Raw genomic sequence first — 171,061 nt, forward strand, 5'->3', positions numbered from 1 at the left:
TATTTAACTTAATTGGCTCCCCTGTATCCGTCTCCAAACCTATCGCAATCCCACTCGCTTGACTTCCAGCACTGAGTGCCAATAAACCCGGTAACGCTATACTTTCGGTACCCGTAAATGTCACTTGGACTTCTCGCCCTAACACCAAATCACAGTTAATTAACCGAATAGTAAACGATTGACTATGCGTACGAGTGTTGAGGTAGAGATATTTATCAATCACAGTCCCAAAATCCAACTCAATATTTTCATCCCCAGGGTACACTTCACATGCATCCTCAACCAATGTGCCATCAAATTGCACCGTTTCCGATTGCGATAATAATGGCAAAGTCAAGGTACAACTCAACAGAACTCGTCTTCCCCAACGACATAATGGTCTCGTCATTTTGTTGTCCTTTTTATCATTCACATCATGTTATTGAAAATCGATGGTTAGTGTCCCTGTCGCCGTAAAATCCGCCCCCACCAAGTCTGTACCCGCTCGTTTAACTGGGACAGCCTCAAGCCGAGGCAGATTTGAAGCGTTTACCGCAAAAGCCTTATTCAGCTCTAATGGCGTTCCATCTTTTTGTATTTGTATCCCCAGTTTTCCCGTATTAAGAGGGCTACTAGTACGTAATGTCGCGTTATCAAAGCCACTTCCTGCCAATGTTCCAGTAAATGTCAGCGTGATATTCCACGGTTGATTCAAATCACCCTGACAATCCAATTGATATGGAATATCTTGTTTAAATAAATTCCCATCTACTTTACGTACACCAACTTTTCCAAACGAAACTGGTATTGGATCACTATGCCCAAGCTGGCAGATCGGCGGCAGGATTAAGGTACCATCAAAAGCCCAGTTAGCTTGCGTCATCGGAGCTACTGTCATCATCATTACTACAATGCTACCGAGGTAACATAAGCGCGTTGTTATAAATAGTCGCTTCATTGATAATCCACCTTCAATGTGGCTAAGGCTGTAAAATATCCGCCATCTGTATCCACAAAACTGGCTGTACTGTTTTTTACTGGTGCTACGTCAATTGTCGGTAATGTCGCATAATTAAAATTTATGGGTTGGTTTATCGCTTGGCGTATATTATTGACATAAAAGGCAATCCCTAGTTTGGGGTTCTCATTGGTTTTGAGAGCCCCATTACTATTAAAAGACGTCGTATCCCCTTGCAATGTCAGCTTGAGCGTATTTTTTGCCAAATTCGTGCACGTTAAGTTAAAAGGAACCGAGCGTTTATAGTTATTCCCATCTATGCGTGTTAGCAAAATATCCCCAAAATGGACTGTTTCTTGGCTATTGTTATTTAAGAGGCACTCCGGTGGGGTTACCACCAAATTACCATATAAATTAGCGCCTAATCCCAAAGCAACCTGGCTTCCCATCAATCCGAATGTAGCAAACACCCACGCCGTCCACTGATACCATTTCATCGTATTACCTCCTACCGATAATCCACCACAAGAGTGAGCGTGCCATTAAATGCCCCTCCGTCCGTTAATACCATCCCCATAGGCTTAACTGGAATCGCATATAATGCCGGTTGACCACTGCCATACGTGAAGTTAACAACAGAGCCGTTACTTAATCGAGTTGTATCTTGATAAATGGCGATCCCAAAATTCGGACGGTTAGTCTGGATGACATTTTGACCATTTATCGTGATAGCGCTCCAGCCCACCGTCATCTTCAACGCATTGCTGTAAACATTGGTGCAATTGAGCGTATAATCGATGGGCAATCGTTTATAACTGCTGCCATCAATCAACGTTTCATGTACATCACCAAAATTCACATCCGCAGTCGTCCCACCATTAATTGTACATTCAGGAGGAGTTACGACTAATGTGCCATCAAAATTGACAGTTAATGCCGGTAAAGCAACAGGGAATAACAAGCTTAAAATACTCAGCATTCGCCAATAGATGATTGATTTTTTCATTCTCACTCCTAGCCTATTGGTAATTTAGCGTTACGTTCATCACACCCGTGAACGGCCCCGCATCTGTTAACATACCTCCTATTGGTTTATCCGGAACGGCGAATAAACTCGGTGAGGCACCATAGGTAAAATTAATGGAGCTATTATTTCCCTGCCGACTGGCCCCGTTATAAATGGCAATCCCCAGATTCGTACGGTTTGTACGTATATCCGATTGCCCATTTAATGTTATGCCTGTCCATGATAACGTCATACGTAAGGCGTTTTTTTCCAAATTGGTACAAATTAACCCTGTATCAATCGGCATTCGTTTATAACTCACCCCATCAATCAAGCCTTGTTGGACTTCACCAAAACTCACAGAAGTTGAATTATTATTCCCACTAAACGAACACTGCGGGGGCATTGTAATGGTTAATTTCAAATTCAAATTCGCCGTATCCGCTTGTGCAGCGTAAAATACACTCCCCAGAAGTAACGTACTAAAAAAGACAAAACTAACTAGCACGAGGATTTTTGCCCCCAAGGCGATATATTGCATTAATGGCATAATTCGCTCCTAGTCATAGCTCACTTGAAACCGAATGAGAGCATGATATGCGCCCGCATTTAATCCCGCAGTGGTACGAACCGGGGTTACATAATAGGTCAGTTGGTTTTGACCCGGTGACACCAATTGGGGTGCACTGTATTGCCCCAGCAATATCGGATGACGTGAAGCATCACTCAATTGCAACCCAATCCCTTTTGCACCAGTGACCGCCGCGAGTCCTGGGTCTTGACTATCACCTCGGGCCAGAAACCGAATTTTCATGGCGGGCATGTCTGGACTCCACAGCAAATCGCCCAACTGATTACGTGCACGACTTTCGCTACTTAAACAATCCTCCAGGCGCAGTTGCACTGCAACTGGTGTGCCCGCTTGGCCTTCATACAGCAGTTGTCCCGTTCCCACAGTACCGAGATTGACCGTTTGATATGCAGATGACATGGCTAAACGACAAGCACTCTCCGTTAACGCCCCTGTGACATATAATGTTCCATGCGCCCCATCCACATCCCAATTATCGACTTTATCCAGCTCACTACCTATTGCTGAGGTACTGAGCAGACTGAATGCTATCCCGGTTCCAACCACCGCTTGGCTCAATGACCGATGCTTTACGCTCATGTTTTACTCCTTTTCCGGTATGCCCAAAGAGTTATTTCTTTTCCGGCACCACATGACATTGGTTACCTTGGCAGCTAAACGTCAGAGTTGGGCGCCCGCCATAATCATTAATGTAAGTGAGCACTGGGCTATTGCCCAACGCGTTCGCACTGACCTGCATCACTTGACTCCCTTTGGGTGCAATCATCACGGGCTCAAATCCCGTCACCGTTTTGCCGTCTTTACGTGGCACCGCATCCACAATCGTCACGTAGTAGGGGGTTGGGTTCACCAACGTGTATTGGTCACCTTGACGCGTCAACGTCACTTTTTCTTGCCACGGGTTATCCATTTGCTCACGTGTTGGAATAATCGCTTTCGGGCGATAGAACAATTTAATACGGGTTTGCAACGCTAATTGCAGCGTATTGGGCTTATCACTTTTAGGCGGAATTTCCCGTAAATTAAAGTAATGCACTGACTCTCGGTCTTGCGGGAGTGACGCAACACTTGGGAGCGCTTGAATTTTAACCTGACTTTTAGCACCCGGTTCAATACGCTGCACTGGCGGTAATACCGTAAAAGGATCTGTGATTTTTTCCCCTTGCGCATTTTCAATCCAGCCTTGTGCTAAATAGGGGAGTTGCTTATTTTCATTGCTAATATTTAAGCTAATCGATTTATCATCTCCCGTCATAATGGCGCGTGTACGGTCTAAGGCTACTGCAGCTTGGGCCGATGACATCACCAGAGTACTCAGTATTACTCCCCCAAATACCACCGCGAGGGAGGATTTAGCCGCGAGAGTATGTATCTCTACATTGTTCATGTTTATTGCCTTCTTGGTGTTATTCTTCGATGCTCAGGTGGCCCCGCCACGTTCAACGCAGTGAAATAGCATCACCCAATCAATATTTTTAGTTTATTTGAGTAACCACCGCCCACCCTGAGCACTTGCAGGCTCAAGCGTTAGTTTCTCATCTGCCTCACACGAGGTTGTACAAGACAGGGTATCACGCGCAACGGGCCTTCCCGACGGCAATGGGGTACTCACAGCGGCCGACTTCACCACTGGGGAGGACTGACGCCCTGGAGAGTGGCACGGCAATAACCAATTCGACAATAACGTGTCATTATCCGGTAATGCACTCGGCAACGTTATTTCACACTGCACGTTGTCATCCCAACGTACCTGTAAAATATCGTTCGTATTGAGTCCCGTTAAATACGTACTGCCATCATCCCCGACCATACCGACTTGCTGACCACGAGCATTAAACACCTGAGCTCCAAACGGCGGAGTACTGTTATTCGCCAAACTCAGAAGTGCCATCGCACTGTGCCCCGCTACCACTTCAAATTGGCGGTAGCCAATAGCCCCTTCAGTTAACGTGCCTTGCTTAACCGATTGGGCAACCTGCGCCTCCTCCGGTAACGTATTCAAATCCACACTAACTTGGTTACGGTAATAACTATTCACATCAGTCAAAACGGCCTGGCCAAATCGGTTCGTTCGAACGGTCGAGCCATACCCTCGTAGAGGAATATCAGGTACACCGTCGGTCTCCACAAAAATTCGCGTTCCACCCAGTTGATTATTACGGTGCATCACCACGCCTTTCTCGATGGCAGTGAAACCGCCTTGGAATGACAACCCAGCCGACCGATAACGGTCTTGCTGATACGTCGCATTGGCATTGACTTGTGCCAAATCCCCTTGATGGGTGTAATAGCCACTCATCAAAGCGCCAGAACGCGCCCACCCCGTACTCAACTGATAGTTGCTTCGTTCATCCAGTCGGTCGTAGTAACTAGCTCGTTGTGTGTTATCATTTTTGTCCCAATTACTGTTTAAACTCAGCGTGCCTTTTTCACCCCAAGGCACCGACAGTGAGGCATACACTCCATCATCTTTCGCCTCTCGATACTGATTTCGATATGCGGTTAAATTCACGCTGATATTTTTCCATTTACCCACATCAAAATAGCGAGCCAGCGAAAGGCTGTAGCGATCGTTATCCGGCTGATCCCAATAGGTTTGGTGGTAGTAATTGATATACGCACTTAAACCGATTTCGGGAAATTGCTGGTTATAGGAGACGGTATACATCTCTTTACTGTTGTATTGCCTCCCCCCCGTCGACTGTGCATCCAAGTACTCCGACATACTCATAAAGCCCTGCTCAGAAAAACGATATCCCGCAAACGTCACTTGACTGTTATACGAATCAAAGCGTTTAGAATAACTGAGACGGTATGAACTACCCTGATAGGTTTTATCCCCTATATCAGTCAATTCTTTCAAACGTGAACGCGCATGGGTAATATCAAAAGACAATGCCCCAAACATCAACAAGTCTCGCCCAATACCAACAGCAGCAGAGGCGTAATTTTCAGCTGCAATCCCACCACCGTACAGCGACCATCCGTTATTCACCCCCCACGAAAATTCCCCACTCGCAAAGGTTTCGCCACTCACATGGTGACGCCAATCCGTCGGACGCCCTGCTGCAAGCTTATAGCGCAACTGACCGGGTCGTGTCAGATATGGCACACTCGCCGTATTCACCGTGAACGTTTGACTTGAACCGTCTTGTTCTTTGACTTCGACATTGAGCTCCCCCGCTAAAGCATCATTCAAATCTTGAATGCGAAACGGTCCTGCCGCGACTTGTGTTTGATAAATAATCCGTCCTTGTTGACTCACAATCACCGTGGCATTACTTTTAGCCACGCCCGTAATTTCAGGAGCATAACCACGTAAATTAGGCGGCAACATATTGGTGTCGGTAATGAGACTCAACCCCGTAAATCGAAAGCTGTCAAAAATATCAGAGGCTAAATAATCTTCCCCAAAGGTTAATTTCGCACCCAACGATTTAATTGCGCGATACACATAATAACGCGTCCAATCGAGAGAACTTATCGTGCCTTGCCCTTGCTGCTTATCTAAGCGCAATTGCCAATCAGCACGCGCACGCCAAACCCCCAGATTCACACCAGCAACGCCGTTACCGCTGGTGCTCATATTGGTCCGCTGCCCCCCACGGGTTTGCTGGCCCACTTGCGCATTGACGTTATAATCAAATAATGCGCCAGGCATCCCTTCTTCCCATCGAACCGGTGGATCCCAATTCTCTGCGGTATATTCCAAATAGGCTTGCGGTAAGCTGATGTACAACGCCGAGGCAGCCAAATCCGCTTTCACTTCTGTTCCCTGTAAACTGGCCAACGACAAACACTGCCCTTGATGCCACCACTGCAGCGTGGGTAATAAATCGGGTTTAAGTCCTAACTGCTCCACCACGGCCTGGCTCAAACAGGCTAAACTCTCATCCGGTTGATCATCGGGTGCATAATAAAACACGGTCTGCTCGGGCAAGCTATTCTTGTTCAAAAACACGGTAAAACGATATTCACCAGGCATTAAATACCCCAGACGTGAAAACTGACTCAAATCAATATTGGCTCGGTCATTCACATCTAAAATATCGGTATTGAATTCAATATCAGCCGCATAACTTTGACTGCCGAGCGCGATGGCCACAAGCAATCCCAACCAACGAGGCCGGCTTATCCCTAGCATTGGCGCAGAAATACAATTCAGGGTCATCATCTCGACCTTCTTATTCGTTCTTTATTCATCACGTCATTTCACTCGTCATGTTGACGGCGTAACGACAAAAAGAGGTTCAACGAAAAAACGATTATTCGTAATCCAATTTAAACCGTAATAAGCTGGTATATTGCCCAGAAGCGAGTGGGTCGTGGTTAGCCACGAGCCGTAATTGATATACTAAATCCCGTGTACCCGGCATTAATGACTGCGTTGACATTCCCTCCCCTGGCACCGCAATCTCACCGTCATCATCACGCTGAATTTGCAACCCAACTCCCTTGGCTTGTCCCTGAACATGAAATAACCCCCGTAATTGTGGTCCATCAAATGTCACACGAAAGTACTGCCAGTTCGCTTGATTCGGGTTAGGGTGTTCAAGTACGCAATTCACCAGCCGAATAACAAAAGGGCGTGCAGGTCCTTGTCCATCACGACGAATTTGTATTAAGGATAAACTGCCCATATCAATCGTTTGGTCACGACTACCGACGTCAATGGCACAGGCTGTTTCGATGATACTACCCCGCAACTTCACTTCGCCTTGTGCATTGGCAGAGGAAATTACTGTGATAGCCCACACACTAAGGCTCAATGAAAATAGCCGCCAGGCTATCAAATGCTTCATTGCTACTCCTCCTACGCTCAATTCCGCCTAAAATAAACCAGCAAAACGTCCATTTTTTGCTGGTTAAATGTGAATTACTCGTAAGACAGGGTGAAATCTGCCACAGAACTAAAGTCACCCGGAGTGATAGTCGAGATAGCTCCACCGTTACCGATTAAATAAGCCGAAAATAGTAAGGTATTGTTACCATTCTGAATTGACTGTACTGGCGTTGCTGTACCTAACTTGATGACATTACCGCCACCGTTAGTAATTTGAACACCAGCACCAGCACCTGTTCCGACGATACCGAGCGTTTTATTATCTGCATCAAAGGATGCCGCTGCACCGGTAAAGGTTAATTGAACACCTTTAGTCACATTGGTCACATCACAATTTTCCAATTTAACTTCAAAGTTACGCGGAGTTGATTTTTTCCCCCCAACGAGTGCAATGTTGGAGATTTGTCCCAGCTCAACAGTTTGGTCAATAGAATCCGGTGAAATCGAACACGGTGCATCAATAATTGCGCCTTTAAACGTCACTTTACCGTGGCCTTGATCTGCGGCCTGAACCATTGACGCAGTACCTAGTGCTAAAAAAACTCCCATAGCGAGAAATTTAATTTTCATAAACAATTTCCTTAATTCATATTTAATTTAACAAATGATTAATAATTATTAGGTGTACTTTTTTTCTAGCCATTAATGACACCCGCATTAATGTTAATTCCCCATTCAAATAACATTACTCAATTAAATAATATTATTTAAACTATAAGGTATAAGGTATAAAAAAACTTAATAGACAATACTAAACATCAACACTGAATACCCATATAGCTACCTAAAATACAGTTAATGTTAAAAAAACATCTATTAACTAATCTCTCCACTACATTTTTAAGAAATAAATAACGTAATTTAAAAACTAATAATTTAATACAAATACAACTGTTCTAGTTCATAACTAGAGATTTAAATTTTACTCACGGATAAATACACGGATAATTCACTCGCTGACACCCATGATATTTTCTCAAGCATTTAACTCGCTATCTAATTTAAAACAATAACTAATATAATTTTGATATATCATAATAGCCTTTTTACATATTAAATTATTTACATCTAAAATATTAGTTTTCCGCATCCGATTGATGTGATTCTATTAAACACAAAATATGATAATAAAAATGATGTCTTTTATTAGTTCATACTTATTACGGTAATATAACAATACTATTCGCCTGATGGTAAACACTGCAGCTAAATGCGGTGTTTACACTCTTTGGTTGATAACCAATACCAGCGAGTAATTCCTCTAATGTAATGAGCAAAACTTCTGAAATGTGCAATAATTGTTCTACATTTAAGCGAACATTCCCCTTTTCAATTCGAGAAACATGTTGTTGTGATATTGACAATAACACACCAAGATCTTTTCCTGTCATTCCTTGTTGTCGGCGTATGTCTCTTATTTTTTGCCCAACCAACTTCAATGGGGCTAAGTCAATTAAGGTTCTGTTATTTTGCATAGCTCTTTCTCATATTTATGTGATTCAGTTAATCAGCCTGATGTTGGTATTAATACTCTAACAATATAGGTGGCTAAATTATCAGCCACCTATAAATTCACATGAGATAACTATAGTCAATTTAACCCCATTTGACTACAGTGTAGCTTGCCAACATTAAAAAAGGTTATTTATAAATAAATGGTATTTTTATCTTTATTAAAAAAATAATCGACATTATAGACCAATAAAAGAAAAAAAAAGTGAAAGATACAATGAGGTGGAAAGTAATGATTTTATAAAAGAAGATAGTAATTCCATAATAATTCAAGGGGATTATACTTTTAAATAACTAAAGTACGTGTGGAAATACAAGAGGTTGATTTACTCATTTACCAGTTTGACGAGTGACATATCTCTGGGTAAGATGCGCTCATTCCAATAGAGGTAACAAATGGGGTTATTTTGTTCACACACTTCGTCGATGTTCTGCTCCCCAAACTCCTCGAAACCGTGCTGGATTACTGGCTGTGTATCTAACAGTATGCCGGATATTTGTATGGCCTAAATAGTCTTGAATAAGACGTGTATCTGCACCTAGGTCTGCTAATGCATATCCGCATGCGTGCCGTAACATATGAGGGTGGGTCGCCAAGGGCAAGCGAGCCAGTTGCCCTAACCGAACAAACAATTGATAAAACCGCTGTCGACTTAACGCTGTCCCACGCTCTGAAAGAAATAACCAATCTAACGTATGGCTAGCCCATGTTTCACGGACGGCAAGCCAAGATTGGATCAACGGTATTTCTTCCACAAGTAGGGGGTGACTAACTGAAAAACCATTTTTGAGTCGGTGGACATACAATTCTCCCCCACACAAATCAAGGTCAGACAGTCGTAAAGATAGCGCTTCACTGGCACGAAGACCATGAATATAGCTCATATACACTAAGCATGCATCGCGTTCAGGATATCGCGTATATTGGCAAGCCGCTACAAGGCGAGTAATTTCATGGGTCGTTAGGTATTTTCGTGTTGACATTTTTCATCCGATTTTTCAGTAAAACCGCAGAGCATAACGAAAAATCACGTGAAAACCCATGTATTGAAACAAAATTATCCTAACAAATTATTATTTCCCCATAATGGGCCAATAAATAGTCAACCCTATTTTTCTTACATTATACCATTTCTTACTAATCCCTTTTTAAATAGCACTTTACTCATTAAAGACTCAAAACATACTAATACGCCAAAAAATTATTTAGCACTTTTAGATGAAAGCGTAAGTGTTCTTGATTTGGATAAGAATATCTATTTCTCGTTGAGGGTGTAACCAATTTCGGTGAATCGTTCACTTCCCATTCTGGCGACAGATATCTTCCACTTGAATACCTGAATCAACAAGTTTTAAGATATTAACGATCGGAGTTTCAGTAAAACGAACTTTTTTCATTATAACTGTTTCATTTTAGATGAATGAAAACTATACTAGGCTTGCATAGTAAACTCTCCTAGCAAATCAAAAGACTTCTAATTTATAGAAGAACAAAAAGTTGCCATTACACTTTCTATATTCATACTGTTCACGCCAATCATGTAATACAGTAAATCGCCCACCCTACATTTTCAATTAATATTCTTTTTTCGCAGCGTATCCGCTTTATTATGTTTTAGCCTTTATCAACCCATAATAATCAATGCTATCTAAAATAAATCAGATTCATTCACCAAATCCTAGCAGCGCAGATAACAAAAATTTAAAGCAGAAGATAATTTCAAAGATCATTATTCTAATGAAATTAAAAATTAAATTAATTGCCTTGCCGAGATAAAATAATACATCTCTCACATCAATTCTATCAGCCTAAGCTTTAATAAAATAACTCATTGTTTTTATTTGAATTTAACCCTCATTAATTTGTTACTAATTGTTTCGTAATTTCTTTTTACTCTCTTTGTTATTTGACATTATCATAATAAAATCATCATAATATCTCTCACTCTATTTTTGGATAAAACTTCGGGCTAATAATTTAAGAAATCCCTTAACATATTATCATCTACCTTAAGTAACAATATGCATGTGAAATAATTATTTGTTCTATTTTTATTAAAAATAAAATTTAAAAATTAACTAAAGGAGCCGTAATCATGTTAAAAACAACCATTAAGCCTATATTCGCTCGTTATATTTTCTTGCAGTGTACCACCCTACCAACAGCTAAGTCGAAACATTCAGCCTCCAACATGCTCAGCTAACGGCATAAGGTATCCTAATATTAGAAAAATAAAAAACAATCAAATAATTCATAATTAAAATATCCATTTAGATATTAAAACCACCATATAATTAAGTAAAGGAACGTAATTAATCACCAATGATTTTAGATTAAGCTTACCTGATAAAAATATAGAAACTGGCGACTATGATAATATTTTTCCAGCATTGGGTACTAAAGTAATAACACTGACAGTATAATCACTGCATTATACAAGGCTAATATAGATAATTATGCATAAACTAGATATGGTCTAACTTGATAATTATACCTCATTAATATTTTCCTTTATTTTGTAGCGTACCCTTGCAACTTAAACCGTATAAAAACATTCACTAACATGGTTTAGATAAAATAATTAATTTTACAATAAACGATTTCATTATAAATATAGATATTTTCATAGCGTAGAGGTAATAATGAAAACATACAACCCATTAATTCTCATAAAAAAAGTATAAACAGAATAAGAGGTAGCCTATCGTTCGATAAATACCAATAATGATAGTTACTCTTTGTTAACACAATGAATATTGCTAAGCATATTTAGCTGTTACATTACTCAGCACACAAAATAAAAATTAACAAAGTCCATACGCTTGATAGAATTACTCTCTGTCTCATAAAAAATTTATCATTATTCTTACTGAGTAAAGATAAAGTAAGCAATTATCTTATAAAGGTTAATCATGTTACAAGACTCATCAATCAAAAAACGTCGTTACCTTTCATTCAATGAAGTCCAAAGTTTATTAAATGAAACATTTTATACAAATCACCCTGAACGTGACCGATGTTTAATTTATTTATTATTCTCCCATGGATTAAGAGCGAGTGAGGCGTTATCATTGCCTTGGTCTGCTTTTGACTTCCAGCAAAACACATTGTACGTACGTCGCAGTAAATCAGGTTTCTCCACTATTCATCCATTAACACCTAATGGCGCCATCTGGATGAAGCAATGGCAAGAAATAACAAACCATCACCAATGGGTTTTTCCCGGTAAAAATAACAATCAACCACTCAGTCGCCAACGCCTGTACCAATTACTTAAAACATTAGGTAAAAAAGCAGGGCTCCCCCTTTTAATTCACCCCCACATGTTAAGGCATGCATGTGGTTATGAACTTGCCAATCAAAGTTGTGATACTCGCCTGATACAGGATTATTTGGGACATCGTAATATCCGACATACGGTTCGTTATACCGCTAGTAATTCTGAGAGGTTTAAACATGTTTGGAGAAACCTTCAATTAAAATAATTTTTATAATCAAAAATAAGGGTTGCCTTATAGTTCGATTCTAATCATTAATTTAATCTATTAGCTAATCTTAAAGCCTTTAACTGATTATTTAACTGAGAAATGATGAATATCATAGAACAAAAAAATAAAGAGCCATATTATATTAGCCAGCTAATTGGAATTTGCTTAAAACATTATCGAAAAGAAAAAAACTTGAGTGGACATGCTCTCGCCCAAAAACTCAACATAAGTCAACAGCAACTTTCGCGTTACGAGCGAGGAGTCAACGCGATTACAGTAGGCACATTATTTAAAATACTCGTTACATTAAATATTAGATTTGATGTATTTTACATAAAATTAATCAATATGTTATTTAAACACTCTGAGTTTTCTTTATATTTTTCTTATTTAGAAGCAACTGGATGGCAACTAGATAATATTAAAAACGTATATTTTGCATCCACAATAAGTTAATTTTCAACAATCCCATAAGAATAGCCTTTGAGAATATCGGCTATTTTATTTATCATAATATATAAACGAAATTGATAAAAGGCTAATCATGATGAGTCTCTCGCCCTCTACATTTCCCCAAGTGACAAAAACATCCAACCGAGTGAGCAGACTACTATTTATTGCCTTTCTCTTACTATTGATTTTACTCATAACACTTATTTAGAGTGCTGAACGTATTATCGAATAATAAAAATGCCGCCACTAAATGGATTGTTCTTCCTTTATTAGTTATTTCTGTGAGCAAGAAATTTTTTTACGTTCGCTCAAGCGGCTAAAACAAAACCTATCACAACCTAATAAAAAGCTGTTCTTATGTTCTCACATACCAAAATACACCGGCAACGTGGCCATTACACTTAAATTCGCTTTACTTAGCAATCTAAAAAATGCTTTAAAGCTATCAAAATACGATTTTACATAGTAGCTTTCATCGTTTATATCTAATCAAATTCAAGGAATGTTTATTGAATAAAAAGAAAAAAATTTAGTCGCAAAAAAGTAACGAATAAACAGGGTTCAGATAGAGATACTCCTTTGTTTAAATACTATAATGTCACAATAATTGAAACATAGCGGTATCTAATTTTTATATTTTTATCTAGAATAACACTGTGTAACTAATAATAACGGGGTAGCCTATGAGCCTATTACCCTCTGCATTTTCTCGAGTGACCAAAACATCTAATCGCATCAGTAGCCTATTATTTGTTGCGCTTCCGCTTTTATTGGTCTTACTAGCGACATTACTTTGGAGTGCAGAGCGAATAATTGATCAAGAAAAACGTCGACTACAAGTCGATTTTTCCTCTTTTATTGGCTACCTCCGCGAGCAAGAAACTTTTTTGGCTGCCTTAAAAAAACAAAACCAAAATCTTTCTCAATTAATTGAAAGCCGAAATTATTCTCTCGAATATCAAAAATTACCATCCAAATGGCCATTACGGTTGCTAGAAGGAAAAGAATCCGTAGTCGCAATGCCATTTACCTTAGCCTGTGGCACTCATTTAGAGTGCAATAAAGTACCCAGCATCCTATTTTCACTAGGTGCCTATTTGGCCGATTATTATTCTACATTTTGGGGAAGTTCATATTTCCCCGCGGCCGCAGTCTTTTTTGTGAATCCACATGACCACATTAGCATTAGTGTTCCCTCAGTTGGCACTATAACAGGGAATGAATCTATTACTCCCACGCTCTATCGAACCGTGACGGAAACAGTACGAAATGCATTACCACAATTAGCATTGCAATTTGAACAAGACCAAAACCAAGGATTGGACAAAGTTATTTGGCTGCATAACGAACAACTAGGTAACAACTTACTCGGTATTTTACCTGGGGGGTTTGATCATAATTTATGGCGAGGAGAGCAGCTATCGCCTAAAGATATTTATGCCGTCACCTTATTCAATCGCGAACGTATTAGTGTACTTGAACGAATTCTTAATCCAACATTGCCACATCAATTTTGGTTAGTTCATAAGGAATATGGTCAATTATTAGGACAATCCCCTGTCCCTAATATTGAAGAAGAAGGCCTACATTATACAAAAGAAGGGTTATTGCTTAAGCAGAATAATAAAACAGGCCAATGGATTGGCTATTACCTTATTCCTTACTCTGCTTTTTTTGACGATAATCTCTGGTTACCCTCGAGTTTACTTTTCGCACTCATATTTAGCTTACTATGTGGTTGGGGGTATCATTACTGGTACCAGAGATATGTTTTAAATCCTGCGGTTAAAGCACAAAATACATTACTCGACAGTGAAGCATTTAATCGAGTATTAATGGATACCACACCGATAGGGCTTTGTGTTATAGAGAAACAAAGCCAACATATTTTATATATCAATACATTAGCTCAACGATGGTTAAATGTTCCTATACTTTCAGAAGCTCATCTTTCTCCTATCTACCAACAGCTTCTCACTATCGTTACTCCATTTGCCCACCAAGAAACATTCTCACCCTTTATTTCCGGTGAAAATACGTTATATATTGCTTATGCGCATACCCATTACCAACAAAGTGAAGTTGTCTTATGTGCATTCACCGATATCAGTGCTCAAGCCGAAATTGAGCGCCAATTAACGCTAGCAAAACTAACGGCAGAAGAAGCTAATCAGGTAAAATCAAATTTCTTAGCGACCATGAGTCATGAAATTCGTACCCCACTCTACGGTTTAATCGGAACCCTTGAACTCTTATCATCGACAACTTTAACTGAAAAACAAACTCAATATTTACTGCAAATGGACTCTGTATCACGACTATTAATGCATATCATTGGTGATATTCTTGATATCAGTAAAATTGACGCAGAACAACTACGTCTACAGCAGCAGCCTCTTAACCTGCTTGATGTTATATATAACACTCTTCAAACCTATATGGAGTTAGCAAACCAAAAAGGATTGTTACTTTTTTCTTGTATCGATTCACAATTAAACCCTGAACGCATTGGCGACCCATTACGAATGCAACAAATTTTAGGTAACTTAATTAGCAATGCCATCAAATTTACTCAGAAAGGTTCCATTATTGTTCAAGTCCGGTCAACTCAAAATAATAGCGTCACTATTTCAGTTAATGATACTGGAATTGGCTTGACCGCTGTTCAAAAAGAACGTCTTTTTGAACCCTTTTATCAAGCACATACAGCCTCACACACATACGGAGGAACAGGACTAGGCTTAGTCATTAGCCAACGTTTAGTCACCTTAATGAACGGAGATATTCATGTTAATAGCCAATTAGGACAAGGAAGCCAATTTACGATAAGTATTCCACTTCCATTGGCGATGAGTGCAGTCATAAAACCTGATTTAACAGGAATTAATATTTGGTTAGAGACTCCGCATAAAAAGCTAACACATCATCTTCAACAATGGTTAACACTTTATGGAGCCCATGTTTGGTTAACCCAAAAGGAAATGATTGAAAATAAAACCTATCCTGTATATTTAACCTTTGCGCCATTAACACCTCCCTCGCATTGGAAAGGGGAACAAATCATACTTCCTTCCTTAAATGTCAATTTACCTTCACTTATTAGCCAATTGGTTACATTGAAGAAACCTGCTCCAAATACTCAAATTCTCTCCACCATACCCGTAAATGCCCTGCAATATGCTATTCGTATCTTAGTTGCTGAAGATAATCCAATTAACCAATTGGTTTTACAAGAACAATTAGAGCAGTTAGGGTGTGAAGTAACGTTAGCTGATGATGGAGAAGAAGCTTTAGCTTTATGGGATAGCAGTCTCGTAAATTTTGATATGGTACTTACGGATGTTAACATGCCATACCTTAATGGCTACGAACTAGCACAGCAACTACGTAAAGAAGGTGCTGTTTGCCCAATTATAGGCGTGACTGCAAATGGCCTAAAAGAAGAAGAAGAATATTGCTTAGCTGCGGGAATGAACGCCTGGTTAGTCAAACCATTAGACCGTATTACATTGATCCAATTATTAGAACACTATTTTCCCATAAACCAACAGGAAAACATTAAATTAATCCCCCAACAAATAACTAATCCTTTACACGGGCCTGAACGCGAAAAAATCATTCAATACTTACAAAATGATATTGCTCAATTATCTCTTGCCATAAAACAACAAGAGAAAACTAGCATTAACCAAATATCACACCGTTTAAGAGGAGCATTAGTCATCGTTCAACAAACGGAAGTAGCCACACAGCTGCGAATTTTAGAAGAACAAATAATAGTAAGTAAAAATTTAAATCAAATATTTGATGAATATAGGAAAATAGCAGATGAACTACATGCTTGGGTTTTAACACTAAATGTTACTTATTGAATTTAAAGGGTAAAAAGTACGATTTTTATATTCAAAATGCACCGCAAATATAAGCTACTGTGAAAAACTTGAAAATTTCTAGCTCATTGCGCAAGATCAACTATTACATTTACACTGGGTAATAAGTAATGATTAACCTAAAATTACTTATTATCTTTTGCTACTTTACAAAAGTTACTTTAAGAGCCGCTATTAATATATAAACCTATATGTACTTGTAACGACTTACCTTTACCACCAAAAAATTTAGCATACTACCCTACTCCCAAAATAAATCTTCCGATATTCAGTATATTAAAATTAATTTCTCACACCAAAAAAAAGCATGATAAAAAACAACAATTATTATAGATAGTATCTGCCAGTAAAAATATTAAAAATTAAACAACTAAACTTAATAAGCCGAGTCCCTTTAAGGATATATTTACTTCAAGAAATTTATTAGTAATTAATGCAAAGCATAAAATAATGTATTTTCAAGTTAATCATCACAATTAACTATATTCACTCAAGGTACCCATCCGGAAAACGATGCTTTTTTTAATGAATGTTTTATAAAATTGCAGATAAGAACTAAAAAATAAATAATTATGACTGAAAAAATCAATTATTGTTAAGCTAAATTAATAATTAAGCTTCATCTTTTACTCGGATGGGTGTTTGTTATTTTTGCCTAATTTAATTAGTATTTATTGGCTCCAATTATCCATATAAGACCAAGATTTATTTTTAAGATATGCACTTAATAAAGGAAATAAAATGACGCTTAGATATCCTGTTACCAAAATAGTTGGGAGTAGAATAAGAAAAATAAGAAAATCATACGGTCTGACAGGAACAGATTTAGCTAGGCATTTAAATATTAGCCAGCAACAGTTTTCTCGCTATGAAAGAGGAACAAACCGAATAGACATAGATTCCTTAGTTGCTATCGCTAATTTTTTGAAAACAAGTATCCATTATTTTTTTGAAGATATATCCGTTGCTGAATCAACTGTTCACAAAACGCACAATATGAGTGCATTTAATAGTAACTTATGCCCATTAACTAAAGTTATGACTAGTAATATTATTTTTAAACGATAAGTTTTAAGGATCCCCTTATATTTATAATTAAAATAATAGAATAATATATTGTACATGTTGTCCAGTAACTACAGTTATAACTGATAATATTATTTTTAAGTGATAAGCTTTTTAAGGTTCTCCTTATATTTATCATTAAAATAATAGATTAATATATTAGCCAGTAACTAACGTTATACTAGTAACATTATTTTTAAACGATACGCTTTTTAAGGTTCCCCTTATATTTATCGTTAAAATAATAGAATAATATATTGTACATGTTATCCAGTAACTTCAATTAATAAAGTGAAAAACACATAAAGTAAAATAAATCCTAGCTATATCAATAATGTGAATTTCGATTTAGCTATTCTAACTAACTAAGAAACTTTCTTAGTTTATATAAACTATATTATTAATAAGGTTTTCAATATGAAAAAGACGCTATTAGCATCTTCAATTATCGCATTAACATTCACTGCTGCTTCAACTTCATTTGCTGCTGATTTGGGTAGTGGCACCATTGAGTTTAAAGGCACAGTTAATACCGGAGCTTGTACTATTGCGCCTACATCCGTTAATAAAGAAGTACAGTTAGGTTCTGTTCCTGTAGCATCACTTCAGTCAGCCGGAGCTCAAGGGCCAACTGCTGATTTTACCCTAGAACTTAAAGACTGTATTTTAGACCCAGAAGCAAGTGGAACTGATTTCTCTAAAGTTAAGGTAACATTTACAGGTCAAATGGAACCAGCTGGCAATTTATGGGCAAATAGTGGTACAGCTGAAAATATCGGAGTTCTTTTCCAAAATGGACAAGGTAATAATTTAGTTTCAGGTGATAATGTAGAACAAACTTTATTTGCAGGCTCGAATACCATCAACTTATCAGCTCGTATGCAAGCACTAGGTGCAGCAAAAGCAGGTACAGTTAAGTCAACAGTCGCTTATGTTTTAGATTATCAATAAACTAAAAATATAAATCATTTAAATCCCATTATTATTAATGCCTAATTAATCCAAAGGTCTCGGACTATGCTGCGTATTTATATATGCATTGCATTTTAAGTGTTCCTTTGGATTTTTTAAATTTAACTTATCGAGTACGCAACTAATAAAATGAACAATATAAAAAAAAGCATAGCGACTAGTTTAATTTCTAGTATATTATTTTATTCATACTATGTTAATGCTGAGTCTGTTCAATTTAATGAGGATGCGTTATCTATTTTAGGAAATACAGATATCGACTTAACTCCTTTTGAAGAAAACACACGATCTGAAGGAGTTTATTTCTCTAATGTACTAATTAATGGTAAGAGAATTAATTTTCTCAATCAAATAAAATTTTTAAAGAAAGATGAAAAAATAGAGCCCTGCATCCCTCAAGAATTAATTGAGGTCATTGGATTAAAAGAAAAATTCACTAAAAGCATTCCATTTTGGAGTGAGGGGCAATGCTATGACTTATCAGCTAAAGATGAAAATATTAAAGTACAATTTGATGATGAAAGACAAGAACTACTAATATCCATACCTCAAGCCTATTTTATCTACGAAGATAGTAATTGGGTGCCTCCTATGCTTAGGGAAACAGGAGTTAATGCCTTAGTTCTTGACTATAATATTATTGATAATTATATTAAATATAAAAACACAGAAAGTAGACATAATATAAGCTCATTTGGTTCCGTCGGAGCAAATATTGGGCGCTGGCGACTACGAAATAATTACCAATATCAAAAAGATTTTAATAACACACGACAAAATAATTTTAAATGGATTCAATCATATTTATTTACAGACTTACCAACTCTTTCAGCAAAAATTTTCATGGGTAAACATTATACTTCAAGTCAAATTTTTGATTCAGTACGTTTTAATGGAATAAGTATATTTACAGATGAAAAAATGTTACCTTCATCTTTAAGAGGTTATGCACCAAGCATCACAGGAACAGCAACAAGTAATGCGACTGTGACTATATCCCAAAATGGCCGTATATTAGATCAAGTTAAAGTGGCACCAGGGCCTTTTTCTATAGATAACTTAAGCTCTGCTTTATCAGGTACTATTGATGTTAAAATAACAGAAGAAAATGGTTCAGTTCGTGAATACCAAATATCATCAACGAACATCCCATTTTTGACCCGCCCTGGAATGTTGCAATATAAGCTAAATGCTGGGCAGTTAAATCCAATGGGGTATAAAAATAGTAATAATGATTTTATCTCAACAGAAATCTCATGGGGATTACTAAATAATTTATCGATGTATGGCGGAGCATTCATAACTGCGAACAATGAATATCATGCTTATAACCTAGGCACTGGTATTAACATGGAAAATTTTGGTGCATTATCATTTGATATAACACAATCTCAAAATAAATTAGAAGAAGCCAAATTAGATAATGGAAAAAGTTATCGTATTAATTATGCAAAACGTTTTTCAAATTCGAGTCGATTAAACTTAACAGGATATCAGTTTTCTAATGAGGGTTTTATGTCTGTTAATGATTTCATTGATTTCAAAGATAATTCTGAAAACTCGCATTACCGACAAAAAAATGTCTTTACAACATCATTTACTCAACAAATTATTGATTTAAATTCAGATATAAGTTTCAGTTATTCAAGAGAAAGTTATTGGAATGAGAAAGAAAAAAACAATGCATTTAATATATCTTTTAATAAAACCATCAAAAATAGTTATATGAATAATGCATTATTATCTTTTTCAATTGGTGAGAATCGCTATGCAAAAGGTAATCGTTCTAAGCAAGCATTTCTTTCATTAAGCATTCCATTTGGTGAGGGTAATGATTCACGAATTCAATATTATGGTTCATATAACGATATAGATAAAAAATATAGCAATAATGTTAATTATCACACGAAATATGATGGTAACAATATTGACCTAGGATTATCTACTAGGGATTTTTATAAAAATATAGCAATGAATGCTTCATTATATCGTGATACACCTTATGGCACGTTACAAACAAATGGTTCATATAGTGAAGACTATCATTCACTAAGTGGAACATTAGATGGATCATTGACAATTACTAGCCAAGGCCCTGTTATACATAAAAGAGTATACCAGAATCAAGCCAGAATGATTATTGATACAAATAAAGCAAAAGATATTTCTATTAACTCGAACGAATCGATTACAAATAATTTTGGTTTAGCAGGAATAAGTAATGTTCCAACCTATTATAGAGCTATTCAGTATGTGGATTTAAATAATATTCCATCTAATGTCAGCATTGATGATAACGTTGTTGAGTCTGCTTTAACTGATGGTGCTGTAGGTTATTCAAAATTAAAAACAATTATGGGTGAAAAAGCGTTATTAACAATTAGCTTTCCGGATGGTAAGACACCACCGTTTGGAGCCCTAGTATATGGTGAGAATGAAGATGATTTATTAGGAATGATTGCAGAACAAGGCCAAGTTTATTTATCTGGCATTCAACTAAACCAACACTTAAATGTTAAATGGAATAAAAACCAATCTTGTCAATTAATAACAAATAATATTGACATTAAAAACATAAAAAACTTAACCTGTTATAAAGAATAAATTATGATGAAAAAACTTAAATTAATAGTTAGTACTCTTATACTAATAAGTACATATACACAAGCTTCCTTATCGGTTGACCGTACTCGGATTATATATGATGAAGCTAATAAAGGAGTTAGTGTTGTTGTCGAAAATATCGATAAAAATGCACCATATTTGCTGCAATCATGGATAGAAAATTCACAAGGACAGAAAATTTCAGAGCCTTTAATTGCACTTCCGCTACTACAACGGATTGAGCCTGCACAAAAGAAGCAAGTTAGAATTAGCATATCTAAAAATGATCTTGCTCTGCCTAAAAATCAGGAATCATTATTCTATTTCAATGTGCTCGGCATTCCGCCAAAAACACAATTAGAAAATGCGGTTGAAATTGTTATTCAATCACGTTTTAAGCTATTTTATCGCCCTAGTGGACTAACTAAATATCCTAATGGGGATTGGCAAAAAGAATTAAAATTAGAAAAAGTAGGTAAATCATTAAAATTGACTAATCCAACACCTTATCATGTTGTCATCATTAATATAAATGATAGCCTAAAAAAGGTACCAAACTTTCAAGAAATTGTAGTTAAACCTAATGATAAAGTGACATATTCACTATCTGAAAAACAACAAGGATTATCATCAATAGCTATTACCTATATTGATGATTATGGTACGCCAAAATCATTGACCTATAATTGCCATAGCATGTCCTGTAACCTAATAGATGAAAATAATAAGAGGTAATGATGTCTTTTTATAAAAAAATAATATCAATTAACTCAATTACTATGTTCATATTAGTGATGTTGAGTTTTCAAACATTTTCAGCTGTTAACGATTGCCGTTCTTCATCTGGTGCTGATTCCATTAATCTATCTGTTAGTTTTGATATAACAAATAGTTCAAGTGCAATAGCACAAGGTGCAACACTAGCTACAACAAATAGCTCAATTTTTGGATTAACTTGTGAGTTTACTGGGCAATCAGAAACTCAAAACGCAGTATATTTCAAAAATACAACTTCATCCGCAATCAAAGAAACTTTACTTAACAGCGGGGTTGAAGTTATTCAGCGATATACATTAGGTGGATCATCAGAAGCTACCATAACAAACGCTACAATCCCTAATATGTATGTCGGCACATGGACAGAAGACCCGAATAATGTAACAACAAAAACTATTGGTCTCAGGTATACCTTCACGGTTAAAAAAGGTGAAAATAAATTAAAACCATTTGATACCGGTGTGTTTTTATTAGGATCACATGTCGATTATCAAGGAAGAAATATTGGCGCACCTATTTATATTCGAATTGTGGGCAATCTAACAATGCTTTGTCCTAGCCCTACGGTTAATGTAACAGCTTCAAACGGTGGAAGTGTTAACTTTGGCGCCATATCACCCAAGCAAATGAACGATGGAGATGCCATTAGCCGTTCTTTTAATTTGAATATGGGAGTTTCACAAGATTGTGAGACAGGTTTGAACATCTCTGTTCGTTTTGAGCCAAATAACAATACAGTTATAAATGGCACTCATTTAGACATGGGAAATGGTTTACAAACGGTATTAAATGACAATAACGGAGAAATAATTTATGATGAAAATTATTATATTGGTGAAATATTACCTTCTGCTACTGTTAATTTACCCTATACTGCAACTCTCACAAAAATTCCCGGAAGTGCAATTAGTTCGGGACCTTTTTCTAAAACAATACGGGCCGTGGTTTCTTATTAACAACTATAGCTCAAGATCTATAATGGCTGGGTTTCCTAGCCTAATATTTTTTAATTATGTAGAAGTAACACCACGAGTTGACATTTTTTTCGTAGTGTTATATTGAATACTGAACTTCTGATAACGAGTAATGATAATGAAAAAACTCAGATTAGTATTAGTTGATGACCACCCCATTGTTTTATCTGGATTAAAAGAAACACTATCTCAATTAACAAGTTTAGAGATTTTAGGCGGCTTTACTCACGACTCTGAATTACTCACTTTTTTGAAAAAAAATGAAGTCGATGTTATCGTTACCGACTATATGATGCCAAATAACACCCATTCAAGTGATGGCCAGAATTATATACGTTTCTTACGTCGCCAATATCCGCAAATCGCATTGGTTGTTTTGACTATGGTGTCTAATCCTATGATTATTCAATCTCTCTATGATGCTGAAGTTTCTGCTGTTGTATCAAAAGAGGCACCATTAGCTGATCTTATCAAAGCAATTACATTAGCGGGTCAAGGCCGTCAATATCGACTACCTGTAACTGATATGGTAATGACAGTAAAAAGCCGTAATGCAGTAACACTCCCTGAAAAAGTAAAAACATTATCACCCCGCGAATTAGAGGTCTTAAGGTTATTTATCCAAGGAAAATCTATTGTTGATATTGCTAAACTACTAAATAGAAGTGATAAAACGATTAGTTTACAAAAAAATGCAGCTATGCGAAAACTTGGTGTTGATAACAACCAAGCATTAGTCAGTTACTGTGTGACTAATCGCTTATTTGATTAAAGCCTATCCCATACATTATACCATTACAAATATCCCGCCTGATTTCTATCATATCTATATTTTTATTCTCTGAATTTATAGATAACTAGGCGTTGTTTGATACTAAGCAACGCCTAGATAGCAATGAAAAACTATATTTTCACTATCTACCTAAAATTTAATTTTGTATAAAATATAGCTTAGTTGACGAGTCTTGATAATTAATAGCTAATGAATATCTTATTCTATCAACTAAGATAAATAAGATATCCTGAATAAACATCTAGCCATTAGTTTATTATCATTAAAATAATCAGCGAATAGAATACAACGATAAATATGCTCTAGCCTATGTGTACCACATAGATGAAGAAGGGATAAATAAAATGCTAATCTCGCTATTTATAGAAAAATATCAAAAACATCATAATAGTATAAAAATAATCCCTTATACTATAGCAGATGTATAATAATACTTTAAATCATCTAACTCCCAACCAAAACCATTTAAATCAGATATATAGCGAGAAAGCTTAGGATGCTGTCCAATTATATAAAATAGTCTTTGATAAAACTCTGGAAAATTAATACCTAATATTAAAATGAATTTAAATAAAACATCAACAGTTAATGCATTCTCACCCCTTTCATAGCGAGATAATTGTTGCTGACTGACACCCAATTTTTTGGCGATTTCCTCACCACTCATTCCTGTCTCTAGCCGGTACTCTTGTAGACATTTACCAACTAATTGACTGATATAATACACTGTATCCTTTCTTTTTTTCATGTAAGAATTTAACCTTTATGTTATTAATTAATAAAAACTTCATTATATTTCAGATTAAATTATGACAAAGATAAAATTAGAAAAATATAAGGAATACCTTAATTAATTAAAGTACAACGGTCACCTTTTATAATTTTAAAAAACCTCATCTCCCTTCATATTCTTACAAAGAATATGATTTACAAATAATTTTAAAGCGATAATTTAAACTAATATTATATTAATCAAAACATACAATATTTACTCATTTCACATTAGTTATTATTGTATTTGAATATTTAACGATCACAATAGATATAAATAAAAAATGATATTATAGTTTTCAAATGAAGCTACACTATCACAGTTAACATAAACAATTATTTACAAACTAAAATTAAAAACAATAAACTACCCGCCACCCTTAATTAGAGTAAAAAAATAGTATCCTATCATTTAAAACAAGGTTAATAACATTTCAACTCAAGGAATCTAATGAAAATAAATATAATTCCCATCTAGTTATGAACTAAATCTATTAATACTCAAAAATTATATAGCTAATATCAACAATGAAGATAGCAGAATAATAACCCATAAATAAGTTAAAATACCAATACATAGTAGCGCAAAACCCTTAAAATCATTGATTTTTCATAATTAATTTGCAGTAATAAGAGATTAAAAAACCTAAAATCAATTACTATATGAACTGATTTAGTAATGTTAAATTAATTCTCTTATACTCTATATAATAATATGATCATTTGACAAAATTCTGTTAAATCACACCACTGTAGACTCATGCATATTGAGATCTCGCTGCCAGCTTATCAAGCTATGATTAGCTAATCTTGCGAGCCCAGTATAGAAAGGAAAATCGGCATTTTGTTGCAATTTATCCAAATACAGGGAACTCCAAGGTAAAATGTGGTCAGTCAGTAATTCTGGTAACTTTGACGAACAATTTTCAGCAACCCAAGCCACCATCATAAAAAGTAATCCAATATGATCTTCCGGTTCATTTTGCGCTAAATGAATATCAATTTTATTTTTCTGCATCCACTCTCGAAGCTGTAATGTCGAATCACCAAATAATACCTTTTCGTTATCTAACCACACTGAGCCCCAAGGTGGTGAAGGTAATGCATAAGGACCAATAAATAATCGCTGATAAGCTTCATCCAGAGTCTCATTCGCTGTTTTCGTAACAGCAAGCTGCTGTGCAATAGATTGCTTTAACTCGGTTGATTCATAGGGCCAGCTTTCAGTCCACGCCTTTGACGATAATAAAGTTGTAATATCTTGGATTGCAGATGGAGAATAATAAAATGCAGCGCCGAGAACTCTAGCGGTCAAGGAAATGTTATTTAATGATTGTTCACTCATAATGATGTAATTTCGCTTATTGTGATGTATCTAATATAAAAGGCTTAGCAACAAACTGAGCATTCATTACTAAACCTAAAATATCACGCTTTAGTCAATAACATAGTTAACTGTCTAGTTAACTGCCATGCCTACAGTCATATGCAAGCCATAGAAAACGCCTCGACCGACGAATTCACCGACAGAGACGAATAAGAAGCCAATCGCCATAATAGCAACGGATGGATTACGTTTCGCCACTAATGGCATAATCCAACAACCTAGCCCCAATGCAACAGCAATCACTTTAATACCCATCAACATCCCATAATCAGGCACTAAATCTACCGCTTTTTGTACTGAGGTTTGGATACTTCCCAACTCAAAGCCTTGTGAAATAGCGGCATAGATACCGACTAACAGAGCAATAATACTCACCGCAGGAACTCGGCGTATACACTGTAAATCAAATCCCGCAATACGCAGCAATAATGCTGCTAATATCGGACCACCAAGGAATGCGGTCAGGATAAAATTCACTATCGTATAGCCATTATCCCACGTTGCTACCGTCTCGATTAAATAAACACGTGAAATTGAGATGATAAACACGGCAGCCAAAACCATCACGACAATCAACCACAGCTTACCGAGTGCCGCAGGCATTTTATTCAGTACCGCCAACAGCCAATACAAACCACCAAAGGCAAAGAATAAAGCACCACTAGCAATTTCATTACTTAATGAAGAACTACCTAAGCGATTGAAAGCATTGAAGGCACGCATTGGGGTTCCCATATGCATACTTGATAAGAGAAAACCAATACCCATCAACAACCATAGCCCAAACATGCTGAGTTTTATTTGACGTGCCAAATCAGTAGAGAGCTTTCCACTTAGCAGCACCGCTGCCATCATGATAAAAGCCCCTGCAACACTTTGGCCAATCACCGTAAAAAACATTAGTGGCCATTCATGAATTCCCGATCCCATATTATACCTCCTCCGGGTTAGCCAGATGCCCGGTGGTATCACCGACAGGGCGACTATTGGCATTCAATTTTAGAACAATGTTTGGATGCGTATATTCAGCAGATGGCAATGGTGCAATTTCCGCCAAGGTACCGTATTTTTCACGCAATTCTTCTATTGGAGCCATATCCAAAGCACGCAATGGGCAAGAATCCACACAAATCGGTTTTTTACCTTCTGCGACACGTTCATAGCAACCATCACATTTGGTCATATGACCTTTTTCTTCATCAAACTGCGGTGCACCGTAAGGACAAGCCATGCTGCAATAACGACAGCCGATGCACACTTCTTCATTCACCACCACAAAACCATCTTCGCGTTTATGCATTGCACCACTCGGACAAACCTTGGCACAAGCAGGATCATCACAGTGGTTGCAGGATATTGAGAGATAATAGGCAAAAATATTTTGTGAATAGACACCGTCTTGTTCGGTCCAATCGCCTCCCGCATACTCATAAATTCGACGAAAATTCACTTGTGGTGATAGATTTTTAAAGTCTTTGCACGCTAGCTCACAGGTTTTGCAGCCAGTGCAACGACTTGAATCGATATAAAAACCATATTGCGTTGACATAACTGACACCCTTAAGCCTTAACAACTTCAACAAGATTAGAATGCGATGGATTCCCTTTCGCCAGTGGCGATGGACGCTGCGTGGTTAACACATTAATACTCCCCGCATGATCAACTCGGTTACCATCTGGGTCATACCAAGCCCCTTCACTCAAACCTACGACACCCGGTAAAATACGCGGTGTCACCTTCACCTTCACGCGTACTTCTCCACGATCATTAAACACACGAACAAGATCGCCATGTTTAAGATCTCGTTTGCCCGCATCTTGTGGATTGACCCACAGCTCTTGAGGACAGGCCGCTTTTAATACATCAACATTGCCATAAGTGGAGTGAGTACGTGACTTATAGTGGAATCCTGTCAGTTGCAGTGGAAATTTTTCCATTAATGGATCGCCAAATTGCTCAAAACCCGCAGAGTAAATTGGCAGTGGATGAATCACATCTCCAGCATCCAATTCCCAAGAATTTTGCAATTCGGCTAGTTGAGAAGAATAAATTTCTATTTTGCCCGAAGGTGTCGTGAGAGGATTAGCAACGGGATCTTCTCGGAAGCTCTGATAAGCCACATGATGGCCTTTTGGATCACGTTTTTTGAAAATACCTTGCTCGCGAAAAGCTTCAAAAGTTGGGAGCTCAGGCAACGCTTCACGTGACTGCTCATATAAATGACGTAACCACTCTTCTTGAGTACGGTTTTCGGTGAATTTTTCACCAACTCCCATGCGCTTGGCAAGTTCGCTCATCATTTCATAGATATTACGACTTTCGAAACGTGGTTTAATCGCCTGATCGGCAAAAATAACGTAAGACATATTACCGGCAGAGGCATCCATACAAAAATCCATCTGCTCTGATGCAGTACAATCAGGTAGCAAAATATCCGCATACTTAGCTGATGAAGTCATGTGATTATCAATCACCACAATCATTTCGCATTTAGATTCATCTTGCAAAATATCGTGGGTTCGATTGATTTCAGAATGTTGATTCACTAAACAGTTACCGGCGTAGTTCCACACCATTTTGATAGGTACATCAAGTTTGTCTTTACCGCGTACACCATCACGAGTTGCTGTCATTTCAGGACCACGTAAAATTGCATCGGTCCACATAAACATTGAAATGCTAGTTTCAACTGGGTTAGTGAAAGTTGGCATACGAACAAATGGGATACTGTAGGACCCTTCGCGGGCACCCGTATTTCCACCATTAATACCAATATTTCCGGTCAAGATGGCCAACATAGAAATTGCGCGCGAGGCTAATTCACCATTAGAACGACGTTGTGGCCCTCAACCTTGCACAATATAAGCAGGTTTAGCGCTGCCAATTTCACGCGCTAATTTCACAATACGCGAAGCAGGAATACCGGTAATTTTTGCTGCCCATTCAGGGGTTTTAGCTTGCCCATCTGGGCCTTCCCCTAAAATATAGGCTTTATAATGTGCATTTTTAGGTGTGCCAGCAGGCATGGTGACTTCATCATAGCCCACGCAATATTTATCAAGGAAAGGTTTATCGACCATATCCTCTTTGATCATCACATAGGCCAATGCATTAACTAATGCAGCATCCGTACCTGGACGAATTGGAATCCATTCATCTTCACGACCCGCGCCAGTATCAGTATAGCGTGGGTCAATAATAATCATTTTAGCGTTTGATTTTTCACGCGCTTGCTCAACAAAATAAGTCACCCCGCCGCCACTCATACGTGTTTCACCAGGGTTATTGCCAAACATCACCACTAATTTTGTATTTTCGATATCAGAAGGACTATTACCATCAGCCCAACCACCATAAGTATAATTGAGTCCGGCAGCAATTTGCGCAGTACTATAATCACCGTAATGATTTAAATAACCACCGCAACAGTTCATTAGACGTGCAATCAATGTTGCACCCGGCGGCCATGATTTTGTCATAGTGCCGCCCAAAGTTCCGGTGCCGTAATTCAGATAGATAGATTCATTGCCATAATCGCTAATTAAGCGCTTCATATTATCGGCAATAGCATCAAATGCTTCGTCCCAACTAATTCGTTTAAATTTACCTTCACCACGTTTACCCACTCGCATCATGGGGTAACGCAGGCGGTCAGGGTTATACACTCGGCGGCGCATAGAGCGTCCACGCAAACAAGCGCGAACTTGATGAAATTCTTCGTAAACGTCATCACCAGTGTTATCAGTTTCAACGTATTTAATTTCACCATCAACAACATGCATCCGTAATGGGCAACGGCTTCCGCAGTTAACGGTACATGCACTCCAAACAACTTTTTCATCCCCAGTAGGGCTGGCTATTTTTTGCTCTTCAACTGCTGAGGCACTGAATGGGAGAGAAAACCCACCAGCCGCCGCAGCCAAACCCGTGATAGTTCCTGCTTTAACAAATCCACGACGGGTAAGAGGAGCAAAATCTAATGCTTTCTCTTTCATATTTGCCATACATTGCTCACTTGATTAAATTTACTTAAATGGTAGAAATGACTTTTTTATCAAAATTGTATAAAACACATTTCAGCTATCAGTCATCAGGTCATGAAATTTGTTAAAAACAAAATTGGATATTATTGGATTTTTGATTTAGCTAATCTTATCAAGCTATGAAATTGAGAGATTGTTTTACATCAATAAAGTCTAAAAACTATTGTATTTATATGAACATACTCACATTATTTGTTTCCTAATTTATAATATTAAAACAATACCCTAACGTAAATTTTATATTTGATTGATATATACCTTAGGACAAAAAAAGAAATGCAACATCGCAATACTTGGCTGTTACACACTGAATTAAGTTAAAGTAATTAGTAATTAATTTAATATTTCCATCCATACTTAGTTATTTTAACACCCATGTGTTATTTAATTAAACAATACACTCAAAACACAAAAAACATTATTTTTCAATTACTTATAACGCAACCAAAATAAGTAAATCGTTATTAAATTTATTTCCTCAAATTTATAATGATAAAACAAACTATGTACTACATAAAATAACGACTAACCTATATAATTAAAAATTAAGAATAATTAATCTTACACAGCAAGATTTAACTAATTATATAAAACCAAAAATAAAATTTACGACAAACTAAATCATGCTAAATTTACGTATGAAAGCATCAAATTAACTTACACTAATAAATAATAATTCTCATTATCAAAAAATCACGAGATCGTCATCACTTAACCCAATAAAAATTTCATTCAATTACAATTAAAAAATTGAGCTGAAATGTTTCTGCATAAATTATCTCCTTTTGAAAAAAAACAAAATAACTATACTTCTAGCTTAAATAGGCAATCTATTTATTTAACAAAACTAATCATTTTTCAAAATAATTTAGATCCTTCGATTACCTAAAATACTTTGCATTTATTCTCACTTTTTAGTGAAAAGTAGAAAATTAAAACACATAAATTAAGATATAAGTCACATTTATTACTTTTTTATCACTTCAATATCAAAAATGACGACGTCGTCATATTAAAAATAAATTATTTTATTTATAACATTAGAGATTCATTTTTATTACATAAGTATCGTTATTGATGATTAAGCGTTAAAAACAGAATGTTTTTCATACTAAATAAACGCTTAATGTTGACGTCAACATTAGGGTTAAAATCAAGAGTGAGGTTTAAGAACATGAGTAACCTACCTGAAAAAATGAAAGCAGTTGTCTGTCATGGCCCCCATGATTACCGCTTTGAAACAATCAAAAAACCAACACCAGGGTTTAGAGAAGTTGTCATCAAAGTCGATGGATGTGGGATCTGTGCAGGAGACTGTAAGGCCAATGATGGTGCACAAATGTTCTGGGGAGATAACCCATGGATAAAAGCGCCTGTTGTACCGGGACATGAATTTTATGGTCGAGTTGCAGAATTAGGTGATGGATCAGCAGAAAAATACAAATTGAAGGTAGGTGACCGTATTTTGGCTGAACAAATTGTCCCATGTTGGGAATGCCGCTTCTGTAAATCAGGTAAATACTGGATGTGTGAAGTCCATGATATTTACGGTTTCCAAAAGGAAGTCGCTGATGGCGGTATGGCTGAATACATGCGTTTTTCAGAACGCGCGATTATCCACAAAATTCCCGATGAGCTTTCAGAAAAAGATGCAGCATTAATTGAGCCGATGGCATGTGCTATTCATACCGTTCGCCGAGGAGACATTGACTTAAATGACGTCGTCGTCATTGCTGGCGCAGGTCCATTAGGGCTGTGTATGATCCAAGTGGCAAAACTCAAAACACCTAAAAAATTGGTTGTCATTGATGCGATTGATGAACGCCTTGAATTAGCTAAAAAATTCGGTGCCGATGTGGTTATCAATCCACTAAAAGAAGATGCGATTAAATTAGTCAAAGACATGACAGAAGGATACGGTTGCGATGTTTATATTGAAGCAACTGGCGCACCAATTGGTGTAACCCAAGGGTTAGAAATGATCCGAAAATTGGGTCGTTTTGTTGAATTCAGTGTCTTTGGTAAAGAAACAACCGTTGACTGGTCAATTATTGGAGACCGTAAAGAGTTAGATATCCGTGGCGCGCACCTAGGTCCATACAGCTATGAGGTTGCCATTGACCTATTTAGCCGTGGTTTAGTCAGTGCTGATGATATCGTTACCCACTTCTACTCAATTGATGATTGGGAAGAGGCGTTTGTTATGGCGAAATCAGCAGACTCAATAAAAGTCATCATTAAGCCATAAATTCATTAACTGATTGTATTAATAATAAATAAACACTAAATAAGTAATACCCTACATATTACTAAACGCTCTTTTAGGAGAACATCTTATGTTGAGTAAATTCAAAACATTAGCTGTAGCTGCAAGTGTAATAACTTTAGGTATGGCATTTAATGCAACGGCAAAGCCTGTTTCAGTTGGTATGTCATTTCAAGAACTTAATAATGAATATTTCGTTACCATGAAAGAAGCGTTAGAAAGTGCAACCGGTGATATTGGCGCACAATTATATATTTCTGACGCAGCCCATGATGTCTCAAAACAAACCAGCGATATCGAAGATATGTTACAGAAAAAAATCGATATTCTGTTAATTAACCCAGCCGATAGCGTCGGTGCTGAAACTGCCGTACTTGCAGCGAAAAAAGCCGGCGTTGTCGTTATCGCCATCGATGCCCAAGCTAATGGCCCTATTGATTCCTTCGTTGGTTCTAAAAACTATGATGCAGGTTTAATGGCAGGAAAACACCTAGGGGAAGCTTTAGGCGGTAAAGGAAATGTTGCGATACTTGATGGCATCCCTGTTGTTCCTATCCTTGAGCGTGTCCGCGGATTTGAAGCCGCTATGAAAGAATATCCAAACATTAAAATTGTGACCAAACTTAATGGTAAGCAAGAACGTGATACAGCCATGAACGTAACCGAAAATATGTTACAGGCGAATCCAACACTAAATGGTATTTTCAGTGTCAATGATGTGGGTTCTTTAGGTGCGTTAGCGGCAATTGAATCCTCAGGCCGAGATGTAAAACTAGTCAGCGTTGATGGTTCCCCTGAAGCGGTTGCTGAAATTGCCAAAGGTAATTCACCTTTTATTGCTACTTCAGCACAATTCCCACGTGACCAAGTACGTATTGGTTTAGCAATGGGTCTAGCAAAATATTGGGGTGCAAATGTCCCTAAAGAAGTCCCTATTGATGTTAAATTAATTGATAAAACAAATGCTAAAGATTTCCGTTGGTAATGTTTAGTTAGCCATAATAAATGTATTGCACTCGTTATTTAACTATTTCGATGCAATACATTTTCATAATAATTAATACATATGGAATATCACTATTTCAAATGATTTTGTTACCCAATTTTAGGCAATTTAAAAACATAGGGAAGCAATATGATGCAATTATTAGCATTGAAAGATGTCAGTAAAACTTTCCCTGGGGTTAAGGCACTCGACAACATTAATCTATCCCTAGAAAAGGGAGAAGTTCATGCACTACTAGGTGAAAATGGTGCCGGCAAATCAACATTAATGAAAGTGCTATGTGGAATTCATAAACCAGATAGTGGGAAGATTTTTATCGAAGGCCAAGAATATGTATTTCATAATTATCGAGATGCAATCAAAGCCGGTATCGGTATTATTTTTCAGGAATTTTCGCTTATTCCTTATTTAAATGCATTTGAAAATATTTTTTTAAATCGAGAGCTAAAAAACAAATTGGGATTATTAGATAGAAAATTAATGCGTGAAAAATCTCAATCTATCCTAGCTGATTTAGGCGTTAATATTAATATCGATGAACCTATCAGCCATTTGAGTATTGCTGAACAACAATTTGTTGAAATAGCAAAAGCATTATCATTAGACGCTAAAATTCTCGTTTTAGATGAGCCAACCGCTACGTTAACCCCAAATGAAGCCAATCACCTTTTTGATGTCATGCGCGATTTAAAATCAAAAGGGGTTGGTATGTTTTTTATTTCCCATCACTTAGAAGAAATTTATGAAATTTGTGACACTATCAGTGTGTTACGTGATGGGCAATATATTGGGTCGCGTAAAGTAGATGATACAGATTTAGACGTTATTATCGAAATGATGGTAGGTAGAGAAGTTGAAAATATCTATCCACATAAACGCCATTTTAATGAACAAGAAATCATTCTAGATGCGCAAATTCAACGTTTCTCGACAAGCCCAATCAATACAATCCAAGTTAAAAAAGGTGAAATATTAGGACTTGCAGGTTTAGTGGGTTCTGGTCGAACTGAAACAATTTTAGCGATGATTGGTGCGGATAAATGTTATCAGAAAAAAGTATTATTAGAAGGTAAAGAAGTCAAAATAAAATCAGCGGCAGCTGCCTTACAATTGGGTATTGGTTTATTACCCGAAAGCCGCAAAACCCAAGGTCTCGTACTCCCCTTTTCTGTTAAAGAAAATATTTGGCTAAATAACCACGTCCAAAAATTATTTTTAATTCAAAATAAAAAAGAACTCGCCTTATCCATTGATTTAATTTCTCAAGTAAAAGTAAAAACACCAGAGCCTCATACTCCGGTTTCTACATTAAGCGGTGGAAATCAACAAAAAGTTGTTATTGCTCGCTGGCTAAATAAACAAGCTAAAATTCTTATTTTTGATGAACCCACAAGAGGAATAGATGTAGGTGCAAAATCAGAGATATATCAGCTGATGCGCTCATTAACCGAAAAAGGTATTTCCATTATTATGATTTCATCCGAATTACCTGAAGTCATTGGTGTGAGTGATCGCATTTTAGTTTTTCGAGATGGTGAAATTGCCGCTGAGTTAAGTGGAGATGATATTAACTCAACTCAGATAATGGTGCATGCGGCTGGCAATATTATATAGGATAACGACTATGTCTAATGAAAATACGCTTCCTCTAACAAAAAATAAGTTAAACTTTAGCAAGTTAACAAAGATACCTGCCTTTTTACCTCTTGTGGGCTTAGTGCTGCTATTCACTTGTATGTCCATTTTCAATGAACACTTTCTAACCGTAAGTAACTTATCAACCATTGCGCGTCAAGTCTCCATTAACGCCATTATCGCCATCGGTATGACGTTTGCCATATTGACAGGAGGTATCGACTTATCTGTTGGTGCAGTAATGGCATTATCCGGAACCTTAATGGCCGGTTTAATGAAATATTACGGCATGGACCCCTCTGTTGCGATTGCATTAGGGTTACTTTCGGGTATTGCATTTGGTTTTATTAATGGCATTTTAGCTGCCTATGGAAAAATGCCACCTATTATTGTAACCCTCGGTGCAATGATTATTGCCAAAGGTTTAGCCTTAATTTATACCGGAGGTTATCCAATTTCAGGTTTACCCAAAGAGTTTGCATTTTGGGGGCGTGAAGAGTTATTAGGTATTCAAGTACCAATTTTATTAATGCTTGGCCTTTATCTTATTTTCTATGTCGTCTTAAATCACATTCCATTTGGTCGCTATATTTATGCGATTGGTGGAAATGAAGAAGCGGCTCGCTTAAGTGGTATCCGCGTTGAACGCTATAAAATGCTAGTCTATGTGATTAGTGGTTTTACCGCCGCTTTTGCTGGATTAATTTTCACATCCCGAGTGATGAGTGGTCAACCAAACGCAGGGGTCGGCTTTGAATTAGATGCGATTGCTGCGGTTGTTTTGGGTGGCGCTTCTATCGCAGGTGGCCGAGGTATGATTATTGGTACGTTGATTGGGGCGATGATTTTAGGTGTATTAAATAATGGCTTGAACTTATTAGGTATTTCTCCATATGTTCAATATATTGTGAAAGGACTTATTATTTGGGGAGCAACTTTAATTAGCTCAATGAAACGTTAACTTCATACTCATTATTATAAAAAGGCTCACTCTTATTGTCTTATTTTATAAGAGTGAACCTTTTTATTTAGTACTATCATTTTTTAATATACAACAAGCTTCCCATCGACAAATATTTGTTTAGATTCACTATTATCATTTGAGTTTTTTTCTATCTCTGAAAATAGAAGATCAGCTGTTAATTTCCCTAAATAAACCGAATCATGATGTACACCAGAAATCGATAAGTGATAAGTATCTGCATAAGGCGGTAAATCAACAGAAAAATAACGGCAAGATAATCCGAGCTCTGAAATTATTTTATACATACCTGCTGTGATAATACCGTTTAACCCGACAATATACATATTAGGTGTATAAAACGCCTGAATTTTCTCTCTAAGATAGGCTTCATCTTTTTTATTAAACACATAGCTACTATAAAGCACATTGAAATTTTTTCGATTAGAAAAACTTTCATATATTCCAGAAAGACGTGAAATACTAATTTCAGAACTTTTAGGGCCAGAAACAACTAAAATATTATCACAATGTTGCTTACTCAAAAACTCACCCGTTAATGCACCAATTTCAAAATTTTTCAAAAATAATCCTGAATATTTCTCACCATAGCCATAAATAGAACGGTCGACAAAAACTAATGGAACTCTGTGCTGGTCAATTAATGAAAGATAACTTGGTTGATAATTTTTATCATCACGAACAGGGGATAATAAAATGCCACTAGCTTTATAACTCACTAAAGTTTCAATAGCGGTTTGCTCGGCTTTTTCGTCACTATCCGAATCAAAGATCATGACCTGATAGCCCTTTTCTTTGGCTAATCGAGAAACTGTTTGGATTAATACAACATAGAATGGATTAAACGTACTATCAGTAACTACGCCTATAATACGGCTGTTATTATTTTTTAGATTACGAGCAAAAAAATTAGGTACATAGTTTAATTCTTGAGCAATCGCTAATATTTTATCTCTGGTCTCTTTTTTTACCATTTCAGGATGATTAAATGCCCTAGAGACCGTGATATCGGTCACATTAGCCCGCTTAGCTATATCAATTATCGTTGTTGAGCTATCTTGTTTAGACATAATTATATTAGTCAACCTTCAATGACCACTCTGATTAATATGATATAAATTTTTTTAGCTATTATCAGTCGTGATGAGTATGCGATTTCTCATTATACCAATTTATCAATGAAGATAAATCTATTTCCTTTCAAACAAATAAAATAAGTAGCATTTCAAAGAAGCTTATTATCAAAATCAAATTGACGAGTTAGAATATGAAATTAATTTTCATTATAAAAATCTCATTAATTAAAACAAAGACAAATAAAACATATAACAAGCAACTATAATAATAGTATAAGCAAATATTACTTGCACTGTTTTAGCTGAAATATATGTTATTATTTTTCGCCCAATTAATAGCCCTGAGATACAAGATAAAACGAAGGTGACACTAATATTAATAGGATATTGAAAGCCATTTAATAAATTAACTGAAATACTAATACTACCAATTAAAAAAATTACCATTAACGAGGTAGCAACAATACTTTTTATTTTTAAGTTAGTGGCTTTACACAATGCAGGAACAATCACAAAACCACCGCCAACACCAAGAGCCCCAGTTAATAGTCCCGCAATAATACCGATCCCCCCTAAAATAAGCGCTGTTTTAAAATTCCAGATAAACCGCCCTGTTTGTTGATTAATGCGACAAGGAGCATCATCTAACTCATTTAGTTTATTATAAAAAATACGATAAGCGATAAAAAACATGACCAGACTAAATACAAAAGTTAGCCATACTGATGGAATAATATTGGCTAAGTACACGCCATATTTTGCAAAAGGAATACTAATTAAAGCCATCCACAGAGCTGCTTTATAACGAATATTTTTGTTAATTAGCCCTTCGATCACCCCCACAAAGGCAGCGAGTGTTACTGCTAATAGCCCAACAGGCGCAGCCTGAGCCACACTCCAACCTTGGCTTGCAATTAGCGCAGGAACCGCCAAAATACCACCACCAGCACCAGTTAAACCAAGCAAACAACCTATCAATAAACCTTCAAATATCAGTATTAGCATGGCAGAATTTTACTTATAAAATCGCAATATTTACGCTAAGTTCATTAAAGCATAAGCCAGAGATATATTCAGTGCAATAATATTAATCAACGACAACTATGTAAACATAGCTGCGAATAATACTATTTTACCCACTATCAACCAGCGTGGAATAAATAGTGTTACTGCTGCTAACTTTATTATTCACATTCGTCAGTAGCGAACCTGCCGCATTACCCGCCAGTTGGTCGGCAAACGGTGAGCCGCCCGTACTAAAACCGGCACTGTGACTTTCGACTTGGTACTCCGCTTTATTTTTAATATCACCAAAGCCCAATGTGCCCGTATCCAGTTTATTTTTGCCCGACTCTGCCGTGCTGCCAATCACCGCACCGTCAAGCTGGGTATGATTGCCAACCGTGATATCAAAACCACCCTTACCAGCGTTGAGACCCGTTTGCTGGTCAACGGATTGATAATCACTGTGCATTTTGGTTTTGCTGGCGTTTATGGAGGCGGTTGTGTTCATTCCTGAACCAATACTGCCTGAAAGACTGCCACTTGTTTGCTTAGAGTCGTATTTATCCGTGGTTTGTTGGCTCGATAACGTTAAATCACCGCCCACATTGGCTTTCACTGTTTCACCGCTAACTTGCGCTCCCGTTAACGTAGTATCTTTGCCACTATTAAGGGTTAATTGTTTGCCTGCATCCACCTGCGTATCGGTATAAAACTCACTGTTGCCTTTTTCAAAACCACTGCCTTTATTAACACTGGCATTAACGTTCCAACCGCCGGTACTGATACCCGCCCCAATGGAGCTACCTGAACTCGAATTTTTGCCATCCACTTTTTGCGTATTACTAGCACTGGTCAAATCGATATCATTTTTCGCAGTCAGCGTGATATCTTTATCCGCGGTCAACTGACTGCCTTGCACGGCTATATTGCCTTGGCTTCCCTCTTTTTTACCCGTCGCAGTGAGATTAATATTATCCCCCGCACTGAGACTGCTACCGGATGCCGTGTTTTGTTCGGTTTTAGTGGTCGATTTTGAAAAGCTGCTACCATAAGACACATTCACACCGAAAGCATCTTTGACGCTAGCGCCTTTTTTAAGTCCGGCTAATTCTCCGGCTTGTTCGGCTTGAACACCTTGCAACCCTGCTTTTATCCCTTTAAGTGCCGCTAGCTGACCGTCATCTTCTTCTTTCGCTGACTTGGCCGTTTGCGCCATGCCATCTAACAGGCTGCCTGCCGCACCGCCTAGCGAGACCGTCAAACCGCTGGATTTACTTTCCACTGTGGTAATATCAGTACGGCTATTTTCAGCGGCAGTGATGGACACATCACTTCCCGTGATATTAATATCTTTCGCGGCAATCACATCACTGCCATGAATCGATGCGGTATCACTAGCATTCAATGTTACGCTACCTGCGCTACTCCCAATGACACTACCTTTTTTCTGATTACTGTCAGTTTCGGTGGTGACTTTTTGTGAGTTTGAACCCACTGTAAAGCCTAACCCACCCGTGCTCATCAGTCCCGATTTGGTCGTTTTCGACATGTGCGTTTCATACAACGCCTCGTCAGATGTAGTGACATTCAGTTGGTTGCCTGCATTGACGGTAACATCGTTTGTGCCCAGAACATTGCTGCCCTGAATATTCACGTTATTCCCTGCCGTCACTTTCACGCTATCGCCACTCAGCGTGCTGCTGATTGCCGTGCGCTCGTTGACTTCATCATGATTTTCTTTCGTCGTACTAGATAAAAAGCCTTTATCTGTACTTTTTGTATGCTTCGCATAATCTCGAGTTTCAACACCGGAGGTCAGGTTAATATCTCGCCCAACATTGACTGCCAGTTCGCCGCCACTAGACACATTCGCTGCGCGAGCGGAAAGGTCTTGTCCTGCGGATAACGTTAAATCCCCTTGAGTTTGGATCTGCGTACCGATTTCCGTGCTGTTTGAACCACGATAATAATTATTTGAATTACGAGTGTAATCAAATGCAGAACTGACATCGCGAGTTTCTAAACTAATATCACGTCCGGCAATAATTGCGGTTTTACCATCGACACCTAAATTGCCAATATCTGTCGCGATCAAGTTGATATCTTGCACGGCTTTTAAGGTCAATTGTCCATTACCACCAGTGACATAAATACTAGCAGGGCGATCGAGCCATTGGGCGTTGCCCTCGCTACGTTGTGTGGTTTCACTAAAAATATCGCGTCCTGCAGAAAGTGATACGCTGTCTAACCCACGAATTTCACCACCAACATTTTTAATATCTTTCAATGCATTGAGCTGAACATCTTTTCCTTGGAGTCGACCACTATTTTCAATGTTTTCTGCACGTAAATCGGTCAGTTCACGGCTACTGATTTCGCCACTATTGAGAAGATTACCCACCATATCAGCAGACACATTACGACCCGCCAGCAATGCGCCATTACCATTTAAATCTCCTTGGCGCGCACGGACGTACACTTGAGGCACACTGACTAACTCAACGCGACCATCGGGCAGAGTGACTTCTTTGTTGACCATCCACACAATATCGGTGGTCAAGTTCGCCATTTGCGTGGGTGATAATGCAATGCCCGGTGTCAGATTAAATTGATGACCGAATGCGACGCCATTAGTCAACAACGCCCGATACTGCTCTTCATCACTATGATAATTGCCTAGCAAGCGTTGACCGGTAGTTTCAATCAGTTGGTCTCGCACTAAGCGCTGCTCATAATAGCCATCGCCTAAACGCTTATGCAGTTGCTCGTTGGTGACAATATCGATACTCGATAACCATTTTTTGTAATTGGTAAAGCGGGGGTCTGTTTCAATCAAAAATTGACTGTCGCTGCCCGGCGTTAGGTTAAATAGGCTGTTATCAGGCAGTTTTGTATTGGGTCCAACCGTTCTAATCACCGTATCAAGGTTGTCTTTACCTTCAGGCGCAGTTTCCGTGGTGACATTTTCCCCTTTTCCGGCATCTGTTTTGCCTTGGATCTCAACCTGTTGACCTACATTGGCATCATCTGCCTGAGTCGTTGCTCCTACGGTTTTATTATCCGTCACATCAACTTTAGCCGAAACAGAGGGCAACTGAGTGACTTCAACTTGTTGACCCGCAGAAAGTTCGAGAGGCGTATTTTTACTGTCTTTTAATGTTTGCTCAGTAACCGTTGTCCCTTGGTTTTCTTTTAGGATTGATTCAGAAACCGTCTCTGCTGCGCCATCAAGTTTGTTAACTTTCGCTGAATCAAGTTGGGTTTTATCAATACCACCCGCATTATCTGTGACTTCCAATAAATGCAACGACAAGTCGTCTTCACGATTAACCCCTTGATATGCATAAACCGACTCACGTGTTTTCCATTTTTTACCGCCTTTATAACGATAAATCGTCTTACCATCCTCAACAATACGGCGAATACCTTGCGCTTCTTCGTTATTCAGGTCATTGCCTGTTAGGATCAAGTTTTGTCCTGCGACGACTCGTGAGTTTTCATTATTAAGCTGTTGCCCATCAAGGGTTAAATGTTTCCCACTCGTAATCAGTGCAGCATCACGATTGATAACCTGTGTTTCATAAACAACACGGTCGTAATCATATTCATAGAAATCTTTCGTCCAATTTCCATTTTCAAACATCCGCCAGCGATTGGATTTTTCGTAGTGAATACCCACTTCCTTGTTAAGTGTGCCATCTTCATTGATGGCATAGCGGGTTTGGTTGCCATTACGTGACTGAATTTTGTAACGTTTACCATTACCATAATCAAACCAATCAAAATGCTCACGGCTCGTTTCGATTGGTTTATCCGTCAGTTCTAAATGAATATCTTTGTTTTCAAGCAGATCGGTTTTTAACGTCAAATTGCCCGCCGCTTCAATATTCGCACTGTGGTTTTTCACTCGGGTTGCATGACCTGTGGCTTGCAATTGGTCATTTAATGCATTGCCAATACGTAAATCACCATCACTGTAAATCAAAGCATGGTCGCGATTTAACAGCTCAGAAACCGCAATATTAACTTCTTTACGCCCTGCAATAACTGCTGCTTTGTCCTGTTGCTTATCATTAACCAACGTTTTGACCGCAATGGATAAAAAGTCACCATAAATGCGGCCCGTGCCTAAATTATCCAATGAATTAGCCGTGATATGCGTTAACACACCGTCAATTAAGCCGGTATTGAGTACTTGACCGCTCGCTTTAATACGGGTGCTTTGTCCACTGATTTCACCGGAAAGTTGGTTGATGACCGTCGTGGTGGCGAGTACAAGTTCGCCAAGGCTGGAAATTAGCCCACTGTTCGTAAACCCTTGCGCAAAGTTAGCGGTTAAATGTTCACCAGCCTGAATACGACCTTGGTTTTTAAAAACTTGTGATAGGCTCAACGTCAACGCTTTTTGAACAATAAGCTTGCCTTCGCCCGTTAATTGGTTCGCCGATACACTCGCAGAGCCATTGCTGACCATCACCCCTTGTTCGTTCGATATCGCTAAGGCTTTTCCTTTCGCATTATCCGTAACGGTAAGCATCGAACCTGCGGAGATCATGCCTTGATCATTGTTTAAATGTTGATCAACTATGGCCTCGATGGCTTGTCCTGAACGGACAGTACCACTTTGGTTATTTAATTCTGTTGTTTTAAAAGTAACATTTTGTCCTTCAATACCCAGACTGGCTTTAGCCGTATTTTGGTTATCAATCTTTTGCGCTGTGATATTGAGGCTTTCATTGGCTTTGATCCAACCTTGTTGATTATCAAGCTGTTGTGCGACAGTCAATTCAACATTGTTTAGCCCTTGAAGGAGCCCTTTAGTATTATTCAGGCTTTGGCTGTCAATATGCAGATCTGCGCCGGACAATACCTGTCCTTGTTGATTATCGATATCTTGCGCGATCGTTAAGTCAGTATTTCCCTGTGATTGCAGGGTGCCCTCGCGGTTATTAAGAGAAGCGCCTGTTACTTGTGCTGAGGATTGGCTTAGCAGAGTGCCTTTTTGGTTATCAATCTGATTAGCATCGATATTTAAGCCTTTTTTGCCTTGTACGAACCCTTGCTGGTTATTCAGATCATTAGCTTTTAGCGTGAATTGCCCCTCACTCGCCAGTACACCATTTTGATTCAATACCTTGTTTTTCTGAGTATTGATATCTAATAAACCGCCTGAATAAATTTGCCCTTGCTGATTATTCAAGACTTGAGTGGTTAATTCACTTGCCGCTGCGCTTTGGATTTGTCCTTGCTGGTTCGTTAATTTACCGCTATTGAGGGTTAGACGGCCACCGCTTAACAACCCACCACTTTTTTGTGTGTCGTTATTGTTGAGAAGTTGCCCATAAGTGTTGAACGATAGCTGTTGGCCTGCCTGCACACGCCCTTGTTGGTTATCAAATTCACCACTCTTTAGGCTCAAAGTTTGACTGGCTAAAATCTCACCTTGGTTATTATCAACACGGTTTTTCTGCGTTGTTAACGTGATATTATTTGCTTGGATACCTTGTGTGTTATCCACACCGCCTTTAGCATTTAAAATTAATGCACCCGCTTTTGCGGCAACCACAACGCCTTGTTGGTTAGCCAGTTTATTAACATCCAAATTTAACGTGCCTTGGCTGCTGATGTTACCCGATTGGTTATCAAGGGTTTGAGTCAGCTTAATTTCACCGTTTTCGCTGCCAGTTTGCAGCATTTTTCCACGTTGATGGGAGAGATTTTGTCCTTGAATTTGGAGTTTATCGGCTTGTGTAATGGCATCATTGAGATTGAGATTATCTCCGGTCAAGGCCAACTTACCTTTCGAGAGGATTTCGCCTTTCTCGCCATCTAACTGTTTGAGCGTTAATTGGTTATCACCAAAACTCGCAATGAGTTTACCCGATTGGTTAATTAAGCGATTCGCCGCTAATTGAATACCTTGATTACCTAAGATTACCTAATAATATCCCTTGAGTATTATTCAGCGTCTGTTGAATGCTGAGCGTCAGCTTACCCAATTTTGCGGCAATGATTTTACCATCTTGGTTATTCAAACCATTGGCTGAAATCTCAATTTGACCATTACTGGAGATTTCCCCTCGCTGATTATCAAATTGATTTTGAATGTGTAGCTCAGTTTTCCCTTCACCTGTTTGCAGTAACGTTGCATTCTGATGTGTGAAGTTGTTGGCTAAAATGGAAATCTGGTTTGCTTGAGTAAAACCTTGGCTTAGATTGATATTGGCACTTTCAATCCGTAAGATATCTTGCGCAAAAATCGTCCCTTTATTACCATCCAACTGATTTGCACTGAGCAATGCTGCCCCTGATAAGCTACTGATTTTCCCTTGAGAATTAACCAGTTTATTGGCTTTAATGGCTAAATACTTATCTGTTTGAATCACGCCTCGCGTGTTATTCAACTCAGTAGTTACAGTAAGTGCTAACTGTTTATTAGTACTCGTGAATAATTTACCATCGCTGTTATCAAGGTTATCTGCAAGTATACGCAAGTCACCTTTGGATGACACACTTCCCCCACGGTTATCCAACGTCGTGGCGATTTCCACGGTCATGGCTTTATCGCCCATCTGTAGTAGATTTCCTTGGCGGTGAGAGAGCTCATTGGCTTTCAAGGTGATTTGCTCAGCTTGGGTGGCTCCATTATCCAAATTAATGGATTGCCCTGCTAAGTTTAATACGCCACGGGTCAGGATTTCCCCTTTTTGTCCATCCAGCTTATCCGCCTTGATGGTAAGCCCTTGTTTGCCCGAGGCTAAGATTGTCCCTTGTTGGTTGTCTAGATTTTTAGTTTGAATATCGACTTTACCATCACGACTTAATATCTTTCCGGACTGGTTATTCAGTTGTTGTGTTGATACAACGGTGTCACCCGCAAAGTTAATTTCCCCCTGCTGGTTTTCGAATGCCTTAGTATTTAAGATATTTTTTGAATTGCCTTTTTGAACTAATTTACCTTGCTGGTTTTTAAGAAATTCAGGAGCTATTAAGGTGAGTTCGTTGGCAACAATTTCACCGTTTTGATTATCAATACCCGTTTTAGCCGTCAGTGTGGCTCTATCGTTGGCTTGTAGGTGCGCATCTTTCGTGCGGATATCGGTTACTGTTGACGTCAGTGAAATATTTTTGGCTTGAGTATTGGAATCAGACAAGTCGAGTGAACCGCCTGTGGCGATTAAGCTGTCTTTGGCAACAATATCCCCCTGCAATGCAACGTCTTTTTGGCCTTTAACCGTTAATGAACCTGCTGAAGTTAATTTCCCTTTACTGTCTACGCCCGCAGCTAATAATGCCGTTGTATCGCTATTAATTTGATCAGCATTCAACGTCGCATCATGCTCTGCGACAATTTGGCCTTTATTTGTGTTCGTTATTGCTTGTTTTGCATTGAGCTGAATATCGTTTTGTGCCAATACGGTGCCGCTATTATTAATCGTTTGTTGGCTGTCTATCGCGATATTTTGGTTGGTTGTTATTACCCCAGCATTACCAATTTTACCGTCAACGGATAACGTAATATCGCCTGCCTCTGCGCCAATATGCCCTGCATTACGCACTCCCACGCCGTGTTCAGTACCACGCATTTTGATGGTATTCGCGTACATACCACCAAGAGCAGCAACATCGAGCGCAAATTCTGGTTGATCATCGGTGGATGAATTATCCGTTTTAAGGATCGTTTGACCATCTGCGGCAACGGTATTTTTACCGGTGATAATCACTAAATCTTTGGCGTGCAGTTTGGCATTGATATTTACCGAACGAGCAATTAACGCTGTATAGTTGATTCCATTGCCGTTATAGCCTTGACCAATAACATTGATACTCCCTTTATCAACCTCAAAACCTTTAATTTTACCATTTTCGATCAGTGTCTTACCGGCTGAAAGTAAGGCTTTATCGACATTGATAAAGCCACAACCGTTACAAGTGATCCCCGCTGGATTAGCAATGATCACATCAGCTTTTTTACCAGCAACCTCAATAAAGCCATTTAGCTGGCTTGGGTCACGGCTGTTGACCTCATTTAAAATAATCCTAGCTTCACCTTTGGCTAACCAGTCATTGCCTTGGATCATCCCTCCAAGTTGTGTGTTGACGTTAGTGCTACTGTTATTAAGAATAGCCCCTTTATGGTCGACATCGAATTGGCTATATTGGTTACGCGAAACCCCGTCACGGTTAGGTGCTTGAATATTGACTTGAGGTAAACCATTTTGGGTATTCACAATGGTAGGCTGCTGATTTCCCGGCGCATTACCATCCGCTACGATGGTAGATGACGACGCGCTAAAACTCACCATGCCCAGCGTCAACCAAAGGGAAGTGACGAGTGGCTTGATTGACCAACGAATGCGACTGCTGGCTGTTTTCTCGACTCGATTTTCACTCGAACCCGCAGGACCCGCACGATGACTGCGCGTAATGTCTGCCACCACCATCACCATTTGGCGAGCGACATTAAATATTAAGCGGTAAAGTAACTTGTTCATCCTGAGAGTCCTTAGTAATTCCAGTTAACCGAAAACGAAAATGTAGCTGGGTCGGTTCTAAAACCTTCTGGTTTAGAGAACGGGGTGCCAATAGAGAAGTCATAACTTAAGTTGGCGGGGTTAATCGCACCACACAAACCAATCGCACCACCCGCAAGGTGTGAGCCTAAGTTAATGTCAGTCCCACGTCCGCTAATTTTGCCGTAATCGACGCCCACATACAGTTCTTGAGCAGGAACAGGTAATGTCCATGATAGGGTGTTGCGCAGCGTCCAGCCTTCATCCGCACTTAAGGTGCGTTCGCCATCAAAACCTCGTACCGACCAGCGGTTACCGATACTGAATTGATCCTGAGGCGTTAGAGGCCTGTCACTGATTTGACGTAAGTATTGTGGCTCAAACCGAAGTGGCTGCTCCGCAAGTGTAAACGGGATACTCGCAGACGCGGAAAATTGCATAATTATCGCCAGTGCGGTCGCATAATCTTGGGAGCCTTTACTGCTAAACTCTTCAAAAGCGGGCATTGCGCCAAACCAGCGCGTCCCATGCTGGTAACTCGCCCCCACATTGAGTGTGGATTGCCCCACGTATTGACGGTGATTAAGGCCGAGCTTCCAAGCGGTAGTGCGCCGTTTTTGGTTTTCAATTTCAGTTTCACCCACAAAGTTGCGCGTCTCACGTAAATTGACATCATAGGTCGCTGTGGTTTTCGCTGTGGCATCACGGTACAGCACATTGCTCAGTTGTAGGTTCAAACTTTTGCTTTTACCGCGATAACGAATGTCGCTATTTGTGCCAGCAATAGTTTGTGTGTACTCATAATCACTCGCTGTGGTGGCAAACTGCCAATAACCAAACGGCACCGAATAGTGCGCACTGTAGTTAGTGGTGTCTTTATCGCTAGAAAAGCTTAAATCGCGCGTTGCCGTAATATAGAAAAGATCGCTGAGGGAAGCCGGGTTATCCAGTGCCAACATCACACCCACTTGGTTTTTACCGGTGCTTTTTGAGCCAGTATTGTCCACCCATGCGCCAGCGTGCCAATAACGCGACTGCTGGCGATTGATCACAATTTGAGTTTCACCCGGACCATCACCGGGTACCATTTCCATCGAAGCTTGTACGGTCGGTAAGCGTTGCAGGTTTTCGAGGCCTTGCTCAATATCCCTAAGATCCAATAAATTACCTGAATGGGCTGGCATTGCGGTATACAGCGTACTGTATTGTGATGAATCATCGGTAAAAACCACTTTTTGAACTTTGCCCGGTAATACAACTAAATTAAGCTGACCCGTGGATAAATCTTGTTCAGGAACTAAAACACGGCTTGTAATCCACCCATGACTTATTAATCGGTTTTGCACATCCGTAACCAATAAATTAATCCCTTCAACACCAATACAATGACCAACGGCCTGATTAGCCAGTCTCTGAACCGGAACCCAATGAGGCAAGGCCTCTTGGCCTGTAATAGATACTTGCTCAATTTTAAAGCACGGATTTTCATCTGGAAATTGTAATTGCGCCTTGGCGATAGGCGTAGATAAGCTCACATCTGGGGCTTTTGCCTCAAATTGCTGCTGCTGAGCTTGCTGCTGCTGAGTTTGTCGATTAAATAGATCGTCTGTGTTATCCGGTTTCAATAATGAAGCTTTTGCTAGCGTAGGGAAACAAAAGGTAAAAAAAATCGATCCGAAAATGAGTGTCCGTACAAAAATCATTAGTTTTTTTAATATCCCAAAGTGTAAGTTAATTATCTGCGCATAACTTTACATACCTTAACCTAAATCACAATCAGCTATTATCGCATTTTTAGTTAAATAGTGACTTAGCCCTCACTCTCGCCCCCCAAAAGATAAAAGTAAATTTAAATAATTAAATCAATTATATAATTAAATTTCTTATGTTAAATAGCTAAGATATTATAAAACAAATTAACTTTATCGGCTTAAATTATCGCATCATCTCAACCTAAGTTAAATTCACTGATTGACATTAATCACTCACAAAATAAGTAATAAAATTTAACATACATATATTAATCCACAGCACTACCATTTAATGAAAGAAAACAAAAAACAAAAAATATAGATGTAAAAATGCATAAATGCGTGATGACGCCTTTTAGAAATTAGCTATGTAACTAATGAGTAGGCAGCAATTGACTAGGTCACAATCAACTGTGACTAATATTGATTTTCAATGCAGCAGCAATGGCTAAGGGGGAAAATGTTAGGCTTGCAGCAAATAACGCCGCTAAGATAGCGAAATAACCATTTAATGGCATATTAAAACTATGCGCTTCCATGGTACCTGTAGCATAAATCAAGACAGGGATATAGAGCGGTAACACCAGTAAACTCACAAGAACGCCGCCTTTTTTAAGGGAAACCGTTAACGCAGCACCAATCGCGCCAATAAAACTGAGTACTGGCGTGCCTAATAAGAGAGTGCCCGCGAGTACGAATAATGTATCGCTGTTAAAAGACAACATTAATGCGGCGATTGGCGAAAGCAAAATTAATGGCAAACCAGTCACTAACCAATGTGCAATAACTTTGGCTAATACGGCGATAAATAACGGGTTAGGTGCTAATAAAAGCTGTTCTAAAGTGCCATCGAGATAATCATCTTTAAATAAGCGTTCCAATGATAATAGCGAGGACAAGATGGCTGCAACCCAGAAAACACCGACCGAGATACGGGCGAGTAACTGAGGCTCAGGACCAATACTCAACGGGAACAACGTGATCACAATTAAGAAAAACCATAACGGGTTAACTAACTCAGAAAAACTTCGAAAGGCAATTTTTAGTTCTCTTTTAATTAATAACCAAAACATTACTCATACCCGCCCGTCAGTTTTAATGATCCAAAATGGCCCGACATCGCTTGATGGGATGTAAACAAAATAATACCACCAAGCTCAGCATGCTGATGAAAACGTTCAGTTAAGCGTTTAACACCCGCCACATCAATAGCGGTAAACGGTTCATCTAAAATCCAAAGTGATGCTTCGCTTAACCATAACCGTGCCAGATTAGCTCGACGTTGCTGACCCGCAGATAATTGGCAAACAGGAACATCCTCATAACCTATCAGCGAAACTTCCTCTAACGCTTGCCAAATACGCTCACCTTCAGGCTCTTTATGGTGCATTTGATAGTAAAATAGCAAGTTTTCATAAGGTGTTAACAGAAACTTTACCGCGGGCTTATGACCTAAATAAAGTAAATGACGCGTATAATCTTCTTTTAGTTTTTCAATCGATTGTGCTTGCCAAAGAATATCGCCATCATCGGGTTTTAACAGACCAGCCATCATACGCAATAAAGTGGTTTTGCCTGCACCATTAGGGCCTTCAACCTGTAAAATTTGCCCCGGTAATACTGTAAAATCTAACTGCTGAAACAATACTCTATTTTGTCGATGACAACTTATTTGTTGTGCGCTTAGCATGGGTTACATTCCCTGTTTAGAGCTTTGTTATTAGCTTTTTGCAACTTTATTCAACAGCATATCACTGATAGTGTCACTGGATATTGCGTCACCGCAAAGCACTTGCATCAAAACTTCAGAACCCAGAGAAGATAATGAAAACAACATATCAGGATGCAGTAGACGCACTTTATCCATGTTATTTTCTTGATTAATAAGCACAACTGTTTTGGCTTCTTTGCCCGCTAATTCCCTAACACCGAGTAAAGCAAAAGTACTCAATGAGTCACTATCCGTCATGATAAGCACGCACTTAGCATGTTTGACGTTAGCAGCGGCCAGTAATTCTGAGCTCGTAGGATCACCCGTTACAATATTATCTTTTTCTGGATAATGGCTACGATGGTTTTCTTGACAGATGACCGCAACAGGAAGCTCACGTTTTTTAAGTCCTTGATAAACATTCACGGCCATAGGCGTACCACCAATGACTACATAATGATCTTTCATATAAGAAAACCTCTTGCGGACAATTTCTTTCGTCCCTTTAGCCAATACGCCAACGACATAAACGACCGATGTTGTAAAAATAGTAATACCCAAAATAATAACAGTAACAGTAAAAACGCGAGCATCAACTGTCACAGGCACAATATCGCCAAATCCAACCGTTGTCATACACACAAGTGCAAAATAAAATGCTGTTGTGCCATCTTTCACAATAGGAAAGAATTCATTGCCAATATAAAGCGTACCAAAAATGGAATAGAGCAATAAACCAATAATACAGGTGACAGCAACAAAGCCAGCACTGGTTAAACTATGATGATGGTAAAGCTTCCAAAATAAACATAATGCGACAAATAAACCGAGAGAAAAATAACCTTGATGAATGTTCTCTTGAGCAAGTCTTAAATCAACAAAAGAGATAATGGCTAATAAAAACAGGGAAAATACCCAAGCTATCCGTGCGCCATTGATCATAAATAACGAAAGAAAAATCAGCGAGGCGCCCAATAAAAACCGAGGAATATCGAGTAATTTCATAAAACCCAATGACTTCAACCATTCTGTGAAGCCTGTTTCACGCCAATCGATATAGTCGGTATAAGCACTTAGCACTGGTTTTAAAATCATAAAACCATCAATAATAATCAATAAGGATAGTAACAGCCTGATTGATAAGGATGATTTTAAGAAAGCCACAAAAGAGTTATCGAACATTATTTGGCCTCATCCTTTCATCGAAAAGATAATTAACGTTTGTTTATATACCAGTTAGTTTAGCTAAGGATAATATCATTCTGGCAAGTTGTGCAACAGGCAAAGCATAATGATATCGCTCGCTAAGTTATGCCGTCACCCTAGTATCATAAGGCACAATTCACCATTCTAAACTATAGTGTAATCAAAATATCTAAACGGAAAGCGCTAAATAGACTCATTTTAATGAACAGATGATTAAAGGTAACCTTAAGAGATTATTATCTCACTAAATTTATTATTGAACTTAACGATTGTCACTCTATCTAAAAATCGATTTTTCAACTATTTTTCATAGTTACTTATCGTTACTTTATAGCTACTCAACAATACAAAAAAGTAAGAGTCAAAAAACTTATGGTTAATACTACACAAACAAACAAGTTTAGCTGGTCGTCATTGCTCTGGCTATTAATCTACTTTTGGTATTTCTCATCGATATTGCAACTTTATGTTGTCGTTACTGGCCAAAGTAACACTATCGGACTCAGAGACTCACTCCTTTATAGCTCACTTTGGATTATTCCAGCCCTACTTTTTCCTAAAAAAATAAAACTCGTTGCCGGTCTTATCGGTATTGTCCTTTGGCTATCTTCTGTTATCGCTTTAGCTTATTTTGTGGTTTATGGGCATCAATTATCACAAAGTGTGATGTTTGTTATGTTCGAAACTAACACCAATGAAGCCGGAGAATTCCTCAGACAGTATTTCAGTTTCAAAGTCGTTGGCGTCATCCTCGCTTATACGCTTGTAGCTATCTTTTTATGGACTCGCCTAAAGCCAGTCACATTACCAACCACTGGGCGGATTGGCGTTTCGTTACTAATTTTAATTATCCTGTTTGGTGTGCCTTATTATAATAAAGCTATCAAGCAAGATCGCCCGCTTTCCAATGTGACTTCATATATCAATAGTAAATTGGCGTATGCAGCACCGTGGCAGTTTGTTAGTGGTTATTTCCTCTACAAAAACCAACTGGCAAACATGGAGGAGCTGATCCGTGACAATAACAAAATTCCACCACTAGAAAATTTTGTTGATGCCAACGGCAATACACCGAGAACTTTTGTATTAGTTATTGGTGAATCGACTAGCCGCGATAGAATGAGTTTATATGGCTATCAGCGTCCGACAACACCGGAACTTGTTCAATTAGCTCAAGATTATCCCGCGAATTTATCCGTCTTTAATGATGTCGTAACATCGCGTCCTTATACCATCGAAGCACTACAACAAGTGCTGACTTTTGCATCGCAAACTGAACCTGAATTATTTAACTCGCGCCCGTCTATCATGAATATGATGAAACAAGCAGGGTTTAAGACTTTTTGGATCACCAATCAGCAAACTATGACAGAGCGTAATACCCTGTTAACGGCATTTTCACGCCAAACAGATAAGCAATATTATTTGAATAATGATATGGCACAAAGCTCTAGGATCTATGATGACGTAGTACTTGAGCCATTTAAAGAAGCACTCGCAGATCCTGCTGAGAAAAAATTCATTGTGGTTCATCTGTTGGGAACGCATATGCGTTATGAATTCCGCTACCCTGAAGATAAAGCCATTTTTACCAATAAAGATAGTCTCATCCCTGCGAATCTGAAAGATGACGAAATCAAAGACTACAATGCTTATGATAATGCTCAGCACTATAATGACTATGTAGTTTCATCACTAATTAAAGATTTCGACTCTTCAAAAGAAAATGGCTTTTTGGTGTTCTTTTCCGATCACGGCGAAGATGTATTTGATACTCCACCGCATGAGATGTTAGGCCGTAGTGAAGGTAAACCGACAAAGGTTATGTACAACATTCCTTTCTTAGTTTGGCAATCACCTGAATGGCTACAGACTCATCAGTCTGATTTGAACAGCAAAACCACCAGACCTTTTAGTACCATGGATTTTATCTATGCTTGGTCTGATTTAGCGGGGCTAAACTACACCGGATTTGAACCTGAAAAGAGCTTATTCAATGCTGAATTCAAGCCTCAACCAAGGTATATAGGCGATCCGGATAAAAAATCATCACTGATGCTCTATGATGATTTGAAAAAATAGTGTTCAATTTGTGGATGAAATGAGTAACTTCGTTTCATCCACTTTTTCACTAACTATTTTCAGCAACAACTTTCAACTTTTGTTCATCGACACGCTTTATCTTACCATCTTGCAAAATAAAACTAACTTCACCATGCCAAAACTCAGCTAAGAAAATATCTGTGATGTTATTAATTCCATGTTTTTCAATTTGTTGCTTAAGCCAGTCCTCATCCCGTTCAATCGCTTCCAATTCACTGGTTCTAATAACACCATCTTTAATTAATATCACCGATGGCATATTTTTTTTATCGCAAATAATAGTTAGTTGGCCATCAGGCTCTATCTGCGCATAATAAATTTCTTGAAATGAATAGACACCTTGGGCATGAATGCGAGAAGTGATATTCAACATATCAATTTTATTCCTTTTCTCCTGTATGTTTTCCATAATAAACTGCCCATTTTTAATTATTGGAATGGTATTACCAATAGTAACACTGCGGAAAAAATTGAATTTTTTTGTTAAAAAGTTCAATAATGAAATAAACATTACACCCATAAATAATAAAATTACATATTGATGCAATGGAATGGTATCACTATAAATTACACCACCGATAATACCACCTAACACAAAATTACCAATAAAATCAATTGGTGTCATTTGTGAAAGTTGTGTTTTCCCCGAAAAATTCATGTGTGTTATTACAATAGTAAAACCAATGATAAACTTTATAATAACGAGCGTGTAATAATATGTCATTTTGTTATCCCTATATTATTAAAACTCATTTAAGACTCCCACTTTAAAAAACCTATCTCTATTAATAAAAATACCATTAAACCAATCATTTTTCATATTATTTAAATATAAAATTAGATTTTTAATTTATTTAAAATCAATAAAAAATTAAATCGCATTAAAGCTTTCATAACTTAATACGTATCAAAAAAAGGACATAACTATTATCCATCGAACTAATTTTGGTCTATATTAATGAAGTAACTATTAATATATTTGATTTGAATTTCAATCAATAACTCGACAAACTTCATGCTAAGGAAATGTTTATGAAAAAGAAAATCATCGCTTCACTTATTCTAGCGGGTGTTTTTGCTGTTACAACCGGCTGTGATGATTCATCTAAAACAGACGACACGATGAAGCAAGCGGAAGAAAAAGCGCAGCAATTGAAAGAAACAGGTGAACAAAAAGCCACTGAACTGACCAACAGTGCAAAAGAAAAAGCCGAAGATCTGCAAAAAGATGCTTCACAAAAAGCTGACCAAATCACCGATAAAGCGAAAGAGTTGCAAGAAGCTGGTGAGAAAAAAGCCGATGAACTAACCGATGACGCCAAACTTAAAGCCAATGAGCTAAAACAAAGCGCATCTGAAAAAGCAGATGAACTTGAGACTAAATATAACCAAGCCACTGAAAGTGCGGGTGAGAAGTCAGAACAACTCAAAACTGATGCTATCAATAAAGCCGATGAGCTTGCGACAGATGCAAAAAATAAGACTGAATCATTAAAAGCAGATAATGATGCAAAGGCTGACAATAAATAGCTATATACATTAATAAGCTATTATTGACTGAAAATGCAGGTAGTTGATACCTGCATTTTTTATACTGAATACAAACACCAAGTAACTAAATATAAATAACTATTTATTTTCCTTCCTCACACTATATGATTATATATCCATATAACCGCTTCAGAAAAAAATATAAATATTAAATCATCCTATAGGATATATAAAATGCAAATCAAACACAGTCACGGATATGCGCTCCCCACATTAGTGAGTCACGCTTTCGATATTCGTCAGCAAATATTCACGCTAGAACAGGGATTTCCCGCTGATATCGATGTTGACGAATATGACGACAACGCCTTACATGTAGTGCTTTATTTAACGGATAAACCTGCCGCCGTATTACGTTGTCTATTACTAGACGAAGGCTTAATTAAAGTCGGTAGAGTCGCAGTATTAAAGCAACATCGGGGTAAAGGACTCGGTCGCGAATTAATGAGATTCGTTGAACAATATGGTTTAGAAAATCATTACAGTGCGATTGGCCTTTCTGCTCAACATACGGCTATCGAATTTTATCATACCTTAGGCTATCAAACCCAAGGTGAGATGTACGATGAAGATGGGATGGATCATATTTATATGACGCTCCAACTTAAGTAAAATTTAATCAGTAAGAAACTTGATTTCTTGTAATTCACCTCAATAATAATTATATCGATGTTTAGTTAACCATTGAGGTAAACATGGCTACGGGTTGGGCAAATGAGAATGCCGTTCAAGAACAAATCGACGCCACATTAGCTGACGCCGTCGCCAAAGCGCGCAGTGAATTACATTCAGGGAAAAGCGCAGAATTTTGTGAAGAGTGTGGCAATGAAATCCCTCAAGCAAGGCGCCTAGCCCTTCCCGGCGTCAAACTATGTGTCACATGCCAAAGCGAGCTTGATAAAAAGCAGGCCGCTTTCTCTGGCTACAACCGCCGAGGCAGTAAAGACAGCCAGCTAAGATAAAAACTCACTTCTCCCTATTCAGTTCATTGTAAATATATTCACCACATTATTATTTACTCTAAATAATTTGAATTGTAGGTAGGCGGCAATTGAGATAATCCTTGGGAGCATACATAAGTATGTGACCGAGGTTAGCGAATGAAGCCAACCCCCCTACAGTTCAAAGTATGACGAGTAAGTTGAATGTTAGGCCATAACATGGCAGTATTACCCCCTATTTTTTTGAACTGAAGGACTATAAAGCAAGATTTTTGTTAATATTTATGGCGGTTTTAACTGCTATCAACACCACTATTTATTCGCTGTTCTTTCTATTTTGTTTCTTAACCGAAACCCTTTCGCAATTATCCATTGTTTTTAAGAAGGACGCTCGCTGCATACTCGACATTATATTGGTATGCCAAAAATAAAACCAAAGAAGGTAGTCATGAGTCAAATTGATACTGATATCAAAAAAATACGATCGAAAATTAGTCCCCCGGTATTTTATAGTTCCGCCCTCATTATCTTGATCATCGTTGGCTTTGCCGCCTTGATGCCTGAAGTCGCAGAATCTCATCTAAGTCATCTTCAACAAAATTTATTTGATAACGCCAGTTGGTTCTACATACTTGCTGTTGCCATCATTTTACTGAGTGTGACTTATCTGGGACTCTCTCGTTATGGTCAGATAAAACTTGGACCTGACCATGCACAGCCTAACTTTAGTTATGTTTCTTGGTTTGCCATGCTGTTTTCTGCGGGTATGGGTATTGGTTTAATGTTCTTCGGTGTTGCTGAACCTGTGATGCATTATCTCAATCCACCAGTCGGGGATGCACAAACCATTGAAGCCGCCAAAGAAGCTATGCGTTTAACCTTCTTTCACTGGGGGTTACATGCGTGGGCCATTTATGCGATTGTTGCTTTAATTCTAGCCTTTTTTAGTTATCGCCACGGATTACCCTTAACACTGCGTTCCGCACTCTACCCCATTATTGGTGAACGTATTTATGGTCCTATAGGCCATGCGGTGGATATTTTTGCGGTTGTCGGTACCGTGTTTGGTGTTGCCACCTCGCTAGGATTTGGAGTATTGCAAGTCAATGCAGGATTGAATCATTTATTCGGTTGGCCAGTTAACGAAACCATCCAAGTTATCTTGATTATCACCTTCACCGGACTTGCCACTTTATCCGTTGTTTCAGGACTCGATAAAGGCATTCGTATTTTATCTGAATTAAATTTGGGCCTCGCATTCTTGTTATTGGTACTAATTGTTGTCTTGGGACCAACGGTTTTATTACTAAAATCTTTTGTTGAAAATACGGGAGGCTACCTCTCTGAAATCGTCACGAAAACCTTTAATTTGTATGCTTATGAGCCTAAATCCAGTAATTGGTTAGGTGGATGGACGCTACTTTATTGGGGTTGGTGGTTATCATGGTCACCGTTTGTCGGCATGTTTATTGCGCGTATTTCCCGTGGGCGTACTATCCGTGAATTCGTGATGGGTGTATTGTTTGTGCCTGCGGGTTTCACCTTACTGTGGATGACCTTCTTCGGAAATACAGCCATCGACCTGATTAAAAATCAAGGGGCTACACGTCTAGCAGAAACCGTACAATCTGATGTGTCTCTAGCCTTATTTGAGTTTCTAACTTATTTTCCATTTTCAACTGCATTATCATTCTTTGCGATGTTGATGGTAGTGGTTTTCTTTGTCACTTCAGCTGACTCAGGGGCAATGGTTGTAGATACTCTAGCTTCCGGTGGCGACTCAGATACACCAATTTGGCAGCGTATTTTCTGGGCTGGTCTTATGGGGGTCGTGGCTATCACCATGCTACTTGCGGGTGGTTTAAAAGCACTGCAAACCCTTACTATAGCCAGTGCCTTACCTTTTGCGATGGTCTTACTCGTATCAATCTATGGCCTATTTAAAGCACTACGTGTCGATGCCTATAAGCGTGATAGTCAGCAATTAGCAACAATTGCACCAACAGCGAGCCGCAACCCAATTCCTTGGCAGCGCAGACTACGTAATATTGCTTATTTTCCGAAACGCTCTCAAGTTAAACGTTTTATTGAAGAGGTCGTCAAACCTTCAATGGAGATGGTTTCTGAAGAATTAGCTAAACAAGGCACTACTTGCCATATCAACATAGAGAAAGATGACCGAATTAGTTTTGATGTGGATTTAGGCGACGATATGAACTTTTTCTACGAAGTTCGCCTCCGTTACTATGTTCAGCCAGCATTTGCTCTCGCTGGTATGGCCACAGATAGTGATGATGAAAAAAGTGAAGAACAGCGCTATTACCGCGCCGAGATCCACCTAAAAGAAGGCGGGCAAGATTATGATGTGATGGGCTGGGCAAAAGAACAGATCATTCATGACATTCTTGATCAGTATGAAAAACACATTCATTTCTTACACTTATTGGGTAAGTAACCCAAAAAGAGAGAAATTGAACATTAGAGACTGAAGCTTACATAGTAGTAACCGCCATCTTTATGTAAAGATGGCGGTTACTTATGATTCTTTCCTAACTTTGTCTTGTTTTATTTTTTCGTCTAATAACTCATAACCTTAATTATGGTACATACGAGGGAAATACTCACTAATTCTATCGTTATCCAGTAGCCTATCTGTTGTGAAATCAATTGTATTTGAAACAACAATATATTGCCTTAAAGGAAGGGGAATATCCTCTATAGTTGCGAAAATAGTTGGGACAATAAAACGATAATAATCTCCCATCTTGCTATCACCATCGTAACCAACAGGAAAATCCTCACCTTTGCTATGTCCTTCCAGTCCTTGAAAAAAGAACATTCCCATTTTAGCTCCTATAGCAGCATCGCTATATTTATCTCCACATTTTAATTGATTATCTAACTCACCTACTATCGCTTTTTTATCACAATAATTTTCATAAACCCAGCTTGAGTATAAGTCAATTAAATAACCACCTCGTTTATCTACATTATTAATATATTTACTTGAGTCACCATCTACAAATTCACATAAATCAGATAACTTATCTTTTATATTTGGGATACTCAGTAATATAGTTGGAAGCCAGCCATAGCCATTATTTAACATGTATTCAAGATGTCCATTCTTGTCCATAGCAACCCATGTATGATTTCTTGCAGAGCCTAGTTTCCAATTATCATCTAACTGTAATTCCATAGATATCCTTATTATTCTAAAAATACTTTAATGCAATTTTTACAATTAGATACAAGCGCTTCTGGAGGAACTTCTGATATATCGAATCCATGAGCATCTCTAGGTCTATATGCTTGTGAAATCCTTATGTCTGTTGGTTTAACTCCTCCATAAACTTGATTTGTACATCTATTTGGGTTAGATTTTTTTTGTAACATAATTCATATGAATTCGAATAAAAATTCAAAATATCATTTATGCTATCTTCATTTTTTTGATAGCCCCTAAGCATCAATAGCCAAAAGCTAGGATAGTCTCCATAATCCTAGCTTTTGTATAGCTCTACTTCTTTATATTAATTTCACTCAGCATTATATGCTTGCTTAGATAACTCTAAAGCAATTATTAACTTTAGCTTGGGTAGTTTTTTTTTGATTTCCTTTGAGTACTCATCAACCGTTCTGATATGCACGTCATAAATTGAGTTATTAATTCTAGATATTTCAAAGTCAATAACTTTATCCCCATTGACTAATAGTGTATATAGTTCCTCACCTTGATCTGGTGTTACCTGTAAGACATATACACTTTTAATTTCTTGAAAATTCTGAATAAGAAAATTGGTTATTTCTTTATCCCCCATAATTAATGGAGAACGTTTTGCAAGGTTTTCTCTTATCTCTTGCTCTAATTTGGAATTTATTAATTTCATGGTAGCCGCCCAGGATGTGCCGTTATAAGATTACCTTGGATATCAGTTAAAACAGTCATTGTCTTTGTTGGTTGATATCCATTAAATTTATCAGTACCAATATTTTTATCTAGTGTAATAACTCGCTCAAATGTAGATATATCTTCATATTTTCTAACCTTGCTAATTGGAACAGATGATATATTGTTACTCTCAAGTATTATTTTTAAATCCGATTGACTAATAGTAAATTGGCTCGCATTTTTATCAGAAAAATGCCGAGCAAGTACATGATTCCAACCAGATTTATTATCTCCAATTTTTACATTAATACGAGATTGAACAATAGGATGCTCTAAACTAGATTTAGGAACCATGGTATTAGAGCCATTATAAACTCTATAGCCATTGGATGTCGTACCTATAAGTCCTCTTGATGTTATTTTTATTGAAACTTTCTCGACTAAATTTACGCCTCCTTTTGCAACCCCGACACCGCCAGCAAACGTACCTGCTATATCAAAAATTAATTTACCACTTTCAACCCCTGCTTTGAATGCTCCCTCAGTTCCTGCTTTTTGATACTCAGCTTCCATATTGTTAAGTCGTGAAATATATGACTGTCTGAGCGAGTCAGTCATAATACTTAATGTATCATCACTCATCAAAACAGCTCTTAGAGCTGTATACGTTTCTTTAGGGTTACTTGCTAAGTTGGCCAAACCATTAATTGTTTCATATAACCCTGCTGGGATACCACCTATCATTCCTGCACCAAATGCAGCATCTTGGTCAATATCGATATAAAGCCATTTCATTGCAACGAGTGTCTTTTTGAAATCATTAGTTTCTGCTGCAAGTTCTTTATTCTTTAATTCATCTTGATGATGCGATAGGTAATTATAACGAAATGTGGTTTCTGCGGCGTCTGCACCACTGTATACCCCTCCGGCATTACCTGTGAATATCGCACCAGCAAACCCACCAAATGCCCGAGCAAACTGCGCTTGAGCTTCAGATTTATTTTGCCATTCCTCTGCTTTTATGGTGTTGTCCCCTAAGGAAATAGCGGCTAATTCAGCCGCTAATGCACCAACAATCGCACCGCGTGAATTGGCTTGTTTAATTTCTGCAGATAACCCCGAAAGTGCCGCATGACTAATCATTTTCCCGGGGCGGCCTAAAATCTCGCCATTGTCGCCAATCAGTTTTGCGCCTTCGGCATTGATTTGGCTGCCGATATTACTCAATAAGGCATTTTTAAAATTATCGGTAAAGCTACCACCTTGTATCGTGGTATTTACCGTTGAGCTGATAACGGATTGTGCTGCAACTCGTTGGGCGACTTTGCTCCAATCGCCATTGGCGAGTAACGGTAATTTGGCATCTGCGGGGTTACCTTTAGTCCACTCCATTTTGATATCAAGGCCATTTAATGCCCCTGAAATGACCATTTGAGTAATAATGGATTTAACGGTATCGCTTTTACCCAGTGAATTTAGTGTCTTAGATAAGTTGCCTTGATTTTCAACCAGAGCGACAGCGGCTTGAGAGGTAAGTGCGGTCATACCAGAGTAAGCTGCACCTGAAATTACCGCAGCGGTTGTACCAGTTGCACCTGTTGCTGCCACTGCGCCATCTGCAGCCCAAGAAGCGAGGCCATAATTGGATGTCATCGCCGTGACTGCTATCATAATCAATGCCGAAGCCACAGGGTTTAGGCTTTGACTTTTGTAGTCCCAGCTATCGTAAGCATCTTGAACTAAATTCCATTGGACATCTTTACGCTCTTTTAACCCTGCTAACCACTTTGTTCCTTCAGTTTGTCCGAGTGAATTTAAGGCATTTTGTAAACTTTGGTTATTTTTGGTTTTGATATCTGCCGTAATCCCTTTTGCGGCATCAATGGTTAGTTTTCCACCAATATGCAGGACAGGCAGTATCCATTTATCTTCGGTATAACCTTTATTGCGTTGAGTGATGTAAAACCCTTTCGAATTGGAAATCACTTCCTCAAAGGTGGTATTCTTCACCGCTTTGAAATTTACCTTACCGGTTTGGCTGGTGATTTTGGCAATGTCTTTGTTGATTTCATTACGCCAATATAGACCCCGATTACCGCTCAATGATTGTTCATGGTAACCGCGAACAGAATACTGCCCGCCAATACTTATGCGTTCAATACCGTATAAATTATCGGGTGAATATTGACCATAAAATGAAGTTAAATAGGTCATGCCATTGGTAAAATAATATTGATAGCCGCTACTTAAGCTAAACTTTCGGTAATGGCTGCGGGGTGAGTCTTTCGCAAGTCTGTCAGGTGATGCACCAAAGGCGGATATTCCCCATTCAGCGGCAGGGTTAAACGTGAAGTAACCTTGTCCGAGCGTGGTACTGTACTGTGGAGTAAACGAGAGTGAGGTTAACGTTGGGCTGCTAATTGTTAAAGTCTGGGAGGCCAACTGAGTATTGGCATTTTTATGTTTTAAACTGCCTTGTAATGTGAAACGCTGCTTGCCATCGCGATATATTAAGCGGCTTACATCAAATTGCTGATTGGTGTTTTTCCCTTCATAACGGTATTGCTGACCAGATGTATGAAACGGTTGTAACGTATTGTTGCGGTAAAATTGGTAGCGGTAAGACCAATAGCCATAAGGCACATTCAAGCTCGCCACAATATAGCGACTATGAGAGGACGAACTTCCAGCCATATCGGTATTAGCCGAGGCAGACCACTGTTCACCCAATCCCAAAGCGGAGTCCACTGTTAAACTACCCGTAAACAGTTGTTTTCCCGTTGCCTTCATACCTGAATTATCGAGGTTCAGTTGGCTCGTAATGGGCCATTTTTTTCCTTGCTTATGAATAATAATCCGTGAGTAGCCGGTTTGGGTTCCTGGCTGGAAATCGATAGTGTATTTAGCCGATGATAATCGATTGAGTTGCTCCAACCCTTGTTCAATATCCCGTAGATTTAATATTTTCCCCTGTTGATGGGGATAAATTTGATGAACTAGACGCTCAGGGGAATCCTCAATCTCGATAGTTTCAATTCGCCCTTCAATAATTTGTAATATTAATTGATGTGAAGATAAGTTTTGCTCAGGGACTATCGCTTGAGAGGTAATAAAACCCTGTTCAATATAATAATTAGTGACACGCTTGGTGAGTTCGTGTATTTCGCTTAGGGTGAGGCAACGTTTGAGATAAGTTAAAGCTAATTGGGTTTGAATTGTGCTGGTGAGGTATGTGGCGCCGACAAATTGGATGTTATCGACAGGGAAACAGCTTTCATCTTGAGGGTGTTTGGAAGCAGCACTATCAAGGGTGATTGTATTTTGTTTTTCCAATAGATTACGTTGATTCAACTCTGACTCTAAGCGTTGTTTTTGTTCAAATTGAATACTTTCCTGTGTGGAGGGCAGTAAGTGATTTTCTGAGTAACCATTAGGAGAGATAATGAATAGTGATAAATATAAAAAACGCCACAAAGCTTGATAAATTGTCATGTTGCTTGAGTTTATGTCACAAATGGTAAATTTATCGTAATGTAACTCATTCTCATTAAATATTTTTAGATAAAAAAAAGATGCCATGAATAAAAATTGTTTTTTTATATTTAATATGTTTTTTTATGTTTTTTAATTTTATTACTTCAATAAGTTATTAGTTAACGGTAAAAATCAATGTTATATATTAATAATCAATCGATTGATTTTAATTGAACGGTTTTACTAAAGTAATTTGTCACAAGTAGCCCTATATGCAATCTCACAATTGCAAAAAAGGAATATGACAGTGAGGGATTTAGCACTTATCTAGCAAGTAATAAGTAAAACGTTCATAACTTATACTCTAAATAGTTTGAGTTGCAGCTAGGCGGCAAATGAACCTAAATCTAGGAGCATACATAAGTATGTGACTAGAATTAGGGAATGCAGCCAACAACGCTGCAGCTTGAAATATGACGAGTAGAGGCGGCAAGAGAAGATAGCTCGAGAAGCATACAACAAGTATGCGACCCGAGTAACTGAGCGTAGCCAACAACGCTGCGGCTCAAAGAATGACGGGTATGCGTCGTTCGGCAGCGATATGGCTATAATCTGGACTCTCTAACGCAATCAACTCATCCAATAAAGCCGTCAAACGTTTCATTTTTTCGGGTGAAAACGCCTGCTCTATTTTTTGATAGCCTTCTTCGACTTCCTGACGCGCTTGATCGTATAAATCTTGCCCTGCGGGAGTCAGTGAAACATAAAGTTTACGTTGATCGTTCAACGGCTTTAAACGAAAAATCAGCCCTTCACGCTCCATACGCGTCAAAATCCCAGTAAGACTAGGTCTTAGAATACAGGTTTTAACTGATAGCTCATGAAAATCAATTGAACGATTATCAGCTAAAACTCGAATGATACGCCATTGCTGCTCAGTCAAATTAAAAGACTTTAATATCGGTCTGAAAAACCCCATCGCCGTCTCTCTTGCCTGCAAAAGTGCAATTGTCAATGATTCATGCATACGCTTAAAACTCACCACTTAATGAAGGTTATTTAATACCAATAGCGGGTATTACTCATGCGCTGTTTTTTTCATCTCAGCGTTATTTATTGTGATACCAACAATACCAACTAGATTGAAATTAAGACTAGCACGGGAAAATAACAATCTCAAAGAAAACCCTAAAATATTAATGAGTAAACAACACAAAAAAATAACATTAAGTTAAATAATTGTAACAAAATAAATCATCGAGAAATAATAAAACATTAAATAATAAAGGCTTATGTTTGTTCTAATGAATTATGTTAATGAGATCACAATTAAAATTAACATTTTATAAAACTATTGCCTATTTCAAAATTATACTTTATTAATATGTTAATAATTATTTAGTCACTCGTATTTTTTAATGAGGAGTTGTCAATGAAAGGCACCGTTTTCGCTGTTGCCCTCAATCATCAAAGCCAACTTAGCCATTGGCTCAAGGCATTCCAGCAAGCCCCTTATCAAACCCCACCTAAAACGCCCGTGTGGTTTATTAAGCCGCGTAATACACGAATCAATTCAGGTGACACTATTTTGCACCCAGTGGGTGAAGAAGTGCAAAGTGGCGCGACACTGGCACTGGTCATCAGCAAAAATGCAAGAAAAGTAAGTTCAGAAAATGCACTCGACTTTATTGCGGGTTTTGCTCTTGCCAATGAAGTTAGCCTGCCAGAGGAAACCTTTTATCGTCCGGCTATTAAAGCAAAGTGTCGCGATAGCTTCTGCCCTATAGGCGAAATGATAAAAACGACGTTGTCCGCCCCCATTGAGATAATCACTCAAGTTAACGGTAAAGAAGTTGATCGCTGGTCAACAAAAGATCTCATCCGCAATGCCTGTGAATTAGTCGCAGAATTAAGTGACTTTGCTACGCTCAAAGAAGGTGATGTGATTTTACTTGGCACGCCACATCAACGAGTCACCATTAAGCCCGGTGATGAGGTTGTCATTCAAGCTGAAGGTTTTCCAAGTCTGAAAAATACAGTTATTGCGGCAGGAGGACAATAAGATGAAACATGCAAAAATCCTTTATAAAGGAACTGAATATTCAGTTACTGCCGAAGATAATGAAGCCATTAAATTACCTAATGGTGATGTTATTTCAGGTGACTCATCTGATGTTACTTGGTTACCCCCCGCTCAAGGTACCTTGTTCGCACTAGGATTGAACTATGCGGATCATGCCGCTGAATTAGAATTTAAAGCCCCTGAAGAGCCGTTAATTTTTATCAAAGCAGAAAATAGTCTAACAGGTCACCGACAAGTCTCTGTTCGCCCTGATAATGTTGAATACATGCATTATGAATCTGAGCTTGTGGTAGTCATGGGCAAAACGGCGCATAAAGTTTCGCAAGAAGATGCGATGGATTATGTCGCAGGCTATACCGTTTGTAATGACTATGCTATTCGCGATTATTTAGAGAATTATTATCGTCCAAACCTGCGAGTAAAAAGCCGTGATACCCTCACGCCAATCGGGCCTTGGATTATCGATAAGTCTGATATTAAAGATCCTCACAATTTGGCTTTATATACCTATGTCAACGGTGAATTGCGCCAAAAAGGTACCACTGCGGATCTCATTTTTAATATCCCATTTTTAATTGCCTACCTCAGCGATTTCATGACATTACAACCAGGAGACATGATTGCGACTGGTACACCTAAAGGGCTTTCTGATGTCGTTCCTGGGGATGAAGTTATTGTCGAAGTCGAAGGTGTCGGCAGGCTGATAAATACCATTATCAGTGAAAAAGATTATGAGGAAATAGTGTAATGACGCAGATTAACCATTGGATCAACGGTAAAAACGTTGCCAGCAAAGCATATTTTGAAACCACGAACCCCGCTACAGGTGAAGTATTAGCCGAAGTTGCCTCAGGTGGACAAGACGAAATCAATCAAGCAGTTGCAGCAGCAAAAGACGCTTTCCCTAAATGGGCTAATACACCGATGAAAGAACGTGCTCGCCTGATGCGCCGTCTCGGTGAGCTAATAGATGAAAACGTACCACAAATTGCGGAAATGGAAACCAACGATACCGGTTTACCTATCCATCAAACCAAAAATGTGTTGATCCCAAGAGCGTCTCATAACTTTGAGTTTTTCGCCGAAATTTGTCAGCAGATGAATGGTCGTACTTATCCTGTAGATGACAAAATGATGAACTATACTTTAGTTCAGCCAGTAGGTGTTTGTGCGCTAATTTCCCCGTGGAACGTGCCGTTTATGACAGCCACATGGAAAACGGCTCCTTGTTTGGCTCTGGGTAATACCGCCGTACTAAAAATGTCTGAATTATCGCCACTTTCTGCCAATCGTTTAGGTGAACTCGCCCTTGAAGCGGGTATTCCAGCTGGCGTACTTAACGTCGTTCAGGGCTATGGCAGCACTGCCGGAGATGCATTAGTTAAGCATCACGATGTTCGTGCCGTTTCCTTTACCGGTGGTACTTCGACGGGCCGCATGATCATGCAAAATGCAGGTCTGAAAAAATATTCGATGGAACTTGGCGGCAAATCGCCGGTTCTGGTGTTTGAAGATGCGGATATTGAGCGTGCCCTTGATGCTGCCTTGTTCACTATTTTCTCAATTAATGGGGAACGTTGCACCGCAGGTTCTCGTATCTTCATTCAAGAAAGTATTTACCCTGAATTCGTCAAACGTTTTGCAGAACGCGCAAACCGCCTGATCGTGGGCGACCCTACCGACCCGAAAACACAGGTTGGCGCACTTATCAGCCAACAACATTGGGACAAAGTCTCAGGCTATATTCGTATCGGCATGGAAGAAGGCGCAACGCTGCTAGCGGGTGGGCCAGACAAACCAAGCGATCTCCCCGCTCATCTGCGTAATGGTCATTTCTTACGTCCAACCGTTTTAGCGGATGTAGACAACCGTATGCGTGTAGCTCAAGAAGAAATATTTGGCCCTGTCGCTTGTCTGATCCCTTTCAAAACAGAAGAAGATGGCCTGCGTATGGCAAATGACATTGAATATGGCCTTGCTTCTTACATTTGGACACAAGATGTCAGCAAAGTTTTGCGTTTATCGCGCAGTATCGAAGCCGGTATGGTTTTTGTAAATACCCAAAATGTCCGCGACCTACGTCAACCATTTGGTGGTGTAAAAGCCTCTGGTGTCGGTCGTGAAGGCGGCGAGTACAGCTTTGATGTCTTTGCCGAAATGAAGAACGTTTGTATCTCTTTCGGTGATCACAACATCCCACGCTGGGGTGTATGATTTATCAAGTTATTTTTATAATATTTATCAAATAGATACCTATAAAAATTTGAACTGTAAATAATTAACAACAAGTAATAGCTACAACAAATTATGGGTAAACTCGTTCCTTACCCTAAATAGTTTGAGTTGTAGCTAGGCGGCAAGCGAAATCATCCCTATGAGCATACATAAGTATGTGATTAGGGTGGTTTTGTGAAGCCAACACCGCTACAGCTCAAAATATAACGGGTAAGAGAGGATAAAATGGGTAAACTAGCACTCGCAGCCAAAGTAACACACGTCCCATCAATGTACCTGTCGGAAATTCCGGGGAAAAACTTCGGTTGCCGCCAATCTGCCATTGATGGACACAAAGAAATCAGCCGTCGCTGCCGTGAACTTGGCGTCGATACTATTATTGTTTTTGATACTCACTGGCTGGTCAATAGTGCGTATCACATCAACTGTGCCGATCACTTCAAAGGTATTTACACCAGTAATGAACTCCCTCACTTTATTCGTGATATGGAATATGACTATCTGGGTAATTCAGAACTAGGTCGTATGATTGGTGAAGAGGCGCGCAAGCTGGGCGTTCGTGCTCAATCTCATGAAATTCCAAGTCTCACTCTTGAATATGCGACACTCGTTCCAATGCGTTATATGAATAGTGATCGCCATTTTAAAGTGATTTCTATCTCTGCTTTTTGTACTTCTCATAGTTTTGAAGATAGCCGTAAACTCGGTGAAGCTGTACTCACCGCCATTGACAAATATGATGGTACTGTCGCTGTTCTCGCGAGTGGCTCATTGTCTCACCGCTTTATTGATGACCAAAAAGCAGAAGATGGTATGAACAGCTACACCCGTGAATTTGACGAGCAAATGGATAAACGTGTCGTGAAATTATGGCGTGAAGGCCGCTTTGAAGAATTCTGCAAAATGCTACCTGAATATGCGGATTATTGTTATGGCGAAGGCCACATGCATGACACAGTTATGTTATTAGGTCTGTTAGGTTGGGATAAATATGCAGAACAAGTTGAGATTTTAACCGACTTATTTGCAAGTTCAGGCACAGGGCAATTAAATGCCATTTTCCCACTGCCTAGCTATATTACTGATAAACAAATCGCTAACGCTTAAGGAATTAACATGCCTCATTTTTACGCTGAATGTACTGATAATATTCGTGATGAAGCAGCGCTACCAACGCTATTTGCTAAAATCAATGAAGCATTAGCAGGCACGGGTATTTTTCCATTAGCCGGTATTCGTAGCCGCGCTATTTGGTTAGATACTTGGCAAATGGCAGACGGCAAGCAAGATTATGCTTTTGTCCATATGACGCTAAAAATTGGGGCAGGCCGTTCCCTTGAAGATAGACAAAAAACAGGTGAAATGCTGTTCACACTGATTAAAGCGCATTTTGCTGATTTGATGACGAAACGCTACCTTGCCCTGTCTTTCACCATGGAAGAGTTAGATCCTGTACTGAATTATAAGCAAAACAATGTTCATGCATTGTTTAAATCATGATGGCGTAAAACGTTATAAATAACATCAGTAATAAGGGGCGGTTATGGTGACTAAATTCGATCAGCAAATACCTAAATGGCTTATTCCGCTACTCGGTTCCCTTGTCGCTTTTGGTCCCTTATCGATTGATATGTACCTTCCGGCTCTTCCGCAAATGGGATTAGCTTTACAAGCAACACAAGACCAAATGCAATATACCCTTGGGGCTTTCTTTGCAGGTTTTTGTGTCGGCATGCTGTTTTATGGTCCCTTAAGTGACTTATTAGGCCGCCGAAAAATGCTATTAAGTGGATTGGCTATTTTTACCATCGCAAGCCTGTTGTGCGCGCAAGCGACTGATGCTAATTCACTAATTATTTTCAGAGCGTTACAAGCTTTTGGAAGTGGCGCAGCCATTGTGATGGCAAGGGCAATTGCTAGAGATGTTTATCCATCTAACGAACTGCCTAGGGTTTTATCATTAATGACGTTAGTCACCATGATTGCGCCTTTACTCGCACCGTTGCTTGGCGGTTTTTTATTGATCCATTTTCAGTGGCAAGTGATTTTCTATCTTCTTGCGCTGATTGGTCTAACATCTGTATGCACGATTTTTTTACTCCTTCCTGAAACCTTAGTGCATGAACAAGGAAAGCAAAATTTAATTGCAGTGGCCTTTCGCAATTACAGCCAAATTATCACCGATAAAGAGGCCATGAGCATTATTGGCACGATGGCGTTCTCTTTCGCCGGTATGTTTGCTTTTATCAGTGGCTCTCCATTTGTTTATATTAACTATTTTGGTGTTTCTGAGCAGTATTATGGCCTGCTTTTTGGCTGCAATATATTAGGTATGATTGTGATGCTATTGCTCAATGTCAGGTTGCTCAAGGTGTATAGCTTAAATCGCATACTCGGTATGCAAAGTGGGATTCAATTGCTTTTTGGCGTGTTATTGCTCATTTTCTACCAACAAAGCCTGTCTATTATTGTTATCCTAGTTGTGCTGTTCCTATCAATGGTTAATGCCATCGGTACCAACAGCTTATCATTGTTACTGCAACATCGCGGAAAAATCGCCGGTAGCGCCAGTGCGTTAGCAATTTCAATTCAATTTGCATTGGCGGCACTTGCCAGTGTTGCGGTTTCTGTATTACAGGATAAATCCCCATTTGCTATGGCACTCGTTATGGCTATTTGTGCCGGACTGAGTTTCACAAGCCAACGCTTGTCAGCTAAAAATGTTCACGCACAAATTCACTCGGTGTCTTCGGAGAAAAACGAAAAATGAGCATAAATACTAATTCAACATTATTCCGTCAACAGGCTTATATAAACGGCCAATGGGTTGATGCGAACGATAAAGCTGTTTTTGATGTCACCAATCCAGCCAACGGCGAAATCATTGCCAAAGTCAGTAATGTGGGCGCATTAGAAACACAAAATGCTATTGATGCGGCGCAAAAGGCACTCCCCGCTTGGCGGGCTAAAAGTGCTAAAGAACGTAGCCAAATCCTGAATAAATGGTTCCGTTTAATGATGGATAACCAAAAAGAATTAGCGCAATTACTTAGTACCGAGCAAGGCAAGTCCATCACTGAATCCATGGGTGAAATTGCTTATGGCGCAAGTTTCATCGAGTGGTTCGCCGAAGAAGGCAAGCGTACCTATGGAGAAACGATTCCATCTCCCCTACCCGGTCGCCGCTTGGTCACCATCAAACAGCCCGTTGGTGTAGTTGCGGCTATCACACCTTGGAATTTTCCAAATGCAATGATCACCCGTAAAGTCGGTCCAGCCCTTGCTGCCGGTTGTACTATGGTACTCAAACCTGCGGCCGAAACACCGTTATCTGCACTAGCTTTAGCTGCTCTAGGCGAAGAAGCTGGGATCCCCGCAGGCGTAATCAATATTGTGCCAGGTACTGATGCACAAGCCATTGGTGGCGTGCTTACCTCTAGCCCAATTGTCCGCAAATTAACTTTCACTGGTTCGACGCGCGTCGGTAAATTATTGATGGCGCAATGTGCTGATACCGTAAAGAAAATGTCTCTCGAACTAGGCGGCAATGCGCCATTTATCGTCTTTGACGATGCAGATTTAGATTCAGCAGTTCAAGGCGCATTAGCGGCTAAGTTTCGTAACAGCGGGCAAACCTGCGTTTGTGCTAACCGAATTCTCGTGCAAGAAGGTGTCTACGATGAATTCGCAGCTCGTCTAGCTAAAGCCGTGAGCGCCCTAAAAATTGGCCCTGCCACTCAAGCAGATTCAGAACAAGGCCCTCTGATTAACCAAGCTGCAATTGATAAAGTTAGTGAACATATCGCTGATGCGGTTTCCCACGGTGCAAAAGTTATTGCAGGTGGAAAACCCGCCAGTTTAGGTGGATTATTTTTTGAGCCGACAGTTTTAGTTGGCGTCACCAAATCAATGAAAGTTGCAAAAGAAGAAACTTTTGGTCCATTAGCACCGCTGTTTAAATTCCGTGACGAACAAGAAGCCATTTCTCTTGCCAATGACACTGAATTTGGTTTGGCCTCATACTTTTATTCACGAGATATCGGCAGAATCTACCGCGTTGCAGAGGCATTAGAAAGCGGCATGGTCGGTATTAATGAAGGCATTATTTCAAACGAAGTCGCTCCATTCGGCGGTATCAAGCAATCAGGACTAGGCCGTGAAGGTTCACGCTACGGAATTGAAGATTATCTAGAAGTGAAATATCTCTGCTTTGGTGGGCTATCCCACTAGTGAAGTTATGGGCTATTTTTGAAGAAATACAAGTATACAGTTAGAAATATACATAATTTCAACTTAGAGCTAATTAAAAAATCGCTCTCTAAATTATGTTACTCAAAATAATTCGTATTACAGCTAGGCGGCAAACGCGTTAATCCCTAGGAGCATACATAAGTATGTGACTAGGGTTAAGGCGCGCAGCCAACAACGCTGTAATGCGAAGTATGAAGAGTAGCCTGGAGCCTTAACAATGTTACAGAAAGAAATGATTTCACAGATTGCCCACCGCCTAAACCAGGCTGAAAAAACCCGTGAGCAAATCCGTCAAATCTCACTGGACCACCCAGAGATAACCATTGAAGACGCCTATGCAATTCAACGTGAATGGGTTGGATTGAAAATTTCAGAAGGACGCGTCGTAAAAGGTCATAAAATTGGTTTAACCTCAAAAGCCATGCAAGCTAGCTCGCAAATTGATGAGCCTGATTACGGCGCGCTTCTCGACGATATGTTTTTTAATGATGGTTGTGATATTCCCATTGACCGCTTCATTGTTCCGCGCATCGAGGTTGAATTGGCATTCGTATTAGCGAAACCCCTACGTGGCCCTAACTGTACAATATTTGATGTCTATAACGCGACCGATTACGTGATCCCTGCGTTAGAGTTGATCGATGCCCGTTGTCATAATGTCGATCCAGAAACAAATCGCCCACGTAAAGTCTTCGACACTATCTCCGATAACGCTGCAAATGCTGCGGTTATTTTAGGTGGAAGACCGATTAAACCGCGCGATCTCGATATGCGTTGGATCAGTGCATTACTGTATCGCAACGGTGTTATTGAAGAGTCTGGTGTAGCAGCAGCAGTGCTTAACCATCCCGCTAATGGGGTTGCATGGTTAGCCAACAAACTGGCACCACACAATGTCGAACTTGAACCCGGCCAAATCATTCTTGGTGGTTCGTTTACGCGCCCTGTTCCTGCCCGTAGAGGAGATGTTTTCCACGTTGACTACGGCGTAATGGGCTCAATTAGCTGCCGTTTCGTTTAAGGAAATTGCCATGGATATCTTACACAATAAATTCAAAGCGGCACTAAAAAGCGGTCAACCACAAATCGGCTTATGGCTTGGATTATGTAGCCCATACAGCGCTGAATTAGTGGCAGGTGCGGGGTTTGATTGGTTATTAATTGATGGCGAACATGCGCCTAATAATATCCAAACAACATTATCTCAGTTACAGGCTATCGCTGCCTACCCTTCTCAACCCGTTGTACGTCCACCGTGGAATGACCCAGTTATTATCAAACAACTGTTAGATATCGGTGCGCAAACATTATTGCTACCTATGGTACAAAATGCAGAACAAGCACAACAAGCAGTACGTGCAACTCGTTATCCACCAGCCGGTATTCGTGGTGTTGGCAGCGCATTAGCGCGTGCATCACGCTGGAATCGTGTTCCTGATTACCTGCAACGCGCCAATGATGAGATGTGTGTGATTGTGCAGGTAGAAACCCGTGAAGCTATTAAAAATTTACCTGAAATATTAAAAGTTGAAGGGGTTGATGGCGTCTTTATTGGTCCGGCAGATCTCAGTGCTGATATGGGTTTTTCCGGTAATCCAAATTACCCGGAAGTTAAAGCGGCGATTGAAAAAGCGATAATACAAATTCGCGCAGCAGGTATTGCGCCGGGCATTCTCATGGCTGCGCCCGATATTGCTGAACACTATATTAAACTCGGTGCACTTTTTGTTGCCGTCGGCGTTGACACCACATTGCTAGCTCGTTCAGCAGAAGCACTTGCCGCTAAATTTGGTAAAACAGTATCAGGAATTACCTCAAGTTCTCCTAGCGTTTATTAACAAATAGGACATGAGGCAGTAGTGAGAACTTTTAAATAACCCAACCCTACAAACGGTTTATTTAGAAGATTAGAAAAAAACAACATTCAACAATGCAAAGCAGGCGCTTTATCGCAGCCTAGGGGATTTTCTGCGCCCTTAATATAGCCAAATTAATTCAAGTTATCATTTAAGTTATCGTCAGGCGGTCAATATATTTTACTAGTCACCGATAAAAAACAGGATTAGAAAATACTAAATACCACTGATATAACAGTATGTTGAATAAAAATGGATATTGCTTTCAATGCATAAAATTGAGGGTCTACAATGAGTCATTCACAACATACCGCTGGCGATAATCCCGCTCAGCAACATAAAAATTTAACTGAGCCACAACAACGGGTCATTAATAAATTATTTAAACGTCTCATCGTCTTTTTATTTGTATTATTTGTTTTTTCATTCTTAGACCGCATTAATATTGGCTTTGCGGGTCTCACTATGGGCAAAGATATTGGACTGTCGTCCACTATGTTTGGCTTAGCCGCAACACTGTTTTATGTCACTTACGTTATTTTTGGTATTCCTAGCAATATTATGCTGGGTATTGTCGGCGCACGCCGCTGGATAGCCACCATTATGGTACTTTGGGGCATCGCCTCAACTGCCACCATGTTTGCTACGGGGCCGACCAGTTTATATGTATTACGCATGTTGGTCGGTATTGCTGAAGCGGGTTTCTTACCAGGTATCTTAGTGTATTTAACCTATTGGTTTCCAGCCTATTTCCGCGCTCGTGCCAATGCCTTATTTATGATTGCAATGCCAGTAACTATGGCATTTGGTTCTATCGCGTCCGGTTATATTCTAGGTTTGGATGGGGTTTTAAATCTTAAGGGTTGGCAGTGGTTGTTCTTACTTGAAGGTTTCCCTTCGGTGATCCTTGGTGGCCTAGTTTGGTTCTATTTAGATGATTCACCTAAAAAAGCCAAATGGTTAACCCAAGAAGATAAAGATACATTGCAAGAGATGATGGATAAAGATCAGCTTGAGCTTGTACAACCCCATGGTTCTAAAAGCCAAACGGCACTGCAAAACACGAGTTTGTGGAAAGAAATTTTCACCCCAGTAATATTGATGTATACCGTCGCTTATTTCTGCTTAACCAATACCCTAAGCGCCATTAATATTTGGACGCCGCAAATTATGCAAAGCTTTAATCAAGGTAGCAGTAATGCCATGATCGGCTTACTTACGGCTATTCCGCAGTTTTGTACTATTCTCGGTATGATTTATTGGAGTCGGCGTTCTGACCGTCTGCAAGAACGAAAGATGCATACTGCCTTGCCGTTCTTATTTGCCGCCGCAGGTTGGATCTTAGCGGCTATGACGAGCCACCCGATGATCCAATTACTTGGGATCATTATGGCATCAACCGGATCGTTTACGGCCATGGCTGTTTTTTGGACCACACCTGACCAGTCGATCAGTTTCCGCGCTCGCGCAATCGGTATTGCGGTTATCAATGCAACAGGTAATATAGGTTCAGCCGTGAGTCCACTATTGATTGGTTGGCTGAAAGATCAAACAGGTAGCTTCAACTCTGGCCTCTACTTTGTGGCCGGTTTACTGGTTATCGGCGCACTGATCGTCATCGCTATTCCGATGAGAAATTCACGCCCAAGAGCAACACCGTAAAATAGTAACGGTCGAATTTTAAAAATTGAGTGCTGCAATAATTTGAAAAAATTGAATTTATTTAGCCCTCCCTAAATGTTGTTCAAAATAATTCAAGTTGCAGCTAGGCGGCAAGCAAGCTAATCCCTAGGAGCATACACGAGTATGTGACTAGGGTTATCTTGTGCAGCCAACAACGCTGCGACTTGAAGAATGAAGAACAATTCGAGTTGTAGCTAGGCGGCAAGCGAAGTTACCTCGAGGAGCATACATAAGTATGTGACTAGGGTTATCTTGTGCAGCCAACAACGCTACAGGAAGAAGAATGAAGGGTATAATAGCGAATATCGATTTAGGCACAGACTACGACGAAACCCAAGGCAACGACGACGTCCACTACCAAACCTTCGGCAACATGGCCGCTTTTTTTGGTCGTGATATGCAGGCACATCGCCACGATGGTTTTTTCCAGCTTCATTATCTTGAAACTGGCCATATCACTTTGCAGCTTGATGAGTCCCGTTATTCAGTGCAGGCGCCATTATTTATTTTAACTCCCCCTTCTGTGGCTCATGCCTTTTTTACTCAAGAAGATACTGATGGCCATGTTTTAACAGTACGCCAAGACTTAATATCACCTTTACTTGAGTCCCTTTATCCCACCAATCGTGATCTTGTTGAGGTTCCTGCTATTTGTTTATCTGTTGCTGATAAACCCGATGATATTCATACGTTTAGTCATTACTGGGCATTAATGGCACGAGAATCGGCTAATACTGATAAAGGCCGAGATCAAGTCCTTTCATCCTTAGCTCAAGCCTTATTTACTTTTTTGTTAAGATCGATTCCCCTTGATGACCACCACATCACGGGAGTTCGAGGTGAACACCGTCTATTTCAACGTTTTAACCAGTTTATTGACCAATATTATAAGCAACACCTTACTGTTCCTGAGTATGCTCAAAAATTGGGAGTCACAGAATCAAGGCTTAAAGATATGTGTCGCCGATTTGCAAACAGGCCACCTAAGCGATTGATATTTGATAGAATATTGCGAGAAGCCAAACGCATGCTAATATTTTCGGATAGTCCAGTTTCAGAAATTGCTTATCAACTTGGATTCAAAGATCCCGCTTATTTTGCTCGATTCTTTAACCGCTTAGTAGGTAGCTCCCCAAGCCAATGGCGTGAGCAAAATATTCATTAACACCCCCGATTTAACACTTATCTATGCCATCTTCTATTTTCCATCAAATAATTTTACATATTAAAAACATTTTTGATGTTTTATGTAATTATTTTTAAATATCATTTATCTTGATTACCACCGACTAAAAATGAAGATAAAGCACAAAAAACACACTATAAAAATATAAAAAAACCTATTCATTAACATAAAAAAACTCAGTAATAAATTGATAAATAAAAACATTAAATCAAAAACAACAATTACATTAATATAGAAACATCGTCATGATCACAGTTCTATCACAAATCATCTATTTCAACGAAAAGTACCCGTAAACCTTTCGAAAGTCTCTTTAAAATCACCTCAAAAAGCGATTCAATTAAGAAACACAAAATAAACATAAAATTAACATTATCGCTTGCAACCTTTACCCTACAGCCGCAAGCCCTCTATGTGAGATAACGAGGTAAACATGAAACCCGAAGATTTTCGTTCCGATGCTAAACGCCCTTTTAACAGTCAAGAGTACCTAAAAAGTCTCCAAGATGGCCGTGAAATTTATATCTACGGTGAACGTGTTAAGGATGTGACTACTCACCCAGCATTTCGTAATTCCGCAGCTTCCATAGGACAATTATATGATGCACTCCATGATAGTACGACTCATGACAAGCTTTGCTGGAACACCGACACAGGCAACGGCGGATATACTCATAAATTCTTCCGCTTCGCCAAAAGTGCTGACGAACTACGCCAACAGCGCGACGCCATTGCAGACTGGTCACGCCAAAGCTATGGATGGATGGGACGCACTCCAGACTATAAGGCGGCATTCGCCAGTTGTTTAGGGGCAAATCCTGAATATTATGGCCAGTTCGCAGACAATGCACGAACTTGGTATCAGCGTATTCAAGAAAGTGGCTTATATTTTAACCATGCCATTGTTAACCCACCGATCGACCGCCATAAACCTGCCGATGAAGTTAAAGATGTGTATATAAAACTAGAAAAAGAAACTGATGCAGGTATTATCGTCAGCGGTGCAAAAGTGGTCGCCACTAACTCAGCGTTAACACATTATAATTTTATCGGTTTTGGCTCAGCACAAGTGATGGGCGATAACCCTGATTTTGCACTGATGTTTGTCGCGCCAATGGATGCTGATGGAGTGAAATTAATTTCACGAGCGTCTTATGAATTAGTCGCTGGTGCAACAGGTTCTCCATTTGATTATCCCCTATCAAGCCGTTTTGATGAAAACGATGCCATCTTGATTATGGATCATGTTTTGATTCCATGGGAAAACGTTTTAATTTACCGTGATTTCGACCGCGCGCGTAACTGGGCAGTACAAGGCGGATTCGCACGCCTATTTCCATTACAAGCTTGCGTTCGTTTAGCCGTTAAATTAGATTTCATTACTGGCTTACTACAAAAAAGCCTTGAATGTACTGGGGTACTTGATTTCCGCGGTGTTCAAGCAGACTTAGGTGAAGTTGTTGCATGGCGTAATTTATTCTGGTCATTAACCGATGCCATGACCTCTGAAGCCAAGGCTTGGGAAGGTGGAGCATACTTACCAGATACCCAAGCAATTCAAACTTATCGCGTAATGGCACCAATGGCCTACACGAAAATCAAGAATATAATAGAAAGTAACGTCACGAGCGGCTTGATTTACCTGCCATCAAGTGTTCGGGATATGAATAATCCAGAGATAGATAAATATCTGGCTAAATATGTTCGCGGTTCTAATGGTATGGATCACGTTGAACGTATCAAAATTTTAAAATTAATGTGGGATGCTATCGGTAGTGAATTCGGTGGTCGCCATGAACTGTATGAAATTAACTATGCAGGTAGCCAAGATGAAATTCGTCTGCAATGTCTGCGTCATGCACAAGGTTCTGGCAACATGAAAGCGATGACTGATATGGTTGACCGTTGCCTATCTGATTACGATCAGCACGGTTGGAAACGTCCTCATTTACATAACAACAACGATATTAATCAGTTAGATTTGTTGCTGAAATAATCGGCAACACAGGAGGTCAATATGTCTTTAGAAAATGAACATCGCCTACGTTTCAGAGATGCGATGGCAAGTCTCGGTGCCGCAGTTAACGTCATCACCACTGATGGTACTGAAGGCTGCTGCGGTATTACAGCAACTGCAGTCTGTTCGGTTACCGATACGCCACCAACTTTGATGGTTTGTGTTAACCGCAACAGTGCAATGAATGCGGTCTTTCAAAAGAATGGCCGTCTGTGTGTTAACGTGCTTAGCCATGAACAAGAAGATATGGCGTGTCATTTCGCCGGCATGAAGGGTTCTACAATGGAAGAACGTTTCGGCTGGAACGTTTGGGATAAAGGCATTTTACAACAGCCGCAATTAAGAAATGCCCTAGCCAATTTAGAAGGCGAGATAACGCAAGTACAAGATATCGGTACGCATTCCGTCTACATGGTTGAAATGAAACAAATCATCGTCAATGATGAAGGTCATGGATTAGTTTACTTCAAACGTAAATTTCATCCGGTTATGCACCAGATTTTAGAAACAACTGATTAACATTAATATAATAATTCACTGAGTGATTATTTACTAAAATTATTGAGTGACGAAGAAACCTCTTTTTAAAAGAGGTTTTTTATTTCATCTAAATGTTATTATTGAAAAATCAACCTTCTAAATAATGCTTTTAAATTATATAAATAAAAAATAACTTATTGATTTAATACAATTTAAAAATTCACACCTATTTGGTTTTATTGACACATCTCAAATTTCAGGTATAAACTAACTCTATACAGTTGTTTATTACTATAAAAAAACCAATCTTAAAATGAAATATTTTATTAATAACCACATTATCTACGATAGCCATCAGGGGCTGTTGTACACTGACGACGTTAATAACGCCATAAAATTAACGACGACCTTAAATCGCTTATTATTAGTACTCGTTCAAAATAATGATGAAATTCTAAATAGAGAAACGCTACTTCAACGCGTCTGGGACGACTATAATCAAGTTGTTTCTGATAATAACTTAAATAGTAGTATCTCTGTTTTACGTCGCCATTTAGCTTCTTTTTTTGATGAGGAAATTATTACCACTATTCCTAAAGTAGGTATAAAATTTTCGGCAGAACTGAAATTTGAAGATAGTGAAAACTTGCCACCTCAAGATATAGTTAGTTTGAATTCAGATATTGAAAGTGAACCAGCAGCTATTGTTAAACCTGAAATCGAAACAAAATCAGTAATAGCTAAAAAAAGCTATATCTTAAATAACCGATATCTTGAAGTTGCACTTATAGGTATCATCATTTTTTGTTTGATTTATTTATTTAAAAGTTATTTTTTCGCTAATAAAGTGGAATACCCAGAGGTTGGTCGGATAGATCAATGTAGCATCCGCTACATTAATAGTTACCATAAACCCGATACAACCACTGTAAGTTTTACGATATTACAAGAAAAGCTTACAAACCTAAATATTAACTGTCAAAAACCAGCAACCATCTTCTATTATAATGTTGGTACACTCACCCATAATAAAAATATACATGATGACTTTTTATTTATCTCATATTGTCCTAGTGCACCTAAAGATAGTGCAACTGTAAGTTGTGAGAATTTTTATGTTAAATAAAATATCAACAAGAATACTTTTTTTATCCATCATATCTGTAGTGTTAGTTTCAACTAGCCTATATTTTCACCATATAATTAATACTCCTATTATTCCCAATTGTCAGACAACCTTAAGAATAAACATCTCTGATAATCGTTCTAACTTAAAAGGTTTTTACCTATTAAGTGTTATTCCTAATGAGAACAAGCCTGACCAACATACATTCATAATGAATGGAAATATTAATGACAATGGTAAAGACTATACTATTTCACGAAAATATCTGATGAAACATGAATATTTAGGCGATCATTTTTTTTTACGCGTTGAAAATATATTTATAGACCCATCGGATCAAGTTCAAGATAAAATCAAGATTCGAGGAGTACCTGAAGTTAATCAACTTTATTTTTTAAAAATAAAAAAATTAACCGAAAAAAATTATATATTTGAAGAAAACTTCTCTCCCATTTTTATTTGCACTCTATAATCTCCAAAAAAACCATAAAAAATGCATCAAATATTGATAATTTGATGCATTTTTTTTATTTATAAACAACCCCAACCTTAAAACACCTTAAACTCACAAACATTAAACATTTCACAGTCAATTAATTCAGCATAAAAATATTAATTCACATTAAAAAAACCTTATCATTGAATTATTGTTTTGAATTTAATTAAACCCAAAGAATTTTATTCCATTTTACCCATGAGATGGATAAACTTTCTTCCGTCGAAATGACCTCGCTAAAAACGATTATATAAATACGTTAAGCGCTCTGTGATTAGGACATTTTAAAATCCATTGATGGATGCTGAACTTTATTCCTGTGACCGTCTTTTTATAAAAGCTCACTAGGGACCAAATATTTACTTATTTTTAAGGATGTAAGGTATGAAATTAAATAAACTTTCTATTGCTGTTTTATTCGCTACTTCTGCTATTTCAACTTCTATTTTTGCTAGCGGTAACGCCGGTGAATTACATTTCAGCGGTCAAGTTGTAAATGCCCCATGTAATATCGAATCAGAAAGTACAAAACAAGAAGTTCCATTCGGCCAACTTTCTCGTGCATCTTTAGAAGCAGGCAATGCAGCTGAAAAAGATATCGCAATTAAGATCAAAGACTGTAATTTCAATGAGTTCACTAAAGACAAAGATGATAACTGGGTTGCAGTTAAAGATATCAAAATCACTTTTGGTGGTAAAAACTATGTTGGTACTAACAAAGAATTCTTAGGTACTACTGGTACAGCTTCAAATATCGGTGTTCAGATTAAAGATTTTAAATTTGATGAAGCTAAATCTATCATGAACCAAATTCGTAATACACAAGGTGAAAACGTTTTAGAGTTTACAGCATTGGCGAAACGCGTTGATGGTACAACACCAGTTATTGAGGGTGAATTTAGTTCTATTGCTGATTTTAAAATCACATACGAGTAATTTTTTTAGGGGAGAGAATTCTCTCCCCATAAAAGGCCCATTATGAAAAAAAATACTTATCTATGGATTGCCTTATTATTTAACTCGATTAACTCTAATGCCACTAGCTCTAACCTTGGGCATATTCAAGATGGTCTTCAAGGTGAGGCAGTAATGCAAGGTTATATCGTCTCGGCACCTTGTTCAATTGAAACCAATAGTCAATATCAATATATAAATTACGATTACATTTCTAACTATAGTATAAATAATATAGAAGCTGAAAAATTAATGCGAAAACCTTTCTATATAAAATTAAATAACTGTATTAGCGAATATGATAGTAGTAATCATAAAGGTATTAAAATTCGTTTTTTTGCGCCGCAAGATACATACAGTAATGCAATAAAACTGTCAGGCCCTAAACCTGGAGTTGTTCTATACATTTATGACATTAACAACAATTTATTAATACCAAATAAGCTCTACTCCATTTCTAACAATTACATTTATTTTGATAATAAAAGTAAAGAGAGCTTTTTAAAATATGAAACAGAATTAAGTGCAAGTAATAACGAAATTACACCTGGTGATTACTTTACCACAATTAAATTCAACGTTACTTACGATTAGTAAATAATCTTATAATTAATTTAATGAAAAAAAACATGGTTAAATTTAATATTTACTCTTATATTATTGTGACTTCTTTTTTATCTTCAATCTCTTCGTTAGCTTATGCTGTCGAATTTAATACAGATATGTTAGATACAGAAGACACTCAAAATATTGACTTTAGCCAATTCTCTCAGGCTGGATTTATTATGCCTGGCACTTATCATTTAACGCTCAAAGTCAATAATGAAAGTATGGGTAGCGCGCAAGATATCACAGTGATAGCCCCGCAATCCCAAAATACTAGTTTATTCGATACCGTTTGTATTCCCGTTAATATTCTTGATCGTTTAGGGCTTACTCCTGATGCAAGCAAATTAATAGAATATCGTGATGAAGGTAAATGCCTTGATTTATCTACACTTGAAGGTACGTCATTAAATGTAGATTTATCGACATTAACGTTATCCATTTTTATCCCACAAAGCTATTTAGAATATACAGACTCAAGTTGGGTTCCTCCTTCACGTTGGGAAGAAGGTATAAATGGCTTTATATTAGATTACAACCTAACAGGTTCTTTGACTCGTCGAAATTCAGGTTCAAGAGAATCATATATTTCTGCTAACGGTACAACAGGATTTAATTTTGGTGCATGGCGTTTACGCGGCGATTACCAGGCAAACTATAGAAAATCGGTAGGAAGCTTCGAAAACCAATATAGCGATGCCACATTTAGTCGATTATTTGCTTATCGCTCAATAAAATCTATTGCATCAATTTTAACTTTAGGTGAGAACTACTTTTACTCTGCTATTTTTGATTCTTGGCAGTACACCGGTGTATCTCTTGAAACCGATGAAAATATGATGCCACCTAAATTAACCGGTTATGCGCCAGAGATTATTGGTATTGCTCAAACTAATGCCACCGTTATTGTCAAAAGTCATAACCGTATCGTTTTAGAAACAACCGTACCTGCGGGCCCATTTCGTATCCAAACACTCGATAGCTCCATTCGTGGAACACTCGATGTCACTGTACGAGAAGAAAATGGGGAAGAACAACAATTTAGCATTACAACTGCGGCACTACCCTACTTAACCAGACCTGGGCAAATTCGCTATAAATTTGCGGCAGGGAAACCACGTTTCAATGGGCGTCAACTCGAAGGGGATTTAACGGCTTCGGGAGAGCTATCGTATGGACTAAATAACTTTTGGTCTATCTATGGTGGTTCTATTTTATCAAAAAACTATCAGGCACTTTCAGCAGGCTTTGGTCGTGACTTATTTTCATTCGGTAGTCTTTCATTCGATGCGACTCAGTCACACGCTCAATTGCTAGATAAAACATTAACTGGTCGAAGTTATCGGCTTAGCTATTCAAAATCATTTGATGAAGCCAGAACTGACATTACGTTCGCTGGATATCGTTTCTCTGATGAAACCTATCGCTCCTTGCAACAAACCTTAGATGAGCGACGCACAGGTAATGAAGCTCAAGCGCAAAAAGAAAGTTATCAAGTTAATATCAATAAATATTTTGATGACTTTTCTTTGGGTGGAAACTACCAATATAACACTTATTGGAACAGCGAAGCAGAAGAACAGTACAGCTTATACTTAAGCACGCTTTTCAATTGGGCTGCGGTTGGGCTTAAAAATATTAACCTCACCGCCTCGGCAACACGCTCAAAAAGAGCGGGATACCAAGATGATGCTATTAGCTTATATTTCACCATTCCTTTAGCCCAAGGAAATAGCATCAGCTTTTCTGAAAGCTATACAAAAAGCCAAAACGGTCAACATAGCTCAACTCATAATATTGGTTATAGCGGATATAGCGAACAGCGCAATTATAACCTCAACATCGGTTACCAAACAGGAAGTCATCAAGATAACCAAACCAGCTTTAGCGGCTATTTGAGTCAAAACCTGCCATATGCTTCGATTTCAGGGAATGCAAGTTATGTCCCGAATGAATATCACAGTGTTGGGGGATCAATTAATGGCGGGATCACTTTAATTAAAGAGGGTGTTGCCATGCACCAAGCTGCCTATGGCGGAACTCGACTTGTTATAGAAACCCCAGGTGCGACTAACGTTCCGCTTAGTGGCGGCGTATATCAAACTAATCACTTCGGACTCGCGGTATTGCCAAACGTTAGTAGTTACCGAAAAACCAGTGCATCAATTAATACCAGTAAATTACCAAACGATGTTGAAGCATTAGAGACTGTCACAGATGCCACTCTGACTCGCGGAGCAATCGGATATCGTCGTCTTAACGTTATTCAAGGTGAAAAAACGTTTGCTCGCTTAAAGCTGGCTGATAACGCTTATCCACCTTTTGGCGCTAGCGTACGTAATAGCAACAATATTGAACTGGGAATTGTCGGAGAGCAAGGTATTACATGGATTGTCGGTATCCGCGCTAAAGAATTATTAAATATCTATTGGGGAAACAAACTTCAGTGCAGCGCTCAAGTTCCTGACGTGATTAATCCTCAGGAAGTTTACCCCACTATCATTTGCCGTTAAGAAGAGAACTAAGATGAAACTGAATTACCCTTTTTTGTTACTTACTAGCATATTCACGCTAACTATTAGTGTAATTTCAGCTGCACATGCCGCTGTTACGCTTGATCGCACTCGTATAATTTTCGATGGAAATCAGCCATCTATTAATATTACGATCCGTAATGATAATCCTGAATTACCTTATTTAGCACAGTCATGGCTAGAAAATGCGTTAGAGCAGAAGCTCGAAACAGGCCCAATTATTGCCACTCCGCCAATTCAGCGTATGGAACCAAAATCCACCAGCTTGGTTCGTTTAAGTACAGCACCTGACGTTGCAAAAGTACCGCAAGACAGGGAATCCCTATTTTATTACAACCTGCGCGAAATTCCGCCTAAATCATCAGAAGCTGGCGTATTGCAAATTGCATTGCAAAGTAGGGTAAAACTATTTTATCGCCCAGAAGGTATTGTTGCGCAAAGTAAAACTGATTGGACGAAACATATAACATTAACAGCAACACCATCTGGTTATATGTTAAATAATCCAACACCATTTTATTTGACTGTGATTGGTTTAGGAAACAGTCAAAAACAATCTGAAGAAAGTGATTTTGATGCTGTCATGATACCACCAAAATCCAATCAAATAATAAAATCTTCTAATTTTTCAACGCCTTATTTAACTTACATCAATGATTATGGAGGAAAACCTTCACTTGCTTTCAAATGCCAAGCTTCAAAATGCAGTGTGACGGAATAACGAGTAAAAAATAGATAGGAGCAGAACAATGAAATTGAATTACCTAGCGCTATGGGCTTTTATTATACCTATTTTTGCTGAATCTGCTGTGCCAGTCACAACAGGCACTATATATGTCAATGCGCGAATTGTTACTGCTCCTTGTCTACCCAACGTCTCATTAAAACTAAATGAAAGTACCTTAATTTCAGCAACCTATAGAGTAGAAATGCATTTTACTCATTGTAGCAAATCAATACAAAAGCAAGCTTGGGCCCCTTTTACACTGAAATCAGGTAATAACCAGTATGTATTAACACGACCACTACGCAATAACACCATTTTATTCTCTATTCCTGCTAGTAATAAGATGCAACGTGTGGAGATAAATTATGACTAGATGTTCAATATTATTATTTAGCTTTTTATTCCTAACGTGGAATACCGCTTTTGCCAATAGCCTAACCGTTTACTTCGAAGGTGTACTAGTGCCGCTAGGTTGCCGACTTAGTGATGATGATACACAGAAAAAAATATATCTTTCTGGACTGCGTTTTTCTTCAATAGAAACATTAGGACATTCAGATATACAGCCATTTAAATTGGATATCATGGACTGTTCAGAGATGGCTTTGAATAAAACTATCAAAATAACGTTAAATACCCAAAATATTGAAATACATAATGGTATTAACTATTTAAAAACTACCGGTGAATCTAATGTGTTATTAGCTCTGACGGATAGTCGTGGTAAGGAACTTGGCCTTAATACAACTATTGATATCAGTACAGTAACTGAATCAGGTAAAGGATCTATTAATTCACTTTTATTCGGTGTTTATGTGCAGAAGCCCTTTAATACTCGATTAAAAACAGGTGGGTTTTCCTCAACTGTTACTTTTAATCTTGATTATCAATAAGGAGAATTGAAATGAAATTCATTTGTTTTTCATTCCCTTTAATTAGCTTATTAATTTCTTTAGGTACTCAAGCAGATGTACTAATTTCTCTTTCTGCAAAATTGGTTCGGCCACCTTGTGTGCTTACAGCAGAAAATGGCGAAAAAGAATTAGTAATCAATTTTCGTGAGGTAGCGCTAGACAGACTCACTGAAGAAAAACAGTCCTTTGGTATTCTCATTAAACAATGTGAACTTCGAAAAAATTTACAAGTTTATCTATCTCCTAGAGAAGGAAATACCCTGATAGTAAATAATGAAACTGTACTTGCGACCTCGATTAATGGGCTCGGTATTCGTTTTTCAGAAGAAAATAAAAGTAATGCACTCAATCTTAATAAATGGGAAAGAATTGCTCCATCAGTGAGTGGTGATACAGGGAAAGTTGTTATCCAATCACAATTAGTCACTAATCAAGCGATTGAAAATCTCACTGCTGGGCCATTTAGCGCGGCTTTATCAGTGATGGTAGATTATCTGTAATATCGGGAAGCCTTTATGAAAATGTTAAAAGTTTATTCACAATTACTGTTATTAATACCGCTATGTTTAGGAAGCCTACATGCACAGGCAACCCGCTACGCAGGTGCTGGGGGTGGCTATAAAATGAGCTTAATTTCAAACAATTCGGTCGTTGCAAATACCCCAACAACAGGCAGTGATAACAATAAATATTATTTAATTGCCCCAGCTAATAGTACGGGTATTGTTATCGATGACACGACTTCACAACCTTTTGGTGTTGTCACATGTAAAGTCAATTATTTACTGGGGAATTATACATTAGGTCTTTCCGCAAATTATGCTTATCATCGCGTATTTGCCTATATGCCTGAAGCTGGCTTTACACTTCAAGGGTTAACGGCCTACAAAATCAACTCAAATACCTTTTTTACTCTCTACTCAGAAAACGGTATTACCAATGGATGGAGAAACATCCCTGGTAATGGTTGCTCTAGCAGCACCATATCTGAAGATACCTCATACTTTACCGTACATTTCCCGTTTGAAGTTAGGATTTATGCCAAAGAAATTCCCGTCGATGGTAAAATTGTTATTCCTGATGCGATGATTGCAGGCTATACCCGTTTATTCCAAGATACGGGTACACCAACTATTTACGTCCCTGCAGATAAATCAAGTGTTAAATTAGACCTCGCCACATCGGTGATTAATTATCCATCCAACTGCCGTTCAAATATTGATAATTTAAATATTGATCACAAAACATTGGATGCTTTTGAATTTAATAGCAAAGAGACTCGCACTGTCACTTATACATGTGACAGAGTACAGCCAGTTAAAGTAAAATTAGCATTAGACTATGCCACTGATAGTGATCCACAAAAAAGACTTCCATTAAAATCAGGAAATAATACCATTTATTCTGAACTTACACTTTACGATGAAAAAAATAATCAAAGTGGAAAAACATTTGAAACAACAATAGATAAAGTAAAAAACATTATGATTGAAAGTAAAGTTTCAGGTTATGACGCCGAACCTGGAGACTACAAAGGCAATGCTTGGTTAATCGCCACATTTATTTAATATAGCGGTAAGTGTACTATGATCATAATATCCCGCTCACTATTTATTGGTATTTTTATTGTTTGGCACCTTGCTAGCCTTATTTATATTGATAGTCTAGGAAGCCAGAGACAATCATTACCACAAAATATTATCAGTTGGTTATCTATTTCCTTGACTATATCTATTATAGCATTTACTGTTTTCTATCAGAAAATTAAAATAATTATTACATTACCTGCAATTTTCTACTGTTTTTCTTTAGCCATTCTAATGATGGGATTAATATCTTATCAGGGAGAAAGTAATAGTATTGATTTTTGGTATTGCTCTGGTATTACTGTTGGCATATTACTATATATCGCTGGGCTACAAGTAAGAAAAAAATGGTTAATACAATCATTTTGTATTTACTGTTATATCACTATTAGTGTAGTTCAAGTATTTATCACTGCATATCAATATATATTTGAAGCTGATATCTTTTATCTCGCTTCAGGAATGCGGTCAAATGGGTTATCACAACAAGTCAATATATTGTCTATCAATATGGCAACTGCGTGCTTATTATCCCTGATGGCTCTTGTATTATCACAATTTTCGCTATCATCTGAACGCCATGAAAAAATTAGGATTGTATTACTAGGTACTTGTATTTTATTTTTCACATTAACTTTAGTCGTTTTACAATCTGTTATTGCTTGGCTAAGCTTTACTGTTTGTGCATTTATTTTTATTTGCCTTTTTTACAAGAAAAATCCTCTACGTGTTAGCTCTAGTTATTTTATTATTGCTATAGCGATCTTTATTGGAATTTATCTAATCAGGCTATGCCCACAGCACATTGAAGCAGATGCTATGAATCAGTTCCATTTAAAACAAATGTTACGTTTTTCTATTACTTTGTTCTTAGAAAAACCTTATGATGCATGGGAACAATCATTTTTATTTGAAAATAACTATGAAAGAACAGCTATTCCTTTTTTCAGTCCTAAAATGTATATTGTCCCTCATCCACATAATGAAATACTACTCTGGCTGATAACTGGAGGGGTAACTAATTTAATATTTTTATCTTTATTATTAACCGGAGGTATCTATGTCGTATTTCAATCTTTTATAAAGTATAAAATTAATGGGAATGGTTACCCACTAGCAATCATTCTATCAATAATTCCTATTATAATTCATAATCAAGTTGAATACCCTTTTTTACTTTCGGTGTTACACTGGGGGATCGTCATATTATTTTTATCATTTTCAGATGCAGCTTTTGCATTAGAAGAACAATCCCTATTTTATATAAACAAACAATTATCTTATTTATTTAGTTTTATTATATTCATTATTGGATTGGGAGTATTTATTATTGGGTTATTTCTATTTAATGGTGAAAAATCTTTTTATGCTCAGGATAACAATCACAATGAAAGAATAGAGATGAGACTATCTAATTCAATTACTTTAGAAAAAACAACGTATAAATATAAAACCATATAAATAAACCATATACACTCAACATATTTTCACTCAAGTAGTGTTATATTAATCAGGATAATATTATGAGAATATATCAAACTGAGATTTCAAACAGCTATATTGGATTTCAATTACGCAAACGTCGTTTACAGATGGGATGGACGGCACATACGTTAGGGCAAAAATCGGGATTAAGCCAACAGCAAATTTCCCGCTATGAGCGCGGCACTCAGAATTTTACGATTCATCGACTATGTATCTTTGCCAATATACTGCAGTGTGACCTAGATTATTTTCTTGAAAAAAATAGTCATGAAATAACGTTAGAAATAAACCAATTATATTAAAAGCTACAATAGACAATGCCTAGTTTCATGAAACTAATAAAACTAGGCCTTGGCTTAAAGTTAATTATCTACTTTTAAAAATATAATTTGTGTTCTTATTAAAATTAACATAAAAATGTTGATAAATTTTAATTATGAACCTAACAGCCTATTTATATAATATAGAGACAACTCTAAAGCGTTATATTTCTCATTGTCATCTTTCATAATTTTTTCAACATTAGACAATGTGCCTTATGTGACTATAATCAATGGCTGATTTTCATTTTTCCAATTAATTTTTAGGCTATCTTCATCCATTTTTATAGGCAAAGAGCCAATAAATTTCACATGGTTTGGTAAACTCATATCAGAAAATTCAAATGTTGCTGTTGCAAGTTGTAAATAACAATCCACACCACATATCAATGCTTCATTTTGATCTATTTTTAACGGTTTCCCCCCTGCAGCAACTAGCATTTCAGAGAATTTATCCTCTAACATGTTTAATTAATAAATGTGTTTCTTCATTAATTAGCTGCTCTCGGGTGAGCAAAACTGAGTTTTTCTTCGATGCGTTGCTGCATAATGGCTCTTTAACCGATGAACAAATTTGCAGCTATCTTGACAAAGAAACAAGAAAATAACAATGATTATCATTTGCATCATGTGCCATGAAATTATTCACTTTACGCTAAAAATCCGACTGTAGCCCTGTGGATTCAAACGCAAAAACAATAATAATGTTATTAGCACCATCACGATATGTAGTGCCCATACCCAGCTAAAACCTTGACTAACTTGATACACCCATGCCGCTAGTAAAGGACCAAAACCCGCAATAATAAAGCCACCCGCCTGCATCAATGAGGTTAATACCCCAGCACTTGCCGGATGAGGTAAATGATCGAGTGACGTAATAATCGTCAAGGCAAAACTACCCCCAAGCCCACAGCCCAATAAACCGACCCAGACAAGTGGCACAAAATTAGGCAATAGCATCAATCCAGTAAATCCTAATACTTGACTGACTAACGTCATCATTAACCAAAAACGGCGATCAATATTATGGGAAGCCAAAACCGGGATCATCAATGCAGCTGCCGCTTGAAAAACAGTTAACATCGCAACAAAAGAACCACTTTTTTGTGCGCTCATCCCCTGCTCTTGGAAAAAAGGCGCCAACCAAGTCACTACCGTGCCATAACCTGCATTCACTAAACCAAACCCTATCATTAACAGCCATGCTCGCGGTTTAGTGAGAAAAATCCATATCGAGTTTTGCCCAGTATCAGACATCGCGCTAGTGGACCGAATATTTATCAACACAGCGATAAGCGCAATCAATGCAGGAAGAGCAAGCCAAGCCAATGCCTGCTGCCAATGTCCTGATGTTTTCGACAATATTGGCGTTAACTGTACGCCAATTGCCCCGCCCACCATCAAGGTTGCAGAATAGAGCCCGGTCATTGTGGCCATTTTTTTGGGAAATCGAGACTTAATCATCCCCGGAAATACAGCCTGAATATAAGCGGCGCCAAGGCCACACAAAAAAGCCGTCAATAATAGCGCAGAGCCTGTCGTGACAAAGAGTCGCGTAAATGATCCCAATAGCAGTAATAGCATCGCTATACTGATACCAAGGCGCTCGCCCAAACGCCGATTCAGTGCGGGCACAATCAGCGCACCAACGCCCATCAGTAGCATAGGTAATAAGGTCAATAACGAAATATCTTGATAGCTCATCCCTGTCGTTCGGATGATATCGTCAATAACCGGACCCGGCCCTGTCATAAAAGGTCGTAAGTTAATGCCAACTAAGATAATAGTGGCGACTAAGCCTAACGATGATGCAATTGGTTTATTCATTAACCCACTTATTCCTACTGCTAATGTTCTGCTACAAAACTGTTTATCTCGCCTTATTTAGCGCCTGAACGTTCGAGGATCGCGATAAGATGGCGATAACCTTTATCTTTTGCGAGGACTAATGGCGTATTACCTGACGAATCTGCGAGATTAACATCAGCGCCCCCTTCAATCAGCATAGTCACGATTGTGGCATATTTATCGCTCCCATCCCCTAAAATGATAGCCTCGATTAACGCAGTCCAACCTAATCGGTTAACATGATTTACATCTACACCTGCATCAATCAGTGTTTTCACGGTTTTAACATGTCCGCGTTCGGCAGCTGGGATCAACGCTGTACCGCCATAACGATTGGTACTTTTTAAATTTGCACCATGACTGAGCGTCATCTCAAGAATTTCTTGCAAACCTCGCGCACCTGCATATAAATAAGGGGTGTCTTGCATTGCATCTACAGCATTAACATCTGCGCCCTGCTCAATAAGATAACGGGCGACATCAATTTGATTAGCATGAGTGGCCGCCATTAATGGCGTGCGTAAGCGAGGATCACGCTGTTCGATATCAGCCCCTTGTTCAATGCGTTGTTGCACCGCACTAAGTTGACCTTTTTCAGCGAGTATCGTTAATTGTTCAGAGCTTGAATTTGCCATAGATTTAACCATAAGTATCAATGAAATACTGAATATTCCAAAGGAATAAATAGCCCATTTAGTTGTTAAAAACCATTTAATCTTTAAAAATAGTACATTCATCACTTGTCTCCTTATTGGGGACTCTTTAATCTACTTAAAATATATACTATTTAGAAATTAAATAATTAAATCTCAGGTATTAATAAAATGAATTCATTACTCAATTTTGTTTTGTTAAAAACATTCGTGGCGGTTGCTGAGACGGGTAATTTTACGGTGGCTTCTCAACATTTAAACTCAACACAATCAACGTTGAGCCAACAGATCCAACGCCTAGAAGCACTAGTAGGACAACCACTGTTTATCCGAGGACATCGCATATTGGCTTTAACTGAAACCGGTGAAGTATTATTAAGTTACGCAAAAAAAATCTTAGCGCTAAATGATACTTTCTTTATGAAAATGACGGGTAATGCCATTATTCAGACCATTAGACTTGGGTTTCCTGAAGATTTAGCCTCCGGCCAAGTCACGCCAACACTGGCGATTTTTATGCAAGATAATCCCAATATCCGCCTTGAAGTAACAAGTGGGTTAAGTCGCCAGCTCCATCAACGTTATCAACATGGTGAACTGGATTTAATTATCGTAAAACAACGAAAAGGTGAATTCAAAAGTCACTATCATTGGCCAGAACCGCTTTGTTGGTTGACGACCAATAGACGAGAACATTTAAACACCGATTCTGTCCCTTTAATTGTGTTTCCCGAAAATGGTCTATATCGCAATGATATGTTCAAGTTACTCGATATTGAACAACGTCCTTGGCACATCACCTACACCTGTTCTAGCCTCGCGGGTATCCAAAGCGCCATCACTGATGGGCTTGGGGTGAGTTTGCTACCTGTACGAGCGAAACTCCCTCAACATCGTATTTTAACGGAAGAAGATGGCTTCCCCACAGCACAAGAAATGGAAATTGCGATGCATTTTCATACGGGTTCTGACACATTAAATGCACTTGCACAACAACTCGCTCGCCAGCTTGGGCGGTTATAATTATGAATGAAATTTTTGAGTTGTTGATTGGGCTAGAGAAAAAACTACATTCGTCAACCAATAGGCATAATTCAGATTTTTTAGCTGAAATATTACATGAGGATTTTTTTGAATTTTGCCGCTCAGGTGTATCGACCAATAAACTCGATACGCTAGCAAGCTTGAGCGAAGAAGAGCCAAAACAAATTTACTCAGAAAATTATACTTGTTCTATGCTAGGTGACGATTCCGTTCTTATCAATTACCATAGTTTTGAACTTGAGGAAGGGTTAGAAATAAAACACACCAATCGTTCATCTATTTGGTTAAGAAATCCAGCCAATCAATGGCAGTTAAGATTTCATCAAGGTACGCCTTATAAAACCGAGGCTTTATAAGTACTTATTAATAAAGAAATTAAGCCGTGGTAACGAGACTCTCTAAATGTGTAACATCAACTTTCCCTGCTACGATATAAAGGCTGTAATTATCTTGAATATTGAGCCAAAATTTTGGTGAACTCCCAAGAACTTTAGATAGTTTAATTGCCATTTCAGGCGTAACAATTGCAGTGCCTTTAAGTATACGATGAACGGTAGAAGGTGCCACACACAAGGCTTTTGCTAAATCACGAGCACTCAAATTTAACTCATCCAAAGTTTCTATTATCAGTTCACCTGCATGGGGGGGATTGAACATATTCATTAATGATAGTCCTCATAATTAACTATATAAGCATTGCCATCTTCAAAACGAAAGGTGATACGCCAATTACCAGTGACAACGATGGACCAGTATCCAAGCTTATTTCCTTTCAATTGATGCAAATTATAACCGGGTCTATTAATATCATTAACTTGTGCTGCCGAATCAATGACAGCCAATCGTAAACGAATTTTATTACTGTGCTCTATATTTATTCCGGCCACGGATCCGTAAAGAAAAAATTGTTTTAATCCCTTATGTTTAAAATCTTTTATCATCGTCTTATCCATAGATTCAATAAGATTGTATCACTGCCGTTGCGTATCGCGCAACAACTGGTTATATTTTAGTCGGCACAATTTCTCTTTTTTCGCTCCAACTTTAACTTCATTAGTAGTAAAAAACTTCATAAAGTTATTCTGAAAATAATTTGAACATAAATCCAACTATCCATTTATTGAGTAACTAAATTCAAAAAAGCAATAAATGTTAAAGTATTACTAAAATACGCTGACATAAAAAATCCCCCCGCAAGTCGCCTTACGGAGGGATTAAACTTTCTAAATTAACGAGTTAGTTAATTACAGAACGTCAACGCAATTCAATTCTTTGAATGCTTGCTCTAAACGAACAACCATTGACTCTTGTGATTTACGTAACCATACACGAGGGTCATAGTATTTTTTATTAGGTTTATCCGCACCTTCTGGATTACCTAACTGAGCTTGCAAATAGCCTTCGTTCTTTTTGTAATATTGCAAGATACCGTCCCAAGTTGCCCACTGAGTGTCAGTATCGATGTTCATTTTGATAACACCGTAACCGACAGCTTCTTTGATTTCTTCAGCGCTTGAACCTGAACCGCCGTGGAAAACGAAATCTAAGCTATTGTGTGGCAAGTTAAATTTCTCAGAAACGAAATCTTGTGAATTACGCAGAATTTTTGGCGTCAATTGCACGTTACCTGGTTTATAAACACCATGAACGTTACCGAATGATGCTGCGATAGTGAAACGTGGACTAACTGCGTTCAGTTTCTCATAAGCGTAAGCAACATCTTCTGGTTGAGTGTATAGCTCAGAGCTATCCATTCCTGTGTTATCAACACCGTCTTCTTCGCCGCCAGTACAACCTAGCTCGATTTCTAGAGTCATGTCGATTTTTGCCATACGCGCTAAGTATTTAGCACAGATTTCAATATTTTCTTCTAATGATTCTTCAGATAAATCAATCATATGTGAAGAGAATAATGGTTTACCTGTTTTCGCGTAATGTTTTTCACCCGCATCTAACAGGCCATCAATCCATGGCAGTAATTTACGTGCACAGTGGTCAGTATGCAAAATAACAGGAACACCGTAATGTTCTGCCATTTGATGCACATGATGAGCGCCAGAGATTGCACCTAAGATAGCCGCTTGTTGGCCTTCCGCTTTCAAGCCTTTACCTGCGATAAATGCAGCGCCACCGTTTGAGAACTGAACAATAACAGGAGCACGTACTTTTGCTGCCGCTTCAAGTACGGCGTTAATTGAATCAGTACCAACACAGTTCACCGCTGGCAATGCAAAGTTATTTTCTTTGGCAACTGCGAAAACTTTCTGTACATCATCACCCGTGATAACACCCGGTTTAACAAAATCAAAAATTTTAGACATGTGAAAAGGTCCTGTGGTGAATAGGCGGTCAATGCCGCCTATTGTGTATGAACAAATTAATTACGCTTTAGCACGTTCTTCTAGCATCACAACAGCTGGGAGCTTTTTACCTTCAACAAATTCAAGGAAAGCACCACCGCCGGTAGAGATATAGGAAATTTTATCAGCGATATTAAATAAATCGATAGCTGCTAGGGTGTCACCACCACCAGCGATAGAAAATGCGTCACTTTCGGCAATTGCACGAGCAACGATTTCTGTTCCCTTACGGAAGTTAGGGAATTCAAATACGCCAACTGGGCCATTCCACAGAATGGTTTTTGCATTTTTCAGAATCTCAGCCAAACGTTCTGCGGATTCGTCACCTAAGTCCAAAATTTGTTCGTCATCTTTGATTTCAGTGCTTGGTTTCAAAGTGGCAGCCGCAGTTTCAGAGAACTCAGTTGCAACACGAACATCTGTTGGCACTGGAATTTGGCAGTTAGCCAGTAATTTTTTCGCTTCAGGGATTAGGTCTGCTTCATACAATGAGCGACCCACATTATTACCCTGCGCAGCGATAAAGGTATTTGCGATACCACCACCAACAATCAGTTGATCAGCAATTTTAGACAGTGAATCTAAAACAGTCAGTTTAGTTGAAACTTTAGAACCACCAACAATCGCTACCATTGGGCGCGCAGGGTTACCCAGCGCTTTACCTAATGCTTCCAGTTCATTGCTCAGCAATGGACCTGCACAAGCAACAGGAGCGAATTTTGCAACACCATGCGTTGACGCTTGAGCACGGTGAGCCGTACCAAATGCATCCATCACATAAACATCACATAGTGCAGCATATTGTTTAGATAGGGTTTCATCATCTTTTTTCTCGCCTTTATTAAAGCGAACGTTTTCTAGAACGACTAACTCACCATCAGCAATATCAACGCCATTCAAATAGTCTTTAACCAAACGAACTGGGTAATCAATTTTTGCTGCCAGATAGTCAACAACAGGTTGTAAAGAAAACTCTTCGTTGTATTCACCTTCAGTCGGGCGACCGAGGTGAGAAGTGACCATGACTTTAGCACCTTGCTTGAGAGCATTTTCAATTGTTGGTAATGAAGCACGAATACGCGCATCAGAAGTAACTTTGCCATCTTTTACAGGAACGTTTAGGTCAGAACGAATAAAAACGCGTTTACCCGCTAGGTCCAAATCGGTCATCTTAATTACAGACATGGTGAATCCTCTTGTTGATTCTCTATAAAATTTTTATCGACCCTATGTAAATAATCAGGCATACCAAACTTTTTTGTATATCAATAGCTGATTATCAGTAGTCAATTAGTTGAAACCTGTTTTTGCCATCGCTAGCGTTGTATCTAGCATCCGGTTAGCAAAACCCCATTCGTTATCACACCAGACTAGGGTTTTAATTAAATGCTGACCACTTACTCTCGTTTGAGTTCCATCAACAATGGCACTGTGGGGATCATGATTAAAATCCGTCGAGACAAGTGGTAATTCAGTATAGTCTATTATACCACGAAAATGTGCTTGTGCGGCGCCGTGCAATAGTGAGTTCACTTTTTCGACACAGACGTTTTCATGCACAGTAACGCTCAAGTCTATTGCCGTCACATTGATGGTTGGCACACGCACCGAAATAGCCTCAAAGCGACCTTCAAATTTCGGAAAAATACGGGTAATTCCGGCAGCTAGCTTAGTATCAACAGGGATAATAGATTGGCTTGCCGCACGCGTTCTCCTCAAGTCTTTATGATAAGCATCGATAACTGGTTGGTCATTCATTGATGCGTGGATCGTTGTCACCGTGCCTGATTCAATGCCGAACGCGTCATCCAATAATTTGATAATAGGAATAATACAGTTTGTGGTGCAAGATGCGTTAGAGACAATTTTATCTTCTTGTCTAAGGCTATCATGATTAACGCCATACACAACGGTCGCATCAAGATCGTCAGTACCCGGATGAGAGAACAACACTTTTTTTGCGCCAGATGCAAGATGCTGTAAGCCATCTTCACGGGAGCCATAAGCCCCACTGCAATCGAGTACAATGTCGATTCCCAACTCTTTCCAAGGCAATTGGTTTATCTCAGATTGATGAAATATACGGATATTGTCATCACCAACCTGTAGAAGCTCACCATTGAGACGCACATCCCAAGCAAAGCGCCCATGGCTTGAATCATATTTCAACAAGTGCGCAATGCCTTCAGGCTCGGCCAGCTCATTGATTGCCACCACCACGATTTCCGCACGGCGGCTAGATTCATATAAAGCTCTTAAAACACTTCGACCAATCCGACCAAAGCCATTAATTGCTACCCTGATTGCCATTGAATACCTTATATCTGAGCAAAATCACACGGTTGCTTAGGATAACTGACTCACACAAACTCTACTGCTCATTTTAGCTGTCAAACATCAAAAGTGTGCTTCACTCGACATTTTTGATATTTTTTTCATTGGATTAACTAAAACTGAAACGGTTCAGCTTATCTAGAATTAGATTAAGGGATAAATTTACAGAACGCAATAGCAAAACAGGTACGAATGCACAAAAAAACAACGCCCTTGTACCTAAATTGATACAAGAGCGCTTTTTAGCTCTATTGCCGTCACTTACCAGCAATTAATTTGGGAGCTATTTCAATAATGCTTTTGCTGATGCAACTGCATTTTCAACCGTAATACCGAACTCTTTGTACAGAAGTTCTGCCGGAGCTGATTCACCAAATGAATGCATACCAATAATTGCACCATTCAGACCTGTATATTTGAACCAGTAATCCGCAATACCCGCTTCGATAGCCACACGAGCGCTAACATTTGCAGGTAGAACCGCTTCACGGTATGCCGCATCTTGTTTATCAAATGCATCTGTTGATGGCATTGAAACCACACGAACTTTACGACCTTCAGCAGACAGTTGGTCAGCCGCTTTCACAGCTAATTCAACTTCAGAACCAGTTGCGATAAAGATAAGCTCTGGTGTGCCCGCGCAATCTTTCAGGATATAAGCACCTTTTTCGATATTCGCTAATTGCTCAGCGGTACGAGGTTGCTGTTCCAGATTTTGACGAGAGAAAATCAGTGCACTTGGACCATCTTTACGCTCAACAGCATATTTCCATGCAACCGCAGATTCGACTTGGTCACAAGGACGCCATGTGCTGACATTTGGTGTCACACGCAGGCTTGCAAGTTGTTCTACTGGCTGATGCGTTGGGCCATCTTCACCTAGACCGATAGAGTCATGTGTGTAAACGAAGATGTTACGGATTTTCATCAATGCTGCCATACGAACCGCATTACGCGCGTATTCAACAAACATGAGGAAAGTTGCACCGTAAGGAATGAAACCACCATGCAACGCAATACCGTTCATAATAGCTGACATACCAAATTCACGAACACCGTAATGGATGTAGTTACCTGCAACATCTACGTTCAGTGCTTTAGAACCTGACCACATAGTTAAATTACTAGGTGCTAAGTCAGCAGAACCGCCCATAAATTCAGGTAATACTTTACCAAAAGCTTCCAATGCATTTTGTGAAGCTTTACGGCTCGCGATATTCGCTGGATTTTGTTGCAGTTGTTCAACAAACTTCTTCGCATCAGCATCAAAGCTTGCAGGTAACTCACCCGCCATACGACGTGTAAATTCTTTTGCTAGCTCAGGGAATGCACTTGCATAAGCCGCAAATTTAACATCCCAAGCGCTTTCTTTTTCTTTGCCAGCAGAGCGAGCATCCCAAGCTTGATAAATTTCTTGTGGAATTTCGAATGGCGCATAATGCCAGCCCAACGCTTCACGTGTTGCCGCGATTTCTGCATCACCTAATGGCGCACCGTGAACAGATTCTGAACCCGCTTTGTTAGGTGAACCAAAACCAATCACTGTTTTACAGATGATAAGTGTTGGTTTATCTGCTTGGTTTTTCGCTTCATTAATTGCCGCATTAATTTGCTCTGCATCATGGCCATCAATATCACGGATCACATGCCAATTGTAAGCTTCGAAACGTGCTGCGGTATCGTCTGTAAACCAACCTTCTACTTCACCATCGATAGAAATACCGTTGTCATCATAGAATGCGATCAGTTTATTTAATTTCAGGGTACCCGCTAAAGAACAAGCTTCGTGTGAGATACCTTCCATCATGCAGCCGTCACCCATAAATACATAGCTATGGTGATCAACAACATCATGACCTGGACGGTTAAATTGTGCCGCTAATGTACGCTCTGCGATTGCAAAACCGACAGCATTTGCAATACCTTGTCCTAATGGACCGGTAGTCGTTTCAACACCCGGTGTATAACCATATTCTGGATGGCCCGGTGTTTTAGAATGTAGTTGACGGAAGTTTTTTAACTCTTCGATTGATAAGTCATAGCCTGTAAGGTGTAGCAAGCTATAAATCAACATAGAGCCATGTCCGTTTGACAATACAAAACGGTCACGATTTGCCCAATGTGGATCTGCTGGGTTATGGTTCATGTGGGAGCGCCAAAGCACTTCAGCAATATCAGCCATGCCCATAGGCGCGCCAGGATGCCCTGATTTTGCTTTTTGAACCGCATCCATACTTAGAAAGCGGATAGCATTAGCAAGGGTTTTACGAGTCGTCATCAGTATACTCCAGGTAGGATAAAAACGTACTTAAGCCAGTTTTCACATTTCAAAATTATGACTAATTTCACAGCCAGACCATGAAACTAACGCAATTTGATCTTATTTGCTACGCTCCTGACAGCCAACTGTTAATAAAATAGGCTATCGCAGTGCTGAATCCATTCTATTGCGCAAAATTTCACTTTAAGGCGCCCTTATTGCGCAAAACATTACCCTTATTAAACCTGAGTTCACTATCAGGGATCAAGGTGATTTATGATTCTGAAGCAATTAGTCGTAAATTTAGTGATAACTGACAACGTTTCTTGAAAAAAAACGATTAAAATAAGTGCGTTTCAATTTCCTTAACCAAATGAAAACCAAATCAATTTCTGCCTAATCGTCAAAGTAAAATGATTATAGTTAGTTGTGAGCTATCATTTTTATCGGTATTTATCATCAATGTTTATCTTAAGTGGAACCCTTAAGTCTTACACTTAAACTCATCACTCAATTTAATTCCACAAAAGATTAATGGTCGCAGTAGCACTTGCGCGCCCCAAATTATTGGCTTTATTGTGGCCACTGCCACACAAATTAAAGACATAAGGAATTATATTTGTACCTACTTTTAGCTCGCCACTGCTATACCATTTACTGCTGTCACCAAAATATAAACCATCAGTTACACTTCCATAACCGCTACAGGTTTGATCCGCAGGTCTATTTATCCAACCTCGTATTTCTCCTGGGGCAGGTTCATTCCTTTCATTACGTAGCTGTAGAATATAGCTATAATTTGGTACCGCCTCACCCAAGATTTGCACCTTCACACTCGCCGCTCTACTGAAATCATCGCTAGAACAATTAATATTCAAATTTCCAACTTGTTGTGCTAAGAATGTATTCTCCTTCACATCTAGCCCACTAATTGTGCCAAAATTAATGGTTGGTGGCGCGGATATAGAACAATTCAATGGGGGAATATAGGTGACCGTTAGTAAATCAGAAGCATTAATATTAATGTAATCACCATTTGTTCCCTGACCTTGAGCCCGTCGCAACCCAATTCTTTGTAATGAAAAAGAACCGGCAACTGCACGAGATGAAATATAGTAACCATATTGACCATTTATTTGTATTGTCGTTTTGCTTGGTGTTCTAAAACTTTCAGTTAAATAAGAGTAACAATTTTCTGAATTTGTTTTTGGTGGTATCGCTCCAGATAAAACGCCATAACGATTAAATGTACCATTAACTGCTACTGTCCCATGCGAAGAAGAAATTACACTTCCTGTAATATTTGTATCATATATAATTAATAAAATGCCAGTCTCTAATTCATATCCATAATAACCATCAATTGTTTTCCAATTGCTTTGGTTACTGGAACAAATACCCCCTCCCATACTTGTAAGTGCAAATGCAAAGCCTGAATATAAGGAGTCACTTTCATTTAAATATGTATTCGCAGGAACAGTGACTGAACCTGAAAAAGAACCTACTGGTATAAAACCTTCATTAATTGAAGCATTAATCCTAGCCGCATAAGAATTATTCATTCCTACCAAAAAGTACCCAATTCCAATTAATATAGTGACTATCCATCGATAATAACTATTTTTTAATTTAAATATCATTAAGCTCGCCCTTTTCATTACATTATATTAAATTGAAATTTATTCCATCACTACGAAATATAAGTGATTATTTATTTAATAAATTTATTGGCATTTTATTTTCACCTTCAGAAATCCAACATCTCAATTAATATGAACTCAACGTAAAAATATACGTTTTTGATTATTTTTTTCATGTTCTAACGTGAGTAGAATAGAACTCATTTCTACTTATTTAGGCTCTGCTAACATAATTTTTTTATCAATTACACTGTTGCAGGTATAAGTCACTTGGCGTATTGGGGTATCTGAATTTATGTTCAAATGCGTAAGTGCAAATTTCACTCGACATTGGCGGTCTGGTGTCTCACCCCATTTAACTAATAATTCCCCCTCTTCAGGAAGACCCGCTAGATATACTTGCCCCATATCGCCAACAATACTGCTAACCTCATCCCCACTCGTTGCATTCATTAATGTTGCGATAGCACCGAATGGTACGGGTTGCTGATTTGATTGCTTCAACGTCACTAATACCTGATAACCAACGCGGGTGGCAATATTCACCTTAACTACCGCCCCTTTGATTGGATAAACATTTACATTTGAATGCGTTACATCCACCCCCTCAGGCAATGTTGTCGGATCGATTCCCACGCTGTTTTTCATATAATCAGATAAATAAGGAGCAATAGCATAGCCTTGCCAATCTACGGTCGCATTACCATTAGTCAAGTGGGCTCCAGACGCACCAGGAGCACTGACCAACGCGACTGATTCACCCATTGAGCGAGATAATGTCACCCCACCGGCATGAACTAGAAGTCCACCACTGGCATTCATATTAATGGAACGAGAATCACCACTGTAGCTATACCCCGTACTTAAACTACCTTTATTACCTTGATATCCTAAATTGACATTACTAACCGCTGTTTGCCCTTGGTTTCCCCAACTTTGTGAGACACTGTACGACATCGCACTATCAACTAGGCTACCACTCAATCCAATTTGATTTTGTGTCCGCCCTTGATTATCCTGAGTCATCATCGAAGTCGCATAGATAGACTGTAAATCCTCTGAATAACCAAAAACACGCAAAGGAATACTCATATTGACGCTGATTTGACGGTTTTCAGGCCAATTTCCATTTGTATCGTTCATTCGGTCAATATTGTAATTCACACCAAAGCTGACATTTTTCACCGTTCCGCTATATCCCAAGGATAATCCTGTTAAGGTTTTACTTCCCCCCCAATAGTCATCTCGATGCGCTCGAAAATGTAGCGTACCGTACCCGTTTAATTGTTGACTTAATTGTGTTTGGAAGCTGCTACGACGACGTTGCAAAGTCCATGGAGTGACTCCCTCTTCAAGACTATAGCCCTGACTATTAAATTCACTAAAATTATAAAAGTGTTCTGTCGAATAACGGAGTGCCGTTAAATCTACAGATGTACCCGTTGAGACTAAACTCTTCGAATAGCGTAACCGATATGATTGACCCGTTTTGCGATCAGATTTCCCCGCCACTGTTTGAAACTTGGCAACTGACTGAGTAATATCTGCCGAAACTGCGCCAATCTCCCCTAATGAGATCCCCGACCCTGCACTGATGGATTGGTAATCCGTTGCTGCAAGTACACCACCGAATAATGTGATCCCACTTTGTGAACCATACACTCCCGTACCGAGCACGAAATCTGATTGCTTCGATCCTTGAGTCTGTGAGCCATTGTAACGCCCCGCTGTTAATTCATATTTCCAACTACCAGGACGCAACATCATCGGCAATGCGGAATAAGGCACAATAAAGCGGCGTTCAGTACCATCCGTTTCCGTCACGGTCACATCAAAGTCGCCAGATAATCCAGCTTGTTGAATATCATTTATATAAAAAGGCCCCGGTGCCACATAGGTTTCATACACCACATTGCCATTTTGACGCACCGTAATACGGGCACTTGTATTGGCAACACCACTAATCACAGGTGCATAACCACGCAGCTGACTCGGTAACATTTGCTCATTTGAGGTAAGTTGTACTCCTTTAAATGGCACGCCATCGAATATTTCACCTCCGGTACTGGCTTCCCCTACCAATAATGTCGAGCGTAGCCCACGAATATCACGAGACAAATAAGTATTCGAAAAACGTGTTTGTTGCTGAGTTCGATTTCCTTGCTCCGATTGCCCACTATAGCCAAAACGGGTATGAGTCATCGTACTGTTTAAGCGCCACGGCCCAAAGTTGACACGCCCCCTCACTGAAGCAAATAGATTATCGGCCTGTGAAGTTCTGTTACTCGCACTATGGTTACGGTTTCGACCTGCACTGAGGCTATAATTTAATATCAACGCAGAAATACCATCTTCCCACAGTGCCGGGTCCATTTGACGAGCTAACATCGAATTCATCGCCACTTGCGGAATACTGATATCTAAACGCAAACGCGCCAAATCTAGTTTTGTGGTCGCCTGCGGAATATAAACCGCTAAATCGTCAATTGGGGTTTTCAAAGGTAACGATTTAAGCTTTGGCACATTGGTCACATTCACCCCCCATGATGCCAAAAGAGCAGGCGTTAATTCAGGCACAATGACTTGTTTCACGTTTTTTTCAAAATGAAGCGTAAATTGCCCTGCATCTTGGTGGTTCACAAACACGGCAACCGTATAATCCCCTTCGGCAATGCCACCTTCTTGACTAAATGCCGACAAATCAACTTGGCTATTTTCACCACTCAAAGTCAAAAAGCTCGGTTCGAAATAGTCTTCACTGTAAACCAATGGCGACACGCTCAATATTACGCCCACACTTAATAACTTTAAGCGAAAAAGCATTGGCAGCCCCTGCGCTTTGTTCATTTTTTGTTTTCGAATACTTTGCATACATCTATCTCAATTAATCAACAGGCACACTAACCCCCAATGGCTGTGTTCCATCGTAAAAAAATTTGTGTGGAAATATTAAAGTGCGGTATTTAGTCTCTGAGTTTGTACCGTGGATTTAAGCCCATTATCATCGATAATTTGCCAACTCACCGAGCGACCACCTGACGTAGAGAGTCCATAATGCTCAACCGAAAAAGGCGCAATCATGGAATGTCCCTCAAACGATACAGAATCCATATCGACAGAAATATCACTCATCGTCACGTAATAAGGTGTTGGATTCTTAACCTCAAGCTGCATACCGTGATGTGAAAACTGCAATTGTTTTGCTCGTTCATCACCGTCCATAAAAGGTAAACCTTCAGGGCGATAAAATAATTTGAGGCTATTTTGCAAGGCTAGTACCATCTTTGCGCCAGACCGCTCTTCAGAGTCTGATTGTGCTGGAATGGCTTTTAACGCCAACATGAATACTGATTCACGGTCTACTGGTAATGTATTTTTTGTCAACCGAATACGTAATGTCATTTCATCCAAAGGTGCAAAACGAATTAACGGCGGCAGCACAATAAATGGCGCATTAGTGGTCACCTTACCTTTCGTTTCTTCCGATAATTGCAAGTCATCTTGAGCCGCCAAAACTGGCCACGACAAAACCCTCGATTGCAATAAATAGACTTGCGATGTTCGATTAGTCACCGTAAAAGTAATGCCATTTTTTTCATTGCTAGGATAAATTACCCTTGTACCTTGCAAGACAACTCCATTACTCTCACTCGGTATTTCGGCTTTCGCTACTGAAATATTGGCTAAGAATAAAATAATCACCAAGCTATGAATACCTTTCGGAAATAGGGTGTACTTGCTCTTCATCGTCCTACTCCTCATTCACTTATTGCGCCCAATGAAAGGTTTCACTTAACCCACCGAAATCATTAATGACAGACCAATGAATATCATGCGCTTGCGCTTTCACTTGATAAGTTTGAGTTGAAAATGGCGCTATCATCGCACCTTGTTCACGCACATTGATAGACTGCCCATTAAGTGTCAGTTGCGCTAACGTCTGGTAATAAGGCGTCGGATTAGTAACTTGTAATTGCATACCTTGTTGAACAAAGGTCAATTTTTCAGGCGCAGCCAATACTGGCATCGAAAAACCAGTTGGCCGATAAAATAGTTTAATTAACATACGGATACCAAAAGACACTTGTGTCGTGGTTGATCCTTTTTCCGTGACCTCTTCGCTACCTTTTTTTACTGATGGAATTGCTAAAAAGCTCAGATAAAATAAAGATTCACGATCAGTAGGTAAGCCCGAAATGTTATTGCGAGAAATTAACACTGTATTGCGGCTTTCTTTCTCTAACCGGAACAAAGGAGGCGTCACCATAAATGGCAGTACTGCTGTCGATCTCTCATTCCCATCGGGTGTCATTAATACTCGACTATTGATCAAATACACACGCTCACTTTGGTTGTTTAATGTCACTTTGGTACTCTTCGCGTCTCCATCAAACACGACTCGAGTTTGATCCAAGCTAAGCCCGCCTTCTGCATAGCTCTCTTTGGCGAAAAGTAATCCCCAAACAAACAAAGCAGCAAAAATTAAAGTTGTACAAACTTGTTTGAGCCTAATATTGTTCATGTCGATAACTCACTAGCCTTATTCATATACAAAATCAAAAGTAACCGTCGCTTTAAATGCACCACTTTGGCGCCCCGCATAATCGCAATTGCCACAAGTCAATTTCGCCACTATTGGAATGCGGGTATCTATCGAATCCAGTTGCGACTCTGGATTCCAATTTTTAGCTAAGATTGTCCCTGTCGCGGCTAAATTAGGATTTGAAACAAACGAGGTATTGCCATCTGTCGCTAATAAAATTCCATAACCATTTGAATCCATCGCACCTAACGTATTGCGAAAAAGTGCAGGACCAAAGTCTGACGTTTTCTGACCATTCACTTTGACAGAAGGTGTTAATCCCCATCCGCTACATTTACTGAGAATAAGATTAAATGACTGCGTTGTTGCGGCTATTCCTTGTTCAATTTCAGAAGGCCGTAACGCCTCACCATCATTAAACTGAATGCTCGTGGGTGCGCTAATTTCACAACTTCCCCCCACAAATATTGCAGTGAAATTAAACGTACTACTACTGGTATCAGCAATACCCACTACACTCCAAACGGCAATCACAAACCCTAATACAATCTTATTTATCAAATTAAAACATACAATTAAGCGTTTCACCCTCATGTCGATATCCACTATTGAAATGCCACATTGATGGTCAGCGATGCATGAAAACGCCCTGCAATAATGTTACTTTGCAACGGTCCTACAATCCCAACCCACAATACGTTATCGCTTTTGTATTGATTGTCGTTATTCAGAACATTAAGTGGTTGCACAGTGTTATCATTACCAATCGCAGCATCAGGCTGATAAAAATCTAATAACCCGATTGGTTTATCATCCGGTGACTGACGCACCATGAACCCAACCCCGTTAGGCGTATCATCTAAAAATACAGTTTGATGCAAATCTTCTGCATAAGGTGTGATACCTCGCAAGGTCAGCATTGGCTTAATTAATTCAGTTTCATTTACACAGGATAAGCGCACAATTAACGACTTAATTTGGTGAGCTTGAATTGGGCCTTTAAGCTGACGCATACTTAGGGGAGCAAAAGTCAATACATTCTGCGGTAAGGTTATTTCGCACCCTACGCCTTTCTTCGCTATTGATGCCATCATGGAAAGATCCGCCGCTAATACCATCGAATTAATCGTAAACATGAAAACGAGCCCTCCCATACATTGAAAAGTAAAGGTCAGTAATTTCATTGTTCGCCTCATGAATTAATCGTATTGAAAATCAAAAGTCACAGTAGCATTCAACTCACCACCAATACGTCCCTTAGCATCACAACGCCCACAGCTTAAAATAGCCACTATAGGTAATGCGCCATTGATAGTGTCCAAGCTCGTACTTTTGTCCCAATGATCAACCGTTGAAATGGTTTTATTACTAGCTAAATTCACATTTGGTTGGAACGTTGCGTTCCCTTCAGTTTTCAATAAAATACCGTAGCCGATTGATGTAGTGCCAATAGGGTCTAAAAATAAATCATCGCCATAATCAGCATTTGAAGGGCCTACGATACTAATCTTCGGTGTCACACCAACCCCTTTGCAATTAGTCAGCATCAAATTAAAGTTTTTTTTCGCCGCGGCATCCTTTGCCTCTATTTGGCTCGGTAAAATCTCTTCGCCATGATTAAAAATCACCGTTGGTGGTACCGCTATCTCACAAGCTCCCTCATAGGCAATTTTTGCACTAAATTCGACAGATGCTGATGTGGCAAGCACTACCGAACTGCTAAATAATGCACTCATTCCTATAAAGAACTTTAAAACCATTGAGTTATCGAATAACGCCATGGAAAACCTCCATTCCGCCATAATCATTAATGGCTTTCCATGTCACTTTTCCCACCACACTTGCACCCGGGTACGCCATTGTTCCAAAAGGTTCAATCATTGTATTTTGCTCACGAACACTGATTGGAACGATTTTCCCCCCAGAAGACAGTGATGATAAAGTGACAAAATAAGGTGTTGGATTATTTACCTGCAATACGTGCCCGTGGCGTGAAAATTGCAGTGACGCCATCGCTTGCTGTGGGGTCATTAATAATTTAGATGGGCGATAGAAAAGTTTAATCACATTTCCAGTTGACACTGTGATAGCACCACCTAATTTGATTGTCGATGTAGACTCTTTTTCTTGCCCTGATGGTAGCGCCATGACTCGAAGGTAAAAGATAGACTCTCTATCTTGAGGCAACACTTGATTTCCTGTCTTCAATATCCGCAACTGATTAGAACTTCCTGGTTCTAAGCGAAAAAGTGATGGTGTTATAGAAAAAGGCGTTTGCATTTGTATCCCCCGAACATCTCCCATCACTTGCGCCTTCACCAAATAAGGAGTTGCTGACTGGGTACTACTTGTCACACCTATCGATTGACTTTTTGCTTCACGACCTTCCGCGAAAATAATTCGAGTACTATCTAGAGATATCCCGGCCATTGCATGAGTACAAAAAAAATAAAGGCTCATCACACTCAACCACAAAAAACGATAAATACGCATCATCCACACAACCTTTATTAGAGTTAGCAGGAGATATCTCCTGCTAACTCGCATTAGTTACCGATAAATTAATTAACGATATAAGAAATTAAGATAGGAGCGCTGTAAGCGTTTGGCTCAGGATTTGCGGCAGCAGAAGCCATACCAACGGTAAAGACATACTCAGTCACACCATCTTCTTTAGCATCCAAACCAATACGTTGACCATTTTTAACAATCGTTTTTCCATCATCTTGCGCAATCATGAAACCAACTTTTTCTGCATCATTACTAACAAAAATATTTTGGTCATTATTAGCGACAGACGTTAAGCCTTGAATAATCAAATCACCCGTTTCATCGGCTTTACAATTAGTTAGTGTGACAGGCATCTTGACGGCACCTAACATTTTATTTGCCACGAAATCTGCTGGCTTAAATACACCAACGTTTAAAATAGATTTCCCACCATTAATCGTCACATCGCAGGTTGTACTCGTGATAACACCTTGTAATGTAACTTCTGCTGATGGTGAAGCACTCGTGCTTAAACTCATACCAGCAGTACTTGCAAATAATGTAGTAGTGAGAACAATTTTTTTAAATGTCATACTATAATCTCTCTAATATTTAAATAAAATACACAGCAAAGACAACCCAATATTAGATATTGAATTATTTTCTTATATTTCAATTTATATTTAACATAAGCTTATCACTACACAAATATAATAAATAAGTGCAGCTAAAAACCCATTAAATTAATTAATAAAATTAATTAAAAATAAATTAAAAATAAATTCAATAGAATAGCGTCAACCAAAATGAGATGTATCATCAAATTTAAAATATTTTTTATAGCTATCTCTAGTTAAGGGATAAAACAGAAATCGATAATTTTTATATAATTCAGGATCTATTTCTTTTAATCTCAAAGATACACCAATAAAGAAATCATCAAGAGAGGTACCTAATTTATATAATAAATAAACTAATGTATCGGTATTGATACGACAAGTACCTCTTTCATATCGAGAAATCTGTTGCTGTGAAATATCTATCATTTCAGCAAGTTTCTTTCCCGATAGGTTTCGTAATTTTCTTAACTTTGAAAGCTCATAGCCGATGGCAATTGCTATGTGATCTTTAGTCGTTGATATTAAATTATTCATACTAATTCATTCCATTTTGGCTTTTTTACTCCTAAAAACAAGTGAATTGTATAGTAAAAACAAACAATCACAGTGTTTTACAAGGGAAGTAAATTCTAATGCCAAATAAAAAAAATAAAAACCATACTTTAACAATGGCTTTTAGCTGTGGCATCTAAATTACACAAATCAAGCGTAAAGCAAGCGTTAAAAACCAAAACAATACTATTTTTATAATAAACGATGTTCAAACAGAACTATTGAAATAGTTAATAATCTTGCTTTAATCATAAAATGACTAGCTAATTGATATTAAACTCTAAAAATAATAATTTTTTACATATTGAAATTAATGGAAACCTCAAAGTCACATAATGACATAATTTAATTTCAATATAACAATTTGTTTTATAAAAATTTTTATAATAATTCATCTAAAAATAGATTAGTTATCTTTTAAGCAATTATATTGAGTTAATCATACTAATAAAATAAAACAAATCCATTTACGACTTACTTTGTAAATTTAAGTGAAGTATTGTTTGCAAAATTCTAATTTGTTACTCTATAGTAAATTTTCATAGTTATTAACCGGGCTATCCTTAAACCAATTTAATTGTTTTATGTACTTAATTCTGCCAAACCATCATGTTAAACATAATTTTTTTCTTATCATTATTTATCTTATTCAAAAAAAAGAGGCTAAAATTAGCCTCCTTCTTGATTTTTCATCATTTCAATCACGTTATGCATAACAATCAATAAATTAAACCTATAATTTCAACCCATTTATTTAGAATGTTTCACAATTGCCAATAGGATAATATTTATCAAAAATCACAATATATTTTCGACTTTTATTTTTTACTTTTGAATCTCGATACTCTTCCTGTGGTAACAAATATAATACTAACGGCGTTTCATCCTCAGAACTGCAATCATCGTGTAAGATGACTCGAAAATAGGTATTACCGATATTTTTTATCACCCCTTCATTGGTATTAACCTCATATTTAAAATTGATATCTTTTGGTCTCACGACAAAATAGGTTTCTAGGCTCATAGTAGGATAAAACAAAGATTGTCTTTCACGTCGATTTTCACTCTGCATTTCAAGTGGTGTTTCACTAATAATAATCTTGTAATAACGTTCTTTTTCATCGCTATTTCCGCGATAAAAAATTTTAAAAAACTCCTGTTCACCGGGTAGTAAGATTTTTTTTAGTGGTGTAAAAATAATCTCCCCATCAATAATAGCCTGCCCTTTTTCTGTACTTCCCGGTTTATCAATTTTATATGCACTAAAATCATACAAATTGGTCTTTTTAGTATCATTAATATAGGATTTTGAAAAAAATGTTTTACTTGCCTCTAATGACGATATATCAGAGCTAATATACAACGCATAAGCTCTCCCAAAAGACAAAAGGAGTAAAACTAATAATATGTTTTTACAAGGAATTTTTATTTTCATCATGTATAAATTTATCGATTAGAACTAACTGATTCATTTAATATCCCAAATAGCTACTATTCTTAAAACAGACCATTTTCATTTACTATAGAAACGACGAAGCCTCTAATGTACATCTGGCCCAGTCCAAATAGCTTTTACAACAACAGTTCCACTCGCAGAAACGGTACCTAACCAATCAATACCATCTAAAGTAAAAAGTGAATTTGAGTCGTTCATTGGAAAGCTTAAATCTAAATTTGTACGGTAAAATGACCCTAAATCTTGATTAGGAATATCCCATGGTGTTTCTACCCAGAGTGCATTTTTCATAGAAATTTCAGTACTATCACAATTTGAACGATACGACTCCTCAATACCTGAGGCATTTTTAAATGAAAGATAAGCAGAAAATGGCACTTGATATCTGTCATCATCGGATGTGAACAAACAATAATTTCGCCCACTAACATTAATATTTGGCCCTTCTACTCGAGCTGTAATTGAATCAGCCTGCCTTGGGCCACTTGTCGTAACAATATAATTAAATTCAATAGGCGGCTCTGATGCGCCTACTTTCCCCGTTTTCGATGGATTCGGTACGAAATCGCTAGGAACAATGCTAATTCCATAATCTCGTGGTTTAATCACTAATTGGTTTGAAGGTGTAAACTCATAGAATCCAGATTGGGGCGCAGCTGTATTAGTAAATGAGAATGTAAAAAAATCTTGGCTATTCGTAAAATCTACATTTTGAGCTATCAGTTGTTTAAAAAAGGTGTTTGAGAAAAAGATAGCAATATGATTGCTATTGTTTGTAAAATAATAATTAGCATTATAAGTTGTATTATAATTATACCAATTATCACTTCCGTCATCAGGCCCAATTTTTATTGAGCTTCCTGTTGGCGTGAACGGAATTAAAGTCGAGTTTATTTTTAGTCCTAACCGAATGTTTGTAAAAATATCCCCTGTCGTTTCATGATTGATCATTTGACAAATCAAACCATCTACTCGAGAAACTGTACCCAAGCGACAAAACTCTGCACCCGGGCCAAGGCTTGGGTTACCGTTAGTATCAATATAAACTTCTTGCATTGCCCCCGTAGCCGTTAATTTAATATGGCCTGATTTAGTTATTACAAACTCATGTGACGCAATAATATTGCCACCAACACCTCGACAAGACTCTCCCCGACTAGGATCATAATCGACTGTGGTCATACAAGCTCTATAGCTATACGTTTCTACAGTACCCACCGGTACAGATAGGAAATACCGATAGGTTGAATCACTAAATATCCCTCGCGCATAGGTTGATTCCCCTCGAACATCACTCTGCACTATTTTATACGCACCATCACTGCCAATATATTGGGCAGGCCAATAGCCGCTATCATCGCCACAATAGCCACGCATACATCTATTTCCTGTAAAAGGTCCATCTATTGGCGAATTCTCTAACCAAATATCAACATTTTGGTTCGCTCTAATACTAGTATTAACGTATCCCATATACCCCAAACTTAATTGTGAGCTACCAGAATAGCGGGTATATTTATTAGCTCCAGAAAATCGGGGATCAGTCGTTTTCGGTGTAATAAAATATTCACTATCCACACCATTTTCGATAAAAACATAACTGTTAGTAACAGTTGTAGCTAAAGCAATATCGCTAGCTAATAGAAAACTCGTCAAAAAAATAGTGGAAATCGTCTTATTCATCATGAAATTCTCATTGTCTTTGCGCAACTATTCTTTGTGGATCACAAGTCACATCACCTAGCCATAATGCACCACGCGCGCCTGCTAAATTTAAATCGGCTTCGCAGATTGTTTTCTCATCTTCTTGTAGAAGAGAAATAACCGGATAGCGAATATCAACATCCATGGAAAACTCACCATTTTGATCTGTTTTAGTTCTGCCAATATGATTACGGATCGATGCATATTTAATAAACTCACCATCTGGCGATTTAAGTCGACCGAATACAGTAACAAGCTGCCTAACTTCTGGTTTATAAATAGCAATATTACCTGGATATAAAGTTACTAACTTATTTCGTCCTGAAACAATATCAAAACTATCTTTAGACTTTGCATCATTCATTAATTGAATGTCATAGTTTGAATAAGGTGATAATGGAATAAAGGTGTTTTTCCCACTAATTGGATAACTTTGCCCATTAACGCGAGCAGTCATACTGCCATTTCCATAAATATCTGAATTAATAATGACGCCTGATTTACCTTGCTGCCCACTAGGCATAACAATTCCATCACTATAAGCTACAGCACCTCTTGAGGTAAAATTACCATTAAGTCGATTATTATCAGGCCGGTTAATTGTTATCATTCCAGAATTATATTTCATGTCATAAGATGCATAAGCCATAGTGGAAATATCAGATTCTCCATTATTTTTATCTTTGACTAATTTAGAAACTGAGCCGCCTATATTAGTAATAGCAGAATCTTCAAAATTTTTATTCGCATAAATATTAGCTTTAACATTACCATTGCTTGAAGAGACCCCTGTACTTAACCATGTCGCTAATGGAAGTGAAAAATCAAGGCTCACAAATTTTTCATTCATACTTTTTTGGTCGTCATAATGATAACGCTGAACACCCGCTCTTAAACCGACAGTACCGTAACGACCTGAAAATAATGTATTCGCATACTCATAGTTAATTGAATCGCTTCTAGTGCGTTTATCTGTTGTACTACTAATAGTGAAAGTACCAGTACGCTCAATAACTTTATCGAAGTTCATAGTTGCACCATAAGAATAACTGTCAGCATCATAGACAGGTAAATCACCTTTAATAACAGCTTTTTCTTTGGATGCCCATATAGACCCATACCCTTCAGGTATATTTACGGATAACGTCGCAATATTTCGATGACTGCCATGATTTTCAATCATTCCCTGCCAAGAAACTGACATATACTGATTTAAAGAAAGATTTGCGCTACTTTCATTGACCAAAAAGTTGTCATAACCATAGTTAGACATTTGTATATTTAGTCCTGATAGCACAGGAAAACCTTTTGCAGCTGAAGCACCAAATAAATAGCTCTTATCTAACGAGTTACGCTGATTATATTTACCTCGAACATATCTTTTCTTGTCAAAATCAATATAGCCACCATAAATTTCCCAGCTCAATTTTTCAAAATTAATACCTTTAGAACCAAAGGATTTATTGATAGTTTGATTTTGTGTTGTAATAATTTTACCGTCTATAACAGTTTCAACTGTAACCTCATAAATACCAAATGGTAGAATGCTGGTATCAACTTCATAACTTCCCATTGGAAAATTTTGAATATTTAATAACTTCCCATTACGATAAATTCGTACCTCGCCTGGGCTATTTAAAAATGCATAAATTGGTGTTAGCGAATGTTGCTTATTAACAACGATACTGGATGAATTGTTACCAATAGAAGCAGCATAAACCTTACTACTATTTAATGTTGTCAAGCTAGCAATAGATTGTAGGTTCCACGTACTCATTAATCCAAAAGCAAAACGCAATCCATTATAATCACGTTCATACATCGCACGGTAAAGCTCAATATTAGAATTTGATTTTCCAATACTGTAAGCTGATGCGTTAACGTTAATATGATGCTCAGCTACTGCCAATAAAGTATCTAAGTTGAAATAACTACTTGATGAATTTTTTCCCTTTCTGATCTGGCTTTGAAAAACGCCAAGATCGTAATTTGCCACCGCTGAAATCGTATTTACAGAAGAGTCACCAAGTGAGAATTTTCTAATTTTTTCTTTAGGAGAAAAAGCAGTCTTATCAACATCTAATGATAAATTAAAAGATGATATATTGAGTTTTAAAGTAGCGTCATTATCAATTGTTATACCATTATTTGTATCAAAAAAAGCATCCTTTTTATTTATTAACTTTTCAATTAATAAATTATTTAATTTAGGCCCTTGATTTGCATCTAACAAATGGATATTAGCAAGTTTAATTTTTCCTTTATCAATAACAATTGTAGCATCAGCTATTTTATCTTTACTTTGATTTTTTTGTGTTTCATTGTCTAGTCGCAAGAATACTGGGATAGACATCCCTTCTTCCAAAGCCATAACAAAAGCAGGTGGAATTATAAAATCACCCACTTTGATTCGTTTTATGTCCTTGGCATGAACAGCATTTGAAAAAATAATACTCATTACTGATAATGCAATAACACTCTTGCGCATAATTAAAGTCCATTCCTAATTATTTGACAACAATGAACTCTCCTTTGTGCCAAATACCAATGCTTGCTTTTTTATTATTTATATCGACTAATTGAAGTTTCACTGCTAACTTCGGCATCAGATAATAACGCTCGCGACAGATCCCTTCAGTTCCGAATTTAATTTTCTCCGTCAAGCAAGGCCCAGATGCAACTACACGAAAAGAGGTATTTCCCATATTAGCGACTTGGTATTTTTCATATTTATAATTAAAATTTTCAATTCTTGGTGCAACAACAAGTATAGTGCTAATTGTTGCTGATGTTGTTGCAGAAGCAGACTTTGAACTCTTAGTCATTCCACTTTCACTAATTGGGTCATCTTTCCAATTTAATCTATAGTAACGTTCCTTATCATCTTTAGGGCCTTGGTAAATTATCTTGAATATATCTTTAGCATTCCCCGGAAGAATAATATTCGCTGGTGTTGACAATATTTCATTAGGACCATTAATTTCAATTAACTTTCCATTCTCTAACGGAGAATCTATTTTTTCGATACTTAAATTAACCAATCTTGCAGTATCAACTGTATTTTCTATTTCTTTTGATAGCATCCCCTCTTCTGAAGACATTATCTCTGTTATATTACCAACATTTACCGCTAAACTACTTCTTATTGGTACCACTGATAATAAAATAACTGCAAGTATTATTTTTTTCATAAAAAAGCTCAAATAAGATAACGATAAAGATAAAGATACTATTTCCTTATATTATCTTTATCGTAATATAAAATTTTCTATTTAATTAACATGAATAAACTATGGAGTTGGAGTGAAAGTTCCTTCCCAATTTGCAGTAAATTGAACTTTCACATCGCCATCCCAAACACCATCAGTGAGATCTTTAAATTCAGCAGCTGCACCAGCAGATTCGGCGCTTGCAATAACAAAAGTGAATTCACCACGATCTGTTGCGCGGTCAGCACCATTATAAACACCATCTGCCGCTAAGTTATCCAGACCAGAAGTTTGCCCCGCCAAAACATCAACAAGTGTAGTATCTGTTGTTTTATCTAAATCTTCGCCATTCCACTTAACTCCAACCATTAATTTTGAATCATCAATAGTTCTAGATAATGTATTTGCAATAATCTTTGATGTTAATTTAAAATCAGTTGCACCAGTTTGTCCTTGAATAGCAACATCAAAAGCTCCATTTTGTTGATTAAAGCTTTGTTGCCCTTCTGCATAATTAAAAGTTAAGCTTTTTAATGGCGTTACAACCAACATACTTGTTGTATCTTTAATTGCTGTCGCTTGCCAAGTTGCCGTCGCTTGAGCGGTACGAGTATCTGCATTAGCAATAGTAGTGAAAGAAGCAGCAATAATTGTAGATAGCGCTACAGCCGTTATTTTTTTATTAAACATTTTATTCTCTCTAATTTATTATTCAAAAAACAAACACAGGGTAAAAAAAACAAATACATGGTACAAAAAACACTTTTATTTGTGTTTTTTATAAAACATAATCGTTAATTAAATTTTAGTGAAAAAAAATATTAAAAACACTAAATATGAATTCATATAAAAATCATTAATTATCTAAAAAGATTGTTGATTAAATGTTTACTTAATGAATAAAATTCATCCTCATCTTTATCAAACTTAGATTCTTCTTGGACAAAAAAAATTAACTCAGGCCAAGTTTTATCTAATAACTTTAAAATTTGACTTAATGTATCTATTGTTAATGGCGTTTTTCCGTTTTCATATCGAGATATTTGTTGTTGGCTAACATGCATTAATTTTGCTAATTGCTGACCCGTCATATTTTTATCTTTTCTTGCTTTACGCAAAAAACGACCAGCGTAATAACTTATCTTATTTGATTCCATAAACTTAATTCCCAAAAAATAAATTTAATCTAATTATTATTTTCTAATAGTATTAATTATTAATTCCTTTTTAATATAGACAGATTAAAATATGAGTAAAAATGTTTAAACCGATGGAAATAATGAAGTTTAATAGGATTAAACTATCATAACTAAATGTTTAGTTAATAACATTGTTTTTAATGAGGGAAAGTACGTACCTTATTTGACTTTAGTTATATTAAATATTTGATTAATATAATTAAATACTGGAAAAAACATTATTTATAGAATGTTAATTATAAGTGACATATAATATCATTTATCGATAATCACGTTATGATTCGAAACTTAATTTAGCTTATTTTTTCATTTTGTTACAAATGAACACAAATAGAATTAATTTAAATCCACACCAACACCTAAAAGGAGTAATAAAGTTTTTTTACCCGTAAAATATTACCAATGCAGACTTAAAAGCCTCGCAATATTTTTTTTTGATCAAAATCAAACATCTATAAATCATTACTTTTTTTATTAAAAAAAGAAAAATTTAATTTAATGAAGAAAGAATGCCAGCTACAGGAATTATCTTAAAAATAGCAATTTTTCTACGAAAAGAGAATCTTCTTATTCATATTTAAATGAAAAATTTTACAGATATCACCAAAAACCATATATAGCTATAAATATTCCATATTAGACATGCTTGATTTATCTGATAACTAATAATACTAATTTTCTAAATAACGCCACCTTATGATTATCGGCATTGAGAAATAAAAGTTTATAGCTTATTTACAGTTTAATAATTCAAGAAAGGAAGAAAAGGAGAAGTGACCATTATGTAAATAGGTTGGGAGTAAATTGTTATAAAGAATTCGCGCTTGAACGTGAGCCAATAAAAATAGGCGGACCTGATCGGTAATCAGCATAGAGGATGGCGGTTAGGATATTAGTGCAAAAGAGACATCCAATTTCCTAACCATGAACAAAGAATAAGTCAATTATATGATACGATCAAAGGAGCACTTAATGAAAAAGAACCCGATTCACTTAAGCTCGAGTCAAGTTCGGAGGTAATAATGATATCTCCTGATGATGCATTAATAACCAGTGCATTACTACCGCCATTACATGAAGTACTACCTTTTTTCTTTATACACATTGTTGTCTTTGTTTTCGAAGAATCGAATTCATATACGGCACCACCGCTCGCGGATGTGGATTGAAAACCACTAAAAAGAAATGATACCGACGCAGTCTTACTACATTGAAAATGGCTAGGCACAGTAACTAGAGAAGGTTCATTTTTGTTTACTACCCCATGCTCAACAACCGAAGGCAGATCGAAATTACAGGACGCGGGTGTGGGTATCGGTGGTGCAGTGCCATCATCTATCGGCTTACATCCATCAGTAAGAGGATAATTCTTCCCATTAGCATTTATATACATATTATAGCATAAACTCTTTGTAAGATTGGACTGTTGTGGGTAACTGACAAACCTATAATCCCGTATGAATGGGAATGTATAACGCCCACCCCCAATAACCGTCTGACAATTACTAAAATTAAGAGAGTACATTAGAGCCCCCCCGAATCCACCGGGCTCCGTGCTCCAGCCTTCTGGGTTCGCAGACTTATATTTAACATACATCCCCCCAAATTCATAGTATGGTTGGAAATACACGGTACAAGCCCCCTCTATTTTCGATATCGGATCGTTCCCTGTTACATAATTAATCGTAGGTTGCATATCTCCACCACGTGTTCGACTATCAGAGCCAGGAGCCCAACAACGACTCATAATACCACTACTTGCAGGTTCTACAGCACAATAATCCCACCAGGATGTGCCGTCCCCCTTAGACAACAAAAAAGTACTCTTCCCTGACGCGTCAACCGAATCGAACACTGTCACCGAAACCTCCCCCACTGCAGACAGCGGAATGCTCAATAGCATACCGGCCAAGAATTTCATGCGCATCACTCTAATCATCATTTTTCATCCCATTTCCGTATTTCATATCTACCACCAGTGGAAATCCCAATCCAAAATATTTGCATTAGGTGATAATTCTGCCGTCGTTGGTAAAGTTAGTCGTATACTAAACATCACAAATGTCGCCATCACTCATTCATACATCAAGCTATACGTCAACGTCGCGGTAAAAAAGCCCGGTACTATCGAATCTACCGTTTCATCCACTGCTGCCTGCACATATGACCTCAGCCGAATGGTCATATCACCATCCTTTATCGGAATGATTGAACCCACTTGCGAATTATTGATAGGTAAGGCTAAACCGCTCGGCGCTTCTAAACCGACAACAATTCCACTCGCCTGACTACCTGCATCCACATTCAATAACCCATTATCAGTTGTTGAAATACCCGTAAATCTGGCTGAAATTGTATTTCCGAGCGACGTATCACAGTCCTTAAGATTAAACAGAATGTCTTCTTTACTATAACGACGTTGCCCCTTAGCTAAATCCTTCGCATTGATATTGCCCCCAAAATCAACCCACATATTCTCAAACGAAGGATCAACGGTACATGGCAATGCAATTAACGTCCCACTGTATTGGATTTCATTACTGCTATCGGCATAAGCGCCCGATGATATGAGGCTAATTAATAACATCCCACTGAGTGCGACAAGAACAGAGCTGTGCTTTATCTTGCTTGTTTTTCTTATCATGGATAGTTCATCTCCACACTTGCAGTCGCCGTAAATTCATCCTCATACAGTGTTACGCCGGGTCTTGTATCTTTCACTGGCACGGCATAAAGCGGTAACGTTAATACACCATTATCTGACATTGTCATCGGCGTCCCCGAGTTGGGCGCTATCAACACGCCTTGATGATATAATCGGATACCCAATCCTGCTTGGCTTGCCTGTAACGTCTTGTTACTCGGGTCAAAAGGAGCGCTCATGCCCCTATATTCTAAGTACAATGCCACCGCATTGCCCAACCCCGCACCACAGCTCAACGTTAATGTAAAATCTTGGCGACCATATTCCGTTTTATCGCCTAACCCATCTATTTTCGTAATACCTAGTTCATTAAAAGTCACTTTAATCGGTTGGTTAGGTCCATCAGGACCCGATACATCACAAGGTGGGTTATTAATTAAATTTCCCGTAAAATTGACTTCAACCGCTTGTGAAACCAATGAGACCGCTCCACACAGAGCAAGCAATCCATGCCTAAAAACGGTGATTAAAGTACCTCGTTTCATCATTGATACTCCACGCTGAGGGTCGCGTACGCCGTAAAGACCCCATCATTGACCCCGCCAGTGCCACTGGCAACTGGCACTACCGACAGCCTTGGCTTTGTGTTGTAGTTAAAATCGCGCCATGTCGCCAAGTTCAGATTGGTACCATCAGCCAACAAACGTAACCCAATATTGTTTTCGCTTGTTTTCAATACATTAGCTGCCTGTGTTGGCATCCGAGTACCATCAAACTTCAGTTTCAAAGCTGGGTTCTCTGCAGAGTCTTCACAATCTAATGTGTATGGGATATCGGTTTTCGCGTAGCTTTGACCGTCAATATTCTTAATAATGATATCGCCCATATCCACACTAATCGGTTGACCAAAGCCACCATTGCCATATATGTCACAGGTCTTTGCCACTACTGTTACTTTAACTTGAATATTAAAGACGTCCGCTAAGCTTTGTGTACTTGCTAGCAAGCAGCTTCCCATAATCAAACCTACAGTGATTGAGCACATAGATTTCATTTTCAGCCCTCTATTACTCATAAATCATTTCAAACGCAATCAATGCAGAATAAGCGCCCGGCTCTAATGGACCTGAGGTTCTGACTGGCGTGACGTAATAAGTTAATTTTTCTTGCCCTGAAACCAATAAAACGGGGTTACTTTCTTCACCCAGTGGCAATGTTTTCCCTTGACTATCACGCAATACTAAACCAATACCTTGCGCGCCATTCACCTTTGCATAGTTAGGCATAAATGGCACCGTGGGTGCTAAAAAGCGTACTTTTACCGCAGGTTGAGTTGAACTCCACGCGGTTTGCCCTGTCCTCACATTCTCTAATAAGGTCGAGGTTTCTAAACAATCGAGTAATTCAATTTGGAATGAAACTGGGCGACCTTGTCCACCCACACGATTTAATTCTGCCGTTTCTGTATTGCCTAATAACACGGATTGATAACTTGAAGTCATCGCCAATCGACATGGACTTTCAGTAAGTGAACCTGACACATACAACACGCCATGTTGACCATCAACATTCCAGTTATCGCTCGGACGATACAACGCTCGATTATTGTCTTCTGCAAAAGCAGACAAACTACTCGCTCCTACAAATAGGCAAACCAAAAGGCTATTGCGAATATGCTGAGTCAGTTTTTGTTGAGTCATAGTTCTCTCCTTTCCATTCATGCCGACAGGCCTGAGATAATCGATTATTTTGTTTCAGGAATAACCTGACAGCTCGAAGCCTGACAACGGAAATTCAACTCTGGGCGACCGCCGTAGTCATTGATATAAGTCAGTACTGGTGAGCTACCCAATTTACTGGCACTAACACCGATATTTTCACTGGCAAAAGGCGCAACCATCACGGGGGTAAAATCTTTTGCATCCGATTTTGTGGTTGCCGCTGCATTAATAATGGTGACATAAAAAGGCGTTGGGTTTTTCAACATCACCGTTTCACCTTGTTTTTCTAACGTCAGCTTATCTTGTGCAGGTGCTGTATTTTTCTCTGGAATAATCGCTTTCGGGCGATAGAACAACTTCACTCGAGTTTGTAAAGCAATCTGCAATGTATTTGGCTTGTCGCTTTTTGGCGGAATTTCACGCAAATTAAAGTAGAACAGGCTTTCACGGTCATTAGGGAGCATGTTTACGGCTGGCAGTGCTTCGATTTTTACTTGGCTTGATTTACCCGGTTCTAAGCGTTGAACCGGCGGTAGTACCACCAATGGTGAATTTATTTTTTGACCTTCAGCGCTTTCCATCCAACCTTGAGCCAAATAAGGCAACTGTTTGTTGTTATTGGAAATATTTAAAGAAATTGATTTTTGACCACCGTCATAAATCACGCGAGTACGATCCATTGACACTGCAGCATTTGCAGCAGAGGAACACAGAATAAGACCCGTTAAACTTGCAATAACACTGAGTTGAGTTATCTTTTTCATGCTGTAATGACCTATTTTTTGTTGCTCGACTATCGGCCGAGCAACCTATTTACATTAAAAATCAATTATTAATTACACTTAACGTTGTGTAATTTCTGGTGGCTAAAGAGCTGTACTTGCAACAGGGGTACATGGCAGTAATAGTGCTCGCTCAAGAGTGCCCAACTGTACTGGGAAGGTCACTTTACATGCCTTGTTTTCTCCCCATGTCACCGTCATTACATCCCCTGGGTTAATACCGCTGATATAGGCACTACCTGCATCACCGACAATTCCCGTATTTTGATCTTTGGCATTTTTCACTTGCGCGCCAAACGGAGGATGCGAACCATCCGTTAAACTCAACACTGTCATTGCTTTTTGTCCCGACACCACTTCGAAACGACGGAAGCCCACGGCACCTTCAGTCATGGTGGCTTGTACCACTGACTGCTGCGCATCTACATCATCTGGCAACGCGTTCAAATCAATCTGCGCCTTACTGCGGTAATAACTATTCACATCACCAACAATCGCTTTACCGAACATGTTCGAACGAACTGGCGCCCCAAATCCTTTAATTGGTACATCTGCTACACCATCCGTGTCTACCACCATACGGGTTCCCCCCATTTGATTAACACGATGGAATCCGCCGCCTTCTGGTGTCATGGTAAAACCACCCGATGCAGACAGTCCAAATGCACTGTATTGACCATGTTGATAGCTGGCATTCGCACTGACTCGTGCACTGTCTGCTTGATGGCTAACAAATGCACTGGTTGAGGCTCCGTAGCGGCTGCTACCTGCACTCACCTGATAGGAGGTTCGGTCATCAATGCGGTCATAATAAGTGGCGCGGTTAGTAGTATCATTGCGGTTCGCATTTAATGAATAGCCTACGCTACCGCTATTTCCCCAAGGGAATGACAGCGATAAATAGGCACTGTCATCATTGACGCCGTTGTACACACTGCGATTTGCCGACAGGTTCACACTGACATTTTTAATCGAACCAATATCCATATATTTCGAGATCATGATGCTGTAATAGTCATTACTTGGACGATCCCAATAGGTCTGGTGGCTGTAATTCGCATATAATGAAATACCGATATCACTGAAGTTCTTATTCAATGAAATGGTGTAGAGTTCTTTGCTGCCACCGTAGCGCTGACCTGTTTCCCTCGCATTTAAGTAATCTGACATCGACATGAAATCACGCTCAGAGAAGCGGTAGCCCGCAAACTGCACTTGGCTGTCATATTGTTCAAATCGTTTTGAGTAGTTAATACGATATGAACCACCACTGATGGTCGTTTCACCAGGTAAACGCGCAAAAGATTGCGTGACGTCAAATGACATCGCACCAAAGGCGAGCAAGTCACGGCCAATACCCGCTGATAATGCGTTATAATTTTGGCCAATTAAGCTACCAGCAAATAGTGACCAACCATTACTAACTCCCCAAGATAATTCCCCTGTTAAGAAGCTGTCACCTTGACTATGACGCTCATAATTAGTTGGTTGGCCCAGTGCTAACTTGTACTGAACTTGGCCTGGTCGGGTCAGATATGGCAGATTCGCCGTATCAACTTGGAATTCTTGAACAGAGCCATCTTCTTCTTTAACCGTGACATCTAACCTACCGCTGATGGCGTCACTTAAGTCCTGAATTCTAAATGGTCCCGGCGCGACCTGAGTTTCATATAACACACGACCTTGCTGACTTACCGTCACCGTAGCGTTAGTTTTCGCAATACCGGTCACTTCAGGCGCGTACCCCCGCAAGCTTGGTGGCATCATACTGTTATCTGAACGCAAACTTGCCCCCGTAAAACGGAAGCTATCAAACATATTTGACTCAAGATAATCTTCACCTAATGTCAACTTAGCTTGCAAAGATTTCAGCGCGCGATAAGCATAGAAACGGTTCCACTGAAAATCTTTTTGTGTCTGCGTATTTTGGCCATTCATATGGCTTAAACGACCTTGCCAATCTGCACGAAAACGCCATACTCCAAGGTTTATACCCATGACTCCATTACCATTAACTTGATAACTGTCATTTCCCCCTTTTCGGTAAGAGTTATTAGCATTCGCATTGATATTATAATCGGCCAAAATTGCCGATATCCCATCATCCTAACGTGAAGGAGGATCCCAATTTGGTGCTGTATATTCCATGTAGGCTTGCGGGATACTGACATATAAAGAAGAGGTCGCTAAATCGCCACGGATCTGCATACCCGGTAGGCTCTCAGGGTTTAAACATTGTCCATCGTGCCACCACGTTAAATCTTTTAATGAGGTAGACGTCAGCGCCAATTGATTAATGTATTCAAGGGATAAACAGGCAATACTCCCCTCGGGATCATTTTCAGGCACATAAAAAGGAACCGTAATCTCAGGCAATGTTTCATCATTCACTTTTAACGTTAATGAATAATTGCCAGGCATAATATGCCCTGCGCGCGAAAATTGATTTAAATCGATGTTACTTTTGTCTTCGAGATCTAATACATCGGTATTAAATTGAATTGCTTCTGCCGCGAAAACCGGCAGTGCTGCACCGTGAAGTGTCAGTGCAATAACCACACTCAATAAACGTGGTTTAGGTAAGTAAGCATTAAACAAAGACATAAGTAACATCCCTAAAGATCAGTATCAGGAAAAATTCAGCATTTTTTATTAGTAATAATCGAGTTTGAAGCGAATTGCTGTCTGGTATTCCCCTGGACGCAGTGGGGTTTCATCTGAGACCAGCCTTAAACCATAATTGAGGACATAATTACCTGGTTTGATTTCTTGTTTTACAGTTGCCAAACCTGGGCGTACTGTTTGTCCAGATGCATCTTGTAGTGATAATGCGACACCTTTTGCTGCCCCTGAAACGCTAAACCACTCGCCGTTTGCAGGGCCATCAAAAGTGACTGAGAACGTTTGCCAGTTGTCGCCATCATGGGGGGTGAGTTGGCAGCCAATTAAGGTGATAGAAAAAGGTTGTACAGGTCCGTGTCCAACTTGGCGTAACAAACCAATCGGCAAAATACCCATATCAATAGATTGCTCATAAGAACCAGTATCGATAGCACAAGCCGTATCAACGATGCTACCTTGCATACTCACTTTACCCCAAACTACTCCTAGAGCTGCTTGTGCAGGTATTAGCCAGAAAACACCTACTAACAATAGCGCCGTATTTAACAATCCTGTTCGCTTCACGATCACCTCCATTGCTGAACAAGCCATGAAGTGCCGAAACACTCCATGACGTACATACCTTAATTTTTAAAAATTAGTTGTATGCTAAGGTAAAGTTCGTTACTGCTTGGAAGTTACCTGGAGTTACAGTTGTTCCTAGACCTTTCAACGAAGCTTGGAATTTCAGCTCATTGTCGCCTTGAACGTAGTTTTGAGTACTACCTGCGTTAACTTTGATTTGTGTACTAGAAGAGTTCATGATCTTCACGGCAGCGCCTTTCGCATCACCCGTGATTTGCAGTAAGCCTGTTCCTGCGGTATTACCTTCACCATCAGTTGACGTTGCTTCAGTACCAGCGAAAGTAATAGTCACTTCGTTAGATTTTTCTAAATTACAGCCTTCCAGCTTGATAGAGAAAGGTTGAGCTGAAGATTCGCCACCAGCAGTCAGAGTTACGTTAGAAACTTGACCCAGTTCAACAGTTTGGTTTTCTTCGCCTGGTGCGATTGAACATGGTGCAGTAATGATTGAACCGTTAAAAGTCACAGTACCTGAACCTGCATCAACAGCTAAAGCAGATGCACTCATTACGCCAGAAATCAGGGTTGCTAAAATAATCTTTTTCATATTGGCCTCTAAAATAAAAATAATTGCACTTTAAATAAAAGGAATGTTCGCTAAAAACATTCAGATGTGTTCATACCTAATCATTTAGGTATAAATAATTAAAAAATAAGTCTAATTAAAATAAAGTCTTTATATTTAATTAATTTCAAAAAAAACAATTACAATATAAATTCATAACATGCTGATATTAAATAAACATTTAAAAGACATTAAAATGTACATTAATGTAATTTAATATATTTAAAGAATATAAAATAAACGATCAGCCCCATAAATTACTTTGGTTATATCGTCCAAATGTTTCTAATTGTTTTTTTAAAGCTTCTGATTGATTTACAGAAGTAAACACGTTGTGATATTTTACACAAAGTTTTTTTTCCGTCTCAAATGCACGTAAAAATACTTGATTAAAAAAATCAGTTAATGGCACATTAAGCACATTTAAAATAATAATTAATGTATCAACTGTTAAGTTACAAACACCACATTCATAGCGTGATATTTGCTGCTGAGAAACGTTAACGAGAATAGCTAATTCCTTACCCGTCATTGATCGCTCCTTACGCAATTTATGTATTTCCTTTCCGACAGCTTCGGTAAAAGTAGTCCTTGAATTATTTAATTTACCTTCGTATATTTTTACTGTATTTACATCCACTATTACACCCCATAAATTAAATTAGCTATTTAATAAAACCTAATGCATAAAAAATTGGCCAGATAAAAAATGAGACAATTCAATAATGCCAATAAAAATAAAACATCACTTCGTTAATTAAACTTATAATGACTAACTCATCGGATATGGAATATGTATAATCACTTATACATATCAATTAAATTAAATTTCACGTTATGTTCACTCGCTCAATGCTTATTAATTTACTTGAGTAGATATTTAAAATCAAACTCATTTCACTCTGCCCAGTTGTGAAAATGGCCTCAAATTACACAAATTAAGAGTAAATTAAATTTCAACCAGACTAGTGGTATTGCAGCATTGGCCAGACATCTTCTTGAGAGCATCAATTAAAAATAGCGTTTAACACCAAAAACTGGATGATTACGATTTAAATAAAACTTAAAAAACTGTTTTTTATAAACAATCATACTCTCTAACAATAGTAGAAATAAATTAATTTATTAAATATATATTCAGATTAAAAAAAACAAAAAAACTCAATATTTTCATAATGATAGAGAAATGATTATTTTTTATCATAATAGACTCAAATATTTCCATCGGTTAAACATTACACTAAACTTAATATATTGATCTCACTTAAGTCGAAATCTAACTTCCTCCTATTAAGTTAAAGAAGAAAACTAACTAGCAATACAACTACTGAATTTACCTTAAGATAATAACCAGTATCTAACATAATATAGTTCCTACATTTTAAAATCTTATTATGAGCATCCAATACCTAAGGTCATTCATTGAAACATGAACTACCCTCTGGTTTTAAATTTTATTTATTTCTGAATTAACAAAAGAAAATGGCTATTACCCGATATTTTCATATCATGGTTTAGATGGGGGAATTTCACTCCTTATATTTTTTGACTTAAGTATACATATAGACGCGAAAGGAAAATGACACAATAGGAAAACCTGTTATTTAGAGTTTAATATTGACGTCAAATAAAATAAGAAATTGGAATAAAAAATAGCTTTCTATTTCAAAATTAGAAAATAATGATTAAACAATATAAATTTCTATTCAATATCATCAACCATCACACTCATGCCACCAAATATCTATGCCTTATATTATAGTTCTTATTCACATCAAAGACCCCACAATAAACAAGATTATTTCATTCATTATGTGACTCACATAATTTCATTTCCAATAGACCTGAAAAACTACAGACTTTCTTATTATTTATGTTTATGTTTATGTTTATGTTTATGTTTACATATTATTTGAGCCTACGACACTCTCAGATAACACATATGACTCGCCGCTCAGCTAATAATTTTCTTGATTGGTATGTTGTAACTTTTCATATCCAAACAATCAATTAATAACCGCAATTAATAGGCAAGGCAGCGCAAATAAAAACGCAACAGACCATGCTCTAAACGCAAAAAAAAACGCCATGCTAATAAATAGCATGGCGTTATAATGTGGCGGAACGGACGGGACTCGAACCCGCGACCCCCTGCGTGACAGGCAGGTATTCTAACCAACTGAACTACCGCTCCGAATGTTCCCTACTGGGAACGTCGAGCATATTACGAATACTTCGGGTTGCAGTCAATACTTTTTCTTGAAAAATCGCGTAGTTGAACAGTTTTTAGCCTTAACACAGCCTCAATACGAATTTAATTCTGATTTATCGATTTAATCGCTTATTTAACCAGCAACATCGAATAAAAATACAGTATCAATGTTTAATGTATATTTTCATCTTCATCTACAGGTTGTCGCCATAAACAAGGCTTTCCCCCTTTTTTATCGACAATATCAAGTCGTGCCTCATGAGCGACAATTTCCTCATCAGAAGCATATATCACAGATAAACCACTTGTAGGGCGAGTAATTCGCTGAATTCCCTGCTCAGTTTTATTATTTGCTGAATCGCCATCCAAAGAAAAAGACAGAGAGGTCTGTCCCCCTGTCATCGCTAGATAAACATCAGATAAAATCTCAGCATCGAGTAAAGCTCCGTGCAACTGACGCTTTGAGTTATCAATTAAATAACGATCACAAAGTGCATCTAAGTTATTTCGTTTACCCGGGAATATTTTTCGTGCTAAAACTAAGCTATCAGTAATCGTACAAAACTCTGCTGTTGGTGGAATGCCTCGGTTAAGCTTACGAAACTCATGATCCATAAAGCCAATATCAAAGGGTGCGTTATGGATCACCAGCTCAGCACCACGAATAAATTCAATGAATTCATCGGCAATATCAGCAAATACAGGCTGACTTTGTAAAAACTCATCACTAATACCATGAATTTCAAAAGCTTCAGGATCCACTAAACGGTCAGGTTTGATATAAACATGGAAATTACGTCCTGTCAGTCTACGGTTAATCACCTCGACAGCACCAATTTCTATAATGTTGTGACCTTCATAGTGAACACCCAGCTTATTCATACCTGTGGTTTCAGTATCAAGGACAATTTGTCTTGTTATCGCCGTGCTCATCATGTTTTTTTGTGTCACACTATGATTAATAATTAATGAATAAAGTAGAGTTTACCAGAAATGATAAAGCAGGTAGAAATTTTCACTGATGGTTCTTGTTTGGGCAATCCAGGACCCGGCGGGTATGGTGTTGTTTTACGTTACCAACAGCATGAAAAAACACTCAGTGAAGGTTTTTTTCTAACCACAAATAATCGTATGGAATTGCTAGGGGCAATTGTAGCCTTAGAGTCTCTATCCAGGCCCTGCGATATTATTTTAACCACAGATAGCCAATACGTTCGCCAAGGTATCACCCAATGGATCCATAGCTGGAAACGTAAACAATGGCGAAAAGCAGATAAATCCCCAGTCGTAAATGTCGATTTATGGAAGCGGCTCGATGAAGCAATTGTTCGTCATACCATTGATTGGCGTTGGGTTAAAGGCCATGCAGGACATCCTGAAAATGAAAAATGTGATGAGCTCGCACGCTTAGCCGCATCTTCGCCAACTAAAGAAGATACCGGCTATCAACCTGCTAAAAATTAAAATCACTATTTGATAAAGTCTGAACGTTTACTTATCTCTTTGGCAGCGCCCAATGCAGAACCTATTTTCATTTTAGGTTGCTTAAATTTTAGCGGTGTTGGGGTCAAAGGATAAGTGCGTTTTCTTGCAACAATGGTACTTATCACGCCGATTCCCCCCAAATTTTTATTTAGCCGCCGTTCAGGTGATATCCACGGGATAACTTGGCAATTGTGATGATATAACACCTCATAATTCAATAAACCAAGCCAATCAAAAACCCTTAATGAAGGAAAAAAACGACTACAATAAGGTTGTTTTTTTCGAAGAACAGGGATTAATTTAGCCACTCCCGCTAAGCTAAAGGGATTAAATCCAGAAATCACTAGCCAGCCATCGTCCATTAGCACCCGATCAACTTCACGTAGAATCCAGTGAGGGTCATGACTATAAGCCAAACAATGGGACATCAAACATGCATCAATGGATCTGTCCGCAAAAGGCAACGCAGAAGCGCTAGCAATCACCTGCGCACGAGGATCATTATTGCTAACATTGAATTGATGGGCGATCATGCACTCTTTAGTCTGGATTTCAGCGCTCAAATGACCTAATTTAAGCAAATGAAAACCAAACATTTTAGGCCACCAAGGACGAAGTTGGTTTTCTAACGCTTGGCGGTATTGTTCACCAAAAGGAATATCAGACCAACTAACTGGCATTTGAAATTGTTTCTCAATACGCGCAGGCTTCATGAAATCCCCCTTTAATAGTAGAATGTCGAGGTTATTATGGAATTAATACGAGTCCCTGCGTTAAACGATAATTACATTTGGGTCCTCGCTGATAACCAACATCAGTGTATCATCGTTGATCCAGCACAAGCAGATCCTGTTCTTAAAATCATCACCTCAAAGAAATTAACCCCTGTCGCTATTTTACTCACCCATCACCATAATGATCATACTGATGGTGTAAAAGGTCTTTTAAAGGTGTTTTCTACATTACCTGTTTTTGGTCCAAAAGAAACTATCGCAAAAGGAATAACAGAACAAGTTAATGAAGGTGACACCGTTACAATTGGCCAATTTAACTTTCAAGTTCTCGCACTACCAGGCCACACACTGGGTCATATCGGTTTCTACCAAGCTCCTTATTTATTTTGTGGTGATACCTTATTTTCAGCAGGTTGTGGTCGTATTTTTGAAGGCACACCTGAACAAATGTTCCAATCAATTCAAAAAATTGCCAACCTACCTGATGAAACATTAATATGTTGTGCCCATGAATATACGCTATCAAACCTAAAATTTGCGCATCATATTTGGCCGGAAAATATGGCGATTACACAATATTTAACAGAAGTGACTACCGCGCGAGCCAAACAACAAGCAACACTTCCTAGCCTATTGAAAAAAGAGAGAAATATTAATATTTTTCTACAATGTGATAATCCGGAACTACAACAAAAATTAAAGATTAACATTCCAAATCCACCATTAAGAGCCGTTTTTACCTTGTTACGTCAATTAAAAGATCAATATTGAAGTTTAATCATTGTCATCTTCGGGTGAGATTAGTATTATTGTTCGACTTTTAAACATGAAAATAAAGAACAATAGAAAATAATGAAGATAATAGCGACTCTCATCGCCATTGTTCTGCTTGCGGGATGCCAAATTGCACCGAATAAAGTGAAGCAGAGCAAGCCTTCAGCAAATCATACTGTAGAAACTATTGCATCACATAACCAGGCTGCAAGTAGACAGCAACCAAAGGCTGATTATGACCTTTGGGGCTACATTAGCGATGAGTTGAAAATGAATGTTCCTAATAATCCACAAATTAGGGAATTGGCAAATAATTACGCAACTAAACAAAATTTCATCTACGATGTAACTGTAAGGGCTGAGCCTTATATGTACTTAATTGTAGATGAAATTAATGAACGCAATTTGCCCATGGAATTAGCCTTAATTCCAATTATAGAAAGTTCATTTAACCCAAAAGCCACCTCTCCCGCTCAAGCCGCAGGACTTTGGCAAATCGTTCCAATCACAGCCCGCTCATATGGGTTAAAACAAACCCAATGGGTAGATGAACGCCGAGATGTTCTAACCTCAACTAATGCTGCCTTCGATTTACTCGAAAATCTCAACGTCATGTTTGGTCATGACTGGGAACTGACTTTAGCCGCTTATAATTGTGGTGAAGGCTGTGTTATGAACGCGATTAAAAAGAATGAAGCGGCAGGACTGCCTACTGATTTCTGGTCTCTTTCTTTGCCTAAAGAAACAAAACAATATGTGCCAAAAATCTTAGCACTAAGCCAAGTATTAAGAGAGCCTGAAAAATATCAAGTTACCTTACCAACAAGTAATAAAAATAGAGCATTAACTCAAATTGATGTTGGGCAACAAATAACATTAACTCAAGCGGCTGAATTAACAGGCCTTACTGAGGAATCGATTAAAACTTATAATTCAGGATATACACGGGGAATTACCTCGCCTAATGGTCCGCATTATATAATGTTACCAACAGCAAAAGCTGAACAATTTAAAGTTTCATTATCTGATCAAGATGTACTCGATAATATTCGTCTTGCTGCGGCGCAAAACCAACAAAATCGAACTGCACATCAAAACAATTTAGCTAGCCAAAACAATTCATCTCGTCAAGCTAAAAGCCTTAACTATAAAGTCCGCAAAGGTGAATCATTAGCCAGTATTGCAAAAAAACACAATATGACGGTTAAAAATCTTCAACAGCTCAATGGACTTAAAACAGCTAGCCGTATTGCTCCAGGACAAGTTCTAAAAGTAAAAAGTCCGATGCCAAGGGCAAACAATCGTAAAACACAAGTATATAAAGTGAGAAAAGGTGACTCTTATTACAGCATTGCCAAACGTCATGGTATTAAACTCAATGATTTAATGAATTGGAACTCTGGTGTCAAAATGGCTGATTTGAAACCGGGTGTCACCCTAAACTTATATTTATAAAATGTGTTATCACAAAACAAAGTCCCTGCCCACGAGATCAGCAGGGACGTTTTATTATTAATCTTTAATTATTTTCATTTTATTCCATCGTTGAAGATCAATTATTAAAATATCAAACAAGCTTTTACTCACCACACCTTTAGTTTAAAAAATTTTTTTCTTTGTACTAAAATGTACAATTAGGTTAAGGCAACTTAAACCTTTCATAAAGTTGAGTTTAGTCAAAACTAAAAATAAAAACTGTCTATTGGCAACTAATGAATCAGAAAAAAGTAGTGACTGGATGGTGACTTATGCAATAATAATGCTATTATCTTCGGCGAGGCGATACAGCTTGAGCTGCCGGCCCGTATTTGAATATTACTTATATATTTATTGATAATCTTTAAAATTCACCTGAATAGTAATAATCTTATATTTATCAATATATTAATTCCTATATTTTTATATTGAACTTTGGTGCTTTTATTTAGTTAACATTATATTATTATTGATATAGAAATACACATAGCAAAGGTCAGATTCGCCAGCGGAGGTGATTATGGATGAATATTCACCCAAAAAACATGATATAGCAGAGTTAAAGTATTTGTGTAACAGCTTAAATCGAGATGCGATACTAAGCTTACAAAAAACGAATACCCATTGGATAAACGATCTCAGTTCTCAACAAAGCGCAAACCTCAATGAGCTCATTGAACATATTGCGTCTTTTGTTTGGCGATTTAAAATCAAATACCCAAAAGAAAACCTCGTTATATCATTAGTTGAAGAATATCTTGATGAGACATATAATTTATTCGGTAGCCCTGTAATAACGCTTAGTGAGATTATTGACTGGGAAAGTATGAATCAAAACATTGTCTCTGTTCTAGATGATGATTTAAAATGTCTAGCCAGTAAAACATAAAGATATCATTTACCTATAAGCAAACTATAACATAATATGTTATAAAGTTTTTTTTCATAAAAGAAAGGGCGTTATGACCAAATTTGATTATCTGATGCGTTTAAGAAAATGCACAACAATTGAAACACTTGAGCGTGTCATTGAAAAAAATAAATACGAACTATCTGAGGATGAGTTAGAGTTATTTTATTCAGCAGCAGACCACCGTCTTGCAGAACTCACAATGAATAAACTTTACGATAAAATACCGCCATCCGTTTGGAAATTTGTTAGATAATATCTTACAAACACACACAGTTAGTAAATAGTTATAGCCGGTAACATACTTATCGGCTCGACTGAATTCCTTATACCTAAAATTTAGCATTACATAATGTTAATTTACATCACTGCTCACCATTATATTTCTCATATATAACTACTTAATGCTAATTTAACATTTAATGCGATTATTCAAATATAAATATCCTTTCACTTTTATCTTTCAATTATAAGTAAATAATCAATTTTAGTGTAATAAATATAAATATTGTTTTATACCGATAGTCTTTAGCGGGTAGCAGAAATAAAGTCTAAGTGGGTGAACACCAGATGGCAAATTTTTATATAAGAAGTAGGGAATTTAGTATGAAAGAGGCAATTATCAGTTGGGTGGGAACTCTGCCAGCGACATCCCGGCACACACGACCCCTGCCATGGCTGCTTCCTTCCGGACCTGACCAAGTTAACAAGTTAGCGTTGCGGGAGAACCAACAGAGTCCCCATTGAGTGCTTTTTTCAAAGCATGGGCATTATGCTTGATAGGCAGTGAAATAGCAAGGAAGCACCTACTGAATGCTGTTTTATTGCACAGATAATCCTAATCTATACAACAAGTAAAGCGTAGCTAGAAATGACTCATGATGAAATCGCTAAGTGGCTTATAAACTAATTAGTTAGCAGGAACTACCAGCACATCGACATTGTTATCTATTCCATTATTAATCACTTCAATAACCGTATTAGAAAGATATAAAAGCTGACCATCTGCACTCACTGATGCACTTATCGTTATCGTAGCATCAGGTCGAACTTCATTTTTCAGATAAGTGAGCTCAAAGGGTATCGATTGCCGATTATTTAACTCTGTATAATACTTTTGTGACAAGATCAGTGCAGGTAAATCCATCATCGAAGTATCTGCTAATGTAATAGTTAACACTGCACTCTCAGGTAGCTTAGTATTTTTAACAATGTTCACCTTGCCATCTATTTTACCAGAATCCACTTTTTGAGTGCCATGATCCCTTTTGCCATGTAACATTTTCTCATTCGGCTTTGTTAAGTTTCCTTCACAGCCTGCTAAGAAAAACAAAATAAGTAAGCTAGCAATATAGTGATGTAGTTTCATTATAATCACCTATAAAACAATAAATTACTGAAGAATTATTATTAATATTTAACATTAATATGGAACATCTCATTAAAACAATCAAAAAAGTATAGCGAATATAAATAAAATAATGAAATAGTATTTCAAATTGTAACCAAAAGTGAATTTAAAGCTATCTTAATAGAACGCATCTACCTATTTCCTGAAAATAATGGGAAAATACCGCCATCTGATATTTTTTAATCATGTCTAAGGTCACTATGAGCCCAGAATTACAGAATCTAATCAATCTAATTGAACTTGAAAAAATTGAAGAAGGTATTTTTCGAGGACAAAGTGAAGATCTTGGTTTACCTCAGGTTTTTGGTGGGCAAGTTGTTGGTCAAGCCATGTATGCCGCTAAACAAACTATTCCTGATGACAGAGTAATCACCTCTTTTCACAGTTATTTTTTACGTCCTGGCGATAGCATGCGCCCGATTGTATACGATGTAGAAATCTTGCGTGATGGCGGTAGTTTTAGCACTCGACGTATCAGTGCAATACAACATGGCAAGCCTATCTTTTTTATGACGGCTTCATTTCAGTCACAAGAAGAAGGTTACAGTCACCAAAATTTGATGCCTGATGTTCCTGCTCCTTCACAACTGATTTCACAAGATGTCATTATTCAAAGTTTAGCGGATAAACTGCCTGAATCCGTCAAAAAATACGCTTTACGTCCAACACCTTTTGAATTTCGCCCGGTTGAGTTCTACAGCCCATTTGATAGTGCGCCCCAAGAACCTTTCCGCTACATTTGGTTTAAAGCAAAAGGTCAATTACCTGACATCCCATCATTGCATCATTATTTATTAGGCTATGCGTCTGATTACAATTTTCTACCCGCTGCCTTACAACCCCATGGTCGCGGATTTATGGAACGTGATTTACAAGTTGCTACTATCGACCATTCAATGTGGTTCCATCGCCCATTTAAAATAGATGACTGGTTACTGTATGCAGTTGAAAGCCCTTCGGCTTCAGGGGGGCGAGGATTTGTAAAAGGACAGATTTATAACCCTCAAGGGGATTTAGTCGCAACAGCAGTGCAAGAAGGTGTTATTCGAAAAAGAAAGGCAAATGTGACATCGCCGCAATAAAAGTAAGCAATCACTTACCTTAGTACAATGAAAAAAAATGAGCCGCAAACTATTGCGGCCATTAACTGAGTGCGATTAACTAAATATACTAAGATTAGTTATAAGCGCTTTCACCATGTGAAGTGATATCTAAACCTTCTCTCTCTTGTTCTACACTGATCCGCAAACCTGCGATTTTATCGGCAATAGTGAAGGCAATATAGGCAACGACGGCTGTCCATATGATACAAACCAATATACTGAATGCCTGTATACCAACTTGCTTCATCATTGTCACCCCCTCTGCAAAGCCAGTACCACCGAGAGATGCCGCGGTGAATACACCAGTAAGCAAACAACCTACGATGCCACAAACTCCATGCACACCAAATACATCGCAAACGTCATCAACTTTTAACCAACGTTTCAAGATGACTACGCCCCACAAACCTGCGAAACCAGAAAGTAGCCCAATAATTAGTGCCCCACCAACACCGACAGTACCAGCCGCAGGTGTTACGCCAACTAAGCCCGCTAAGCATCCTGAACATGCACCTAATAAAGAAGGCTTATCTCTAAAAATCCATTCTGCTAATGTCCATGATAATATTGCACCAGAAGCCGCTACCACCGTGTTAACGAACGCTAATGCAGCAACACCATTTGCACTTCCAGCAGACCCCGCATTAAAACCAAACCAGCCGATAAATAGAATCGAAGTTCCCATAAATACCATCGGCAAATTATGCGGTTTAATCGCCTCTCGACCAAATCCAGTACGTTTACCGAGTAAGTAAGCACCAACTAAACCAGCTACCGCAGCATTAATATGTACAACAGTACCACCAGCAAAATCAAGCGCGCCATCTTGTGCGAGTAGCCCACCGCCCCATACCATATGAGCCATTGGGATATATGCAAAAGTCGTCCAAATAAGGGTGAAAATTAGTATGGCTGAAAATTTAACTCTTTCCCCTAAAGCACCGACAATAAGCGCAACAGTCAAACAAGCGAAAGCGCCTTGAAATGCAACGTGAACAAATTGAGGAATAGTCGCAGACAAGCTATCAACCGTAATGTCTTTTAACATAAATTGGCTGAAGCCACCGAAGATGCTATTACCTTCACTAAAGGCTAGGCTATAACCATAGATAACCCAAATAACAGAAACTAAAGCAAGGATCACCGTAGTTTGTGCCATAAGTGAGAGCACATTTTTACTTCTGAGTAGCCCGCCATAAAATAGTGCGATCCCTGGCATTATCATGAATATAACTAGTGCGGTACAAATCATCATAAAAGCATTATCTGCCTTATCAAGACTCTCCCCAGATGCAAGCACATTGATTGGAAAACTGCCTAGTATTAGCAAATATAAGTATTGAAACCATTTACCCATTTTCATTCTCCTAAAGTGCATCGTCTTGTTTTTCACCCGTCCGAATACGGACAGCCTGCTCGAGTTGTAGGACGAATATTTTTCCATCCCCCACTTGCCCCGTATTTGCTGTTTTTTCTATTGATTCAATAACGGCTTCAGCAAGCTCATCGGGTACGGCGATTTCCATTCTCACTTTAGGCAAAAAATCCACCGTATATTCTGCTCCACGGTATAATTCTGAATGCCCTTTTTGTCGACCAAAACCTCGCACTTCTGCAATGGTGAGTCCTTGTATACCAATATCAGAAAGTGCCTCCCTAACTTCATCTAATTTGAACGGTTTAATGATTGCGATGATATATTTCATTTCCTCTCCAATAATTTAGATATCCAATAAACTCACTACCCCTGTTTAACTGCATAAGTCATTGAGCAAATAACATGCCAAGAATAATTATCTTTATAATTCAATGGATAACAAAAAAACAAAAGGCTATCCAATTGGATAGCCTTTTAAAATGCATTATTAGAGTGCAATAACAGTTAAGTTAGTAACATTTCAGGTTCAATTTCATCACGAGAATCCAACAATTCACCGACCTGTTGTAATTGGTACATTTGATAATAGCGACCTTTTTGCTGCAAAAGTTGAGCATGATTTCCTTGCTCTACGATTGCACCACGATGAAGCACGACCACTTGATCTGCATCTACAATTGTCGATAATCGATGCGCTATCACTACCAATGTCGTCGTTTTGCGGATCATTCGTAGCGCTTTTTGAATCGCCTGCTCCGTACCTGAATCAATATTTGCAGTGGCTTCGTCTAAAATTAAAATTTTAGGTGTAATAACAAGCACTCGAGCCATCGCTAACAACTGCCTCTGCCCAACAGAAAGTGTATTACCTTGCTCTCCGAGTAGCGTATCAAGCCCCTCAGGAAGTAAGCGAACATGCTCTGCCAATTGCACAGTTTCCAATACCTGCCACACTTTTTCTTGGGTGACATCTCGTCCTAATGCTACATTATCAAAAAATGATGTCGCCAGTACCACTGGATCTTGTTGCACCATCGCAATATCATTACGTAGGATCTGATGAGACAACGAATTCAAATCGCGCCCACCCAATAAGATTTCACCTTGCTGCCAAGGATAATATCCCATAATTAAATTTGCGATGGTGCTTTTACCACTTCCGGTATGACCAACTAATGCCACGAAATTATTTTCAGGAATATTAAGATTAATATCGTTAAGAACCGTTTTGTCATCACGATAAGCAAATGTCAGATGATTGATTGCTATTGAGCCATTTTGCAATGGCGCAATGCTTTCTCCATATTCCTGTTTAGGACTATCCATCAATTCAAAGACACGCTCTCCCGACACCACAGCTTGCTGTAACATAGATTGCTGAGAAGTTAGCTCAATTAATGGTTCATTCAATCGGCCTAAATAATTAATAAATGCATAGAGGACACCAACACCGATTGTTGTGGAACCTTCAAAACCAAATAGCAGCAGTAATCCACACAGAACCATAGCCGAAAATAAGCTGAGTAATGGACGCAATAACAATCCATCCAATTTTAATGCTTTCATTCTAGCTAAGTAATGCTGTTGGCTAACATCTTGAAGTTTAGCGCCAAACCTTGCCTGCTGTAAAAATTGCTGGATAACCGTCATACCATTAATGACTTCATTGAAACCATTATTTATATCTGCAAGATAAGATCTTACCCGTCGAATTATCGGTGTACTTAGGCGCTGATAAACAATCATGACAATAAATACAGCTGGAAAAATCATCACAGCCACAGATGCCATTCGCCAATCCAATGAGAACATGGCTACTAACATGGCACAAATCAACGCTAAGCTACGAAACACTGTGGGAACAACCATCACAAAAAGATCTTTAATCACCTCAGTGTCATTGGTTACGCGAGAAATAATTTGTCCAACAGGCTGTTTATCAAAAGCACTTAATGGCTGCCTGAGTGCAGCATTCATGACTTCTGCTCGTAATGTTTGAACAACACCAACTGATGCTTTATTAAATAATATTATTTGATAATAATGTAATAAGGCAGCAATCACTTGTAACAAGATAAAGCCCACCGCCATATATATTGCTAATGGCATAATTATCTGTTTTTTAGCAACCATGTGGTCAATGAAATAGCTAACGAGTAATGGACCACTCACCTCAGCAATAGCAGCAAGCCACAGCATTGCAATTGCAATAGTCATCGTGCCGCGATGCGGTTTACCGTAAGATAACAAGCGTTTTAAAGCCGGCCATAGTGATTTTTTTTGGCTCATAAATCACCATCCAAAGCCGCTTCAATTTGTTGATAACGATACATATCCGTATACCAACCCGGCTGATTAATTAGCCCCTCATGTGCCCCTTGAATGGCAATACTACCTTGTGAAAGTACGAGTATATTATCCGCTTCAACGAGTGCAGATAATCGATGGGCACTAATAATCAGTGTTCTACCTTGTCGCCAGCGATTCAAATTTTGTAAGATAGTGAACTCCGTTTGTCCATCAACAGCAGAAAGTGCATCATCTAAAATAAGAATTTCGGCATTTTGTAGTATGGCTCTCGCAATCGAAATTCGTTGTTTTTGTCCACCTGAAAGCATAACGCCGCGCTCACCAACCTGTGTTTGATAACCTTCCGGTAAACGTAAAATATCATCATGCACACAAGCAATGCGTGCGGCTTCATGTATTTGTTCTATTGATGCATCAGGTCGCCCAAGAGCTATATTACCGCCTACAGTGTCAGAAAATAAAAAAGGCGTCTGATTAACAACTGCAAGGCGAGCACGCCATTCATCTAAATGAATCTCAGATAACGGCATGCTCTGATAACAGATATCCCCCTGAGTAACATCAAATTGACGTTGTAATAGCGTTATTAATGTAGATTTTCCAGAACCAGTAGGCCCGCACAAGCCCAAAAATCGTCCTGGTTTTAAAATAAAATCAACATTTTTGAGCACCACTCTGGAAGTTTCAGGGTAACTAAATTCTTTTATATTCGCCGTAAGTATCCCTTTTTCCTCTTGTAAAGACTGAGAACCGTCTTTAATAACTAAAGGTTCTTCTAACAGACTCAGAATACGGCTATACGCTGCACTTCCGCGCTCAACAATATTAAACATCCAAGCAAGTGCTAACATTGGCCAAATCATCAGTCCCAAATACATAATAAAACTGGTGAGTTCACCCAGTGTCAATGTTCCCTGTAACACCATCCAGCTACCACCTGCTATCGCAAGCAAGTTAGCCATACCGATAGCAATAAAAATAGTTGGATCAAAACGTGCATCTATCTTAGCCACATGCATGTTTCGTCGCCCTGCTTCTGTTGCAACCTGCTCAAATTGATTTGATTGCTTTTCTTCAAGACCGAAAGACTTGATCATGCGAATACTGGTTAAACTTTCTTGGGCATGATTATTTAAGGTTGAAAATGCACCTTGTGCATGTTTAAAACGATGATGTAGTTGATCGCCATAACGTTTAATAATTAGTGCCATAATAGGCATAGGTATTAGTGCAAGTAATGTAAGCTGCCAACTGATTTCTACACTCATCATAATCAAAACAGCACAGCCCATCACAAAGGAATCAACTAAAGTTAACACCCCTTCACCCGCAGCAAAAACGACTCTATCAACATCATTAGTCGTACGAGCAATAAGATCGCCTGTGCGATATTTAAGATAAAATGCTTGATTTTGAAGACTTAATTGTCGATAGAATTTTTGTCTTAATTGAACTGCCAATTTATAAGATGCGCCAAACAACCAAAGTCGCCACACATAACGCAGGCCATAAACGATCAATGCAATAAACAGCATCAATACAACATATGAAATTAATTGGTTTCTTGTCATGGTTTCTTTGCTAATACCATCCACAACAATACCAACCAGTCGAGGAGGAACTAGCTGTAAGATAGCAATGATAATAAGGAAGCCAATAGCCCCTAGATAGCGCCGCCATTCACTTAAAAAATACCAACTTAGTTGTGAAAATAATCGCACGTAATACTGCCTTGAGTCATGTTAATTCCGCGGTCGTCATTCAACGTTTAGTTTGAATGTAAATAATATTCAAAAAGTTCTAATCTAATAGCTAATCAGGAATAGGTAATACTGTTGTGTATTTAATTTTTTCCATTGCAAAACTTGAGGTTACATCAATTAGCCCATGAACACCATTGACCAATTTCTTATAAAACAAATCATAAGACTTCATATCATGAACTTCAACTTGCATAAGATAATCATACTCTCCGGCCATACGATAAAACATAAGAACCTCAGGAAGCAGGCTAACAAATGAAACAAATTGCTCATACCATTCACTGTTATGATGTTGAGTTTTAATCATCACTATCACAGTTAACCCTAAACCGAGCTTTTCACCATCAAGTAATGTCACTCGACCACGAATATAGCCATCGTCTTCTAAGCGCTTTAACCTTTTCCAACAAGGTGTTGATGTTAAGTTAACCGCTTCGGAGAGAACATTAAGAGATAAGCTGCTATCATTTTGTAGCAAACTGAGCAATTTTTTATCTATCTTATCTAACATGTTATCTCTCCAGATCTCAATAATGCTTAATTAATGGCTAAAAAATTTAAAAACAAAAAAATGTCACTAATAACTAGTATAATAGAATTATTTTATATAAATAGGCATATTAAGGTATAAATAATGCAACAACGAATGAACGATAATCTAAAATAACGATTAAATAAGCAGTGGCATCGCTAACATAACCATTTACTAAGCCTATAAATCAGCCTTGAATCTTAGCTCACAGCTCATCGACTATAAATAGAGCGGGTCTTACTATATATAATCATGTACCTGTAAATGTTCATGCGCCTCTTATATTTTAGATAAAACAATTTTTATGACAAAGGAGATATTTATGAAACGTGCAGTTGTCGTCTTTAGCGGCGGTCAAGACTCAACGACGTGCCTCATCCAAGCATTAGAAAATTATGATGAGGTTCACTGTGTCACCTTTGATTACGGTCAACGCCATCGTGTTGAAATTGAAGTTGCTCAACAATTAAGTCAACAACTTGGCGTTACGGCCCACAAAGTATTAGATGTTAAGCTACTTAATGAGCTCGCAATTAGTAGCTTAACAAGAGATAACATCCCAGTACCCGATTATCAAGAAAGTGAAGACAGCGGGCTGCCAAGTACTTTTGTGCCAGGTCGAAATATTCTGTTTCTAACACTGGCTGCAATTTACGCTTACCAAGTACAAGCTGAAGCTGTTATTACCGGCGTCTGTGAAACTGATTTTTCAGGCTACCCAGATTGCCGAGATGAATTTGTAAAATCACTCAATCATGCCGTTGACCTTGGGCTCGCGAAGAATATTCGTTTTGAAACGCCACTCATGTGGCTAGATAAAGCCCAAACATGGGCTCTTGCAGACTCTTACGGACATCTTCAAACAATAAGAGAACAAACTCTCACTTGTTATAACGGTATTCAAGGTGATGGCTGTGGTGAATGTGCTGCATGCCATTTACGAAGCAAAGGCTTAAGTTATTACCTCGCCAATAAAGAAACGGTAATACATGCTCTAAAGCAACACCTATCGCAAAATTAGTTTTTTATTACCTACCCATAATAAAAAGGCAAAATTGCGACCAGAGAGCTTATTGTTCTCTGGTCTCTTAAATCTATACGTCAATGAAACCATCTGAGTGAGAAATAAATGATTCGAGCCGTTCCTTGAGTTCATTTTCAATGGTTACGGATTTATTTAATACAGTATCAATAAAAACAAAAGTGACATAGGCATCAGAAACCACCTCAGATTGCCCATTTTTAATTCTGATTATTTGTTGATAACACTGCGCACTTTTCACACCGAATTTTTCCATGCGGGTGACAACAGTAAGTTCATCGCCAAGAACAGCACCTTGGAAATAATTAACATTTATATTAACTGCGGCCATCGTAAATTTATTCTTAATTGCCCAATCAATAAAATCGAGTTCATTCATCCAATCCCATCTATCTGCTTCATAAAATTCCAGATAACGCGCATTGTTAACATGTTGGAATACATCAATATGAAAACCATGTATTTTAATTTTCGTCGCCATCACTACTCCGACCAGTTTGTTTTTGATAACATAAAAATAACAAATGTTAGGCCAATGTGCTGAATAAATATCATTTCTAAGACATAGCTCGCAAATTAATGTATGTCCATTCATTTTCAGTACAACAAATAATCTAAAAATCTATCAGCATTTCAACTTTTCATTATTTAAATAAGTAAGCACCCATAATTTTATATGGGTGTTTATCCTTCTCAATAATTCAAGACGCATGCAAATGATCAGCGAATATCGTCAGGTTCATAGGTCAAAAACCTACAACTTACAAAATGACGAATACAACAGGCTAGAGCACGAGCTTATCCTTATTTTTTTCCAAAAATGCAGGACCGATGCCCTGTACCTCTAAAATGTTCTCGATAGAATTAAAAGCACCGTATTTTTCTCTGTACTCGACGATCGCTTTCGCTTTTTGGACCCCAATACCATTAAGTTTTTGTGCGAGCTCATCAACACTGGCCTGATTAATATTCACCTTATCGGATAGGTCTATGCTTACTCCTGGCTTATTCTCTCCTTTCGGTGAAACCAATGCTGTCGCCTTCTCCGTCTCAATCTTTTTAGCTGAAACAAATGAAGAAAAAGGACATAGCATTGTAATAACCAATGTCACACCCAACCCTTTTTTAATTTGCTTTATCCATGGCATAGCTACTCTCCTGTATGTGTAGAGACGCTACAATGTCAAAAGTGTAGTCAAAAAGCATTTGAGGAAGTTTTAGAATGGGAAAGGCCACCCAAAGGTGGCCTTTAATTATGGAGATTACAATCTTAGTTGCGAAACTGCTCGCAATTATTCAAGATTTTGTATTTCAATTTTTGCATTTGAACGTAAATTCAGGATCAGTGCTTCATTAACAGCCGCACTCATTGCACCTTGATATTCACGAGTCAGTTGACTTAGCTCTTCTTTAGTCGGTTGCCCTAAAGTAACTTTATCTAATTGAATAATAACAAGGTTATCTTGTTCATCACGCGCTGTTGTATAGGTTGGCTTACCTTCAAGCGGTTGAGGCATTTCCATGGTCGCATTAGTTATTGCTGTTTGCGGCATTAGACGAGAAACTTTCTGAACATCAGCAAATTTAATACCTGCCGCGTTAAGCGCCTCTTCACCTTTGCCAGCTTTTAGCTCTGCAACCAATTTATCACCTTCAGCTTTCAGCTGGGCATCTGCTTTTTGACGTTTAACCAGCGCTTCAATATCTGATTTCACTTTTTCAAATGGCTCTGTCATTTCCGCTTTAAAGTGAGTAACACGTACAACAAATGCACGGTCACCTTCGACGTTAATTACATCAGAGTTAATGCCTGTCGAACCATTTTTATCAACAAGACGCTCACTGAATATTTCATTAACTACTTTCGGGAAATTTAATGCTGCTGGTGGATTATTACGGTCAAACCAATCAGTTGTAGCAATTTTCAAACCTGATACATTTTCAACAGATATTAATGATTCATTATCATTCGTTGCAGCTTCACTGACTTTTTGCTGTAAATCATAGAACTGTTTGATGCTTTTATCTTGAAGCAAAGTAACTTCAAGACTTTCTTTAACTTCATCAAGAGGCTTAACAACTTCAGGTTTAATATCATCTAAGCGGAAAATCACATAACTATCTTGTGATTTAATCGGCGCTGAAACTTGCCCTTTTTCTGTCAAATTAGCACTAATAAGTTCACTTGGCGTCGATGAAGCTTCCATCCAACCAATTGCACCTTTATTTGCAGCACTATATTTATCTGTTGATTTTTCAGTTGCTATCGCAATAAAGTCAGCGCCATTTTTAAGTTCATTGACGATATCATTTGCTTCTTTCTCTGATGCAACTTGGATCATGCTGTAATGCTTTTGCTCTGCCTGAGTATAGTTTTTCAGGTTTTGCTCATAAAAAGCTTTAATTTCTTCGTCAGTAATCGTTGCCTTCGGCATTGCCGCAGCATCCATTTCTACATAGCTGACTTGTACTTGTTCAGGCGCAATAAAGCTATTTTGATTAGCATCGTAATAAGCCTTCAGTTCATCTTCTGAAATAACTTGCTTAGCTTGAATTTGTGCTAAAGATAATGTTGCAGTACGAATTTCACGCTCTTGCATGAACAGCTCAGCATAAGTCTTTACTTCTGATGGTAACGCAAAATCAGTACCTGTAAATGACTTTGAAAGTTGTGCACGAACGAGATCTTGGCGCATTTGCGCAGCAAAATTATCCGCATTGATATTATATCGGTTTAATACATCACGATATTTTTCACTATCAAATTGCCCATTGGTTTGAAAAATAGGCATGGCAAAAATGGCTTGCTCTATCTGCTTGTCGCTCGCAGAGAGTCCTAGCTCATTAGCATATTGATTAATCAATTGATTATTAATCAGGCTATCCAGTGCTTGGCGGCGCAGCATATTCATGCTTTCTTCATTGCTAGCAACCTCGGAGAATTTATCTCCCAGATATTCCTGTAAAGACTGACGTTCCTGCTGGAAGGCCTGTTGCAATTGTTCTCTGCTGATGGGTTGTCCATTAACCTCTGCGGCATTATTTCCACCACCGCCTAAGCCTCCCCCCATCATCACGCCACCCAGAACGAATGACAGGATAATCAGCGCTAGTACTATTTTGAGAAAAGGACTATTCGCCTTCGTGCGTAAATTTTCCATCATAAAAAGGCTTAACTCCGCTTTGTTGAATTCAATTTCTTAGGGGTCGTCGATCTTTCAAGGTGAATTTTTTCGAAATAAAAGCATTTTAATCGAGGTGAGAGGCTTGCCGCCTAGTCACCTAGGTAAAAAGCGCTCAACACAACATAAAATGAGTCGAACGTCTTTTAATCGAACCCTCAGGCAGCTTTTATTCATCACAATACTCGTGAAAGATAAAATTACACTATTTTCAATCTAAAATTGCTGAAAAAATAAGCTTAGAAGGATCAACAGCCCCTATAATACGCTAATCTTAACGCAGATAGAAAAAAAAGCGCACCATTTCCATGGTGCGCTTATATATTAGCTGATTAAAAACATTCCGTCAGTTTGAGTTTTCGCAAAAACCCAATAAAGACGAAACTAAAAATCAATTAGCTATTAACAGCGTCTTTAAGACCCTTGCCTGGACGGAAGGCAGGTACTTTAGCCGCAGCAATTTGGATTTCTTTACCAGTTTGCGGGTTACGTCCTGTGCGAGCTGCACGCTCACGAACAGAAAATGTACCAAAGCCAACTAGAGCAACATCGTCTCCTTTGCTCAGAGAACCTGTTACAGAAGCAACGAACGCATCAACAACACGGCCAGCTGCAGCTTTAGAAATATTTGAATCAGAAGCAATTTGATCAATCAGTTGAGACTTATTCACTCTTATCATCCCCATATTAGTTATGACTATCTATCTCTTAGTTAGCAATATTAGTATAGCCAACTAATGATGCAGTCGTTATATCAATCCTGAATACCAATGGCAAGAGAACAGATTACATACAAACAATTATCAGAATCATCGTTAAGTTAACGATGAAAAAAAAGGCTGACAAGTCCTAAATTAGGTGTCAGCCTTAGTTTTATACAAACTTCTTGATTCAGCTCACTCTTTTCGCTTTAGTTTTTACAACCTCAGCACCAAAAACTGGGTTTACTAACGCAATAGCGAGTACTTCTTCAATCGTTTTTACTGGATGAATTTCAAGATCTGCAATCACATTTTGTGGAATTTCTTCCAAATCGCGTTTGTTTTCATCAGGGATTAATACTGTTTTTATCCCTCCGCGGTGTGCTGCTAATAATTTTTCTTTTAATCCACCAATCGGTAAAACTAACCCTCTTAAGGTAATTTCACCTGTCATTGCAACATCAGCTCTTACAGGGTTACCTGTTAGGCAAGAAACTAACGCTGTAGACATCGCAATACCTGCACTTGGGCCATCTTTTGGCGTTGCCCCTTCAGGCACATGCACATGGATATCGCGTTTTTCATAAAAATCGTTATTAATACCGAGTTTTTCAGCACGAGCACGAACAACGGTTAATGCAGTTTGAATAGACTCTTGCATTACCTCACCAAGAGAACCGGTATAAGTTAATTTACCTTTACCTGGTACACAGGCCGTTTCGATAGTCAGTAAATCACCACCAACTTCGGTCCATGCTAATCCTGTTACTTGCCCAACACGATTTTCGGTATCTGCCTGACCATAATCAAAGCGACGTACGCCCAGATAGTCTTTTAGGTTTTCCGCATTAATTTCAATGTGTTTAAGCTTTTTATCCATCAACAATGCTTTAACTGCTTTACGACATAATTTCGAAATTTCACGCTCTAAACTACGAACACCAGCTTCACGCGTGTAATAACGAATGATGCTCATTAAGGCGCTATCGTCGATGGTTAGTTCACCTTTTTTCAAAGCATTACGTTCAATTTGCTTCGATAACAGATGACCTTTAGCAATGTTCAGTTTTTCGTCTTCGGTATAACCAGACAATCGAATGACTTCCATACGATCCAACAATGGCGCAGGAATATTCATCGAGTTAGATGTTGCTACGAACATTACATCAGAGAGATCGTAATCAACCTCTAAGTAATGATCGTTAAATGCCACATTTTGCTCTGGATCTAACACCTCTAATAATGCAGATGCAGGATCTCCACGCATGTCCGAAGACATCTTATCTATTTCATCCAACAAGAAGAGTGGGTTTTTAACTCCCACTTTTGCCATTTTCTGAATGAGCTTACCTGGCATTGAACCGATGTAAGTACGGCGGTGACCACGAATTTCAGCTTCATCACGCACGCCACCAAGTGCCATACGGGTATACTGGCGGCCAGTTGCTTTCGCAATTGACTGCCCAAGAGAAGTTTTACCCACTCCCGGAGGCCCAACCAAACACAAAATTGGACCTTTGATTTTACTGACGCGGCTCTGCACTGCCAAATATTCTAAAATACGATCTTTGACGCGTTCTAAACCATAATGATCGGTATCTAGGACTTCTTGCGCTTTCACTAAATCTTTTTTAACTTTACTGCGCGCATGCCATGGAACTTGGATCATCCAATCAATATAGCTACGAACAACCGTCGCTTCTGCCGACATTGGAGACATCATTTTCAGCTTTTGCAGTTCTGCTTCCGCTTTTTCTTGAGCCTCTTTTGGCATTTTCGCTTCTTCGATTTTACGTTTCAGCGATTCGTGTTCATCAGGTGCATCATCCATTTCGCCAAGTTCTTTTTGAATCGCTTTCATTTGCTCATTCAAATAGTACTCGCGCTGGCTTTTTTCCATCTGTTTTTTGACACGATTACGAATGCGTTTTTCCACTTGCAGCAGCTCGGTTTCTGATTCCATCATGGCCATCAAAAACTCAACACGCTCTGCAATATTTGCCATTTCTAGAACACGCTGCTTATCTGCCAATTTTAATGGCATATGGGACGCAATGGTATCAGCCAGCTTATCTAACTGATCTTGTTCAATAGAATGCAAAGAAGTCAGTACTTCCGGTGGAATTTTTTTATTCAGTTTAATGTAACTTTCAAACTGGCTGACAATAGTACGATATAAAACTTCTTGCTCTTTTTCATCAACAAGACTTGCTGTTTTAGACTCATTTGAAGCTGCTGTTTCATCATAAACAGCTTCAGTATGCTCTGTAATTTCCTGAGCAAGATATTCAGCTTGCGCTAAGAAGTATTCACCGTTGTCCGTCAGACTTGTGATACGAGCACGTCGTAAACCTTCAACGAGAACTTTAACGGTACCGTCAGGTAATTTCAGCATCTGAATAACAGAAGCGACAGTACCAACTGCAAATAGGTCGTTTACCCCAGGTTCATCCGTTGAGGCTTCTTTTTGCGCAACCAGCATGACTTGTTTGTCATGATCCATCGCTGCTTCCAGACTATGAATGGATTTTTCACGTCCAACAAACAGTGGGATCACCATGTGTGGGTATACCACTACATCACGCAGAGGCAATACTGGTATTTCAATGCGTTCGGAACGCTCTGGATTCATAAAGCTCTCTCTTCGTTTAGCTGATGCTAGTTTAAGGGTTTCAGCCTATTATTTTGATATAACACTATCAAAACAAAGAAACCACACCTCAGAATATAAACTATATGGGGACAAGATTTTAGCATTCAATGGCTAGTTGAATATAAAAAACAAAATGAGGGAAAGCCCTCATTTTGTCTGATTATTTATTGAACACATTGGGGATTAATTATCGCCAGAAGCCTGTGCATCCGGTTTGCTATAAATAAGCAATGGCTCTGACTGCTCATTAATCACATTCTCATCCACAACAACTTTTTCAACATCACTCATTGAAGGAAGGTCATACATGGTATTTAGCAGCGCGCCTTCTACGATTGAACGTAGACCACGAGCACCTGTTTTACGCACCATTGCCTTTTTGGCAATTGCTTTGAGTGCTTCTTCACGGAACTCAAGTTCAGTTCCTTCAAGATTAAACAGAGCTTGATACTGCTTAGTTAATGCATTTTTAGGCTCTTTCAGAATTTGAATCAGTGCTTCTTCGCTCAGCTCAGTTAAGGTTGCCACAACTGGCAAACGACCTATAAACTCAGGAATTAGACCAAACTTGATCAAATCTTCAGGTTCAGCTTGCGTTAATAATTCACCTTCCGTCGCTTTATCAGATTCGCCTTTCACTTCTGCGGCAAAACCAATACTTGAACGTATATTTAAACGTTGGCTAATTACTTTATCGAGACCCGCAAAAGCACCACCACAAATGAACAAAATTTTAGAGGTATCAACCTGTAAAAACTCTTGTTGAGGATGCTTACGACCACCTTGTGGTGGAACCGCTGCAACCGTGCCTTCGATAAGTTTAAGCAACGCTTGCTGCACACCTTCACCGGATACATCACGTGTAATCGATGGATTATCTGATTTGCGTGAAATTTTATCGATTTCATCGATATAAACAATCCCGCGCTGAGCTTTCTCTACATCATAATCACATTTTTGTAGCAGTTTTTGAATGATATTTTCAACGTCTTCACCCACATAACCGGCTTCGGTTAATGTCGTTGCGTCTGCCATTGTAAATGGAACATCCAAATAGCGTGCGAGTGTTTCTGCCAGCAGGGTTTTACCACTACCTGTTGGACCAATAAGCAAAATATTACTCTTGCCTAATTCAACACCATCGCTCGTTTTATCACCATTACGTAGACGTTTGTAATGATTATAAACAGCTACCGCTAAAACTTTTTTCGCTTTCTCTTGACCAATTACGTAATCATCAAGATGTTGTCTAATTTCATGGGGCGTTGGCAATTCACTACGCTCACGCTGTGGAGCAAGTTCTTTGATCTCTTCGCGGATGATATCGAGACATAAATCTACGCATTCGTCACAAATATAAACTGACGGACCGGCAATCAGCTTACGGGCTTCATGCTGACTTTTTCCGCAGAAAGAACAGTACAATAGCTTACCTGCCCCCTCTTTGCGTTTATCTGTCATCAGTTGACCTCACTTTTATTCATATCGCCTAGTTTCAGTTAATTAACCGTAAAACAAGACAACTAATTTCTAAAAAATTTTATGATATAAACTTATATTTTATACCAAAAAGTAAGCATATTAACGGCTAGTATAGATATGGTCGACTAAACCGTACTCTTTAGCTTCACTAGCAGATAAGAAGCGATCACGCTCAGTATCACGATTAATCTCTTCGATGGATTTACCTGTATGACGAGCCATCAATTCATTCATTCGTGATTTCACTTTTAAAATTTCTTGAGCATGAATTTCAATATCGGTTGCTTGCCCTTGGTAGCCACCTAACGGTTGGTGGATCATCACGCGAGAATTTGGTAAACAAAAACGCTTACCTTCAGTTCCTGCAGTTAGCAAAAATGCCCCCATGGAACATGCTTGTCCCATACAAATAGTACTAACGTCTGGTTTAATAAACTGCATCGTGTCATAAATTGACATACCTGCTGTGATCACACCACCAGGGGAGTTTATATAGAGCTGAATATCTTTTTCTGGATTTTCTGCTTCAAGAAATAGCATCTGAGCGACAATTAAATTCGCCATATGATCTTCCACTTGACCTGTCAGGAAGATAATACGTTCTTTTAATAAACGTGAATAAATATCGTATGAGCGCTCACCTCGAGAGGTTTGCTCAATAACCATTGGCACAAGTGCCATTTGGGATGCTAGCTGCTCTTGACCGCCAAAATGTGACATCAAAATCTCCTATTAAAAACTTTCTGGTGCTTGCGCCTAATTTGCTGTCTGTCCGCCATTTTGGGTTAGAAACCATGCTACAAACAAACAATTTGTCTTTAAAAATTTCTTGAGTCTACCTACTTGAGTCACCCATTTATTTCGTACTTTCAACCAAATTGGCACAAGGTAACGAATTAAATTAGTAGAAATTCAGCTAAGTCTGCTGTCGAAAACAAGACGCTCATTAAAATAGTTTAACACAACTCTGTAGGGTTACACGGATTTATACCGAGGAAAATCCCTACTTGATATTGAAAAATGACAAATTACCTCGTCACGTTTTATCTAATGTGTTGACTCTATAATTAGGGTTTAAATATGATTTTCAAGTGACTTTATCGTAATTAACAAAAAGTCTGAATTTAAAAAGCTTTAATTGACAAAAAACCCGCAGCGAAACACTACGGGTTTATTATTTTGTACAACTAAAAAGAAAAATTAACCAGCTTGAACTTGATTCATCAGTTCAGTGAAGTTAGTTTCTTTTTCAGTTACTTTAGCGGCAGCAAGGATAGTTTCAACTGCTTGCTCTTCTAAAGCTAAGTTACGAACACTGTTCATCAGCTCTTCATTTTTGCTGTAGTATTCGATAACTTCTGATGGATCTTCGTAAGCAGATGCCATTTCTTCGATCAATGTTTTCACACGATCTTCATCAGCTTTCAGCTCGTTCTTGTTGATCACTTCGCCTAACAGCAAACCGATAACAACACGACGTTTTGCTTGTTCTTCGAACAATTCACGTGGTAATTCCATCGCTTGTTGTTCGTTGCCACCAAAACGCTGAGCCGCTTGACGACGCAGAACATCGATTTCACCATCAACAACTGCTGCTGGAACATCAACATTGTTCGCAGCGATCAAGCCATCAAGTACTTGTGCTTTAACACGGTTACGAACTGCATTTTTCAGTTCACGTTCCATGTTTTTACGCACTTCTGTACGCAGACCATCTAAAGAGCCATCTGCAATACCAAAACGCTTGATAAATTCTTCAGTGAATTCAGGTAATTCGCGTTGTTCAACTTTCTTAAGAACGATAGCAAATTTAGCCGCTTTACCTTTTAGGTTTTCAGCGTGGTAATCTTCTGGGAAGTTAACTTCGATGTCGAATTCTTCACCGGCTTTATGACCAACAATACCCTCTTCAAATCCAGGGATCATACGGCCTTCGCCCATAACGAGTGCGAAATCTTCAGCTTTACCGCCTTCGAACTCTTCACCATCGATAGAACCGTTAAAATTAACAGTAACACGAGAATCAGCAGCTGCCGCTTGTTCAACTTCTTTCCATTCTGCTTGTTGTTTACGCAGAGTTTCCAGCATGTTTTCCAGATCTTCATCTTTTACTGAGACAGCTGGCTTTTCAACTTCAATAGTTTCTAAACCTTTCAGTTCGATTTCTGGATAAACTTCAAATTCAACCGAATAAACGAAATCTTTACCTTCATCGAGTTGTTCTGGCTTATAGCTAGGAGCACCCGCTGGATTGATTTTTTGTTCAATGATTGCATTGATAAAGTTACGTTGCATAACATCGCCTAGAACGTCTTGCATAACAGACGAACCATAACGCTGTTTAACGATAGTCATTGGTACTTTTCCTTTACGGAAACCATCAACACGTACTTTCTTAGCAACGCTAACTAGCTCGCTATTTACTGCTTTTTCAATATCAGCGGCAGGAACGGTGATTGTTACACGACGCCCAAGGCCTTGAGTCGTTTCAACAGAAACTTGCATCTTCTTACCTCAAAAAAAATCTTAGTGATCGGTCTACTTCAGAGTTATGCCATTAAATCATTAGTGGCTTTCTCCCTTCCAGAACCGGGGGCATTGTTTTCACAACACTCATCCCTGATATCAGAAGCGTCCCGAAACCTTACTGAAAATTAGACGCAACATTATACCGATGCATGCGCTCTGAGTCGAGAAAAGCCGATAAAAGAAGCGATTAATCCTCTAATTTTGTGACTTTTCTGACTAAAATTCCATTTCTTCAACAAAATTGAAGAAAAATCATTCATCAATTTGATACTAAGTATATTAAAAATGATGAATTTCAGTATTCATATAAAATCAGTTTTCAAAAATAAACTCTCGAATTAGCCGTTAGCTTTACCCGCACCACGACATGCAGGTGATTTCAATGCGGTGTTAGTTAACCCATCCCACTCTTGTGGCGTATACGTATGTAACGCCAAAGCATGGATACTGCCCGCTAATTCGTCTGCTAAAATAGCATAAATTTCTCGATGACGACTAAGCATTCGTTTATTTTCGAACTTTTCACTGACTAAAATGACTTTAAAATGACTTTCTGAACCTGGCAATACATTATGTTGATAGCTTTCGTTTATCACTTCCAAATGAGCAGGTTCAAAAGCCGTGTGTAACTTTTGACTCACACGCGATTGCATATCCTGCGATACATTGGCGACCATAAAAAACTCCTTACTTAGAGGCTTATCTAGTATTGATAAATCCAGTAAACTACACCGCAAGCTATATTGCGAATCACACTATGAGCAACACCAAATCTTGCAATTTTACTGTAGAAAAATCTGATAATTGCAACTTTATATTATGACCGCTTCGCATTTATACGAAGCTTATACGACTTTTTTCAAAAACTGCTGTCTAACAGTTCAAGTAAAATAAACCATATTGCTGTTGCTCTAATTGCATTGCTATAATTGCCGCTATCCGCACCATAGCGGAACATTTTCAATTAGGAAAGATTAACTGGAAAAAATTATGTTAAGAAAACTGTGTTTTCCTCTTTTTGCCTTGTTTTTGCTTGCCGGTTGTACCGCAAGTAATAATACATTATCGCTTGAACCCAAGATTACCTTACCTGCTAAAAATCCAACACTGAATGCAACATCAATCAGTGTGAGTAGCGTTGATAATCGTACTCAAAAATCATTAGCTGAAGTTAACCGCGATGGTAGCTTAGTTGTACTTAATCCGTCTCGTGACCCACGCTATTTGATGCAAGAAGCAGTAGAAAAACAGATGGCAGCACGTGGTTTTATGGTCACATCACCTGCAAATATTAACTTAGTTGTTCAATTGAATAAGTTAGATGCCAAAGTTACTGAAGGAAGCCTACGCCACAATATCACCGTCAATTCAAGTGTAAGTGTCAATGCGACTGCCCCTAATGGCTCAACAAAAACACGTTCATTTACCCGTAACTTTAATACGCAAGAACTGCTAGGCGCGACGAATGCAAAAATTCAAGCGGCCATAAACAGTGCTCTTAGCGATTTAATTACCGATATGGCGAATGACCAAGAATTAACTGATTTTATCAGACAAAATTCTCGCTATTAATAATTACAAATATCGCTGTTTAACATAAGCTCTCCCAAGAAGCATATAATAAGAATGCGACTTGGGTAGCGCAATGTTGTACTGCCTTTTATACCAATATGCTGAAACACGACATATAACGAGAATTACTCTAATTAATTTCATGTTGCCAGTAGAAAGAAAATGAGTGAAGCCAAGACCCCTGTAGCGCGAATAAAACAGGTGTCGGTAAAAGGAAGAATATGCCACGCACCACCTTCAGACTACCTAACAACATTATATTAATACTATTGGGATTCGCTTCTGGCTTACCATTGGCACTTACTGCAGGCACATTACAAGCGTGGTTAACGGTTGAGAATGTGGATATCCGTACCATTGGTTTTTTCTCTCTCGTTGGTCAAGCTTATGTTTTAAAATTTTTGTGGTCTCCAATGATGGATCGCTACACTCCATCCTTTTTAGGTCGACGTCGAGGTTGGTTACTAACCACTCAAATTTTACTCATTATTAGTATTGCAACAATGGGTTTCATGAACCCTTCGCAACATTTATGGTGGCTTGCTTCATTAGCCGTCATTGTGGCATTTTGTTCCGCATCACAAGATATCGTATTCGATGCTTATAAAACTGACTTATTAAGCGCCGAAGAACGTGGTCTTGGAGCCGCAACATCTGTAATGGGCTATCGCATCAGCATGCTCGTTTCTGGTGGTCTTTCCCTTTGGCTAGCTGACAAGTTTCTGACATGGCAACAACTTTACTTGCTGATGGCAGGACTAATGCTTATCGGTGTGATTGCAACATTACTCGCCAAAGAGCCCACCGAAAATATCGCGCCCCCCGCCTCACTCAAAGATGCTATTTATGAGCCTCTCGCCGAATTTTTTAGTCGTAACAATGCATGGTTAATCTTATTGCTACTGGTTTTTTATAAGATGGGTGATGCCTTTGTAATGGCGTTAAATACCAATTTCTTATTGAATGCGTTAGGTTTTAGTTTAAGTGAAGTTGGTACCGTCAATAAAACAGTTGGGATGGCTGCAACAATTGTTGGAGCGCTTCTTGGTGGTTATCTAATGAAGAATATGAGCTTATTTAAAGCGCTATTCGTCTTTGGGGTCTTACAAGGCGTTTCTAATATTGGTTATTGGTTTCTGGCAGTCACGCCGCCGAATATCATTAGTATGGGTTCAATCATTTTTCTTGAAAATATTTTTTCTGGAATGGGAACCGCAGCGTTTGTTGCCCTTTTAATGACCTTATGTAATAAATCATTGTCAGCGACTCAATTTGCCCTTCTTTCTGCCTTATCTGCTGTTGGACGTGTCTATATTGGTCCTATTGCCAGTATTTTTGTAAGCACCTATGGTTGGCCACTCTTTTATTTAATTTCAATTGGTGTCGCTGTGCCAGGAATATTATTACTTCTGGCTTGCCGAACATCCTTAGTTTACACGCAAACGACTGGGCTATTCCAACGTCGCGAACAATATCCAAGTGGCTATAAAATTGCAGTCTATACCTTACTTACGGCAGTGAGCTTTCTAGCAATATGGCTACTAACCCTGCTTGTTTGTTCATTTAGCGGCGTAAAAATTTATTTATTTACAACACAGATATCATTTTGGCTTAACCTGCCTTACTACCAAAATATTATTTTCAATATCGGGGTTTCTATCGGTGCGTTGAGTTTGATCATCGGTGGTAGCTTAGACTTCTTAGCTGTACGTAAAATCGTCAAACAGTAAATCATCTATTCATAACATTAATTACCTAAGCCAATGCTATTAGTTTAGGTAATTTAATTCATCAATGAAAATCAGCCTCATCAATACAAACCATCTTCCACGCTCAAATATCGTGATAAAACTCACTTTTTCAAACCAATATGTTTTTTAATTGTTATTTAAAAGTCTAATATCTTGTTAATTTGACGATGGCTGAATGTCAAAAACAAACGTCATAAAATGATAAACTTCGTTAATAATTAAATGAAAATAATATATCATGATAAAAAAACTACTCTGCACTGCTGCCATAGCGTCTCTCGCAGGTAATGCGAACTCTGAAGAGTTTCTCGGATATCAAAATGGCTTTGCTGATATCAATGTTAACTATTTGGATTGGTCACATCGCACAGAAACCAAATCTGAACACACTACACGCAAAAAAGACTTTGCTTATATTGAATTGGAGGGCGGAGCTAATTTTAAATGGGGGGAATTATATGGTTTTTTTGATGTTGAAAATCCACTTCATCAGCGTCGGACAGAGCCTGGACGTAATCAGCGCTATACCATCAAAACAACTGGACGCGTTTATTTAGGTGATAGCGGACTCAACCTTTATGGACATGTTTATGGTACTTGGTCGATGCCGGGCGCAAAATATGGTGGCAACTTTCACGAGGTAAACACCCTATATGGGCTAGGCTATAACACCGTCATTGGCGATCTGTGGTTTAAACCCTTTATTGCACTTCATTATGTCGATCAAACTTATTACTCAGGGAACAATGGCTATGTTGTTGGCTGGGTTGCGGGCTATAACTTTAAGATGTTTGAAGAGAATTTCATGATTACCAACTGGCATGAAATGGAGTTTTCTCGTCATAAACGCTATGGTAATGGCGGTCGAGATGGAATAAACGGTGCTTTAGCTTTTTGGTGGAATGCGACGCCTAACTTAGCCGCTGGTGTGCAATATCGTTATGCTGATAATAAATTAGGTGATAATTTTTACCAAGATGCGATCGTTTACACATTAAAGTATACGTTCTAACTTTCCATAAGAAAATTATATTCAATTATAATAAATCTGTTTTTTATCAATAAAGTAATAATATTACTTTACTATTTTACCGATAAGGTACTGATTTCCTCCTTATCGGTAGTAAAAAACGTATTTTCCACTACCATTTTATTTAACATTCATATCAGTTTTCATTTTTTTTCTTCTCTTTTGTATATATTTTTCCTTGTAAAATTACTAAGATAATTTACTATTAGTGTCGTTTTATCAATATATACTTATAATCCGCATCAATTTTAACTGTTTTGATATAAGTTCTTTACATGTGATCATATTAACATAAAGAGCTAACAATTCAGTTTCTTTGCCTTACAATCATTTACACTAGCATAACCTTACCGTAAAATACCCGTACTGATGAAACGACAATTAGAATCTTTGTCATTTGGGGTCGTGGATGAGACTTATGAACTACAAAAAAAGTATTGGAGCAATCTCACTGGTTGTAGCAGCCTTACTATTAGGCGGTTGTGATATGGTGTTGATGGACCCAAAAGGCGCCGTTGGCGTTAAACAAAAAGAGCTAATTCTTATTGCAGTTGGCTTAATGCTCCTTGTTGTGATCCCTGTTATCTTTATGGCATTTATTTTTGCTATGAAATACCGTGAATCCAATAAGTCAGCAACCTATCGTCCTAACTGGGCTCACTCAAATAAAATTGAGCTAGTCTGCTGGACTGTTCCTATCATTATTATCATTATTCTCGGTACCATTACTTGGAAAACGACGCATGAGCTGGATCCGTATCAGCCATTAGTTAGTGATCAGGAACCTATTACCATTGAAGTTATTTCTGCCGACTGGAAATGGATATTTATTTATCCAGAGCAAGGTATTGCAACAGTTAACGAAATCGCATTCCCTACTGGTGTGCCTGTAAACTTCAAAATCACGTCTGATTCGGTGATGAACTCGTTCTTCATTCCATCTTTGGGTGGCCAAATCTACGCGATGGCGGGTATGCAAACTAAACTTCACTTAATCGCTAATGAACCTGGCACCTATAAAGGCTTCTCTGCAAGCTATAGTGGCAAAGGCTTCTCCGATATGAAGTTCAATGCAATTGCAACTCCTGACCGCCAAGGCTTCGAAGAGTGGGTACAAAAGGTGAAAACTTCACCTAAAACCATGGATACAATGCAGGCATTTGATGAAGTCGCTAAGCCTAGCATTAACGTTCCTGTTACCTACTTCTCTAGCGTGAAACCTAAACTGTATGACGAAATTGTTCTCAAGTTTGGTCATGAACACCATCAAGGTCACGCGCCTGTAGAAACGACTAAAGAATCTACAGATCAATCTATGCATATGGGCCATAATGCTCATGCAGGCGCTGAGGAATAAGGGCATGTTCGGAAAATTAACACTAGATGCAATTCCACTTCATGAGCCAATTATTGTTATCACACTGATCGCTATTGTCCTAGGTGGACTAGCATTACTGGGTGTGATTACCTATTTTGGTAAATGGAAATGGTTGTGGAAAGAGTGGCTAACAACAGTTGACCACAAAAAAATTGGTATCATGTATATCATCGTTGCGATGGTTATGTTGTTCCGCGGCTTTGCGGATGCCATCATGATGCGTGGTCAGCAAGTTCTAGCCTCTGCTGGCCAAGAAGGTTATTTAAACCCTCATCACTATGACCAAATCTTTACCGCACACGGCGTTATCATGATTTTCTTCATGGCAACTCCATTTGTTGTTGGTTTGATGAACTTTGTAGTTCCTCTGCAAATTGGTGCTCGTGACGTTGCCTTCCCATTCCTAAACTCATTGAGCTTCTGGTTCTTTGTTGTTGGTGTTGTACTTATCAACATCTCTTTAGGGGTTGGCGAATTCGCACAAACAGGTTGGTTAGCTTACCCACCACTATCTGGCTTGGAGTACAATCCTGGCGTCGGGGTCGATTACTGGCTTTGGAGTCTACAGATATCCGGTATAGGTACATTATTGACAGGTGTTAACTTCTTCGCGACGATTATCCGTATGCGTGCACCAGGTATGTCGATGATGAAAATGCCTGTCTTTACTTGGACAGCATTTTGTACCAACATCCTAATTATTGCAGCTTTCCCTATTTTAACAGTTACCCTCACGTTACTGACATTAGACCGCTATATTGGCACTCATTTCTTCACGAATGATATGGGTGGCAACATGATGATGTACATTAACTTGATTTGGGCTTGGGGACATCCTGAAGTTTATATCCTTGTACTGCCTGTATTTGGTGTATTCTCAGAAGTTGCAGCAACATTCTCCAAAAAACGTCTATTCGGTTATACCTCTTTGGTTTGGGCAACAATCGCCATTACCGTGATGTCATTCGTCGTTTGGCTACACCACTTCTTTACCATGGGGTCTGGTGCAAACGTCAATGCCTTCTTTGGTGTTGCAACCATGATTATCGCAATCCCAACTGGGGTTAAGATTTTCAACTGGCTGTTCACCATGTACCAAGGTCGTATCGAATTAAAATCCCCAATGTTATGGACTATCGGTTTTATCATCACCTTCTCAGTTGGTGGTATGACAGGTGTTCTATTAGCCGTTCCGGGTGCAAACTTCGTTCTACATAACAGCCTATTCTTAATTGCTCACTTCCATAACGTAATTATCGGTGGTGTTGTATTCGGTTGTTTTGCTGGTATGACTTACTGGTTCCCGAAAGCATACGGTTTCTCATTAAATGAGAAATGGGGTGTTCGCGCATTCTGGTTCTGGATTATCGGTTTCTTCTTAGCATTTATGCCGCTATATATCCTAGGCTTCATGGGTATGACTCGTCGCCTAAGCCAGAATATTGATCCTGCTTACCACGCAATGCTCGTAACTGCTGCAGTTGGTGCTGCGGTCATTGCACTTGGTATTGCATGTCAGGTAATTCAAGTCATTGTCAGTATTCGTGACCGCCATGCTAACCGTGATTTAACCGGTGACCCATGGGGTGGACGTACACTGGAGTGGGCAACCTCTTCTCCACCACCATTCTATAACTTCGCCGTTGAACCACATATTCAAACGCGTGATGCTTGGTGGGATATGAAAGAAAAAGGTACCGCTCATAAAAAACCAACTTCATATGAAGAAATTCATATGCCAAAAAATACAGGCGCTGGCGTAATTATCGCTGCATTTAGCTTGTTATTAGGTTTCGCAATGATCTGGCACATCTGGTGGCTCGCAATCGTTGGTTTTGGTGGCATGATTGTTACTTGGATTGCAAAAAGCTTCGACGAAGATGTTGATTACTACGTACCTGTGGCTGAAATCGAGCAAATCGAGAATAAGCACTTTGAAGAATTACGTAAGGCAGGTGTGAACGATGTCAACTAATACAGTGACTAATCAAAACTTAGCCCATGCAGAGCATGGGCATCATGATGCAGGCGGAACTAAAGTCTTTGGTTTCTGGATCTACATAATGAGTGACTTGATCCTGTTTGCCTGCCTATTTGCAACCTATGTTGTTTTGGCTGATGGCACTGCTGGTGGCCCTGCAGGTAAAGACATCTTCAGTCTGAAGTTCGTATTAGGTGAAACATTCTTACTGTTAGTCAGTAGTATCACTTACGGCTTCGCGATGATTGCCATGCACAGAGGCAAAATTGCATTCGTCAATTTATGGCTGTTTGCAACGTTCTTACTGGGTCTTGGCTTCGTATTTATGGAAGTCTATGAGTTCCATGAGCTTATCTCTGAAGGCTTTGGTCCTGATCGCAGTGGCTTCTTATCTGGATTCTTCGCTTTAGTTGCTACGCATGGTCTGCACGTCACCGCAGGTCTGATTTGGATTATCATCATGATGATCCAAGTTTCTCGCCGTGGTCTAACTGAAGTCAACAAGACGCGTCTAAATTGCCTTAGCCTGTTCTGGCACTTCTTAGATGTTGTTTGGATCTGTGTATTTACCGTTGTTTATCTGCTGGGGGCAATTTAAATGAGTCATGCAAAAGATGCTCATACCGGAGCAAGCCACGGTAGCGTTAAGACTTACATGATTGGTTTTATTCTGTCTATTATCCTGACAGTAATTCCTTTCTGGATGGTGATGGAAGGTACTGCATCACAAGCCGCAATCCTTTGGACTGTTGTTGGGATGGCTGTTGTGCAAATCTTTGTTCACCTTATATGCTTCTTACACATGAACACATCATCAGATGAGCGATGGAACCTCGTAGCATTCCTGTTCACTATGCTAATCGTCGGTATCGTTGTAATTGGCTCTCTGTGGATTATGTACAACCTGAACATCAATATGATGCTCGACTAAAGAGTTGCCATTATGTTTAAGAAATACCTGCAAGTGACCAAACCAGGAATTATCTTCGGAAATCTGATTTCTGTGATCGGCGGTTTTCTCCTTGCCTCAAAAGGCTCGATAGATTATCCGCTGTTTATTGCGACTTTGCTGGGTGTATCACTGGTCGTGGCTTCTGGTTGTGTTTTCAACAACTACATTGACCGTGATATTGACCGTATCATGGAAAGAACCAAGAATCGCCCTTTAGTTAAAGGGCTGATTGACCCGAAAGTTAGTCTGATTTACGCAACTGTGTTAGGTATTGCAGGTGTTGTGCTGCTACTCGTAGCAGCTAATGCACTGGCAATGCTATTGGCGATAATTGGTTTCATTGTTTATGTTGGCGTTTATAGCCTTTATATGAAACGTAAATCAGTATATGGCACATTAATTGGCAGCCTTTCTGGCGCAGCACCACCGGTTATCGGTTACTGCGCAGTCACAAATGAATTTGATGCAGGTGCTCTTATCCTGTTATTAATCTTCAGCTTGTGGCAAATGCCGCATTCCTATGCCATTGCCATTTTCCGCTTTAAGGATTATCAGGCAGCTAACATTCCGGTTCTGCCGGTTATCAAGGGAATATCTGTCGCTAAAACACATATCTTCTTGTACATCCTAGCGTTTATGGTCGCAACGTTAATGTTGGCAATCAGTGGGTACGCTGGTTATAAATATTTAATAGTTGGTGCAGCAGTGAGCTTATGGTGGCTTGGCATGGCTATTTCGGGTTTCAAAACCGAAAATGATGACCGTGTTTGGGCAAGAAAATTGTTCATCTTCTCAATTGTTGCGATAACTTCGCTAAGTGTGATGATGTCAATCGACCCTATCGTTTCAAGCGATACTGTTATAGCACTCGTTAGATAATTTATTCATCATTAATGATAAGCATATATAAATGGCGGGGGCTTCCCTGCCATTTTTATTTATCTCTAACTGCTTTTGCAACTCACTTTTACTTATTCTACCTATCTATATTAATCTATTTTATGGTTAAATAGCCGCTTGCTATTTATAAGCTAGATATTAAATGCACTATTAAAAATGCTAATAGCTTGATTTAAATTATTTTTGCTACAACATAACGTGTTTATTCAAAATAGTTCGTGTTGTAGCAAGGCGGCAAACGAGGATACCTTAGGGAGCATACATAAGTATGTGACCTAAGTAGCCAAGAGAAGCCAACACCGCTACAGCACGAAATATGAAGAATAAAAATGAATGATAACAAAATGACCCCCCTAGAACTCCGCGCCACTTGGGGACTGGGTTCTATTTTCTCCCTTCGCATGCTTGGCATGTTTATGGTCTTACCTATTTTGACCAGTTATGGCTTACATTTGCAGGGAGCCAGTGAATTTTTAGTGGGTGTTGCTATTGGTATTTATGGTTTAAGCCAAGCACTATTCCAAATCCCTTTTGGCTTGATGTCTGACAAAATAGGCCGTAAACCCTTAATTATTTTTGGTTTAGTCATCTTTATTATTGGTAGTGTTGTTGCCGCCCTCAGTGATTCTATATGGGGAATTATTATTGGTCGCGCATTACAAGGGGCTGGTGCAATTTCAGCTGCGGTAATGGCTCTTCTTTCAGACTTAACCCGTGAACAGAATCGAACCAAAGCCATGGCCTTTTTAGGCATTAGCTTTGGGGTAACCTTTGCGATCGCCTTAGTATTAGGGCCTATCATCACGCATATGGTTGGATTAAGCGGACTATTTTGGGGAATTACGCTACTGGCCATTGGTGCCATCGTTGTGACGATTTTCGTCGTACCCAATAGCAGTCATCATATAGTGAACCGTGAGTCTGCTTTTGTAAAAAGTAACTTAAAAACCGTGCTGATGCATCCGCCACTACTTAAGCTTAATATCGGTATTTTATGTTTGCACGCACTCTTGATGTCGAGCTTTGTTGCACTTCCGTTGATCATGACCGACGCAGGTTATTTAGCCAAAGATCATTGGAAAGCCTATTTGATCACCATGTTAATCGCCTTTGTCACTGTATTGCCTTTTATTATCTACGCAGAAAAATACCGCAAAATGAAGCAGGTTTTCCTATTTTGCATTGTGGTTCTGGCACTTGCGGAAGTGACGTTGTGGTTATCTGGCAGCCATTTATGGGTAATTTTTATCGGTATTCAACTCTTTTTCATTGCATTCAATGTGATGGAAGCAATTTTACCTTCGCTCATCAGCAAAGAAGCGCCGGCGGGTTATAAAGGTACTGCGATGGGTGTTTACTCTACCAGCCAATTTTTAGGTGTCGCTATCGGTGGAATTTTAGGTGGATGGCTATATGACTTTGATGGTGCAAGCACAGTATTTATCAGTGGGTTAGTGCTCACTATTGTGTGGTTCATTATCAGCCTAACAATGCAACAACCCCCTTATGTCAGCAGTATTCGCTTAATATTGCCCCATCGCTTTAAAAATATAGCGCGACTTCAGCAACAGCTTGAGTCTCAAGAAGGAGTAATGGAAGTCGTGATAATTGATGAAGAAATGAGCGTTTATGTCAAAATTGATAGAAAAGTGATTTCGCGGGAACAACTCGAAGCAATTATTCACGCTGATTAACATTTATTCGTCTTCAAACTATTCTTTTTAAATGCATTATTTTTAACTAAATTAGCCCACATAAAGTGGGCTAATCGAAAATCAATCGTGTAAATTAATCGCGGAAATTATTAAATTGGAACGGTTGACCTAAATCACCAGAACGCACTAACGCCATAACCCCTTGTAGGTCATCGCGCGCTTTCCCAGTCACACGGACTTGCTCACCTTGAATTTGCGCTTGAACTTTTAATTTACTGTCTTTAATCAGTTTAATGATTTTTTTCGCGGTCGCAGCATCAATACCTTCTTGTAGAGTAACCTCTACACTATAGGTTTTACCACTATGGACAACGTCTTCAGGCACTTTAAGTACCGCGCCATCAATACCACGTTTTGACATTTTTTCTCGTAGAATATCAATCAACTGAAGAACCTGAAAGTCTGACGCACTGGTCACTTTTATAGATTCATTTTTTTCGTTCAATTCAATGCTAGCTTCTACGTTTTTAAAATCCCAACGGGTTGTAAGCTCGCGCTGAGCATTTTCTACCGCATTACGGACTTCATTCATTTCAACTTCAGATACAATATCAAATGATGGCATATTAAGGCCTCCTGATAATCAATGTTGTGCGCATAATAACGTTTTTAGTTGCCATACTTCAAGTTGTTGCGCGAGCTGTTGCATTGTTAGCTGCTCTTATTCACTTATCTGTGCTCTGTGAGTCTCATTCATTTACTCTCTTCCTACAACTTGAATTCGTTAGAGTATATACTGGATATCTATCTGATAGACTTTACAAGGTAAAGTTTAGATAGCCTATTTCAAAGTGGTATTATTTTAGAGGGGCCCGATGAAAATAACCCTTATTGGTTGCGGTGCGATAGGTAAGCTCTGGCTTGCTTCGCTGACCTTGCAAGGCCATGATACCCAAGGCTGGTTACGTATTGCTCAACCGGATTTATTTGTTGATGTCAATGAGCCCGATGGCCGTACTTTTCGCGAACTCATTCCTTGTAATAATATTAATCACCTTAATACCAGCGAGTTAGTGATTGTCTGTCTAAAAGCGTGGCAAGTTTCTGATGCATTGCTGCCACTACTTAGCAGTATTCCTGAAACTAGCCCCATTTTACTGCTCCATAACGGAATGGGGACAATTGAAGAGCTCGGCGCTTTACGACACCCATTTTTAAGTGGGGTAACAACTCATGCTGCTTGGCAAGAGCACAACCAAGTCTTTCATGTTGCTAATGGTATTACTCATATTGGTGCCGTCAATTCTCAAGCTGAATTTTATTACCCTATTGCTGATGTCCTACATGAAGCCTTACCTGACGTTGCATGGCACAATCAAATTATAACGACCTGTTGGCGAAAGTTAATTGCAAACTGCGTGATAAATCCGCTCACTGTCGAATATAATGATAAAAATGGTGCGCTTATTCATCACGTTAAACAAGTTGAACGCATTATTGATGAAATTTGTCAGGTCATGACCGCTGAAGGATTACATACCGACAAAGCCGAACTTACCGAGTACATTTATGGCATCATTGATAATACAAAAGATAACTATTCATCAATGCTGCAAGACATTCGTAATCATCGGCGCACAGAAATTGATTACATTACTGGATATTTGATAAAGCAAGCCAGAGCTCATGGTCTCCAAACGCCGGAAAATGACCGTTTATATCACTTAGTTAAAAATAGAGAACAACAATATGACGGCTTCAGTTCTAATATGCGTAGCCAATGGTAGTGAAGAAATAGAAACAGTCACTACGGCTGATTTACTTGTCAGAGCTGGTATACAAGTGACGCTAGCTAGCGTCACCGAAGATAGCTCCGTTGAAATTACTGCATCAAGAGGAATGAAGTTTATTGCGGATACCCCACTAATCAATGTGGCGGATGAGCCTTTTGATGCCATCGTATTACCCGGAGGACTCGCGGGTGCTGAGGTTTTTCGTGATAGTCCTTTAGTGGTTGAAAAAGTACGACGCATGCATCTTGATGGTAAAATTGTGGCCGCAATTTGTGCAGCTCCAGTCGTGGTTTTAGAATATCACCAGTTATTTCCATTCGGTAATATGACCGCCTTCCCGACATTGAAAGATAAAATTCCAACGAATAGATGGGTCGATAAACGTGTTTACTTCGATGAGCGCGTTAACTTGTTAACCAGCCAAGGTCCTGCAACCTCATTTGATTTTGCATTAAAACTGATTGAATTATTACTTGGTCGAAAAATTGCTGGCGAGGTTGCATCACAATTGGTTTTACCCAACGGGATCAATGATTATTTAGAAGATTAGTACCTTAAAAAGAGCAGGTTTATTGGTTCCCCTGCTCTTTTTAAATAAGCGATTACGGACGATAAACTTTAATATTATCAAACCCTTGTTCTTTCAAGTATAGCGCTTGCAAACGGCTCATGACCCCACGATCGCAATACAACAAATAGGTTTTTTCTTTCGGTAAATCACCGAACTGCGTACTTAAACGGTAAAACGGAATGTGTTTAACTTCAATACCGTCAATCACCAAAGGCTTATCTTCATGTTCATCCGGTGAGCGGATATCTAAGACGACTTCATTAGCCGCGGATAAATCACTAACCATTTCAACTTCAGGCACCTTCTCAAGGCTTTCCTGCGCGATTTGGCGAATATCAATATTTTGTGATTGCTGAACAACCGCATCTAAAATACTAAAATCAAAGTTAGCTTCTTCCGCTTCAATTTTAGCTTTAACCGCTTTAACTGTTGGACTTTTTGAGATAACGCCACAATATTCAGGCATCGTTCTTGAAAACTCTTCAGTTCCAATCTGGCGAGCTACTTTAATAATGTGCTCTTTATCATGGGAAATAAGTGGTCTTAAAATCAAGGTATCAGAGGCATTATCGATAAGACGCAAATTAGTCAGTGTTTGGCTAGAAACTTGCCCTAACGCTTCACCGGTGACAATCGCTTGAACACCATAACGTTCAGCAACTTTAGATGCAGCGCGAACCATCATGCGCTTAAGCACAACGCCCATCTGACCGTCATCAACTTTTTCTAAAATTTCAGCGACAACAGGTTCAAAGTTAACCGAAATAAAACGAACTTTGTGCGAGCTACCAAAACGATTCCATAAATAGTGCGCAATTTGCTTCACACCAATTTCATGTGCCGCACCACCAAGATTAAAGAAGCAGTAGTGAACACGGCAACCGCGGCGCATCAACATATAGCTAGAAACACCAGAGTCAAATCCACCTGAAATTAAGGATAAAACATCTTCTTGAGTTCCAATGGGGAAACCACCAATTCCTTCAATACGCGCTTTAACTAAAATAAGATTTTCATCTTCAATTTCTAAATGCACAGTTGTATCAGGATCAGTCAGTTTAACTTTTGCTGTCGCAATGTGTTGATTTAACCCACCGCCAATATAACGCTCTGCCTCAATCGAGGTAAATTCATGTTTACCTCTACGTTTTACTCGAACACAAAAGGTTTTATTTTCAAGTGAAGGCGCATAATATTCATACACCATCTCATAGATATGGTGCAAGCTGGTGAAGGGTTTATCTTCCACTTCAAGAATATGGTGAATACCAGGAATACGACTTAGCATATCGCAAATTTCGTCGTGTTGTGTTTCCCCTTTTACACGCACTTCAATGTTATCCCAATGACGGACAACTGCGATTTCTTCACCAAACGGTTTAAGGACATTACGGATACTACTGGTTAGGATTTTAATGAATCGTATTCTAACAGTCTGGCTTTTAATGGTAATTTCTGGGAATAACTTAATGATAAACTTCATAATAGCGGCATGTTCAAGGTTATAGGGAAAAACGAACGTATTTTAAACGCGACACACGTACACTTTACCGATTGTCAATAATGGGAAGCATTATAACACTATCTTGCGCGGCGAATCTAAAAACACCAATAATAAATTGTAACCACGCCGAGACTGCGTTAGTCTGCTAAACAATTAAAATACCTTCGAACAAGTGATTTAACATTACTGGTTAATGAATGATGGCTAAAGAAAAATCCCAAAAAGTTCCAACTGTTAGTTTTGAAAACTCGCTAAAAGAGCTTGAGCAAATCGTTGCTCGCCTTGAGTCTGGCGATCTTCCATTAGAAGATGCGCTAAATGAGTTTGAACGCGGTGTTCAAATTGCTAAGCAGGGCCAAAAAGTCTTACAACAAGCAGAACAACGTGTTCAAATTCTGCTTAGTGATGATGAAAATAAACCCCTTGATGATTTTTCACCTGATACAGAATAAATTATGTCCGAAAAATACCTAAATAATTTCGTTCAGCAACAGCAACAAGCCCACGAAAGAGTTAATCAATATTTATTAACAGCCTTAGATGCATTACCTTTTGCTGATTTACCTTTAGCTCAAGCAATGAAATATGGCACGTTATTGGGTGGAAAACGTTTACGCCCATTTTTAACCTATGCTGTAGGTTCAATGCTGGGTGTATCCCAAGAAAACTTAGATGTGCCAGCTGCTGCCGTTGAATGCATTCATGCTTATTCGTTAATTCATGACGATTTACCTGCTATGGATGACGACGACCTACGCAGAGGTCAACCGACTTGTCATATCAAGTTTGGTGAAGGTAATGCAGTTTTAGCGGGTGATGCCCTACAAACATTAGCCTTTCAATTATTGTCATCAGCACAAATGCCAGATGTTTGCGACAAAGACAGAATTGCAATGATTGTAGAGCTATCTTATGCAAGTGGCCTCGCAGGTATGTGTGGCGGACAAGCTTTAGATCTTGATGCAGAAGGTAAACGCGTTGATCTTGCTGCCCTAGAACGTATTCATCAACATAAAACAGGCGCACTCATTCGCTCAGCAATTCGTTTAGGCGCATATTCTGCAGGTGAAAAAGGTCATTTATTATTACCGGCTTTAGATAAATATGCTGAATCTATCGGCCTTGCCTTTCAGGTCCAAGACGATATCCTAGACGTTATTGGCGACAGTTCGGTGACAGGTAAGCGTCAAGGTGCAGATGCTGAACATGAGAAAAGTACTTATCCATCCCTGTTAGGCCTTGAATCTGCACAACAAAAAGCACGTGAGCTTTATCATAATTCAATTGCAGCTTTAGAGACTATCCAATCGCAAGGCTATAATATAGAAATGCTGAAAGCTTTAGCTAATTTCATTATTGAGCGTAAAAGCTGACAATATGCTTTGCCTTTTGGCATTCATAAGGCCGATAATTACAACATTATTACCCGATGTAATTTAAATTGTATGACGGGTTATACCCTAATAATTCAAATTGTAGGTAGACCTATCCCGAGGAGCATACAAAGGTATGTGACTTGGGTGGCATAGCGAAACCAACGCCCCTACAGCTTAAAGTATGACGGGTTATACCCTAAATAATTCAAGTTGTAGGTAGGCGGTAAGCGAAGCTATCCCGAGGAGCATACAAAGGTATGTGACTTGGGTGGCATAGCGAAACCAACG

General features: G+C 38.6%; 147 protein-coding genes, 1 tRNA gene, 1 other RNA gene and 2 pseudogenes (1 of these 151 running past the window's edge). 65 read left to right on the forward strand and 86 right to left on the reverse strand.

Annotation, left to right across the window (positions count from 1 at the left end; all coding sequences use genetic code 11):
• From ACTH6U_RS00385 to ACTH6U_RS00440, 12 genes are all read right to left on the reverse strand, one after another.
• Positions 1-388, reverse strand: the 5' portion of a protein-coding gene (locus tag ACTH6U_RS00385; RefSeq protein WP_441831338.1) for a fimbrial protein. 155 nt of this gene lie to the left of the window's left edge; 388 of the gene's 543 nt are visible here — the first part of the coding sequence; its start codon is at positions 386-388; the stop codon falls past the left edge of the window.
• 30 nt (positions 389-418) lie between these two features.
• Positions 419-937: a fimbrial protein gene (locus ACTH6U_RS00390; protein ID WP_441831339.1), complete on the reverse strand. Its 519-nt coding sequence runs from the start codon at positions 935-937 to the stop codon at positions 419-421.
• On the reverse strand, positions 934-1,434 hold the full coding sequence (locus ACTH6U_RS00395) for a fimbrial protein (protein ID WP_441831340.1): 501 nt from the start codon (positions 1,432-1,434) through the stop codon (positions 934-936). Before ACTH6U_RS00395 ends, ACTH6U_RS00390 begins: the two co-directional genes overlap by 4 nt.
• An 11-nt stretch (positions 1,435-1,445) precedes the next feature.
• A complete protein-coding gene (locus ACTH6U_RS00400) occupies positions 1,446-1,943 on the reverse strand; it encodes a fimbrial protein (protein ID WP_441831341.1) in 498 nt (165 codons plus the stop codon).
• Positions 1,944-1,956: 13 nt separating this feature from the next.
• Positions 1,957-2,493, reverse strand: a complete 537-nt coding sequence (locus ACTH6U_RS00405; protein WP_441831342.1) for a fimbrial protein — start codon at positions 2,491-2,493, stop codon at positions 1,957-1,959.
• 9 nt (positions 2,494-2,502) lie between these two features.
• Positions 2,503-3,114 (reverse strand): fimbrial protein, encoded by a 612-nt coding sequence (locus ACTH6U_RS00410; protein WP_441831343.1) that lies wholly within the window; start codon positions 3,112-3,114, stop codon positions 2,503-2,505.
• Between the two features lie 31 nt (positions 3,115-3,145).
• Complete coding sequence (locus ACTH6U_RS00415; RefSeq protein ID WP_441831451.1) at positions 3,146-3,838, reverse strand: fimbria/pilus periplasmic chaperone; 693 nt, start codon at positions 3,836-3,838, stop codon at positions 3,146-3,148.
• 177 nt (positions 3,839-4,015) lie between these two features.
• Positions 4,016-6,709, reverse strand: a complete 2,694-nt coding sequence (locus tag ACTH6U_RS00420) for an outer membrane usher protein (protein WP_441831344.1) — start codon at positions 6,707-6,709, stop codon at positions 4,016-4,018.
• A gap of 91 nt (positions 6,710-6,800) precedes the next feature.
• Positions 6,801-7,337, reverse strand: a complete 537-nt coding sequence (locus ACTH6U_RS00425; protein ID WP_441831345.1) for a fimbrial protein — start codon at positions 7,335-7,337, stop codon at positions 6,801-6,803.
• Positions 7,338-7,411: 74 nt separating this feature from the next.
• On the reverse strand, positions 7,412-7,948 hold the full coding sequence (locus tag ACTH6U_RS00430; protein WP_441831346.1) for a fimbrial protein: 537 nt from the start codon (positions 7,946-7,948) through the stop codon (positions 7,412-7,414).
• A gap of 590 nt (positions 7,949-8,538) precedes the next feature.
• Positions 8,539-8,853 (reverse strand): helix-turn-helix domain-containing protein, encoded by a 315-nt coding sequence (locus ACTH6U_RS00435; protein WP_441831347.1) that lies wholly within the window; start codon positions 8,851-8,853, stop codon positions 8,539-8,541.
• 448 nt (positions 8,854-9,301) lie between these two features.
• Complete coding sequence (locus tag ACTH6U_RS00440) at positions 9,302-9,874, reverse strand: tyrosine-type DNA invertase (protein WP_441831348.1); 573 nt, start codon at positions 9,872-9,874, stop codon at positions 9,302-9,304.
• A 1,929-nt stretch (positions 9,875-11,803) separates the two neighbouring features.
• Here ACTH6U_RS00440 and ACTH6U_RS00445 point away from each other — a divergent pair.
• The 9 genes from ACTH6U_RS00445 to ACTH6U_RS00485 all read left to right on the forward strand — a co-directional run bounded on the left by ACTH6U_RS00445 (position 11,804) and on the right by ACTH6U_RS00485 (position 23,886).
• Complete coding sequence (locus tag ACTH6U_RS00445; RefSeq protein ID WP_441831349.1) at positions 11,804-12,376, forward strand: tyrosine-type recombinase/integrase; 573 nt, start codon at positions 11,804-11,806, stop codon at positions 12,374-12,376.
• 105 nt (positions 12,377-12,481) lie between these two features.
• Entirely contained in the window at positions 12,482-12,835 is a 354-nt protein-coding gene (locus tag ACTH6U_RS00450) for a helix-turn-helix domain-containing protein (protein ID WP_441831350.1), read from the forward strand.
• Between the two features lie 680 nt (positions 12,836-13,515).
• Positions 13,516-16,704, forward strand: coding sequence for an ATP-binding protein (locus tag ACTH6U_RS00455; protein WP_441831351.1), 3,189 nt, complete (start codon positions 13,516-13,518; stop codon positions 16,702-16,704).
• A gap of 759 nt (positions 16,705-17,463) precedes the next feature.
• Positions 17,464-17,790: a helix-turn-helix domain-containing protein gene (locus ACTH6U_RS00460; RefSeq protein WP_441831352.1), complete on the forward strand. Its 327-nt coding sequence runs from the start codon at positions 17,464-17,466 to the stop codon at positions 17,788-17,790.
• A gap of 414 nt (positions 17,791-18,204) precedes the next feature.
• Positions 18,205-18,738, forward strand: a complete 534-nt coding sequence (locus tag ACTH6U_RS00465) for a fimbrial protein (RefSeq protein ID WP_294108753.1) — start codon at positions 18,205-18,207, stop codon at positions 18,736-18,738.
• Between the two features lie 150 nt (positions 18,739-18,888).
• Positions 18,889-21,363 (forward strand): fimbria/pilus outer membrane usher protein, encoded by a 2,475-nt coding sequence (locus ACTH6U_RS00470; RefSeq protein ID WP_441831353.1) that lies wholly within the window; start codon positions 18,889-18,891, stop codon positions 21,361-21,363.
• A 3-nt stretch (positions 21,364-21,366) separates the two neighbouring features.
• Positions 21,367-22,098, forward strand: a complete 732-nt coding sequence (locus ACTH6U_RS00475) for a fimbrial biogenesis chaperone (protein ID WP_294108749.1) — start codon at positions 21,367-21,369, stop codon at positions 22,096-22,098.
• Between the two features lie 2 nt (positions 22,099-22,100).
• Positions 22,101-23,096: a fimbrial protein gene (locus ACTH6U_RS00480; protein ID WP_441831354.1), complete on the forward strand. Its 996-nt coding sequence runs from the start codon at positions 22,101-22,103 to the stop codon at positions 23,094-23,096.
• A gap of 136 nt (positions 23,097-23,232) precedes the next feature.
• Entirely contained in the window at positions 23,233-23,886 is a 654-nt protein-coding gene (locus ACTH6U_RS00485; RefSeq protein WP_294108745.1) for a response regulator, read from the forward strand.
• Between the two features lie 427 nt (positions 23,887-24,313).
• Here the strand turns inward: ACTH6U_RS00485 and ACTH6U_RS00490 are convergent, their stop codons facing one another.
• The 5 genes and pseudogenes from ACTH6U_RS00490 to dmsA form a co-directional block, all read right to left on the reverse strand.
• On the reverse strand, positions 24,314-24,655 hold the full coding sequence (locus tag ACTH6U_RS00490; RefSeq protein ID WP_294108743.1) for a helix-turn-helix domain-containing protein: 342 nt from the start codon (positions 24,653-24,655) through the stop codon (positions 24,314-24,316).
• 765 nt (positions 24,656-25,420) lie between these two features.
• Positions 25,421-26,023, reverse strand: coding sequence for a Tat proofreading chaperone DmsD (dmsD, locus tag ACTH6U_RS00495; RefSeq protein WP_441831355.1), 603 nt, complete (start codon positions 26,021-26,023; stop codon positions 25,421-25,423).
• A 114-nt stretch (positions 26,024-26,137) separates the two neighbouring features.
• Positions 26,138-26,995, reverse strand: a complete 858-nt coding sequence (locus ACTH6U_RS00500; RefSeq protein WP_441831356.1) for a DmsC/YnfH family molybdoenzyme membrane anchor subunit — start codon at positions 26,993-26,995, stop codon at positions 26,138-26,140.
• 1 nt (position 26,996) lies between these two features.
• Positions 26,997-27,614 (reverse strand): DMSO/selenate family reductase complex B subunit, encoded by a 618-nt coding sequence (locus ACTH6U_RS00505; RefSeq protein ID WP_294108680.1) that lies wholly within the window; start codon positions 27,612-27,614, stop codon positions 26,997-26,999.
• An 11-nt stretch (positions 27,615-27,625) separates the two neighbouring features.
• A pseudogene (gene dmsA / locus ACTH6U_RS00510) lies at positions 27,626-30,061 on the reverse strand (dimethylsulfoxide reductase subunit A).
• A gap of 1,222 nt (positions 30,062-31,283) precedes the next feature.
• Here dmsA and ACTH6U_RS00515 point away from each other — a divergent pair.
• From ACTH6U_RS00515 to ACTH6U_RS00530, 4 genes are all read left to right on the forward strand, one after another.
• Positions 31,284-32,357 carry a zinc-binding dehydrogenase gene (locus ACTH6U_RS00515; protein ID WP_441831357.1) on the forward strand — a complete coding sequence of 358 codons (1,074 nt, stop codon included), beginning with the start codon at positions 31,284-31,286 and terminating at the stop codon, positions 32,355-32,357.
• Between the two features lie 142 nt (positions 32,358-32,499).
• The gene (locus ACTH6U_RS00520) at positions 32,500-33,360 is read left to right on the forward strand and encodes an ABC transporter substrate-binding protein (RefSeq protein ID WP_434720686.1); all 861 of its coding nucleotides are present in this window, start codon (positions 32,500-32,502) and stop codon (positions 33,358-33,360) included.
• A gap of 150 nt (positions 33,361-33,510) precedes the next feature.
• Entirely contained in the window at positions 33,511-34,995 is a 1,485-nt protein-coding gene (locus ACTH6U_RS00525; RefSeq protein WP_441831358.1) for a sugar ABC transporter ATP-binding protein, read from the forward strand.
• 10 nt (positions 34,996-35,005) lie between these two features.
• Positions 35,006-35,977, forward strand: coding sequence for an ABC transporter permease (locus ACTH6U_RS00530; RefSeq protein WP_294108670.1), 972 nt, complete (start codon positions 35,006-35,008; stop codon positions 35,975-35,977).
• 83 nt (positions 35,978-36,060) lie between these two features.
• Here the strand turns inward: ACTH6U_RS00530 and ACTH6U_RS00535 are convergent, their stop codons facing one another.
• The 8 genes from ACTH6U_RS00535 to ACTH6U_RS00570 all read right to left on the reverse strand — a co-directional run bounded on the left by ACTH6U_RS00535 (position 36,061) and on the right by ACTH6U_RS00570 (position 51,236).
• Positions 36,061-37,068: a LacI family DNA-binding transcriptional regulator gene (locus ACTH6U_RS00535; protein WP_294350095.1), complete on the reverse strand. Its 1,008-nt coding sequence runs from the start codon at positions 37,066-37,068 to the stop codon at positions 36,061-36,063.
• Between the two features lie 231 nt (positions 37,069-37,299).
• A complete protein-coding gene (locus ACTH6U_RS00540) occupies positions 37,300-38,079 on the reverse strand; it encodes a sulfite exporter TauE/SafE family protein (RefSeq protein WP_441831359.1) in 780 nt (259 codons plus the stop codon).
• Between the two features lie 127 nt (positions 38,080-38,206).
• Complete coding sequence (locus ACTH6U_RS00545) at positions 38,207-43,867, reverse strand: hemagglutinin repeat-containing protein (protein WP_441831360.1); 5,661 nt, start codon at positions 43,865-43,867, stop codon at positions 38,207-38,209.
• Between the two features lie 136 nt (positions 43,868-44,003).
• Positions 44,004-46,574 carry a two-partner secretion domain-containing protein gene (locus tag ACTH6U_RS00550; RefSeq protein WP_441831361.1) on the reverse strand — a complete coding sequence of 857 codons (2,571 nt, stop codon included), beginning with the start codon at positions 46,572-46,574 and terminating at the stop codon, positions 44,004-44,006.
• Positions 46,575-46,585: 11 nt separating this feature from the next.
• Entirely contained in the window at positions 46,586-48,295 is a 1,710-nt protein-coding gene (locus ACTH6U_RS00555) for a ShlB/FhaC/HecB family hemolysin secretion/activation protein (protein ID WP_441831362.1), read from the reverse strand.
• A gap of 455 nt (positions 48,296-48,750) precedes the next feature.
• The gene (ccmB, locus tag ACTH6U_RS00560; protein ID WP_441831363.1) at positions 48,751-49,416 is read right to left on the reverse strand and encodes a heme exporter protein CcmB; all 666 of its coding nucleotides are present in this window, start codon (positions 49,414-49,416) and stop codon (positions 48,751-48,753) included.
• Complete coding sequence (ccmA, locus tag ACTH6U_RS00565) at positions 49,416-50,033, reverse strand: cytochrome c biogenesis heme-transporting ATPase CcmA (RefSeq protein WP_441831364.1); 618 nt, start codon at positions 50,031-50,033, stop codon at positions 49,416-49,418. The genes ccmB and ccmA overlap by 1 nt, the downstream gene beginning before the upstream one ends.
• A 30-nt stretch (positions 50,034-50,063) precedes the next feature.
• Positions 50,064-51,236, reverse strand: a complete 1,173-nt coding sequence (locus ACTH6U_RS00570; protein ID WP_441831365.1) for an NAD-binding protein — start codon at positions 51,234-51,236, stop codon at positions 50,064-50,066.
• Positions 51,237-51,632: 396 nt separating this feature from the next.
• Between ACTH6U_RS00570 and cptA the strand changes: the two genes are divergently transcribed.
• Positions 51,633-53,342, forward strand: coding sequence for a phosphoethanolamine transferase CptA (gene cptA, locus ACTH6U_RS00575; RefSeq protein ID WP_441831366.1), 1,710 nt, complete (start codon positions 51,633-51,635; stop codon positions 53,340-53,342).
• A 49-nt stretch (positions 53,343-53,391) separates the two neighbouring features.
• Here the strand turns inward: cptA and ACTH6U_RS00580 are convergent, their stop codons facing one another.
• Positions 53,392-54,087: a DUF421 domain-containing protein gene (locus ACTH6U_RS00580; RefSeq protein WP_294108655.1), complete on the reverse strand. Its 696-nt coding sequence runs from the start codon at positions 54,085-54,087 to the stop codon at positions 53,392-53,394.
• Positions 54,088-54,395: 308 nt separating this feature from the next.
• Between ACTH6U_RS00580 and ACTH6U_RS00585 the strand changes: the two genes are divergently transcribed.
• The 4 genes from ACTH6U_RS00585 (at position 54,396) to ACTH6U_RS00600 (ending at position 58,310) form a co-directional block, all read left to right on the forward strand.
• Positions 54,396-54,893, forward strand: coding sequence for a hypothetical protein (locus ACTH6U_RS00585; RefSeq protein WP_294108653.1), 498 nt, complete (start codon positions 54,396-54,398; stop codon positions 54,891-54,893).
• Between the two features lie 195 nt (positions 54,894-55,088).
• Positions 55,089-55,526 (forward strand): GNAT family N-acetyltransferase, encoded by a 438-nt coding sequence (locus ACTH6U_RS00590; protein WP_441831367.1) that lies wholly within the window; start codon positions 55,089-55,091, stop codon positions 55,524-55,526.
• An 83-nt stretch (positions 55,527-55,609) separates the two neighbouring features.
• Positions 55,610-55,876 (forward strand): DksA/TraR family C4-type zinc finger protein, encoded by a 267-nt coding sequence (locus ACTH6U_RS00595; protein ID WP_441831368.1) that lies wholly within the window; start codon positions 55,610-55,612, stop codon positions 55,874-55,876.
• Between the two features lie 427 nt (positions 55,877-56,303).
• Positions 56,304-58,310 (forward strand): BCCT family transporter, encoded by a 2,007-nt coding sequence (locus ACTH6U_RS00600; RefSeq protein WP_441831369.1) that lies wholly within the window; start codon positions 56,304-56,306, stop codon positions 58,308-58,310.
• 138 nt (positions 58,311-58,448) lie between these two features.
• On the opposite strand, the gene ACTH6U_RS00605 is transcribed toward ACTH6U_RS00600, so the two are convergent.
• The 4 genes from ACTH6U_RS00605 to hpaR all read right to left on the reverse strand — a co-directional run bounded on the left by ACTH6U_RS00605 (position 58,449) and on the right by hpaR (position 64,248).
• Positions 58,449-59,054 (reverse strand): hypothetical protein, encoded by a 606-nt coding sequence (locus ACTH6U_RS00605; RefSeq protein WP_441831370.1) that lies wholly within the window; start codon positions 59,052-59,054, stop codon positions 58,449-58,451.
• A gap of 340 nt (positions 59,055-59,394) precedes the next feature.
• Complete coding sequence (locus tag ACTH6U_RS00610) at positions 59,395-59,745, reverse strand: hypothetical protein (protein ID WP_336430944.1); 351 nt, start codon at positions 59,743-59,745, stop codon at positions 59,395-59,397.
• Entirely contained in the window at positions 59,742-63,239 is a 3,498-nt protein-coding gene (locus ACTH6U_RS00615) for a ShlB/FhaC/HecB family hemolysin secretion/activation protein (protein ID WP_441831371.1), read from the reverse strand. Before ACTH6U_RS00615 ends, ACTH6U_RS00610 begins: the two co-directional genes overlap by 4 nt.
• A gap of 547 nt (positions 63,240-63,786) precedes the next feature.
• Positions 63,787-64,248 (reverse strand): homoprotocatechuate degradation operon regulator HpaR, encoded by a 462-nt coding sequence (gene hpaR, locus ACTH6U_RS00620; protein WP_336430942.1) that lies wholly within the window; start codon positions 64,246-64,248, stop codon positions 63,787-63,789.
• A gap of 405 nt (positions 64,249-64,653) precedes the next feature.
• Here hpaR and ACTH6U_RS00625 point away from each other — a divergent pair, with 405 nt between their 5' ends.
• From ACTH6U_RS00625 to ACTH6U_RS00745, 25 genes are all read left to right on the forward strand, one after another.
• A complete protein-coding gene (locus tag ACTH6U_RS00625; RefSeq protein ID WP_441831372.1) occupies positions 64,654-65,283 on the forward strand; it encodes a fumarylacetoacetate hydrolase family protein in 630 nt (209 codons plus the stop codon).
• Position 65,284: 1 nt separating this feature from the next.
• A complete protein-coding gene (locus ACTH6U_RS00630; RefSeq protein ID WP_294108633.1) occupies positions 65,285-66,052 on the forward strand; it encodes a fumarylacetoacetate hydrolase family protein in 768 nt (255 codons plus the stop codon).
• Positions 66,052-67,518 carry a 5-carboxymethyl-2-hydroxymuconate semialdehyde dehydrogenase gene (gene hpaE / locus ACTH6U_RS00635; protein WP_336430941.1) on the forward strand — a complete coding sequence of 489 codons (1,467 nt, stop codon included), beginning with the start codon at positions 66,052-66,054 and terminating at the stop codon, positions 67,516-67,518. The genes ACTH6U_RS00630 and hpaE overlap by 1 nt, the downstream gene beginning before the upstream one ends.
• A 246-nt stretch (positions 67,519-67,764) precedes the next feature.
• Positions 67,765-68,646, forward strand: a complete 882-nt coding sequence (gene hpaD, locus ACTH6U_RS00640) for a 3,4-dihydroxyphenylacetate 2,3-dioxygenase (RefSeq protein ID WP_441831373.1) — start codon at positions 67,765-67,767, stop codon at positions 68,644-68,646.
• A 9-nt stretch (positions 68,647-68,655) separates the two neighbouring features.
• A complete protein-coding gene (locus tag ACTH6U_RS00645) occupies positions 68,656-69,039 on the forward strand; it encodes a 5-carboxymethyl-2-hydroxymuconate Delta-isomerase (protein WP_336430940.1) in 384 nt (127 codons plus the stop codon).
• A gap of 43 nt (positions 69,040-69,082) precedes the next feature.
• On the forward strand, positions 69,083-70,309 hold the full coding sequence (locus tag ACTH6U_RS00650; protein WP_336430939.1) for a Bcr/CflA family multidrug efflux MFS transporter: 1,227 nt from the start codon (positions 69,083-69,085) through the stop codon (positions 70,307-70,309).
• Entirely contained in the window at positions 70,306-71,769 is a 1,464-nt protein-coding gene (locus tag ACTH6U_RS00655; RefSeq protein ID WP_441831374.1) for an NAD-dependent succinate-semialdehyde dehydrogenase, read from the forward strand. The genes ACTH6U_RS00650 and ACTH6U_RS00655 overlap by 4 nt, the downstream gene beginning before the upstream one ends.
• Positions 71,770-72,007: 238 nt before the next feature.
• A complete protein-coding gene (hpaH, locus tag ACTH6U_RS00660) occupies positions 72,008-72,811 on the forward strand; it encodes a 2-oxo-hept-4-ene-1,7-dioate hydratase (protein ID WP_441831375.1) in 804 nt (267 codons plus the stop codon).
• A 10-nt stretch (positions 72,812-72,821) separates the two neighbouring features.
• Positions 72,822-73,628: a 4-hydroxy-2-oxoheptanedioate aldolase gene (gene hpaI, locus ACTH6U_RS00665; RefSeq protein ID WP_441831376.1), complete on the forward strand. Its 807-nt coding sequence runs from the start codon at positions 72,822-72,824 to the stop codon at positions 73,626-73,628.
• 309 nt (positions 73,629-73,937) lie between these two features.
• A complete protein-coding gene (gene hpaX, locus ACTH6U_RS00670) occupies positions 73,938-75,308 on the forward strand; it encodes a 4-hydroxyphenylacetate permease (protein WP_441831377.1) in 1,371 nt (456 codons plus the stop codon).
• Positions 75,309-75,612: 304 nt separating this feature from the next.
• On the forward strand, positions 75,613-76,494 hold the full coding sequence (hpaA, locus tag ACTH6U_RS00675; protein WP_294108609.1) for a 4-hydroxyphenylacetate catabolism regulatory protein HpaA: 882 nt from the start codon (positions 75,613-75,615) through the stop codon (positions 76,492-76,494).
• A gap of 454 nt (positions 76,495-76,948) precedes the next feature.
• On the forward strand, positions 76,949-78,511 hold the full coding sequence (gene hpaB, locus ACTH6U_RS00680; RefSeq protein ID WP_294108607.1) for a 4-hydroxyphenylacetate 3-monooxygenase, oxygenase component: 1,563 nt from the start codon (positions 76,949-76,951) through the stop codon (positions 78,509-78,511).
• Positions 78,512-78,532: 21 nt separating this feature from the next.
• Positions 78,533-79,051, forward strand: a complete 519-nt coding sequence (gene hpaC / locus ACTH6U_RS00685; RefSeq protein WP_441828724.1) for a 4-hydroxyphenylacetate 3-monooxygenase, reductase component — start codon at positions 78,533-78,535, stop codon at positions 79,049-79,051.
• A gap of 325 nt (positions 79,052-79,376) precedes the next feature.
• Positions 79,377-80,138: a winged helix-turn-helix domain-containing protein gene (locus ACTH6U_RS00690; RefSeq protein ID WP_441831378.1), complete on the forward strand. Its 762-nt coding sequence runs from the start codon at positions 79,377-79,379 to the stop codon at positions 80,136-80,138.
• Positions 80,128-80,610 carry a hypothetical protein gene (locus ACTH6U_RS00695; protein WP_441831379.1) on the forward strand — a complete coding sequence of 161 codons (483 nt, stop codon included), beginning with the start codon at positions 80,128-80,130 and terminating at the stop codon, positions 80,608-80,610. The genes ACTH6U_RS00690 and ACTH6U_RS00695 overlap by 11 nt, the downstream gene beginning before the upstream one ends.
• A gap of 408 nt (positions 80,611-81,018) precedes the next feature.
• A complete protein-coding gene (locus ACTH6U_RS00700; protein WP_441831380.1) occupies positions 81,019-81,570 on the forward strand; it encodes a fimbrial protein in 552 nt (183 codons plus the stop codon).
• A gap of 42 nt (positions 81,571-81,612) precedes the next feature.
• Complete coding sequence (locus tag ACTH6U_RS00705; protein ID WP_434720648.1) at positions 81,613-82,182, forward strand: fimbrial protein; 570 nt, start codon at positions 81,613-81,615, stop codon at positions 82,180-82,182.
• Positions 82,183-82,217: 35 nt separating this feature from the next.
• Positions 82,218-84,707, forward strand: coding sequence for a fimbria/pilus outer membrane usher protein (locus ACTH6U_RS00710; protein ID WP_441831381.1), 2,490 nt, complete (start codon positions 82,218-82,220; stop codon positions 84,705-84,707).
• A gap of 13 nt (positions 84,708-84,720) precedes the next feature.
• The gene (locus ACTH6U_RS00715) at positions 84,721-85,449 is read left to right on the forward strand and encodes a fimbrial biogenesis chaperone (RefSeq protein ID WP_441831382.1); all 729 of its coding nucleotides are present in this window, start codon (positions 84,721-84,723) and stop codon (positions 85,447-85,449) included.
• Positions 85,450-85,477: 28 nt separating this feature from the next.
• Positions 85,478-85,828: a hypothetical protein gene (locus tag ACTH6U_RS00720; protein ID WP_434720651.1), complete on the forward strand. Its 351-nt coding sequence runs from the start codon at positions 85,478-85,480 to the stop codon at positions 85,826-85,828.
• A complete protein-coding gene (locus tag ACTH6U_RS00725) occupies positions 85,821-86,348 on the forward strand; it encodes a fimbrial protein (protein WP_441831383.1) in 528 nt (175 codons plus the stop codon). Before ACTH6U_RS00720 ends, ACTH6U_RS00725 begins: the two co-directional genes overlap by 8 nt.
• An 11-nt stretch (positions 86,349-86,359) precedes the next feature.
• Complete coding sequence (locus tag ACTH6U_RS00730) at positions 86,360-86,869, forward strand: fimbrial protein (protein ID WP_434720653.1); 510 nt, start codon at positions 86,360-86,362, stop codon at positions 86,867-86,869.
• Positions 86,870-86,884: 15 nt separating this feature from the next.
• Positions 86,885-87,937 (forward strand): adhesin, encoded by a 1,053-nt coding sequence (locus ACTH6U_RS00735; protein WP_441831384.1) that lies wholly within the window; start codon positions 86,885-86,887, stop codon positions 87,935-87,937.
• 18 nt (positions 87,938-87,955) lie between these two features.
• Positions 87,956-89,416 (forward strand): O-antigen ligase domain-containing protein, encoded by a 1,461-nt coding sequence (locus ACTH6U_RS00740; protein ID WP_441831385.1) that lies wholly within the window; start codon positions 87,956-87,958, stop codon positions 89,414-89,416.
• Positions 89,417-89,478: 62 nt separating this feature from the next.
• Complete coding sequence (locus ACTH6U_RS00745) at positions 89,479-89,742, forward strand: helix-turn-helix domain-containing protein (protein WP_434720657.1); 264 nt, start codon at positions 89,479-89,481, stop codon at positions 89,740-89,742.
• A 234-nt stretch (positions 89,743-89,976) separates the two neighbouring features.
• Here ACTH6U_RS00745 and ACTH6U_RS00750 read toward each other — a convergent pair whose 3' ends face one another.
• The 3 genes from ACTH6U_RS00750 to ACTH6U_RS00760 all read right to left on the reverse strand — a co-directional run bounded on the left by ACTH6U_RS00750 (position 89,977) and on the right by ACTH6U_RS00760 (position 92,348).
• Positions 89,977-90,225, reverse strand: a complete 249-nt coding sequence (locus ACTH6U_RS00750) for a hypothetical protein (RefSeq protein WP_441831386.1) — start codon at positions 90,223-90,225, stop codon at positions 89,977-89,979.
• A gap of 180 nt (positions 90,226-90,405) precedes the next feature.
• Positions 90,406-91,590 (reverse strand): cyanate transporter, encoded by a 1,185-nt coding sequence (locus ACTH6U_RS00755; protein ID WP_441831387.1) that lies wholly within the window; start codon positions 91,588-91,590, stop codon positions 90,406-90,408.
• A 53-nt stretch (positions 91,591-91,643) separates the two neighbouring features.
• Complete coding sequence (locus ACTH6U_RS00760; RefSeq protein ID WP_441831388.1) at positions 91,644-92,348, reverse strand: ankyrin repeat domain-containing protein; 705 nt, start codon at positions 92,346-92,348, stop codon at positions 91,644-91,646.
• Between the two features lie 87 nt (positions 92,349-92,435).
• Here ACTH6U_RS00760 and ACTH6U_RS00765 point away from each other — a divergent pair, with 87 nt between their 5' ends.
• Positions 92,436-93,287, forward strand: a complete 852-nt coding sequence (locus ACTH6U_RS00765; RefSeq protein ID WP_294108572.1) for a LysR substrate-binding domain-containing protein — start codon at positions 92,436-92,438, stop codon at positions 93,285-93,287.
• A 2-nt stretch (positions 93,288-93,289) separates the two neighbouring features.
• The gene (locus tag ACTH6U_RS00770) at positions 93,290-93,664 is read left to right on the forward strand and encodes a nuclear transport factor 2 family protein (RefSeq protein ID WP_441831389.1); all 375 of its coding nucleotides are present in this window, start codon (positions 93,290-93,292) and stop codon (positions 93,662-93,664) included.
• A 19-nt stretch (positions 93,665-93,683) separates the two neighbouring features.
• On the opposite strand, the gene ACTH6U_RS00775 is transcribed toward ACTH6U_RS00770, so the two are convergent.
• From ACTH6U_RS00775 to dnaQ, 34 genes and pseudogenes are all read right to left on the reverse strand, one after another.
• The gene (locus ACTH6U_RS00775; protein ID WP_441831390.1) at positions 93,684-93,971 is read right to left on the reverse strand and encodes a HigA family addiction module antitoxin; all 288 of its coding nucleotides are present in this window, start codon (positions 93,969-93,971) and stop codon (positions 93,684-93,686) included.
• Positions 93,971-94,249: a type II toxin-antitoxin system RelE/ParE family toxin gene (locus ACTH6U_RS00780; RefSeq protein WP_434720663.1), complete on the reverse strand. Its 279-nt coding sequence runs from the start codon at positions 94,247-94,249 to the stop codon at positions 93,971-93,973. Before ACTH6U_RS00780 ends, ACTH6U_RS00775 begins: the two co-directional genes overlap by 1 nt.
• Before the next feature lie 303 nt (positions 94,250-94,552).
• Positions 94,553-95,629, reverse strand: coding sequence for a class II fructose-bisphosphate aldolase (gene fbaA / locus ACTH6U_RS00785; RefSeq protein ID WP_294108562.1), 1,077 nt, complete (start codon positions 95,627-95,629; stop codon positions 94,553-94,555).
• A 60-nt stretch (positions 95,630-95,689) separates the two neighbouring features.
• Entirely contained in the window at positions 95,690-96,853 is a 1,164-nt protein-coding gene (gene pgk, locus ACTH6U_RS00790) for a phosphoglycerate kinase (protein ID WP_294108559.1), read from the reverse strand.
• Between the two features lie 105 nt (positions 96,854-96,958).
• A complete protein-coding gene (gene epd / locus ACTH6U_RS00795; RefSeq protein WP_294108555.1) occupies positions 96,959-97,978 on the reverse strand; it encodes an erythrose-4-phosphate dehydrogenase in 1,020 nt (339 codons plus the stop codon).
• 307 nt (positions 97,979-98,285) lie between these two features.
• Positions 98,286-100,280: a transketolase gene (gene tkt / locus ACTH6U_RS00800; RefSeq protein WP_441831391.1), complete on the reverse strand. Its 1,995-nt coding sequence runs from the start codon at positions 100,278-100,280 to the stop codon at positions 98,286-98,288.
• Between the two features lie 497 nt (positions 100,281-100,777).
• Positions 100,778-101,902 carry a hypothetical protein gene (locus ACTH6U_RS00805; RefSeq protein WP_434720664.1) on the reverse strand — a complete coding sequence of 375 codons (1,125 nt, stop codon included), beginning with the start codon at positions 101,900-101,902 and terminating at the stop codon, positions 100,778-100,780.
• A gap of 210 nt (positions 101,903-102,112) precedes the next feature.
• A complete protein-coding gene (locus ACTH6U_RS00810; RefSeq protein WP_441831392.1) occupies positions 102,113-104,773 on the reverse strand; it encodes a fimbria/pilus outer membrane usher protein in 2,661 nt (886 codons plus the stop codon).
• 78 nt (positions 104,774-104,851) lie between these two features.
• A complete protein-coding gene (locus tag ACTH6U_RS00815; RefSeq protein ID WP_441831393.1) occupies positions 104,852-105,649 on the reverse strand; it encodes a fimbrial biogenesis chaperone in 798 nt (265 codons plus the stop codon).
• A gap of 19 nt (positions 105,650-105,668) precedes the next feature.
• On the reverse strand, positions 105,669-106,424 hold the full coding sequence (locus tag ACTH6U_RS00820; RefSeq protein WP_441831394.1) for a fimbrial biogenesis chaperone: 756 nt from the start codon (positions 106,422-106,424) through the stop codon (positions 105,669-105,671).
• 18 nt (positions 106,425-106,442) lie between these two features.
• Positions 106,443-107,039, reverse strand: coding sequence for a fimbrial protein (locus ACTH6U_RS00825; protein WP_441831395.1), 597 nt, complete (start codon positions 107,037-107,039; stop codon positions 106,443-106,445).
• Positions 107,040-107,050: 11 nt separating this feature from the next.
• Positions 107,051-107,629, reverse strand: a complete 579-nt coding sequence (locus ACTH6U_RS00830) for a hypothetical protein (protein WP_294108543.1) — start codon at positions 107,627-107,629, stop codon at positions 107,051-107,053.
• Positions 107,630-107,644: 15 nt separating this feature from the next.
• Positions 107,645-108,226, reverse strand: coding sequence for a fimbrial protein (locus ACTH6U_RS00835; RefSeq protein ID WP_294108541.1), 582 nt, complete (start codon positions 108,224-108,226; stop codon positions 107,645-107,647).
• Positions 108,210-108,941: a fimbrial biogenesis chaperone gene (locus tag ACTH6U_RS00840; protein WP_441831396.1), complete on the reverse strand. Its 732-nt coding sequence runs from the start codon at positions 108,939-108,941 to the stop codon at positions 108,210-108,212. Before ACTH6U_RS00840 ends, ACTH6U_RS00835 begins: the two co-directional genes overlap by 17 nt.
• Positions 108,942-109,006: 65 nt before the next feature.
• On the reverse strand, positions 109,007-109,528 hold the full coding sequence (locus ACTH6U_RS00845; protein ID WP_441831397.1) for a fimbrial protein: 522 nt from the start codon (positions 109,526-109,528) through the stop codon (positions 109,007-109,009).
• Positions 109,529-109,732: 204 nt separating this feature from the next.
• Positions 109,733-110,089 carry a helix-turn-helix domain-containing protein gene (locus ACTH6U_RS00850; RefSeq protein WP_336430929.1) on the reverse strand — a complete coding sequence of 119 codons (357 nt, stop codon included), beginning with the start codon at positions 110,087-110,089 and terminating at the stop codon, positions 109,733-109,735.
• Between the two features lie 772 nt (positions 110,090-110,861).
• Positions 110,862-111,545, reverse strand: a complete 684-nt coding sequence (locus tag ACTH6U_RS00855; protein ID WP_434720672.1) for a fimbrial protein — start codon at positions 111,543-111,545, stop codon at positions 110,862-110,864.
• A 102-nt stretch (positions 111,546-111,647) separates the two neighbouring features.
• Positions 111,648-113,249: a fimbrial protein gene (locus ACTH6U_RS00860; protein WP_434720673.1), complete on the reverse strand. Its 1,602-nt coding sequence runs from the start codon at positions 113,247-113,249 to the stop codon at positions 111,648-111,650.
• A gap of 7 nt (positions 113,250-113,256) precedes the next feature.
• Positions 113,257-115,755, reverse strand: a complete 2,499-nt coding sequence (locus ACTH6U_RS00865) for a TcfC E-set like domain-containing protein (protein ID WP_434720674.1) — start codon at positions 115,753-115,755, stop codon at positions 113,257-113,259.
• A 19-nt stretch (positions 115,756-115,774) separates the two neighbouring features.
• Positions 115,775-116,458, reverse strand: a complete 684-nt coding sequence (locus ACTH6U_RS00870) for a hypothetical protein (RefSeq protein WP_441831398.1) — start codon at positions 116,456-116,458, stop codon at positions 115,775-115,777.
• Positions 116,459-116,557: 99 nt separating this feature from the next.
• Positions 116,558-117,166, reverse strand: coding sequence for a common pilus major fimbrillin subunit EcpA (gene ecpA, locus ACTH6U_RS00875; protein ID WP_434720675.1), 609 nt, complete (start codon positions 117,164-117,166; stop codon positions 116,558-116,560).
• A 170-nt stretch (positions 117,167-117,336) separates the two neighbouring features.
• Positions 117,337-117,633 carry a helix-turn-helix domain-containing protein gene (locus ACTH6U_RS00880; RefSeq protein ID WP_434720676.1) on the reverse strand — a complete coding sequence of 99 codons (297 nt, stop codon included), beginning with the start codon at positions 117,631-117,633 and terminating at the stop codon, positions 117,337-117,339.
• A 982-nt stretch (positions 117,634-118,615) separates the two neighbouring features.
• A complete protein-coding gene (locus tag ACTH6U_RS00885) occupies positions 118,616-119,488 on the reverse strand; it encodes a hypothetical protein (protein WP_441831399.1) in 873 nt (290 codons plus the stop codon).
• Positions 119,489-119,749: 261 nt separating this feature from the next.
• Positions 119,750-120,319, reverse strand: a complete 570-nt coding sequence (locus ACTH6U_RS00890) for a fimbrial protein (RefSeq protein WP_441831400.1) — start codon at positions 120,317-120,319, stop codon at positions 119,750-119,752.
• Positions 120,316-120,867: a fimbrial protein gene (locus ACTH6U_RS00895; protein WP_336430925.1), complete on the reverse strand. Its 552-nt coding sequence runs from the start codon at positions 120,865-120,867 to the stop codon at positions 120,316-120,318. Before ACTH6U_RS00895 ends, ACTH6U_RS00890 begins: the two co-directional genes overlap by 4 nt.
• Positions 120,864-121,373: a fimbrial protein gene (locus ACTH6U_RS00900; RefSeq protein WP_336430924.1), complete on the reverse strand. Its 510-nt coding sequence runs from the start codon at positions 121,371-121,373 to the stop codon at positions 120,864-120,866. Before ACTH6U_RS00900 ends, ACTH6U_RS00895 begins: the two co-directional genes overlap by 4 nt.
• Before the next feature lie 13 nt (positions 121,374-121,386).
• Positions 121,387-122,019 carry a fimbrial protein gene (locus ACTH6U_RS00905; protein WP_294108515.1) on the reverse strand — a complete coding sequence of 211 codons (633 nt, stop codon included), beginning with the start codon at positions 122,017-122,019 and terminating at the stop codon, positions 121,387-121,389.
• A 44-nt stretch (positions 122,020-122,063) separates the two neighbouring features.
• A complete protein-coding gene (locus tag ACTH6U_RS00910) occupies positions 122,064-122,804 on the reverse strand; it encodes a fimbria/pilus periplasmic chaperone (RefSeq protein WP_434720681.1) in 741 nt (246 codons plus the stop codon).
• A 102-nt stretch (positions 122,805-122,906) separates the two neighbouring features.
• A pseudogene (locus ACTH6U_RS00915) lies at positions 122,907-125,435 on the reverse strand (outer membrane usher protein).
• 39 nt (positions 125,436-125,474) lie between these two features.
• Entirely contained in the window at positions 125,475-126,008 is a 534-nt protein-coding gene (locus ACTH6U_RS00920; protein WP_441831401.1) for a fimbrial protein, read from the reverse strand.
• A 73-nt stretch (positions 126,009-126,081) separates the two neighbouring features.
• The gene (locus ACTH6U_RS00925; RefSeq protein ID WP_294108508.1) at positions 126,082-126,615 is read right to left on the reverse strand and encodes a fimbrial protein; all 534 of its coding nucleotides are present in this window, start codon (positions 126,613-126,615) and stop codon (positions 126,082-126,084) included.
• 262 nt (positions 126,616-126,877) lie between these two features.
• Positions 126,878-127,273 carry a helix-turn-helix domain-containing protein gene (locus ACTH6U_RS00930; protein WP_434720773.1) on the reverse strand — a complete coding sequence of 132 codons (396 nt, stop codon included), beginning with the start codon at positions 127,271-127,273 and terminating at the stop codon, positions 126,878-126,880.
• Positions 127,274-128,750: 1,477 nt separating this feature from the next.
• Positions 128,751-128,827: transfer RNA gene (locus ACTH6U_RS00935), tRNA-Asp, on the reverse strand.
• Between the two features lie 189 nt (positions 128,828-129,016).
• Positions 129,017-129,778: a DNA polymerase III subunit epsilon gene (dnaQ, locus tag ACTH6U_RS00940; RefSeq protein WP_294108504.1), complete on the reverse strand. Its 762-nt coding sequence runs from the start codon at positions 129,776-129,778 to the stop codon at positions 129,017-129,019.
• Between the two features lie 60 nt (positions 129,779-129,838).
• Between dnaQ and rnhA the strand changes: the two genes are divergently transcribed.
• Positions 129,839-130,309, forward strand: coding sequence for a ribonuclease HI (rnhA, locus tag ACTH6U_RS00945; protein ID WP_294108502.1), 471 nt, complete (start codon positions 129,839-129,841; stop codon positions 130,307-130,309).
• A 5-nt stretch (positions 130,310-130,314) separates the two neighbouring features.
• On the opposite strand, the gene ACTH6U_RS00950 is transcribed toward rnhA, so the two are convergent.
• Complete coding sequence (locus ACTH6U_RS00950; protein WP_441828693.1) at positions 130,315-131,043, reverse strand: class I SAM-dependent methyltransferase; 729 nt, start codon at positions 131,041-131,043, stop codon at positions 130,315-130,317.
• 36 nt (positions 131,044-131,079) lie between these two features.
• Here ACTH6U_RS00950 and gloB point away from each other — a divergent pair, with 36 nt between their 5' ends.
• The 4 genes from gloB to ACTH6U_RS00970 all read left to right on the forward strand — a co-directional run bounded on the left by gloB (position 131,080) and on the right by ACTH6U_RS00970 (position 134,480).
• Entirely contained in the window at positions 131,080-131,835 is a 756-nt protein-coding gene (gene gloB, locus ACTH6U_RS00955; RefSeq protein ID WP_336430921.1) for a hydroxyacylglutathione hydrolase, read from the forward strand.
• An 81-nt stretch (positions 131,836-131,916) separates the two neighbouring features.
• Positions 131,917-133,293: a murein transglycosylase D gene (gene mltD / locus ACTH6U_RS00960; RefSeq protein ID WP_441831402.1), complete on the forward strand. Its 1,377-nt coding sequence runs from the start codon at positions 131,917-131,919 to the stop codon at positions 133,291-133,293.
• 541 nt (positions 133,294-133,834) lie between these two features.
• Positions 133,835-134,203, forward strand: coding sequence for an Hha toxicity modulator TomB (tomB, locus tag ACTH6U_RS00965; protein ID WP_294108494.1), 369 nt, complete (start codon positions 133,835-133,837; stop codon positions 134,201-134,203).
• Positions 134,204-134,276: 73 nt separating this feature from the next.
• On the forward strand, positions 134,277-134,480 hold the full coding sequence (locus ACTH6U_RS00970) for an HHA domain-containing protein (RefSeq protein WP_068439370.1): 204 nt from the start codon (positions 134,277-134,279) through the stop codon (positions 134,478-134,480).
• A gap of 381 nt (positions 134,481-134,861) precedes the next feature.
• Here the strand turns inward: ACTH6U_RS00970 and ffs are convergent.
• An RNA gene (gene ffs / locus ACTH6U_RS00975) (signal recognition particle sRNA small type) lies at positions 134,862-134,958 on the reverse strand.
• Between the two features lie 176 nt (positions 134,959-135,134).
• Complete coding sequence (locus ACTH6U_RS00980; protein ID WP_294108484.1) at positions 135,135-135,593, reverse strand: YbaY family lipoprotein; 459 nt, start codon at positions 135,591-135,593, stop codon at positions 135,135-135,137.
• Positions 135,594-135,835: 242 nt separating this feature from the next.
• Between ACTH6U_RS00980 and tesB the strand changes: the two genes are divergently transcribed.
• Complete coding sequence (gene tesB / locus ACTH6U_RS00985; RefSeq protein WP_294109124.1) at positions 135,836-136,717, forward strand: acyl-CoA thioesterase II; 882 nt, start codon at positions 135,836-135,838, stop codon at positions 136,715-136,717.
• Between the two features lie 94 nt (positions 136,718-136,811).
• Here tesB and amtB read toward each other — a convergent pair whose 3' ends face one another.
• The 5 genes from amtB to ACTH6U_RS01010 all read right to left on the reverse strand — a co-directional run bounded on the left by amtB (position 136,812) and on the right by ACTH6U_RS01010 (position 142,700).
• Positions 136,812-138,095 carry an ammonium transporter AmtB gene (gene amtB / locus ACTH6U_RS00990; protein WP_434720769.1) on the reverse strand — a complete coding sequence of 428 codons (1,284 nt, stop codon included), beginning with the start codon at positions 138,093-138,095 and terminating at the stop codon, positions 136,812-136,814.
• Between the two features lie 10 nt (positions 138,096-138,105).
• Positions 138,106-138,444: a P-II family nitrogen regulator gene (locus ACTH6U_RS00995; RefSeq protein WP_294108480.1), complete on the reverse strand. Its 339-nt coding sequence runs from the start codon at positions 138,442-138,444 to the stop codon at positions 138,106-138,108.
• 176 nt (positions 138,445-138,620) lie between these two features.
• A complete protein-coding gene (locus ACTH6U_RS01000; protein ID WP_294108479.1) occupies positions 138,621-140,405 on the reverse strand; it encodes a SmdB family multidrug efflux ABC transporter permease/ATP-binding protein in 1,785 nt (594 codons plus the stop codon).
• Entirely contained in the window at positions 140,402-142,147 is a 1,746-nt protein-coding gene (locus tag ACTH6U_RS01005) for a SmdA family multidrug ABC transporter permease/ATP-binding protein (protein ID WP_441831403.1), read from the reverse strand. Before ACTH6U_RS01005 ends, ACTH6U_RS01000 begins: the two co-directional genes overlap by 4 nt.
• A 91-nt stretch (positions 142,148-142,238) precedes the next feature.
• The gene (locus tag ACTH6U_RS01010; RefSeq protein WP_294108475.1) at positions 142,239-142,700 is read right to left on the reverse strand and encodes an Lrp/AsnC family transcriptional regulator; all 462 of its coding nucleotides are present in this window, start codon (positions 142,698-142,700) and stop codon (positions 142,239-142,241) included.
• A 343-nt stretch (positions 142,701-143,043) separates the two neighbouring features.
• Here ACTH6U_RS01010 and queC point away from each other — a divergent pair, with 343 nt between their 5' ends.
• Complete coding sequence (gene queC / locus ACTH6U_RS01015; RefSeq protein WP_294108474.1) at positions 143,044-143,742, forward strand: 7-cyano-7-deazaguanine synthase QueC; 699 nt, start codon at positions 143,044-143,046, stop codon at positions 143,740-143,742.
• A gap of 73 nt (positions 143,743-143,815) precedes the next feature.
• Here queC and ACTH6U_RS01020 read toward each other — a convergent pair whose 3' ends face one another.
• The 9 genes from ACTH6U_RS01020 to bolA form a co-directional block, all read right to left on the reverse strand.
• Positions 143,816-144,244 carry an acyl-CoA thioesterase gene (locus ACTH6U_RS01020; RefSeq protein ID WP_294108472.1) on the reverse strand — a complete coding sequence of 143 codons (429 nt, stop codon included), beginning with the start codon at positions 144,242-144,244 and terminating at the stop codon, positions 143,816-143,818.
• A gap of 304 nt (positions 144,245-144,548) precedes the next feature.
• Positions 144,549-144,911 (reverse strand): ComEA family DNA-binding protein, encoded by a 363-nt coding sequence (locus tag ACTH6U_RS01025; RefSeq protein ID WP_434720766.1) that lies wholly within the window; start codon positions 144,909-144,911, stop codon positions 144,549-144,551.
• Positions 144,912-145,055: 144 nt separating this feature from the next.
• Complete coding sequence (ppiD, locus tag ACTH6U_RS01030; protein ID WP_294108468.1) at positions 145,056-146,927, reverse strand: peptidylprolyl isomerase; 1,872 nt, start codon at positions 146,925-146,927, stop codon at positions 145,056-145,058.
• Positions 146,928-147,340: 413 nt separating this feature from the next.
• Entirely contained in the window at positions 147,341-147,616 is a 276-nt protein-coding gene (gene hupB / locus ACTH6U_RS01035) for a nucleoid-associated protein HU-beta (RefSeq protein ID WP_294108466.1), read from the reverse strand.
• 220 nt (positions 147,617-147,836) lie between these two features.
• A complete protein-coding gene (gene lon, locus ACTH6U_RS01040) occupies positions 147,837-150,278 on the reverse strand; it encodes an endopeptidase La (RefSeq protein ID WP_336430916.1) in 2,442 nt (813 codons plus the stop codon).
• A gap of 204 nt (positions 150,279-150,482) precedes the next feature.
• On the reverse strand, positions 150,483-151,760 hold the full coding sequence (gene clpX / locus ACTH6U_RS01045; RefSeq protein WP_441831404.1) for an ATP-dependent protease ATP-binding subunit ClpX: 1,278 nt from the start codon (positions 151,758-151,760) through the stop codon (positions 150,483-150,485).
• A 120-nt stretch (positions 151,761-151,880) separates the two neighbouring features.
• Positions 151,881-152,501 (reverse strand): ATP-dependent Clp endopeptidase proteolytic subunit ClpP, encoded by a 621-nt coding sequence (gene clpP / locus ACTH6U_RS01050; RefSeq protein WP_294108460.1) that lies wholly within the window; start codon positions 152,499-152,501, stop codon positions 151,881-151,883.
• A gap of 480 nt (positions 152,502-152,981) precedes the next feature.
• Positions 152,982-154,286 (reverse strand): trigger factor, encoded by a 1,305-nt coding sequence (gene tig, locus ACTH6U_RS01055; RefSeq protein WP_294108458.1) that lies wholly within the window; start codon positions 154,284-154,286, stop codon positions 152,982-152,984.
• Positions 154,287-154,648: 362 nt separating this feature from the next.
• On the reverse strand, positions 154,649-154,987 hold the full coding sequence (gene bolA / locus ACTH6U_RS01060) for a transcriptional regulator BolA (protein WP_434720763.1): 339 nt from the start codon (positions 154,985-154,987) through the stop codon (positions 154,649-154,651).
• A 313-nt stretch (positions 154,988-155,300) separates the two neighbouring features.
• Between bolA and ACTH6U_RS01065 the strand changes: the two genes are divergently transcribed.
• The 9 genes from ACTH6U_RS01065 (at position 155,301) to ACTH6U_RS01105 (ending at position 165,568) form a co-directional block, all read left to right on the forward strand.
• Positions 155,301-155,882: a YajG family lipoprotein gene (locus ACTH6U_RS01065; RefSeq protein WP_294108453.1), complete on the forward strand. Its 582-nt coding sequence runs from the start codon at positions 155,301-155,303 to the stop codon at positions 155,880-155,882.
• A gap of 221 nt (positions 155,883-156,103) precedes the next feature.
• Positions 156,104-157,612, forward strand: a complete 1,509-nt coding sequence (gene ampG / locus ACTH6U_RS01070) for a muropeptide MFS transporter AmpG (protein WP_434720762.1) — start codon at positions 156,104-156,106, stop codon at positions 157,610-157,612.
• A gap of 259 nt (positions 157,613-157,871) precedes the next feature.
• Entirely contained in the window at positions 157,872-158,645 is a 774-nt protein-coding gene (locus ACTH6U_RS01075; RefSeq protein WP_294108449.1) for a nucleoside-specific channel-forming Tsx family protein, read from the forward strand.
• Positions 158,646-159,072: 427 nt separating this feature from the next.
• Positions 159,073-160,020, forward strand: a complete 948-nt coding sequence (cyoA, locus tag ACTH6U_RS01080; protein ID WP_294108447.1) for a cytochrome o ubiquinol oxidase subunit II — start codon at positions 159,073-159,075, stop codon at positions 160,018-160,020.
• A 4-nt stretch (positions 160,021-160,024) separates the two neighbouring features.
• Complete coding sequence (cyoB, locus tag ACTH6U_RS01085; protein WP_294108443.1) at positions 160,025-162,016, forward strand: cytochrome o ubiquinol oxidase subunit I; 1,992 nt, start codon at positions 160,025-160,027, stop codon at positions 162,014-162,016.
• Complete coding sequence (locus ACTH6U_RS01090) at positions 162,006-162,620, forward strand: cytochrome o ubiquinol oxidase subunit III (protein WP_294108441.1); 615 nt, start codon at positions 162,006-162,008, stop codon at positions 162,618-162,620. Before cyoB ends, ACTH6U_RS01090 begins: the two co-directional genes overlap by 11 nt.
• The gene (locus ACTH6U_RS01095) at positions 162,621-162,953 is read left to right on the forward strand and encodes a cytochrome o ubiquinol oxidase subunit IV (RefSeq protein ID WP_294108439.1); all 333 of its coding nucleotides are present in this window, start codon (positions 162,621-162,623) and stop codon (positions 162,951-162,953) included.
• Between the two features lie 12 nt (positions 162,954-162,965).
• Positions 162,966-163,853, forward strand: a complete 888-nt coding sequence (gene cyoE, locus ACTH6U_RS01100) for a heme o synthase (RefSeq protein ID WP_294108437.1) — start codon at positions 162,966-162,968, stop codon at positions 163,851-163,853.
• A 350-nt stretch (positions 163,854-164,203) separates the two neighbouring features.
• Positions 164,204-165,568 (forward strand): MFS transporter, encoded by a 1,365-nt coding sequence (locus tag ACTH6U_RS01105; RefSeq protein ID WP_441831405.1) that lies wholly within the window; start codon positions 164,204-164,206, stop codon positions 165,566-165,568.
• A gap of 94 nt (positions 165,569-165,662) precedes the next feature.
• On the opposite strand, the gene ACTH6U_RS01110 is transcribed toward ACTH6U_RS01105, so the two are convergent.
• Positions 165,663-166,154, reverse strand: a complete 492-nt coding sequence (locus ACTH6U_RS01110) for a YajQ family cyclic di-GMP-binding protein (protein WP_294109116.1) — start codon at positions 166,152-166,154, stop codon at positions 165,663-165,665.
• A gap of 250 nt (positions 166,155-166,404) precedes the next feature.
• Between ACTH6U_RS01110 and panE the strand changes: the two genes are divergently transcribed.
• Positions 166,405-167,316 (forward strand): 2-dehydropantoate 2-reductase, encoded by a 912-nt coding sequence (gene panE / locus ACTH6U_RS01115; RefSeq protein ID WP_294108434.1) that lies wholly within the window; start codon positions 166,405-166,407, stop codon positions 167,314-167,316.
• Entirely contained in the window at positions 167,279-167,872 is a 594-nt protein-coding gene (gene yajL, locus ACTH6U_RS01120; RefSeq protein WP_294108432.1) for a protein deglycase YajL, read from the forward strand. The genes panE and yajL overlap by 38 nt, the downstream gene beginning before the upstream one ends.
• A 52-nt stretch (positions 167,873-167,924) precedes the next feature.
• Here the strand turns inward: yajL and thiI are convergent, their stop codons facing one another.
• Positions 167,925-169,376, reverse strand: a complete 1,452-nt coding sequence (gene thiI / locus ACTH6U_RS01125) for a tRNA uracil 4-sulfurtransferase ThiI (RefSeq protein ID WP_294108430.1) — start codon at positions 169,374-169,376, stop codon at positions 167,925-167,927.
• 221 nt (positions 169,377-169,597) lie between these two features.
• Between thiI and xseB the strand changes: the two genes are divergently transcribed.
• Positions 169,598-169,849, forward strand: coding sequence for an exodeoxyribonuclease VII small subunit (gene xseB / locus ACTH6U_RS01130; RefSeq protein WP_294109109.1), 252 nt, complete (start codon positions 169,598-169,600; stop codon positions 169,847-169,849).
• A 3-nt stretch (positions 169,850-169,852) separates the two neighbouring features.
• Complete coding sequence (gene ispA, locus ACTH6U_RS01135; protein ID WP_441831406.1) at positions 169,853-170,770, forward strand: (2E,6E)-farnesyl diphosphate synthase; 918 nt, start codon at positions 169,853-169,855, stop codon at positions 170,768-170,770.
• Positions 170,771-171,061: the final 291 nt, after the last annotated feature.

The sequence above is a fragment of the Providencia sp. genome, from assembly GCF_052096715.1.
Lineage (GTDB): Bacteria > Pseudomonadota > Gammaproteobacteria > Enterobacterales > Enterobacteriaceae > Providencia.

Bases quoted from the DNA above. Each gene is read 5' to 3' on its own strand.
- ACTH6U_RS00390 (WP_441831339.1), bottom strand. From the start codon at position 937: ATGAAGCGACTATTTATAACAACGCGCTTATGTTACCTCGGTAGCATT.
- ACTH6U_RS00395 (WP_441831340.1), bottom strand. From the start codon at position 1,434: ATGAAATGGTATCAGTGGACGGCGTGGGTGTTTGCTACATTCGGATTG.
- ACTH6U_RS00400 (WP_441831341.1), bottom strand. From the start codon at position 1,943: ATGAAAAAATCAATCATCTATTGGCGAATGCTGAGTATTTTAAGCTTG.
- ACTH6U_RS00405 (WP_441831342.1), bottom strand. From the start codon at position 2,493: ATGCCATTAATGCAATATATCGCCTTGGGGGCAAAAATCCTCGTGCTA.
- ACTH6U_RS00410 (WP_441831343.1), bottom strand. From the start codon at position 3,114: ATGAGCGTAAAGCATCGGTCATTGAGCCAAGCGGTGGTTGGAACCGGG.
- ACTH6U_RS00415 (WP_441831451.1), bottom strand. From the start codon at position 3,838: ATGTCATCGGCCCAAGCTGCAGTAGCCTTAGACCGTACACGCGCCATT.
- ACTH6U_RS00420 (WP_441831344.1), bottom strand. From the start codon at position 6,709: ATGATGACCCTGAATTGTATTTCTGCGCCAATGCTAGGGATAAGCCGG.
- ACTH6U_RS00425 (WP_441831345.1), bottom strand. From the start codon at position 7,337: ATGAAGCATTTGATAGCCTGGCGGCTATTTTCATTGAGCCTTAGTGTG.
- ACTH6U_RS00430 (WP_441831346.1), bottom strand. From the start codon at position 7,948: ATGAAAATTAAATTTCTCGCTATGGGAGTTTTTTTAGCACTAGGTACT.
- ACTH6U_RS00435 (WP_441831347.1), bottom strand. From the start codon at position 8,853: ATGCAAAATAACAGAACCTTAATTGACTTAGCCCCATTGAAGTTGGTT.
- ACTH6U_RS00440 (WP_441831348.1), bottom strand. From the start codon at position 9,874: ATGTCAACACGAAAATACCTAACGACCCATGAAATTACTCGCCTTGTA.
- ACTH6U_RS00445 (WP_441831349.1), top strand. From the start codon at position 11,804: ATGTTACAAGACTCATCAATCAAAAAACGTCGTTACCTTTCATTCAAT.
- ACTH6U_RS00450 (WP_441831350.1), top strand. From the start codon at position 12,482: ATGAATATCATAGAACAAAAAAATAAAGAGCCATATTATATTAGCCAG.
- ACTH6U_RS00455 (WP_441831351.1), top strand. From the start codon at position 13,516: ATGAGCCTATTACCCTCTGCATTTTCTCGAGTGACCAAAACATCTAAT.
- ACTH6U_RS00460 (WP_441831352.1), top strand. From the start codon at position 17,464: ATGACGCTTAGATATCCTGTTACCAAAATAGTTGGGAGTAGAATAAGA.
- ACTH6U_RS00465 (WP_294108753.1), top strand. From the start codon at position 18,205: ATGAAAAAGACGCTATTAGCATCTTCAATTATCGCATTAACATTCACT.
- ACTH6U_RS00470 (WP_441831353.1), top strand. From the start codon at position 18,889: ATGAACAATATAAAAAAAAGCATAGCGACTAGTTTAATTTCTAGTATA.
- ACTH6U_RS00475 (WP_294108749.1), top strand. From the start codon at position 21,367: ATGATGAAAAAACTTAAATTAATAGTTAGTACTCTTATACTAATAAGT.
- ACTH6U_RS00480 (WP_441831354.1), top strand. From the start codon at position 22,101: ATGTCTTTTTATAAAAAAATAATATCAATTAACTCAATTACTATGTTC.
- ACTH6U_RS00485 (WP_294108745.1), top strand. From the start codon at position 23,233: ATGAAAAAACTCAGATTAGTATTAGTTGATGACCACCCCATTGTTTTA.
- ACTH6U_RS00490 (WP_294108743.1), bottom strand. From the start codon at position 24,655: ATGAAAAAAAGAAAGGATACAGTGTATTATATCAGTCAATTAGTTGGT.
- dmsD (WP_441831355.1), bottom strand. From the start codon at position 26,023: ATGAGTGAACAATCATTAAATAACATTTCCTTGACCGCTAGAGTTCTC.
- ACTH6U_RS00500 (WP_441831356.1), bottom strand. From the start codon at position 26,995: ATGGGATCGGGAATTCATGAATGGCCACTAATGTTTTTTACGGTGATT.
- ACTH6U_RS00505 (WP_294108680.1), bottom strand. From the start codon at position 27,614: ATGTCAACGCAATATGGTTTTTATATCGATTCAAGTCGTTGCACTGGC.
- ACTH6U_RS00515 (WP_441831357.1), top strand. From the start codon at position 31,284: ATGAGTAACCTACCTGAAAAAATGAAAGCAGTTGTCTGTCATGGCCCC.
- ACTH6U_RS00520 (WP_434720686.1), top strand. From the start codon at position 32,500: ATGGCATTTAATGCAACGGCAAAGCCTGTTTCAGTTGGTATGTCATTT.
- ACTH6U_RS00525 (WP_441831358.1), top strand. From the start codon at position 33,511: ATGATGCAATTATTAGCATTGAAAGATGTCAGTAAAACTTTCCCTGGG.
- ACTH6U_RS00530 (WP_294108670.1), top strand. From the start codon at position 35,006: ATGTCTAATGAAAATACGCTTCCTCTAACAAAAAATAAGTTAAACTTT.
- ACTH6U_RS00535 (WP_294350095.1), bottom strand. From the start codon at position 37,068: ATGTCTAAACAAGATAGCTCAACAACGATAATTGATATAGCTAAGCGG.
- ACTH6U_RS00540 (WP_441831359.1), bottom strand. From the start codon at position 38,079: ATGCTAATACTGATATTTGAAGGTTTATTGATAGGTTGTTTGCTTGGT.
- ACTH6U_RS00550 (WP_441831361.1), bottom strand. From the start codon at position 46,574: ATGAACAAGTTACTTTACCGCTTAATATTTAATGTCGCTCGCCAAATG.
- ACTH6U_RS00555 (WP_441831362.1), bottom strand. From the start codon at position 48,295: ATGATTTTTGTACGGACACTCATTTTCGGATCGATTTTTTTTACCTTT.
- ccmB (WP_441831363.1), bottom strand. From the start codon at position 49,416: ATGTTTTGGTTATTAATTAAAAGAGAACTAAAAATTGCCTTTCGAAGT.
- ccmA (WP_441831364.1), bottom strand. From the start codon at position 50,033: ATGCTAAGCGCACAACAAATAAGTTGTCATCGACAAAATAGAGTATTG.
- ACTH6U_RS00570 (WP_441831365.1), bottom strand. From the start codon at position 51,236: ATGTTCGATAACTCTTTTGTGGCTTTCTTAAAATCATCCTTATCAATC.
- cptA (WP_441831366.1), top strand. From the start codon at position 51,633: ATGGTTAATACTACACAAACAAACAAGTTTAGCTGGTCGTCATTGCTC.
- ACTH6U_RS00580 (WP_294108655.1), bottom strand. From the start codon at position 54,087: ATGACATATTATTACACGCTCGTTATTATAAAGTTTATCATTGGTTTT.
- ACTH6U_RS00585 (WP_294108653.1), top strand. From the start codon at position 54,396: ATGAAAAAGAAAATCATCGCTTCACTTATTCTAGCGGGTGTTTTTGCT.
- ACTH6U_RS00590 (WP_441831367.1), top strand. From the start codon at position 55,089: ATGCAAATCAAACACAGTCACGGATATGCGCTCCCCACATTAGTGAGT.
- ACTH6U_RS00595 (WP_441831368.1), top strand. From the start codon at position 55,610: ATGGCTACGGGTTGGGCAAATGAGAATGCCGTTCAAGAACAAATCGAC.
- ACTH6U_RS00600 (WP_441831369.1), top strand. From the start codon at position 56,304: ATGAGTCAAATTGATACTGATATCAAAAAAATACGATCGAAAATTAGT.
- ACTH6U_RS00605 (WP_441831370.1), bottom strand. From the start codon at position 59,054: ATGGAATTACAGTTAGATGATAATTGGAAACTAGGCTCTGCAAGAAAT.
- ACTH6U_RS00610 (WP_336430944.1), bottom strand. From the start codon at position 59,745: ATGAAATTAATAAATTCCAAATTAGAGCAAGAGATAAGAGAAAACCTT.
- ACTH6U_RS00615 (WP_441831371.1), bottom strand. From the start codon at position 63,239: ATGACAATTTATCAAGCTTTGTGGCGTTTTTTATATTTATCACTATTC.
- hpaR (WP_336430942.1), bottom strand. From the start codon at position 64,248: ATGCATGAATCATTGACAATTGCACTTTTGCAGGCAAGAGAGACGGCG.
- ACTH6U_RS00625 (WP_441831372.1), top strand. From the start codon at position 64,654: ATGAAAGGCACCGTTTTCGCTGTTGCCCTCAATCATCAAAGCCAACTT.
- ACTH6U_RS00630 (WP_294108633.1), top strand. From the start codon at position 65,285: ATGAAACATGCAAAAATCCTTTATAAAGGAACTGAATATTCAGTTACT.
- hpaE (WP_336430941.1), top strand. From the start codon at position 66,052: ATGACGCAGATTAACCATTGGATCAACGGTAAAAACGTTGCCAGCAAA.
- hpaD (WP_441831373.1), top strand. From the start codon at position 67,765: ATGGGTAAACTAGCACTCGCAGCCAAAGTAACACACGTCCCATCAATG.
- ACTH6U_RS00645 (WP_336430940.1), top strand. From the start codon at position 68,656: ATGCCTCATTTTTACGCTGAATGTACTGATAATATTCGTGATGAAGCA.
- ACTH6U_RS00650 (WP_336430939.1), top strand. From the start codon at position 69,083: ATGGTGACTAAATTCGATCAGCAAATACCTAAATGGCTTATTCCGCTA.
- ACTH6U_RS00655 (WP_441831374.1), top strand. From the start codon at position 70,306: ATGAGCATAAATACTAATTCAACATTATTCCGTCAACAGGCTTATATA.
- hpaH (WP_441831375.1), top strand. From the start codon at position 72,008: ATGTTACAGAAAGAAATGATTTCACAGATTGCCCACCGCCTAAACCAG.
- hpaI (WP_441831376.1), top strand. From the start codon at position 72,822: ATGGATATCTTACACAATAAATTCAAAGCGGCACTAAAAAGCGGTCAA.
- hpaX (WP_441831377.1), top strand. From the start codon at position 73,938: ATGAGTCATTCACAACATACCGCTGGCGATAATCCCGCTCAGCAACAT.
- hpaA (WP_294108609.1), top strand. From the start codon at position 75,613: ATGAAGGGTATAATAGCGAATATCGATTTAGGCACAGACTACGACGAA.
- hpaB (WP_294108607.1), top strand. From the start codon at position 76,949: ATGAAACCCGAAGATTTTCGTTCCGATGCTAAACGCCCTTTTAACAGT.
- hpaC (WP_441828724.1), top strand. From the start codon at position 78,533: ATGTCTTTAGAAAATGAACATCGCCTACGTTTCAGAGATGCGATGGCA.
- ACTH6U_RS00695 (WP_441831379.1), top strand. From the start codon at position 80,128: ATGTTAAATAAAATATCAACAAGAATACTTTTTTTATCCATCATATCT.
- ACTH6U_RS00700 (WP_441831380.1), top strand. From the start codon at position 81,019: ATGAAATTAAATAAACTTTCTATTGCTGTTTTATTCGCTACTTCTGCT.
- ACTH6U_RS00705 (WP_434720648.1), top strand. From the start codon at position 81,613: ATGAAAAAAAATACTTATCTATGGATTGCCTTATTATTTAACTCGATT.
- ACTH6U_RS00710 (WP_441831381.1), top strand. From the start codon at position 82,218: ATGGTTAAATTTAATATTTACTCTTATATTATTGTGACTTCTTTTTTA.
- ACTH6U_RS00715 (WP_441831382.1), top strand. From the start codon at position 84,721: ATGAAACTGAATTACCCTTTTTTGTTACTTACTAGCATATTCACGCTA.
- ACTH6U_RS00720 (WP_434720651.1), top strand. From the start codon at position 85,478: ATGAAATTGAATTACCTAGCGCTATGGGCTTTTATTATACCTATTTTT.
- ACTH6U_RS00725 (WP_441831383.1), top strand. From the start codon at position 85,821: ATGACTAGATGTTCAATATTATTATTTAGCTTTTTATTCCTAACGTGG.
- ACTH6U_RS00730 (WP_434720653.1), top strand. From the start codon at position 86,360: ATGAAATTCATTTGTTTTTCATTCCCTTTAATTAGCTTATTAATTTCT.
- ACTH6U_RS00735 (WP_441831384.1), top strand. From the start codon at position 86,885: ATGAAAATGTTAAAAGTTTATTCACAATTACTGTTATTAATACCGCTA.
- ACTH6U_RS00740 (WP_441831385.1), top strand. From the start codon at position 87,956: ATGATCATAATATCCCGCTCACTATTTATTGGTATTTTTATTGTTTGG.
- ACTH6U_RS00745 (WP_434720657.1), top strand. From the start codon at position 89,479: ATGAGAATATATCAAACTGAGATTTCAAACAGCTATATTGGATTTCAA.
- ACTH6U_RS00750 (WP_441831386.1), bottom strand. From the start codon at position 90,225: ATGTTAGAGGATAAATTCTCTGAAATGCTAGTTGCTGCAGGGGGGAAA.
- ACTH6U_RS00755 (WP_441831387.1), bottom strand. From the start codon at position 91,590: ATGAATAAACCAATTGCATCATCGTTAGGCTTAGTCGCCACTATTATC.
- ACTH6U_RS00760 (WP_441831388.1), bottom strand. From the start codon at position 92,348: ATGAATGTACTATTTTTAAAGATTAAATGGTTTTTAACAACTAAATGG.
- ACTH6U_RS00765 (WP_294108572.1), top strand. From the start codon at position 92,436: ATGAATTCATTACTCAATTTTGTTTTGTTAAAAACATTCGTGGCGGTT.
- ACTH6U_RS00770 (WP_441831389.1), top strand. From the start codon at position 93,290: ATGAATGAAATTTTTGAGTTGTTGATTGGGCTAGAGAAAAAACTACAT.
- ACTH6U_RS00775 (WP_441831390.1), bottom strand. From the start codon at position 93,971: ATGAATATGTTCAATCCCCCCCATGCAGGTGAACTGATAATAGAAACT.
- ACTH6U_RS00780 (WP_434720663.1), bottom strand. From the start codon at position 94,249: ATGATAAAAGATTTTAAACATAAGGGATTAAAACAATTTTTTCTTTAC.
- fbaA (WP_294108562.1), bottom strand. From the start codon at position 95,629: ATGTCTAAAATTTTTGATTTTGTTAAACCGGGTGTTATCACGGGTGAT.
- pgk (WP_294108559.1), bottom strand. From the start codon at position 96,853: ATGTCTGTAATTAAGATGACCGATTTGGACCTAGCGGGTAAACGCGTT.
- epd (WP_294108555.1), bottom strand. From the start codon at position 97,978: ATGGCAATCAGGGTAGCAATTAATGGCTTTGGTCGGATTGGTCGAAGT.
- tkt (WP_441831391.1), bottom strand. From the start codon at position 100,280: ATGACGACTCGTAAAACCCTTGCTAATGCTATCCGCTTTCTAAGTATG.
- ACTH6U_RS00805 (WP_434720664.1), bottom strand. From the start codon at position 101,902: ATGATATTTAAATTAAAAAATAGTTATTATCGATGGATAGTCACTATA.
- ACTH6U_RS00810 (WP_441831392.1), bottom strand. From the start codon at position 104,773: ATGCAAAGTATTCGAAAACAAAAAATGAACAAAGCGCAGGGGCTGCCA.
- ACTH6U_RS00815 (WP_441831393.1), bottom strand. From the start codon at position 105,649: ATGAAGAGCAAGTACACCCTATTTCCGAAAGGTATTCATAGCTTGGTG.
- ACTH6U_RS00820 (WP_441831394.1), bottom strand. From the start codon at position 106,424: ATGAACAATATTAGGCTCAAACAAGTTTGTACAACTTTAATTTTTGCT.
- ACTH6U_RS00825 (WP_441831395.1), bottom strand. From the start codon at position 107,039: ATGAGGGTGAAACGCTTAATTGTATGTTTTAATTTGATAAATAAGATT.
- ACTH6U_RS00830 (WP_294108543.1), bottom strand. From the start codon at position 107,629: ATGAAATTACTGACCTTTACTTTTCAATGTATGGGAGGGCTCGTTTTC.
- ACTH6U_RS00835 (WP_294108541.1), bottom strand. From the start codon at position 108,226: ATGGCGTTATTCGATAACTCAATGGTTTTAAAGTTCTTTATAGGAATG.
- ACTH6U_RS00840 (WP_441831396.1), bottom strand. From the start codon at position 108,941: ATGATGCGTATTTATCGTTTTTTGTGGTTGAGTGTGATGAGCCTTTAT.
- ACTH6U_RS00845 (WP_441831397.1), bottom strand. From the start codon at position 109,528: ATGACATTTAAAAAAATTGTTCTCACTACTACATTATTTGCAAGTACT.
- ACTH6U_RS00850 (WP_336430929.1), bottom strand. From the start codon at position 110,089: ATGAATAATTTAATATCAACGACTAAAGATCACATAGCAATTGCCATC.
- ACTH6U_RS00855 (WP_434720672.1), bottom strand. From the start codon at position 111,545: ATGATGAAAATAAAAATTCCTTGTAAAAACATATTATTAGTTTTACTC.
- ACTH6U_RS00860 (WP_434720673.1), bottom strand. From the start codon at position 113,249: ATGATGAATAAGACGATTTCCACTATTTTTTTGACGAGTTTTCTATTA.
- ACTH6U_RS00865 (WP_434720674.1), bottom strand. From the start codon at position 115,755: ATGCGCAAGAGTGTTATTGCATTATCAGTAATGAGTATTATTTTTTCA.
- ACTH6U_RS00870 (WP_441831398.1), bottom strand. From the start codon at position 116,458: ATGAAAAAAATAATACTTGCAGTTATTTTATTATCAGTGGTACCAATA.
- ecpA (WP_434720675.1), bottom strand. From the start codon at position 117,166: ATGTTTAATAAAAAAATAACGGCTGTAGCGCTATCTACAATTATTGCT.
- ACTH6U_RS00880 (WP_434720676.1), bottom strand. From the start codon at position 117,633: ATGGAATCAAATAAGATAAGTTATTACGCTGGTCGTTTTTTGCGTAAA.
- ACTH6U_RS00890 (WP_441831400.1), bottom strand. From the start codon at position 120,319: ATGATAAGAAAAACAAGCAAGATAAAGCACAGCTCTGTTCTTGTCGCA.
- ACTH6U_RS00895 (WP_336430925.1), bottom strand. From the start codon at position 120,867: ATGATGAAACGAGGTACTTTAATCACCGTTTTTAGGCATGGATTGCTT.
- ACTH6U_RS00900 (WP_336430924.1), bottom strand. From the start codon at position 121,373: ATGAAATCTATGTGCTCAATCACTGTAGGTTTGATTATGGGAAGCTGC.
- ACTH6U_RS00905 (WP_294108515.1), bottom strand. From the start codon at position 122,019: ATGACTCAACAAAAACTGACTCAGCATATTCGCAATAGCCTTTTGGTT.
- ACTH6U_RS00910 (WP_434720681.1), bottom strand. From the start codon at position 122,804: ATGAAAAAGATAACTCAACTCAGTGTTATTGCAAGTTTAACGGGTCTT.
- ACTH6U_RS00925 (WP_294108508.1), bottom strand. From the start codon at position 126,615: ATGAAAAAGATTATTTTAGCAACCCTGATTTCTGGCGTAATGAGTGCA.
- dnaQ (WP_294108504.1), bottom strand. From the start codon at position 129,778: ATGAGCACGGCGATAACAAGACAAATTGTCCTTGATACTGAAACCACA.
- rnhA (WP_294108502.1), top strand. From the start codon at position 129,839: ATGATAAAGCAGGTAGAAATTTTCACTGATGGTTCTTGTTTGGGCAAT.
- ACTH6U_RS00950 (WP_441828693.1), bottom strand. From the start codon at position 131,043: ATGAAGCCTGCGCGTATTGAGAAACAATTTCAAATGCCAGTTAGTTGG.
- gloB (WP_336430921.1), top strand. From the start codon at position 131,080: ATGGAATTAATACGAGTCCCTGCGTTAAACGATAATTACATTTGGGTC.
- mltD (WP_441831402.1), top strand. From the start codon at position 131,917: ATGAAGATAATAGCGACTCTCATCGCCATTGTTCTGCTTGCGGGATGC.
- tomB (WP_294108494.1), top strand. From the start codon at position 133,835: ATGGATGAATATTCACCCAAAAAACATGATATAGCAGAGTTAAAGTAT.
- ACTH6U_RS00970 (WP_068439370.1), top strand. From the start codon at position 134,277: ATGACCAAATTTGATTATCTGATGCGTTTAAGAAAATGCACAACAATT.
- ACTH6U_RS00980 (WP_294108484.1), bottom strand. From the start codon at position 135,593: ATGAAACTACATCACTATATTGCTAGCTTACTTATTTTGTTTTTCTTA.
- tesB (WP_294109124.1), top strand. From the start codon at position 135,836: ATGAGCCCAGAATTACAGAATCTAATCAATCTAATTGAACTTGAAAAA.
- amtB (WP_434720769.1), bottom strand. From the start codon at position 138,095: ATGGGTAAATGGTTTCAATACTTATATTTGCTAATACTAGGCAGTTTT.
- ACTH6U_RS00995 (WP_294108480.1), bottom strand. From the start codon at position 138,444: ATGAAATATATCATCGCAATCATTAAACCGTTCAAATTAGATGAAGTT.
- ACTH6U_RS01000 (WP_294108479.1), bottom strand. From the start codon at position 140,405: ATGAGCCAAAAAAAATCACTATGGCCGGCTTTAAAACGCTTGTTATCT.
- ACTH6U_RS01010 (WP_294108475.1), bottom strand. From the start codon at position 142,700: ATGTTAGATAAGATAGATAAAAAATTGCTCAGTTTGCTACAAAATGAT.
- queC (WP_294108474.1), top strand. From the start codon at position 143,044: ATGAAACGTGCAGTTGTCGTCTTTAGCGGCGGTCAAGACTCAACGACG.
- ACTH6U_RS01020 (WP_294108472.1), bottom strand. From the start codon at position 144,244: ATGGCGACGAAAATTAAAATACATGGTTTTCATATTGATGTATTCCAA.
- ACTH6U_RS01025 (WP_434720766.1), bottom strand. From the start codon at position 144,911: ATGCCATGGATAAAGCAAATTAAAAAAGGGTTGGGTGTGACATTGGTT.
- ppiD (WP_294108468.1), bottom strand. From the start codon at position 146,927: ATGATGGAAAATTTACGCACGAAGGCGAATAGTCCTTTTCTCAAAATA.
- lon (WP_336430916.1), bottom strand. From the start codon at position 150,278: ATGAATCCAGAGCGTTCCGAACGCATTGAAATACCAGTATTGCCTCTG.
- clpX (WP_441831404.1), bottom strand. From the start codon at position 151,760: ATGACAGATAAACGCAAAGAGGGGGCAGGTAAGCTATTGTACTGTTCT.
- clpP (WP_294108460.1), bottom strand. From the start codon at position 152,501: ATGTCACATTTTGGCGGTCAAGAGCAGCTAGCATCCCAAATGGCACTT.
- tig (WP_294108458.1), bottom strand. From the start codon at position 154,286: ATGCAAGTTTCTGTTGAAACGACTCAAGGCCTTGGGCGTCGTGTAACA.
- bolA (WP_434720763.1), bottom strand. From the start codon at position 154,987: ATGGTCGCCAATGTATCGCAGGATATGCAATCGCGTGTGAGTCAAAAG.
- ACTH6U_RS01065 (WP_294108453.1), top strand. From the start codon at position 155,301: ATGTTAAGAAAACTGTGTTTTCCTCTTTTTGCCTTGTTTTTGCTTGCC.
- ampG (WP_434720762.1), top strand. From the start codon at position 156,104: ATGCCACGCACCACCTTCAGACTACCTAACAACATTATATTAATACTA.
- ACTH6U_RS01075 (WP_294108449.1), top strand. From the start codon at position 157,872: ATGATAAAAAAACTACTCTGCACTGCTGCCATAGCGTCTCTCGCAGGT.
- cyoA (WP_294108447.1), top strand. From the start codon at position 159,073: ATGAGACTTATGAACTACAAAAAAAGTATTGGAGCAATCTCACTGGTT.
- cyoB (WP_294108443.1), top strand. From the start codon at position 160,025: ATGTTCGGAAAATTAACACTAGATGCAATTCCACTTCATGAGCCAATT.
- ACTH6U_RS01090 (WP_294108441.1), top strand. From the start codon at position 162,006: ATGTCAACTAATACAGTGACTAATCAAAACTTAGCCCATGCAGAGCAT.
- ACTH6U_RS01095 (WP_294108439.1), top strand. From the start codon at position 162,621: ATGAGTCATGCAAAAGATGCTCATACCGGAGCAAGCCACGGTAGCGTT.
- cyoE (WP_294108437.1), top strand. From the start codon at position 162,966: ATGTTTAAGAAATACCTGCAAGTGACCAAACCAGGAATTATCTTCGGA.
- ACTH6U_RS01105 (WP_441831405.1), top strand. From the start codon at position 164,204: ATGAATGATAACAAAATGACCCCCCTAGAACTCCGCGCCACTTGGGGA.
- ACTH6U_RS01110 (WP_294109116.1), bottom strand. From the start codon at position 166,154: ATGCCATCATTTGATATTGTATCTGAAGTTGAAATGAATGAAGTCCGT.
- panE (WP_294108434.1), top strand. From the start codon at position 166,405: ATGAAAATAACCCTTATTGGTTGCGGTGCGATAGGTAAGCTCTGGCTT.
- yajL (WP_294108432.1), top strand. From the start codon at position 167,279: ATGACGGCTTCAGTTCTAATATGCGTAGCCAATGGTAGTGAAGAAATA.
- thiI (WP_294108430.1), bottom strand. From the start codon at position 169,376: ATGAAGTTTATCATTAAGTTATTCCCAGAAATTACCATTAAAAGCCAG.
- xseB (WP_294109109.1), top strand. From the start codon at position 169,598: ATGGCTAAAGAAAAATCCCAAAAAGTTCCAACTGTTAGTTTTGAAAAC.
- ispA (WP_441831406.1), top strand. From the start codon at position 169,853: ATGTCCGAAAAATACCTAAATAATTTCGTTCAGCAACAGCAACAAGCC.